Here is a 166909-nt window from a genome sequence, read left to right on the forward strand (position 1 = left end):
CATTGAAAGGAGGTGAGAAGGAATGAAAAAGGGAATGATGTTATTTGGAACATTTTGCGTAGCCTTGGCAACAGCCGTGGCGACTCCAGCGAGTTGGTTTTTGATTTACAATCCAACTGCTCCTAAAAGTCTTAAGAAGTAGGAAGATAGCAAAGAAATAAACTAATCTGATTTCTGTGACTTATTTGCACATGTCACAGAAATTCAGAAAAATGAGGTGAGATCAAAATTGAGATACATAGTCGTTGTGAAGAGAGAAGGGAAGAATATATCGGATAAAGCAGAATGGCTGAACATCGAGGATATTAATGGATCTATACCGGAGAGAATAAAAGGAGAAATCCGCACAGTTTATTTTACAGAGAGGGGACAATATCTGCATTGTACCACCAACGATCAAATTATTGAACTTCTATCCAAAGAACACGGATTTATGATCACTGATAGAGGTAGGATGGCAAACCTGAAAAAAGAAATTATTGTGGATTATGACAACAGATATATCTTTTTGATTAAGTGTAAGGAGTACATAACTATAGCAGCCTCAAAGATTAACTTACTCAAGCAATATTTAAGGCAAATATCCAACCAAAACAAAAATTAATCCCTGTATCTATTTATTTCCTTGTCTTTTGGCAACACTGATCGTATAATATTCTCAAGAAAGACGAACGGATGTTCCTATTTACAAGAAAGCGACATTTATCGACATGTAAAATGATAATATTTCCAAATCTGAGTGTAGTCAACAATAATTCGGGGGGAATGTAATTCTATTGCCTAATTCTGCTAGTGATATTACACTGAATTTACAATAGATAATGACATGAAATGGAAGGATTTCAAGAGTTGACTTTCGGAACAGCCAGGGGGATATTTACATGACAGGAACAAGGAGACTACTATTGATGGATGATAATCTTAAGCGATTGTTGGGAATTAAAGACACTGCCATTGAGTTGATTGCAATGATTAACTTTCTTTTTGAAATGTCGGACTACAAAGAACTTGTATACAACTGTATTGGATCAACCGGACAGGATATAAGTAAATATGTTCACAATAAACGAAGAGAGAAGATAATGAATACCAGGTATTCTAATATAGATGAGTTTACGCAGGATTTTAAAAGTTTCAAAGGAAGAGCATTGGAAAGACTATTTCAAGAGCCATTAAATGCCGCTAAGCTAGCAAAACTTGAAGATATATTAGACGATCCGGTTTGTATTTATGAGTTGCATTGCAAACAAAAACCCGACATAAGATTTATGAACTTTGTTCGCCTAATATAGACTGTTTGTACAAGCTGGACTTAATGGGGTTCGGCTTGAATAAACAACTATAAGATAAAAATAAACAAACTATTGACTAAGGTGTAATTACCATGGTATTCTAAAGCAGAAGTTGATCAAATAATAGTTTTATCAAGAAATCGAGTTAGGAAAACGGAGTATTAGTGAGTATTAGTGAGCTTGAATGAGATTAAAACAACGTGCTTTGCACGATGACATATAATTCTTATTTCTTTAAAGGTGGTGATGAGAATACAGGATAAATTAAGAAGTCCTCCCTTATAAAAGGTTTATCTTACAAGATCTGAACAACACACAAAACAATTATAAGGGAGATATGATATACATATGGCAGATTATAAAATTAAGGTAAACAAGAATCACGGTGGCAAGGAATTTAAAAGCTCTTTTAGATTCATTGGTCAAGTTGGTCAGGTCAGCAAGAAGGATAAGGATACGGGCGGTTGGGAAAAACAGCCTATCTATTTCCAAAAGGCAACCACAACAGGCAAGCAACGGCGCGTACTCCAATTTGAAGTTGAAACAGCGATGAGCAACCGACTTCGCTTGGAGCTGGCAGGAATGGAAATGCAATATGCATACCCATATAGTAGTAAACACAGAAAATCTCAAAAGGTAGCATGGGCAGATCGAAATGATAAGACCAAGTTTCCTGATGATACATATCATGCAATTGAAGTGGATTGGGATAAAGCTCAACGGCTTGGACAGACGATTAAAGAAGGTGATTGGGTAGAGGTAAGAGGTCAATACCAGTTTGACACCTTCTCACCAGATGAAGGAGAAGAAAGAGTATTTTTAAAGCGTGTCATTAACTCTGTACGACCAATTCAGAATGGAGTCATTGTAAATGATGATGGCACAACACAAACTGTAAAACATAACGGAGAAGAATTTGATTATGTGACCGACTTCAATGATCCAGCATTCCGCGAAGTAAACTATTTCTCTATGCAGATCGGTATCCGCAGCACATACCAAGAAGAAGGTAGAGACACGAAAGTTAATGCTACATTCTTGGACTATGGAAAAGAACGTTCCGAGCCTAAAGATGTAGAGTTAATGGTTTATCAAAAAGAAGTTGCAGAAGGCAAAAAGCCATTAGCTGATGCGTTCGCCACTCTTAAATTCGGAGATTTTATTGAAGTTACTGGGCAGGACAATAATCGTGCAACGTTCAATTATGTAGACGTTGTTGAAGAACTTGCTTCGGACGACCCGTTTGCGGACGTAGACGACACAGTGAAGGTAACAAGAAAAGAGCGAGTCACAAGCGGTGATAAGAGAGGGTTGGAGATTACTGGTTATGTCACAGGAAGTAAAATGATAGATTTCTTGACTGAAGATGAATTCAAGAAAACAGCAGAACTAACTAGTGAAAACCCATTTGATACCACAGATGACCCATTCAATCAGACAGACAATGACCCGTTTGGTAGTGATGACGCTGACCCATTCGCTTAAATAATAAATATAAACAAATACAACTTAATAAATAGGTCTGTGTAAAGCAGACCTAATAAATACAAATTAAAGGGAGAGATTTTTCTTAATGAGTTGGAGAAATAAAGTAAAAAACAACACACCTAAAGTTGAATTGCATAGTATTGATTCCTTGATTGCTGGTTCTTATAAAACAGGTAAAACAAGATTGTGGAAGGAAGCCACTGAACTTCACTATGCAAGCCCTGAAGACGTATTGTTGTTGGCATTTGAAGCTGGTTATGAAACATGGGAGCTAGATAACATCATTCCAATTCATCAAGAAGGATCAGATGAAGAATTGTGGAAAGTATGGGAGTTCTTCAAAAAAGAAGTTGTCCCAGGACTTGTGAAAGAAGCAAAAGAAAATCGCGTAACTAAACTACTTGGTATTGATACGGCTGACCGTTGTATTGATGCAGCAACAGCCTGGGTTCTGCGAGACCGTAGTAAGAAGTATGGTGTGACTGGTGGGATTGCATCTCTGCAGGCATTAGGGGAAGCATCTAAAAATGCAGAGAATGGGTATACGGCACTGTATGATGAAATGAAGAAACCGTTCGATGCTCTCAAGAATGCTGGATATGGGAAAATGTCGTTGGCGTGGACTAAGGAAAAAGAGACTACCCTGTATAACGGTATGAAGTACAATTCGATTGAATTGATGATGCATGCAACAGGACGTAAAATCTTTGAATCTCAGGCCAGTTTGATTTGCTGCCTATTCAATGAAGTATCTGTGCTTGATAAGTCGGGTAACGAAATGAATGAAAACATCAAAGATAAAAAGCAAAGGGAGAAAGGAAGTAACTTTCACGAAACGCGCACTGTTATGGTGTTCCGTCCAACAGAGTACATTTCAATTGCCGGTGGTCGATATACAGATCTTCCTGAAGAACCAGTTGAGTATAATGCTCAAAACTTCTTGAAGGTGTTTGAAGATGCCGTTAAAGGTCAGTTGAAGAAAACGACTAAGAATATTGAAGAGTTGAAAATTGAACAAGAGCAAGAGCGAAATGAACAGGCTAAGGAGTATGCCGAACAAGTTGAAGAGCAAAAAAGTGTAGGGGACTTGGTTGCACAAATTGAAGCAGAAACAAAGCGATTTACCTCTAATAATTTGAAGGAAAAAGTTGTGCCTACGTTCACTGAGCTGTTTGGCACACCTAATTACCGTAAAGTTGAAGATATTGAATTGCTGGAGAAAGCTTTGATATTTATTAAATCAGTGGAGTAATACATAATTTTGATGAAAGACAGTTTTTATAAAGAAATATAATTAAATATATACAATATCTAGTGGTTTAGTTGATTCTGAACCACTAGATATATACATAGCTAGGAGGGTGAATATGTGGCAGATGGCCCTTTCTCTACTATTAACATTGTCGATTACTCAGACGGAATTTAAAAATGTTAATGAGGCACGAGAAGCGAAAAACACGAATATTAGACAGGATTTAAATGTTGTTAAGTTGGCTGAGTCAGAGAGGGCTGAAACGGAAGTCACTAAACCAAAACCAAAGAAGATTAATAAGAAGATTAGTAATACTGATAGTGATAGTGACTGGATTTTGTTCGAAGTTACAGCATATAGCAATCACTATGCATCAACAAAAAAGAATCCTGGGGATGAGGCTTACGGTATTACATATTCTGGTAGACCAACAGTTGAAGGGCGAACTGTGGCAGCTGATATTAACAAGTATCCTATCGGGACAGTGTTGTACATAGACGGAGTTGGTGAAAGAGTAGTTGAAGATATTGGTGGGGCTATCAAAAGGAATCGGCTAGATGTTTATTTTAAGAGTGAGCAGGATGCGTTAAATTTTGGACGCAAACATGAAGTAAAGGTGAAAATAATAAAAATGGGTGATGAAAAATGAAAAGACAGGAACAGCTGATTGAACAGGTTTGCGATAGCGTTGAGAGATTGCTTAAGAAAAAGAATCATGATTACGGAAATTCATTTAGTCTTCAGTTTGAAAAGTACGGGATTATGAGTGCTTTGATTAGAATGGATGACAAGATGAGGCGATTGGAAAATTTGATTAAAGGTAATGAAGCTCAAGTTGTTGATGAATCAATTGAGGACACTCTGCAGGATCTTGTTGGCTATGGAACTCTAGCCCTTGTTGAACTACAAAAACTGAAAGAGGAATCGAATGGCTAAGAAGCGTCTAGGTATTGATCAAGATAATGTTATTGCAGACCTCCTATCAGAATGGGTAAGTCGCTATAACAGCGACTTTGACGACAATCTGACACCTGAACAAGTAAGTTGCTGGAATTGGCATCACCTGTGTAAGCCAGAATGTGGTACAAAAATTTATGAGTACCTGGATGACCCCGATCTATTTCTCAATCTTTCGATAATGGAGGGGAGCCAAGAAGTATTAAGAGAACTCAGTTACATCTATGATATTTATGTCGTCAGCGCTGCCTATAACCCTATGAATATTCCTGCAAAACATACATGGCTGAAGAAACATTTTCCATTCTTGAATGAGAAAAAATTTGTATTCACCAGAGATAAGAGCATCGTGATGGCTGATTACCTAATCGATGACAAACCAAAGAATCTAGAGGCGTTCCATGGGACAAAAATCCTATATACAGCTCCACACAACCATGATGAGGAGCGATTTTACCGAGTAAATAATTGGGATGATGTACGAGAAATACTTTTAGATTGGAAGTGATCTGTATGAATTTTAATTATGATCGATTCATCGATTTGATTACGTATTTTGAAGAAGACGATGTTAATTATAGTGAACTTCAGGAGATCCGCGATAAACTTAATGACTTTAAAGGGATAGTTGAAGATAAGATGGAGCAATATTAATGAACAAAGAAAATAGAGGTTCGCGATTTATTGACATGACAGGTCTAAGGTTTGGAAGATTAGTTGCTAAAGAGAGAAAATCTGTGAGAGTCAATAATAAAACAAGAAGTTATTGGCTGTGTAGATGTGATTGTGGAAATGAAAAATTGATCCTAAGAGACAACTTAATGAAAGGAGCTACAAAGAGTTGCGGTTGCATTGTAGCTACAAAAAAAGGCATATCGTCTAACAGAATCATGAAGATTCTAGATGGAATGAAAAGAAGATGTTACAACAATTCAGACAAAAGTTACGATACATATGGGGCAAGAGGAATAAAGATTTGTGATGAGTGGCTAAATAATGATTTTGCATTTTATAATTGGTCTTTAGAAAATGGTTATAATGAAGGTTTAACTATTGATAGGATTGACCCAAACGGAAATTATGAACCTGAAAATTGCAGATGGGCTACCATGAAAGAGCAAAATAACAACAGAAGGAACAATGTCAATATAACAATTGGCAAGACAACAAGAACGATGACGCAATGGTCTGAAATGACTGGAATATCAATCTGGAAAATACATAAACGATATCACGATGGTTTAAAGGGAGAAGATATTATAGCCGAGTTTTACGATAACGAAAGTTAGAAAGTCTCTGTGAAAACTGTATTTTATTGAGAAAGGAGGACGAAGATATTGAACCTATGGCAAAGACTTGAGGAACGTGGACGAGAAGCATTAAAACTAGGTCAATCATGGCATCTATATTATGTTGACTTGGATAAATCGGGTTATGGTTGGGCTGAAGTAAAATTTGCAAGAAAAGATACACAAGGAATATTTAAAACTACTGACTCAGCTTTTGGTAATATCGAGTATTATGATTTGCGATAAAATTAGGATTTCATCAAAAATCTAAGCGTGAAAATCAGAGTATGAGTGAGGAAACAAGAGTAAATAGGAGGTTGAAATTAATGAGTGAAACAGTTCATTACAGAGGTATCTTGAAAATGATTGAACGATATAACAATGAAACTTTAGAAGATCAATGCAAGAGGTTATTAGATGATAAGGAACTTCCGTCATATTGTGATTCTTATGAAGAATTTTTCTTAGATGAAAATTTCGATAAAGCAGTAATTATCGATGGTATGATTTATCTGGCCGAAAAAGAGGCTGTTGATTCAGATAGCGATATTTTTAAGGTCAAGAAAATAAATGACAATGAGATTGAATTTGAAGTGAGATACTACAATGGTGGCTGCAGTTTTAATGAAGCAATTGATGAGGCGTTTAATAATATGAAGTAAAGCAAAAAAAATAGAACAGGAGATTAAATGGGGAATACAATGAACAAGCCCAATGATAAATGTGCTCGATGTGGTGAAGAAATATTCGAATCTCAAACACTCAGTAGGTGTTTGAGATGTGGAAAAGCCACTGAGCGTGAGGTAAGCGGTAAAGAATATTATAAAAATAAACAAGGAATGAATAATAATGCCAAACGTAACAGTGAGCGGTGTTGATTTACACTACGATGAAATGCAACTTATCAACTGTGTCAGGGATTTGGGGATTGAAGCACTGGACGTATTGCTAATCCTATCGAATAGTGTTCAAGTGGAATCAGACAGCCATCAGAAAATTAAGGTTTATATTCAGAAAATTTTTTCGTGAATTCAGTTCGAAAAATAATCTATTTCGATTTTTTTGTTTAATAGATCTTCTCTTTTGATTAACATTATCTCAGAAAAGCTAAATGGAGCCTTGCTTAATATAATCTCTCCATTAGAAGTGCTTTTTGTAATATAGTATTTTTTATCATCGATATAAACAAAGTATTTGGTTGGTTTATCTGGTATAAATTTATGAAACAACAGCCAGTTTACTACCAATCCCATAGCGAAAATAAAAGAAAAGAATCTAAAAATTTCTTTCCATTCAAAGTTGAATGCTATGGTCATCCAACTTGTAAAAACAAATGCATAGCCTAGAGCCACATATACAACCAGCATGACATTGGTAGTTATTTTGTGCTGATCAGACATTATTAACTTCTCAAAACTAGAGGTTTTGATCATAGCAATTGATTTAATTATTAATCCAATCAGAGCAATTACAGAAGTTACACCAATAACAGAAAAAATAGCTGTGATTTGACTCATCTCGCATGACCCCACAGTCAATAGATATATTGAACATTTTACCACAAAACAATAATAGATAATCAAATTGATATTTCATCGGAAAGGAGGCGTAAGTTAGATGATTTTTTCAAGGAAAGCAACGATAGAGGACTTTAATAATGAGAATGAAAGATGGGAAGAAATTCTCCATAAAGATGTGAGAGATGCGATTCACAAATACAGAAATATTAGGCAATATCCTGGACTTATGGAGTATAGAAAAAGAGTGTGTTGTGGAGTCGAAGAAGCCAAGAGAGTAATCACAAGTTATGTGTCATTCTTAAATGCGTGGGAAGATTACGCTAATGATAAAGATGTATTTGTACAATATTGATAAAATCGATCTTTTACTGAGAAAGGGGAGTGGAACGAAAACAAGAAGAGTGGGAAGAACGTAGAGAAACACCAAAGCACTACGAAAAAAAGATGAACTCGTTACGTAGTGCTTTAGTGATGCAATGCATTAATTATGAGGCAGTAAGTTTACTTATGTGCCACTTTTAACGAAGATATCATAATATGTATATACCCCATTACTATAAACTCTAAGTTTGGCTTGTCCTGGCTTAATTCCTCTAATAGTCGAAGGATATGTCACAGCTATCACATTCTGTATATTATCAACCATGGAGATTGTACCGCTAAAATTATGGATTTCACCGACGCGCAAGACCAAATTTTGGTCAGCAAATGGAGATACAGAATTTGTATCAACAGGTGCAGCACTAGCACTTACACTTCCCAATACAATAGATACCCCTAACAGAGCGCCAATTGTCAAAGATTTGATTTTCATAATACATTTCCTCCTTTAATTTGGGATATTTTAACATTAACATATTATGGAATCTTACTCTTGAGTATTTAGCCTCATTTTGATCTTGATTTTCCTGTTGTTATCTAGGGGATTATGTCATTTCACAAATATAATGAGACTGAAAAAACAAAAAACAAGTTTTGAGACGTTTTACTATGAAATCAGCATTTCACAGAGAAGGAGGGTTTGGATGTTAACTGAAAAAGAATATAATGAAATGCTCGAAACCCTAAACCATTGTGGATTGGGTTGGTTTTCCGAACAAAATGAGAGTAGTTACGATCTATACATGAAACAATCCGAGGAACCGGCAATGTTTACTCCAAAGATTTTGAAAGCACCTAAAATCAGCGAGGAATATGCAACATTTTGGCCTAATGAGTGGGAAGACAGATTGCTAACCAACACACAAAAATGGATCAGAGCACTGATTGAGGAAAATAAAAACTTGAAAGGGCAGAAAAATGAATCTTTTCTTATGAAAGGAGAGCAGTACGATGAAGAATAGAAATATCAATGGATGGATTATTCAAGAAAATAAGCACAACGAGTTCCCTGCAACAAAAAGTTACATTGTATTTCATCCGATTTGTGATGGTCACTTCTGGGAGCAGTTTGACACAATTGAAGAAGTGAAAGCTTTCTGTACTAAAGAAACCTTTGACATTTGGTCAAGAAATCTTATTTGATCATTATACCAAAAGAGATAGTGTGAGGAGTATTTTCAGTGACGAAGAAAAGCAATCACAAACACGAGTATGAATTAGTGGAAATCAAACAGGGTGGCTGGTTTACCCATGAGAAAGCCTGTAAAATTTGCGGCCACTTAAATAGTCGATTAAGAGTTGATAATGAATCTAACATTCAGAAGGGAGAAGATTAAATGTCTGGAGAATATGCGCTGCAGTTATTGAAATATGAATTACGCGATAAGAAACACGAGGTTGAACAGTATGGGCAAAGACAGGACAATATTATGGGAAAGACTATCACCAAATTAAAACACCAGATTTATGATTTAGAGTTTGCAATAGAACTACTTGAAGAGTATCAAGATTAAAATTTATATCAGAAAGGAGATTTAAAATATGAGTATGCATGGAGCGAAGACTGTTGTTGAACAGCATGTAAAACATCTCGAAACATTTGTAGTTGAGTTAGAAAAAGAAAGAGATACTATGAGACACAAGGCAGATCTTGCACAACTTAGATATGAGATATACATAGAAAAATACAACGATTTAAAATCGATTCTTGAAGAAATGAAATTGGAAATCCCAACTATACAAAGGAGTGATTGTTATTGATTAAATTACACGATCAAATTGTGTGTGATAATGGGGACATTTATAACGTAAAGCGCAATTATGAAAATAACGAGTTTGACTACATACTTGTAAAAAATGATAAAACTATTACTGAAGTTAAATCATGGCACATTAACGATTGTTATACATATGATGAACCATTTTGCTTTGAAAATTGGTGTGGGAATCTCAAATACACAAAAATAATTAGTATTTATGATTATTGGGGTGATTTAAAGTGTTCAAAAAATGAAACCGTAAGGAGTCGATTGTCATAGCATTAGCAGAGGAAAGAGAGACAGTAATTAGATCAGATGATGAATGTAAGTCCTGGACGGTGTACACGCTTCAGCAAACAATAATCACTAAGTTGCGCAAGGTGGGAGCAGAGCCGTACAAGGTAGATCCCGATGGAGGCCATCATTATAAGGATCTAAAGTTTAATCAGGTTTCTTTTAGAAGCGGCAAAGAGCGAGTAATGACAGAAGAGCAGCGAAAAAAGGCATCTGAACGAGCTAAGAAAAACCTAATTCGTAAAAAGTAAAAATACATAGTTTATATGAAATGAGAACTTTATCAAAAATTAATCATGAGGAGAGAGAAATTGAAAGAAAACACTGTGCTAAGTATTGATGAACTAATTCTTGTTGAGAGTAAAACGAAGAGAGATGAACTAGTTTTTAAAGATGATGTTTTAGACAAGGTAAAATTTGTAGCAACTTTATCAGATTTAAATGAAGTTACAGTTGAAATGAGCGCAAACTACTACGAAGTTTCAACTGACACCGTACAATCAATAATTAAACGTCATAGAAATGAATTTAATGAATATTCAGAAGTAAGAGTATTAAAAGGCAAGAGTTTAGCTGATTTTAAGACGCGTGTCCAAGGTGAACATGCGTTTAAGGGTATTAATTCACTTAGTTTGTTAACTAGAAGAGGTCTCCTAAGAATTGGGATGCTGCTTACTGAATCAGAAGTTGCAAAATCTATTAGGAACTACTTGCTCAATGTAGAAGAGATTTCGTCGGAGGAGCAAAGAAAATGGGCTTTAGAACGTGAGATAACTAAAAGAGAAAGAAGATATTTGACTGATGCAATAAGAGACTTTTATGAGGGGACATTAAAGAAGGGTTTTGAGTACTCCACATTCACCAATCTTGTGTATAAGATTTTATTTGATACAGATGCAAATGGTTTGCTGAAGATGTATGATCTAGACAAAAAAGACGTTAAGAGATGCACTAAGTACTGAAGACCTCAAAAAAATAGTAGAGGTAGAACAGGCAATAAAAAATTTGATTAAATTGGGACATGATTACCAAGATATAAAGACAATTCTCATTAAGAATAGAAATAAATTTATGTAAAATCGTGATTTTATCAAGAGATGGAGGTTTTGATCTTGCAGAACGAGACGAATGAAAGACCTTTAGATAAGATGTTTAAGGAAATTATCGCAGATACTTCAGTAATGAAGGCCTATAAATTGGGTACTGCTAATATGGCGAAATTTTTAGTTGATGTCCTGGATCGGATGGAAAGCGGAGGATTCAAGACAATTGGAACTAATGATCTTAGAGATATCATTAACAAGGCTATGCTAGATGATAAAGAAACATATGATTATTTTGAAAGACTATAAAATTGTAATTATATAGGAAGGTGATAGTTTTGACATGTGAACATAAATTTGTTCATTTAGACACCAAGAAGAACAGAGAGTCCAATGGATGGAGTATCATTTTTAAACGAGTCGATACATACTTCTGTGAAAAATGTTTAGAAGAAGAAGTGAAAGTTAAAACAGCTTGCGAACGTGATGAGCCTGAATGGTATTAGGAGTAGATGAAATAGAAATTTGATCAAGAACAAGAGGAGTGAATATTTAATTAAAGGCACAAAAGAAAACCCTAGACATATATGCGGTATAAGTGGAGGAAAAGACTCTTCAGCCTTAGCGATACATATTAAAAATACTAGACCAGATATATTTGAGAAATTAGAGTTGTTCTTTACTGATACTGGCTCAGAGTTGCCTGAAGTTTATGAATATCTAGACAAAATGGAAGAATATCTAGGTAAAAAAGTATTAAGAATTAAAGCAGATATAAATTCTAAACATAAGTTTATAGTAGTAGATGGAGAAGATGATTTTAATCCATTTGATGAAATTCTCTCTAAATATAATGGATATCTACCTTCACCTAGAGTAAGATGGTGTACGAGAATTATGAAAATAGAAACAATGGAAGCTTGGGTAGGCTCTGATTATTGCATCAGTTATGTGGGAATTAGGGCAGACGAACCAATGAGAGATGGATACAAGAGTAAAGGTAAGAATAAAAATGATAATAAAAACATTGTATCTGTATTTCCTTACAGAGAAGATAATCTTTCCTTGTCTGATATTTATAGAATTCTTGAAAATTCAGAAATGGGATTACCAAATTACTATAAATGGAGAACTCGCTCTGGTTGTTACTTTTGTTTTTATCAAAGGATGGTTGAATGGGCAATACTTTCAAAACTTTATCCTGATTGGTTTGAAGCAGCCCGAAAATATGAAGTACAACATTCCGATAGAAGAGATTATACTTGGGTTAAGAATAATTCTTTAGAAAAAATTAAATTGAATGCTGATAAAACCATTATTAGATATTTAAAAAAGCAATATAAAAAAGTCAATGAATGCGATTTAGTACATAATTTAGATCAAATGATTGAAATGGTTCAACGCAATGAAATTAGAAAATTTATCGATAGTTGGGATTTGAAGAAGTTGCATGATGCTGATGGAGAGAATAAGGAAGGATGCACTGTCTGTGCAATTTAGGTGATAAATTTGGATTGGAAATTAATTAGCATGGACAGAGAAAGAGTTATTGAAGTGAATTGTCAATATGATTCCTTGGATTTAGCAGTAATGATGGAAGACGCAATTAAGGTACTTGTTGATTTTGATAAGAAAGAAACGACAGTAATAAAATAGACTTAGCGACTATCATCTTATGGTATATTTGAACTATTAATCATATCATAAGGTGATGAAATCAATGAATTCGGAAGATATAAAAAAAGCAGTTATAAATCTTGGGACTTGGAAAAAGGATGGAAAAATGTCCCCACATAAACCACTCCTAACGCTTTATGCTCTTGGACGTTTACTTAATGAGGGGATCAAATGGATTCCTTATATAGAGATTAAAAGAGACATGAAAGAACTGTTATCAAGATTTAGTAATTCAAACCATCCAGAGTACCCATATGTATACCTTAGAAATGATGGTTATTGGGAAGTAAATCAAGAAATTGATAAAAAAATCACTATCAAACAGTTAAATAATACCTCTGGAGGATTTACGAAAGAAGTACATGCGTTGTTGTTGAATAATCCATCTTTAATTGAGGAATTAACTAGCATGTTGCTAGAGTATTATTTTGCAGAAACACAATATGACGACCTTCTGAATAGCACAGGCTTAATGACTATGACAATTAAGAAGCGTCCCAGAAGCCCACTATTTAGGAAAAATGTACTCGAAACATATGGATATAGATGTGCAGTATGTGGATTTAACCTTCACCTCAATCATAGCTATGTGGGATTAGAAGCAGCTCATATCAAATGGCACAAATATGGAGGGCCAGATAAAGAAGAGAATGGATTGGCGCTTTGTTCATTACACCATACTTTATTTGATTATGGATCATTCACTATTCACAAAAACAATATTCTTGTTGTATCTTCATCTGCTCTAAGCTATGGCGATTCATCTAAACTATTATTTGGTTATCATGGGCAAGAGATACTTAAACCATATAATCCAAATCATTCGCCTAATAAATTGTATCTTGAATGGCACAACGATGAGATTTTCAAGAAACCAGCAAGGTACTTAGAAAAACGATAAAAGAGGACTTTCATATAGAAAGGGGAGGTTAAGTGAATCTTGGAAAAATCAAACCAAAGGTAAAAGGTGAATCTAATAAGTACAGTTGGAACTTATACAAGTTTCTCAGCAAGATTGTTAAGAAGAACGAGTATATTGATAGTCAACTTAGGATTTATTGGAATCACCATAGTAGATGGGACGGGGAGCATCTGCCATTTAATACGGATCTGTCAAATGGGATGCAGATTATAATTGATCCTTACGGCAATAAAAGTAGCGGCTATTTTATGAATACTGTTTTACGGAAAGGCAATTGCGAACTTTATTCGTTGTGTGTGTGGAAAAAAGAAGATTTACTCGATATAACTGACTGGTTTTTTGATGAATATGAAAAGATTGGCCGGTGTATTTTTGACCCAGACCACAACGGCTGGATGTTAGGAACAGATGGAAGATATACATACGTCAACAATACAAGAAAATGTAATTGGTGTGGACAGTGGCATCACAGAGAGATTGTTAAAAAAGTAAAAATAGAAAGAATATCTGTATGGGAGTAGGATTGAATATATGAATTGTAATAATGAACATTGTTTGTGGAACTCATTTGACCAATGTTGCCCCGAGAGTGAAGAACAATATAACGCAGCAACACCAGATCAGTTAGATTGTCCGTCTTCACTTAGACGAGATCATCAGGAATCGATGTATATCATTATGGATGAAGTTATTGAGATGATGCATAGAAGAAATTTTAGAGAACTGATTCAAATACATAAATTTGTTAGAGACCAACGTAACACAAAAAAGATAAGCAATATTGAATTTGTGAATGGCGGTAATATCGAAGCTGTCAATTCGAAAGACGGTATTCGAGGTATAAGTAGCAATTATATCTTTGGTGTCGATCTGGCAGACAATTAATTTGAATCAAATGTAAATTCATTTGAAAAGGAGAACTGATAAATTGAATAAAGGACAAAGTAATAAGGAACCGCTAAAACTTATTGCAATCAAAACCAAAAGTAGGGTTTATGTTTCTGATAATATTAAGAATGATTCTTATCATCATACGAAATTGAAGAGCCTATATTTTGATAATGAATTACCTACAGATACATATAGAAAAGATTGGTTCGAGATCAAAGAAGTGCCTAACTCAATTCAAAGGAAATTGCCTACTGAGCGAATCAATGAAAGATATGAGTTAAAGGAAGCACATTACAACACAGGACTCCCTAAAGTATTGCATCGTTCAGATTTTGATGAGGACACAGGACAATACGAATCGGTATATGGGTTATATGAGCTCAAATATGAACTAACAGATCCGGGACTTGATGATGTAGAATTTGAACTTATTGTTATAGCTGAACTTGAAAATTTTGAAATTGTACGTAACGATTACACATTGCAGCATTCCCTTCTGGATCAAATTTCAACTCATCCAATTTTACTTTCAACTAAACCATGTAAGTTGTCTCGTGCTGATAGTTACAGAATCGTTCGTAACTACGTCAAAACACATATCGATACAAGATGGGCTAAAATCACAAGTGACTATGATTTTTGTTTTACTGTGAGTAAAGAGATTTCTCATGAACCTGAAGAATTCAGAGTTGATATCGGGAAAAGAAAACCTAAATATGAAACTAGATATCGAAGATCGAGAACGACAAAGGTTTTTGAGGTGGCACCGTCATCATACAATAGCTATCCAGTTATTGAGCCATTTGAAGGTAAAAACGAAGAAGACCTAAAACAAAATATACAAAAATATCTGGATGAACTCATGGAAGTAATTAATAAACCGTTAGTTGAGTGCGAACATTGTAAAGGATATGGAGTGATTTTAAATGAAGTTTAAAAAGAGCTACTTGAAAAATGAATTAGATTTGCCGTATAGCGCCATGGTCGATGAGATTACCGAGACTTCAAGATGGAGCATTCATCATAAAATTGTGTTTGAGCATGAAGGTAAGTTTTATCAAACGTATTATTCTGAAGGTGCTACAGAAATGCAAGATGAATCTCCGTGGGATTACCAAGATGAAGTTGATTGTGTAGAGGTTGAACTCAAAGAAGTAAAAGTAATGAAATGGGTCCCAAAGCAATCTTGATGATACATAGTGTTTATCAAATAAAAATAAAAAGGAGAATGATTAAATGAAGTTATATGAACTAACTGGGATGTACAAGAAATTCAATGATTACGCTAATGATATACTTGAAGATGATATGTCTGAAGATGAAATCCAAGCTCTAATTGACAATCTGGAGTCAATTGATGATCTTATTGAGAACAAATGCGAAAATACGGCTAAACTTATGAAGAATATTGAGGCCGATATTAAAGCACTTAAAGACGAAGAGGATCGCTTAGCAAAGAGACGTAAGGTACTGCAGAATAAACATGATGGTATTAAGTCATATATGCAGTCAATGCTTGAATCAAGTGGCATTAACAGTGTGAACGCAGGATTATTTAAGGTACGTCTGCAAGCTAACCCGCCGTCACTAAACGTGATTAATCCAAAATTAATTCCTGATACATATAAAATCACCCAAGATCCGAAAATTGACACGAAGAGCCTCTTGGACGCTGTTAAGAAGGGTGAAGTGATTGAAGGTGTGGAACTTGTTAAAGATAAAAAACACTTGAGAATTAGCTAAGACTGGAAAAGCAATGAATACCTGATGTATAATAAAGATGCCGAACATGAGTATTAAGGAGAGTGCATCTTATCGCGATTACGCTGGTGCTGGAACACTCTGCGTAAAAGATGCGTTTTCCATTATTAATAAAATAAATATATACAAATTATTTAAATGGTGGTATAATGACTTCAGTGGTTATTATCCACCATTTTTATAAGGAGGAGTTATTTTGAATAAACAACTATCATTGCCTGAATTGATAAATGAACTTCCGGTCGGAAAAATTGCAAAAGCTCACTTTGCCGATGAAAACTGGTATGTCACCAGACGTACCGATGAAGCGATTGTGTATTGCAGCGAAGAAGGTTGGTTTATGGATGGTCTAATTCCATTAACTTATAGTAATTTAAATGCAAAGTATGAAATTCTTTAAAGGAGGAATATATGGACTACTGATGCCTGTACAGAGATTTATGAGGGCTTAAAAAGTTGATAAAAGGGTTGTTTTATAATGAAGGAGTTGGATAACTATAGGGTATATTGAATTGGTTAAAGAATGCCTAGGGGATACGTGTTTAACTGATCCGGTTGTAAATGTGATGGTTGAGCATTCTTCATTTGCAGAGTTATACATAGAAGATCCTGAATTTGTAGGACATTATCCTCCAGAATACTGGGCCGAATATGTTCTGAATGAATATAAAGAGATACTGAAAAGATGTTTGATAGCTAACGAAATGTATACAAACCCAAAATAATGAAGGCACAGAGAATGAAAAAAGGAAAGGCATTAGCCCTTCCGTTAATGTTTATTGCCAAGTTGCTTTTGTAACAAAAGCCATATTACCCTGATTAGGTTCAAATCTGCCCGATGGAATAGTAGCTGATACCATTACTTGAACTTCGCCTTTGTCTTGGAGCTCATCGAACAATTTAGTAAATGCTGCTCTCTCAAGGTATAGGCTCCATCTATCACCATCTTCAGGTGTCAATTCTAGATTGAAATACTCTGACTCGATACTTGTATCAAAACCATAGTTATAATAATCATCTAGTCTTGCCGTTCCAGAAATAGCAAAATCTTTATCCAGGTTGTTTGACATATTAAATTGAACGTCTTTTGCTGTAAGAGTGATATTGTTGTTATCCATAAATATCTTAACTGGGTCGCTGTCAATTTCATTCTGCTTGGCATGATCAAAATAAACACTCAACACGGTAGAGTCATAATTTTCATATGCCAAGTTAGAGACACCGAACCAATCTTCAATCTTTTCTTTTGTTTCAGCATATTCCTTACTGTGCTCATCAAAGGATCTTGAAATAAACTCATTTATGGATGTGTCAAATAAATTACTAACATCGTCAACTAATTCCTGTTCTTTTTCTGTAATGTTCGTCAGCTCTTTGCTGTAACGCTTATATTGTCCACTAACTGATGGTACATAATCGTCGTGCTTATCACTGGTGTTGACGGTGTTAATGATCAAGATGGATAATTGCTTAGACTTTTCCCACAGTTCATCACGTATGGCATCGGGTTTAGCATGATTCTGTGTGTTTTCGCCACAAGCAGTTAGAATGGTTAACAGCAATATCATAAAAATAAATAAATACTTCTTCAAGCAAGTGACACCCCCTATATTTACCATTAAGTTTACCATGATTTAGTGATACGGTCTATTGCTTGCTGAATGCTATGTGAGTAAGAATATGAAAACTTAGTAAAAGGTCTATTTTATGGGGAATGGGAGGTTTTAAAGTTGTCGCACATCAATTGGGATACTCTTCAAGACTACAAACAAACACATCAATTTATACACTATCTACTAAAAAGATATCATGATGAACACACCGTGACCGAAGAAGAATTAGTTGAAGCATTAGAGGACATTAAGAATGGATGCGGGACAATGATTGAAGAGTGGAAATCTTATTTGGGTTATAAAGACTAAGTGAAAGGCACGTTTCATTAAAATTAGGAGGAAATAAAATGAAGATTATTTGCAAAGACAACTTTGATAGAGAAAGTGTAAATGACCAGTTGGTGTGTGAGAGCGTTAATGAATTCTACGGCTCAAAGATCGTTGAATTTTTAAATGATCAATTCTCAGGCGATTATAGCCCTAGTTTTTATAAGTTGGTTGATGATGACTATAGACTTTATGTCTGGGAGCCATAAGATGAATCGAACTGAAATTCAGAAATTTATGAAAATCGTACAAAGACATTCTCCAAACGTCTTTATTAATCCCAACTTTGAATTAATTGTTGAACCAAGAAATAATATATACTTCAGACTTGAAGATGTTGATTCAGAATTAACTCTAAAGTGTAAAGTGATTGCCTGGTTATCACGACCAAGTTGCAAAGGAGTAAGTGAATATTGGCAAAAACGGATCAGAGAAATCCTGAACGAGTATTTAGGAACAGAGTTCACGGTTGATGATATGCATGAGATTTATACATACTTAGGAAATGACTGTAATAGAAAGAAGACGATTAGATTTATTAAGTCTGGATACAACATGGATGAACTATATTTATGATGAAATGCGTGTTTCATGAAGAAAAAAAACAATGAAAAACGGAGTGTTAAAGAGTAAATAAAAGCGCGGAGGAGATATGAATGTTCAAAGTAGTGCCTGTCTATAATTCAACCTTAATTCGGTTTGTTTATGCGGTGCAGCAACTCGAAAATGGGCTAACTCAATTCCTTTTATTTGATGAGTATTCAAATAAGTGGCTTTGGATGCCAGCCAGTCAGTATGTACCATATAACGACACCCAAAATAAAACAAAGATAAAAATATAGTATGGAGGTAATTTTCAATCGAAAAATTAACTGAATGGGCAAATGACTATTCTGAACGCGCTAAGAAGGTCGTTGACGTACTTAAATATCATCATATTCTACCTGAAGATGTATATAGAGCGGAAGGTAGAATTCAGGCAATTGGTGATATGTTGAAATTCAATGAAGAAATTGAGGCAAATAGATGTTGTGAATATTGTACTGGTAATCCACTCATAGACAGAAAATCATTAATGAAAAGCCAGTTGGGAGATTACAGTGTATTCATTAACAGTTGCAACTACCTAGAAGACAGTGTGATTGGTGGTAGTGTACCGCATTCGTTATATGGAATTAAAATAAATTTCTGTCCAATCTGTGGAAGAAAATTATAAATTTGATGAAGTACATATTTTACAAGGGCACATAAAAAAGGAGAAGATATATTTATGTCTAAAAATAAAAATATTGAAATGAGAATCGTACATCACGTTGATAATGCGAAGGACTCTGAAACGAAAACTGCCCGATGGTGTTTTGATGAGTCGGAATGTATGCATATCGACAATAGAGAATGTTCAAATTGTCCGTATTATGTAGACTATAACTCTAAGTTATGAAGAAAGGATTTGATAGTATTGACGGAACAGTTGGCAAGAGAGAGAATTGAAGCATTTATCGCAGACAGAAGATACACATATTCGGTTGAGCAACTAATGGAGCAATATGTGAAATATTATAAGAATGGATATTATGTTTGTTACAGTGCCAAAGATTGTATTAAGCATCTTGAGGTTGAACTAGAAGATCTGTACTTGATGATAAAATGAACATTTCAAAGGGGGAGATTAAATGAACCAATTAGAAAAAGCCATAGTACTTGCAACAACTGCGCATCAAGGGCAATCAGATAAGGGAGGACATCCATACATACTGCATCCTTTACGTGTTATGATGAAAATGAAATCAGAAGAAGAGCGTATTGTTGCTGTGCTGCACGATGTAATTGAGGATTCAGGTGAGTTGATTGACGATCTGGTTTGTGAAGGGTATTCAACGGAGGTTTGTAAAGCGATTCATGCTCTAACAAGACAGAAAAATGAGTCGTATATGGAGTTTATTGAACGCTGTAAACAAAATCCACTTGCCAGTAATGTTAAAATCCAAGACCTTTCAGATAACCTGGACATGTCAAGAATTAAGAATCCAACGAAGCATGACTATGATCGACAGAAAAAATACACTAAAGCACTAAGGTTTTTGTTGGCTTAATTGATGACCGAATTTACAAGTCAAGAACGGTTAGTTATAATGTAGGAACATAAGTTCTTACGGAGGCGTTTTTATGGCTAGTCAACGACAAACAAATGAGGATATTCGCTTAGTTAAGTATTATTTAATTTATCCTGTAATTCTAGATGTGTTGCAGCGCAATATAGAACAGATCAAATCGGGTAACTGGAAATTACCCGATGTATTCACTACTCACTTAAAATTGATACAGAAGAAGGTAAATAAGGAGTATTTTGAACTAAGGCAGGAAATGAGAAGTCGAGGAATTAAGGTATTTGAAGAGAAGAGAGACCAGAAGGGAATTTCCGCAAAGTATTTATGTAGAGGATATAGATACGAAATGAGTTTGCTATGGATGTTGGTAAAGAGTGAGACGAGAATAAAACTTGCAAATATGTTTGGATTCGATATTGGTGAAATTGATCAATAAGGTATTGACTTAATTAAATAAAAATAATACAATTATATTAAGTGTATATAGAAGGTGAAAGCATGGAAGTGTCGAATTACATAATGAATTGGAAGATATCAAGATTAGACTAAAGTTAATCAAATAATACTTTTATAAGGAGTTGTGCAACATTAAACTGGTACAATGTGAGGCATTAGAAGATTTAATATATCATGGTTGGGGATATGACGAAGTGGTTATTCCCCAAGGTGCAATTTTTCATGCAGAGTATTATGAGGACGATCCATATGTAATTGTGAAAGCATCTGGTTTTAAAGATGGTGCTGAATTTGTAGGATTGGCAAAAGTAAGAATTATTGAAGAGAACCATGACTAGATAAAACAATTCTTTCATCAAAGAAAGGAGGGGGCAAGATATGAATGCTTACGGAGTAGAATTTAAGAACGGTGATGTTATCAGTTACTGTGACGAGCAGTTTGAAGTAATTGAAAATTACGGATCAAGCGGAACAGTCAGAGAATTTTTGGGAGAAGATAGATATGGAGACACAATAAGAAATTTTAGATGGGAAGTCTATGGAGAAAAATGCAAAAAGATAAAATGAGTCTTTTATTGGGAGGCATACATAAAAATGAATCAAAAATCAGACAAACAGCAGCTATTTAAGAGAGAAATACAAAATTTACTTACCGCTGATTATCGAATTATATATGACACACAATCTGACACCTTAAAAATTGTTGATAAAAAGGGTGAAGAAATTGACAACAATACCTTAGGTTTCGTTGGAGGAGAAGTAAATGAGTACATAAACATTCGAGAGGAGCAGACATTAGGTGAGAAAAGAAAGTATCCAATAGATGAATTAACAAGAAAAAGGCAAGAACTACTGGATTATATTTTGGTCAGTGATGAATCAAATAATACTTATAAAACTATTTTTGAGGTCTATCACGATAAAAACCAGATTTTCTCAATGGAAAAGTTCAATGTTATGAAGAGAAAAAATTTGAGATGTGATGAATTTAACGTCTATTTGTCTCCAGAAGAGGCCGAAACAATATTACCTTCATTGCAAAAATTTATTGAACAGAATAAAAAATCTGACTCTGAATAAAATTAGCCTTTCATTGGGTGTAAGGGGAGTATAAATTGGAACTGATTAGTTTACCTGGTCTAAAGATAGAAGGAGCGTATCTAAGTGGAGAAACACTCGTTATTAAACTTAGTGATGGACGCACCCTGTATGTTGAAGCGAAAATACAAGACGACAAACCATTACTAAATGTTCTATTAAATAAATAGAACGTATGAAACGAATCTTTTATGAAGAAGTTGGGGGAGGATCGATTTAGCGTGGAAGAAGATGTATGCAAATATTGCAAGCCTAAGAATGCTAAGACATTGATTGCAGGAAAAGCGTCATATATCTCAGCATGGGTGCAAGTTTATGTAAATGATAACGATGTTCGCTTAGGCTTAAGTGCAAGGGGAGAGAATACCATTAATACGTCTGTTGAGATTTTTTATTGTCCTATATGTGGCAGACAGTTAAAAGGTAAGAATCAAACAGAATGAAATGTGAGTTTCATTTAGATATAGGTGGTGATTAGAATGCTCAATAAAGAAGGGAAATTGTACGAAAACCTAGTTAATGGTGAAGTGGTAAAAGTTGTGAATAATTATCCAGACATAAATCCGAATAACGAGACTGTAATTTTCTTCAATTTGGAGACAGTGCCGAAATTCGATGGTCAAAGAATTAACAAATATCATATAACTGAAAGCACTCTACATATGTATTATCGTGAGGTAGAGCAGTCTAAATAAAATATGACTTTCTTACAGAAGAAGAGGAGGCAATACCATAGTGGACAAGAATAAACTTGCTATACTAAACGATTACTACAGATTAGAACAGGAGTTATTTGCAAAACTCGATAAACTAGTAGGCGAGAATGTAGCTGAGGAATTAATGGACTCCTTAGTAGGCTACAGAGAGCATAAACTAAAAATTGGGAAGTCTTTGGATCTTGATATCTATGTAGGTAAGGATGGTTTCTTAAAACGTCAATTTGAAAATATACCAAGCTACACTTCCTTACATGTGATCTATGAATATGACAATGGATTATCTTTATGTGAAGCACAAAATGGTTTTGAATTAATTCCTCAAGAACTAATTAGTTTCGAAACTGAATAAGTTGGGAGTGCAAAATATTGATTTCTAGTTTCTCAGAACGACTGAAATTGGCTCGGGAAAAAGCTGAACTGTCACAGGTGGACGTGATGGAACGGGTAGGAATTAACAATAAAACTTTAAGTGGATATGAAACTGAAAAGGCTGAGCCTGATATTGGAACAATAAATCTTTTATGTGACTTGTATGGAGTTTCTGCAGACTGGCTTTTTGGACGCACTAAGGTTAAGAATATATATGTCACCAGCAAACAAACGTTTATTAATTTGTCGGATGAATCGTTTATTACATCTGAGGTTGACTACCAGGAAAAATCACTAACAGAAAGTCAGAAACACAGATTGCTCAAGATGATGAGGCTGTTTTTAGATTAGTTTATTTCATAAGAATATTTAAGGAGGGCGAACAGTAATGGGTGTTGTAACTACATACGATGAAATGCGTAATCATTTAAGGAGTGAATTAAGTGAATGTCTAAGACTTGCAAAGGAACTGTTAGATGAGGATACCTGGGGCTATGACGATATGAGAGAAGATTACGCAATGGATGTTTATGTAGCGGTAAAAAAGGCAAGAGATTCCGTATAGGTGAAAAAAACAAATACTTTATGTTATTTAAATTATTTCAAATAGGCGAGGAGAATTAATGGGAGCAAATAAATATGAAAGTTACCATGAGCACCGAGAAGGAGCACTATTCAAAAAATGTAACACTTGTTTAAATTGGTTTGAAGCAAATTACAATAATTTTGAGAAAGATAAGAATGCGAAAAGCGGATTGAATGGTAAATGTAGAACATGTCAAAGAAATTATAATAAAGAACAATACTTAAAAGATCGAGAAAATAGAATTAAAAAAGCGTATCAAAGGATTTTAAATAATCGTGAATCACATCTTGAATCGCTTAAGAAAAACAACGCTAGACAAAAAACAAAGGAAATGGTAAGGAAGGGAGGGATAAAATATAGAAAAAGTGATAAGTATGCAGTCTGGAAAGATAAAAATAAAGACAGATTTATAGTGTATAGCCATAATCACAGAAATCATAATATAACAAAGAACGAGTGGAAATTATGTAAGGTGTATTTTGACGAATCATGTGCTTATTGTGGATTACATAAAAATAACCATTATGTCACTAGAATTGGAAAGAAAATGTTGTTTGATTTACACAAAGAACATGTAGTACATAACGGTGCCAACGATCTTTCGAACTGTATACCAAGTTGCTCAGCTTGTAATAGCGAGAAGAACACAAAAGATATTGATGAATGGTATAATGAAAGTAATGTCAAGTTCAACCAAGAAAGGTATAGTAAGATAATTAAATGGCTACATGAAGACTGCAAACTGTTTATAGAAGGCAATTTTGCAGTAAATGGGGTTGTTGAAACAAATCCTGATAAAGTTATATACATAGACGATCAAATCACCAAAGTAGACGATTAAAAAAACTTATAAAATAAGGGTTTTTTGAAGGGTAAAACTTGATAAAAGGATGATTTCATCAAAAGGGAGAGGCTAAATGACAAAACCATTTAGAACTTGGAAGGATATAAAAGCTGAATTAGATTATGCTTCAGAAACTAAGAAAAAAGCAATTAGTTTCGCTGCCCAACTCACAAATACTATTCTTAAACGTCAACATAGTTATGATATTAGCACTGCTGATTTAGCAAATAAGGCTGGCGTAAATGCTTGGGAAGTTGAGGAGTTAAAAAGAGAAGATGTAATTCCAAGTTTTGATTTATTGATTAAATTAGCTATTGCATTAGATGTTGAGTTTATTATAAAATAAAAATAAACAAATTAAAGAGGAGGGGTGCAGTATGGACTTGATATATGAAGTAACCAAGGGAGACAAATACAGGCATTACAAGGGTGGACTTTATAAAATTGTTTCACTAGCCACTCACACAGAAACACAAGAGGGATTGGTGATTTATGAGGACGAGAATCGTAATAGGTGGGCGAGACCAATAGAAATGTTTTTCGGATATCTTGAAGACGGCACAAGGCGGTTTGAACCATATCAAGAAGAGAATTCAGATTGGGGGAACACAGATCCATTTGAATATATTTAATGAAAGATTCATTTTATAAGGGGTGAGTAATAATAAATTGCCTAAAATGTAATTATATGATCTCTGAATATCAATTAGTCGAATACGATGGATGCTGTTGTGGCGTCTATAAGAATACATACTACAAAAACAGAAAAAGAAATTGTTCAAACTGTGGCTTACCAATGTCTGTTGAAGAGATTGAATACTATCAGGATTTCTGTAGTGGTGGATGTGTTCAAGAATATAGAGAACGCACTTAACATAACTTACCGCTAAACCGAATAAGCTTACTTTGGTATACTTTCTATCAAGGTGGGTGATGAGAGTGTTTGTTTCTCCAATGCTGTTACACTATGCTGCAGATAACAAGCCATTTGATGATGACAACTACATAACCGAACTTAAATTGGACGGTATTAGGTTGATCGTTAGCAACATAGACAGAGTTAGACTATATACTCGGCACAATAATGAGATAACAGCCAACTTTCCAGAGTTGGTTGATAATATAGATATACCTCCAGGAACAATACTCGATGGTGAATTAATTGTTGCAGGATCTGAGGGTAAGCCTGATTTTGAAGCCATGATGGAGAGATTCAAATCCAAGAAGAGTAAGCATAAGGCAGTGTTTTGTGCATTTGACATCATCAAGTATAAAAATAAAGATATGCATAATTTACCTCTGATTACACGTAAAGAGGCTTTGGAAACCTCTTTTTCAGATAGTCAATACGCATCCAAATCGAAGTATTTGCTGGGGAGAGGAACACAATATTTTGATTTGGTAAAGAGTCAAGGGCTTGAGGGCATTGTAATGAAAGAAGCCCAATCTAAATATGAGATAGATAAACGGTCGTCCAAATGGTTAAAAGTCATTGCTTACGATATGAGAGAGGCATATATAGTTGGGTATCGTAAGAGTGAGTTTGGATGGTTGTTGTCAGATGGTCAAAAGCCATTAGGGATTATGGAGCTAGGAGTTAAACCTCATGAGCGGAAAGCAGGATTCAAGGTATTCCAGCAATTAAAAACCAAAGAGACTAAGGATATGGTTTATCTTGAACCAATCATAAAATGTCAAATTAAGTATCGTGGATATTACAAAAGTGGAATGCTTCGTTTGCCAGTGTTTGAACGGTTTATTTTATAAGGAGGTGATCAAGCTGGCAAGACCAGTTAAATGTCCAATCTGCTCACAATATGGGGATAGGGAAGATATGATCCTAGAGGATAAGCGTTTTTACCATAAGGAGCATTGCCATCCAAAGCTCCTGAAAGTAAAGGAAGTAAAGAAACGAGAGAATGAACAGTGGGATGCCTTATTCCAGTATATACTCCAACTACATGACATCATAGTATTACCAACAGGAAATATCAGTAGGCTCCAAGATCTTCGAGCTGGCTATACAATGAGAGATGGTAAAAAGGTAAGACAGTGGAAGACAGGGCCAGACTTCGCATTGATGTTGGATGCTTATAAATTGGCAGAAGACAGTATTAAATGGTGCATTGTAAACAAGTTGGATGGCAGCAATGATGTAAAAGCAATTAATTATGGTATTAGCATTATGATCGATAAGTTGAATGAGGCCAACGATAGAAGAAAATTAAAAATGCGACAACAACAAACAATTCAATCAAATCAAAAAGACGATCAATTAAATAAAAATACAGAAATTAAATATAAGAAAAGATCCGAAAATAATGACATTTCAGATTTTCTGTAAGGAGTGGTTGCGTGACAGATTGGAAAGACCGATTAAGTAAAGAGATCATTGTAGCTGAAGGATACTTAACAGGATTATTTTGGAGAGATCCAGATAACTACAATTTCTTTTCGGAAGAAAAAATCAACTATAAATCATTCATGAATCCGGTATATGGCTACTATTTTACAATAGGCAGGAAACTTAGTGAAAAAGGGATTAAAATTTTCGATGACATATCGGTTTCTCAAATTGTAAGAGATACAAATACGATTGATACATATAAAAAGTATGGTGGATATGAAACCATTTACGAGCTGCAGCAGGAAGTCAGGGATAAATCAGAAAACCTTGACGCCTATTATAGCGAGATTAAAAAATATAATCTTGTTGTCAAATTGATCGATTTTTTTGGAGAAAGAGTAATTCAAAAAGATGGCAAATATGACTATAAAAAAATGACCAAAGAGCAGCTTCATACATATTGGAATGATAAGATATTGCAACTAGGGTTAGACGGTGATAACAAATATGATGAGCACTATTTGCTAGAAGGACTCGAAGAAGAAATAAAGGATTGGGATCAAAATCCAACTGTTGGCCTTCCATTTTTTGAGAGTAAAAGGATGACAAAAATAACTACAGGTTGGGATTACGGACATGTTTATATGTACGGTGGTTTTGGAGGTAGCGGTAAAACAAGTTTGACTGTGAACAAGGTCATCATGTCCTGCATACAACACAAAGAAAAACTACTGGTTATTGCAAATGAACAGTCTATATCGGAATTCAAAAAGGCCCTTGTAGTAACATCGATGGGTGTGGGAACTAAAGAGTATGTAGATCGACAAAAACTCAATGAAGGAAATTTTACCAATGAGGAGAAGGCAAAACTTTTAAAGGCAGTGAATTGGGTTAAAGAGCTAAGCGAAGGAGACGAAAAACTGATCACATTCGTCTTTATGGAGAATTACATAATGGATGATGTGAAAAAATTGGTTAAACATTACGCTGCAAGAGGAATACGAAGAATAATCGTAGATACTGGTAAGCCATCTGAGGGCGATGCGAGTATGGCAAGATGGGAACGGTTTGTTGAGGATATGAAAGAAATATATAAACTTGCTAGACCAAATGGAGGTGGTCTTAATCTAGCCGTTTGGGTTAACGTCCAGTTGGCTGACTCTGCTCTAAAAATGAGGTTTCTTAACGAATATGCGCTCGGTGACGCTAAAAAGATTAAGAACGAAGCTTCTGTTCTAATCCTAGGAAGATTTATGTGGGATGATGAATATGAAGGTGGAAAGCGCGAATTGCTGGTTAACCAATGGGATGAGTTCGCGGGAGATTATATAGACAAACCTATGAAGAAAGAGAAGGGTTTTCAATATTATTTATTGTTCTATGCCAAGAACAGACGAGGGGCAGACAATAAGACAGGTCAAAAAGTTCTTGTATTAAAGCCATACTTTGGGATTAATACGTGGTATGAAGTAGGATATACGACTGTATATGACGACCGTAATTACTAAAGGAGAGGAGGAATATGTCCGACTCACTAAAACAACTAAAAGAGCGTATTTACAATGAAGGCACAATTGGTCAACTATTAGAAGAATTAGACTGTGACAATATTAAGTTTAACACCAAGAGAACTGGTGACGATTTAATCACAGCTCGTTTACCAGGCTCAAAGAACAACAGAGGTATACAGATATACCACACACCAATATTACATACAGAATTGGTTGGTGAGGGAATTAGTGGGGACATATATAGTCTTGTAGGATTTCTTTTATACGAATGCCGGAATTTCGATGAAGTAAGAAGCAAACTCTATCAAATTAAGACACATATATGCAATCTACTGGGATATGAGCACACAAACAACGATTTTCCCACAGAAACACCTAAAAAGGATTGGAATTGGTGGCTACGAGATGTACAAAAGCAGCGACCCAGAAATTACGAAGTTACTAAAAATCCGATTCTTGATCATCAGGTTCTTAATGAGTTCATATCTGGAGCTTGGGAGGGATGGGTAAATGAGGGTATTGATGTTAGAACACAAATAGATTTTGGCATAGGATATCATATACCGACTCAAAGGGTTACTATCCCTATCCACAATAGCGATGGAGACCTAATTGGAATCAAAGGCCGTTATTGTGGCAATGATCCAGAGATTATCAAGGATAAAAAATACAACTACATTTACCCCTGTAGTAAGAGCATCGAACTGTTCAACCTTCACCGTGCCTTGCCATACATAAAAGAAGTAAGAAAAGTATACATATTTGAAGGCGCAAAGTCTTGTATGCAGTTATGGTCTTGGGGGATCAAAAACTCTGTTTCCATAGAGGGAGATAGACTTTCACCTGTACAGGTAATGATACTGAGGGGGCTGGGTATAGATATTGAATATGTTTTCGCATGGGATAAGGGTAAAGACAGAGATTTTATAGCAAACCAAATCAAGCCCATGAAGAGTAGGCTGACGTATTATCTTTATGATGACGAAGAATTATTTACTGATAAACAGTCACCAACAGACCGGGGAATCGATGTATGGAACCATGTGAATGAAGTTGGCTTGCACAGATTTCAATCTGAATGAAATCTAGTTTTCATCAGAAATAATTCTAACAAAGAATGGCATAAAGTACTTGACTTACCACATATAAATAAATATAATTAAAATATCAACAAGAGAGGGATGGTATTATTGTCTGATCGGTTCAATGATGCTACATCATTGCAAGAAACGAACGACAAAGACGAGGCGAGGTTTCTAAGGGTCGATAAGGTTAAATTTCAAGGTTGTAAGCTTACAGAGGGGGAGTTGTATGAAATAAAAAGATACTACGGTAATGAACTGGTCTTCGAGGATACTGGAGAGATGTTTGTAATAGATGACGAAGGCAAAGAAAATTACTCGGCACTGTTGTTGTGCAAAACAACACTATATAAATAAACATAATACATAGTGCTAAAATATAGGGAGGCTGATTACTGATCAGACACCGCTCAATGCCTCTCTATTTTTATAAAAGTTGGATTTTATCTAAAGAGGAGGAGTGATTTAAAGATGGCAAATAGAACTGTCAAAGAAGTATTTGAATCAATCAAAAAGAAGAAAAATCTGAAATCAAAAGTCACTAGGATATTTAAACTTAATCATGCTGCAGATGAAGAACAAACTGATTATTGGGTATCTGCTCCATACTCTCTAGATGTTTTCGAAGCAATTTGTGCTCACATCCAATTTGAATGCGAAAAGATAGAGATGACATATGGTATGAGTCAAGATGAAGTGATAGAGATTCTTGAAAAGTTTTATGATTGCAAAAAGATTGAACGTCCAACAAGTGGAACATATTATAACGTTGACCTTTACTATAGCCGTGAAATGTTTTGTGGTAGTGACACAAATCTTGAAGAGATTGAGCTTCTACAACGAGTAGGGATGGATACATGTTTTAAAAAGTATGTTGGAGAGTTTTATGGGTTGCACCCAGAATGGAGACCAAAGGGGTGAAGTATATATGTGGCAATTATATATTTGCGATAGTGAAGGAACGAAAAACCGTTCTTAAAACCGTTTAAATCAGTTGAAGAAGCTGAAAACATGGCCAAGTTGCTTGAAATCATGCCTTACACAGTTAGAAGAACTTAAATCTAAGTAAAATTTGAATTTCATAAGGAAAGAGGAGCCATGAAAAAGACTTTTAACATTTATACAACCAGAAAGATACTAGATTTTCTAGAAACCGAGGGTGCAACCACGATCTATACTAATGAATTTATTTTTGAACACATTTTTGATGTAATGCACTTATTTCAAATTGATAGAGGAAAGTTTCAAGGGAAAAAGTATGTTCAAATAAAATCAGGTATTCCTGAAACTTATTGGAAGTAACTTTTTGTGAAAGAAGAGTTTTATTAAAAAGGAGAGATAAAAATATGGACAATGGAATTGATTGTGGAAAAAAGCAAATTGAGTATGTTGCGACAATTAAAGAAACAGCCAATGTAGTATTTGAAGAAATCAATTCAAATATCTACAAGATAATTAAAGATAGAGGTTTGTTTACCAACATAAAATATGTTTCTGCAGAGGTTGTTATACATCTCTTGAACGATTCATACAAAAAAGTAGTTGTTCTACACAATGGATGTTTCTCAGAAAAAGTTAAAAACTTTTAGTGTAAGATTTTTGAAGAAAGGATGATACTTGTTGACTACAAAATATGCAGTGGTTGAATGGCAAGACGAAACAATCAACGGTGATGTCATAGCTAAAGATTTGAGTTTGGAATTGGCCGAGGGATTAGTTAATATTGCGCCAGAGTATTACCATAGAGAAATTATCACTATGGAAGAGCTGGATAGGATCAAACAAGATGTAATCATCTGATAAAAACATACTTTTATCAAAATAAAGGGTGGGGATATATATGAATAAAATTAGTGAGAAAGAGCTTATGGAGATCGAAAATGAACTTGAAAATTATTGGAACCTAGAATTAATTGATATTGATCAAGCGAATAGAATCGCTATTAATTGCAGCAAGCTACTAGAATCTTTAAAGATAGCCGAACACACACTTCAAGAGATTAGTCATACATACAATATGGAAGGCACAGATCTTCAAGTAGCTAGAAAAATGGTGAAATTGGCAGACTCATATTTTCTTGGTATTGATATCAAAAAAAATTGCTCTTTTATCAAATTTTAATAGGAGGACTCTAAATGACACATAAAGCCAATATTCAGATTATCAATAAGAAAACAGGTAAGGAAAATAAGGCTTTAACACATAAGTTTCTGAAGTCCATTAATACATATGAAAAATTTGAGTTTCCAAATCACTATAAAATAAGTATTTCATAAAAATAATTAGGCGGTGAGTAAACATATCTAATTGGAAACAAAAGATTCCTAAGATACCATATAGCGAATATGATACACTGCTTGAGAAGTTAGCAAAGATAAATGGGATTGAGGATTTACACAGGTTCTTAAACCCAAGTGAGTCGGATACTCATAGTCCTTACTTATTAAAGAATATTGATGAGTTAGTTACAAAGATTATCAAGGCAATCAAAAGTAATTTAAAGATTATTATCTTTGGTGACTGCGATTTTGATGGCGTAGTCTCAGGAATTGAGCTTTATAAACTTCTTCTAAACTTTACTGACAACGTTGAGCTTAAGTATGTCGAGCGTAGCTCTGGGCATGGTAGCCAGCACATTATAGAAGAAATACCGGATGATACAGCTTTATACATAGCAGTTGATAGTAGTAGTAATGATGTTGAGGAAATGAAGTATTTGGCATCAAGGGGGATCGAATGCCTTATTATTGATCACCATGCTGTAGCAGTAGAAAACCCATATGCAATTCTGGTCAATCCACAACAAGAGGGTTGCAAATACCCGAATAAGAATTCATGTGGTGGACTATTGGTCTATAAAGTGTGCCAAGTAATTGATGACTATATGAACACCAACTATTCAGAGAAATACAAAGATCTTCCTGGATTCGCCTTGCTTGCTGATATGATGTCAATGAGAGAGCCGGAGAATAGATACTATGTTTATTACTCCCTAAATAATCTTAATCATGTTGGGCTGAAGAAATTGTTCTTGGCGATGAATAGCGACATACAGAATCTCACTTCAACGGATTTTGTTTATGGAGTCAGTCCAGCAGTTACTGCAGCAACCAGAATGGACAATATCAGATTGGCAATCGATTTTTTAATGTGCAGTGAAGACAGTTTTGAATTAGATGATTACGTGAATCAATTGGTTAAAGTTAATGAATACCGTAAGCAAGTTCAGACAGAAGCGCTTAAAAGGTTAAAGCCAACTGTAAATCATAATGATAAAGTTGTTGTAGTAGTAGATCCGACAATTGGTAAGGGGCTGAACGGCCTAGTTGCTCAAGAGTTAAGCAAATCATTTAATAGACCAGCGATTGTTTTAGGTAATGGAGAATATGATACATATGCAGGAAGTTTCCGTGGATTAGAAGATTTCTCAATGTTAAACTTACTTAATTCATGTGAAAGTGTAATCTACGCTGCTGGACATGATGGAGCAGGAGGTTTACAGGCACAAAAGAAGAATTTGTCTTCTCTAGTAAATGAACTGAATGAAAAACTTAAAGATTTTGAAGCCGATGATACACTTTATTACGATCTATCATTCCATATTGATGAGATAAATGAAAGATTAATTAATCAGTTGAATGAATTCTACCGTGTATCAGGAAGTGGATTTAAGCCAGGAAAGTTTCTTGTCACAGGATTGTTTGTAGAAGATAAGAAACTAATGGGGAAATTATCGAATACAGTCAAGATATTTTGCGATAAGATACACCTCATGAAGTTTAAGACGGACGTGGAATACTATGATAATATTCCTGTCTTCAGCGAAATTGAAGCAATTGGCACATTAAACATCAATGAGTGGAAGGTATATAAGCCTAGGTTCAAGAAAGTTAAAACAAATCAGTTGTACATTGATGATTATAAAATTATTAATTAAATAAACATAGACAAATGTAATATAAAGGAGTAATATTAAATGTATAATTTCTATGCAATTCTAGTTAACGAAAAAGGTTCTACTCTGGTTAAAGGTTTTGAAAATGCAACCACAAGATTAGAAACAGAAATTGCTGCAGAGGAATACGCAAAATTAAATGGATTCAAATTTCTGAGTGTATATCCAGTGCAAAACAAAGGGAAACAAGGTCAAGTACTCACCAAGAGCTCTAAAGAACGCAGAGCAACACTTGGTCATCGGTGATATATATGAGAGTTAAATTTAGTGACCATGCATTGCAAAGATTGGAAGAAAGCCATATACATATTGGGTCTCTCAAGCGAGAGATCCAAACACTTCCTAAGATTGAAGGGAAACTAAGATGGATGACAAAGTACGGAGTTCTGGTTTTAGAGAAAGTGAGTGAAACCTTGGTAATTGTTAAGACATTTATCGCTCGATATAAGTACAAAGGTAAGAAATATTATAAAGGCTGCTACACATTTTAGTATGGAAGACAATAATACATATTTTGGGCCAACAGTCGGAAGCGAAGAAGATGTTGAGTTCACGAAGGCTTTAAGTGGAGAAGTCAATGATGAAAAACCCTTATGGCTTAAGGAGTTTTTGAACGAAGAATTCTGATGAAATTGAGTTTTTATCAAGAAAGGAGACAGATAATTATGGGGATGTACACACAAGTAAGAGGTTGGTTAAATATTGATAGCATTTCTCATGGGCAAAACGAACAGTCCATTATCAATAAGTTGCATAAAGCAAGGGAAGAGTTTCTGGAGTCTGATTATCATTGTAGAAAGTGGGTATCACACGATACAATTATTCATTTTGGCGGCAATGGATCTGCGTTTCTTTTTTTTGGAACCGAGCTTAAAAACTATGACGATGATGCAGAGACTTGGATTAAGTATTTGTTAGATTCTTTCCCTAATTCTGAAGGAAGAGTTGATTTTCAATATGAAACAGAAGAGTATTCTGATGACGATTCTAAGAGTAAATACTGGCTCATTAGAGAAGGGAAAATTATTGAAGAAGGTCACAATAAGACTTGGTGCAAAGGATATGGAAATTCATTTGAATAAAAGAACTGTTTTATCAAAACATTGGGGGATTTTTAACATGGAAGAAAAATTGATTAACTTACTTGAGCAACTAGAATTTTGTGTTTACGATGGCCCCAACTATGATCGCTATAGTTGTCCAAGTTGCTATATGTCTGAATCAAACGGACATTCAGAAGACTGTCCACTTTCCAACTGTTTAGTTGAGTTAAAACAGCGCACTTAAAATCCAATGAAGTACAAGTTTTATCAAGAGAAAAGGAGTTACTAAAATGTTAAGAGGACAAAAAAATACAGAAATCCTTAGAACAAAAGATGGGATAGTAAGACTGTGCGAAGACACTGTAACAGACTCATACAGTATTGGTCTTAGAACGAGAGAAGGCTTGCATTGGAAGCACATCAGTAAGGAATTGCATGATTTATTAGTCGAAGAATTGAGCGAACAAGAGGGAACGGTACGCTAAATAAAATAATGCTTTTATAAATAAAAATAACATATAAAGGAGAATGTAAAATGTTTCTTTCACTATCAGAGATTGAAATAAGACTCAAACAACTGCGTGAACAACGAGCAAATATTAACGCAACAATTAACTATTATTAGCACGTTAGGGAACAAGCCATTACGGAACGTTATCGTGGAATGTATACAGTAAGTCAGGAAGACTCTCTTCAAAGACCGACTGTAAGATTCTAATGAAAAATATATCTTAGAAAGGAGGGTGAGGATATTTTAACCAGGGTTCGAGCCTTCATAAGATTGACAAGTTTACTTTTTCAGACTGTCGTATTGAGCAGAAGTTTCGGAGTTTTCTATAAGAGTTGTGGTTTATGTAAAGGAGTTGTGCATCGCAGAATTAATTATATTGAGGATCTTGAGACAGGAAGCTATGAGGCAATATTTCAATGTAACAAATGTGGTGCAACAGGAACAGCTATTGAGCAATGGAGAAAGTAGACGAAAGATATATTTTATACAGAAAAGGAGATAGAAAATGAATCTTTACAAAATTATGTTTACTCACTACTCGCCAAAAGATAGTGAAGAAGGAATCATTATTTATCTGGCTGCTAATTCGCACGAAGAAGTATATGAGTGGCTGAAATCTGAGCCTCAATTATCAAACGGGAATAAATTATTTAATACATATAAGTACAACGAAAATGATAATAAGACATATGAGATCTATGGTGAATTCTGGAATGTTATTGGAGAAGAAACATTTAAGGAAAGAATGATTCGGCTACACGGTGAGATGTTTGACGAAGAGAAAGAGCTAGACGATCTTTATTATGGACTAACCTTATATGGGTGGGAACTGATTAAAGAAGATGTGAAGCCAGATGTGTTGAAGATGATTAAAGATTATGGGATTCAGATTGAACAATTTAAATGAAAGTGAGAATTCATCAGGAAAGGAGTATGTCATGTTTAATGTAGAGATTGAACTTAACAACGGAAGTATTTTGTATGATTGCTCGATCTTTAAAGAAGTAGTGGAAGAAAACCGAGTCGAAATGAAATACATAGAAAGTGAAGAAGAAATAAGAGATCAGTTTTCAAAAATGCCTTGGGGCAATGAGCATAGATACGTGTATTTTCAAAATGCAAGCATGAATGGAAAAGTTAACGTCATGCAAATAAGGTTCTACAAAATCAAATAAAGTCATTGAAAGGCATATTTCACAAAAATTCAAGGGGGGCGAGGAAGATAGGAATTCATGGATTTCTGATTGATGACAGAGAAAGGGAAAGAAATCTTGTTGATGAGAATTTAAAGAGAATTGGAATGAGTAGGAACGCTCGAACAGATGTTGAAATATTACTTCAATTAGTTAACGAAATTGAAAAACTACAAAACAACCGTAAGAGTTTATCAATTACATATGTTAAATTACTATCCAATTATATTGAACTACTAGATGATCATATTCCTGATTGGAGACTATTTTGCAAGAAAGAGATTGATCAAATTGCGAAGTTAATTGAGCGCTAGGAGGATATATTAATTGAATCATAAAGAATATAGTGAAGTAGGTCGCGTTGGCGAAGAAGTTTGGATCTGTGATTACCGCTACAATGACATTGACAATCAACCCATTCGCCACATTACGCCTAGGAAGGTTGTTGTGGTAAGTAATGAAGAATTACCTAAAAATAAACGCGTTTACTATTCTAATTTCCATTTCAGGCCAGTGAATGAAAAAGGGAAGGTTCTTTCACAAGTGATTGCGCCTTATGACAACACTGGTTATAGAGCCTATAGTGGCACCTCGCTTAATATTTTCTACACCAGGGAAGAGTGTAAGCAGCATTATTTGAATCAGTGCTTGGAGAATTTGAAGAGATTTGAACAAGCTAAAATTAGTAAGATTGCTTACTACGATATGAAAATTGAGGAAATCAACAAAGAGGTAACATCACTTTTGTGATGAAAGCCGCATTTGATAAAGAAAAGGAGAATGAATAAATGGGAGAATATAAACTTGTTGCACCAGATCAAAAAGATCGAAATAAATTTGTAGTAACTGTAGTAGCAGACTCAAATGACGCTGATTATATTACGACAATCAATACATACACTAAACCTTTTTTCGAAGAAACAATTGTACACGATTTAATCGATCTTCTAAAGAATTATTCGGGTCGCCATAAGTTAAGAAATTATGATGGAGAATACGAAGACCTGCCATATAACCCAAATGATGAGTACGGACGCTGCCATACATTAGAGTCTATCAAAGTGAAATATGTAGACAATGAGGGATTTACTTGGAACGTTGAATTAGCAGGTTAGTAAAACCTTATAAACAAAGGGATTTTTGAAGTCAAAAAGTTGATGAAAGTCAAATTTTATAAAGAAAATATAAATAAAGGAGGAAACAATTGCTTAAAGAAGAATGGAAAAATAAGATTTATCATGGCGACTGTATGAGGATAATGCCAAAGTTGCCAGATGGATCAATGGAGCTAATTCTCACTGATATTCCATATGGAGCGGTAACTCAAAATGGAGAAGAGAGAGCTAAGTATGGTGGGCAGATGAGAAAGTTGGACAAAGGACTTGCTGATATTGAAACATTTGAATTGAATGAGTTTCTGCAGCAACTTTACCGTTTATCAAAGGGAAGTATTTATATCTTTTGTGGAATCGAACAGATGTCTACCGTATTCTCGTTCTTTAATGAAAAGAAAGATATGACTGCCAGGCAATGCATCTGGCATAAAACGAACCCTTCTCCAGTAAACGGGCAACATTATTGGATACATAGTATAGAAAACTGTGTGTTTGCAAAGAAGCGTAAGACAACATTTAATCAACATTGCAAACATAATGTATGGGATTTCCCGGTTGGAAGAAGTAAGATACATCCTACCGAGAAACCGTTGAAACTATTTGAATACATAATTGAAAGCTCTAGCAATGAAGAAGATACAGTATTTGATCCGTGCAGTGGAAGTGCAACTACTGCAGTTGCCTCTAAGAATTTGAACAGAAAATATATCTGCATAGAGAAGGATAGGAGGCATTATGAAGATTCGTTGGTGAGAGTCGAGAATGTTTGATGAAATGCACATTTTATACACGAAGGAGTACGAATAAATGTATCATCAATTAAATAAAGAAGAACTGGCGCTTATCATGGCGGTTAGAGAAAGTAATATGTCTCCAATTTCCGTTATGGTAGGTACAAGAAATGGTTTTACTGAACATAATAAGACTGGCGAATGGGATCATGTTATTGATATTTGGGATAGATATTTAGAGTCATTAGTATCACAAGATGAAGAAGACGAGTATCAATTATAGGAGAAGTGGGTGGTAAATATAAAACTCTTATGTATTAACAATGTCGTATTGAATGATGGAACATTGGCCTTTAGTGAAGGCAAAGAGTATAAAGGATACAAAACAAGTTTGCGTGATATGTACACATTCAAGAGAGTGATTCGTGCTAAGAATAATCAAGGGGATAAACATATCATCAAAGAAATTGATTCTGATAGGCTTGATATGTTTTATGGTAAGCACTTCATTGAAATCCAATGAAATGTACCTTTCATAAAAAAATAAACATAATAAGAAAGAGGTTAATAAGTGCCTAAATTTGCAACTAAACCAAATAACCGACAATTAGCATTTGATGCTAACCGAATTGAAGTTTATGCAGAACGAGTTCTCTATGGCTTTAATGAACTAAGCAAGGAAGTTCTGCTAAGAGGAGTTAACAGTAAACTTCGTCATGAGACTGTCACAGCAGAAGAAATTACACATGCTTTTACAATGTCAGCACTTGAACTTATCTCTAAAGAAGAGCCGAACTGGAAGTTTGTAGCTGCTCGATCTTTGCTGACTTCACTGTATAAGAAAGCGGCCTATAACCGTCATTATAAATCCTACCCAGATGAGCCATATGGAAGTTTTTATAATCTGATTACCGAACTTGTAAAGAAAGGTATCTATCGAGATGAGCTTTTGAGTGCATATTCCAAAGAGGACATCGATGAACTTGGTGCTTTTATTAATCCAGAAAAAGACTTGTTATTCGATTACATTGGTCTTCTTACTTTGGATGAACGCTATCTTGCTAAAGATTTTGATGGGCGAGTAATGGAGCTGCCACAAGAGCGTTACATGATTATTGCAATGGATATCATGCGAAATGAGCCACAAGAGAAACGGATTGAATTGGTAAAAGAATCTTATTGGGCTATGAGTAACCTATACATGACCGCTGCCACACCAACAATGTCTAATGCAGGTAAAAAAGTAGCAGGCCAGCTTTCCAGCTGCTTCATTGATACCGTGGACGACTCCTTGGAAGGAATCTTCGACTCTAATACAGACGTTGCCCGTCTAAGCAAAACAGGTGGAGGAATTGGTGTTTACCTTGGTAAAGTACGTGCAAGAGGCTCAGATATCAGAGGTCATAAAAATACGAGTTCGGGTGTTATTCCATGGATTCGCCAATTAAATAATACTGCAGTAAGCGTTGACCAACTTGGGACTAGAAAAGGTGCAATTGCTGTATATCTTGATGTCTTTCATAAAGATATTCTAGCATTCCTGGATTTGAAGTTGAACAATGGGGATGAGCGAATGAGAGCTCATGACGTGTTTCATGGTGTATGCCTTCCCGATTTGTTTATGGAACGTGTAGAAGAACGAGGTGAATGGAGTCTATTCTGCCCACATGAAGTAAAAAAGGTTATGGGATGGAAGGATGAAAACGGTCGAGCTCTTGGCCTTGAAGATTTCTATGATGAGAAATTAGGCGAAGGTACTTTCCGAGAAAAATATGCTGAGGCTGTAGCCAATCCAAACTTGTCTCGAATCACTGTTCAAGCAATTGATATTATGAAGCGAATCATGAAGTCGCAACTGGAAACGGGAACTCCATACATGTTCTATCGTGACACTGTGAATCGAATGAATCCTAATTCTCATGCTGGCATGATTTATTCGTCAAACCTCTGCACAGAGATTTTTCAGAATCAGTCACCTACAACAATTGAATCAGAAGAACTAAAAACTAAGGATGGCGAAACAAGAATCATCATCACAAAGATTCCTGGAGATTTTGTTGTATGTAATCTGAACTCTACTAATCTGTCACGAGCAGTTCCAGATAATGTACTTGAGCGATTAATCCCAATCCAAGTCCGAATGTTGGACAATGTAATTGATATTAACAACATCGATGTGCTGCAGGCTCAATACACAAACAGTCAGTATCGTGCAGTAGGCTTGGGAACATTTGGTCTACATCACTTATTGGCTCTTGAAGGAATTAAGTGGGAGTCTGAGGAAGCCGTTAATTACAACGACAAATTATATGAGAAGATTAACTTCCTAGCTGTGAAGGCAAGTATGGAATTAGCCAAGGAGAAAGGACACTATCCGAAGTTTAAGGGCAGTGAATGGGATACAGGGGAGTATTTTGTAAAACGCAACTATGATACGTCTGAATGGCTAGCTTTAGCGGAAGATATTCATACTTTTGGAATGCGTAACGCTAACGTCATGGCGATTGCCCCTAATGGATCGACTTCAATCATTGCTGGTTCAACAGCTACAATCGACCCTGTTTATGAACTTGTTTCTTATGAGGAGAAAACTACCTACAAAGTAGCTAATCCAGCGCCAGATTTAAATGAAAAGACAATCTGGTATTATAAAACAGCATTTCTGGTCGACCAGCATTGGAGTATTAAATCCGCAGGTAAACGTGCCAGACACTTAGATCAGGGTCAGAGTTTTAACTTGTATGTTACACCCGATATTAAGGCATCTGATTTCTTGGAATTGCATTTGGCAGTTTGGAAAGAAGGAATCAAATCGAGTTACTACATTCGAAGTAGAGCACTAACGATTGAAGAGTGTGAGTCTTGCGCTTCATAACATAAAGACATTAAAAGGAGAATCCCTACTTGAATATTCAAAAGATTTTTAATACAGAAGCACCCAACCAATCTACACGAATTATTGATGGCGAGTGTTCAGGTATTTTGAACTGGAATGACATTCGTATCCCTCATATGTATAAGCTATATAAGGTGTTGCTACTGAACCATTGGATTGCAGATGAAATCCCAATGTCTAAGGATGCACAACAATTTGCGCTCCTTGACTCTGTGGAACAACGAACATTTAAAATTAATATTTCATTATTGGCTGTCCTGGACTCTATGCAAACAATGTTTGTCGGTGATGTGAAACGATACTTCACCGACTCCTCCTTGGAGGCAATTGCAGCGATAATTGGTCAACAAGAAGTAGTACATAACCAATCCTATTCCTATGTACTTTCCTCAATCGTGTCGGAACAAGAACAAAAAGAAATCTTTGAATACTGGAAGCATGATCCGGTACTTCTGGAGCGCAACCAGTTCATCTCGAACATTTACCAGAACTTCCGCGATAATCCTTCACCGCAAACCTTCTTCGAAGCAATGGTCGCTGATTTGATTCTCGAAGGCATCTTCTTCTATAGTACATTTGCCTTCTTTTACAACTTAGCTCGTGACCAAAAGATGATGGCAACTAGTCAAATGGTCTCCTACATACAAAGAGATGAGAACCAGCACTGCTACTTCTTCGCTGAAGTGTTCAAACAGTTGCTCAAGGATTTCCCTGAACTCAACACGAAGGAGAATATCGACTACGTTTATAAGACAATTGATCGAGCCGTTCAACTTGAGACCAATTGGGGACATTACACCCTTAGAGAGGTAAAGGGTATTGATCTGAGTGAACTTTCGGATTATATCAAATACATTGCTAATCGTAGACTTACCATGATGGGATTAGAGAAGGCATACAAAGGTGTTGATGTTAACTGTATGCCATGGATTAAACCTTTCTCTGATGAAGCTTTAAATGCAACTAAAACTGACTTCTTTGAAGCGAAATCGCGCAACTATGGCAAAGTTTCGGACGATAACGGTTTTGACGATCTATAAAATAAAACAGAGGAGAAATCAATTTGAAATTACTTAAATTCTATAAAGAAAATTGTGCTCCATGTAAAAGTGTTGACACTTTCCTCAAAGGTATTGGTGCTGAGTTTCAAGAAGTTCATGCTTTTGATCAGGCGCACTTATCGGCTGAATATGCCATTGGTTCAGTTCCTACTGTAATCTTAGTAGATGATGAAGGCAAAGAAATTGGACGTACAGTCGGCTTCAAACCAGAAGAAATTAAATTGTTGGCAGCACGTCTTTAAAGAAAATATAAAAAAGGGAGTAATTAAAATACATATGAAACAACCATTTTATAAAAAAGAAGACAAGGTATTCATTAAAGGGATTAACAAAAAAGCTATCGTGAAGGATGTCTCTGGTAACAAAGTTAAACTGACATATTTTTCGCGTGATACCGACAAGAGAATTACGGCCTGGTTTGATGTATCTCAAGTGGAAGAGTATAAACCCAGACCAAAAGGTGGGTTTGTTGATATTAATAAGTTCACTATCTCTACACCAGATTATGTGCTGACAAATGATCAGATTGAATCATTATTGTCTAAATTAACGGAAGTCACAAGCAACCGAGCAAAAAGAATTGGAGACGCTATGAAAGAAGTTGGTCGCAAATTACAGCCACTTCAAATCAAGGTTAAATACTTTGCTGATATCGAACCTATTCAAAAAATTACTAAGGGAAACTGGATCGATCTTCGTTCTGCGGTAGATATCGAACTAAAAAAGGGAGAATATGCCCTTATTCCACTTGGTATTGGGATGAAACTTCCTGATGGTTATGAAGCATATCCAGTACCTCGAAGCAGCACGTTTAAAAACTTTGGTATTATCCAAACAAATCACTTTGGAGTAATTGATAATTCATATTCAGGTAATGAAGATCAATGGCATTTCCCTGCGCTTGCTATGCGAGACACTGTAATTAAGAAAAATGACCGTATCTGTCAATTCCGTATTCAAGAAGTAATGCCAGAGGTTGAATTTATTACAGTTGATGAGCTCGATGAAGTGTCGCGTGGTGGAATCGGAAGCACAGGCAAAAACTAAAACTAATAAATGGGGCAGTGATTATCTCACTGCCTTTAATAATGGGGGAACATATGAATAACGTCGATAAACAATACTTGAATTTATGCAAAGATATCCTTGATAATGGAGTGCTAAAAGAAGACAGGACTGGCATTGGCACACTGTCTGTGTTTGGTCGTGAACTAAGATGCAATCTAGAGACAGGTTTTCCATTGCTAACGACTAAGAAAGTTCATCTTATATCTGTAATCCATGAGTTGTTGTGGTTTTTATCAGGTGACACTAACATCAAGTATCTCAAAGAGAACAGTGTTCGAATTTGGGATGAGTGGGCTGATGACAATGGTAATCTTGGTCCAGTATATGGTAGTCAGTGGAGAAGTTGGCCTTCAAGTAGCAATATATATTATGATGGAGATCCACACTATCCAAATATTGACCAAATTAAAAATGTTATTGATCAAATTAAAACAAATCCTGATTCAAGAAGACATCTCGTATCGGCATGGAATGTTGATTTAATCAATGAAATGAAGTTGCCGCCATGCCATTATGCTTTTCAGTTTTATGTAGCAAACAACAAACTATCTTGTAAGTTCAACATGAGATCGACGGACGTTTTTTTGGGGCTCCCATTCAACATTGCTAGCTACGCTCTACTTACCATGATGGTTGCTCAAGTGTGCGATTTGGAGCTTGGGGAATTGATTTTTTCAGGTGCAGATGTGCATATTTACACCAATCATGTTGAACAGGTTAATCTACAGTTGACCAGAGAACCAAGACAACTTCCTTCAATGAGGTTAAATCAAAATATTAAAGATATAGATCAGTTTAAATTTGAGGATTTTACTTTAGTAGGGTATGACCCACATCCAACTATAAAAGGGATTGTAGCAGTATGACGTTTTCTCTCATAGTCGCCTATGACCAAAATAGGCTAATCGGTTCAAATAACCAGTTACCTTGGCACATCCCTGCAGATTTGCAACACTTTAAATTAACCACTCTCAATAAAACGGTTGTCATGGGACGTAAAACTTTTGAGTCAATTGGCAAATCTTTGTCCAATCGTACTAACTTAATCCTTACCTCTGACAAATCATACACCGCTGAAGGTTGCACTGTCTTACATAGTATAGATGATATACTGGACTATGTTGCCGATAATCTGCCCAATGAAACCATAGTTATCGGTGGAAGTGAGTTATACACACAATTTTTACCATATGTTAATAAGATGTATGTAACTGAAATTGACGCATCTTTTGTGGGAGATTCTTACTTTCCAGAAATAAATCCAGATGAATGGTACTTATCTAATGCTGCATACATTCCAAAAGGTTATAAAACTCCACATGATCTCATCATCAAAGAATTAATAAAATAAAAATAAACAAACTATTTACATCGAACAAAATCGATGTTACACTAAGTACATGAAATTAATCATGTGCTTTTTTATTTGGAGAGGAAGTGAGGACGGATAGTACAATTCCTAATAAACGTTGTCCCAACAGTAATTATGTACATTATCTTGCTCTTTAGTAAACGATGGATTGAGGATGATCTGAATAGGGCTAGAGAGCCAGGGATACAGGGGAAAGTATTAACATCATTTTGTATAGCCACTTTGGGATTTAATGTTTTATCAATGCTACCAAGCTTCTACACTGACATTACACCTATGACTGACAGAGCACCAATCGTGTACATATATGCAGTGTTTTTCAGTCCTATCTTTGAAGAGTTGATATGTCGCAAAGTTATCCAAGATCAATTAAATAAACATATGCCAAATGTAATATCATTAATAATTTCGGCTTTGGTTTTCGCAGCACTACATTTTAATTTAACATCTTTTATGGGATATTTTTTTATTGGTCTTGTGTGGGGTTATTACTACAAGAAGACAGGGAATATCTTTGTACCAATCTTCAGCCACTTTTTATTCAACTATTTTACTTTACTAATTCAATCATTTTGAAAGGATGATACATATGAAACTAAGCCATGCTGCACATACAATTTTATCAATCTGTTGGGAAGGCGAGGAACCAAGAGGAACAAGTTTTGTAATTGGAGATACATATAATTTCAAGGGTGCTGAATTTAAAGCTACAGAAGATACCTATGACGAGCTGATGAAGAATCAAGAGGTATCGAATAAACCTTATAAAGTTGTTCGCTTTGGCAAGGTAGTTAATGTAATTGGAAAGAAGGTGGGCTGATTGAGAGAAACAATCGAGAAGTTCTTTTACTCCAGGATCTTTAAGAAACTTCGTGCACACCATTACAAAATGGGATACGAGCAGGGTCGATTTGACCAAGAAATGGATCGCCTAATGAAATCTGAACCAAGCAAATACATAGAAACATTTTATATCGATGAGAAAGTGATTCAAAAATACAGGCAGCAATGCCCTGTTAGTACTCAGAAATGCAAATCGAATAAAGAGATTGAATACAAAATTTTTAGAGCGATACATACTGGACGGATGTCCAGAAACGAGAACGGAAAGAAGCACATCAACTATTATCGTAATTGCTTCGTGGTCGAAGGTAGTCGTGTTGTAGATCTTTATTATGACAGAGAAAATTACTGGTATGTGAAAGAACACGTAAAAGAAGCCTTTGATCGCAAAAATCGAAAATTGTACGTTTAAAAAAGTCAATGTTTATAAGGGTTTTTTGACGCATATTTCTTGATAAAATCCGTCTTTTATCAAAACCACAAAGAGAATTACTAAAGAATCATAAAGAATCGAAGAAAAACAGTTAATTTGATGAACAAAAATTTATAAGAGAGAAGGAAGAGAAGATGAAATGTAGAGAGTGTGCTATACCGATCAAAGAAGGTATGTTTTGCAGCGAGAAATGCAAGAAAGTGTATCTGGAGTATCTGAACAGTTAATTATGGAGGGTGAGAAGGATGAAAGAGTCTAGAACTACACCGAAGGATTGCATGGGAACGTCTTTATCTTTAGGGGATGTTATAGAAGGCGAGAACATAGACGGAAAGATAACGAGATTTGTGATTAAGTGGTCAGAATATCGAAATCAGCACATCGGAGAAAACCCAGATGAAGCATATGACGTATCTCAGGAACTATTTCATAGGTATGAAAAGGTCGGAAATACCAATGGAAATCCTACATTTGAAAACGGTCGCTTCACTCAAGATGAATTTATGAATACATGCGGAATTTGCAATAACGATTTGCCGATTGATCACAAACAGATCAGTAGAAAAGAAGAAGATGGGACTACAACTGCTTATCACATTGGGTGCGAATATGATGCAAAGAAGGTCAAACCATGCGAGGATTGCAGTCATCATAGATTATTATGTATTGACTGTGGGGAGCCTTTGGAGGGTGAGAAGATATGAGTAAACATGTACTTGATTTGCTTTATGAAACAAAAGGAATGGTCGTTCCCCAATTTGAAGACTGGTTGAAAGATATAACAGATGATGAACTAGAGTCGCTTAATTCAATGGCATATTCGCTTGTGAAATGCATCAAGCAAGAAAAAGAGAATAGGGAGAATGGGCTTGAAAGTCTCGACAATCCCGATCTATTGGAGGGTGTGAACATATGAAAGAGATGAAAATCCGCGCATTCTATAAACCGTTGAAACTTATGTTGAGGCCGGATCAAATTGAAAGCATCAACTTTGATACGAAAGTACTGGGCGTTTACATGGAAATGGACGGCAGGGGATATCACAGGTTGCGGATGTCTGACTTTGAAATCATGTGGTACGCCGGACTGTCAGATTGTAACGGCAAAGAGATATATGAGCGTCATGAAGTAAAGTTTCGGAAATACAGGAACGAAAACACCGGAGTTGTGTGCTTTGAAAAAGGCTGCTTCATTGTCAAGTGGGAAAGCGTTGTAGGTGCATACGGTGAAAAGGCAACACATTCTGAATACCTGAAGAATTGCGAGAACATCGAAATCATTGGGGATCTATTGGAGGGTGAGAAGATATGAGAGTGACAGAAGAACGTCAGTGTACTTGTCACAACTGTCTTAGATTTTCGCATTATGCGATTGAAATTAAGTACGGCAGCAGCGGTTGTTTTTATCTATGCGCAAAATGTGCTGACGCACTCAAAGACGAATTGAAAGAAGTTCGGGAGGGGTAGAGATGGACGATCAACGAGAAGAGAAATGCTTAAAGTGTGGAACACCGTTAGAAAATTATATACCTGTGTTTTGCTGTAACGGTCGAGAATGTGGATGCATGGGAAAACCCATAGAGCCGCCTTTGTGTGATAAGTGTTGGGACGAGGTGATGAAGTGAATAACCAAGTAAAGCTAATCGAACTGGAGCAAAAAGCAGAAAGGTATCGCAAGGCGTTGGAGGAAGTGCGAACAACAGTAAAAGTCACTTATGAAGAGACAGCGATAGAGCGCAGAAAGATAGCTGAAAAGGCTCTAGGGTATATGCCTGACACCCCACCAGTACCCACCATTAAGCCGGGAGATAAAGTGCGACATTACAGACGTGGCGAAGGGATCGTTCTGAAGGTTTATGAAGATAAGATTATCGCCAATTACAACGGAATTTCAGTGGGCTGTAAACCAGAGGCATTGGAGGTAGTGGAATGAACGAAGTCATATGTCCAACTTGTAAAAAGGAAATAACGGTTGAAATGGAAGTTGAGTACAGCGCATACCTCACTGAGTTCTTTTGCAGTCCAGATTGTGCTATTCAGGAGTACATGGAACAAATGCAAAGTTCTCCGTTTGAGATGACAGAGGAAAATGTCCGCACTAAAAACCTAGCTATCGAGAACGGGAAATTGTATCGCGTATGGCGAGAGCAGTACGAAAACATGAAGAAAAAGGGGAGGTAGTGGAATGAGTAAAGGCTGGAAATGCTTCGTCTGCGACGCTGATGTGACGGACTATGAACCGGAATACTGCTGCACATACATTAGTATGGATTCCCCCTGTGGCTGTATGGGCTTGCCGATTGAACCGCCGTTATGTTCAGTGAAATGTGCAGAAAAGGTTTTCGGGAAAGCGGTTGGGGAGGTAGTGGAATGAAGATAAGAATCACTGACAGCAGTCCAGTATGGTCTGAGTATCCGATTAATCAACTAATAGGACAGGAATTTGAAGTAAAAGATTCTGATAAGAACGGTTACTATATCGGCTACGGCGAAACAGGACTCTATTTTATACATTCTCATGAGTGTGAGGAGGTAGTGGAATGAGTAGAGACAAGCAGAAGCAGAATCTAGAAGAAATTAAAAGCTATGACGATTCATATTGGTTACGCTACCTTGCAGAAAACACGATTTTTGATACGGAAAATATTAAAGCACAAAAGGACTGGCTAATTAAACAGCTTGAAGCAGAGAAAGAACGGGGAGATAAGGCAAACGAAAGCTACCGTTTACTGCGCAAATTGTACGATGAGCAATGTTCCGAAAAGATGAAGTATTACAACGAAATGGTGATAGAAAAAGAACGTGCAAATAAGTTAATAACGAAAATTCGGAAGTTAATGGTTACAAACAACTTTAATCCGCTTGTCGTAGAGGCTTTGAATTTTGCAATTCTATCCCTTTATCCAAAGGAGGAAGCAGAGTGAATGAGGCAAGTTTCAATATTATTGCGCAAAATCAAACTATTCCTAAAGATTTAGTCCTCAATCAGAGAATAGTTGGAGTCAATTTTTTTGATGGATTGACAGTTTTTCAATTAGAAAATGGTTACGATTATTATTTTCATAATGATACGGGAGAAATGGAACTTATTAAAGTTCTTATGGAATCACAAACTGCAGTATTAGAGGAGGAAGAAGCAAATGAATGATGGACTCGTAAAGATCCAGCTAACACCTGAACAACGATTCTTGATGGAATCCGACAGCACGGAGTTTCTGATCTTGGTAGATGAAATTTCATTCTGGAAAAACCCAGCAAGACAAATCACTTTCTCGGGCAAATGCTTCTACGTTGACTATGAGGAGTCAAAATTAGACGAAAGCAAGGACAAACACCATGCAGTATATGATTTGACGGAAAACAACGTATATTCGGACGAGGATTGAGGAGGCAAGAGCATGATTAATTGGATTAAGTACGATCCACACAGCAGGAGCATTGTAAGCCATGTGACGTGCCTTGTAACAGACGGAGAACATGTAAGGCTTGCCCAACATGCCAAACTACTCGATGGAGAAGGGTACGGATGGTATTTGAATAACGGTGGGTACAGAGCTAACGGCGTAACACACTGGTCACCCATCAACCTTCCAGGGGAGGAAACAGAATGAAACGGAACAAAGTAAAAGACAATCGTACATGTGATACGTGTAAGAAACAGCGCACAATGCTCTGTCCAAATAGTTATCACTGCTATTCGAGAGATGACAAACCTTACTGGGAACAAAAGGAGAAAGGGGAAGTAGATGACACCTAACACCGTAAAGAGTTGATGAAATTCTAGTTTTACTTACATACATAAATATCCCCCACCACTTATAAAGTGATAGGGGATAAAATTAGCAGTAGTAGGAACCAGAGAGCAATTCAGATGTTTCAATATCATTGGCAGCGATGAATGAGCAGTCTGGCTCAAGATATGGTTTTGCATATTCAGTGACCAATGACGGCGATAAAGATGTGGTAAAAGTATAGCTAGTAGCGCTGTTAATCTGAAGTGAACCTTGTTTCCGCAATACGTTGTAAAGCTTGTTTTGTCGTGCCAAAGAATGTTCACCATAAGTATAAAAATCTCGTAGATAAGTTATTGAAATACAGTTCATATCGTCTACCTCCTTTCTATATATAGTGGGTTGGATGTTATTTTATAACAATATATTGTGCTTGTAAAGAGATTATCATTGATAATTATGATGAAATACCTGTTTTATCGAAAGGAGCATAGATGCTAAGTTTAATTTTTGGATGGATTATTCCAATTTACTGTTATATTGGTCTGCTTAATTTGCTATTTGTGATATGGAATGATGGATTACCTATCGGGATAAAAGATATCGTGTCCGTTGAGCTTGGTTGGCCGCTAATGTGGTTCCTCATTTTGATTTTAAAATATGGCAAGTAGCAAAAGGAGATACATATGAAGAAAATAAGAATAGCAGCTGGTATAACTGCTGAACAAATAGTGGATTATGGATTTACAAACCACCATAAAGCGAATTTGTACTATGTGCGTCAAGTAGGAGACATGACCACTCTAAACATTAAGGTCAACATGGAAACCTTACAGGGGTTAATGATCGATGTATTAGATGAGTTATTCCTTCAGCCCTATGATTATCAATATCTTCTAGCAGAAAATCCAAGTAATACATTTGCAAGAAATGTATCAAATAACATTGAACAGATATTGAACGAGATGCAAGACGAGGGAATCATTGAAGGATACATAAGTGGCATGTATATCTGAGTAGAAGTAATATTCATTTTCAAAAAACATAATAAAAAGGAGATTATAAAATGACACTTGAAAACAGTATTAGGGATACGATTAGCAAGAAATTAGAGGATGGAACAATTGAAAAATTGATTGAGCAGCAACTTGAAAAAGGTATTGTGAACGCACTTGAAAATTTATTTAGGTCTTATGGAGATGTTACAAAAATAATTGAAGAACAAGTTAAATCAGTAATGGTTCCTTATTTGGAAACCTATGATTATTCAAAATACATAACTAAATTAGATAGTGTGATGGTAGATGTGCTCAAAAATTCGGCTCTGGAAAATAAAAAATTACTTGAGAATTTTAAATCCCTCATGAATACAGAAGACAATCCTAAAACAATAAAGGTGACAGATCTTTATGAAAAATGGATGGATTATGTTGCGAAGAGTATCAGCACAAGCGGTCTTGAAGTTGTTTATGAAGATGGCGTTAGCTATGAATCTGTTGAAGTAAGTTTTGAAATTGATTACAACGAATCACGAAACTGGAGCTCCTTCGAATATGCTGTGCTAAAATTTGAATGTGAAAAAGATGAAGATATGAACTTCGAAATTGGTTTATCAAGATACACAAAAGGTTCAGATAAAGGCTGGGACATGCGGTATGACGGAAAGCACGAATTAAGATCCCTAAGATATCTAAATGACTTTGAGATCTATTTAATGAAACTGTCTCAAAATCACACCACAATCATCATTGATGAGGATGGAAGCTCAGATGAAGTTCAACCAGAAGCTGAACCTGAACCAACATTTAGTTAGGACTTTTCAATAAAACACTTGCTTTATCAAGAATTTAGGAGGCCAGTATTTGAGCAAATTTGAACTAAGTTTATCCAAAGATTATGTGCCAGATTGGACAGTTGTTGACGCAGTGAGAGAATTGTTTCAAAATGCTTTAGATCAACAAACAACAACCGAAGACAATGAAATGTTTTTTAATTATGGTAAGGATAGTAAGACATTATACATAGGAAACAAATCATCTGTATTAGATGTGAAAACTCTGCTGCTAGGTGCATCATCAAAAAGAAACGACCCAAACACTATTGGTAAGTTTGGTGAGGGCTATAAGATTGCTACTCTGGTACTAACAAGATTTGATAAGAAAGTTACATTCTATAATTACGGTGCCAGAGAAGTTTGGAAACCACGTTTTGTGAAATCAAGACGTTATAATGGTGCAGAGATTCTTACTTTCTTTGTTGATAAGAAATACCCTTGGGCGAATATCCCAGATAATAATCTAACCATTACGATTGAGAACATCACTGAGCAGGACTATGAAGAGATCGTTGAATCAAATTTACATTGTCAAGATGTTGGAAGAGTTATTGAAAGTAAGTTTGGTAGAATCTTAGAGGAAGAACAATACAAGGGAAAGGTTTTCGTTAATGGCCTTTATGTATGCAGTTATCCAAAATATACTCAGGGGTACGACTTTAAACCAGAATACATAAATATAGATAGGGACCGAAAACTTGCAGATTCTTTTGAACTAGAATGGTTGTCGTCTAAAATGCTTGGTGGAGTTAATTCTGATAAGACAATCGAATTAATTAAGCAAGGTGCTGCAGATGTGGCTTATATCGCAAGCGCAGGTAGTATGAACTACAACAATTCAATTACTTCTATTGCTAATAAGACGTACACAGCATTTAAACAGGATTATGGGGATAAAGCAATACCAGTGACAACTCAAGAAGAGTATGAGGAAATTAGTAAATCAGCAGGTCAATATACCCCTGTTTTTGTACCAACTTCATATAGCAGCGTTATTAAAGCAAGCCAAGAATATCATCCACCAGAAATTAAGGTGAAAAATAAAGAGTCAGTAAGATCTAAGCTAGAAAGATGGTTGGCAAATCATAAACAAAACCTCAGTAAAAGGGCAATAAACAAATTGCAAACAATAATTGATGAGGTTGTAGAATAAGGGAGGATTGGTTATATCAGGACATTAGCAATTAGCGACATTCATGGTTGTTATGATGAACTAAACTTAATGCTCCACAAAATCAACTATGAACCTCAAAATGACAAATTAATTTTATTGGGAGATTATGTTGATAGAGGAATGAAGAGCAGGCAAGTAATTGAGCAAGTTAAAGTTCTTCATGAACAATGTGGTGTAGTTGTACTCAAAGGAAATCATGATGATATGATGGTAAGCGCCCTAGTTAACAATGACGACAGTTTCGATGCTCATTGGCTTAGTAATGGAGGATATCAAACAATAGAGAGTTATTGCGGATTTGACTTCTTCGAAGAACAATTTGATTGGGATACATATAAAAAGGCAAAGCAATTTATTGTAGATCATTTTTCAGAGCATATAGAATTTCTAAAGAATCTACCTTTATATCACGAAACTGATTCTCACATTTTCGTTCATGCTGGGATCAACCCGTTTTATGAAGATTGGAAAAAACAACCTGCCGACGATTTCGTATGGATTAGAGATATCTTCATTAACAATATCACAGGCATTGATAAAACAGTCATTTTTGGTCACACACCATGTGTTCACTTACATTCATCTGCAGATATTTGGTTTAGTCCCCTCGAAGACAAAATTGGAATTGATGGTGCATGTACATACGGCAAGCAGCTCAATTGCTTAGTGATCAGCGAAGGCGGTTATGAAACATTTAAGATAGGAAAAGGAGAAGGTTTATTCAATTGAGAACTGAACATGTAAAAAGAGACAATTCTCTTAATAATGAGGAACTAATTAAATTATCAAGAAACACGAACGATAAGCAAATAAGAGACAAAGTAATCAATAATAACATCCCTTTGGTACATTCATTAGTAAATAGGTGGATTAGAAATGGATCAACTGAAAATAAGGACGAACTAATTGGAATGGGGCTTTATGGCCTAGTAGTTGCTTTCGATACATATGATTTAGGTAAAAATATTAAATTCACATCTTACGCCGGGAAAGTTGTCTGGATGGAGTTCATGAAAAATGCACGATACAACCAAATGATTTGCAGGAGTAAATACACTAAGATTAGCATGGATGAAGAGCACAGAAAATTAAGTTCTAATAGTAATGGGAAGAAGATATTTATCTCTGATGTGGTTTCAGACGATAGAAACCACTACCTTTCCGTCGACGATGAGATTTATCGCGATCAACTTGCTAAGGCTATAGATACTGGATCGTTCACCGATAAAGAAAAAATAGTCGCAAAGCGATTTTATATCGATGGCAAGACTTTGGCAGATATCGGAAAGGAATTTAACATTACAAGGCAAGCTGTGTTTCAAACACATAAAAGAGGTACTAAGAAGTTGGCCGAATTAATGTTTCAATGAAAGATGCATTTCGTTAGATTTTTCTATATCAATATGTATAATAGTAGAAAACTAATTGGAGGGTCACACTATGCCAGAGATTCAATTTTCCAACAACTTAAAAAGATTTCGTGAGAGACTAGGATTATCTAAAGAAGAGTTGGCTAAAAGACTTGGAGTGTCTGATGTCACCGTAGGTTACTGGGAGAGTGGAAGGCATGATCCTCGTCTAAGTAAACTCAAAAATATAGCTGAAGTTTTAGGAGTTACGGTTTATGATTTACTTTTTGACGAGTCATAAGTCTAAAAGAAAGGCGACTTTCATCATAATTTAAAAAGGAGAGTTGAATTGTTTAAACAAATGATAACCGAATTGGATGAACACTATGGTGGACTCAAAAAATACGTTATTAAAAGACTGATCCAAGCTTATTTTGTATTGGTATTGTGTTGGGGGTTTGCTTATGCCTTAGATCGTTGGATGTTGAAAGATATTATTCTGGTGACAGGCTTTATGCCTATTGCTGCAATAGTTGTTGGGCTCCCAGCATATTGGTATCTTGATATCAAACCCTTCACGGATAATCAACAGTGAAATCTCCATTTTATAAAGAAAGGAAGAATTAAAGAAATGACTGTATTCTATACTTCTGATACCCATTTCTGTCACAAAAACATACTTCAGCATGAGAACAGGCCGTTTAATGATATTGATGAGATGGATACTGCACTAATTGAACAATGGAATAAGACCGTTGGGAAGAAAGATACTGTTTATCACTTAGGGGATTTCGTCTTTGGGGGGATTACCAAGTGGGAAAAGATCCTCTCACAACTCAATGGGGAAATTCATCTTGTTCTTGAAAATCATGACGATAAAAAAGTTGTGAAAAAGATCTTTCAATACTTTGATTCCATTGAAAATATGATAGTAAGAAATATTAATAAGCAGCATCTATTCTTGTGTCACTATCCAATTGAGATTGGTTTAACACCTAATACATATTCCATTCACGGTCATATCCATAGCAGACCCTCCAGTGCGATCAACCAAATCAATGTAGGTGTTGACAGTTCGTTCACCAAATCACTGGTAGGGTTCGGAAACTTAATTCCAGAGGATTTACTTCTCGATGGGCTTCCGTTTATCAAAGAAGAAATTATGACTCTTAGAAATAGTGTTAAAGAAGAGGAGAAGTGATTAAAATGCCTATACTCGGCAAGACAGAAACAATCGAGCTGTTGACTAAGCAAATTGTAAAAGAGTTCAGAAGAAAACCGCAAAATTTAAACTTGTACGTAGATTGGGATTTTATAGAATATGACAAAAAGAAAAGAGAGTACTACTTCGACACAGTGAAGAGAGATTGGAAGTCTATAGTTAAATTCCAAGATGGGTACAGCAAAAAATTTCTTACAGTGGATGTTGTGAAAAATTTGATATTGAATGAATATCCCGATGCTAAAACAATACATATTGATATTCGTGTAAAAGATGATCTAAACCTTTTGAAGACAAAGACAATTGATGAGATTGTTAGCCTTATGGACTTCAATGTTGTAGTTAATCTGGACAACGAAATCCTGTTATCGAGAGAGGAAATAATGCGGATGATTGACCTAGCTTTAGATATGGGAAATGAACAGTTGTTTATGGAATACTCAGCACAATATAAAGCTTACCAAATATAAAATAAACATATACAAATTAATGATATAATGGTACAATCTCTATGTATAAATTTGTATTACATCGTTAGTAATTTGTGACGAGTTGTGATCAAATGATTAGGAGGTTGTACCGTGTCTAACATTGACTTAAGCGTAATTGATCTAGGATTTAGCTATACGAAGGCGAAGAGAGGAGGGATTACATATATACAGCCATCAATTTCAGGTGAAGCACAGCCATTGTTTGAACAAAACATTAAACCGAATGATTTCTTCTATAATGAAGAATTGTTTGTGGGAAATTTAGCATTAAGACACAGCGAGATAAAGTATTTCACACTGAAAGACAATAAGAGCGAAGCCATGACATCTGAAGTTTTGCTTAAGACTGGATTGGGATATCTAAATAAGAGTCAACCTTTTAACATGGTTACTGGATTACCTATATCCTTCTACTTTAATCAATTAACTGATATGGAGCAGATGTTAAATTCAATAAGTAGTTCAAACGTGTATTCCATTAAAAAGGGTAAAGGTGCTTACACCGATATTAATCTAAACATAAATAAATACAAGATTGTTCCACAAGGTTACGGCGTAGCGATGGATTACATACTTGATGATTCAGGAAAGATAGGTCGCCGCGATGTTGCTCGAAAAAAAGTTCTTGTTGTGGATTTAGGATTCTACACTCTTAACCTATTAGGCCTAGACAAATTAGAGATCATGAAAGAATCAGTGAGTGTTTTTCTTGGAGTAGAAAAAGCATATAAACTATTGCGTAAATATTTACTCGATAAGATAGGAAAGGCTCCAGCCATATATGAACTCGATCCCTATGTCATTAGTGGAATTTATGAAGGATATGATATCAGACCGTTGATCCAAAAAGCGTTTAGATCATTGGCTATACAAGTTCAAAACGAAATTGATGGACTAAACATCAAGTTTGATTACTATCTAATAGGCGGTGGTGCTGCTTTTCAGATATTCGATAATCTTCATCTTCCTAACAAAATCCTGTTCGATCAAATAGCCCAAATTAATGGTTACGGGAAAATAGGGGTGAGACTGTGGGGAAGAAAGTAGTTATCGCTAGACTTCGACCAGGTAAGGATGACGACATCAGGAAGGCTTTAAAGGAACTGCCTCCTTATTATGATGAGAGTGATATTTTAAGAGAGGCCCTAAGACAGTTCTTATTTGGGCATGAAGGGAGACCGCCGACACTTATAGGGAGTCAAGTTTATAGCAGTCAACAACCCAAGGAAGATGATATCACTCTCGAAAAAATTGAATTTGACTCGGATCTTGATGAGAATCTGGATGGTTTCATTAAAGAGTAGGCTTTGCCTACTTTATACATACAGAGAAATATGATTAAAGGGGGTGGTAAAACTGAGTGTGAAATTGTTTCAAAAATACTATGTAGACTGTGGAGGACATTTAGATTTTCAAGGGTGGGATGTAATTGTAGTAAAGTCTAAACTATTTCAATTTAGATGGTTTACTGATTGTGGTTGTCATTTTTTATATGTCCATTTAGGCAAGAAGCATTGGAGATTAATTTAATGAAACCAATCTTTTATTAAGAAAGGGGAGAAAGTAGGACGACCATTAATAAAATTTGTGTCCCGACCATCCCCCACAAAGACACCTATTTGAGGAGTTTGGGATAATTATATCTGATGAAGGAGTGGAGAAAGATCTGTAAAAATTGCACAAATGAATACAAAGAGTTCAATTTTATCGGTTTACACTCCCATGTGGACAGGGGGTCAAACCTTAAACTTCGGGACACGACCAATACAGTTGAAGGACTTATTAAAACAGCCTGTCAGCAAGGGTATAAAGGAATAGCTATTACTGATCACGAATCAATTTCTGCTCATGTTAAGGCCATACAGACTGTCAATAAACTAAAAGAAAAAGAAAAAATACATAAAGATTTTAAACTAATCTTAGGCAATGAAATTTACCTAGTGGATAGCATTGAAGAGGTCAGAGACAATTACAAATCAGGAGTAACAAAGTTTCCCCATTTTCTTTTGCTGGCGAAGGATGAAATCGGCCATGAGCAGATTCGCTACATGAGTTCCCTAGCATGGAAAAACTCCTTTTATAGTGGCCCAATGTTAAGAACTCCCACTGAACAATCACTAATGGAATCAGTTATTAAGTCGAATCCTGGACATCTTATTGCTTCAAGTGCTTGTCTTGGCTCTCCCCACTGTATTGGACTCCTTGAAATGAAAACCCATCTAGAGAACAATAACAAATCAGAAGCAAAAGAAGCATATGGTCGAGTTTGTAAATTCACTGAATGGTGTATAGAGGTATTTGGAAAAGAAGATTTCTATCTTGAGCTTCAGCCAGCATACAGTGAAGAGCAAATTTACTGTAACAAAGAACTTTTAAAACTTGCTGCAGAATACAATTTGAAATACATAATCACAACTGATAGTCATTATTTAAGACCAGAAGACCGTATTGTTCATAAGGCTTTTCTAAATGCCAAAGAAGGTGAAAGGGAAGTTGATGCCTTTTATGAAGCAACATTTGTGCAAACAAAAGAAGAAATTCAAGAAAGATTAAACTATCTAGATCATGAAGTCATCAAAAATGCCCTTGATAACACAGTTGAAATTGGCAACAAAGTACAAGATTACACAATCCTGAAACCAACGGTTATTCCCAAAATTGATTTACCTGACTTTAAGTTAAGGGGTCTATTTAAATCAATTTACAGCCAATACGAATATATAAATAAGATGGCGCACTCCGAGAATAATCAGGACAAATACATAGTGAAATTAATCGAAGATGGTTTTTATACTCTGCTTCCCTATAAGACTTATTCAAAAGAGAAGTTGCACGAGGTTGCATCTAGAATTAATACAGAACTTGGAGAACTGTGGAAGATTTCAAAAACACTCAATCAGTCCATGGCTAGTTATTACATTACAGTTAGAGAAATTGTAAATGTTATTTGGGATGATGACTGTGGAAATAGCTTAGTTGGTGCTTCAAGGGGATCTGCAGCAGGGTATCTAATTTGTTTTTTATTGGGTATTACACAGGTTAATCCTCTGGAATATGGAATTGAAATGCCACATTGGAGACACTTAACTGCCGAGAGACCTGAATTTCCTGATGTGGACATTGATACTGAGGCCGCAAAAAGGAATCAAATATTTAGACAATTGAAGAATTATTTTGGTGAGGATAGGGTGCTTCAGGTTTGTACTTTCGGAACAGAAGCATCCAAGTCTGCAGTACAAACAGCAGCTAGAGGATTGGGAATAGACAATGATACAGCAATGTATGTATCAGGGTTAATTCCATTTGAAAGAGGAAGTAGTTGGTCATTAACTGACTGTGTAAATGGAAACGAAGAGAAAGAACGTAAGCCAGTTACAGAGTTTATTAATGAGATCAACAAACATGAGAATTGGCTTCGAGTGGCAATGAAAATAGAAGGCTTGGTAAACAAAAGAAGTATACATGCTAGCGGAGTAATTGTATTTAATGAAGAGTATTATAAATCAAATGCTCTAATGACAGCACCCAATGGCACCCATGTTACACAATTAAGTCTTGAAGACTGTGAAGCAGTATCTAATATGAAGTTTGATCTTCTGACAATTGAAGGATTAGACAAGATAAGAGTCACCCTCGATAAGTTAATTGAAGACAATAAAATATCTTGGCAGGGGACTTTAAGGAAGACATACGACAAATACTTGCATCCAAGTGTTATTGATATTACCAGTAAAGATTTATACGATCTTATTGGCTCGGATAGCATTACTGACTTATTTCAGTTTTCTACTGAAATCGGGATTCAAACAGTTAAACGAACAAAGCCTACAAATCTTATTGAGTTAGCTGCTGCTAACTCACTAATGAGATTAATGGGGGAACATGGTAAGGAGACACCAATTGACAGTTTCATAAGATTTAAAAACAACATTGACGAGTGGTATGAGGAAATGCTGTCGTTTGGGCTTAACCAGGAGGAAGTCAAAGTACTAGAAAGGCATCTTTTACCTCTAAGTGGAGTTGCGGACACTCAAGAGTCCATTATGCTTTTATCAATGGACAAAAAAATAGCAGGATTCGGAATAGAAGAAAGCAATAAACTACGGAAAGTTATTGCAAAGAAAAAAGCAGATGAAATTGAGGCCACCAAAAGAGATTTCTATGATAGTGGGATAGCTCTTGGGAATAGAAAAGAAATACTTGACTATGTATGGAATAAACAAATTGTTAGACAGTTGGGATACTCATTCTCGGTGTTGCACACACTTGCCTATTCCATTATTGCGTTACAGGAAGCCAACCTGAACATAAACTATGACCCCATATATTGGAGAACGGCTTGTCTCACAGTAAACTCAGCATCTATTGACGATGAAGAAGACCTGGACAACAGTAAATCCCAATCAACAAATTACGGTAAGATTGCTTCAGCAATAGGTAATATGCAATCTAGGGGTGTGAAGATTGGTTTACCTGATATAAATAAAGCGAATTTTGGATTTATACCTGATATCGAGAACAATCAGATAATTTTTGGGTTAAAAGGAATAAATGGAATTGGCGATGATGTAGTTCAAAATATTATTCTAAATAGACCCTATACATCGTTTGAAGATTTTGTTGAAAGAATGTTTGAAACTTCAATAATAAAGAAATCTCAAATGGTTCAATTAATTAAAGCTGGATGTTTTGAATCGTTTGGCAACAGAGAAGAAATTATGAGTAAGTTTATTAATGTAATATTCACACCAAAAACGAAATTGAATATGCAAAACTTTAATATGATTGTTGAGAACAGATTACTTCCAAATGAGTTGTCCTTTTATTCTAAGCTATTTAACTTCAGGAAGTATGTAACAAAGAAAGTACATAAGAAAGAGGATAAGGAAAAGTATTACTTATTGGATAATGTGTCAACACCTTTCTATTTTGAACATTTCACTGATTCAGGAATTGTTGATTACCATAAAAACCATCCAGTCATTTTAGAGTCAGTATTTAAAAAAGAATACGATAAAAAAATGGAGGGTGTGAAGGAATGGCTAACATCATCGGATACCCTACAAAAAGCAAATGAAAAATTATATCAAAACGAATGGGAGTCATTAGCAAGTGGATCACTTAGTAAATGGGAAATGGATTCATTATCTTTTTACTACACGGAACACGAGTTAGCTCATCTTGATGTAAACAAATATGGTTTAGTTAAGTTTAACGACTTACCAGAAACTCCAATTGTGACAGAAACAATGGTTTTTAAAAATGGAACTAGACCTAAGTTCAAACTCGATTTAATTGCAGGAACTGTGCTGGATAAAGATAAAAATAAAAATACTGTGTCACTTTTGACAATCGATGGTGTAGTTATTGTTAAGTATTATGATGGTGCTTTTGCAAATTACAATAAACAAGTCTCCAAAACAAGACCTGATGGCAGTAAAGAGATACTGGAGAAAAGCTGGTTTACAAGGGGAAATAAATTGATAATTCATGGTTATCGCAGAGGCTCACAATTCAAACCACAAAAGTACAAGGATTCTAAAATATCGCACACAACTATGTTGATTACTGAAATTAACCCTGATGGAACTATTAAAGTGAAGACAGAAAGAAGTAAATAAATTAAAGGAGAGATTAAATGAACATTGATAAAGATTTAAGTAAAGGTAAGATTGAGGAATTATTAGATCGATCGATTACCGAAGAAGAGTATAAAGAGATAGTTTCCACTATTCTCTATCAACTATTAGATGAGTGTAAACAAGAAAATGAGTAACTTTGATAGATTTCAAACACCATACCACCAACATAGGCTTCCAGATCTCCAGGAAGCTGCATCTAATGAATATTCGACTTGCAGTGGTTGCGATGAGTGTATAACCGAATCGGACGTTGCTTTAGGTGAAGTGTTAGATGTCCACGGAATGGTTGTTCATGATGATGTTGATTGTATCAAGAAGGCTGTTCAAGCAAAAACAATCTATATTTGAAAGGAAGAATTTAACTGACAAAGAACGAAGGAAAGCAGTTTGAAGCAGATATACAACAGTCATCTAAAGATTGCAAAATCTTCTTTACTCGTTTAAAGGACACTCATATTCCGGTAGAGTTGAGGTCGAAGGTGAGAGTCACAAAGAACGATTATGACTGTATACTGTTCGGGCAAGAAAGTTTATTTGCTTTGGAGTTAAAATCCACAAAACAAAAGTCTGTTAGCTTTGATGAAAAGATTATCAAGCAACATCAGATTGACAAGTTAAACGAGGCATCCAGTTTCGATAGAGTAATTTCTGGTTTCATTTTTAACTTTAGAGAACCCGACAATCGTGTGTTCTTTGTTCATATCAAGGATTTTATTGATTATAAATACATAGCTCAGAATCAAATTAAAGAACATAACTACAAAAATAAAGTGAATAAAAGTAGCATTTCATTAGCTATATGCGAAGAAATTGGATTAGAGATAAAGGGATTTAAGAAGAGAGTCAAATGGCATTATCATATGAAAGATTTTATTACGGAGGCAATTAATACATATGGCTAAAAGCGTGGATAAGAAAGTTGTAATAGGAAAGGTATCTTATTTGAATAAATATAATTATACAAGTTTTATTGTCGAGAAAATGTTAACAGAATTGAAGAAATAGTATATAATAAAAATATATAATAATAGAGTTTTGACTATGAATATTTCATATGTTAGAACTCTATTATTGTTATTAATGAGAGGAGAAAGTTATGGATGAAAGCATGTATATATGCAAGAAAATCTACTAATAAACTCGGGCAAAACGAAACAATTGATAACCAAATTGGCATCTGTAAATTCAAGGCAAAGGAATATGGTCTTGATGTGGTGGATATTAAGACTGATACTGGAACTGGTACAGATGACATTAACAGACCAGAAGTGAAAAGTCTGATCCAATTGGCTATAGAGGGAAAGTTTCAGTGTGTAATAATGAAGGGAATCAGCAGATTTTATCGGGATACGGAGAAGGGGCTTGGATTAATAAAAACCCTTGATCGAAATGGAATTCGAGTAATCACAATCGAAGAAGGGTTTGATTCAAAAGAGCAGAGAACGGGAACGGGAAAACTTGATTTGTCCAGGATTACAATGTACCTTATGTTCGCAGAAATGGAGTCTAAGAAGACAGCTGATCGAGTTAAATTTCAGCAAATGGAAAAAGCAAGAAAGGGTCAATGGAATAATGCGTCTAAGCCACCGTTTGGGTATAGATATAATTCCGAAACAAAAAAACTTGAAGTAGATCTAGTTGAATCAGAAATTGTTAGACTAATTTTCAATCTGTATGAAGAAGGTTACGGTATTAGAAGTTTGACAAATTATCTCGAAGGTGAAAATAATCAACATAAAAAATATAAATCACCAAATGACAGATGGACAATTGACTTAGTTGCATACATCTTAAAAAACCGAAGTTATGTTGGAGATGTAGTATACAATCAACGAAGCAGAACTGAAAATGTGTATAAGCGCAATCATAAACTGAAGGGTGTTGATAGAGATGTATGGGTTGGTAATACTAAAAATAATAAAGAAGAATGGGTTGTGAGTAAAAATGCCCATGAAGCAATTATAACAAGAGAGCAATTTAAGAGAGTAGAGACGATACAGAAAATAAAATCTAAAAACAAAGGAATTAGAAGAGAATTTTCGTTATTTGCGGGTATCGCAAAATGTGGAATTTGCAAGAGTGGATTATCTCTAAAGAAAAATAAAATCAATAAGCATAAGTCTCGAAAAAGTTATTATTATTGTGTCAAGTATATTAAATACGGCAAATCAATGTGCGGTAATCATCGTATAGAGGAAAGTGTGCTGGAGCAAACAGTTATCTCACACATGCTATCACTAATTAATGACGAAAAAGTACTTAACGAATTTATGGATAAACATAAAAATGCTTTAACTGAAAACAACTCAAGTAAAATGAACGAACGGACTAAAATTGAATCTTCTATAAATTCAGTGACAAACAAAATGGATATGCTTTTAGAAAAAAATATGACTGGAGCAATATCGGATCTACAATTTAAATCAATGAATCTCAAATATTCAAATGAATTGGAAAGTTTAACAAACCAACTTGAAGAGTTGGTAAAAGATATTGTGCAAGACCAGCCACAAACGGAGCAGTCTTTGGAGGAACACTTGATGTTCATTAAATCTAAAGTAACAGATTATTGGAATATGGATAAGGAAGCGAAAAGAGCCTTTATTCTTCAAACAATAAGCGAAGTAGTCTTACATGATGATGATGTACTAAAGGTAGATATTGAGTATCATTTTGGGCTGTAGATTATTAATACTACAGTGATTATATTAGCGAGCCCGTGCCTGTTGCGCAGACCTTTGTTTATCCAGATGAGGTATCCGGTGTACAGCTGTCCGACCTAGCACGGCTGGATTGCATGGTGACGGTTGTAGACGCGAACCGATTCTGGAAAGACTTCTCTTCGGGCCAAAGCCTGCTCGATCGGAAGGAAGCGCTGGGCGAAGAGGATACGCGGGAAGTGGTGGATCTGTTGATCGACCAGGTTGAGACGTGTGATGTGCTGCTGTTGAACAAATGTGATCTGGTAAGCGAAGACGAATTGGCCAAGGTGGAAGGCATACTTCATAAGCTTCAGCCAAGCGCCAAAATCATACGTACTGTGAAAGGACAAGTCGCACCTGCGGAAATTCTGAATACCGGTTTATTCGATTTTGAGAAAGCCAGTCAGGCCCCCGGCTGGATTCAGGAGCTTCAGAAGGAAGAGCATGTGCCAGAAACGGATGAATACGGCATCAGCTCTTTTGTTTATCGGAGAAGAAGACCGTTTCATCCGGAGCGGCTGGCAGCATTCATGAGTTATTGGCCGGAAGAGGTCGTACGCGCGAAAGGGATCGCTTGGCTGGCAGTGCTTGAGGATGTTGCGGCAAGTCTAAGTCAAGCGGGTCCTTCGATTCAGTTCGGGCCAGCTGGATATTGGGTGGCTGCTTTAACCGAGCAGGAACAGCAGGAACTTATTCAGAGTGAGCCGGATGTGCAGCGAAAATGGGATGCCGTCTGGGGGGATCGGATGACCGAGCTCGTGATGATCGGGATTGGGATGGAACAGTCACTAATCGAGCAGGAGCTGGACGATTGTCTGTTGACCGATCAGGAAATGCAGCTGGATTGGTCGACGTTTAACAATCCGCTGCCATGGATGGCCATCGAAGAGCTATCACTGTAAGGTTATATTTTTTTGATTAAAATTAATCGTAATAATTACGAATGGATAAGGAGCCACTTGAGGGCTTTACAGGTAATCTAGAATATAATCCCCTTTGCGTAGACAGTGCTGAAGAAGAGCGCTACAGTTTACTTAAGGGGATTTTTGTCATGGAAAAGTTCATAAAGAAGAATACGAAAGAAGCAGGGGAATATGCGGAAATTCATCATTTAAAAACTCAATTGCAGGAAAAGTTATTACCCTGTTTAGAAAGCGCCCTTCAGAAGGACCGGGTTTTAAAAAATCATTTAATGATGTGGTCAATCTATTTATCTGTCCAGAACTTATACCTATCAAGTCCAGAGCACCTGCTTTGTATTTGTTGTATAATAGGAAGAATAGGAAGAAGATTCCCAATTCATGTTTCGATGATAGCTTTAACGTATTTCAGAATGTAATGCTGACGCATGAGCAACATCAATCAGGAGGACAAGGTAATGGCAAAAGCAAAGGTTCCAAAGAGACCCACTAGAGATGAGTTTGTACTGGAAGAACTCGGAAATCAGCTTACGGAAGCTTACCAGGAGGAATCGGTTATCGTGCTGACGGTCTGGGGAAGGGAAGAGGCGGTCCGCGGGCAAATCGATCAAATGGACTCCCGAACAGGGAAGGTACATATGAAACAGAATGGCGTTATTACGAAGGTTCCTTTTATGGACATTATGGAAGTGAATTATCCGAGAGACTAATCAGAATCATGTGTGCTTCCCGCAAATGAATCAAAGAGATTGTGATTTAAAGCGGTCGGCTTCATACCCGGTAGCGTGAAGTCCAAAGTCGTGGTATATTAAAAAAAGTTATCTATGTGTTACTGGCGTAGCTTGGGGTACCAAGAGGGAGCACATAGGATCATATGCCGTACGCCTGGGCAAGAGGTAAGGAGACGATCAGTCGCCTTGCCTCTTTATGTTTTTTAATACAATGGCGAAGGAGCGGATTAGCATGAGTAAGGAACCCGTAATTTTAGATGGAAAAAAGGTATCCGACGATATCAAGGCCAAGCTGGCTGTAAAGGTACAGGAGTTGAAGTTGCAGGGGGTAACGCCTTGTCTGGCAACGATTCTGGTTGGCGATGATCCTGCTTCGGCGACCTATGTGCGGATGAAGGGAAATGCTTGCGAGCGGCTTGGCATCATATCCAAGAAAGTAGTGCTGGAGACATCGACAACGACCGAGGAGCTGATTGCTGCGATTCAAGAGCTGAACGAGGATCCGAATGTCCACGGTATTCTGCTGCAGCATCCGGTACCGCATCATATCGATGAACGGGCAGCCTTTGATGCCATTGACATTAAAAAAGACGTGGATGGAGTAACCACGCTCGGTTTCTCGCAGAATGCGTTTGGTTTTGCCGATTATCCGTCTTGTACGCCTGCTGCGATTATTGCGATTATGGATTATTATGATCTGCCGATCGAAGGGAAGCATGCCGTGGTGGTCGGACGCAGTCCGATTCTGGGTAAGCCGGTATCGATGATGCTGCTTAATCGCAATGCTACCGTTACGATCTGCCACTCGAGAACGAAGAACCTTGGGGAGATTGTGTCCCAGGGAGATATCGTGGTTGCGGCCGTAGGCAAGCCTAATTTCATTCAAGGGGACTGGATCAAGCCGGGAGCCGTCGTATTGGATGCCGGCTATAATCCAGGCAATATCGGCGACTGCGATTACGATGCCTGCGCGAAGTTGGCATCCGCAATTACACCAGTACCTGCCGGTGTTGGCCCCGTTACGATTGCTACATTGCTGAAGCATACCGTCGAATCGGCTGAGCGAACCGTGCAAGGTTAACAGTAACCATGTAATAACGGGATAAGGCACGGTCCATTTGCGCGTCCCGAAAGGGGATTTGCATGGAGAATCCCCCTTTGAATCGCTTCGTTCCTCGCTAGAATCTGGAACGCAGAAAAGTATTGCCCATCAAATGCTCGGGGTGGAGTCTGCATTTCACGGATACCTGGACGTCATGGTATAGTTAGGAAAAAGCAAAATCGAAGGGGAGAGATTCATGCACAAACAACTCATTTCCAGTTGTGCTGCGGAGCAAGGAGCTGTGGAGGATAATCTGTTCGTTGCAGCGCCGCAAGCGGCTCCCGGGAGCACCGAATGAAGAACACGATTGCAGATATTGCCAAAAAAGCCGGAGTTGCCAAAAGCACCGTCTCCCGTTTCTTAAACGGAGGTTCTGTCAGTAATGCAACACGCCGTAAGATAGAGCTGGTCATTCAGGAAACCGGTTATATTCCGAATTCGTTTGCACAGAGCTTGAAAGCGAAAAAAACCAGCATGATCGGTACCATTGTGCCCCGTCTGGATTCATTCTCAGCATCACAGACCGTTGCCGGCATGGATGAAGAATTAAGAAAACACGGTTATCAGCTTCTCATTATTAATGCAAGCCAGGACTTATCCAGGGAGATTGAAGCGCTGTATGATCTCGCCAGACAAAAAATATCTGGGATTATTTTATTCGCCACTCAGGTGACGGAAACGCATCTTGCAGCGATTAAAGAGATCGGCGTCCCCGTCATCCTGCTCGGACAACAGCATAAGGATGTCCACAGCATGATATATAACGACTATGCCGCAGGTTATGACATGGGCCGATATGTGCTGTCCATGGGACACCGTCATATAGCTTATATCGGCGTGACGGAAAAAGACGTTGCTGTCGGAGTTCAGCGGAAGGAAGGGTTTCTGAAGGCGTTAAGCGAGTATGACGAGGTGGAGGCGGTTCTCTATGAGAGTGGGTTTAAGATGTCGGATGGTGTAAAGACCGCATTGTCCATTTTTGAGTTGAACCGAACGCTGCCAACTGCAATGGTCTGCGCTACCGACAACATCGCGTTAGGCGTTATGAAAGCGGCTCATATGAAGGGCATCCAGATCCCCAACGAACTCTCCGTTACCGGATTTGGCGGATACGACGTTACCGAGGTAATTCATCCCGGATTGACAACGGTTAAATATGGATATTCCCAAGCGGGCCACCTCGCCGCTCAGCATATCATAAAGCTGGTCAACGACGAGCCTGTGGATTTCCTGACGGTCATGAATTGCGATATGATTCATCGGGAAAGCGTTGACAATCTAAAATAGGTATTTTATACTGAAAAAAAAGGAACCGGTTCCAATACTGCTTTTGCTTGGTATTGGAGCTGAGTTCATTATTTTTAACCCTGATTGGAACCGGTTCCGTTAGAAATGGGTTAGGCTGATGTTCACGCATAGCATGATCAGTTTGTTTTTTGAGAAAGCCTATATACAAGGAGAAGAGACATGGACAGAGAACGGAGATACCGACGCCTGGATCAGGCCTCTCCTGAAGAGATTGCCTCCTTGAAGGAGCAAGCGAAACGAAGCGAATGGAGGCAGAGGTTTCACGTACAGCCCATCATGGGCTTGCTGAATGACCCCAACGGATTTTCTTATTATAACGGGAAATACCACTTGTTTTATCAATGGTTTCCTCTGGGCACGTTTCACGGCCTGAAATACTGGTACCATACCTCCTCCACGGACTTGGTGCACTGGCAAAACAAAGGCATCGCCATTGAGCCCGGGTACTCGCATGATGCATATGGCGCCTATTCGGGAAGCGGGATCGTGAAAGACGACAAACTGTATCTGATGTATACCGGGAATACCCGGGATGAGGAATGGAACAGGCATTCTTATCAATGCATGGCCGTGATGGACCGTGTTGGCACCATCACGAAGCTCGATAAGCCGCTGATTGACCGTGTGCCGGACGGATATACCGAGCATTTCCGGGATCCGAAGGTATGGAAAGACGAAGACCTGTTCCGGTTCGTCATCGGCGCCCAAAGGGACGATCAAACAGGAACGGCTGTCGTGTATGAATCACCGGATTTGCTGGATTGGTCATACAAAGGGGAAATCCAGACCCGTCTTGAACATTTCGGCTATATGTGGGAATGCCCCGATTATTTTGAACTGGAAGGACAGGGCGTGCTGCTGTTTTCGCCGCAGGGGCTGAGTCCGCAAGGCGACGAATTCCGGAACGTTTACCAATCTGGCTACATCGCGGGCAAGCCGCTGGATCGGGGGACGCTGGAGTTTGAACACGGCTCCTTTTACGAACTGGACAGAGGTTTTGATTTCTACGCACCACAGACCATGGTGGATGAGAAAGACCGGCGCATCATGGTAGGCTGGATGGGCTTGCCGGAGGTCGTCTATCCAACCGATTCGCATGGCTGGGCGCATTGTTTGACGCTTCCACGTACGCTCTCGTTCCGTGAGGGTAAGCTGATTCAGCTGCCTGTCCCCGAGTTGGAACTTCTTCGTGAGACGACAGCGATGGAAGCAGCGGATACGCTTTACAGCGAAGTGAAGAGTTATGCAGGGGTTGAGGGAACCGTATTCGAGATGACATGCGAGTTTCATGGGATCGAAGCGGACGTTGTTGGCATTGAATTTCGAGCTGGCGAAACGGAGCGGACCGTCATCTGGTATGACGCCGTCAGGCAAAAGGTTACGCTAGATCGCTCATCATCGGGTGCAACGATTGTGAGTGATTACGGAACGACACGAACCTGTATGCTGCATAACAAAGCAGACTCGATCAAATTCCATCTCTTTGTGGATATTTCTTCGGCAGAAGTGTTCGTCAATGATGGCCAAGAGGTGTTTACGAGTCGGATATTTCCCAAGCAGGACAGCCGTCATATTCGATTTTTCGCAAAAAACGGCAGCACTGGCTTAAAGGTCACGAAGTGGGATCTTGCCCAAGCCGTAAAAGATATAGAAGGGGATGAATGAACATGGCAGCGGATAATCGGAAAATTGCAAGGCAGGTAGTGGAAGCCATCGGTGGCAGGGAGAACATCGCTTCCTTTGCCCACTGTGCTACGAGACTCCGAATTATGGTTCACGATCAGAAGAAGATAGACCAGAAGAAGGTCGAGAATATCGATAAGGTTAAAGGAGCTTTTTTTAACTCCGGCCAATATCAAATCATTTTCGGAACAGGAACCGTTAATCAGATTTTTGAAGCGGTAGAATCGCTTGGGCTTGAGAGCACAAGCAAGGATGAGTTGAAATCCGAGGCGAAAAAATCAGGAAATCCGTTTCAGCGGGCGATTCGCACGTTCGGTGACGTCTTTGTGCCGATTATCCCGATACTAGTCGCCACAGGTTTGTTCATGGGATTACGGGGATTATTGACGCAAGAAACCGTCCTCGCCTGGTTTGGAGCGACGCCCGACGATATTTCGCCTAATTTTCTGCTTTTCACCCAGGTACTGACGGATACGGCTTTTGCTTTCTTGCCAGCATTGGTGGCATGGTCCGCATTCCGGGTGTTCGGAGGCAGCCCTGTGCTTGGTATCGTGCTGGGTTTGATGCTGGTTAACCCGGCTCTTCCCAACGCATATAGCGTGGCGAACGGTTCGGCCGAAGCGCTCATGCTCTTCGATTTCATTCCGGTTGTCGGATATCAGGGTTCGGTCCTGCCAGCCTTCTTCATCGGACTGCTGGGCGCGAAATTCGAGAGATTTTTGAGAAAGCGTATTCCTGAAGCGATTGATTTGATCGTTACGCCATTTTTAACCCTGCTCGTTATGATCATCCTTGGTCTGTTCGCAATCGGACCCGTGTTCCACTCTCTGGAAGAGGTAGTCATGAACGTGACCACCTTCTTGCTGGAGCTGCCGTTCGGCATTGCGGGTCTTGTGATCGGCTTCTTCAACCAGATTATTGTGGTCACGGGCGTGCATCATATTTTTAATTTTCTTGAAATTCAGCTTCTCGAAAAGACAGGAAGCAATCCGTTTAATGCGATCGTGACAAGCGCCATGGCAGCTCAAGGCGCAGCTTGTCTGGCTGTCGGACTCAAGACGAGAAACAAAAAACTAAAGGCATTATCGCTGCCATCCGCATTCTCGGCCATGCTGGGAATTTCGGAACCGGCGATCTTCGGGGTCAACCTCCGTTACGTCAGACCGTTCGTTATCGCCCTGATCGGCGGTGGCGTGGGCGGTTTCATGGCTTCCATCTTCCAGCTTGAGGCTACGGGTATGGCGATTACCGTTATTCCCGGTACGCTCTTATACTTGAACAGTCAGCTTCCACTTTACATTTTGTGCAACTTAACAGCGATGGCTCTAACTTTTGTGTTGACTTGGTTGTTCGGATTCAATGATAAAATGCTCGATGAGGTTCGCTCGGAAGCGAAATAATTATTTATATTTATTCGATTTTTGATATCATAAAAACCGCGCTCCGGCGCGGTTTTTATGCATGATCGGGAAGCGTCCGATCGACCTTGCAGAAATAATGGCTTGCTCTGAAATGCTTTTCATCATTTACAATATGGTTACTGGCAAGAATATACGGAAGAGGGGCGAGTTTTATTGAATAAGAAAATCATATTTTTTGATATTGACGGGACGCTGCTGGATCATGAAAAGAAGGTTCCAGCTACAACCAAGGAGTCCATTCGTGAGTTAAAGGAAGCCGGGCACATCGTCGCCATAGCGACAGGGCGCGCTCCTTATCATTTTGAAGAGCTGCGGGAAGAGCTCGGTATCAATTCTTATGTTTGTTTGAACGGTCAGTATGTGGTTCATGAAGGCAAACCGATATATGGAAATCCATTAGCACAAGACGCCTTGCAGCAGCTGACAGAGCAGGCCGTGGAGCTTGATCATCCGATCATATATGCCGGCAGTGAGGCCATGAAGATGAACGTAACTCAGCATGTTCATATCGATTCAAGCTGGGGGGAACTGAAACTCACGATCCCGGAATATGATCCCGAATATTACTTGGGCAGAGATATTTATCAGGCTATTGTATTCTGCACGGAGGAAGAGGAAGCTGCTTACGTGAACAGATTCGAAGGTCGGTTCGATTTCGTTCGATGGGGCCCTTATGGAATCGATGTGTTGCCGGCTGGCGGCTCCAAAGCCGGAGGGATCAAACAATTGATTCAGCTGCTTCAGATCGATTTGGAAGATAGCATCGCATTTGGCGATTATCTGAATGATCTGGAGATGCTGTCGTACGTGGGCTACGGTGTGGCGATGGGCAATGCGCCGGAGATTGTCAAGCAGGCGGCCAGATATATAACCCGGGATGTTGATCAAGATGGTATACAGTACGGCCTTCGTATGTTGGGTCTCCTGGGCAAGGAAGCGCAGGAGATCGTATAGTTTTATTGTGATAAAAAGTTATGCAGCGTGTCAGTCTTCGTTCCTACGGAACGATAAGGACTGGCATGTTTTCGGTTTGAAGCGTATTTTAGTATTTTAGGTAAGGACCAAACCGAAGTAAAGAACGCCTTTGGATCACGCTTAAGATGGGGAAGACCTGTTAAACCAGATGAAAAGGCTTTCAAAGCTTGGTTTGATCAATCATATTTAAGACTAAGGTCTAGCTGGAAAATAGACCTCAGTCTATTTTCGGGAAAGAAATGTTTCTGTGAAATTATTGAAAACTGAGTTCGAAATGAAAACTGAAGGAGCTGTTCCCAACGATGTCTTCAAATAATCAAAATCAGATTGGAGAAACAATGATTAAGAGGATGGTGCTCAGATTATGAGATTAGTTGATAAAGATCCGACCATACAATCTTATTTTAAAGTTTGGGCTGCACTCGGGGTCTGTGCCATAACTCTGATAATCGTTATATTCAAGCCTTTTTTTCCAGACGGGCCAGAATATACAAAGGGATTTGCTCCCCTGTGGGTTACGGCATTCGCCGCAATAATTGGAGTGATCGCTTTGCTGCTGTCAACGGGTTGGACACGAGTAAGATTTGTACCACGGCTACTCGTACTAACCAGTGCATGGAGTGCTTCTATTCTATTAACTTGGTCATCAGCTGGTATTGTCTTTGACGCACTCCGAACGGCCGCTGTGCTTGGAATACCTGGTTTGCCCCCCGTCGTGGACTGGTTAGGCTTTGCGTCTCGGGCTATAAGCCTCACAGGGGCAATATTACTGGCGATGGTTACCATCTCTTATCAGCGCGTATCCCGCGGTGCATGTGTTTCGTGTGGCCAAGGGCTCTTGATCAAGGGGAAGATTCGCTCGAATGCGTGGCTTGGCTATACCGCCTTCATCCTTTCTTTTCCATACCCTTTACTGAAAATCTACTGGTCAATTGGCGGGGCCTTAGGGGGCGGTCAAAATTTCGGTCATCATACTGCGTTTGGGGAAATTCTGGTTTTCGGCGCTAGTGCATTGCTTTCCCTTGCTCTTGTCCAAAGGTGGGGGCGCATATTCCCACGTTGGGTCCCGTTTTTTGCTGGCAAAAAAGTTCCTCGCTGGATTTTAATCACTGGAGGTTGGATCGCCGCCTGCATGACAGCTCCTATGGGACTACTGGCGATATTTGGGGCTTTAATGCAAGCACTAGGTCTGGCTGATGGTCCAGTGCGTTTTGATGGCAACGGATTGATGGTATCGATGGTGTACGGAGGATGGTTGTTGTTAGGCATCGCACTTGGCGGAGCCACCTGGGGCTATCAGCAGCAAACTAGAGCCAGTTGCGTACAATGTGGCCAATAACTTTATTTATAAGGGGGCCATTTTGAGAATGTTTCACTATATTGCAGAGGGAACTGATTCGTTCGGCAATCGTGAAACGTTAACCCATCCGGCGGTGGCTGTCTAAATGAGATGAGAGTATTTAAGAAGGTTATCTTATGGTCTGGGACTGTCCCGGTCGTATGATAACCTTTTTTACATGAAAGGAGAGGCTTTAATGTGGCCTGCTGTCTGGTTCAGTAGCCTTGCAACAAGTATTAATTGAAAAATATTTGCGGATAATAATCATTAGACTATATACATTAGTGTGTGACATACAGTATAATAATTTCCAGGAGTTGATGATATGTCAGAGGATCAAGACATTCTGCACAGTTTGGTGCAGGAGCTTCGGCGAGGAACCATCATTCTTGGTGTCCTCAGCCAATTGTCGGAACCTCAGTATGGATATTCATTGGTGACCATACTGCAGGAGAAGGGGATCAGCGTGGAAGCGGGTACCCTGTATCCCTTGCTGCGGCGGTTGGAGAAACAAGGCTTGCTGGATAGCGAGTGGGATACGAATGAGGCTCGTCCGAGAAAATATTACATCATAAGTCAGACAGGTAAGGATATATATCGGCAGCTATATCATGAATGGAAGGTTATGATGACAAGTCTGGAGGGACTTGTTGATGACAAGGGGGACTCAGGTAATGGATCTGATTAACAGGTATATTTATGCAGTGACGCAGAAACTGCCCGAATCGCAAAGGGCCGATATTGAAAAGGAACTTCATGGACTCATCGAAGATATGCTGGAAGACAGGGGCGCTGGTGGTGAGATCGCAAGCACTGAAGCTGTAGAACAGGTGCTGCTTGAGCTCGGGCCGCCCGGGGAAATGGCAGCCAGATACAAAGGAAGGGAAAGGTATCTCATTGGTCCCGGTTTGATTGACAGCTATTGGTCCGTCCTGAGGATCGTTCTGTATTCGATAGCCGTTGCTCTTGGCATCGTCTATATCATTGATTTCTTTACACGCTCGGATCCCACCGCCGAGCAGCTTCTTGAGTACTTCGTCTCATTGCTGAGTGTAGCAACCCAAGCGTTCGTTTGGGTCACCGTGATTTTTGCCTATATCGAATACCGTGGTACTCGCCAAGTCCCCAAAGATGCATGGAAACCGGCCGATTTACCCGTAATACCGGATCCTGCCTCGCAGATTAAACCGATTGAGCCTGTGCTCGGCATCATATTTTCCATACTGTTCTTCGTATTATTCACGTTTTCTATTGATCTGATCGGTGTTTATCGATTAAATGAAACCCTGGTTGCTATTCCTGTATTTGAACTAGCTGCATTTGCCAAGTATCTCCCGTTGATATGGTTTCTGACAGCCTTCAGCATGCTCAAAGATAGCATCAAGTTAATTACACGAAAGTGGACGCCGCAGCTTGCCGTCGTTCATGTCATGTTTAACGTGGCTTCCGTTATCGTGGCAGTCATCTTGTTCTCCGATATAACGATCTGGAATCCGACATTCATGGATCAGCTCGTTCTAGCGGGTCTCGTAACGCCGGGAGATGAAGCATATGAGACCGTAAAATCAATTTGGGATCGATTCAGGGACGGCCTCATTTACATCATTGTGGTCATTACCCTTATTGATACCGTATCTGTCGTGATGAAAGGGTTTCGGGGAAAGGAAGGAAATACGGCGTTAACCAAGTAAGACATAGGTAAGCAGCAGGAGCTATCCCTTAAGGGGTAGCTCCTTTTTCTGTTCAGTTAGACCATGAACGACACGCGACCCATCGGATAAGCATAGGATATGGAACGACGCAAATAATTTATTGACAAAAATGTGAATGATATGTGTCAAAATTATGTACAATGGTGTTATAATAGGGTAAGAGTTAAATGAAAACCCTTACAGAATGAACGGAGCTGATTATGATGAAATACGCAATCCATTACTCTACGAGAATGAAAGACGTTATTTTGTTTTCCTTTGTTATTAGCATTATTCTGTTTCAAGTAGCTACCTTGACCGAATATTCTTATCCTGTCCTATTCTATATGCAGATGGCGGTGAACGTCGTTGTTGTTGCGGCACTAGCGATTGAAGGGTATGCCCGATTGGTGAAACGGGAAGTGAATATTGAGGAGAATTCAGATACGATCACCATCAATGGCGTAGAAATTCATGCGGACCAGATTCGTGAGATCAAGGTTTCCGGATGCCATAAAACTGCATTCCAAATTAACCTCAAGGACAAGAACATGAATCCGATGTATTGCTGCTTTAAATTTGAAGAGAAGAATTGTAAAGGGATTCGGAGTCTTACGCGTTGGGCCGAGCGGAACCAGGTTTCCGTGCGTAAGGTTGGACCGCAAACCCGTTCCGGTTTGGTTCTCTCGTCTAACAATTAATATGCCAATTTATATCATGAATAGAAGCGCCTGAACCATCGAGGAATGGGTTCAGGCGCTTCTTTGTTTTGGTTAGAGATGTATGGTGTTTTCCGGACATATGCACTTATGCGTGACTGAGCAAGTGAATTTACTATGACCGTTTGTTATTTTCGTCCCGGGATAAGCATGAGCCTGAAATCTCAGCATTATAAGTAGGCGCTCATGTTCATGTTAAGTTTGCAACTTAGCTGCTGCAGCCGCCGCCACAGCCACTCCCGCAAGAGGACCCACTGCTGCAGGATGAACCGCTGCTGCAAGAGGATCCAGATCCATCGCCTGATGACCCATCGCCCGAATCCGATCCGCCAGATCCGCATGCCGATGCGTACGTGCAGGAGGAGGTGCTGCTGTTTTTGTGAAGCTCACGATCATCAGGGATCATGTGGTCACCAAATTGTTCCGGTGCGTTCCAGGCAAAATAGACGGCCGCTGCCAGGAGCACATCGCTATTTCGGAAATTGACCAGCTGCTCTTGTCGATGCGGCTCCTCTTGGGCGGTTCGAACCCGATTCTGCAGATCCAGGATGATTGCATCGATGGCCGTACGCGCTGCAGGCATCTTCTCGTAGGTCCAGGCATTAAAGCGCTTCTGGCCATGATTCACGGTGAAATGGCGGGAAGTGTAGATCTCCAGCTCTTCACGCGGCAGCGGGACGCGAAAGAAAGCTCCCCATAGCTTGGCGCTGTATTCATGCCAACCGAATAATTGTACATATACCGTATCAAACCACGCACGTTCATTCGGAATAGGCACATGCTCGCTTCCGGTATTTGGAGCGTGGTGAAGCATTTTTCCAAGAAAGCGTTCCGAGAATTGTTGGTACTCGTATGTATACATCAACATTTCATGCCATACTTCATCCACGTCTTTGCTGAACATTGGGACACGATCCAGCACGGCGCACATGATGAAGAACCGTTTAAGCTCCTGCCATCTCCATTCATACTCCTGTTCAGACAGATTCGGATGCTCACTCATTACTCGTTGCTTCAGCATGCTCTGATAGGTGTAGGGCAGTGCAGCCTCCAATTTGCCGACAAGCTCACTCGCCGGGCTTCCTGCCTTGACGATCGGCGGCAGTTCAGGTATTTTCCCGCGTCGAAGCTTATTGCCATTAGGGAGTGACTGGCTGCTGTGTTTGCGCAACGAGCGTTTCACGAAAAAAGAAATAATCCATACATCCACCACAACGAATAGAATAATCAGTATCCAGGTTGTTGAATTCATACCGTGTTCCCCCTGTCTTTTTTGTGTTTGGAGGTGGGTTTATTCATTCTCTCCTGAGTAAATTATTGCAAATGTAACGAGGGTTGGCAATTGAAATTGAAAATCGATTATAACTTGAATATGAGGGCTTCTTTATGATACATTCCGTGTGTATCTAACGTTTTTTGATCATGCAGCTGTGATCTTGATGGGTGGCAATTACGTTTACTTTAGGAGCATACATATGTTAACAGGTTGGAAACTATCCGTAATAGGTATTATTATTGTAGGCATTACCGGCATCGTTGCGTCTATTACCGGTCTGATCGAGCCTGGCCGGGCGATTGCGCTCTTCGTTGTATTCGTACTATTTATCGGGGCGCTGGAGCTGCTGGAACGAATCAGGAGCCGAAGAAAGAAGAAGGGGGAAGTGCAATCTTCCAAATAAAAATGTAAAGACAGCAAGGAGGGAGCTTGTGAATTGGGTAGCCGTGCAGCCGTACTACAAAATCAACCGAGTCGTGGATGGTATCGAACAACGAACGGAAGAGCAGGGGCGGGAGATGTTCCTGTACGAGGATCGCATCGTAACGAAATACCGGGAGTTCCCCATCAAGCAGGTCTTTGACCTGTCGTATCGGCCGATGGGAGACGGCGGTGGTTTCTTATACTTGCACACCCAGCAAGGAGTGTATTCGTACACGGTGAAGGATGATCCGGGTTCGTTTATATCGGCATTTAAAAATCTCTAATGGCATGATCCATAATAAAACTGGTCTCAGGTCCAGTTCATATCCTCGCCTGCAGCACGTTTGCGAAAACTACGTTGTCATATAAGCTGATACTATTCTAGGGACGGATTAGGGGGGCAGGGGTGGATACGCTATTCAATTTTATAGAACAGATCGGGCACTACGCATTATTCGTCGTATTGTGCCTTGGATTGGTCGGTCTTCCTGTGCCTAATGAAGTCGTGGCAATGACAGGCGGAGCGTTAGCGGCATCCGAGATTTTAACGCCGTTTCCGTCTTTTATCATGACGTTTCTTGGTGTGTGCTCGGGATCGACGGTAGGTTACATGCTTAGTCGCTTTACCGCGAGCAAGCTGTTAAACCGCGCCCAGGAAAAGTCGAAAATCCGCCAGTTTCTTGATGTATCCGAACGGTTGACCCGCCAATACGGCAATTACGCCATATGCATTAGCGCTTTTTTGCCCATCTTGCGCAACGTGACGCCCTATGCGGTAGGAATGAAAGGGATGCCGTATCGCAGATTTGTGATGTATTCGTATTCCGCGTCCTTTGTATGGACCATCGGTTATTTCTCTTTAGGCATGTTTGTCGGAGATCAGGTCGTCGATCATATTGGAGCCTTGATTAACCGGTACGGTTATTATGCAGCAGGAATCGTCGTGGTGCTGGCCATCATTCTGATCATTTCGTGGGTGATTCGAAGAAATAAACGAAACAAGGAGAATAATGAAATTCAGTTTCACGGATAAATGCCGTATGTCTGTGAATTAAGGCTCATCCGGCAGAGGCTCGGGTGATGTTCGAATGATTTTTACGTATTCTCGGGGTAAGAACCATGGGGTTTCTTGAGTTTGATAAACCCTGGTTGACGTGTTTTCCTGCTGATAAGTGGGATGTGTACGAGTATTTGTTACGATGGCGGCTGCTAAAATAGCGAGAAAGATGAAAGCGCAAACAACCGCTTTTTTGATCAACATGGGAACCACTCCTTTATATACAGTGATTTCCTGATTGTCCCTTTTTCATTCCAACATACCCTTTGACAAAGTTTTGATCTCAAGATATACTGTTTTTCAGTGTGATTCGAAAAAATACCATATGGTTTTACCTGGAGGAGCCTGCCAACAGCGGGCTCTTTTTGTGTTTTTTTGGACTTATGCCTAAATAATGGGGAGATACTACTAATGAAGGAAAAATCGGACTATAGGAGGAGTAGACTTTGTCTTTGCTGCACATCGCCGTTATGGCACCTTTTATCGTAGCGCTTGTGGTTATGTTGACTTACAAGCTCATCGGCCGTGTTCACACCGGATGGGTGATTTTGCCGGTACCGGTTGTCCTGTTCGCCTATTTCTTGGGACTTATCCCAACCATTCAGGGAGGTGAACAGCTTCAAGCTGTCCTGGAATGGATTCCAAGCGTGGGAATAAACTTTACCGTTTATTTGGATGGATTAAGTTTAATTTTTGCACTATTAATATCTGGTATTGGTTCACTCGTTGTACTGTACTCCATCTTCTACATGGACAAGAACAAGGAAGCCGTTCATAGATTTTACATCTATCTGCTTCTGTTCATGGGCGCCATGCTTGGTGTTGTGCTCTCCGATAACCTGATGGTGCTGTACGGCTTCTGGGAACTGACAAGTATCTCGTCATTCCTGCTGATTGCATTCTGGCATCATCGCGACCGCTCCAGATACGGAGCTTTAAAATCCATGCTGATTACCGTGTTCGGCGGACTTGCCATGTTTGCAGGGTTTATTCTCCTTTTTATCATGACAGGCACCTTTAGCGTGCGGGAGATTGTAGCGAATGTGGGGAGCATTACGGGAGACGCGCTGTTTATTCCGGCCATGATTCTGATCCTGCTGGGAGCATTCACCAAATCCGCGCAGTTCCCGTTCCATATCTGGCTGCCGGATGCGATGGAAGCACCGACTCCAGTTAGTGCTTATCTGCACTCCGCTACGATGGTCAAGGCCGGAATCTATCTGGTGGCCCGTTTTAGTCCGGTGTTTGCCGGGCAAGCCTCCTGGTTCTGGATCATAACGATTACGGGCTTGACCACGCTGATCTACGCTTCGATCCGTGCGATCAAGCAGACGGACTTGAAAGCACTGCTGGCATTCTCCACCATCAGCCAATTGGGGCTGATCATGAGCTTGCTCGGTCTTGGCTCTGCCGCAGCTTATTATGGAGGCGGCGTGAACACGCTGCTCTATACGAAAGCAACGACAGCCGCCATCTTTCATCTGATGAACCATGCGATATTTAAGGGCGCTTTGTTTATGGTTGTTGGTATTGTGGACCATGAAACGGGCACCCGCGATCTGCGGAAACTCGGAGGTCTGATGTCGCTCATGCCAATCACGTTTACCGTGGCTGTCATTGGTGCATTTTCCATGGCCGGTCTGCCTCCATTTAACGGATTCCTGAGTAAAGAAATGTTCTTTACGGCGGTCCTTCAAGCGTCTCAGATGAATTTCTGGAATGCCGAGACCTGGGGTGTGCTGATACCGGTCGTTGCCTGGATCGCCAGCGTGTTTACGTTCCTGTACAGCATGATCCTGGTCTTCAAAACCTTCACCGGACGCTTTCAGCCTGAAAAACTGGAGAAGAAGCCGCACGAAGCACCGCTGGGGATGCTGATTCCCCCGGTTATTCTGGCATCGCTGGCCATCGTGTTCGGGCTGTTTCCGAATCTGCTGTCCCATGCACTCATTGAACCGGCGATGGCCGCCATTCATCCGGGGTTGCTCGCGGCAGAGGATCGTTTCCACGTGCATATCGAGATGTGGCACGGGTGGACAACGGAAATTTTCATGACCATCGGCATCATTGTTCTCGGTACCGTTCTGTATAAGCTTCACGGCAGAGCGCGTATCTTGAATACAACGCTTTTCAAGCGATTCACATTGAACAATCTGTATGACGGGGGATTGCGCGTCCTCGAAAGAGGCGGCAAGTCGTTGACCTCAACCTACATGACAGGTTCGCTCCGTCACTATGTGATCTATATCTTTGTGTTTTTTATAGCCGTGCTTGGCGGGGGGCTTCTGCTGGTCGATCATATTGGATTTGATATGACGGACTACGCACCGATGTCCTTCTATGAGGCCGTTGCCATCCTCGGTCTGGTCATCCCGGTCATTGCGCTTCCGTTCGTACGAACACGATTGATGGCGATTATATTAACCGGGGCTGCCGGTTATATGGTGACCTTGTTCTTCGTCCTGTTCCGGGCTCCGGATTTGGCGCTGACCCAGATGGTTGTCGAGACGGTTTCCGTCATGCTGTTCCTGCTCTGTTTCTATCATCTGCCGAAGCTGAAGCGGGAGAAGGTACCGATGAGCCTGAAGTGGAGGAATTTGCTCATTTCGGTAGGCGTCGGTGCTGTCGTGACCTTGATCGCATTGGCTGCGAGCAGCGGCAGAACCTTTGACTCCATTGCGGATTACTTCATTAAAGAAAGCTACCATTTGGCTGGCGGTAAAAATATCGTCAACGTCATTCTGGTGGACTTCCGTGGATTTGATACCCTGCTTGAAATTACGGTTCTCGGCATAGCATCCCTTGGGATTTATGCCTTGATTAAAATCGATTTAGGTGAAGGCATTTTGGGCGAACGGGATCGTTATGAAGGGGCATATCTCCCTAACAGCAATGATGTCATTCTGCGCACCATGTCCAAGGTGGTTATCTTTATCGTCGTAACCTTCTCATGGTTCCTATTCAACTCGGGACACCATGAGCCGGGCGGAGGATTTATCGGGGGGCTGATGACTTCAGCCGCACTGGTTCTGTTATCGATGGCTTTCGGCATGGATATGACCCGGAAGATCGTGCCGTTCGAATTCCGAAAGGTTACGGCTGCTGGACTTGCCATTGCACTCCTTACAGGGATCGGCTCCTTTGCTTTTGACGCACCGTTCTTAAGTCATTCCTTCGGTTACTTCAACCTGCCGTTGCTCGGGGAAACCGAGCTGGCTACTGCGGTTCTCTTCGACCTCGGCGTCTATTTAGCCGTCGTTGGCGTAACGATGACCATCATCAATTCGATTGGGAGGGATAACTGACCATGGAACTTTATATGTCGCTTGCCATCGGGATTATTTTTGCGGTTGGGATATACCAGATCTTATCCAAAAGCTTGCTGCGGATTATTCTCGGTACGTCACTGTTGACCCATGGCGTTCATCTGCTGCTGCTCACCATGTCGCGGCTGAAGACCGGTGCTGCTCCGCTGCTTGGCGAGAAGGCTTCATCCTACGTTGACCCCGTTCCGCAAGCGTTGATTCTGACATCCATTGTCATCAGCTTTGGCGTCACATCGTTCTTCTTCGTACTGGCGTATAAAGCGTATCAACGCTTGGGCACGGACAACATGGAGGAGCTAAGGGGGATGGATGATGAATAATGTAATTGTTCTTCCTCTCCTTATTCCGCTGGTTACAGCTGTTATTCTTATTTTCTGCTCCAAATATGTTCGTGTTCAGCGTTGGATCAGTGCGATTAGTATCGCAGTAAACCTGCTTGTGGCGTTGTTCATTGTAAGTCAGGTAAACAATGAGGGCATCCAGACGCTTCACATGGGTGGATGGCAGCCGCCGTATGGAATCGTATTTGTAGCCGACATGCTCGCGGCACTGCTGGTGCTTACGACGTTGATTGTCGCGGCTGCCTGTCTGTTCTATTCTTTCCGGAGCATCGGGGAAGAGAGAGAGAAGCATTACTTCTATGCTTTTTTCCAATTCTTGCTGGCTGGCGTGATCGGATCGTTCCTGACAGGGGATTTGTTTAACCTGTTTGTCTGTTTTGAGGTTATGCTGATCGCTTCCTACGCCTTGATCGTGCTGGGCGGCACCAAGCGCCAGCTGAGGGAGACCTTAAAGTACATGTTGATTAATATTATTTCATCCACCTTGTTTGTTGCAGCTGTCGCTTATTTATACGGCACAGTCGGAACGTTGAATATGGCGCATCTGTCTCTGCGCGTGGCCGAAGTTCAGCAGGATGGAATCTTGTCGGTCATCGGCCTTCTGTTCCTGATTGTATTTGCCTTGAAGGCCGGTTTGTTCCTGTTCTTCTGGTTGCCCGGTTCCTACAGTGCACCTCCGGCGGCAGTTACGGCTTTGTTCGGCGCGCTGCTTACGAAGGTTGGGTTATATGCGATTATCCGTACCTTTACGTTGATCTTCTATCACGATACCGGCGGCATCCACGCCGTCATCGGCTGGATGGCTGCGGCAACGATGATTCTGGGGAGTTTGGGCGCGGTTGCGTATAAGGATCTTGGACGAATCCTGAACTATAACATTATTATTAGCGTTGGCTTTATCGCCTTCGGCATAGCGACGGCATCGTCTGACTCCTTGAACGGAGCTGTATTCTACTTGATGCATGACATGATAGCAAAGGCGCTGCTCTTTATTCTGGGCGGTATCATCATCGCCAGTGCAGGCGCGAACAAGCTGAGCGATATGGGCGGGCTGATGAAGCGCCATCCTTTGGTGGGATGGATGTTCTTTATCGTTGCACTGGCTCTGGTCGGCATCCCGCCCCTTAGCGGCTTTCTTGGCAAAGTCCTCATCGTTCGCGGCGGATTGAGCGGAGGCCATTATGTGCTAACAGGACTGGCATTGGCATCAAGTTTGGCGGTATTGTATTCCTTGATCAAAGTGTTTATGGGGGCATTCTGGGGCGAATCACCTCGACTCCAAGAATCAAAACCGGTCAGAATCCACAAGACAGCTTATGCGGCAGCTATTGGGCTAACGGTTATGGTGATTGTCCTTGGGGTGGGTTCGGAGTGGATATATTCCTACACCTCTCAAGCAGGCGCCGTATTATCCGATCCATCACTATACATTAACGCTGTATTAAAGGAGTAGTGGATATGGGCCATCAAATTCTGTTAAATATCATCATTGCCGTTGTCTGGATGTTCCTGAACAATAATTGGTCCCCCCAGCAATTGATCATCGGCTATCTGATCGGAATCTTGCTGATTTATCTGTTGCGACGCTTCTGGCCGAACGATTTCTATTTGCGCAAGCTGTGGTCCATCATGCTGCTGCTGCTCTTGTTCCTAAGGGAGCTGTTAAAATCGAGTTTCACGGTAATTGGACAGATCCTAAGACCGAAGCTGAATGTTCGTCCAGGCATCTTCGCCTACTCAACCGAGCTGAAATCCGACTGGGAGATTACGGTGTTATCGTGCCTGATCTGCTTGACGCCAGGAACGCTTACCCTGGAGGTGTCTCGCGATGGTCAGACACTGTATATTCATGCGATGGATATTGAAGATGTCGAAGAGCTGTCGAATCAGATCCGCGATACCTTCGAACGCGCGATCAAGGAGGTGACCCGCACATGATTCATAGCATCCTGATTGCCTCTCTGGTGATTTTGTCGCTGGCTATACTGGGCTGCTTGTACCGATTAATCAAGGGACCTTCCATGAACGACCGGATCATGTCGCTGGATACGATTGGAATTCTACTGTTGTCCATGATCGCTGTTCTGTGCATGCTGTTCCGGACAACTGTCTATTTCGATATCATTCTGCTAATCGGGATACTGACGTTTATCGGAACAACTGCGCTTGCCAGATATATCGAGAGGGGTGATGTCATTGAACGCACAAACGATGAGTCAGATCGGTGAGTTTTTGATCGCGCTGATGGTGCTGCTCGGAGCTTTACTTGGTGCCTTGAGTGCATTTGGCCTTATTCGTCTGCCGGATGTTTATATGAGGTCTCATGCAGCAACGAAAAGTGCTACGCTAGGCGTCCTCTTGATTCTTGCAGGTGCATTTCTGTATTTCACCTTCTACCTGGAGCATGTCAGTGCAAAACTGCTGCTGGGAATTGTATTCGTATTTATTACGGGGCCGGTAGCGGGTCACTTGAATGGGAGGGCGGCGTATCGATCAGGCGTATCCATGTGGGAGAACAGCGTCCACGATGACCTCAAGCCTGAACTCAAGCGCGAACGTGAACGGATGCGCGCTTCCCAGAAAGGGGAGCGCTCCGAGAAGGGATAACCGAACAGGGAGTCCCACACTGACATATTGACGAATGACAAGATGGGCTTTCCATGAACTTGGGAGGCCCATTTTTTTGTTAAAACTTGGTCAGTGGGCATCACCATATGGTAGAATTGACCAAAACATATTCGAAAAGCTTGGCAATGAACGTTAGCTGTAACACTTCTAGCAGAATATGAACAAGGAGCACATTTACAGATGATTTTAGAGCAAGCTGATATGAAACTTAGAGAGTTATCTTCCTTTCTTGCAAGATTAAATGGGATTCGTCATCATCATGTCGGATATTGCGGTGAACAGGAAGGCGAGATTTACAGCACACTTCAGGCGGAATTCACGGAGAAAGGCGAACTGAGCAGTCAAAAATTCACCGTCATATATGATCAAGATCAAATTGTGGGGGCATTGGGATTCGATGTTGATGAAGAAGAACGGTCCGCTGAATTATGGGGACCTTTTATCGACGCGGAAGGTGAGCAATGGAATCGGTTGGCGGAGCAGCTATGGGATGCAGGGACCTCGAAGCTGGAAGGCTGCGTAAATCGTTATTACGGATTTTATAACGTGGATCATCAATCCGCTGCACGCTTTATGGAAGACAAAGGGGGGAGAAAGTCAGGAGAGCATCATGTTCTACGACTCCGAAAGTCTGCTCTATTAACGGATGGCCTTTCGGGACTCCAGGATTTCACACCCGAGTATGCGGATGAATTTGCGAAGCTGCATGGTACGAACTTCCCTAATACATATCTCAGCGCTCAGGATATTATGCAGCAGCTGGACGAAGATCACCGACTCTTTATGCTTACGGAACAAGGAGAGCTCGTTGGCTATGTTTATGTGGAAGGTGAACCCGAATTCAAGGAAGGCAGCATTGAATACATCGCAGTATCCGAAAATTTCCGGGGGAAGGGCTATGGCCGGGCACTTCTTGACCAAGCGCTTCATTATCTGTTCCATATCGTACAGCTGGAGGACATCTCGTTATGCGTGGACCAGAGAAATGAAGGCGCGATCCAGCTGTATCAACGTGCGGGGTTCGAGGCGGTACATAAACTGGCGGCTTACGTATTGGAGTAAGATGGGTTTGTCCCGCATCTAAGCATGTCTACTATAACAAGACCCGCCAGTCCCGGTTGCAACGGATGGGCGGGTCTTGTTATGGATTTAACGCTTTGTCTTTTTGTTGCTTATCACGATACTTCCCGGCTGATCTTCGTGATGGTAACGTTTTTCCATCTTTTTGCCGGTTAACCACAGCAGCCATAGGACAACGACTGCGATTAGAATACGCCAGGGCTGTGTTATAAACGCTTGCCAGTCATGTCCGATAAAAGCGACCATGAAGATCATTACGGATTTACCCGCCATAACAGCTATCGTAAATGTCGTAGCCGATACCGTACTGATGCCGGATGCAATATTGATCAGCGAGGAAGGCGTGAAGGGGAAGCAGTACAGGATAAAGATCGGCGTAAAGCCTTTTTCTTCGATCCAATGGAAAAAACGCTGGGATCCCGGCATTCTTTTTTGAATAAGCAATCCCAGCTTGCCGCCCAGCTTGCGAACGATCCAAAACACGGTAATGGATCCAAGGCAAACGCCGATCCAGGACAGTAAGAATCCCCACCATAAACCGTAGGCTGCGGAGTTCCCCATTACAAGGACGATAAGGGGCAGTATGGGCAGAAACGCCTCTATAAATGGAAGCAAAATACCAGGAATGGGACCTAGCTGTGAATACTGCTCAAGCCATCCCTGTACTTGATCCATGTCAATTTCCTTTATATGGGTCCATAAATTCTGAAGCCATTCCAACATGATGAGTAAATCCTCTCCCTGCCTAGGGTAAAATTATGTATTTTCTGGTCGATCTCGGATGGAATATATTATAGCATAACGGAAACCAATATTATAAATTGCAGGTATTGGACCGGATGGATGAACACAAATAAAGCTCAAACTCCCCGTAAGCAGCGGTGAGTTTGAGCTTTAACCGTTAACGGTTGTTACCCAGAATGGGTGGGCAGCGAAGCTTTCTTGGTTTCTGGATATGAATTCGGAGGAAGATCCGGCTCGACCCCATTCCAATCGATTCGATTCTTGCTCCGCAGTGACCACACGACCAAGAGAATAATTCCGATGATGACCGAACCGATCGTGACCATATAATTGCCCCATATTGGTTCTACCAAGGTGTTCCATAGAGAGAACCTATTTTTACGAGAGTGGGCATTAAAGAAGCAAACCAAAGACGCTGAAATGTTGTTTATAGTACGTTGTATTAAAAAAAACCGGGAGTGTATAATGGGGTTATGCCGAAAATTGTAGATCATGATAAACAAAGACAACGGGTCGCTGAGGCTGCCCTGCGGGTGATTCAGAGGGGTGGACTCGAAAAAGCGACGGTGCGCAATATCGCGGAAGAGGCTGGATTATCCGTAGGTTCGCTGAGGCACTATTTTACCAGCCAGGCTGAGCTGTTGACTTTCTGTATGAAGCTTATTATCGAACGGATTGAAGAACGTTTTTCTTCACTATCCTTGAACGGACCCGTGTTTGAGGATGTAAAGCAAGTGTTGATGCAATTTCTGCCGATGGATGAGGATAGGACGATGGAAATGGAGGTGTGGATGTCGTTTGTTGCCAAAGCGTTAGTCTATCCCGAGTTAAGAATAATGACTGATCATATGTACGATGGTTTAACCAAGGCGTGCCATTATGTGGTGGATACGCTGGTTGCCCATAAGCTGGCTAAATCGGAGTTGGATCTTGAATATGAGAAGGAACGAATATACGCATTGGTGGATGGGTTAGCGATACACCATATCATGAGGCCGCAGCAGCTCGCCACAGAAAAGATCGAGAGGATTATCGATCAGCATCTGCGTTCTTTATGTCTGGATGACAAGGCAATGGCCTAAAAGACCCATGTCACTTTGCGTGTCAACATTGACATGTCATTCCTTTTTTTAATACAATGGTTCTTCGACAGGCACTTCGTGTGAAAAAAGATACAAAAGGAGAATGGCATGGTCAAAAAACACAAAAATCTGACAGTCGGCGAAATTCTGAAACGGTTCATCTTTATCACCATCGGTGCAATTCTGATGGCTGTGGCGCTTGAAATATTCCTGGTGCCCAACGAAATTATCGACGGTGGTATTACCGGTATTTCCATCGTATTATCATCGATTACGCCCATCAATCTGGGGGTGTTCCTATTTATTATCAACTTACCGTTTCTGTTCATCGGTTACAAGCAGATCGGTAAAACGTTTGCATTTTCCACATTATACGGGATTGTGGTATTGTCAGTGGCGACAACCTTCCTGCATCATGTAGACCCGTTTACGAACGAGAAAATTTTAGCGGTGCTGTTCGGTGGTTTGGTTCTGGGGCTGGGGGTAGGTCTTGTCATCCGTTATGGCGGAGCGCTCGACGGTACGGAGATCGTTGCTATCCTGCTGTCCAAAAAGCTGCGGATGCCGGTCGGACAAATCATCATGATTATCAACGTGTTTATTTTTATTACGGCAGGGTTTGTATTTGGTGCAGATTCGGCCATGTATTCGATCTTCTCATACTACATAGCGGCAAAAGTGATGGATATAGTGGTAGAGGGCTTGGACGAGTCCAAATCCGTTACGATTATATCCAATGAATACGAAGAAATTTCAAATGCCATCATGCAGCGTCTGGGCCGCAGCACGACCATGATCTATGCCAAGGGCGGGTATTCCAAAGAGGATACGCAGATGATTTATTGCGTCATCACCCGGCTGGAGATTGCGAAGCTGAAGACGGTCGTGCAGGAAATTGATAAGAACGCATTTATTTCGATTCAAAATGTCGCGGATGTGCTGGGTGGGAGCATGGCGAAGTCTGATATTCACTAGGGTACAAGCGATGCTCTTATTGTAATAGGTTGATTAACGAACAGCGGTTTTTTGCAGATCGTTCTGCAGAAGGCCGCTGTTTTTTGTGGCCGCTATATGCGGCTCTCTCCCTGAGATAAAGAAGGATTGCCTGAGGCCCTGACAGATCTTCGTAGAAGAGGTCTATCATGAATCACTCAGGCAATCCATCTATCATTTCTCATTTCCGTACTTCAAAAAATTCGCATTCATCCCGCTTATGATAGCCGAGCGAGCTGACGCTGGATTGCGTAATGACGGTTTCGTCAGTGAAGCGGATGACGAGACTGCCGGAATCAATCAGATGATTATCCTTGAAGATGCGTATACGGATCTGCTGCTCCATCACTTCCTGAAAATCCTGGTCGGTTAATAGCGGTCTGACTATCGGCATGGGTCATCCTACTCCTTACGTTTGAATGGTGGACTGCTTGTGAAAACGTCCTATGATAAAGGGGGATTGGTATGACATTTGCGGCAAACAGGGAAGTAGGTATCATTCCCTCCGATCAGAATCTGCTCGCCGGCATACACGGGCTTACCGTCAATGACGCGAAGGTTCATGATCGCTTTGCGCTCGCAGAACCAGCAGATCGTCTTCATTTCCTCGATTTTATCAGCGTAAATCAGCATCCAGCGGCTGCCTTCAAACAGCTCGTTGCGAAAATCATTCTTCAACCCGAAGCCCATGACAGGCACATTAAGCTCATCTACAATCCGTACGAGCTGCAGGATGCTGTCCTTGGACAGGAACTGGCACTCGTCAACAAGAACGCAGTATGGCTTAGGCTGATGATCCTTCACGATCCCGTAGATGTCGGTCGTATCGGATACAGGTATCGCTTCTCGGCGCAGGCCGATTCGTGAGGATACATAACCAACGGCATCCCGGTCATCGATAGCGGACGTAAAGAGGAGCACCGGTTTGTTCTGTTCTTCGTAGTTATGGGCAACTTTCAAAATTTCGATGGACTTACCACTGTTCATGGAGCCGTACTTAAAAAATAATTGAGCCATGCTTTCGTTCCCTTCCTATAAATGCAATGTTGCTTCTTCGCGTTTAGTTGTGCAAAATTCTTACAATATAAGATATGACATGCAGATTATATTGTCGCATTATTAGGCATCTTTTGTCCATTGCCTGTAAGGACTATATTCTGACATATATGACTTGGGGTAAATAAAATTTTTTAAGCCCCAACGGGGAATGTTACCGCGCTGAAAGGCATTGATTTGCGGGTTCGAAAGGGAGAATTCATTACGTTAATCGGACCGAGCGGCTGCGGCAAGAGCACCCTGCTGAAAATCGTTGCCGGCCTGGACATGATGCAGGATTGGTTTGAAGGTTATGCCTGCGACGGATTTAATATCATGCCCCCGGTTCTGCCGGGTGATCTGGATGATTTCGTGAATACGGTTATACCAGTGCTGCAAGAACGAGGCTTGTTCCGTACTGAATATAGCGGAACGACACTAAGGGAGCACCTGGGCCTAACACGTCCTGAACCCGGACATTTTCGCCGGGAGGTTCACCAGGGAGCCGCGGATGTAATCTAAGCGAGCCATGTTGTTAAAAAAACGTTTCGAGTGACCGAGGTTTAGGGGTCATCTTGGAACGTTTTTTATGTACTATAAAATTCAAGTGGCGGCTGGTTGCATTTGATTTCGCTTGCGTTCTTAGCATAATGCACCAGGGTTAAACAAAAAAAGGTATAATATTTCTCAATTACTTTGTCAGAAAAAACGAACTTCTCTGGTCATATAAGTAGTCAACGATACGAAAGAGGGTTTGAGCAATTGGAAACGACAGCAGACAGCAGGGTCCAGTGGGATGAGATGGAAGATCAGGAGTTGGTGAAATATGCGCAGGCAGGGGAGCGGGAAGCATTCGGGGAGCTTGTTCGGCGTCATCGGTCCAAGGTTTATGGCTATGCCAGAGCTATAACCCGGGAGTCCTACCTGGCAGAGGACGTTGTACAGGATGCACTAATCCGTGCGTTCATGCATCTGGGGAAACTGGTCGATGCCCGGCGGTTCTTGCCGTGGGTGCAGCGGATCGTCCGGAATCAGGCCTATACCCGCCTTAAGGGAAGCCCTGCGATGAAAGAGCAGACATTCACCGAGCTTGAAGGCAGGGGAAGAGCTGATGGTGCCGGGAGTTCAGATCAGTGGAACAATCTGGACAGTATTCTGGGCAGGCTCCGTCATTCTGCAACCGAAGCTGCCGCTGGATTCCACGTTCCGGAGGAACGGATCGTCCAGCAAGAGACGCTGCGCTTTTTAACGGACATCATTCAATGTCTGAAGCCACGCGAACGGCTTATTTTCGAATCCCATTTTTTCGATCAGCTGTCTCCGCAAGAAATTGCTAACTTGTTTCAGCTCTCTTCGGCCAATGTGTATCAGATTATTTCGAGATCACGGAAGAAAGTGATCCAAGAAAAAATCCGCGTCACCGTTGACTCTTATATTAAGATGAGAAGGGACTTGGGAATTATGAAAAAGAAGATTCTGCCTTATGAAGGACCGTTGAAAGAAATCAAAACTTGGACAACCGCTGCGGATGCCACGTATAAAATGCTTCAATTTACAGATCGGAAGTTATCCCTGCCGATGGTCATGGGGCTTACAGGTCATGCATTCCGGATCAACATCATCCCGGATGAAGTTCACATTGCAGGTCCAACGGCGTATTTTTTTGGTGAAGTATTATCTCGGGGCCTTCATAATATCGGCTTCCATTCCAAGTTTGTAGATGGCATGTCGGACGGCGTTGGCACCAATGCCAATCTGCTGGATCCAACCGCTTTGGAGAAGAGCGCCATGAGCAAGCGCAGCATTCATCAGGAGCTGCCAAGGGCCCTTGATCTGATTCATGCTTCACTAGACCGGGGATACCCTGTGCTGGCTTGGGATATATTCTTCCCGGAATTTGGTACACTGTATGGTTACGACGATGAAACGAGAACTCTCTATGGGGAAGTATGCGGCAGAGTGGATACGCTGCCCTACGAAAATCTCGGCAGAAGCGTGATGGAAGATCTATTTGTTCTGGCTATTGAGGGCTCCGTTGATTTAACGCTTCAGCAGCAGCTTCGACTTGCGCTTGAAACCGCCATCGAGCAATATGAGGGGAAAGAAAGCGTGGTGCCGACGGCAGTGAAGGGGATTGCGGCATATGATGCTTGGGTTAAATCGCTGCAGGGGCGGAAGATAGAACCGAACGGTCATGCTTACAACATCGAGGTATTAAGAGATGCCCGGTATTACGCTGCTGAGTTCTTCAAGGAACTGATTGCAGCTTGGCCGGATGCGAATAAGGAAGGATCGGAGCTCACGCAGCAGTTCAAGGAAGCCAGCGTGTTATATACAGGAATGTGTGAGCAGTTCAATGTCCTGCATCAGATGTTCCCATTCCCGGTGGGCGGAGAGCCTAATTCGGAGGATCAAGCAACGAAGGCCATATCGCTGGTAGAGGATATTAAAGCTCTGGAGATCGAAGCGGTTGCTAAATTGAGAGAGATCTTTGCAAAGTTGTCATCATAAATGGTGGTTAGTAATGAACGTGGTTTGGTATACGGGCAAGCGGTTGGATTTAAACTTATCCCATTTGGTATTTACAATGTTGAGGTTTTGTCTTAAGATAAGACCATAATTCAATATCAAACAGAGTTAACCCCACTTTTTACTGTTTTCTGGTCTCCAAAACAGTGAAAAGCGGGGTTTTTTTGTTGTGGAGGGAGAGTTGAAATTGTTACATGTATTAAAAAATTCATTCTACGTATTTCTGGGAGCTTGCTGTTTCGGTATTCTGTCAACGGTTGTAAAGCTTGCTTACCAGGAAGGGTTCCTATTTCAGGAGGTTATGATCAGCCAATTCGGGACAGGTTGGCTCATTCTGCTGTTGCTGATGCTGTTTTTTGGACGTCAAAAGGTCACGGGCAAGCAATTCCTAAGGCTAGCTGGGGTTGGGTTATGTACATGTCTTACAGGCGTCACGTATTACCTTGCCCTTCAGAGCATTCCAGCATCGATTGCCGTCGTTCTTCTATTTCAATTCACCTGGATCGGCGTCATTATCGAAGCCATTGTGAAACGGCAATGGCCGGATAAATCCACCATCATCTCCGTATTCATCCTGTTTGTCGGGACGATTATGGCTGGGGGGATTTTGGGTGCAGGCGAGCTTCAATTGAATTGGAAAGGGACTTTATTGGGGCTGACTGCGGCCTTGATGATGGCTTTGTTTGTCTTCTTCAGCGGCCGGGTCGAGACGCAGATGTCACCGATTACCCGGAGCTTCTACACCTCAACGGGTGGTCTGATTCTGCTGACGATCCTGTTCACGCCGAAAGTGTACACGGAGATATCCCTGTTTGACAACGGGTTATGGCTGTTCGGCTTAATCCTAGGCGTATTCGGCGTTGTTTTGCCCGTACTGTTATTCGCACTGGGCGCACCCAAAATCAGCACAGGACTGGCAACCATCCTTGGGGCCGGAGAGCTGCCCGTCGCTGTTATCGCTTCGGTGCTGGTGCTGAGCGAGCAGGTGACTGCGCTGCAATGGATCGGGGTTATCGTGATCCTGCTGGGCATTGCGTATCCGCAGATGGCGGCGCAGAAGCGGGGCAGGGTGCCAGCGGTACAAAGATGAGATTCAGAAGAAGATAATAGCCTGGAAAAGTGTTTTTATAGCATGGCATTCCTGACGGTCTTTCTTCTCATGTACTTTCCTTCTAGGAACTGCGTTGGTTAGCGAGTGGTGATCGAATCTGCGTCAAGCTATTCTTACATAGTTTACAAAAAAGTATCGATATACTAATATATGGGTAATAAATGGCTAGGGAGGAATCATGAAAAATTACGAAGTGTTTGCCCTGCGAACGGTTTCGCAACCCTATATTAATTATAGTTATATTGTATTTGATAAGGGCAGCCACGCCGCCATCCTAATCGATCCTTCATGGGAACTCGATACTATCCTAGCCAAGCTAAACGATTTAAACGCAGATGTGAGAGGGATTATGTTAACCCATTCCCATTACGATCATATAAACTTGACGTCAGTGTTAACTGAGATTTATGAATGTGATGTATTCATGTCGAGTGTGGAAATTGAAGAGTATGGATTCAACTGCCCCAATTTGATAGGTTTATCCGATGAAGAGACCATCCAGTTTGGGGAGACGATCGTGACGTGCATGTTGACACCCGGGCATACTTCGGGAAGTATGTGTTTTTTGCTTGAGGACTGTATGTTTACGGGAGATACACTATTTATTGAAGGCTGCGGAGGATGCAATTTCAAGGGCGGATCCGCTGAGGCGATGTTTGATAGCATTCAAAAAATCAAATCATTTGCGTCACCTGAAATGCGCGTATTTCCTGGGCATTCCTATGGAACCCCACCCGGCCAAATAATAAGGAAGTTATACGATCAGAACATCTACTTTCAATTGGATTCGCTCAAGCATTTTGTCAATTTCAGAATGAGGCCAAATCAAGAGGGAATATTTAATTTTCGATAAAATGGGAGTGAATGAAAGTGGGGAAATCCATCGTGAATGGATGTCGAAACCATGAGTATTTTGCGATTGCCCGAGAAATAATACCACGTTCATGAAATTTATAGGATAATAAAATACGAGCATAAACGCCTTGCAAGATATGGTTTATACAACGATATCAAGCGCTACGAAGCTGGCATATGATAAAAGACGTTGTAACCTTCTGGTTGCAGCGTCTTTTTGACGTCATTGCACTAAAGTTGCAGTCGCACCTCAAAATCAACTACTATTTAAAGAGGGAACAGAACTTCTAGAATGTTAGCAGCGTGTTTTGTTTTTATTTACTACTCGAGTCATCACGGCTCTGAATCACACAATCGAAAGGAAGTATCCCATGAATTCTATGCAAATCGAACAGCTCAAAATCATTCGGAACGAAATTACCCGATTTATGATGAAATACAAATTCGCCTTAGATGAGATCGAAACCAAAATGGAAATATTAAAAGAGGAGTTCCAGGCTCTTCATGATTATAGTCCGATCGAACATACGAAGTCCCGCCTGAAATCGCCGGAGAGCATCATGAAGAAGCTGCTCCGAAAAGGCGGAAACATATCTCTCAGTTCCATCGAAGACAACATTAAAGACATCGCTGGTCTAAGAATCACCTGCTCCTTCATTACCGACATTTACAAAATCAGCGACATGCTGCAGAAGCAGAGCGACTTAACGGTCCTGAACGTCAAAGATTATATCAAGAATCCGAAGCCAAACGGATACCAAAGCCTGCATCTGTTAGTCGAAGTGCCTGTTTTTTTCTCCGACCGGGTGGAGAAGGTATGCGTTGAAGTTCAAATTCGGACCATTGCGATGGATTTCTGGGCGAGTCTGGAGCATAAAATTTTCTACAAATATAATAAGTCGGTTCCCCAGCATCTGCTGGAAGAGCTTAAGAAGGCTGCGGATACGGCTAACGCGCTGGACCGTCAGATGGAGCAATTGCACCACGAAGTACAGGCCATTAAGGATTCGGAAAGCAATGATTCGCTGTTGGAGGAACTGAAGAGCATACAGATCAATAACCGCAAGTATGAGCTTCCGGCCGGATTGCTTGAAGTGTTGACCGAGGATAATTAAAGTTCTGGCAGGGGCGTGAAAAAGAAAAGCTTCACCTGTTTCATCAGCCGTACACCGGGTATATATATCCTAAGTGGGAAGTGGAAACACATCAACACCAGACGGATAATAAGACGTTAAGTCGGAATTACCGAAAGGATTTGATACCCATGTACAGCATAACGAGGAATAAGGACGACACTACCTGAATTATTCCAAAGTACACCTTAAGCAATGGAACGATTGCGTTAGAATAGAAATAACCGCTTCCCACGAAAAAACTCTGCGAGTGATCTCGCGGAGTTTTTTTTGCTGTCGACAACTATCCTTGCATGACCCTGAATCTGCACGTGCACAAAGGGAATAGGATGCATGATGTACAAATTGTGTTCCTGTTCCTGGTGGGAAGTCGATGACTGTGTGAACGATTCTGTTCACAATATTGAGGGAATGGCGGCCCTCGAAAGAACGGACTCTATGATATACTTAGAAATTGGATACAATGGTAACAAACATGATGAAGATGTTATGAACCTACATAATAGAGGTGTATGTACAGTGACAACTACCGTAGTCATCGGCGGCGGCATTACCGGACTTTCGACCTTATACTATTTGCAAAAAGAGTTAAATCGCCATCAACAGGATATGGAATTGGTGCTTATCGAGGCAAGTGAAACGCTGGGAGGCAAAATCCGAACCGTTCAGAACGGTGAATTTATTATGGAAACCGGAGCGGATTCGATCGTATCCCGGAAAACGAATGTGGCACCACTTCTGGAGGAGCTTCAGTTAACAGACCAGGTTGTGTATAATGCCACGGGGACTTCGTTCATATATACGACTGCAGGTTTGAAAAGAATCCCGGATGAGAGCGTATTCGGCATACCGCTAAGCCTGAAATCCTTGGCGGAAAGCGAACTCGTGTCTGCCGAGGGGAAGGTGGAGGCGCTCAAGGACTACTACACGCCGAATGAAACGTTTACCAAGGATGATTCTTTGGGCGAGTTCCTTGAAGCCTTCCTTGGCAAGGAAATCGTTCAGAATCAGATCGCTCCGGTCATATCGGGCGTATATTCTGGAGAGCTTCATGATCTCACCATTGCGTCTACGTTTCCTTATATACTAGAATACAAAAATGTACACGGTAGTATCATGGGTGGTCTAGCCGAGCATAAACAGAAGTTCCTGAGCTCAGGTAATAAGAAGTTTGTTTCCTTCCAAGACGGAGTCTCCGTATTGATTGATGCACTGGAACGGACCGTGATACAAGCAGGCGCGAAGATATACAAGGGCGTTTCCGCAGAGAAGCTGGAGAAAATGGCTAACGGTTACGGGATAACATTGGCAAATGGCGAAAAGCTTGAAGCTGATTTTGTTGTATTAAGCACAATGGGATCCGCCGCGAAGGAGCTGCTGCAAGATCCGCTGCTTAACGAGGACTTTGACCAGCTGTATACCAAATCGCTTATCAGCGTGTATCTTGCCTATGATATTCAAGACGAAGAGCTTCCCTACGATGGAACGGGATTCATTACGGCCAAGGGAACCCAGTTAAAGTGTGATGCTTGTACCTGGACGAGCCGGAAATGGGAGCATACTTCCGAGAACAAGCGGTTATTAATGCGATTGTTCTACAAGAGCTCCAATCCGCATTATGAGGAGTTCATCCGATTATCCGATGAAGAATTGAAACGGGTCGGGATGGAGGATATCAGCCAAAGCCTCGGCATTAAGGCAGAGCCTATTTCTTGTGAAGTCACTAAATGGCATGATAATATGCCGAATTATCATTTGAAGCACCGGCAAATCGTGGAGTCATTAGAGCATAAAATGGGTGACCTGTACCCTAACGTTATGCTTGCGGGATGCTCCTATTATGGAGTGGGTATACCAGATTGCATTGCGAACGGGGAGAAGACGGCAGGTCTGATCGTGGAAAGGATGCTTGGATGACAATTTATATCGCGTTGCTCAGAGGGATCAATGTCGGCGGACATAACAAAATCAAAATGGCCGATCTAAGGAAGATGCTTGAACGCATGGGACTAACTCGCGTGCAGACCTACATCCAGAGCGGAAACGTGCTCTTCGAATCTGCGGAATCCAAGGAAACGCTGCGCGTCCAAATGGAACAAGGCATTCTTGAAACGTTCGGCTTCTCGATATCGGTGATCCTTAGAACCTCTGAGGAAATCGAGGGGATCGTTCGGAACTGTCCATTTTCGGAAGAAACGATACGTCAAGCGGAGGAAGCATCGGAGTTTGAGAGCCTTTATGCTGCCATGCTGCCGGAAGCGCCTGCTGCTGAGGATGTGGAGAAATTAAGGCATTATGTAAACGAAAAGGAAACCTTCGAGGTTATTGGTGAAGATGTTTACTTACTGTTTAAGGAAAGCGTTCGGAATTCCAAGCTGGCGGTTCAGTTGACGAAGCTCGGCGTACCGATGACAATGCGGAATTGGAAAACCATGAACAAGCTGGTACACCTGTCCCAGACAATGGAGAGTGAGTAGTCGCCATCATTTATACAAATGAAGGGGGACATAGGCTGATCTCAAAATTCGAGAGGAAGTTCAGGCTAAAGTGTTTCACTTCACGAGGAACGGGTAAATATAGAACAAGTGGGAAGTGGTATTGTCAATCGACGGACGGAAGAACATGATGTCATTCCGAAAGGCAGTTGATTCACCATGAACACTCGCAAAAGGAGAAGGAGAGCGAAGTTTCTTCGATTCTTTTCAGGTAAGGCACCCTAGCAATTGGAAAATAGCTGCATAATGAATTTTAAATCGCTTCCCACTGATAAGGATCCTGCGAAATCATTCGCGGGGTCTTTTTTTTGTGCGGGAGACCGGAGTAATTGATAGTATCTGAATAAGCTGAAGCTCATTTCATGAAAGAGGATCTTGACGGATGCTTGCCCAAAGATGAACCGGATAAGACGTGGATAGTCTGGAAGTAATGGGTTTTATACGCTATGCTGCCCCCGCTTGTGGACCTTGAGATAGGGGTACCTACTTAATGTATAGTAATGAATATCTGTTAACAAATTGTCCTATTTTACTAGATATTTAACTGATCCCGGGACTTGTGAATCATTTATCAGATTTTACATAAATCGGTTTAAAAATCAAAGGGAATATGCAATTATTGATCTAGGAGGTGAGGGTGCTACATTGATCTCTCTTGGGGACAGCCTAAATCGGATATAGTGAGGGATTTGATATTGAAAGCGCTTTAATTAAAATTTGGAGATCCCATGGAGACCTGGAGAATTGGGAAACTGAATTGATTGTTCAAAAAATCATTTCTAGGAGGTTTTCCATTGTCCAAGATCGTCCTGAATCGATGTATATCCTGTTTCTTGATTCTCTGTATCGTGTTGTCGGCCTCGTTTGCCGGTTTCCCAGGACAGGCTTCAGCCCAGTCATCCAACGCACTGAACAACGTACCTGAACTGCTGATCACCGAGCTTGTCCCTGATTCTACGAATGTAGGAACCGCCGATGGTTATGAATTTATTGAAGTATATAACAATACCGACCAAGACATCGATTTCAGCCATTACAAAATTCGTTACCGTTACTTGGAGAGTGATACCCTCTGGGCTCATGTACCCGATGAGGTGATGATTCCATCCAGAGGCACGCTGGTGTTCTGGATTATTAACGCACAGAACGGCAATTCAACGATTGCTGATTTTAATAAAAATTACGGCACCAATCTGATTGAAAACACCGATGTCGTCAAAATATTCTCAGGCGGCATGTCCAATTCACGCATGCGGGAGCTCGTGGTTGTGACGAACACCGGCCGTCCGATCGTATCCGCATTTTACAATGACGGAGATGTTCATAACGCCGCCGATCAGGGGATCTTCTATAAGTACCCGGAGGATGGCAGCCTGAAGATGCAGCGGATTTCCCAACTGGAGCATAAGGCTACGCCGGGTTCGCTGCAGCATTCCGAGGTACCTGCGGAGCCGGTACATATTGATGTGACCAAGGAACCAACGGTCACCAACCGGACGACAACGACGAATGTGACGCCGGGCGAAAATCTGGAGATTCTCGCAGAAGCGCACGATGATCGTATGGTTACTTCGTTCGCGTTATCTTATCGTGTCGATGGACAGAACGATTACAAAGTCGTACAGCTTCAGGAAGGAAAGCAAGGCTTCGGTCATACGATTTCTTACCTGGAGCTGCTGGGACACACCAAGCTGGAATATTTTTTCACGGTGTCCAACACCTTTAAGGAAGTAACGAGTCCCAAATACGAAGTCGATCTCACGGGGAATGGTGCCAGCGCCAGCCTGAATGTTGACGATCAACAGACCGTCACCGGGATAACCTATATTCGGGGTGCAGCAGGTGGGGTAGAACCTGCAGATCTTGAGCTTCATATCGACGGTCAGCCGGTTCAAGGTACACCCGTTATGGAGCATTCCGCTTATTTTGTTTTTGAAGGCGATGGTATTGACGATGGGATCAACACGGTAACCATCGGCAAGAATGTTCTGTTCAAGACCGAGGCGAACATTGACGGCTATCAAACCATCGTTGTCCCCATCGAACCGCAATGGTTGATAAGCGGCACAAACGAAATTACCCTTCGGGCCGGTGATAATGAGAAAACCTATTTCGAGGATGACAAGCCGACCGGAAATATGGATGACTTTAATGCCCGCAATGTACGGCTGTTGTTAGGAGATGGGACAGAAATCCGGGATCCGCAATTTAGCGATCCTGCGCTTATCCATGACCTTGGTGACGATGGACGGTTTCTGCCTTTTGTTGCATTTCAATTCGATATTCCAGCCGATAAAGTAAAGGCCCTGTCTTACGCATGGGATACTACGACGGTTACAGACGGGCAGCACAAGGTTGAATTGAATGTAAAGGGGAAGTCTGAAGCATCTGCCATTGTTCAGGTAGATAACAATGGACCGGTAATTAGCTTGACCGTTGAAGAGGGGAAGAGCTATAAGGGAAGCATTCCGATCGATGTGACTGCAGAAGATAGCGTATCCGGCGTGGAACAGGTGAAGGTCATGCTGGATGGTCGAACCATCCAGGTGCCATACGATACTTCATCATCCGAGCTTGATCCAGGTGATCATAAGTTGGAAATCCGGGCAGTGGACAAGATCGGCAACATCTCGGAACGTACGGTAACGTTTAACACGACACCGGAGCATCCGAATGCACCTGTATTGGTCTCACCAGCAGATATGGAGAGCGGAACCGGGTTGTCGCCGGAACTGAAGGTTCAAGTCAGCGATCCATCGGATGACGAGCTTGAGGTCTCCTTCCATCAGGCGTATCCGTATCATGCATTAAGTGGCGATCGAGTAAAATTATCCAAGAACGCCTCGGATGAAGAGCCACCTAAGGACAGGTTCCCGGTGGGCGAAACTGCGCTAACTGCAGAGGAATTGAAGCTGGTAGCAGAGTCCAACGATCAATATGTCACGGTGGATTCCACGTCTAAGTTTCCTTATATCCGGTTTGAGGTAGAGCTGGAGCATGCCGTGGAGCCGGGTGACAGCGTTGAAGTGACTTGGGAAGGACACACGGTGCCCGGTCGTAAGGTCACGATGTATGCGTGGAACCCCAACCAGAACAAGTGGACGGAAATTACCAAACATATTGCCCAGTCTGAAGATGATTTTACGCTACGAGGCGAACTGATGGCAGCAGACTACGTCCAGAACAGCAAAGTGGATGTCATCGTACAGGACGAAATTCCATCCCGTGGGGATTATGATTACACGTTTGTATGGGTATCGGATACCCAGTTCTTAACGGAGCTGTACCCGCATATTCAGCAGAAGCAATTCGACTGGATTGTCGATTCCATCGATGATATGAACATCAAATATTTGTTCCATACCGGTGATATCGTGAATGATCCGACAGCTGAGTATCAATGGAAACGTGCCGATGATTACATGAAGATGCTGGAGGATGCAAATCTGCCGCATGGCGTGCTCGCCGGAAATCATGATGTGGGAAGTTATGATTGGGATTACACGACCTACAGTCAATATTTCGGGGAGGAGCGTTACAAGAATCAGCCATATTACGGAGGTTCCTACAAGGACAATCGCGGACATTATGACCTTGTCTCCGTTGAAGGCAACGACTTCATCATGATGTATATGGGATGGGGCGTTGAAGACGAGGACATCAAGTGGATGAACGAGGTTCTCGCAGCGTATCCGGACCGTACCGCATTCCTGAATTTCCATGATTATATGCTCGCGAACGGAACTCGTTCCGGTATAGGTAACAAATTGTACAAGGAAGTTGTCGTTCCGAATCCGAATGTGGTTGCCGTTCTGAGCGGCCATTACACGGGAGCCAGTCTGCTTAAGAATGAATTGGATGATAATGGTGACGGTATTGCGGACAGAACCGTGTATCAGATGCTGGCAGACTACCAAGGACATGCCGATGGCGGCAGTGGTTACTTGAGATTGCTGCATTTTGATAAGGATAGCAATCAGATTTACGTAAATACGTACTCTCCTTATCTGGATAAGTACAATTATTATACAAATGGCTCGGATGAGTTCAAGATGAATCTGGATCTTGAACCGAAATTAAAGCGCGTAGCAACCGATTCGATCCAAGTAAATCATCTGAGAGGAGAGTCTATCGGTACACCGCAGAACGTGGCTAGCGGCACTGAGGCTACTCAACCGTGGACAGGACTGCAATCCGATGGAACCTATTCGTGGTATGTCGTCGCACAAGACAAATTCGGGGGAAAAACCCTTTCGGATGTGTGGACATTCACGACAGATGGTGGGAATCTCAACGCTCCAACCAACCTGAAAGCACTGAATGTGACATCGTCAACAGTTCAAATCGGTTGGGATCCCGTAAACAGTCCAGACCAACAAGTCGTGAACTTTAATGTGTATCAGGATGGGGAGCGCGTGGCAACGGTCACGGATAACGTATATGAAGCGACAGGGCTAACCCCGGACACGCTGTATGAATTCAAAGTAACCGCCGTGGACAAGCAAGGCACGGAATCGGCTCCTAGTGAGGCCTTAACGGTCATCACTCAAGCCGTAGAAATTCCGGGTGCACCTGTATGGACAGCTGGGGAGCTTGAGTTTTCGGACATCACGTCAAACGGCGTATCCATGAGCTGGCCGGATGCGACCGCAGTTGATGGCGTGGATGGATATCGTGTATATCTGAAAGGGCGGAGTGAACCGGTTGTTACCGTGACAAATGATGTGTATTCACATACCGCTTCCGGTTTGGAGCCGGACACCCGATATCATTTTACTGTAAAAGCCTATAACGCTGCAGGAGAGAGCGTCGGACTTCATAACTCAGTCACAACACCAGCAGCAGCAGTAGACAAGAGCGAGTTAATCGGATTAATCGCATCGGCACAGCTCAGGCTCGACGAAACCCGGGAAGGCACATCGCCGGGGCAGTATCCGGCCGCAGCAAGGTCTGCACTCCGTGCTGCCATTGAAAGAGCCAGCGCCATAGCGCAACAGGATCATGCCACTGCCAAGGCAGTAGAGAATGCGATCACTGCTCTGCTAGCCGCGATCCGTACCTATAACGCATCGGTTGTACCTTCAACGGAGAATCCTCCATCATCGGGATCAGAATCAGGATCGGGGTCCTCTGGAGGATACGTATTATCTGGAGACAACCTTTTAAAAGAACTTGAAGTGATCATCGGCGGCAAAGCAGCTGAACTTACCCCTGCATTCAATGAGAACAGAACTGAGTACCGACTTGAGACGGAAGCCGAATCTGTGCAGCTCCGTGTTCATGCGGCGCATAGCAAAGCAACAGTCCTTCTGGGAGAAGAACCCCTGAAGAAGGATCAGGTTATCGAGCTGAAGGAAGGGGATAACCTGTTGAAGCTGGTGATTCGGGCGGAGAACGGGACGACCCGAACCTACCAGTTAACCATTCACCGTAAGGCGAAGCGGGGGACCGAAGAACCGAAGCCGGAGCCAAAGCCGGTGATGTTAACAGACATCGCAGGACATTGGGCTTCGTCGGCGATAGAGGAAGCGGTTCAGCTCGGTATCGTTGGGGGTTATCCGGATCATACCTTTAAACCGGACCGACAAGTAACACGCGCCGAATTTATGGTCATGATGGCCAAAGCACTCGATGGACAAAGGGATGCTGGGAAGCTGGATTTCAAAGACAGTTCCCAGATCGGATCCTGGGCGCTTGAAGCGATTCAATGGGCCGTATCCGAAGGTATTGTGAAGGGATATGAAGACGGCTCATTTAGACCGAATCAATCCGTCAACCGTTCTGAAATGGCGGTCATGATCGCACGTTATCTGGGCCTTGCCTTACCAGAAGCAGAAACGGAATTCCGTGATCAGCAAGCCATTCCAGCTTGGGCAGAGAAGGAAATCGCTGCCGCCACTGCGGCTGGCATCGTAAATGGCCGCTCGGGTAACCGGATTGCTCCACGGGACTCCGCGACCCGGGCGGAAGCCGTCATGATGATTCTTCGTATGCTGGAGAACGTGAAGAAGCAGTAAGAAATAAGAACAAATAAGAGGCTGACACTAGAGCTGGAGCTTTAGTGTCAGCCTCTTTTTAGGTTGAAGGCTAATGGAAATTCATGTTAAGGGTATGGAGCAATGAATTAAACCCACCGTCCACCGCGAAATACAGGTTCAATCGTGCCGTCAGCCAGCACACCGTCAATGTCCAGTTCAGCCGAACCGATCATGAAATCAACATGCGTCAGACTAACATTGGCTCCGCGAGCGATGAGTTCTTCCTTGCTCATCTTGGTACCGCCCTCGATATTGACAGGATAGGCGCTTCCCAGCGCAAAGTGGCACGATGCATTCTCATCGATACCGGTGTTATAGAAGACGCGGTTCAGCTGGGAGATTGGCGAATCATGCGGTACGAGTGCCATTTCTCCTAGATAGGACGCGCCTTCGTCTGTTTCCAGCAGTGTTGTGAGGTGCTCCCGCCCGGATTCGGCTTCATATTCGACAACTTTGCCGTCCTTGAACGTGAGCTTTATGCCTTCTACCAAGCGGCCGTTCAGATTAAGCGGTAGTGTACTGGTTACGGTCCCGTTTACGCCTGTACGGTGCGGCATCGTGTAGATTTCTTCGGTCGGCATGTTTGCCACGAAATATACGCCGGCTTCATTCTCGTCGCCGCCGCCAAGCCAGAGATACCCTTCCGGCATGTCCACGCGCAGATCCGTTCCCGGCGCACGATAGTGGAAACTCTTATAGCGTTTGGCATTCATGTGATTCTGGCGCAGTTTCAGCTGAGCAATATGATCACGCCAAGCGGCAACCGGATCTTCGCTATCCACTCGATTCATCTGGAATACCGCATCCCACATCGCTTGAATACGATCCTCTTCCGGAAGATCCGCGAATACCTTATCGGCCCAGGCACGGGTAGGTGCCTTAATGAGCGACCAGCTGATTTTATTGTTGCGCACATAAACTTGGTATTTTTCGTTAGCTACGGCAGCGGCTTTCACGGCTGTAGATACTTTGGCTGAATCAATGCCGCGGAACAGCTCCGGATCCGGAACCTTAATGCGCAGAATGGCTCCTCCACCTTCTGCAAGCTGCTGCATGGCGTCTGCCTGCCACTGCGGATAATAACCGAAAGAGTCAGCGAGTGCTTTCTCGTAGCGAATGCGGGTGATTCTCTCATCATCCCAGTCGACTTGTACATATTTGGCCCCTGCATCGTATGCTTTGGCCACGATGTGGCGTGTCAACTCTACGGATTCGATTGGAGCATTGACAATCAGTACTTGGCCCGGTTGAACGTTTACGCCTACCTTAACGACCAGCTCCGCGTATTTCTCCAGATTTTTCTCGAAATTGTCCATATGTAGATTTCCTCCATTTCAGATGTACACTTTATTTTAACATGTTTCCTCTGTGTTCGAAAAAAAGTGGAATCAGGACAAAAGTGTGACAGTCAGCTGTCATATTTTCTGAATTACAATGACGACAGTAAAGAAAGAAACTTACTTAGAAGGAGTGTTTGGGAACGTGAAGACACAATCGACCAACAAATTGCCCATCGTGCTCGCAGGCCTGCTGCTCGGCATCTTAATGGCCTCCATGGACAATACAATCGTAGCGACCGCAATGGGGAATATCGTCGGGGAGCTCGGAGGACTTGATCATTTCGTATGGGTGACCTCCGCTTATATGGTCGCTGAGCTAGCGGGAATGCCAATCTTCGGCAAGCTGTCCGATATGTATGGGCGCAAAAAGTTCTTTATATTCGGGATGATTGTATTTATGCTGGGTTCCGTGCTGTGCGGTACGGCGAACTCCATTACAGAACTGGCGCTATATCGTGCCGTGCAAGGTATTGGCGGCGGTGCGCTGATCCCGATTGCATTCGCAATTATGTTCGATACGGTTCCCCTCGAAAAGCGGGGTAAGCTCACCGGGTTATTCGGAGCCGTGTTCGGATTATCCAGCATATTCGGACCGCTTGCAGGTGCGTATATTACGGATCATATTACATGGCAGTGGATATTCTATATTAATTTGCCAATCGGCATCGTGGCTTTCATGATGGTTACGCTGTTTTATAAGGAACAGCATGAACGTTCCAAGCAGCCGATTGATTGGATGGGAGCCACTACACTCCTGACGGGCGTCATCTGTTTCATGTTTGCTTTAGAGCTTGGCGGCAAGCAGTTGGCGTGGAATTCCTGGATTATCCTGGCGTTGTTTGCAATGGCGTTTGTCATGCTGGTTCTCTTCGTGCTTGCTGAGAGAAGGGCGCAGGAACCGATTATTTCCTTTCGTTTATTCAAGAATAAACTCTATACATCCAGTGTGCTGTGCGGTTTATTCAGCGGAGGATCGTTCATTGTGGCTTCCGTATATATTCCGATCTTCATTCAAGGGGTACTCGGCGGAAGCGCAACGAACTCGGGGCTCGTCCTGTTGCCAATGATGGTGGGTTCGGTCATCACGGCTACAGTCAGCGGTTTTCTGATGAGCAAAATATCGTATCGCAACATCATGATCCCGACACTTGTCCTGTTCACGGGAGGGATGGTGCTCGCTTCGACGCTAACTTCGGAATCCAGCAGGTTCATCGTAACCCTATACATGGTACTGATCGGGCTTGGCATCGGCGGATCGTTCTCCGTGCTGAGTACAGCCGTCATGCATGGCTTATCCTATAAACAGCGCGGGATGGCGAGTTCGACCTTTAACTTCACGAGATCGCTTGGAATGACCATTGGAATAACGGTGTTCGGGTTGATACAGAGCCGATCCTTCACCGGATCCCTGTCATCGGGAGGAGTGAACAACGGTGGACTTCCTGAAGGATTTGATTTGAAGGATCCCCACATCTTATTGGCGCCGGAGACAAGGTCGCTGATTCCGTTAGAGCTGCTCAAACCGATCTCCGACAACCTCGCTTCCTCCATTGCCATTACATTTGCCTGGGCTGTCGTTCCTGCAGCATTAGCGCTTGCGGCAGCAACGTTAATGGGCCGTAAAAAGTTGGATGAAACAGCGGAGTTAAAGAGGGAGGCGGCGGTTGGTTCAGAAGAGGAGGGAGAAACTCCGGATAATGAAAAGCTGGTGATGGTGCCGTAGCGTTTACGGTATGGCGGAATGAACTGGATCAAAATAATAATGATTTGTCTCATAAACGGATTTGCTCATTGGACTGATGGTTCGTCAGGTTGATAACCATGTGCTATGAAATAATGGCGGTGCTCAGGATGTTATCCTTTGCACCGCCATTTCTTGCTTTTCGGCCGGTTGCCCTTAACTGAATAAGAGGGCATCCCGCCAGAACCAAGACCTTTTGGGACATCCCTCTTACCGTTAACTCTTAATGGCACCCGCTGCAATATCGGAAATGAATTGCTTGCTGATGAACAGGAACAAGACGATCAGCGGAATGACGGCTAGCAGCGTACCGGCAATGACCATCGAATAGTCGGTCGTGTATATTCCGTTCAATGAGGAGAGCGCAACCTGCAAGGTGAATTTGTTCTCATCATTTAGAATAATAAGCGGCCACAGGTAGTCATTCCATACGCCGATGAACGTGAAGGCGGCCAGGAACGATAAGGCGGGACGCAGAATCGGCAGCGATATATTCCAGTAGAGGCGGAAGAATCCGCAGCCGTCGATTTTGCCTGCATCCAGCAGCTCTGAGGGTACCGACTCCTGTGCATATTGCCTGATCCAGAAGATCCCGAAGGCGTTTACCATTCCGGGAATGATCAACGCTTTATAAGTTCCTACCCATCCGAACTCTGCCATAATGACAAACGAAGGTACCAGGGACAACTGGGCAGGCGCCATCATGGTGGCAAGCAGCAGCACAAACAGCCATTTTTTGCCTGGGAATTGGAATTTAGCGAACGTGAATCCGGCCAGGGAATCAAAGAATAAGACTAACAGCGTACAAGCGGAAGCCACGAACAGGGTATTCCAGAAGGCGCCGAAGAAATCAATGCTGCTCAGCACCCTCGACACGTTATCAAGCAAGTGAGGACCGAACCATAGTTTCGGGGGAAAGCTGTAAATGTCCGAAGTGGTTCGCGTTGCCATGACAAGCAGCCAGTAGAAGGGGAAAATCGACAGCAGCAGTCCGGCGATTAACCCGATGTGAAGGAATATGGATTTCCATTTGAACATACGATTCACCCCCATTTCAGTCATTGGACGGACTGCTCTGCACCATTTTCCAGTTCACAATGGAGAAGAGTGCAATGAGCAGGAACATTCCCCAGCCCACGGCAGCGCCATATCCGAAATAGTTATTCACGAAGGCTTCGCGGTACAGGTAGAGGACGATGGTCATACCGCCGCCGCTGACGCCGCCATCATTGCCGACAAGTACCTGCGGTTCGGTAAAAATCTGCATCCCGCCGATGGTCGAGGTGATGACCGTGAAGAGAATGATGGGCCTTAGATTGGGAATGGTGATCTTGAAAAAGGATTGAATGCCGGAGGCCCCGTCGATTTTGGCTGCTTCGTACAGGACGGTCGGGATGCTCTGCAGCCCGGCAAGATAGATAATGGCGTTATACCCTGCCCATCTCCATATGACCATGACCGAAATGGCGAGCTGTATGCCCCATGTCTTATTCAACCACTCGATAGAGTTCAGGCCGAGCAAGGACAGAATATAGTTGAGAAGGCCGTAATTGTTCGAGAATACGGTGCCGAACACGATGGCAACCGCCACGAGTGAGGTGACATTCGGCAGGAAATAACCGATCCGGAAGAAGGTGCGGAACCGGACAAACGATGCATTCAGCAGGAAGGCAACGACCAGTGCAAAAAACAGCATCGGTATCGTGGAGTAGATCCAGATGATCAGCGTGTTGCCAACGGCTCTCCAGAATTCCGGATCGGTGAGCATGAATTGGTAGTTACCCAGCCCGTTATAGGACATCTCGCCGATGCCGTCCCATTTCTGAAAGGACAGGAACATTGAGAAGGCAATCGGGAAGAGGCCGAATATGGCAAATAGAATGTAAAAAGGGGAGATCGCCAAATATTCTTTGCGGTGTTTCCATATCTGTGCAGACAGGCGGTCTTGAGATTTCGGATGCTTAGGAACAGGCTTCTGTTCCACGGGTGTATGATTCAGCATTGGATTATCCATCGTACTGTAACCTCCTCAAGCGGTTGGTATTTAAGTACTTATAGCAATCGAGAAACATACAGGTAAGAACCGGATCCGGGTCAGCGCAGCAGTTCTTTTTTGACCCTGGCCAGCGCGTCTTCCCAGGCTTTATCAGGATTTTTGCCTTGGAGCGCAACGGATGACAACTCTCGATTGACAATGCCGTTTACATTAGCGAATTTACCACCGAAATAAGCAGGTTTGACGTTACGCGCAGAGTCCGAGAACACCTCGCCAGTTGCCTGATTCCCGAAAAATTCCTCGGGCTCCTTCATCACGGGGGCATCCAGCGCGTCTTTGGCGGAAGGGAAAAGGTTGATCTTCTTGAAGGATTGAACCTGATTTTCCGGATTCTGAATATATTTCATTACTTCAAATGCTTCCTGCGGATATTTACTCGTCTTCATGATGGCCAGGAAGGAGCCGCCATTGTTGCCATCCCCGCCAGGGGCGCGTGCGACTCTCCATTTACCGCTGGTATCCGGCGCCGCCTGCATCAATATTTCCTTCATCCATACCGCACCGACAAAGGAAGCGACCCGTCCATTGTTCATGGCGGCATTCCATTCGGAGGAGGAAGTATTGGCGTTAGCGCTCAGCTTCATCTGTGAAGCCTTCACCGCCGTATCCCAGGCCGTCTTCATGGAGGATTCAGGTGTTTCGCCGATAAACGTATTGTCCTCGGCAAAATATATGCGTTCAGACTGAGCATTCATTTGCGTGTAAATGTTGGTGATGTTGTCAAGCATTTTCACTTTTTGATCAAAATGCTCCTGCAGCTTCTGCCCGGCTTCGAAATATTGATCCCAGGTGCCGAGCTGCGCGTGGACATCTTCCGGTTCGGTTGGCAGCCCGGCTTCCCCGAACAAATCGGCCCTGTAGTATAGGGCGGTTGGCCCCGTATCGATCGGAAGGGCAATCATGGCGCCTTCCGGGGTAACGCCAAGCTTCCATTTCCAATCCAGGAAATCCGGCTCAATCTCCTTGGCGCCCAGCTCATACAGATCGTAGAAACGATCCGAACTCGTAAACAGCTCTGCCACCCAGTCGTTAAAAGCGACGATGTCCGGTCCTCCGGAACCAGCCGCCAGCGTTGTTTTTAGCTTCGATTTGAAGTCGCCACCGATTTTTTGCGCATCGATTCGGATCCCCGGAAACTCCTTTTCAACGGACTTAATCAGCTCATCGTCCAGGCTTCGGTTCCAATACCAGAGTGTAAGCGTTTTCGTTTTTTCGGTGGAAACATTTCCAGCGCAACCGCTGATGATCATAACAAGAATCAGTAACCCCAAGCTAATCATCCTACGTGTATTCACTATCGTCAGCCTCCTAACGTGGTGAAGTCGGTGATGCTTAAATCTTATTCAGTTACCAAGCTTGCGTGAGTATAAATATATGTTTACGTTTATAAACATTAGACTAAAAATCGAAACATTCCATAAAAAGGAATAATAAATGGACAACCAGGGGCATTATCACGGATCGATCAAGTCTTTCTAATATATCATTGCCTCCTCCTTCCATAGGTTCGTTAGTTATGTCATGCTCATCGTTAATATCCCGCATCACCTGCACGAATGGGTTCGATCGATGATGCTTGGAATCGGATGACCTCCTTTCTTTGACTTTCTTGTATAATAGCTTCAAACTATTCTCAGTATAAGTTAATATTGTATGGAAAATGAAGTGCTAGATTGGTAAATTCAAGGAAATTGGGTGAGGTGAAAAGAGTGAATGACCCGCATAACCGTCGCTTGATCATCAGCTCCTACCGTGAGCTTGGGGAACACGAGCTCACTGGGAATCTTAGGAATGACGTGGCCTCCTTTCTGCAAAAACACCAATGTCCCAAGACTGCAGAGCATGTGCTGAAAGTGGGGGCGGAAGCCCGCAGAATTGCTGTTCTCTATGGCGCCGATCCGACCGCTGCTGAATATGCCGGGTATCTGCATGATATTAGCGCCGTTTTTCCGAATCATGTCCGCATTCAAGTAGCCCGCGAGATCGGGGTGGAAGTATTGCCTGAAGAAGAGCAATTTCCCATGATCATCCATCAGAAAATATCGGCATATATGGCCGAGGATTGGTTCAAAATTACAGAACCTGAAATCTTGAACGCTGTTGGTTGCCATACGACGTTAAGATCCAAGGCTACATTGTTAGATAAGGTACTGTTCGTCGCGGATAAGATGGAATGGGATCAAACGGGAATCCCCCCGTATTTAGAGGAGATTACGGAGCAGTTGCAAACCTCGCTGGATCATGCCGCATTTGAATATATTCAATACTTATGGAATCGGCGTGAATTGCTGAAGGTAGTCCATCCTTGGCTTCGAGACGCATATGATGAATTACGGGATTCACTAAACCATAACCTCGGCAATCCGAAATAAACGAAGTTTGGAGGCGGGTTCATTGACGCAAATTGCATTGATCTCCGACATACATGGAAACATTCCTGCCTTGGAGGCCGTTCTGAAGGATATCAAACAACGTGAAATCGAAACCATCTATTGCCTGGGTGACTTGATTGGGAAAGGTCCGCACGGAGATATCGCGGTTGATATGGTCAGAACCCATTGCCAGCAAGTCATCAAAGGGAATTGGGACGACTTTATAGGTAAGGAAACCGATGATCCGGTCCTCCAATGGCATCAGCATAGACTCGGAAGCGAGAGGCTTCAATATCTTGCCGAACTTCCGTATATCCTTGAGTTCATGATGAGCGGTAAATGGATCCGGTTGTTTCATGCATCGCCCCGCAGCGTGTACGAACGAATACAACCATGGGATGACCAGGAGAAGCTGGAAACCTTGTTTCACAGTTCCCCGCTGTGCGGAGACCCGAGAATCGCGGACGTCGCCGGTTACGCGGATATTCATAATGCATATCACCAGCATCTGGACGGGAAAACGCTGTTTAATACTGGCAGCGTCGGCAATCCCCTTGAAATGCCTGAAGCCTCCTATGTCATTTTGGACGGAATCTATGACAGCGAAGATCCGGCTCCTTTCAACATTCAATTTATTCGCGTGCCATACCCTATTGAACAAGCCGTACAGGATGCCTTGGAATCCGGCATGCCTTTCCCTGAGGACTATATTCTCGAGGTTAGAACGGGGCGGTATCAAGTAAGGAAAGACTAAGGATAATATCGATTTCTGAAGAGCCGGTTATGCCGGCTCTTTTTTTTAGAGATAAGAAAGTATAAACTTCCAAGGTTATCTCGCAAGAAAAACTTCCGCTAAATGCGGTCTGTCTACTGAGAAAGTACGTCGATAGACGTTTTTCTTATGGTAGCAATCACATGAATTACAAACCCGAATGACTTGTAAAATAATACACCTAGAAAGACCTCACGGACGATCTTGTAAGCAACGGATCATGCGTGAGGTCTTCTATTTGTATTATTGTTGGTTCTCGGAGCTATGACCAGCGTTTGGCTGCTGCTGTTTAAACACCTCGGCTGCTTCTTCTGCGGAGATTTCGGTGTCAAATTCACCTGGAATCGGCATTTTGTTCAATTTCGTGGTTTGAACTTCTGCTTTTGTCGGTTCGTTACTGTTATGGTTTTGTTGGCTCATGTTGGTGGCACCTCCTTATCAAAGCACATCTTCTGTATTTTGCCAACCATTCCCTAAAATTATGCGAAAAAACGGCATTGAAGCTTGGCATGATCCGAATAGAGCCAGCCTGATTCTATCGACAAATATTTAACTTCATATTCAACGGATGCCTGTTTCTCTGCTATCATAGGAATAATCGTTCAATGTTTGACGATAATCCGCAGTACATATGGAACGGAGAATGTACTATGAGCAAGTCTTATTCGTTCTTCCCTTTAGGGGATTCGGCTGTTCTCGTTCAATTCGAAGACATCGTGAGCGAGAAGGTGCATCGCCAGGTCACAGCTATGACGAGGCGAATGGAACAGAACCCTTTTCCAGGCTGGATCGAATGCATCCCTTCGTATACGAGCGTAGCGGTTTACTATGATTATGATAAGATCGACAAACCGGACGCATTCGATACCGTGTTTGCTTACGTCTGTTCGATGCTGGAGCAGCGGATGGAGGCGGAAGCTGGAGAGAAGACCATCACGAAATATGAGGTTGTTGACATTCCGGTTTGTTATGGGGGCGACTATGGGCCGGATCTGGACGAAGTGGCGCAGCAGAACCAACTTTCTCCCAGGGATGTCATTCGTATTCATTCCGGGCAGGATTACTTAATCTACGCGATCGGATTCGCGCCCGGCTTCCCCTATGTCGGAGGTATCCCGGAGCAGATTGCGACACCGAGGAAACAGACTCCCCGGCTGCAAATACCGGCTGGATCCGTAGGAATCGCCGGCACGCAAACCGGCATTTATCCGATCGAAACGCCGGGCGGGTGGCAGATTATCGGCCGGACGCCGCTCGCTTTATTTCGTCCCGAAGCCGAGCCTCCAACGCTGTTGAAGAGCGGGCAATATATCCGGTTTCGGCCTATTCAAGTTGAGGAATTTGAACGGTTAAGGGAAGTGGGCCTATGAGTATAACCGTACTAAAGCCGGGACTTCTTGTTACTCTTCAGGATGCGGGAAGACGGGGTTACGGCAGATACGGGATTATCACGGCAGGAGCAATGGATAATTCCGCTTATCGGATCGCCAACCGACTAGTTGGCAATGAGGATGAACAGGCCGTTCTGGAAATTACATGGTCAGGATTCGCAGTAGAATTTCATAGTGATCGGTGGGTTGCCATTACAGGCGGAGATCTATCGCCCTCGATTGAAGGCGTGAAGGTTCCTATGTGGCGTCCCGTGCTGATCAAAGCGGGCCGCGTTCTGAGCTTTCAACAGCCGGTAACGGGTTGTCGCGCTTATATGGCTGTATCGGGCGGATTTGATGTCTGCCAGGTAATGGGCAGCAGCAGTACGTATTTAAGGGCAGGAATCGGCGGATATGAAGGGAGGCCGTTGAAGAAAGGGGATACGCTGTTTGCTCATCCTTCTCAGCTTCCTCTGGTCATGTCTGAACGATACCTTGATGATTACGGCGGTTTCCTCACCGTGAATTGGGCCGTCTCTGCTGAAGGGTATCCTGGTCCAGGGCAGGAGGCGGTGATACGCGTGCTGAAAGGGCGTCAATATGATGACTTTGACGATGGCAGCAAGCAGGCGCTGTTCGAAGAACGGTTCACCGTAACTCCGCAATCGGACCGTATGGGCTACAGGTTGTCCGGTCCGCCGCTTCAACTAAGCCATGCAAAGGAATATATATCCGAGCCGGTAGCCCTTGGAACGGTACAGGTACCCGCAGATGGCCAGCCCATCATTCTAATGGCGGATCGTCAGACGCTTGGAGGTTATCCCAAATTTGCGCAAGTGGCAACCGTTGATATTTCGCTGATCGCTCAGCTGTCTCCTGGGGCAGCAATTCGTTTTGCGGGTATTTCGTTGGCAGAAGCAGAACAACTTTATAGTGCTCACGTTCGAGAGTTTCGAATGTTGGAGGCCATGATCAAGCTTAAATTAAAGGAGTGGTGAGTCAGCATGGTTCGAGTGGACCTGAACTGCGATATGGGAGAGAGCTACGGTGCTTACAAGTTAGGCAATGATACGGAGCTTCTTCGCTGTATAACTTCGGCAAACATTGCTTGCGGATTTCATGCAAGTGATCCGGCGGTCATGAGGGCAACGGTGCGTCAGGCGATCGAGAGCGGTGCCGCAATCGGCGCGCACCCTGGCTTGCCCGATCTGGCTGGCTTCGGAAGAAGAAGAATGGAGATAACGCCTGCCGAAGCTTATGATATGGTAACCTATCAGATTGGAGCCCTGATGGCTTTTGCGATACAGCAAGGGTCCGGACTGCAGCATGTAAAACCTCACGGTGCTCTGTATAATATGGCAGCAACCTCCAGACCCCTTGCGGATGCGATTGCATCGGCAATCAAGCATATTGATCCGACACTCATTCTGTATGGGTTGGCAGGCAGCGAGTTAATCGCGGCGGGTGAGACGGTAGGGCTTCGCACAGCTAGCGAAGTGTTTGCGGATCGTACCTACCAGGATGACGGCACCCTCACGCCGAGACATCTGCCGGATGCCATGATAACGGATCCCGAAGCTGCGGTTACACAAGTCGTACGGATGGTGAAAGACAGAGTGGTAGTTTCTCTGAGCGGCAAGGTGATTCCAATTACGGCAGATACCGTCTGCATTCATGGAGATGGCTCGCATGCATCGTTATTCGCCAGCACCTTGCGATCACGGCTTGAAGCAGAAGGTGTTAGCGTACAAGCGCTGCTATGATAAAAGATAGTATGCTATTTTCGTGACCCGGCAGCTTACATAAACGAGTACAGGAGATATGACCTATGTTGAAAATATTAATTTCAGGCTTTGAACCATTTGGCGGAAGCTCTATTAATCCAACGGAGAGACTGGTTGAGGAGATCAAGCACGACTCCTTCCCCGGCGCAGAGATCAGAACGCTGCTTCTTCCCGTACATTACGATGAGTGTGCGGAAATTCTGCTGCAAGAGATGAAGGCATACAAGCCCGATGCGGTCATTGCCTGCGGCGTTGCGGGTGGACGGACCGCCATTACACCGGAACGGATCGCCATTAATATCAAGGACATACCGCCGGAATCGGCGATATCGGATAATCGGGGTGCAAGACCTCAAGACGAGCCCATAGACGCTGACGGACCGGACGGACTGTTTTCAACCCTTCCCATCCGTTTGATGGTCAACCGGCTGAAGGAAGCGGAAATTCCTGCTTCGGTATCCAATACGGCCGGAACGTATATTTGCAATAATACGATGTATGCGATTTTGAACGAAATTCGTCTTCAGCAAAAATCTACCATTGGCGGCTTTGTGCATTTTCCGGCTTCGACGGAGATGGCCTTGGAGAAGCCGTCCTTGCCGACATTATCCCATGAAACGATGTTGAATGGCCTGCGGATCATCGTACAGGCAACGATGGATGAATTGAACGGACGAGCTTAATTCATGGTTACTCAGCCCTTCTGCAATGAGTATGTAGATACATGATCGAATTCATGATCAATATCCAGATAAACAATAAATCCCGTAACCCGCTATCCATGAGAACATCATGACATAGCGAGTAACGGGATTTCTTTTATTTTCTAACTTCATTTATCATGTCATTAATCGACTTCATCTTCGATCACCGGGACGCAAGGGGAGAGGAACGGATCACGTTGTTCCCGCAATTGCCCGCGTGCCAGCACCTGGACCCGGAACTCGTTGTCATAACCCTCCAGATTCTCATCATCTCTGGTATACAGAAGACCGTATGAACCGGGAGCGATTTCGCCAATCAATTGGTACAGCGCCACGATTTCGGCAGCCTCGGCTCCCTTGCGGTTCGTAAAACCTCCGACATGAAGGTAATAGGAGCCGTTAGCCGCATTTAAGGATAGCAAGCCGCTACCCCATGCAAACTCGGTCATCTTAAGCTGTATTTTCTGAATGATCGTGTCGAGCTGCCCGGCATCCGCTTCCGCAGGATTCTCCTGGATGGTAGCCCAGCCGTGAAATTCATACATGAATGTTCACTCCTTGTCGTTATAATGGATCGGTATCAATGTGGACTTCTATACCATATCTTTGGCTGTATTCATGTAATTTGTCAATAACCGATTGGGCAGGCTCCCCTTCAAAATGATAATAGACCTTCCTTCCGGTTTGCTCCGCTGCTTCAAAGGTCGCTTTCATTTGATCACGGACCTTTTTGTTAACCTGCTGCAGGGCAGGCTTGGTCTGGGCAATATATTCATCGCTAACGGCGTCGAATTCCCGCCCGATCGGGTCGGAATCAAACTTCATTCTCGATTGTCCGCCAAGTCGCTCCGCAAGCGCATCCGCGGCAGCATCCGGCTTGTTAACCTTCTGCAGCTCTCCGGAATATCTCGGCACCTCTTGCGGTGTTCCTTCAGCTTCGTCAGGTTTATCTTCATCCGGCTTCCTCGGATTCTCTTCCGGTTGTTCATTCGTACCGTCAGGCTTTCGATCATCGCGAGATCCGCCAGAGGGAGTATCCGGCTCATCGCGCGTTTTCAAACCGGCTTTCTCGGAAAGCGTATCCAGCCACCTTCTTGCACGGGGACCCAGCTTATTGGACAGCCAAGAGACCCCTTTACCTATCGGAATCCGGCTGAGGATAACGGCTAACACGGCAGCGGCTGCATTTTGTGGGGATAGCAGCTTCTTCGGGTCGCGGATGTATCCGGCAATTTCGTGTCCGCCACCGGCACCGGCAATGCCTGCACCGGTCATGGCAATACCAAGAGCGGGCCAGAAGCTGACAAACAGCAGGGAAAGGGCAAAGGCTCCCAATATGATACCCGCTTGTTCCCAGCCGCTAAGCCGATCCCACCAGTTCTGGAGTGAGTCGAACAAGCACGCGAAACAAGAGGAGTCGCCAGCTGTCATCGAAGTGCCGATACTGGACAGGATCCCGGCAGCAAGCATGAGGATGCCGATGCCTCCCAGAACGGCAGTATACTTTCTTACATTTTCCTGGATCTGATCTCTTTGGCCTGCTGCTTCGAGATTGCCATACAATATCGAATATCCAAGCTCGCGTCGTTCTCGGTAGAATCCAATCAAGTAACCGAGGCGTTTCCTGTCTGTAAAGAGAGCCCGCGTCATCTGCCAATACTCCGTTAATGGGTTGATGAGGGCCTCACCCTCCAGAACCGGAAGACGGTCACGGATTCGATGCAGATCGAAATAGTCGATGAACAACCCAGCAACCAGCAGGACCAGGAGAAGCTTTCCGTTCGGTAGCCCTCACCGGTCCATTCATGAAGAGTAAGTACCCACTCCGGCAGCCGATTCTGCCCATTCCAGGCTGCATGATTCAGGATAGCCCATAACAGAAGGAGAACCGGAAATGCATAGGCCCAGCGTGAGAGGCGTTTGGCGTACCGGAAAGCGATGCCGATTCCGAGTGCGATCATAGCACTATGTACAGGATGCGTAACATTCATCATGGTCGGAATAAAGCTTTCCTCGAAGTAGCCCGGAAATAAATCGAAGAACTCCCAATGGAGCGTTTTGCCGCCGAGAAAAGACACCCCGTAATTGCTTTGGACTAAGCGCCTCGACAGCTCCTCCATAAATTGAAAGCCAATGCCGGGGGCAGCCCCTAATACAACATAATCGCTCAGACTTAACGAAGTAGCTTTTCTTGAAAAAAATAAATACAATCCCAGAGGCAATAGCTTGTAGATTTCCTCTGACCATGTGTCGTTAGTCCGTCCTCCAAAGATCAAATGAAGTCCCTGCATGGTCCCATTGGTCAAGGGAATGACCAAAAGAATCCCTGAGAGAACAAACAAGCTGACCTGCTTCCAGGTAACGGTTTTGCTCCGGCTGAGCAGCCAAAATTGCAGCAGTACGTAGAAAGTCCACAAATATTGAACAAGCATGGTCCGCGATTCTTCAATCAGAATCAGACTTAAAACGAGCACCAGCAGGGAAAGCCAGGAAAATAAGTGATACACTTTGGCAATGAAAGGGTATCTCCCAATCCATTCCCTCCAAACCCGATATATCCCCTCGACCGTGTCTCTGATTCTCGTCCGAATGACCGCAATAGACGATGTAATGGAATCCACCCCCCGCCGAATGAACCATTAGCTTAGAACGTTTACAAAAGACAGTTTGCTATATATTTAAACAATGGGTCCTCATCGTGAAACATTTTCTTGATCAGCATATGCGGCTCGAAGCGGAGGTAGTGCTGCCTAAAAAGAAACCCCCTGATCAGCCGGCAGAATATCCGGATAACCAGGGGAGAGGAGGTAACTATTTATATTTTACGACGATGGCATTACTGACCTGCCGCCCAGGGGACGTTAAGTAAGATCCATTATAATACAAGCCGCTGGAGGCACCACCATCCAGATTCATCGCTTGGTACGCCCCAGCTTTTTTCATAATTTCCGCAAGCTGAGGAATGGTTGCTCCGCCTGTCGTTAACAAAATCAGCTTATGATCCTTCGTGATACCGAGCGCGCTTCGTGCACCGCCGCCAGTTAGAATCTTCGGATCTTTGAAGCCTTCCTTCTTGACGTCCAGGGTTACCTTGCCGTCAGTCAGTAGACGCGGACCACCTTGAAGTGCCCCTTCCAAATGCCCGGCATCATATATGGATCTGAAATCAAGTCCAGGAATCATGGTGGCCAGATTGTTGCTGTCATAGGTGAAGATCGTCCGATTATCCCCCGAAGCCTTGTGCAAAATATTGCCTTTGCTGACCAAATAGCCGTAAGGCGCTTTGTATGCGCCGGAAGTGTAGGCATCAAAGAAAGTACCGTTTATAGCCACTACGGCGTTACTACGCTTGGCTATACTGCGCAAATCCTCGACCTTCCCTGCTTTATTGCCTGCCAGAACGACGTCCAGTTCCACCTTCGGATGGAGAAGTGAAACGGTAACCACCTGTGCACTGAAGGAACGGGAGCCCACCTTGAAGGTTTTCCTAGCCGTCGTAACGGGCTTGGTTTGGCTGGATATTAATGTTCCCGATAGAACAGGGAGCGTGTTTGCTACATTCCCATCCGTGATTTTCAGGGTGGATCTATTATGGTTCCAGGATAGCTGTAAGCCCAGATGTTGGCTGACAAATTGCAGCGGTACATAGGTGGAGCCGTTCTCGGAAAATGGGGCTGCTTTAGCCTGAACCTTCTTGCCATTTACGTAGGCATTGAGGCTGCCCAGGTATAGCGTGAGAGCTGTATCTTCGCGAGTAATAGTGAGTTTTTTTTCAGCGGCTGTATACGCCACCTTTACGCCGTCATAGGTCTTGAGTACCCCAATCGAAATATAGGATTGGTTGTTCTTATCCACATAAGCCAAATTCTTGGGTGCGGATGCGGCATACAGCGGCGTTATTACCGTCAGCATGGCTAGTACAACGATTGCAATGATTCTTTTCATGTTTCCTCTCAAACTCCTCTTCTCTTTATCTGTATTGGGCAACGCAGGATTTGTGCCTATACTTTATCGGAAGATAAGGACTATTTATTTAGGACAAAAGTCCAATTCCTGTCTTGTTTTTGTAAATAAATTCCGATAACCCATTGACAATGAACCTCATCTCTTATATGGTTAATTACATGAGTAACTAACCGATGTTGCAATGAAGGTTATAAATGAAAGTTGGTGAGGTAAATGGCATTTCAGATTGATGACAGCAGACCGATATTCATGCAAATTGCCGACAAAATTGAAGACGACATCATCGAAGCCCGACTGCCTGAGGAGACACAGGTTCCATCAACGAATCAGTTTGCAGCCTTTTACCAGATCAATCCGGCAACGGCTGCCAAAGGCGTTAATCTGCTGGTGGATCAAGGGATTTTGTACAAGAAACGGGGGATTGGCATGTTTGTAGCTTCAGGGGCTCGTGAATTGCTGATGGAAAAGCGCAAGACGGAGTTTTATGAGCAATACGTTGTCGCCATGGTTAAGGAAGCGGCGAAGCTTGGGATTACCAAAGATCAATTATCGGAAATGATCCGCAGAGGGGAGCAAGACTGATGAACCAAACCGTGATTGAAGTCAAGAATTTGAGTAAGGAATATAAGGATACTACAGCCGTCGATAATGTGAGCTTTACGATAGAAGCCAACAAGATCTACGGATTGCTCGGGAGGAACGGTGCTGGCAAAACGACCATCATGCAAATGATTACTGCTCAGTTATTCGCAAGCCAGGGGGAGATTCGCGTATTTGGTGAGCATCCTTATGAAAATCAAAAGGTCATCCAGCAGGTATGTTTTATAAAGGAAGGCCAAAAGTATCCGGATCTGTTTACGGTTAGGGATGTGATGGAAACTGCAGCGAATGTATATCCGAACTGGGATGCGGAATATGCCAAGGAACTGATCGAGGTATTCCGACTGCCCATGAAACGACTCGTGAAAAGATTGTCCCGCGGCATGCTGTCGTCGGTCGGTATCATTGTCGGACTCGCCAGCCGCGCACCCATTACGATTTTTGATGAGCCTTATCTAGGTTTGGATGCCGTGGCTAGAGAGCTGTTCTATGATCAATTGATCGAGGATTACACCAATCATCCGCGTACGATTATTCTGTCCACTCATTTGATTGACGAGGTTAGCAGACTGTTAGAGCATATCATTGTGATTGATGGCGGAAAAATATTGCTGGACACGGATACAGATGAACTGCGAGGACGCACCTATAATGTAATCGGACATCAATCTGCGGTCGAGTCCTTCATTCAAGGCCGGGAAGTCATTCATCGGGAAATGTTGGGATCGACGGTCTCGGCGACGGTCATGGGAACCTCAGAAGCTGTTGTGAAACAAGAAGCTAAGCTAGCCGGCTTGGAAACGACGCCTGTATCCCTGCAACAATTAATTGTTCATCTAACGAAAAATGGAAAGGTGGCGAGCCGCTGATGAGAGGAATATCCAGTGTCTTTAAAATTCATCTAAGACATAAACTAAGTTGGTTCTACTTGCCCTGGATCACCATGACCTTCAGTTTCTTGATCAATGTGCTGATCGGTGTCTTGATTGGGGGAGAGGCATTTTATACAGGCGGCCTAGCGACGATTTATATATTCATGTTCGTTACCGCTTTGACCACGTCAGTGCAGTTGTTTCCTTTCTCCATGGGGTTTAGCATACGTCGAACGGACTTTTTCCTAGGGACATTTATCTTTATTCTATTGATCAGTATGTTCAGCTCGGCTGTGCTGGTGGTACTCGCTCAAGTGGAGCTATGGACCGGATCCTGGGGGGATATAGTAAACTTCTTCCATTTGCCGTATCTGAGTGATGGGTCATGGTTTGTCCAATTCGTTGTGAATGGCATATTACTTCTGATGTTTTCCATGATAGGTTTAGGAATCGGCACGTTTTTCTTAAGATTCAGAGGAATCCGAACGTTTATCACGGTGGCCGCCGTTATGGTCCTCATCTCGGGTTTGAGCTTGATCGCGATGCGATATGAATGGTGGGGTCCGATCTTTATATGGTTTACAAAGCAAACTGCATTCGATCTGACGCTATGGATGATTCCAATTGTGCTGATCATTGCGCTGTGTTCTCGTCAGTGGCTTCGCAAGTCAACGGTATAATAGCTGCTTAGTAACAAAGAGGTGTTCCCAAGATCATTAGATCTTGCGATGCACCTCTTTGTTGTCTGAAGAGACGCTTCGTGTACGAAACGTTCCTTTCATCGCTGTTGCTCTCAACCGAAGACGTCCGATTACTCGGACGTCTTTGGTTTGTGCTTCTGTTTGTTTAACGTCTTCGCTCCTGCAAGCGTTGTGCCCAGCGGGAACGAGAGGAGTGGGTGTTTGGATATGCCGATTTGTTGGGAGGTGTAGATGCCGGAGTGCCCGGAGAATAGGTAGCTGATCACACAGGCCATAAACATATACACCGCGCCTTCCCCACCGAACAGTTCGATTCCCATAATAAAGCAAGCAATCGGGGTGTTCGTCGCTCCGCAGAAGACAGCAATAAATCCTAATGCAGCCAGGAACGGGGCGTACAATCCGATCCATCCCGACAACGCGTTGCCCAGCGTTGCGCCGATGGCAAACAGTGGAGTTACTTCCCCACCCTGGAACCCTGCTCCGAGCGTCAGCGAGGTAAAGAGGATTTTGCCGAGAAAGGCGAGAGGCGATACCTCGCCTGTGAAGGAGGCTTCGATCAGGGGGAGCCCCAGCCCCAAATAATCGCGTGTCCCCAGCAGATAAACCAGCCCAATGATGATGACACCGCCGACAGCGCTTTTGACCATCGGATTGCGGAATAAATAGCTGTACCATCGCTTCAAGGAATGGGTTAGCTCGCTGAATAGTCGGCTTGTCAGACCAAAGAGTATCGAGACTAAAACGACCTTCATGATGACTATGAAACTCAATGCCGGAATTTCTCCGATCGGATAATGCAGATGGCTGACACCCCATAGGGAGGTGGCGGTCAGATTCCCGACCAAACTGGCTACGAATGCAGGTAATAGGGCTTGATGCGAGATCAGTCCGATGGCAAGGACTTCAAGCCCAAACAGCGATCCCGCTAGCGGCGTGCCGAAGATGGACCCGAAACCGCCGCTAATTCCGCAGATCAGCAGTATTTTTCGATCCGCCGTCGTGACGCGGATAAGCTTACCGAACCACTCCGATAAACTTCCTCCCATCTGAACGGCAGTACCCTCACGTCCTGCAGAGCCCCCAAACAGATGCGTGATTAATGTTCCGATTAGAACTAAAGGTGCCATTCGCAATGGAACGGATTCCGTACCGCCATGGATTTGTTCAAGGATGAGATTATTCCCCCTGGTACTGCTCTTGCCAAATTTGTAATAAAGGTAGCTGACCACAGCGCCTCCCAAGGGAAGGAAGAACAGCAGCCAAGGATTCTCCATGCGAAGGGAAGTTACATAGTCCAGACTGTAAAGAAAGAAGGCGGAGGCACTGCCCGTCATCAATCCAACAACACTTCCCAGAACGATCCATTTGATGAAGTAACCGGACAACAAGGCGTATGGCCATTGTTCGGTACCTTCAAACCATTTTTTAATCATGCAAATTCACCCGTTTCTATATATTCGCCGCTAAACCCTTCAATACACAAACAGACTCCTACCAGGAAAGCGACCTCTGGTAGGAGTCATTAGCTATCGAAGCGGTTATGGCGAACTCCATCGCCTCATTCAATTAGCATTTATTGTAATGGATTAGAGGTTTCTGTGTCAATGGCACAATCCATTAGGAGCGGAGCTTTTTGTTGAGCCAGAGGGGGATCGCTATTTACTGGAAAAAAGTGCTTGACTTGGGCATGGACTTTTTTCAGATTAGAAAATCAAGATGTCCATGGACGCAGGAAAGACCTTTATTTTATAGTTACAGATGATAATGAGAATCAATATCAAAGTATTGAGGGGAAAATGATGTCATCAAACACGTCCAATCCAAGTCTTACAGATTCCGAGGCCCACGTTAAACTCAAGGGGCGACCATGGGCTGCAACCCTGATTCTCACCGGAGGTGTGGCAGCGCTGGTGCTTGGCATAGCTTTATCGATATCGCTCGGAGCGGCAGAGATTGATCTGCGAAATGTATGGGAGGCGGTGTTTTTCTTTAATCCCGATGTGACGGAGCATCAGATCATACAGGAACTGCGCTTGCCGAGAGTCCTCGGTGGGGCGATGGTGGGCGCCTGCTTTGCGGTATCGGGCGCGATCATGCAGGGGATGACCCGCAATCCGCTCGCTGATTCAGGTTTGCTCGGTTTAAATGCGGGAGCGGGTTTTGCCATTGCCCTTTGCTTTTCGTTTTTTCCGGGGCTTCCTTATATGTACCTGATTCTGTTCTCGTTCCTTGGAGCAGGATTAGGTGCGGTACTCGTGTATGGGGTCAGTTCCATGGCAAAAGGCGGACTGACACCGGTACGTCTTGTTCTGGCGGGTGCTGCGCTTAGTGCGCTGTTAAGTGCGCTTAGCGAAGGCATTGCATTGTATTTTCAGGTCGGACAGGACATGGCGTTCTGGTATGCCGGCGGAACGGCGGGGATTAAGTGGGTCCATCTGAAGATTATGCTGCCGTGGATCGTCGCTGCCATATTGGGAGCTATTGCATTGTCACGCTCCATTACCATGCTCAGCCTCGGCGATGAGATCGCCCGCGGGCTCGGGCAGCGAACGGGACTTGTCAAGCTGGCCGGAACGGTGATCGTGCTGGTGCTGGCAGGGGCTGCCGTCTCGGTTGTCGGTGCGGTAGGCTTTGTCGGTCTCATGATTCCGCACGTCACGCGCAAGCTGGTCGGTGTGGATTACCGCCTCATCATTCCTTGCTCGGCCGTTCTTGGGAGCTTGCTGGTCGTCATTGCCGACCTAGCAGCAAGAATGGTGAACCCTCCTTACGAGACACCGGTGGGCGCGATCATCGCGTTGATCGGGGTGCCCTTCTTCCTCTACTTGGCACGCAAAGAAAGGAGGGAACTGTAATGGAGACCATCACAAACACCATGCATGGGCGCAAAGACAGGAAGCGCAAAATCATAACCCTGTCTGTGCTGGCTGCACTGATCGTTTTGGTATTTCTGATCAGTATGAACACGGGAGTCATTCGTTTATCGCCGCTTGAGGTCATAAAAACACTGTTTGGCAGCGGGACGGATAAGCAGGAGCTGGTGCTGTTCGAATTCCGCTTGCCGCGGATCGTCATCTCGCTGCTTATTGGGGCCGGGTTAGCGATATCGGGATGTGTGATGCAGGGAATATCCCGTAATGAACTGGCGGATCCGGGAATCTTGGGGATTAATGCAGGAGCCGGCTTGATGGTGATGCTGTTCATTTCATTTTTCCCAAGCACGACGGCGGCCCCTGTCTATCTACTGCCGGTGCTTGCATTGATTGGGGCGAGCTTAACCGCTGCATTAATATGCGTGCTGGCCTATAAGAAGAATCAGGGCTTTAAGCCGACGGGGCTGCTGTTAACAGGGATTGCTGTTGCGGCGGGCATTAGTGCGGCTATGATCGTGCTAACGCTGCGTTTGAGTCCTGAAAAATACCAGTTTGTTGCCACTTGGCTAGCGGGCAGCATTTGGGGTTCAAGCTGGAAGTTTGTATTGGCATTGCTCCCATGGATCCTTGTGTTTCTGCCCTTCGTCATGTATAAAGCGCAGGTGATGAACGTGCTCAATCTTGGAGAATCGATGGCGACTGGACTCGGTGCTTCCGTCACAAGGGAGCAGCTGAAGCTGCTGGCAGCGGCGGTTGGCTTAGCAGCCTCCTGCGTCGCGGTAAGCGGTGGAATTGGATTTGTCGGACTTATCGCGCCCCACCTGTCCAGACGCTTGGTCGGTGCGAAGCATCAGATGCTGCTGCCGGTAACGGCCTTGGTCGGTGCACTGCTGGTCATCACAGCCGACACTCTGGGACGTTGGATTATCCAACCTTCTGAGATTCCGACGGGGATCGTGGTTGCGGTGATTGGTGCTCCCTATTTCCTGTACCTGTTATCCAGGACGAGAGCGTAACAGGATAAGATCGTAACTGATCTAATATGTGCGCTTTATTAAAGGGAAGGACTTGCTCATTTCTATAATGGAATTACGGATTAAGGAGGTCCTTATGCTGCGTCGATTTTTTTCCTATTACAAGCCTTATAAAAGGCTGTTCATCCTGGATTTTTGCTGCGCTATCTTTGCGGCTTTACTTGAATTAATATTCCCGGTTGCCGTCAATCGCGTGATTGACGACTTGCTGCCTAGTGGTAACTGGAAGTGGATCTTATACGCTTGTTTGGGTCTTCTCGGCATTTATGTTGTCAGTTCCTTCTTGCATTACGTGGTCACCTATTGGGGGCATAAACTCGGCATTAATATTGAGACGGATATGCGCAAAAAGCTGTTTGATCGGGTTCAGAAGCAATCCTTCCGTTTTTTTGACAATAACAAGACGGGACATCTAGTCTCGCGGATGACAAACGACCTGATGGATATCGGGGAAATTGCCCACCACGGTCCGGAAGATCTGTTTATTGCCCTTATGACGCTTGCCGGAGCCTTGGGCATCATGCTCGGGATTAACTGGGAGCTTGCGGTGATGACGTTTGTGATTGTTCCATTGATGGTCTATTTATCGCTGTATTTCAGCGGAAAAATGTCGGCTGCGTTCAAGCGCATGTTCTCCGATATCGCCGATTACAACGCAAGGGTGGAGAACAACGTCAGCGGTATCCGCGTGGTTCAAGCCTTCTCGAATGAGGAGCATGAAATGGCTCGTTTCGCCGAGAACAACAACCGTTTCCGCGTGACAAAGCTGATTGCCTACCGCATTATGGCGTGGAACTCTTCGATTAGCTTTATCCTGATGAAATTCATCTCTCTGTTCGTTTTGGTGTGCGGTACTTGGTTCGTGATCGAAGGCCGGATGACCAACGGGGAATTTATCGCTTTTGTCATGCTGTCCAACGTCTTCCTCGGCCCGATTAAACAGATTAATGCGGTCATTGAGATGTATCCGAAGGGAATCGCCGGCTTTAAGCGTTATTTGGAGCTGCTTGAGAGCGAACTGGACGTTGCGGATACGCCTAATGCGAAGCCGGTTCACGATCTGCGGGGAGACATTGCCTTTCACGGGGTATCCTTCGGGTACGAGAACAAAGATCAAGTGCTGCAGGATGTCAGTTTGTCCATACGTGCTGGTGAAACCGTTGCGCTTGTGGGGCCGTCCGGAGCGGGCAAAACAACGTTATGTTCATTGCTGCCGCGTTTCTATGATACAGACGCTGGCCGGATTACGATTGATGGGATCGATATCCGAGACATGACGCTGCAATCCCTTCGTTCCCATATTGGCATCGTGCAGCAGGATGTATTCCTGTTTGACGGCAGCATTCGCGAAAATATTGCCTATGGCCGACTGGACGCTGCCGATAGCGACATTATGAAAGCCGTGAGCCGTGCCCAGCTTGAGGAGCTTGTCGCTTCACTTCCGGATGGGCTGGACACCTTAATTGGCGAGAGAGGTGTCAAGCTGTCCGGCGGACAGAAGCAGCGCCTGTCGATAGCCCGGATGTTCCTCAAGAACCCGCCGATTCTTATTCTGGACGAAGCGACGTCTGCATTGGATGCGGAGACCGAAGCAGCGATTCAGCAGGCGCTGGCCGAACTGTCGGAGGGACGTACGACCCTGGTGATTGCACACCGGCTTGCTACGATCAAGAATGCAGACCGCATTGTGGTTGTTGCAGACAAAGGTATCGCCGAACAAGGTATCCATGAAGATCTGCTCGCAGCGCATGGCATATACAGCCGATTACATCGAGCCCAATTCGGGGCTTAAATCCAGCTATCATTTTTTGGGAGGATATCAACATGTTCAAGTCTAAATTACGCATCATGCTCTCCGCGCTCGTTATATGTTCGATCTTTATTTCGGCATGCAGCGGGAATGGGAATACCGTGAATAATGGCGGCTCTGCCGGCGAAACAGCTGCGAGCACGGACACCCCCAAGACTGAAGCCCCAGCCCCTACGATAAGAAAGGTGGCTACGATGAACGGAGAAATCGAAATTCCGGCCGCTCCCGAGCGAATTGTAGTTGATGCCTACTTGCCAACTCTGCTGCTGCTCGGAGAAAAGCCGGTCGGCGCGACAGCGACGGATCTCGAGAACGTCCATATTCAAGACATGATTGAGGGCATAGAGAACACGGGGGAAAGCGCTCCGGAAAAGATTGTGGAATTGAACCCCGACCTGATTATCAGCGCTAACTCGGACCCGGAATTATACGAGAAATTATCCAAAATCGCACCGACGGTCATTCTCCCTTATGAAACCTATCGAGGCGTTCACGAAGAAGTGGAGGGACTCGGTGCTATACTGGGCAAAGAAACAGAAGCAAAGGAATGGCTCGCCGGTTTCGATGAAAAAATAGATGCGCTGCGCACAAAAGTGAATGGTGTGTTGGAAGAGGGGGAGACGTTCTCGATCTTTGGCGCATTCGGCAAAACCTTCTATCTGTACGGAGATGGCATTTATCGAGGAGGCTTAGCGATCTACAAGGAGCTCCAGCTAACGCCTCCGGCAACGATCCAAAAAGAATTAATTGATGCCAACGTGACTTACAAAGAGGTTTCCTTGGAAGTGCTCAAAGATTATGCAGGCGATTATATCTTCTTTGATGAGTCCAACGGTGCCGAGATGGATAAAAAGGACAAGGTGTGGACTTCGATTGAAGCGGTGAAGCAGGATCACGTGTTTTATCTCGATGCCAAACGATTCTGGCCGTTTGATCCGATTGCTGTCCTAGCTCAGGCGGAGGAAGTGACGGAAATGATCGTCAGTCAAAAAGAGAAGGAGAACGCGAAATAATCAGCGGTCTCGTGATATCGCGCGGAATGTGACGGACGACATTTGACATTGTTTTTGTTTGTATTTTTATTCTGTAATGCAATGGCAGACCCTGAATTTAAGAGGGGTTTGCCATTGGTGTTCGCGTGAACATTAGTTCAGTGGAGGAATCCGGCCGTTATGATGCGTTCGTGTGATGGAACAGTCGGAATCTCAGATGCGTGACATTCGGAGATTCGATGACAGCGGTCCAAACAAATTCGATATTCGGCGAGTGGATATGTTCGAACAATTTCTTACCGTTGCCGAGGAGGATCGGTACCAGCGTGATCAGGAGCTCATCCAGCAGTCCTGCTCCGATATATTGCTGTATCACGTTGGCGCCTCCGGCAATTTTAACGTCTTTACTCCCCGCTGCAGCTTTGGCATGTTCCAATCCGCGTTCGATTCCATCCGTAACGAAGGTATAAGTCGTGCTGCCATTCTTGATTTCTGCGGGGCGAGTTTCATGAGTCAGTATAAACACCGGCATATGAAAAGGAGGGGTATTTAGTTCCCTGTATTGACTCGTATTTACGAAAAACGTTTATTTTGGGATCAGTATAGCATTCACGATATGTCTAAATTTCATATGATTTGCTATCTTCGAAGATGTCATTAGAGAATGGTGTATATGAAAAGGGCAAGGTCCGTAGTCACGGACCTTGCCCTTGTTGTTGTATCAGGATTGCTTATCAATCAGGTCTAGCGTGCATCTGTGGTTGTGGGCTCGTCCGAGACTTTCAGTTTATCATTCAGGATACTGTCCTCAAGCACGCTGAATTTGTCCCCGTATACTTTCGTGATATGTTTTTCGCCCCATGCACAGAGCATATCCAGAATTCCGCTTAAACTCATGCCGTAATCACTTAACTCATACTCCACTTTGGGCGGCACTTGATTATGAATAATGCGATTGATCACGCCATCGTCCTCGAGCTCCCGCAGCTGCTGCGTCAACATTTTTTGGGTGATGTGCGGCATGAGACGCTTCAGCTCATTGGTTCGTTTACGGCCATGGGTCAGATGACAGAGGATCACGCATTTCCATTTGCCCCCGATCACTTCCAATGTCGCTTCGACGGCGATGTTGTATTTCTTCGTTTGCATATTCATCCTCCTATTTCTAATAGGCACTAAAAAGTATCTAGGGTACTATCAGGTACCTACATTACAAAAAAGTACGTTCTTCACACAAAAAACGATATAGATCATAATAGCATTTGCCGGCTGGATTACACCATACTCAATATTTTTACAATACAAGCAAGAGAATAGGATAGGGGGAAATATCAACACCATGATGATAGATAAAAGAAGAAGTTTGCTGGCGCTGCTGGCGCTGGCCGTCAGTGCCTTCGCCATCGGAACAACGGAATTTATCAGCGTAGGGCTGCTGCCGTTGATTGCGGAGGATATGAATATATCCGTGACGACCGCCGGATTAACTGTTTCGATGTATGCGCTGGGCGTTACCTTTGGAGCGCCAATCCTAACGTCGCTAACGTCCAGGATGTCCAGAAAAACATTGCTGCTCTGGATTATGATCATTTTTATCATCGGTAACAGCTTGGCGGCCAGTACAGCTTCGATTGGTATCCTGCTTGCCGCACGCGTGCTTTCGGCCTTTTCCCATGGCGTATTCATGTCGATCGGCTCGATCATCGCCGCAAGCGTGGTGCCTGAGAACCGCAGGGCATCGGCGATTTCCATTATGTTTACGGGACTGACGGTAGCTACGGTCACCGGCGTTCCGCTTGGAACGTTTATCGGTCATCAGTGGGGCTGGAGACTTGCTTTTGTCGCGATTGTTGTGGTCGGTATGGTCGCGCTCATCGCCAACAGCATCCTAGTCCCTTCTGACTTGCCTAAGGGAGAACGAACTTCTTTCCGTGACCAGGCTAAATTGCTGACGAATGGAAGACTGCTGCTTATGCTCCTGATTACGGCTCTCGGTTATGGCGGGACCTTCGTGGTCTTCACTTATTTATCCCCATTGCTCCAGGATATAACAGGCTTCAAGGAAAATACGGTGGCCGTCATCCTGCTTGTATACGGGATTGCCATTGCGGTCGGTAATGTGATCGGGGGGAAGGCAGCCAATCGCAATCCGCTTCGAGCACTATTCTATATGTTCATCGCCCAAGCGCTGGTGCTGATCACGCTTACGTTCACCGCACCGTTTCAAGTGGCGGGACTGATCACGATTATTCTCATGGGATTTTTGGCTTTCATGAATGTGCCGGGACTACAGGTTTATGTCGTAATGCTGGCTGAGCGGTTTGCACCCGGGGCTGTGAATATGGCTTCCGCGCTGAACATTGCCGCATTTAATGCCGGCATCGCCATCGGCGCTTTTCTGGGCGGCTTGATCACGAACTCCATGGGCCTGATTCATACGGCATGGATCGGGGCACTGATGGTGCTCGGCGCGGTCGTTCTCACCGGATGGAGCTTGAAGTTGGAACGGAAGGAAACGGAGAAGCCGAGTAAGCAAGCAGCCTAAATTAGCCTAAATGATAATTTTATGAAGGGAGGTGATGTCTAAGAGTTTTATCGGAGATACTTCAATATAGGTTAACTTTCATCAACATCACAACCCAAAAAAATGTTCGGAGGTTTATCAACATGACAGCACAACACTTACAAGATACAACCACTTTATATAATGGCGTCAACATGCCTTGGTTTGGATTAGGCGTATTTAAGGTAGAAGAAGGACCGGAGCTGGTGAATGCCGTCCGTACGGCCATCCAGCATGGGTATCGGAGCATAGACACTGCCGCCATATACGGAAATGAAGAAGGCGTCGGGCAAGGCATTCGCGAGGGCTTGGAAGCTGCTGGCATCAAGCGAGAAGATCTGTTTGTCACTTCCAAAGTATGGAATGCCGATCTGGGGTATGAATCCACTTTGAAGGCTTACGATGAAAGCCTTCGGAAGCTGGGTCTGGAATATTTGGATTTGTACCTTATACACTGGCCGGTTGAAGGGAAATATATAGATGCGTGGAAGGCGTTAGAAACGTTGTACAAAGAAGGACGCGTGAAAGCCATTGGCATGAGTAATTTCCAAATCCATCATCTGGAGAAGTTAATGAGGGAAACGGAAATAAAACCGATGGTGAACCAGATCGAATATCATCCAAGACTAACGCAAAAAGAACTGCAGGCGTTCTGCCGTACGAATGGAATTCAGCTTGAAGCATGGTCTCCATTAATGCAAGGACAGTTGCTGGATCAGGAGGATCTTCAGCGCATTGCAGAGAAGCATCATAAATCCATCGCTCAGATCATTCTTCGTTGGGATTTACAAAACGGCGTTGTCACGATTCCGAAATCGACTAAAGAACATCGGATTGCCGAGAATGCGACAATCTTTGATTTTGAATTGTCCAATGAAGAGATGCAGCGCATCGACAGCTTGAATCAAAATCACAGAGTGGGACCGGATCCCGACAATTTCGATTTCTAAGAAATCTGCGTTAACGGCAAGAATAGAAGTGTAATGAATACTGCGACTCTCCTGCAATGCTGACACCACGACAGGGATCAGGAGAGTCCATTTATACATAATTTGGAAGGAGAGAGCATAATGAAATTGGATCTAAAGGGAAAAGTCGCATTGGTAACGGGTTCGACATCCGGCATTGGCAAAGCGATTGCCATGTCGCTTGCAGCCGAGGGAGCATCCGTCATCATAAATGGAAGACATGAGGACAAAGTAAAGCAGACGATCCATGACATTCACGCTGTGCATCCGGACGCCGAGCTGCGTATTGCCGTGGCGGATCTCGGAACGGAGGAGGGCTGTCATCAGGTCAGGGAAGCTGCTCCGGTCGTCGATATTTTGATCAATAATTTAGGGATCTTCGAACCTGCTGAATTTTTCGATATACCCGATACGGAGTGGTTCAGGTTCTTCGAGACGAATATTATGAGCGGTGTCCGATTAACAAGACACTATTTGAAGAATATGATCAATCGCAATGAAGGTCGAATTATTTTTATCGCGAGTGAAGCAGCCGTCATGCCGTCCCAGGAGATGGCACATTACAGCGCAACCAAGACGATGCAATTGTCCCTTTCCCGGAGCTTGGCCGAGCTGACGACAGGAACCCGCGTCACGGTGAATACCGTTATGCCCGGATCCACTCTTACGGAAGGCGTTGAAACGATGCTGAATACGCTATATCCGGATGAGGATCTTTCGATCGAAGAAGCCGAGCAGCGGTTTATGAAGGAGAATCGGCCGACTTCCATTATTCAGCGATTGATTCGACCGGAGGAGATTGCGGATTTTGTTACGTATCTCAGCAGTCCCAAATCCTCGGCAATTAACGGTTCAGCGCTTCGAATCGACGGGGGCTTGGTACGAAGCGTATTCTAAGCATCCGAGGTGTTGTGAAGGCTCTGTTAGGAACGGTATTTCTGCCTAAAGGATTTGGGTTTGAAGCCTGTATAACGAATAAAGCAGCGAATGAAATACGGAAAAGAACCGAATCCGGATTCTTCGGCAATGCGTCCGATCGGATCGTTGGTGTGTATCAATAATCGCTTGGCTTGTTCGATCCGATGCCGTGTTAGAAATTCCAAGGGCGTGCAGCCGAACGTTTTTTTCATGCAGATCGACAGATAGTTCTGGTGGAAGTGCATGGCATCGGATAATCTCTGATAGCTAACGGGTTCTTTGTAATGTTGTCTCAAATAGTTGGCGGTTCGTTCGGCTATGGCATATTGAGGATTCTGATGCTGGATTCCGTCCTCTTCGGCTTGAAACAGCAGGAGCAGCTCATGCAGCAGCTGCTGCTGCTTCCAGCGTGCCGCGGAAGAAGACGATGGCTGCAGGTTCTGCAATTGCTCTATCAGGAGTCTCGCCTGCTCTATCGAAGGTAGCTCTCCATACTTGGGTATATAAAAGGAGAAATTCTCGATCTGTACAATAGGCTGATCGGTTTGCGATAAGGCAAAAAGGGTCAGTTCCTCCGTTTCAATCCAACGACCGAACGTCTGAAAATGCAGCCAATAAAAGTGGGTCTCCTCCTGACAGGGCAGAAACGTCCGGTGGGCTGCATCCGGTCTTAGAATCAAGTAGCAGCCGGCCTTTACCCTGTAAGCAGCACCATTCTCCTCCAGGAATAGCGCCCCTTTTGTCACCAGAATCAGATCAAAGACCCCGATGTTATAGCGATCCGGATGTTTGTCTCCTACCTGATAGGTATCTTCTCCACAAATCATATAGTGCGGTAGCGGCGGCGCCGTGAACTGGAAGATCATCTGCGACCAGGCCTCCTCCTCAAACGAACTTTTCTCTATGATAATCGTTTTACTGATCCGGATTCAATAAGACAGCATGTTGTAATCGGATAAAAAGATGTTGTTTCTGTGTATAGGGTAACGCCAAGCTCAGATGGTATATTTCTACCAGAGTGTGCACCAACAAGACAGAAACAAGGAGCGTGGAAGTTGATGCTGCATGAGACTGCGTTTAACAGCTTGCCATTAGGAGCAATTAAACCGACTGGCTGGCTTAAGAGTCAGTTGGAGATTCAAGCAAGCGGGTTTACCGGACATTTGGAAGAACAGTGGAAAGACGTAGGGGATGAGAACGGGTGGCTTGGCGGCCAGGGAGAGAGCTGGGAACGGGGACCATATTATGTCGACGGCTTGCTTCCGTTAGCTTATTTGCTCGAAGATGAGTCTTTGATTGCCAAAGCGAATCGGTGGATCGAGTGGTCGCTTGCGAGCCAGCAGGAGAATGGCATGTTCGGTCCGGCGCGCATTTCCTCCGTGAACCAGGATATCGATAAGGAGCAGGACTGGTGGCATTACATGATCATGCTGAAAGTGATGATGCAGCATGAGGAAGCAACGGGCGATGAACGGATCGTCCCTTTTCTAACGAAGTTTTTTACTTATGTCCATTCGGTTGTCGAGGAACAGCCGCTGCGGGGCTGGGCCCAAACAAGGGGAGCGGAGATGCTGCTGTGCATCGTGTGGCTGCATAGACGTACGGCGCAACCTTTTCTGTTAGAGCTTGCGGATATCGTTGCCGGACAAACAACGGACTGGACCGATATCTTTCATGATTTTCCTTTCTGGCGCAAGGTTGAAGAGTGGGATTGGACAACCCATGTCGTGAATGTGGCGATGGGAATCAAAACGCCGGGCGTGCTGTATGAATTAAACGGAAATCCGGTGGAGCGGGAAAGCGTACATCGGGGCATCGATTCTTTGATGACGTACCACGGTCAAGCGCACGGCATGTTCTCCGGGGACGAGTGGTTATCCGGCACCCACCCGAGCCAAGGCGTGGAATTATGTGCCGTTGTGGAGTATATGTTCTCGATGGAGCAGCTGACGCGTATTTTCGGGGATGGACGCTTCGGGGATATTTTGGAGAAGGTCGCGTTTAATGCACTGCCTGCCGCTATCTCTCCGGACTGGACCTCGCATCAGTATGATCAGCAAGTCAACCAGATGATCTGCAATGTCGCTCCGCGAGCCTGGAGCAACAGTCCGGACGCCAACGTCTTCGGTCTGGAGCCAAACTTCGGATGTTGCACGGCCAATATGCATCAGGGCTGGCCCAAGTTAACATCGCACCTATGGATGAAGGATCAGGAGGACGGGCTTGTTGCGGTTTCCTATGCCCCATGCACGGTGAGGACCACGGCCGGTCGTCAAGGAGTTCCGGCTGTCGTCGAGGTAACCGGCGAATATCCGTTCAAGGATCGCGTTCAAATCAAATTGACATTGGAACGCGCGGAATCGTTTCCTCTATCGCTGCGCATCCCGGCCTGGTGCGACGATCCCGTTATAACTCTGAATGGACACAAATTGCCGTTCCAGGTGGAGTCCGGTTATGCAAGAATCGTACAGAACTGGCAGAACGGCGACCGATTGGAGATTCATTTGCCCATGGAAGTGAAGACCGTGTCACGCAGCATGTACGCTACCAGCATTGAAAGAGGGCCACTGGTGTATGTGCTGCCCGTGAAGGAGAACTGGCAGATGATCCGGCAGCGCGATATGTTCCACGATTGGGAGGTATATCCCGCATCACCCTGGAAATACGGTTTGGTTGCCGATACGTCATTCGAGGTACTTGAGCAGGATATGGTCCGCCAGCCGTTCCTGGCGAAGGATGCACCTGTCAGGGTGAAGGTTAAAGGCCAGCTGATTCGGGATTGGAAGATGGAAGGCAACAATGCCGGAAACCCTCCGCTGCATCCGAACACGGACGGACAGCCCATTACGGAATTGGAGTTAGTTCCGTACGGAAGCGCCAGGCTTCGGATCGGTGAATTTCCTCTGATCGGGGAGCGGAAAAGGGGCGCTAAGAAATAAGCAAGATGGATTGAACCATCGAAAAAACCGCGTGAATCGCGGTTTTTTTGTTGTACAGATATATGTTCAAGGATAAGATAAATGTTTACGAAGCTCAGGAATACACATAATATGGAGTTATTGGAAAAGAAGGTATTGGACCTCGTGCTACGATGTTAGAAATCAATCCATATGGAGGTGATCGTATGAGAAATAGATAAGAGGATATTGAATATCTCGGCATGGCTGGCTCTGTTAACCATCCTTGTGTTCCCGGGTAAAATATGGGCGGAGGGTGAGAGTACGCCACGAATCGAATATGGATTTCCGTTCAGATTTTTTATCAAGTATTATCCGGATCACATGGATAGCAGTCCTTGGTTTATTAAAGGCGTTCACATTCAACTGCTGCTTTATTTTTTAAATGTAATGGTGATTTATTGGATAATACGCATGTTGTTGTCGCTAGGAAGAAGTATAAAAAAGAAAGAGTAATGGGATAAGAGACATGGAATGCGTTGGTGAGAAAGGGAAATTTGCGAAGGAGATGTTCATGAAAAGAAAAATAATAGTAATCCTATTGCTTGTATTTGTTATTCTGATTAATGGCAATGCTCAACGAGATTCGATCGATATGCCCCTTTATGAGGGCAGAAGCCTCGTTATTGGTGTGATCGGAGAAACACCGCAGGTTAGGGAGGAGGGACATGTGGATTTTAAGGAGGTTACATTTGAGCAGCTAGAGGATCTAGACCTTTCCCCTGAGCTTGACGCCGTGTTCATAACGAAAGAACATCTGGTGGAAGCTTCTGAGCCCAAGTATACAGAAGTGTATAACAAGGTTGAAGTTCCCTTTTTCTATATCGAGTCTAAAAAATCTCATGTCCCCTTCACGATCGAAGAATTGTCCTATGATGAGGTTCCGGATCTTTCAACGGATATGTACGCAACAGGATATTACGGCAAGGATGATCAATACTGGGGTTACGGATTATACAACGATGTTATGAATGAGACCAATATCAAAGCTGTCTACTCTCGTATTTTCACAACGATCGAGTCGTTGCACAATGACGGAGGAACGTAATTTGCGAGAAATAAATTGGGTGGAGAAAAGCGAAACGCTCGAGTCATTGCTGGAACATGAAACAACAATTCAAGTCGTCCCGTTAGATTCCGGTCTGGAAGCAGAGGTGGTGAAGATCGCCACGTCAACGGCAGACTATGTATTAAAGGTGTGGAATAAAGAGTCCAAGCCCAACGTTCGGATGCAATATCAAATATTGAAAGCATTGTACTCGCATGGAAGAGCAGTGTCCGTGCCTTTGGGCTGTGGGACAGACCGGAATGGCAATCCAGCAATGCTGATGAGTTACGACGGTACACCCGTCCAAAAGGTTGATCAGACTAAACTAATGAAACTTGCGAAGATGTTAATGGATATACATAAGCTTCCCCTGGATAGCCAGAGAGGCTCTGGGTTGAAGAGATATGATTTCATCTCCTATTTTTATCCTCGAATTGATGAGTTTCCCGATATCAAACAGCCATTGATGGTGCTTGTTCAGCGTGCGAACATGAAACAAGATTGTGTCATCCATGGCGACTACCATCTGGGCAATATTCTTGAGAATGAAAACGAGCTGACCGTAATCGATTGGACGAATGTCCAGATGGGCGATGCCCGATATGACATGGCATGGTCGATTATCTTAATGAGGATATATGTAAGTGAGAAGCGAGCTTCCTTCTACCGTGCTGCATTTTGTGCCGAGAACCGCTACGAAAAGGATGAGCTTGAGCTATTTGAAGCCATAGCGTGCCTGCGCTGGGTTTTGCTTAGTAGAGTGGACCACCCTCCCATTAGAAAGGATACGATCTCAAGGGTCAGGTCAATCTTGTTGCGCAGCAACTATTTAAAGCTCAAGCTTGATTTAGTCTGATCCAACAAAAATACACAGCCGCCCCTCAGATCAGAGTTAGATCGAATTGGGAAATTTACAGCAGTACATTCAGCCCCCTATAACCATCCAACAAGATGGTAAGGGGCTTTTTTATGAAGCAGCGGGATGCACCAAAGCCGGGATCACGCACCGAGCGCACAGGGAGAAGTGCGCCCGCTAAGTCATAAAAGCCCCGACAACGCTCGGATAATCTTCTTACCAAAAATTTAAAAAAGAGGGTTGACAGAAGCATATCCGATCTTGTAATCTGTGATTGTAATCGTTTACGTAATCGATTACATAATGGAATCATAACGTTTTGAGGTGAACAATGTTTGGCAAGAGCAACGATTAAACAAGTAGCAGCGGCAGCAGAAGTATCTACGGCAACCGTTTCAAGAGTGCTGAACGACAGCGATTATGTAAGCGATGAAATTAAAGAGCGCGTAATGGCGGCGGTGAACCAGTTGAATTACCGGCCAAGCGCCATCGCCCGAAGTCTTAAGCAGGACCGTACGTATATGATCGGGGTCATCGTTCCCGATATCTCCAACCCTTATTTCATGGGAATCTCCAGAGGTATTGAGGATATTGTTGGCAAAGAGGGCTTTCAGCTCATATTCTGCAGCTCGGACGAGAATCCGGATAAGGAAAAACGATTGCTTAAGCTTATGCAGGAAAAGCGCGTGGACGCCGTCGTACTGGCGACGTCAGGCGGAAATGATCCGGCGATCAAGCAGCTGGCAGATTCTAAAATGCCGATCATCCTCATAGACAGAAAACTGGACTCGCCTGAAATAGGATTTCGACTCGATCTGGTAGCCGAGGACAATACCGAAGGCGCAACCCGTCTAACCAGAAAACTGTTAGAGGATGGGCATACGGCCATTGGGGTGGTAAACGGCCCGACGAGATCAAGTACGGGCAGGGAGCGTCTTGACGGTGTTCGAAAGGCGATGGAGGAATACGGACTGCACGAGGAACCGATGGTGTATAATGGCGACTTCTCTACAGAGGACGGAATCCGGGCGGTACTGCATTTTCTGGGGCTGGAGCATCGGCCCACTGCGATTATATCTCTGAATAACCGAATGAGTCTTGGCGTATTGCTTGAGATTGTACGCAGTGGACTAAAGATTCCGGATGACATGGCAGTAGCTTCTTTCGGTGAGGTAGAGGCCGGTCCATTACTCAAAGGATCGGGACTTTATTATATGGAACAGCATCCCTATGAAATGGGAATCAAAGCCGGTGAGATTCTTCTACGTCGAATTCGCGAAGAAGCACCGCTGTCTGATCCGGAAATTGAAATTTACAGCAATGAAGTGAAACAGCTGAATTGACCTATAAGCTGCCGTTCTAAAAACAGAGAGGATGATGACAATGCATTATCAAACCCAAATCTGCAATCGATTGCAGAATCAATTGCCGAAGATCGGCATTCGTCCAGTCGTCGATGGTCGGAGGGGAGGCATTCGGGAATCGTTAGAGGATGTAACGATGGATATGGCGAAGCGAACTGCACGCCTGCTTACCGAAAATCTAAGGCATAGCAACGGGCTTCCGGTCGAATGCGTGATTGCCGATACCTGCATTGGAGGAGTAGCCGAAGCCGCAAGAACGGAAGAGAAGTTTGCCAGGGAAAATGTAGGACTAACCATTTCGGTGACACCTTCCTGGTGCTATCCGACGGAAACGATGGATACCCATCCGACAAGGCCGAAAGCGATTTGGGGATTTAACGGAACCGAGCGCCCCGGTGCCGTGTATCTGGCGGCAGCTCTTGGAGCACATAATCAGAAGGGACTCCCGGCTTTCTCGATCTATGGACGCGATGTGCAGGATATCGGGGATACCGAAATTACAGCTGACGTACAGGAGAAGCTTCTGCAATTTGCAAAGGCAGGCCTTGCCGTAGCGACCATGAAGGGGACTTCCTATCTGTCGATGGGTACCGTATCCATGGGAATCGCGGGCTGTATCGTCGACGAAAACTTTTTCCGGAAGTATCTTGGGATGCGCAATGAATACGTGGATATGACGGAATTCGTAAGGCGAATCGAGCTGGAAATATACGACCGCGACGAATATGAGCGGGCACTGGCCTGGATTAAAGAGAACTGCAAGCCAGGGACGGACGTCAATCCGGAGCATTTAAAGCGAACCGATGAGCAGAAGCGGCAGGATTGGGAGACCGTCGCGAAGATGGCGTTAATCGCACGCGATTTGATGGTGGGCAATTCGAAGCTGGCGGAAATGGGATACGGGGAGGAAGCGCTCGGGCGAAATGCGCTGGCAGCAGGGTTTCAAGGACAGCGTGCCTGGACGGACTATTTCCCGACCGGAGATTTCATGGAGGCAGTACTCAATTCCTCCTTTGATTGGAATGGTCTGAGGGAACCCTACATGGTTGCAACGGAGAACGATAATTTGAACGGAATTACGATGCTGTTCGGACATCTCCTGACGGATGCAGCCCAGGTATTTGCAGATGTTCGTACATATTGGAGCCCTGAAGCGGTAAAGCGTGTAACAGGGTATCAGCTTGAGGGGATCGCAGAGCAGGGCGTGATCCATCTGATTAACTCCGGGCCTGCTGCCCTTGACGGAACGGGAAGGCAGACGAAGGACGGCAGACCGGCGATGAAGCCGTTCTGGGAAATCACGCAGGAGGAAGTTCAAGACTGTCTGGATGCGGTCAAGTGGTGTCCGGCTATCGATTTCTTCCGCGGCGGCGGCTTCTCAACAGACTTCACGACCCGGGAAGGCATGCCGGTCACGATTGCGAGGATCAATATGGTTGCGGGTGTCGGGCCGGTCCTTCATATTGCCGAGGGAATGACCGTGGAGCTGCCGGAGGCGGTGCACGATGTATTGGATCAGCGAAGCGATCCTACGTGGCCGACGACCTGGTTCGTGCCAAATCTGACCGGCGAGGGACTGTTCAAGGATGTATACACCGTGATGAGCAGCTGGGGATCCAACCATGCCGCCATGAGTTACGGCCATATCGGCGGAGATCTGATCACCTTGGCTTCGATGCTCCGCATTCCGGTATGCATGCATAACGTACCGGAGGAACGGATATTCCGGCCGAGCGCATGGACCGCTTTCGGCGGACTGGAGTCGGTCTCGGCAGACTACCGGGCATGCGCGTCTTATGGTCCGTTGTATAAATAGGAGGCGGATAAAATGAAGCAGTTATACACTATTGGCGTGGATTTCGGTACCGAATCGGGCAGGGCTTTGCTCGTTGATATCAATACAGGGCAAGAAGTTGCGACGCATGTGACGCCATACACGCACGGAGTTATGGACGAGGTGCTGGTCCACTCGGACTTGAAGCTGGAGCAGGATTGGGCGCTGCAGCATCCGGGGGACTACATGGAAGTCCTTCAGCAATCCATCCCGCGTGTGTTGTCGGAGGCTAACGTATCACCTGATCAAGTCATAGGGATCGGCGTCGATTTTACAGCGTGTACAATGATGCCGCTGGATGCCGGGGGAACTCCGCTGTGCATGCTGGAGGAGTGGAGAGACAACCCGCATAGCTGGGTAAAGCTGTGGAAGCACCACGCGGCACAGGATGAAGCGAACCTGATTAATGAAGCCGCAATACGGCGTGGTGAGAAATTTCTTGCTCGCTATGGAGGTAAGCTCTCCTCGGAGTGGATGCTTGCGAAGTCTTTACAGATTCTGAATGAAGCTCCGGAGATCTATGAGCAGGCTGTATTGTTCATGGAGGCTGCCGATTGGGTGGTCATGCAATTGACCGGTCAGCTCGCGCGGAGCAGCTGCACCTCAGGCTACAAAGCCAATTGGCATAAACGGGAGGGATACCCGTCCAAGGAGTTCCTGAAGTCGCTTGATCCGAGGTTTGGTGACCTCGTGGAGACAAAGCTGAGAGGCCCGATCAAGCCCTTGGGCTCGAAAGCGGGCGGATTAACCGAATCTATGGCAGCCATGACCGGGCTTCTGCCGGGCACCGCGGTCGCCGTAGCCATCATCGATGCCCATGCCATGGTGCCGGCCGTTAGTGTGGTAACCCCTGGCAAGCTGGTGCTTGCGATGGGAACCTCTACTTGTCACTTGATTTTAAGCGACAAGGAAGTGACGGGCGAAGGCATTTGCGGCGTCGTCGAGGACGGGATCATTCCCGGTTATTACGGGTATGAAGCCGGGCAATCGGCCGTAGGCGACATCTTCGCGTGGTATGTGGAAGAGGCTGTGCCGGAATATGTTCGTCGCAAAGCATCCGAAGAGCGGCTTGGCATTCATGAGTGGCTTGAGAAGGAAGCGGCTGGGTATGCGCCTGGCCAAAGCGGACTACTGGCACTCGATTGGTGGAACGGAAGCCGCTCTGTACTGATGGATGCCGATCTTAGCGGCGTAATGCTCGGCTTGACCCTGCAAACCAAGCCTGCGGAAATATACCGGGCGCTGCTGGAGGCCACTGCCTTTGGAACGCGCGCGATTATCGATGCTTTTACCGTAAGCGGCGTAGAAGTCCAGGAGCTCTATGCTTGCGGCGGATTGCCGCAGCGAAACCGTTTGCTGATGCAAATCTATGCTGACGTTACCGGCAAAGAAATCAAAGTAGCGGATACAATCCAGACGGCCGCTTTTGGTGCAGCCATGTTCGGTGCCGTGGCGGCAGGCAAAGAGCAAGGTGGCTTTGGGAGTATCGTTGAGGCTGCGGAAGCAATAGCCCGTGTTCGGAAAGAGACCTTTAAGCCGATTGAGGCCAATGTGCGCGTGTATGATCAATTGTACAAGGAATATAAAGGCCTTCATGATTATTTGGGCAGAGGCGAAAACGGGGTGCTGAAACGCTTGAAGGCATTAAGAAGCGGTAAATCACCGGAATGAATGTGTGAATGAAAGCCTGAATAAACGCGAGGTCACAACGAAATATCGCCTGGCGGCGTTGGACTCATAAACTGGGAATGCAGGTTCTGGAAGGACCCTGCATTCCATCACCATCAATTCTGCAATCGATGTCACATTTTGGGAAACGAGTTCTAGAAGTACTTATATAACCTTTATCCACCAATCTAAAAGGAGCGAACCATCCATGAACAATCATTCAGCATTATCTTCACTCAGCCTTACTCGCAACGGGAAAAGTAAACGGGAATCCAGCTACGACCGTTCGGGAGGCAATAAAGATTACTTCTCCATCAACCCTGGCGACCTGACCGAAATTTGCAACATTCCAGGCGCGGGCGCCATCACCCACATCTGGATGACGATGGCGACTGACGCGCCTGCTGAGGAATTGTATCTACCGCGTAAAATCGTTCTCCGCATGTACTGGGACCAGGAGGCGGAGCCCAGCGTGGAAGCGCCGATCGGTGATTTTTTCGGAATGGGGCACGGGATCACCAAAAACTATACGTCTGCGGCATTGATGATGAGTCCCGAGGACGGCAAGGCATTCAACTGCTTCTTCCGCATGCCGTTTGCGGATGGAGCCCGCATTACGATTGAGAGCGAGGCGGACCAACCGATCAAATTCTATTTCTATGTGAATTACGAATCATACGATAAGCTGCCTGAGGAGGAGCTTAGATTTCATGCCCAGTGGCATCGAGAAAATCCTACGGACGGGATACCGGATGACGAAGTGGATAACGCCTTCTATGAATTCGGCGGCAAGAATACGACCGGCGACGGGAACTATGTCATCCTGGATGCGGTGGGGAAAGGTCATTACATCGGCTGCAACTTCAATGTCCATAACCTGCGCGATACGCGGGAGTGGAACTGGTACGGCGAAGGGGACGACATGATCTTCATCGATGGGGAGCCATGGCCTCCGACCTTGCACGGAACGGGGATGGAGGATTATTTCAACACGGCCTGGTGTCCGCAGCAGGAGGTGTGCACGCCTTATCATGGCATTATTCTGGGAGGGGGACCGAACTGGAGCGGCAAAATCTCCACGTACCGGTATCATATCCTCGACCCGATCATGTTCGAGAGCAGCATCAAGGTAACGATCGAGCACGGACATAACAATCATCGGAGCGACGATGTTTCCTCTACGGCGTACTGGTATCAGGCTGAACCTCATCGTCCTTTCCCGGCGCTGCCTAAGGTGGATAAGAGAAAGCCTCTGCCGGATATCAAGCCGCTTAACGATGATAGCATGAAGCAAATATTCGGCCACTCCAACCCTTAATATAAAGGGGTGGAATAGTGAAACGAAAGGGGAGAGGAGCTTGAAATTGAAATCGGCCTTGCTCGCCATCCTACTCGTGCTTCTTTGCGGCTGCATGAGCGGCAGCAAGGTGAATCCCCAGCTAGATGGAGCAGACAAGGGTTTTATATTAACAGGCATTACCGGCCTGGAACAAATTTCGCAATTGACTGGCGAACGATCCCCCAATCGTACCGATCGATATGCGGTGTACGGTACCGATCTCGGTTCTATGATGAACGATGGGGAACGAACCTACTTCGTGTTCGGGGATACGTTCGGCGAACGGGCGCCAGATCAGATAGGTGGAGGGGGCAGCTACTGGCGCTCCAATACGATGGCCTATACCACGGATATGGAACCGGCTGACAGCATCACGTTTGAAAACATGGTGACGGATGAATTCGGTACAGCCAAGGAGCTGCTGCCCTCCGTCAAAATCGATTATGAAGAAATGACCAAAATTCCGACTCATGGCATTGCGGCAGGTGGTGCATTGTATGTGTACTACATGTCGGTCAATCATTGGGGAGATCCCGGGAAGTGGGACGCCAACTACAGCAGCGTGGCCAAATCGGTTGATAACGGTGAGACGTGGGAGCTCCAGGATCAACTGCGTTGGCCGGGGGACAGTAATTTCATTCAGGTCAGTCCCTATAAGGTAAAGAATGAAGCAGGCGGGACGGACATTTATTTCTGGGGTATTCCAGCCGGACGCTATGGCGGCGTTCAGCTCATGAAGGTGGGAGAAGAGAACATCGAGAATCTGTCCGAGTACGAGTACTATAGTGGTCTGGACGATGATGGTAATCCCAGATGGAGTACCGATAAGAAAGATGCCCAGAATGTAGTGGATGACACGGTCGGCGAGCTTTCTGTTGTATGGAACTCTTATCTGGAACGTTGGCTGATGACATATCTGAAGGAAGGCCAGGGTGTTGTCATACGTGAAGGGATGACGCCGTGGGGGCCGTGGGGCGAGCCTCTGGATTTGGTCCGAGCCGAGGATTATCCAGGACTGTATGGTCCCTATATGAATGATCGGTATACCGAGAATGACGGGCGAACGATTTATTTCACGCTATCTTTGTGGGATCCGTACAACGTCTTTTGGTATAAAGCTTCTCTGGAAAAATGACAACGGATTCAACGAATGTTCGGTTTAAATGCGAATCGCGTTTAAATAGTTTGATCCATTATAAGGAGGGTTCATGGTGCAGAAAACAAACATCAGTTTCAAATCCTGGAAAGTTTTGTTCTCCACACTTATGGTACTGGCGCTGCTCGTTACAGGCTGTGGCGGACGATCCGGCGGACCGGCAGGCGGAGCATCAAGCAATTCACCGGAAAATGAAAGCGCAAACAACGGTGGCAGCGGCGATAAAGTCGTAATCAACTTTTGGGCGCAAAAATTCGAGGAAACGACCGATGAGTGGTTCAAAAAATGGGTCGGCGAGTACAACAAATCTCAGAATAATGTGGAAGTGAAACTGACGATCGTTCCGGGCGACGCTTGGGATCAAAAAATGAAAGCGGCTCAAGCCGCGGGGAAAGCGCCGGATATCCGAACGATCAACTACGGCAACGTGGCTAATGCCGCGAAGACAGGACAGCTGACGGCACTGAACGATTTGATGGATCCGGCAGTATTCGATGATTTGTACGACAACATGAAGGAATTTGTGTCCGTTAACGGTAAGTACTACGCTTATCCGAAGCTGGTCGAACCTTCTGCCGTCATGTTCTATCGGAAGGATTTGTTCCAGGAGGCCGGGCTTGATCCGAATCAGCCGCCGAAGTCGTGGGATGAGCTTCTGGATGCAGCACAGAAGCTGACCAAGAAAGGCGTGTTCGGGTTATCGATCGCACAAACCGCTCCGGATTTGGGCTGGTCGAGCTGGGGGCTGCAGTATAATGCAGCAGGACATCTTGCGGTTACGGAGGACTGGTCCAAAGCAGACGTAAACAATGACGGCTACAAGGCGCTCTTGAATTTTTACCAGAAAGCTTACCAATCTGGCGTCATGCCGAAGCAGGCTCTGGCCGGATATGCGGATATCAAGCCTTTCGGCGAGGGCAAGATTGCCATCCAGATTTGCGGTTCCTGGGCGATGGGGCAGCTTCGCAACACTTATAAGGATTTGGTAGATAAAGTGGGGATTGCACCAATGGCATCGTTGGACGGTGATTTGACGAAACCGACGGCAACGCTTGGCGGCTGGTCGCTGGCGGTAGACGGCAAATCCAAGCATGCGCAAGAATCTGCAGATTTCATCTCTTATCTCCTCGCCGGGGATCCGAACATCATGATCGACTTTTTCAAGACGTCCCAGTTCTCCAAGTTCTCCCCGCGTAAATCGGTGGACGAAGCGATGAAATCCGATCCGGATGCATCCAAGGATGTGTGGCGTGCGCTGGTCTCTGAACAGATCATTCCACACTCCCAGGCTGAACCGATCTATCCTTGGGACATCAGCTTCGCACTCTCCACGTCCATTGAGTCCGCCATGAAAGGAACGCCGGTGGATAAGGCGCTGGAGAAAGCGGAAAAGGATATTAACGATTTTATAACCAAGAACAATCTTGCCGGCACAAATCCGAAAAATTAGCGCTTTGGCGGCCACCCGCGGATCATCCCTTCAGATACGGATATCCGATTTCGGATGGCTGCCTCATCCTTAGGTCATGGTGGTGACTCTACATGTTTAAGAAAAATTACCGGCAGGACAATGGGGTGGCTTATTTGCTTCTCGCACCCATCGTCATCCTGCTGACGATCTTTGTCATCATACCTTTCTTCTATGCCCTGCGCGTAAGCTTCTATAATTGGAGCTTCTACCAGGATTCCACTTTTGTGGGCTTTCAGAACTTCTATATGGTGCTGACCGATGACCTCTTTCTCCAGTCCATCTGGGTAGGTCTCAAGTTTGCCCTTATGGTCGTTCCGACAATGCTGATTCTCTCATTTCTGTTCGCCAACATCATTAAGAACCTGGGCTCCGGCTTCGCAAGCGTTGTGAAGACCTCCGTGTACATCCCAACCATCATTTCCGGGATCGTGGCATCGGTCATCTTCGTCTTTATCTTCGATTATGCAGGCGGCTTGGCCAACTACATCATCGGACTGTTCGGATACGAGCCGAAAGCGTGGCTTGCCGAAGTAGCTACGGCACTGCCCAGCATCGCAGCCCCTGCCGTATGGCTGGGCTTCGGCCTCACAACGCTGATCATGCTGGCAGGTCTCCACGATATTCCGAAAAGCTACTATGAGGCTGCGGAACTGGAAGGAGCGGGCACCTTTGTCCGGATGTGGTATATCACGATTCCGCTCATGCGCAATGTGATCCTGTATCTGCTCGTAACCGGATTTACGGCGCAAATCTCACAGTTCGAGCTGTCCCTCGTGATGACGGGCGGCGGACCGCTTAGCGAGACCACAACGCCGAACCTGTACATCTTGAACCATTTCCGCAACGACGTCATGGTCGGCAACTCGATCGCGGCATCGCTGCTGTTGTTTGTGGTCCTGGGCAGTATCTCGGCCATCATCTTCAGAGTGTTGAATTCGGAAAAAGCGATCGACGGTTAGGGAAGACAGGAGGATAACAAGATGAAAACGTTCAACGGACTTCAAAAAACATTGATGACACTCTTGACCGGCCTGGTGACCATTATGGCTCTGTTCCCGCTGCTGTGGGTCATCCTTGCCGGGTTCAAAGACAAAGCGGAGGTGCTTGCCACTCCGTTCCGATTCTTCCCGAAGAAATGGATGGTTCAGAATTACATGGACATTCTGGGCGATTCGGCCTTCATTCAAACGATGCTGGTTACATTCGGGGGCGCCGTTCTTTTTGCATCGCTAAGCTTGGCCGTTAACGCTACTGCGGCTTACGTCTTCTCCAGGCTGGAATTCCGGTTCAAGACATTTCTGTGGGTTTACGTCATCATCACCATGTTCATTCCCGGCATGGCGATCCTGCTGACCTCCTTTATCGTGGTGAATGAGATGGGCATGCTCGACACCCTTGCGGTGCTCGTATTGCCCGGGATTGCTTCCGCGGGACATATGTTCTTCATCCGCCAATTCTATCTGAATATTCCAATGGCGCTGGAAGAGGCGGCACTGATCGATGGAGCGGGCAGGATCAAGATTTTTACGCATATTTTCATTCCAATGTCGTTCCCGGTCTTTGTCATTGTGGGCATTGGCTCCTATTTAGCCTATTGGAACTCCTTCGTATGGCCGACGATGACGATTACCAATCCGGAGCTGTTTCAGATTATGCAGTACTTGTACACCTTCCGTTCCGAGCGTGCAACGGAAATGGGCATGTTGATGGCCGGATCGGCGCTTTCCTGTCTGCCGACCATTATCCTGTTCCTCTTCTTCCAGAAGCACATCATATCAGGAATCAAAATCTCCGGATTAAAATAAACGATCTAAGCCATACAGGTGGAGGTGAAGCATGATTATTCTTGAGAACAGACTCATCCGGCTTGAACTCAGCGAGACGGACGGTACGATTCAAGCTGTTCGCGATAACTTAAGAGGGATCGATTATATCGCGGTTGCGGGCATTACGGATCCCTTTCGCCTTGAGACAGACGCGGGCTTCAGCAGTTCCTTTCAGCGATTCGATTGGGGCAGGAACAAAACGGCATCCGGGCAGGATCAAGTTCGACTAAGCTGGCACACGCAGGAAGGCATGATCGTAACCTCTTCCTTGACACTCTCGGCGGAGGGGGACGGTATTGAATTCCGATGCGACGCTGAAAACAACTCGGATTGCAGATTGCTTAGTCTGGAATATCCGATTATCCCGAATTTGACCACGATTACGGAGCATGGGGAGGAGGATTATATTGCTCACTCCTTTGCTACCGGATTTGAGGTCAACGACCCGATGAAGGTGTTTGAAATGAATGGGATCGGTTTTCGTTTCATGCCGTACCCGGAAAGCTTCTCAGGGGCGACGATGCAGTTCTTTGCCTATTATGGCAAGGACAGGGGCGGGCTGTATTTCGCGGCCCTGGACGGCGAAGGCCATCCGAAGTGGCTTAATTTCTTCAAGAACGGAAACGGCATGCTGGAAGCTTCGATGATCCATGGCTGCAGTGATATGAGTCCCGGTAAAGGGATTCAGCCTCATTACCCGGTGCAGCTGTCGCTTCTGTCAGGAACCGGGTGGTACGAAGCTGCTGATCGATACAAGAGCTGGGCCGTACAGCAGAAATGGTGTTCACGCGGCAAGCTTGCGGGCAGGGCTGCGAAGGAGGGGAGTCAATGGCTGCATGAGGATATGGGGGCAGCTACCTTTGGGATCAATGCGGGATCGGATCGGACTGAATGGATTCAGAAATACCATGAAAGCATCGGAACGCCGATGTTTCACATCCTGGGCCCAGACTGGACGCACCGGCCGCAAACGTTTGGCAGCGGCGTGCCTGGGGGATACGACGATTGGTTTCCGACCCGCTTCAACTCAGAGAACATCGCTCTGATCCGAAAGCTGGGCCACCGCTTCGCTCCTTTCGAGTTCGATTACCTGTATCATTTTGACGGAGCGGACGGCGCACTTGGCAGGGAAGCCGCGCAGAAATTTCCCGATCTGAAAAAAAGCGTGGATGCGTACCGCTTCCCGTTCCTCTGTCCGGCACATCCGTATACTCATGACTTTCATGTGAAACGGGATACGGCGCTGCAGCAGAGTGATGATGTCGATGCGATTTATTATGACATCTCCGCCAACAACATTCTGAAAATCTGCATGGATGAAAGTCATGGTCATCCGGTTGGAGCCGGCATCATGATAGAGGATGCCTACAGGCGGAACTATGCGGATACGAAGGCGGCCATGTGCAAAACTGCAGGCCGTTATATCCCCATGGGCACCGAGATGATCAATGAAACGATGCTGGATCTGATCGACTATTATCAGGCGCGGGCCGGAGGGCAGCCCGCAGCGCCGCTTGAAGGCTGGCCAATCCGGGAACTGCTTAAGTCAGGCGAGGCCCGCCTGATCCCGATGTTCACGTACGTATATCATGAGTACGGCGCGCTGAGACTGGATGGCTGGGGCAAGCTGACGGAGGAGATCGAGGAGCTGTACTATTTTACGGTGGCACGCACGTACCTCTGGGGCGGATTGTACGAATTGAATTACGAATACAGTCCGATGGAGGCGCTGGACGGGATCGAAAATACGGCGGAGGAGCATTACTACCCATTTGATCCTCGCGGGTATGCCTTTTCGACGGGGCGGGCCGATTATTTGGCGCTGTATGCACGACTACGGACCGGAGCAGCGAAGGCGTATTGGTCATATGGGACCATGCTTCGGCCGCTCTCCTTCGACAGCCCTCAGACTTCCATGAAATGGTTTCATTATAACCATGGCAAAGATACGCCGGAATACAACAATTCGGGAACACTGTTGACCGATTCCGTTATCCATGCGGCGTGGCAGAATGAGCAAGGCCATGTTGGTTTGTTCTTTGCGAATGTGACCGAAGCGGAGCAAACGATACGTATAGAACTTCGACCGGAAGACTACGGGAAAACGGCAGTGAGGGGGCGGCTGTTCACGCTTACGGGAGAGCAGGCCGTTGATTGCGATCCGCAGCAAGATGATCGGCACTTGCTCTCGCTTCCAACCCGAAGCATCGCGATGCTGGAGTTGACCTAGCCTTGAACTCGAGAACAGAGATAATGCTAGGCTCCTTGATGCCGGTGATATGAAGGAGGTTGTCCATCATTTGTATGAGAAAGATGACGACAGGTGTTATCGCCTGATTCCTGATCTTTGCTTCCGCTTGGATGGGCAGCGCCGGGATGTCCGCAACGTCGGATATACGGATTCAGGTGGATGAATTTTAGCGTGATTAAGAATTGACGGTAAACAAAATAGTCGGATAACGGGGAGAGAAGGGGGGCACTTATGAAACGATTACCGGATTCATTTGTGAAGCGTTGGGTTTACGACGATATCGGGCAAACGGCGCCAGAGGTAAGTCTGCATCAGCTGGATGAAGGAACGATCCATTGCGTGCTGACATTCGAGCTGGAGCAGGAGATTCAACAGGATGACTGGCAGATGCGCTTGGAGCCGGCATTCCTGCCTCATTTTCACTGGGCGCCTCATGTAACACCGACATCCCGGCATGTGATGGACCAACACTGCTTTCGTTCGCCCGCGCTCATCGTTCATGACGATACAAGGACGCTCATGCTCATACCGGATCTGGATCTGATCACGAAGGATGCGGACGCTCGTTGGTACATGGACCTGGATGCACCTAATAACCTGCTTGTCTTGGGAATGAGCCGAACTCGGGTGAGCGAGCATGTGCTGTTTGAGAAGGTGAAGGGGGCTTCATACCCGCCAGGAACGATACGAATCGGCTTCTTTCTTAAAATGGTGGAGGCTGATCAAGCCGTATTCAATCCCTGGCGGCTGGTACTGCAGTTTTTATGGGACAGGTGGGGGCATACGCAATTCCGTCACAGTATCTATGAAGAGGTCCATCTTGACCACTATGTAAGTCATGCCTATGAGTGGGCTTTTCGTCACTGGAAAGACACGGTATGGCAGGAGTTCGAATGGGACGGACGGAACGTAGGGGCTGCGGTATTCATTGCCGATGTGAGTCAAAGCCCGAATTATCCGGGCGTGCCAAACGAGCGGGAGAGCCGATCCGTCTGGAATCAGGCATGGTTCAGCTCCCTTCGCTCGGCACAAGGCATCTGTCGTTACGGCCGGGAACAAGGCGATTCGGAGTTAGTTCGGAAAGCTCTGCTCATGAAAGAGCTTGCTCTCGCTGCTCCGCAGCGCGGCGGGTTCTTTCCCGCCGTCATTGCAACGGAGATGAAGCGGGTAGTGGTAGATGGACAGGAGGTTAACCGTTCCGGGAACTGGGCGTCTGCCTTCTGGGGAAATTCCAATCGCAATCCGGCTGATCCATGGGGTTCGATTGCGGATGCCCCTTATCACGTGCTGGATATGAGCTGGACGGCGCTGCTCATGCTTCGCTGGTTTGATGAGCTAGAGCCGGATCCAAGGCTGTTGGAATATGCCGTGCGCTATGCGGATGCGCTCGTGGCCCTCCAGGACGAGAAAGGATATTTTCCGGCCTGGCTGGATCAGGATACGTTAGCACCGCTGGATATCCTTCGAGAGTCCCCGGAAACTTCGCTATCCGTCACTTTTTTGCTGAAGCTGCATGAATTGCGCCCGGATTCCAAATACAAGGAAGCGGCACAGCGGGCGCTGGAGGTTGTGATGAAGGAGATCGTGCCGACCGGCAGGTGGGAGGATTTCGAGACCTATTGGTCCTGCTGCGGTTATGGTCGTGAAGATCTTCCAGGCAACAAGGTGGCTAGGAATAACATGTTCAAGCAATGCAATTTCTCCATGTTTTGGACGGCGGAAGCGTTATACCATATGTATAAAATGAGCGGCAATCCTACCTATTTGAACGTTGGCCAATGTGTGCTGGATGAAATGCTGATGACGCAGGCTTCCTGGCAGCCGCCCTATCTGTACGTGGACGTATTGGGAGGATTCGGCGTCATGAACTGCGACGGGGAATGGAATGATGCCCGGCAAAGCCTGTTTGCTGAGCTGATTCTGCAATATGGCATGGAGTTGGACGAGAAAGAATATATTGAGCGCGGGTTAGCCGCTTTGCAGGCCTCGTTCGTCATGATGTATTGTCCCGAAAATGAAAAAACAAAACAGCAGTGGGAGCTGGCGTATCCTTTCTTTAACGAGAAGGATTACGGCTTCATGATGGAGAATTACGGTCATGATGGTGTTGTGGACGAGGAGGGACGAGGCATGGGGACATTCACCATCTTCGATTGGGGGAACGGTGCGGCCGCTGAAGCTTACCTGCGGATTAAGGATCATCTGGGTCAAACGTTGAAAGAGCGGTACGGATTCGATATCACACACTAAAGGAGAGCGATAACAGATGACGAACTTTAATGGGCTCAACATGCACCTCGGAAATTTATCTCGATTGTCCAATGCGCTAACAAGATCCATCAGCGCAGAGAATTTTACCGGTGACAAAGGAAAGGGAGGCATGGCCACCGATGGCACGGGTGCTGCGGCATCCAGGGATCTGGGCGTGGGCTGGAAAGTCTCCCCTTCCGTGGAGATTTTACCGGGAGAAACCTTTACGATGGGTGACATTCAGGGTCCCGGGGCGATTCAGCATATCTGGCTGACCTGTCATCCGACACTGTGGCGCAATCTGATTATCCGTATGTATTGGGATGATGAGAAAGATCCTTCGGTTGAGGTGCCCGTCGGCGATTTGTTCTGTAACGGATGGGGGGAGCGAAGCGATGTCAATTCGATTCCGGTTGCCGTGAATCCGGCAGGCGGCATGAACTGCTACTGGCAGATGCCCTTCCGCAAGCAAGCCCGATTGACGATGGAGAACCGTGCGCCGGAAAAGGCTGTCCTTTACTACCAAATTGACTATACGCTGACGGATATTCCGGAGGATGAGGCCTATTTTCATGCTCAGTGGCGGAGAACAAATCCGGTTCCTTATAAAGAGGTTTACACCATTCTGGATGGGGTTACTGGACGAGGACACTATGTAGGTACTTACCTCGCCTGGCAGGTGAATAATAACGGCTGGTGGGGCGAAGGGGAGATCAAGTTCTATATGGACGGGGATCAGGATTATCCGACCATATGCGGTACGGGAACGGAAGATTATTTTGGCGGGGCCTGGAACTGGGAGCAGCCGATCGGTACCTATCGAACCTACTCGACGCCATATCTGGGGATGCACCAAGTGCTGAAGCCGGACGGATTGTATCGAAGCCAGCAGCGTTTTGGCATGTATCGATGGCATGTCATGGATCCGATCCGCTTTCAAAGCGATCTTCGCGTGACCATTCAGGATCTTGGCTGGAGGTCCGGAGTAAGGTATCTTCCGCAGCAGAGCGATATTGCATCGACGGCGTTCTGGTATCAGGCCGAGCCCCATGCGCCATTCCCTGAGCTTCCGGATAATGATGAGCGGGAGGTTATATAAAGGAGGAGCTATTGCTTACCTGCCGGTAAGGTGATAGTGTGAATCCATGGAGCCTTTTGCGGGAGCATATGGCGTTTCCATGGTTGTTAATGGAGGATAGGATGGACAAACATACGATTTATACGATTGCTGAACGGGTAGGCGTATCCCCTTCTACGGTGTCCAGAGCCTTGTCGGGACGAGGTTACTGCAGTCCCAAGACGAAGAGCAAAATTCTGGAAGCTGCCAAAGAAATGAACTATGCGCCCGATCATGCAGCGAAAATGCTGAAAATGAGACAAACCAACAAAATCATTTTTGCCGTGCCAGATATATGCAACCCTTTCTACTTCGATATGATCAACGGAATCAATCAGGTGCTGGAAGAGCATGATTACCTGATGATTCTGTTCTACACCAAGCACAGGCTCCAGGAGGAGATGAAGGCGATTCAGACCCTGCGGGAAAATGTGGCCGACGGCATGATCATGGTGTCCTTTCATTTCGGTGAAGAGAATATCGGGGCCATCAATGCGCTGCAGGCACCGGTCGTGCTCACAAATAAATATGTCTCGCCGGAAGGGAATGACCGCTTCGATTATGTGTATGTGGACACGTATGACGGGATCAAGCAAAGCACGGGGCATCTGATCCGTCAAGGCCTGCGCAGCATCGCCTATATCGGCGGCAATCTGAGCGAACAGACCGGCCATGAGCGGTTCTGCGGGTATCGGGATGCCATGCTGAATGCCGGAATACCCTTGATCCCGCGTTTTATCGCCGAATCCGATTACACCGAAAGCGGCGGTTATGCAATGGCGAAGGCGTGGCTGGAAGGGCCCGACCATCCGGAGGGCATTGTTGCGGCGAACGATTTAATGGCGATCGGGGTCATGAAGGCCTGCGAGGAAGCCGGTCTGCGCATTCCCCATGACGTTGCCGTTGTGGGCATGGATAATCTGGACCTTGCCTCCCGCGTATATCCCAAGCTGACGTCCGTTGCCTTGCAGCAGGAGGAAATCGGCCGCAAGGCAGCACAAATCCTGATGGATCGCATGTTGGGAATTCCGAGGGAAGAGCGGGCCGTGAAATTGATGCCGCAGATGGTCGTGCGGGATTCCAGTGTAAGGATTTGAAGAATGAGAATGGCCATGCGCAAAATAACGGTTACCATTCCCATGAACGGTCTATCGTTAGCTGATATGAAATTTAACTGAACATAGTGATGAACCGTCCCTCGTAGTGAAGCAGCGGACGGTTTTTTGTGCTGCAACGCCCCTTTAGTATCAATCGGAAATGAGTAACGTAATGCATTAAGAGTAATTATTATTACGTTTTAGGGTAATTAATTGTTGACTCTGAGAGTAAATTAAAATACCTTATAAAGTAACAGAGTGAATATGAGACACGGAATGACCACTCTGATTATGGCTGTGAAGGGAGAAAGATGGATGTCACAGGTTCATATGCTACAACCGGATATTCATACGCTTCATGGATTTTTCAGCAGGGAACTGAAGCCCACCCTATATATTCAATCTGGGGATACCGTCGTGTATGAAACCTTAGATGCGGGTTGGGGACTGGAGAAGCGCTCAGCTCCAGGCGCGGCGAGAACGAAGTTTACGGAGCGCAAGCCGGAGCGGCAGGAGGAGCATTTTGGGCATGCTTTAATGGGTCCCGTCCATATTCAAGGGGCTAAACCCGGACTTACATTGGAGATTCAGATCAACGAAGTAATTCCGGGCTCATGGGGATGGACCTCTGCCGGAGGTTTTCCGAGTTATTGGAACGAGAAGCTGGGCATGGCCGACACCAAGGAAGTGACACTGGATTTTGAATTGGATGCCAGGACAATGACAGGCAGGAGTCAGTTCGGAGATTTCAAGTACGGCATCGGTCTGAAACCGTTTATGGGGGTTATGGGCATGCCGCCGAAGGAAAAAGGCAAGCATACGACTTTTGTGCCGCGCCCATATGGAGGCAATCTCGATTGCAAAGAGTTGACGGCTGGAAGCACGTTGTTCCTGCCAATTCCGGTTGATGGCGGACTATTCTCAACAGGGGACGGGCATGCGGCGCAGGGCGACGGCGAAGTTAGCGGACCAGCCCTGGAATGTCCGATGGAGAAGGTTAGCCTAACCTTTCATGTCCGTGACGACATGCCCATAACGATGCCCAGAGCCAAGACGAGTACCGGGTGGCTTACGATGGGGTTCCACGAGGATCTGGACGAAGCCATGTGGATGGCCTTAAGCGGGATGCTTGATCTCATGACCGAGCTTTACTCTATTTCAAGAACGGAGGCGTATGCCTACGCCACCTTAACAGTGGATCTGCGGGTAACTCAGATCGTGAACATCCTTAAGGGTGTGCACGCATTTTTACCTTTTGGGGCGTTGAGGTGAAAGGAATTGCAGGGGGATGGCTCAGAAGGATAAAAAGAGAGATAACCCTATGATCACACTTCATAGATAAACATCCATTTTTAAGGAGGTCTATTGCATGCAGTTATACGAGACAATGGTCAACAACCAAGGGGTGCATATTCACGTTACGGAGGTACATCGGGAGCTTAGGAATGAACAAACCTCATTGGTCATCATCCCGGGACTGACCGAGTCGGCTGAGGATTACATCGCCATAATGGAAAAGCTGACGCCCAGACATATCGTTGTCATCACGCTTCGTGGCCGGGGACGAAGTGATTCGCCTGTCTCGGGATATGCACTCGAAGACCATATCAGCGACATTGATGCGGCTATTTGTCATCTTGAACTTGAGCAATTCGTACTCATGGGATACTCCCGAGGGGTGTCCTATCAGTTAGGCTACGCGGTTCAGAATCCGGAACGCATTCAAGGCCTGATCATCGGAGACTATCCCGCGGTTCATACCCAGCTGCCAGCTGGATGGGTGGAATTCTTCGCTTCGCTACCGCCTTGGAGAGGAAAGAAGCTGTCCGACCGTATGAAAACATCGGCTTTACAGGCGCTGCAACAGGAATCGGCTAAGGTAGAATTGTGGAACGACCTAACCCGATTGACTTGCCCAGTCCTTATTATCCGTGGCGTAAAACCACATCCCGGGTTATCATTAGAAGCAGTGGAACAATATAAGCTGTGGCTGCCTCAGGCAAGCATCGTGGCGTTCGAGGAGCATGATCATCATATTTTTGAACCGGATGTGGATGTGTTTGTCCGCACCGCAGACTCTTTTCTGAAAGAGATTAGTAAGAACCATCAATCTATCACTAAAAAGGGTGTACGCACTTGGACAATCTGAAGCTGAATGTATCACTTTTACGACAAAGGGTTCCGAACCTGACCAGCGCAGCCAAATCCGTCGGATTACGGCCGGCCACGGTCTCCAACCTATGCACAGGTAAAATTCCCGTTGGTCGGGCGGAAGTCCGCACCATTGCCGCATTGGCATCTCTGGCAAAATGCAGCCTGGATGAACTGATCCTGCGCGGGGAAAGCGTGGAGATGATCGAAACGGGCATTAAGCCCCTTGATCTATTTGCTCCTCTGGCCAAAGGCGGTACCGTTGGGCTGGTCGCCCGTCCCGGAATGGGCCAACTGGTGCTGCTCGGTGAATTGTTTCATCACTTCAAGCAGGAAGGGTATATGACGATTCTGCTAAAGCCGGAAGGCGAGTATCCCGAGCTGCAGGATATGCTGAATGACGTAGAACGGGTTGCCAATTCAATAGAAGAAACCTATTCCATTGTGACGAATGCAAATACCGATAAAGAGATTGTGTTTGCAGCGGACCGGGAGCATGTCTTGACCGGCAAAATCTACGACCTCCAGGAACGTCTTCAACAAGAGGATTTGAGGCAGGTCACGACTTTTCTTGTGGACCTTAAAGGTGCGGTTGTCGATGAAGACATGCCTTACGGTCCGCTGGAGACGCTGTGGTATTTCGATGCCGATCTGGCGGCCAGACATATGTTTCCTGCCGTGAACCCGTTATATTCTACATCTTCCGTATCGGAAGGCGTTCACCTGGATCAGGCTCACTTATCGGTCCAACAGCGGGCCCAGAAGCTGCTGCGCCGTTATCGCGAGCTGCGTTCACTGGTTCAAGTGCGAGGATTGCAGGCCGTTCCGGCATCCGAGACGGAGGTTTATGAGCGTGGAGCACGGCTCGAGGCTTATCTTACGCAGCCTTTTTACGTTGCCGAGGCTTATACCGGGTTACCAGGCGAGCGGGTGCATTTGCAGGATACGCTGCATGATGTTCAAGCTATTTTGAACGGCAGCATGGATCATCGATCGGTGGAGAGTTTATCCTGGATCGGGACAATAAAATAGCATTGTATCCATCAAAAGTCGAGTTCCCGTAGTTTGTTTATCGGGAATATCGGCTTTTTTGCATGATTCCGCATAATATAATCCGTATGTCCCATAGCTGATAAGCAAAGGCCAGTATATAATATGTGCTAGTTTGTATCGTGCGGATGGCTGGAAGGTTGCACTGGACAACTGAAATGCCATGCTTGTACGGGATACGAGACCATACATAAAGGAGAAATGGACATGAAGAGAAAAGGTTGGCTTATCGCATTCGCAGCGGCATTATTGTTAACACTTATCGTAGTACCGGTTCAGCAGTCTTTTAGTGCAGAGGGCAATCCGACGGCAACCGCCATTACACAGAGTGCTCTGAACGATCAGTTCCATTTGGATCATGTCGTTAAGATTTACGTGCCTTCAACGGTGAAGGGAGATATTCCGATTACGGATGCAGCTCATCAGAAGTTTGTTGACCAAACACTGACAAAGCTGTCCGGCTGGTTTGGCGGGGCAACGGCGATTCCGGGTGAAGGGGCATGGGTGGACAATAACAAAACCCTGATCAAGGAAAAAGTAACGATCGTGTATGCGTTTGCCGAGAAGCTTGACAAGGACGCACTTAATCAAGTGGTGGACTATGCGAAGAAGCTTAAGGATGACCTGGCGCAATCTGCCATTTCGCTTGAGGTTGACGGCAAACTGTATTTCATTGAATAGTTGATTCTCGGATCAACGATGTGATAAAAGGGGAGGTCTCCTTGCTGTCTGCGATGACAGATGGGGGAGACGTCCTCTTTATTATGTTTGGAATTTAATAGAGAAACCTCCACAGATAAAAGGTGGCGTAGGATTCCCAGTTCGCCCAAGCTGCCGACAGCTCCTGGATCTCCTTCTTCGTCGGCTTCGCCTCCAAGCCCAGCAGATGTTTGATCGCATTATGCAGACCCACATCATCGATGGGAAAAGCCGCCGGCATTCGCAAACAGCGCATCAACACATAATTGGCCGTCCATGGTCCGATCCCGCGGATGCTGACCAGTTGTTTCTCCGCTTGTTTCAAGCTGCCTGCTTCAAGCAGCTGCTCCTTCGTTAGTTTCCCTTCGACCATGAGCTGAGCGACTCCGATGAGATACTCGCCTTTTTTCACAGTCATACGAAGTCCGTCCAGGTCTTCAACACGCAGTGGTGCAATGTCTTCAGGTCTTGGGAAAATCCAATAAACCTCTCCTTCACACTCCACGCGGCGGCCGAAGGCTTCAACGAAACGTCTTTTTAACGTATAGGCATAGGCCAGATTAATCTGCTGCCCCAGAATGCCCCAGCACAAAGCCTCGAACAGATCCGGAATACCCATGTTGCGAAGTCCATAGAAGGATTGAACGGCTTGACTGAGTAATGGATCTACTTCAGCCATCGTATAGAACGGAACGAGATCGGTACTCAGATCGAACCAGTCCCGAACATAACCCGCTACTTCCGCCCGCTTGCAGGGATCGGAGGGGGCCGTATTCCCCAAAAACCGAACAAGGATCGCCTGTTCTTGAGGCTCCGCACTGACTTCAATCACAGCGATGTCACCATCAAGCGGGATAGCCCGGTAGATGCTGTCATTTCGGATATGATAAAGACATTCGTTCGGCGATCTTTGCAAATAATTGAGGTTCTCCGTAAAATTGAACTCCTTCGGTACAAAAAGCCTTATGGCTTCGGCATGATCTTCCCAGCTGTCCCGGGGGAGATGGTTCTCCATAGTATAGGGCTTATCGTCATGTATCTGGTTTCGCTCCTGCATCTTCATCGTTTCCTTTCGCACCTGAACTCTTCTATACTAGTTGTACCATAAATGCAGACCGTATAATTTTGTTATCTTGCTCTTCTATTCCAAAAAGCGTACAACAGGATTATCCTGTGGTTATAATGTTAGCGGAGGTGAGGAAACGTGGCAAACCGAATACAACCGACCGAAGCCCAGTGGCAGGCCATTATCAACAACGACAAGGACAGTGACGGCAAGTTTTTCTATGCGGTGCAGACAACAAAGATCTTCTGCAGGCCATCCTGTAAATCCAGACCCCCGAAGTTTGAAAATGTGCGCGTGTTTCAATCGGCAGATGAAGCGAAAGCTGAGCGTTTTCGGCCATGCAAAAGGTGCAAGCCGACGGGAGAACGTCTGCCGGACCACGAATGGATTGAACTCGTCACCGAGTATATCGATACACACTACATGGATCATTTGTCGCTTGATGTATTGGCCGATGTGAGCCACGGCAGTCCGTACCATCTGCACCGGATATTCAAGCGTGTTAAAGGTCAGACCCCGATGGAATACATTCAGGATTATCGGATCGGCAAGGCCAAGGAGCTCCTGACGAATTCCAGCTTGGCGATCTCGGATATCGGCCATAAAGTGGGCATGGAGAACACGGCTTATTTTATCACGCTGTTTAAGAAGAAAACGGGGACGACCCCCCTTAGCTATCGCGGGCAATATTTAAAAAATACGAGTGCGGAGGTGCACGATCATGAAATCCAATCATTCGATTACCATTAACTGGAGTCAACTGCGCCATGATAACTGGAGTGTATACATCGCGGCCACGGAGCAGGGATTATGCTTCGTCGGATCACAGGATAAGCCTTTAACAGAGTTGGAGGACTGGGTACAAGCAAAATCCCCTGGCTGTGAAATCGTGCAGAATGATGAAGCTATGCAGCCATATGCCGCCGAGATGATGGAGTATTTTCAGGGGAAACGCGATCGGTTTGAGTTGGCTTTGGATTACAAGGGGACCGCTTTTCAGATGGCGGTATGGAATGCGCTATGCCAGATCCCGTATGGGCAGACTTTTACGTATTCTGACATCGCCAACCAGATCGGAAAGCCGGCAGCAGTTCGAGCTGTAGGAGCGGCTATTGGGGCTAATCCGCTGCTGATAACAGTTCCTTGTCATCGGGTAATTGGCAAAAGCGGCGCATTGACGGGGTATCGCGGGGGGCTTGCCATGAAGACCCGGCTGCTGGAGCTTGAGGGTGAGCGAGCCAGGATGAGGGAGACGATGAATTATGCCTAATTCATTGCCGCAACGCATAGCAGGGCTCGATTGGACGAGGATACAAGGAGCTTTGGATGAACAGGGATATGCTGTCCTACCAAAGCTGCTGCTATCTAAAGAGTGTACAGAGATTATCAACACCTATTCGGAAGAGGATCGGTTTCGAAACACGATCAATATGGCTCGGCACCGGTTTGGGCTCGGAGAGTACAAGTATTATCAAGCTCCGCTGCCAGAATCGCTGCAGCAGCTTCGGGAAGGCTTGTATCCTGAGCTTGCGCTGACGGCTAACCGTTGGTTGACGCAGCTTGGACATGAGGAGAGGTATCCGGCGAGCTTGGATGAGTTTCTTGAGATGTGCCATACGCAGGGGCAAAAGCGTTCGACGCCGTTGATTTTGAAATATGAAGAGGGCGGCTATAATTGCTTGCATCAGGATTTGTACGGAGATGAATTTTTCCCGTTTCAAGTGGTGTTTGTTCTGAATGAGAAGGAAGTCGATTATTCGGGAGGAGAGTTTCTGCTTATCGAGCAGCGGCCACGGGCACAGAGCCGGGGGCATGTAATCACCTTGGAACAAGGAGCGGGGTTGATCTTTCCGACCAACCATCGTCCCGTTCAGGGAACGCGGGGGTATTACCGGACCACGCTCCGGCATGGCGTCAGCACGATTACGTCGGGTACCAGATACAGCCTCGGGATTATTTTTCATGATGCAAAATAGAGGGGCGCGTGTGTTTACTCATTCATTATGGGATGTGAGGAGAGAAATAGTATAATAGAAGAAAGTGTAGGAATGGGGTGTCCGAGGTGAAACAAGAAGTACTCTATAAAACGCCAAAGACCCTGCTCAATAAAGGAACGGGATTCCTGAATGGATACAGCCATACATTGAACCCGTATACAGGCTGCACCTTCGCTTGTTCTTACTGCTATGTCAGGCAAATGCCGGTATCGATATTCCGCAATCAGGAATGGGGGAGCTGGGTTGACGTTAAACTCGAATCTGCTGCCATCCTGCGTAAAGAACTGAAGCGTGCCAAGTCCAAGGGATCCGTCACGATTTTCATGTCTTCCAGCACCGATCCTTACCAGCCGGTTGAGGCCAAGGAAGAAGTGACTCGCGCATTGCTTGAGGTGATGGTCAGCGAACCTCCGGATTTTCTGCTCGTACAGACGCGCAGTCCGTTGGTCCAGCGGGATATTGATCTGCTGCAGCAGTTAGGAGAACGCGTGCGGGTAAGCATGACGGTCGAGACGGACCGTGATGAGATGCGCAAGCATTTTACGCCATCAGCCCCGCCGATCCAAGCGAGACTGAAAGCCCTGGCACTCCTGAGAGACGCAGGAATTCCCGTTCAAGCAGCGATTGCACCCGTGCTTCCGAGCACGGAGGCTTTCCCACAGATCCTGCGGCCGCTTGTGAATCGCGTGTGCATCGACGATTATTTTATGGGGGATGGCAGTGGCGGGAAACGTACAAAAAGACTGCCGGTTCAAGCTCTGTACGAGGAGCTTGGGGAGCAGGAATGGTACGATATAGCTGCTTATCAGGTGGTCTATAATCGATTTAGCAGGGAGTTTCCGGAGGAGCAGTTGTTTGTGAGTCAGAAGGGTTTTGAACCGTAAGGTTTAGGTTATCAAGTTTGAGAAGATGATGCGTGATCCATGGATTAAATAGATTAAGATAGGTTTAGGCCAGGACCGGAAGTTCGTTTCTGGTCTTTTTTTTGTCATGTTTGGCGGTAGATGATTATGGTATGATAGGCGAAAATAACCAGTCAAACGGCAGAGGAGCGAATGCACAATGAAGATGGATTTGACGGATAACATTGCGTTAATTACGGGGCCGCGGGCCAATTAGGTCGCGTCATGGTCAGAACCTTGGCGGGATGCGGTGCTTGAACACTTCGGCGCGCTGACTCATATTATCGTTGCCAATGCCGTGGCATTCTGGCTTCGGACTTGTCGTCGTTTATTACCGGAGCGTATATTCCAGTGTGTGGTGGGGATTTGCGAAGTTTGTGGATATGGAGTTAGATGGAATCAATGCGAACAATAAAAAACAAAGGGGCGACTACTTTTTGAATCCGATATTAATAGATTTTCCAAGCCAATTTTTTACTGATAGATTACTGATCAGAAGTCCATATCCTGGAGATGGAAAGATAGTATATGAATCCATTATGGCTTCACTAAATGAATTAAGAAGATGGCTTCCTTTTGCACAGAAAGAACAATCAGAGGAAATAATTGAAGCTAACTTAAGAGAGGCTTATTTGAAATTTTTAAAGAGAGAAGATCTTAGATTTCTTATCTTTCATAAAGATACTAACCAATATATTGGATCTTCAGGTCTACATAATCCTAACTGGAATATACCTAAATTCGAGATCGGATACTGGATAGACAGTCGACATAGTGGGCAAGGATTTATGACTGAAGCAGTACAGGGTATTTCTGACTTTGCATTTAATGTATTAAAAGCTCGAAGAGTGGAAATCCGATGCGATACATTGAATGATAAGAGTAGATCAATTCCAGAAAGATTAGGATTTACATTAGAAGGGACACTAAGAAATGAAGATACATCTGTTGATGGGAGTACGTTAAGAGATACATTTATTTTTGCAAAGATTGATGAGAAAAACTTGTAAGTAATCGATGAAGGCTTTGACATCATATAACACAAAATTCGCGCAAGGTAAATTGGAATTTCCTGAAAGTCCAATTGAAGGTGCGATCAGAGAAGTAAAAGAAGAAACAGGACTTATTGTTAAAAATCTGAGGTTTAAAGGGATCTATGAGTATGTAAATGAAGAAGCCAATGATAGACACATTATTTTAAATTACTTAACAAACGATTTTTCTGGAGAATTATTGTCGGATTTCACAGAAGGTATACCAGAGTGGGTGAAGATTTCAGATTTAGAACATTTACCTATGCAACAATCTATCAGAAGAAGAATGCCCTACTTTTTCCAAGATGGGACATTCGAAATTCATGTGGTTTGGGAAGATGGAGAGAAAGAAGTACATATAAGGGAAACATGATTTAACGGTATTTTGGAGATGACAATTACATCAACTCACATGACATTCCTACTGCGAGGCATTCGCTCCTTGGTCGACGGAGATGGTTCGAGGAATAGGATTCAGGCGATACATTGATGTCATGATTATAACGAGTGGATAAAACACACAAAACGGTGATGTTACCTCCCTATTAATTGAAAGGATTATCAAGGTGGAGAAACTAATAATAGAACCCTACAAACCCGAAAGGGATATATCCGCTATCCAAGCCATGTTGTTTGGGGATGAATACTTTAAGGAAAAGTTTTTGGAGATCGAAATCAATTTTCCTGAAGGTATATTTGTTGCTTGTTACAACAATGTGACCGTGGGATTTCTCTCCTTTAGCGGTTTTAAGGGGAGAGGAACCGAGATGACAATCTTTGTAAGAAAGGAATATAGAGGAAAAGGCATCGGTAGCAAGCTTATTGAAAGCGCAGAACAATTACTTAATCAATACGAGGCAGTCGAACGTTCGATTGGTGCATGTATGGACGGCGATCGGTCTTCTCTGCAATTTGTATGTAAGAACGGTTACCATATACTTCATTCTTCTTATATCATGGTGCGTGAAGGAGAAATTCTTCCTGAAAGTCATTTTCCTATCAGGCAGTATGAAGATGATGATTATCCTGTGTGGCATGTTATTCGCGAAATGGCTTTTTACAAAATGCGTGAACGAGTTGGTATTCTCCCATCGTATTATATTGCACCTTCAGAATGGGAACGGAATAATTTTTTGAAAGATAGAAACAACAGATTTGTAATGGATATCGATGGTGAAATAGCGGCATGTGGAGTTATTGACGGCTGTGAGTTGCGTCAGGTGGCAGTTCGGCCAGATATGCAATCTCGTGGATACGGTAAAGCCTTCGTTTCATTTCTTTTGAATGAGATGATGCATCGTGGCGAAAAGATCGTTAAGCTTGAGGTAGTCAAAGGCAATCCTGCGAAAACGCTGTACGAAAGTCTCGGCTTCAAGGAAAAATCCTTGTACCATATCGTAACTAAATATTATAGACCGGACAGCCGATTGAGTAGACCGCCCGACGAGATGTATTAGCAGCATTTCGAAGAAGCGGACTCAGCAACCATATTCAACTCCCTAACCGCAGTTGCGACTCCCCCCCTTTGGGGCTTATGGAGTTGATTGTCGGGAACACCAAACGTTATGTGAATCAGCGTGATTTTAAAAAACTAAAAAGATGATCCATGGAGGTTCTCCATGTTAACAACAAAACGATGTTTACTTTCTATAATTCAAGAAAGTGATTATGAAAATGTAAAGAGATTATACATAAATGAGCATGTTCGATCTTACCTTGGCGGAACAACTGATGATGAACAATCCCTGAGAATCAAATATTTCGAAATCATTAATAAATCTAATGAGGATAGTTCAAGTTATTGGATTGTGAAAATGTCAGAAAGCAAAGAATTTATCGGCTTGATATCTTTGGACGAATATTACGATGGTGGAAACATTGAAGTGTCGTATCAGTTCCTTCCAGAATACTGGGGAGTTGGTCTTGCAACAGAGGTTATTAGTAGATTGATTGAATATGCTTTTAATGAACTAGGAATACAGAAGTTAGTAGCAGAAACACAAACGGCAAACATTAGATCATGCAAGTTGTTAGAGAAAGTAGGTATGATAATGGAGAAAAGAATTATAAGATTTGGTGCCGAACAAGCCGTTTATAGTATACAAAGATTATGAAAGGTCCGTCGTTTAATAGCGTATTTCCTCTACGGGCTCTGCCCTTGGTTTGTAAGAAGTAGTGAGCAGAGAAGTAGATTCGCGAACAACCTGTGAGGCTAAGTCCGTTGGACCTGATCGTTGGCACCCCCTTAAGCCTCGGGTTCGTAGATACCAGAGCATTATGCGAAGCCCTTGCAAATCTGAGTAAACGTAAACTATCTAAGGAGATACATGGATCGTCTACACTAAGTTG

The 166909-nt window shown here is 43.7% G+C and carries 200 protein-coding genes, 3 pseudogenes and 2 riboswitches (1 of these 205 cut by a window edge); of the genes and pseudogenes, 179 read left to right on the forward strand and 24 right to left on the reverse strand.

Annotated elements, in window-relative coordinates:
• The 12 genes from J7E85_RS01425 to J7E85_RS01480 form a co-directional block, all read left to right on the forward strand.
• A protein-coding gene (locus J7E85_RS01425) for an accessory gene regulator B family protein (protein WP_215154223.1) crosses the window boundary here: on the forward strand, window positions 1-26 show its 3' end. Its footprint begins 511 nt before the window's first position; only the last 26 of its 537 coding nucleotides appear in the window; its start codon lies off the left edge, out of view; it ends in the stop codon at window positions 24-26.
• Window positions 23-142, forward strand: coding sequence for an AgrD family cyclic lactone autoinducer peptide (locus J7E85_RS01430; RefSeq protein WP_215154225.1), 120 nt, complete (start codon window positions 23-25; stop codon window positions 140-142). Before J7E85_RS01425 ends, J7E85_RS01430 begins: the two co-directional genes overlap by 4 nt.
• Window positions 143-229: 87 nt before the next feature.
• Entirely contained in the window at window positions 230-604 is a 375-nt protein-coding gene (locus J7E85_RS01435) for a hypothetical protein (protein WP_215154231.1), read from the forward strand.
• A gap of 277 nt (window positions 605-881) precedes the next feature.
• Window positions 882-1292 carry a hypothetical protein gene (locus tag J7E85_RS01440; protein ID WP_215154232.1) on the forward strand — a complete coding sequence of 137 codons (411 nt, stop codon included), beginning with the start codon at window positions 882-884 and terminating at the stop codon, window positions 1290-1292.
• 348 nt (window positions 1293-1640) lie between these two features.
• Complete coding sequence (locus tag J7E85_RS01445) at window positions 1641-2777, forward strand: hypothetical protein (RefSeq protein ID WP_215154233.1); 1137 nt, start codon at window positions 1641-1643, stop codon at window positions 2775-2777.
• An 88-nt stretch (window positions 2778-2865) separates the two neighbouring features.
• Window positions 2866-4032: an AAA family ATPase gene (locus J7E85_RS01450; RefSeq protein WP_215154234.1), complete on the forward strand. Its 1167-nt coding sequence runs from the start codon at window positions 2866-2868 to the stop codon at window positions 4030-4032.
• Between the two features lie 115 nt (window positions 4033-4147).
• Window positions 4148-4681 carry a 3D domain-containing protein gene (locus J7E85_RS01455; protein ID WP_215154235.1) on the forward strand — a complete coding sequence of 178 codons (534 nt, stop codon included), beginning with the start codon at window positions 4148-4150 and terminating at the stop codon, window positions 4679-4681.
• The gene (locus J7E85_RS01460) at window positions 4678-4968 is read left to right on the forward strand and encodes a nucleotide modification associated domain-containing protein (protein WP_215154237.1); all 291 of its coding nucleotides are present in this window, start codon (window positions 4678-4680) and stop codon (window positions 4966-4968) included. The genes J7E85_RS01455 and J7E85_RS01460 overlap by 4 nt, the downstream gene beginning before the upstream one ends.
• Window positions 4961-5497, forward strand: a complete 537-nt coding sequence (locus J7E85_RS01465) for a 5' nucleotidase, NT5C type (RefSeq protein WP_215154239.1) — start codon at window positions 4961-4963, stop codon at window positions 5495-5497. The genes J7E85_RS01460 and J7E85_RS01465 overlap by 8 nt, the downstream gene beginning before the upstream one ends.
• A gap of 145 nt (window positions 5498-5642) precedes the next feature.
• Window positions 5643-6278: a hypothetical protein gene (locus J7E85_RS01470; protein ID WP_215154241.1), complete on the forward strand. Its 636-nt coding sequence runs from the start codon at window positions 5643-5645 to the stop codon at window positions 6276-6278.
• Window positions 6279-6326: 48 nt separating this feature from the next.
• A complete protein-coding gene (locus J7E85_RS01475) occupies window positions 6327-6524 on the forward strand; it encodes a hypothetical protein (protein WP_215154243.1) in 198 nt (65 codons plus the stop codon).
• A gap of 80 nt (window positions 6525-6604) precedes the next feature.
• Window positions 6605-6940 carry a hypothetical protein gene (locus J7E85_RS01480; RefSeq protein WP_215154245.1) on the forward strand — a complete coding sequence of 112 codons (336 nt, stop codon included), beginning with the start codon at window positions 6605-6607 and terminating at the stop codon, window positions 6938-6940.
• 369 nt (window positions 6941-7309) lie between these two features.
• On the opposite strand, the gene J7E85_RS01485 is transcribed toward J7E85_RS01480, so the two are convergent.
• Window positions 7310-7795: a hypothetical protein gene (locus J7E85_RS01485; RefSeq protein ID WP_215154247.1), complete on the reverse strand. Its 486-nt coding sequence runs from the start codon at window positions 7793-7795 to the stop codon at window positions 7310-7312.
• 100 nt (window positions 7796-7895) lie between these two features.
• On the opposite strand from J7E85_RS01485, the gene J7E85_RS01490 reads away from it, so the two are divergent.
• Window positions 7896-8150, forward strand: coding sequence for a hypothetical protein (locus J7E85_RS01490; RefSeq protein WP_215154249.1), 255 nt, complete (start codon window positions 7896-7898; stop codon window positions 8148-8150).
• A 153-nt stretch (window positions 8151-8303) separates the two neighbouring features.
• On the opposite strand, the gene J7E85_RS01495 is transcribed toward J7E85_RS01490, so the two are convergent.
• The gene (locus J7E85_RS01495; RefSeq protein WP_215154251.1) at window positions 8304-8612 is read right to left on the reverse strand and encodes a hypothetical protein; all 309 of its coding nucleotides are present in this window, start codon (window positions 8610-8612) and stop codon (window positions 8304-8306) included.
• Window positions 8613-8823: 211 nt separating this feature from the next.
• Here J7E85_RS01495 and J7E85_RS01500 point away from each other — a divergent pair, with 211 nt between their 5' ends.
• From J7E85_RS01500 to J7E85_RS01575, 16 genes are all read left to right on the forward strand, one after another.
• On the forward strand, window positions 8824-9141 hold the full coding sequence (locus J7E85_RS01500; RefSeq protein ID WP_215154253.1) for a hypothetical protein: 318 nt from the start codon (window positions 8824-8826) through the stop codon (window positions 9139-9141).
• Window positions 9131-9322, forward strand: a complete 192-nt coding sequence (locus J7E85_RS01505; protein ID WP_215154254.1) for a hypothetical protein — start codon at window positions 9131-9133, stop codon at window positions 9320-9322. Before J7E85_RS01500 ends, J7E85_RS01505 begins: the two co-directional genes overlap by 11 nt.
• A 38-nt stretch (window positions 9323-9360) precedes the next feature.
• Entirely contained in the window at window positions 9361-9516 is a 156-nt protein-coding gene (locus J7E85_RS01510) for a hypothetical protein (RefSeq protein WP_215154256.1), read from the forward strand.
• Window positions 9517-9693, forward strand: a complete 177-nt coding sequence (locus J7E85_RS01515) for a hypothetical protein (protein WP_215154258.1) — start codon at window positions 9517-9519, stop codon at window positions 9691-9693. It abuts the gene before it with no gap.
• Between the two features lie 28 nt (window positions 9694-9721).
• Entirely contained in the window at window positions 9722-9940 is a 219-nt protein-coding gene (locus J7E85_RS01520; protein ID WP_215154260.1) for a hypothetical protein, read from the forward strand.
• A 604-nt stretch (window positions 9941-10544) separates the two neighbouring features.
• Complete coding sequence (locus tag J7E85_RS01525) at window positions 10545-11195, forward strand: hypothetical protein (RefSeq protein WP_251035364.1); 651 nt, start codon at window positions 10545-10547, stop codon at window positions 11193-11195.
• A gap of 150 nt (window positions 11196-11345) precedes the next feature.
• Window positions 11346-11585, forward strand: a complete 240-nt coding sequence (locus J7E85_RS01530; RefSeq protein WP_215154262.1) for a hypothetical protein — start codon at window positions 11346-11348, stop codon at window positions 11583-11585.
• 216 nt (window positions 11586-11801) lie between these two features.
• Window positions 11802-12776: a phosphoadenosine phosphosulfate reductase domain-containing protein gene (locus tag J7E85_RS01535; protein ID WP_251035365.1), complete on the forward strand. Its 975-nt coding sequence runs from the start codon at window positions 11802-11804 to the stop codon at window positions 12774-12776.
• Window positions 12777-12932, forward strand: coding sequence for a hypothetical protein (locus tag J7E85_RS01540; protein WP_215154264.1), 156 nt, complete (start codon window positions 12777-12779; stop codon window positions 12930-12932).
• 64 nt (window positions 12933-12996) lie between these two features.
• The gene (locus J7E85_RS01545) at window positions 12997-13854 is read left to right on the forward strand and encodes a phosphorothioated DNA-binding restriction endonuclease (protein WP_215154266.1); all 858 of its coding nucleotides are present in this window, start codon (window positions 12997-12999) and stop codon (window positions 13852-13854) included.
• Between the two features lie 32 nt (window positions 13855-13886).
• On the forward strand, window positions 13887-14396 hold the full coding sequence (locus J7E85_RS01550) for a hypothetical protein (RefSeq protein ID WP_215154268.1): 510 nt from the start codon (window positions 13887-13889) through the stop codon (window positions 14394-14396).
• Between the two features lie 157 nt (window positions 14397-14553).
• Window positions 14554-14760, forward strand: coding sequence for a hypothetical protein (locus J7E85_RS01555; protein ID WP_215154270.1), 207 nt, complete (start codon window positions 14554-14556; stop codon window positions 14758-14760).
• A 43-nt stretch (window positions 14761-14803) separates the two neighbouring features.
• On the forward strand, window positions 14804-15703 hold the full coding sequence (locus J7E85_RS01560; RefSeq protein ID WP_215154272.1) for a hypothetical protein: 900 nt from the start codon (window positions 14804-14806) through the stop codon (window positions 15701-15703).
• A complete protein-coding gene (locus tag J7E85_RS01565) occupies window positions 15693-15956 on the forward strand; it encodes a hypothetical protein (RefSeq protein WP_215154274.1) in 264 nt (87 codons plus the stop codon). Before J7E85_RS01560 ends, J7E85_RS01565 begins: the two co-directional genes overlap by 11 nt.
• Before the next feature lie 46 nt (window positions 15957-16002).
• On the forward strand, window positions 16003-16509 hold the full coding sequence (locus tag J7E85_RS01570) for a siphovirus Gp157 family protein (RefSeq protein WP_215154276.1): 507 nt from the start codon (window positions 16003-16005) through the stop codon (window positions 16507-16509).
• A gap of 214 nt (window positions 16510-16723) precedes the next feature.
• Window positions 16724-16927 (forward strand): hypothetical protein, encoded by a 204-nt coding sequence (locus tag J7E85_RS01575; protein WP_215154278.1) that lies wholly within the window; start codon window positions 16724-16726, stop codon window positions 16925-16927.
• A 376-nt stretch (window positions 16928-17303) separates the two neighbouring features.
• Here the strand turns inward: J7E85_RS01575 and J7E85_RS01580 are convergent, their stop codons facing one another.
• The gene (locus J7E85_RS01580) at window positions 17304-18119 is read right to left on the reverse strand and encodes a hypothetical protein (RefSeq protein ID WP_215154280.1); all 816 of its coding nucleotides are present in this window, start codon (window positions 18117-18119) and stop codon (window positions 17304-17306) included.
• Window positions 18120-18257: 138 nt separating this feature from the next.
• Between J7E85_RS01580 and J7E85_RS01585 the strand changes: the two genes are divergently transcribed.
• From J7E85_RS01585 to J7E85_RS01865, 58 genes are all read left to right on the forward strand, one after another.
• On the forward strand, window positions 18258-18449 hold the full coding sequence (locus tag J7E85_RS01585) for a hypothetical protein (RefSeq protein WP_215154281.1): 192 nt from the start codon (window positions 18258-18260) through the stop codon (window positions 18447-18449).
• 38 nt (window positions 18450-18487) lie between these two features.
• A complete protein-coding gene (locus tag J7E85_RS01590; RefSeq protein WP_215154282.1) occupies window positions 18488-18676 on the forward strand; it encodes a hypothetical protein in 189 nt (62 codons plus the stop codon).
• A gap of 1 nt (window position 18677) precedes the next feature.
• On the forward strand, window positions 18678-19043 hold the full coding sequence (locus tag J7E85_RS01595; RefSeq protein ID WP_215154283.1) for a hypothetical protein: 366 nt from the start codon (window positions 18678-18680) through the stop codon (window positions 19041-19043).
• A gap of 80 nt (window positions 19044-19123) precedes the next feature.
• Complete coding sequence (locus J7E85_RS01600; protein WP_215154284.1) at window positions 19124-19309, forward strand: hypothetical protein; 186 nt, start codon at window positions 19124-19126, stop codon at window positions 19307-19309.
• Window positions 19310-20140: 831 nt separating this feature from the next.
• A complete protein-coding gene (locus tag J7E85_RS01605) occupies window positions 20141-20560 on the forward strand; it encodes a GTP pyrophosphokinase (protein ID WP_215154285.1) in 420 nt (139 codons plus the stop codon).
• Window positions 20561-20633: 73 nt separating this feature from the next.
• Window positions 20634-21011: a YhjD family protein gene (locus J7E85_RS01610; RefSeq protein WP_215154287.1), complete on the forward strand. Its 378-nt coding sequence runs from the start codon at window positions 20634-20636 to the stop codon at window positions 21009-21011.
• Between the two features lie 142 nt (window positions 21012-21153).
• The gene (locus J7E85_RS01615) at window positions 21154-21369 is read left to right on the forward strand and encodes a hypothetical protein (protein ID WP_215154289.1); all 216 of its coding nucleotides are present in this window, start codon (window positions 21154-21156) and stop codon (window positions 21367-21369) included.
• A 40-nt stretch (window positions 21370-21409) separates the two neighbouring features.
• Window positions 21410-21598 (forward strand): hypothetical protein, encoded by a 189-nt coding sequence (locus J7E85_RS01620; protein WP_215154291.1) that lies wholly within the window; start codon window positions 21410-21412, stop codon window positions 21596-21598.
• A gap of 27 nt (window positions 21599-21625) precedes the next feature.
• Window positions 21626-22111 (forward strand): hypothetical protein, encoded by a 486-nt coding sequence (locus J7E85_RS01625; protein WP_215154293.1) that lies wholly within the window; start codon window positions 21626-21628, stop codon window positions 22109-22111.
• Between the two features lie 239 nt (window positions 22112-22350).
• Window positions 22351-22572 (forward strand): hypothetical protein, encoded by a 222-nt coding sequence (locus J7E85_RS01630; RefSeq protein ID WP_215154295.1) that lies wholly within the window; start codon window positions 22351-22353, stop codon window positions 22570-22572.
• Window positions 22573-22864: 292 nt separating this feature from the next.
• On the forward strand, window positions 22865-23197 hold the full coding sequence (locus J7E85_RS01635) for a hypothetical protein (protein WP_215154297.1): 333 nt from the start codon (window positions 22865-22867) through the stop codon (window positions 23195-23197).
• Window positions 23198-23214: 17 nt separating this feature from the next.
• Window positions 23215-23568: a helix-turn-helix transcriptional regulator gene (locus J7E85_RS01640; RefSeq protein ID WP_215154299.1), complete on the forward strand. Its 354-nt coding sequence runs from the start codon at window positions 23215-23217 to the stop codon at window positions 23566-23568.
• Between the two features lie 37 nt (window positions 23569-23605).
• Window positions 23606-23782: a hypothetical protein gene (locus J7E85_RS01645; protein ID WP_215154301.1), complete on the forward strand. Its 177-nt coding sequence runs from the start codon at window positions 23606-23608 to the stop codon at window positions 23780-23782.
• 58 nt (window positions 23783-23840) lie between these two features.
• On the forward strand, window positions 23841-24644 hold the full coding sequence (locus tag J7E85_RS01650; protein ID WP_215154303.1) for an HNH endonuclease: 804 nt from the start codon (window positions 23841-23843) through the stop codon (window positions 24642-24644).
• A gap of 76 nt (window positions 24645-24720) precedes the next feature.
• Window positions 24721-24993, forward strand: a complete 273-nt coding sequence (locus J7E85_RS01655; RefSeq protein ID WP_215154305.1) for a helix-turn-helix transcriptional regulator — start codon at window positions 24721-24723, stop codon at window positions 24991-24993.
• A 31-nt stretch (window positions 24994-25024) separates the two neighbouring features.
• Entirely contained in the window at window positions 25025-25279 is a 255-nt protein-coding gene (locus tag J7E85_RS01660; protein ID WP_215154307.1) for a DUF1653 domain-containing protein, read from the forward strand.
• Window positions 25280-25586: 307 nt separating this feature from the next.
• Window positions 25587-26414: an ATP-dependent DNA ligase gene (locus J7E85_RS01665; RefSeq protein ID WP_215154309.1), complete on the forward strand. Its 828-nt coding sequence runs from the start codon at window positions 25587-25589 to the stop codon at window positions 26412-26414.
• Window positions 26395-26991 (forward strand): hypothetical protein, encoded by a 597-nt coding sequence (locus tag J7E85_RS01670; RefSeq protein ID WP_215154310.1) that lies wholly within the window; start codon window positions 26395-26397, stop codon window positions 26989-26991. The genes J7E85_RS01665 and J7E85_RS01670 overlap by 20 nt, the downstream gene beginning before the upstream one ends.
• A gap of 11 nt (window positions 26992-27002) precedes the next feature.
• A complete protein-coding gene (locus tag J7E85_RS34740) occupies window positions 27003-28502 on the forward strand; it encodes a DnaB-like helicase C-terminal domain-containing protein (protein WP_215154311.1) in 1500 nt (499 codons plus the stop codon).
• Between the two features lie 14 nt (window positions 28503-28516).
• Window positions 28517-29587 carry a DNA primase gene (locus J7E85_RS01680; RefSeq protein WP_215154312.1) on the forward strand — a complete coding sequence of 357 codons (1071 nt, stop codon included), beginning with the start codon at window positions 28517-28519 and terminating at the stop codon, window positions 29585-29587.
• Window positions 29588-29695: 108 nt separating this feature from the next.
• A complete protein-coding gene (locus J7E85_RS01685) occupies window positions 29696-29944 on the forward strand; it encodes a hypothetical protein (RefSeq protein ID WP_215154317.1) in 249 nt (82 codons plus the stop codon).
• Between the two features lie 114 nt (window positions 29945-30058).
• Window positions 30059-30508, forward strand: a complete 450-nt coding sequence (locus J7E85_RS01690) for a hypothetical protein (RefSeq protein ID WP_215154321.1) — start codon at window positions 30059-30061, stop codon at window positions 30506-30508.
• Between the two features lie 177 nt (window positions 30509-30685).
• On the forward strand, window positions 30686-30889 hold the full coding sequence (locus J7E85_RS01695) for a hypothetical protein (protein WP_215154323.1): 204 nt from the start codon (window positions 30686-30688) through the stop codon (window positions 30887-30889).
• Between the two features lie 44 nt (window positions 30890-30933).
• Window positions 30934-31176, forward strand: coding sequence for a hypothetical protein (locus tag J7E85_RS01700; protein ID WP_215154325.1), 243 nt, complete (start codon window positions 30934-30936; stop codon window positions 31174-31176).
• Between the two features lie 31 nt (window positions 31177-31207).
• Complete coding sequence (locus tag J7E85_RS01705) at window positions 31208-31387, forward strand: hypothetical protein (protein WP_215154327.1); 180 nt, start codon at window positions 31208-31210, stop codon at window positions 31385-31387.
• A 40-nt stretch (window positions 31388-31427) separates the two neighbouring features.
• On the forward strand, window positions 31428-31709 hold the full coding sequence (locus J7E85_RS01710) for a hypothetical protein (protein WP_215154329.1): 282 nt from the start codon (window positions 31428-31430) through the stop codon (window positions 31707-31709).
• 14 nt (window positions 31710-31723) lie between these two features.
• Complete coding sequence (locus tag J7E85_RS01715; RefSeq protein ID WP_215154331.1) at window positions 31724-31864, forward strand: hypothetical protein; 141 nt, start codon at window positions 31724-31726, stop codon at window positions 31862-31864.
• A 233-nt stretch (window positions 31865-32097) separates the two neighbouring features.
• A complete protein-coding gene (locus J7E85_RS01720; RefSeq protein WP_353049448.1) occupies window positions 32098-33525 on the forward strand; it encodes a DHH family phosphoesterase in 1428 nt (475 codons plus the stop codon).
• 39 nt (window positions 33526-33564) lie between these two features.
• Window positions 33565-33789 carry a hypothetical protein gene (locus J7E85_RS01725; RefSeq protein WP_215154335.1) on the forward strand — a complete coding sequence of 75 codons (225 nt, stop codon included), beginning with the start codon at window positions 33565-33567 and terminating at the stop codon, window positions 33787-33789.
• A 246-nt stretch (window positions 33790-34035) separates the two neighbouring features.
• Complete coding sequence (locus tag J7E85_RS34490; protein ID WP_285228772.1) at window positions 34036-34170, forward strand: hypothetical protein; 135 nt, start codon at window positions 34036-34038, stop codon at window positions 34168-34170.
• A 38-nt stretch (window positions 34171-34208) separates the two neighbouring features.
• Window positions 34209-34625, forward strand: coding sequence for a hypothetical protein (locus J7E85_RS01730; RefSeq protein ID WP_215154337.1), 417 nt, complete (start codon window positions 34209-34211; stop codon window positions 34623-34625).
• A 251-nt stretch (window positions 34626-34876) separates the two neighbouring features.
• Entirely contained in the window at window positions 34877-35071 is a 195-nt protein-coding gene (locus tag J7E85_RS01735; RefSeq protein WP_215154339.1) for a hypothetical protein, read from the forward strand.
• A 531-nt stretch (window positions 35072-35602) separates the two neighbouring features.
• Window positions 35603-36004: a hypothetical protein gene (locus tag J7E85_RS01740; RefSeq protein ID WP_215154341.1), complete on the forward strand. Its 402-nt coding sequence runs from the start codon at window positions 35603-35605 to the stop codon at window positions 36002-36004.
• Window positions 36005-36035: 31 nt separating this feature from the next.
• Window positions 36036-36272 (forward strand): hypothetical protein, encoded by a 237-nt coding sequence (locus J7E85_RS01745; protein ID WP_215154343.1) that lies wholly within the window; start codon window positions 36036-36038, stop codon window positions 36270-36272.
• A gap of 5 nt (window positions 36273-36277) precedes the next feature.
• Window positions 36278-36604 (forward strand): hypothetical protein, encoded by a 327-nt coding sequence (locus J7E85_RS01750; RefSeq protein ID WP_215154345.1) that lies wholly within the window; start codon window positions 36278-36280, stop codon window positions 36602-36604.
• A 13-nt stretch (window positions 36605-36617) separates the two neighbouring features.
• The gene (locus tag J7E85_RS01755; protein WP_215154346.1) at window positions 36618-37040 is read left to right on the forward strand and encodes a hypothetical protein; all 423 of its coding nucleotides are present in this window, start codon (window positions 36618-36620) and stop codon (window positions 37038-37040) included.
• A gap of 38 nt (window positions 37041-37078) precedes the next feature.
• Window positions 37079-37405, forward strand: coding sequence for a hypothetical protein (locus tag J7E85_RS01760; RefSeq protein WP_215154348.1), 327 nt, complete (start codon window positions 37079-37081; stop codon window positions 37403-37405).
• A gap of 89 nt (window positions 37406-37494) precedes the next feature.
• Entirely contained in the window at window positions 37495-38175 is a 681-nt protein-coding gene (locus tag J7E85_RS01765) for a DNA-methyltransferase (RefSeq protein ID WP_215154350.1), read from the forward strand.
• A gap of 37 nt (window positions 38176-38212) precedes the next feature.
• Window positions 38213-38419, forward strand: coding sequence for a hypothetical protein (locus J7E85_RS01770; protein WP_215154351.1), 207 nt, complete (start codon window positions 38213-38215; stop codon window positions 38417-38419).
• Window positions 38420-38428: 9 nt separating this feature from the next.
• The gene (locus J7E85_RS01775) at window positions 38429-38659 is read left to right on the forward strand and encodes a hypothetical protein (RefSeq protein WP_215154353.1); all 231 of its coding nucleotides are present in this window, start codon (window positions 38429-38431) and stop codon (window positions 38657-38659) included.
• A gap of 48 nt (window positions 38660-38707) precedes the next feature.
• On the forward strand, window positions 38708-41011 hold the full coding sequence (locus J7E85_RS01780; protein ID WP_215154356.1) for a ribonucleoside-diphosphate reductase subunit alpha: 2304 nt from the start codon (window positions 38708-38710) through the stop codon (window positions 41009-41011).
• 29 nt (window positions 41012-41040) lie between these two features.
• Complete coding sequence (locus J7E85_RS01785; protein ID WP_215154359.1) at window positions 41041-42072, forward strand: ribonucleotide-diphosphate reductase subunit beta; 1032 nt, start codon at window positions 41041-41043, stop codon at window positions 42070-42072.
• Between the two features lie 23 nt (window positions 42073-42095).
• Window positions 42096-42335 (forward strand): thioredoxin family protein, encoded by a 240-nt coding sequence (locus J7E85_RS01790; RefSeq protein WP_215154361.1) that lies wholly within the window; start codon window positions 42096-42098, stop codon window positions 42333-42335.
• A gap of 349 nt (window positions 42336-42684) precedes the next feature.
• Window positions 42685-43140, forward strand: coding sequence for a dUTP diphosphatase (locus J7E85_RS01795; protein WP_215154612.1), 456 nt, complete (start codon window positions 42685-42687; stop codon window positions 43138-43140).
• Window positions 43141-43193: 53 nt separating this feature from the next.
• Window positions 43194-44027, forward strand: a complete 834-nt coding sequence (locus J7E85_RS01800) for a thymidylate synthase (protein ID WP_215154363.1) — start codon at window positions 43194-43196, stop codon at window positions 44025-44027.
• Complete coding sequence (locus J7E85_RS01805; RefSeq protein WP_215154368.1) at window positions 44024-44512, forward strand: dihydrofolate reductase; 489 nt, start codon at window positions 44024-44026, stop codon at window positions 44510-44512. The genes J7E85_RS01800 and J7E85_RS01805 overlap by 4 nt, the downstream gene beginning before the upstream one ends.
• Window positions 44513-44809: 297 nt before the next feature.
• Window positions 44810-45109, forward strand: a complete 300-nt coding sequence (locus J7E85_RS34745) for a CPBP family intramembrane glutamic endopeptidase (protein WP_353049449.1) — start codon at window positions 44810-44812, stop codon at window positions 45107-45109.
• A gap of 13 nt (window positions 45110-45122) precedes the next feature.
• The gene (locus J7E85_RS01815; protein WP_215154372.1) at window positions 45123-45353 is read left to right on the forward strand and encodes a hypothetical protein; all 231 of its coding nucleotides are present in this window, start codon (window positions 45123-45125) and stop codon (window positions 45351-45353) included.
• Window positions 45354-45788: a hypothetical protein gene (locus tag J7E85_RS01820; RefSeq protein ID WP_215154374.1), complete on the forward strand. Its 435-nt coding sequence runs from the start codon at window positions 45354-45356 to the stop codon at window positions 45786-45788.
• Window positions 45789-46054: 266 nt separating this feature from the next.
• Window positions 46055-46513 (forward strand): hypothetical protein, encoded by a 459-nt coding sequence (locus tag J7E85_RS01825; RefSeq protein WP_215154376.1) that lies wholly within the window; start codon window positions 46055-46057, stop codon window positions 46511-46513.
• On the forward strand, window positions 46510-46725 hold the full coding sequence (locus tag J7E85_RS01830) for a hypothetical protein (RefSeq protein WP_215154379.1): 216 nt from the start codon (window positions 46510-46512) through the stop codon (window positions 46723-46725). Before J7E85_RS01825 ends, J7E85_RS01830 begins: the two co-directional genes overlap by 4 nt.
• Window positions 46722-47120 carry a YopX family protein gene (locus J7E85_RS01835; RefSeq protein ID WP_215154381.1) on the forward strand — a complete coding sequence of 133 codons (399 nt, stop codon included), beginning with the start codon at window positions 46722-46724 and terminating at the stop codon, window positions 47118-47120. The genes J7E85_RS01830 and J7E85_RS01835 overlap by 4 nt, the downstream gene beginning before the upstream one ends.
• Before the next feature lie 309 nt (window positions 47121-47429).
• On the forward strand, window positions 47430-47741 hold the full coding sequence (locus J7E85_RS01840) for a hypothetical protein (protein ID WP_215154383.1): 312 nt from the start codon (window positions 47430-47432) through the stop codon (window positions 47739-47741).
• Window positions 47738-47989 carry a hypothetical protein gene (locus J7E85_RS01845; RefSeq protein WP_215154384.1) on the forward strand — a complete coding sequence of 84 codons (252 nt, stop codon included), beginning with the start codon at window positions 47738-47740 and terminating at the stop codon, window positions 47987-47989. Before J7E85_RS01840 ends, J7E85_RS01845 begins: the two co-directional genes overlap by 4 nt.
• A 189-nt stretch (window positions 47990-48178) precedes the next feature.
• Window positions 48179-48352 carry a hypothetical protein gene (locus tag J7E85_RS01850; protein WP_215154386.1) on the forward strand — a complete coding sequence of 58 codons (174 nt, stop codon included), beginning with the start codon at window positions 48179-48181 and terminating at the stop codon, window positions 48350-48352.
• Window positions 48349-48732: a hypothetical protein gene (locus J7E85_RS01855; protein ID WP_215154388.1), complete on the forward strand. Its 384-nt coding sequence runs from the start codon at window positions 48349-48351 to the stop codon at window positions 48730-48732. The genes J7E85_RS01850 and J7E85_RS01855 overlap by 4 nt, the downstream gene beginning before the upstream one ends.
• Window positions 48729-48956 carry a hypothetical protein gene (locus J7E85_RS01860; RefSeq protein ID WP_215154390.1) on the forward strand — a complete coding sequence of 76 codons (228 nt, stop codon included), beginning with the start codon at window positions 48729-48731 and terminating at the stop codon, window positions 48954-48956. Before J7E85_RS01855 ends, J7E85_RS01860 begins: the two co-directional genes overlap by 4 nt.
• The gene (locus J7E85_RS01865) at window positions 48949-49194 is read left to right on the forward strand and encodes a hypothetical protein (protein ID WP_215154392.1); all 246 of its coding nucleotides are present in this window, start codon (window positions 48949-48951) and stop codon (window positions 49192-49194) included. The genes J7E85_RS01860 and J7E85_RS01865 overlap by 8 nt, the downstream gene beginning before the upstream one ends.
• Before the next feature lie 453 nt (window positions 49195-49647).
• On the opposite strand, the gene J7E85_RS01870 is transcribed toward J7E85_RS01865, so the two are convergent.
• On the reverse strand, window positions 49648-49911 hold the full coding sequence (locus tag J7E85_RS01870; protein ID WP_215154394.1) for a hypothetical protein: 264 nt from the start codon (window positions 49909-49911) through the stop codon (window positions 49648-49650).
• Window positions 49912-50225: 314 nt separating this feature from the next.
• Here J7E85_RS01870 and J7E85_RS01875 point away from each other — a divergent pair, with 314 nt between their 5' ends.
• From J7E85_RS01875 to J7E85_RS02005, 27 genes and pseudogenes are all read left to right on the forward strand, one after another.
• Window positions 50226-50555 carry a hypothetical protein gene (locus J7E85_RS01875; protein ID WP_215154396.1) on the forward strand — a complete coding sequence of 110 codons (330 nt, stop codon included), beginning with the start codon at window positions 50226-50228 and terminating at the stop codon, window positions 50553-50555.
• Window positions 50556-50605: 50 nt separating this feature from the next.
• On the forward strand, window positions 50606-51352 hold the full coding sequence (locus J7E85_RS01880; protein WP_215154398.1) for a hypothetical protein: 747 nt from the start codon (window positions 50606-50608) through the stop codon (window positions 51350-51352).
• Window positions 51353-51401: 49 nt separating this feature from the next.
• On the forward strand, window positions 51402-52526 hold the full coding sequence (locus tag J7E85_RS01885; protein WP_215154400.1) for a hypothetical protein: 1125 nt from the start codon (window positions 51402-51404) through the stop codon (window positions 52524-52526).
• 30 nt (window positions 52527-52556) lie between these two features.
• Window positions 52557-53276 carry a metallophosphoesterase family protein gene (locus J7E85_RS01890; protein WP_353049450.1) on the forward strand — a complete coding sequence of 240 codons (720 nt, stop codon included), beginning with the start codon at window positions 52557-52559 and terminating at the stop codon, window positions 53274-53276.
• Entirely contained in the window at window positions 53273-53917 is a 645-nt protein-coding gene (locus J7E85_RS01895; RefSeq protein WP_215154402.1) for a sigma-70 family RNA polymerase sigma factor, read from the forward strand. Before J7E85_RS01890 ends, J7E85_RS01895 begins: the two co-directional genes overlap by 4 nt.
• A 70-nt stretch (window positions 53918-53987) precedes the next feature.
• The gene (locus J7E85_RS01900; protein WP_215154404.1) at window positions 53988-54197 is read left to right on the forward strand and encodes a helix-turn-helix transcriptional regulator; all 210 of its coding nucleotides are present in this window, start codon (window positions 53988-53990) and stop codon (window positions 54195-54197) included.
• A gap of 48 nt (window positions 54198-54245) precedes the next feature.
• Window positions 54246-54491, forward strand: a complete 246-nt coding sequence (locus tag J7E85_RS01905; protein WP_215154405.1) for a hypothetical protein — start codon at window positions 54246-54248, stop codon at window positions 54489-54491.
• Window positions 54492-54527: 36 nt separating this feature from the next.
• A complete protein-coding gene (locus J7E85_RS01910) occupies window positions 54528-55097 on the forward strand; it encodes a metallophosphoesterase family protein (RefSeq protein WP_215154407.1) in 570 nt (189 codons plus the stop codon).
• A 5-nt stretch (window positions 55098-55102) separates the two neighbouring features.
• Window positions 55103-55588, forward strand: a complete 486-nt coding sequence (locus J7E85_RS01915; RefSeq protein ID WP_215154409.1) for an IDEAL domain-containing protein — start codon at window positions 55103-55105, stop codon at window positions 55586-55588.
• A 111-nt stretch (window positions 55589-55699) separates the two neighbouring features.
• Complete coding sequence (locus tag J7E85_RS01920) at window positions 55700-56656, forward strand: ParM/StbA family protein (protein WP_215154410.1); 957 nt, start codon at window positions 55700-55702, stop codon at window positions 56654-56656.
• The gene (locus J7E85_RS01925) at window positions 56641-56913 is read left to right on the forward strand and encodes a hypothetical protein (protein ID WP_215154411.1); all 273 of its coding nucleotides are present in this window, start codon (window positions 56641-56643) and stop codon (window positions 56911-56913) included. Before J7E85_RS01920 ends, J7E85_RS01925 begins: the two co-directional genes overlap by 16 nt.
• A 342-nt stretch (window positions 56914-57255) precedes the next feature.
• Window positions 57256-61230, forward strand: coding sequence for a helix-hairpin-helix domain-containing protein (locus J7E85_RS01930; protein WP_215154413.1), 3975 nt, complete (start codon window positions 57256-57258; stop codon window positions 61228-61230).
• A 17-nt stretch (window positions 61231-61247) separates the two neighbouring features.
• Window positions 61248-61385: a hypothetical protein gene (locus tag J7E85_RS01935; RefSeq protein ID WP_215154415.1), complete on the forward strand. Its 138-nt coding sequence runs from the start codon at window positions 61248-61250 to the stop codon at window positions 61383-61385.
• Between the two features lie 345 nt (window positions 61386-61730).
• Entirely contained in the window at window positions 61731-62153 is a 423-nt protein-coding gene (locus J7E85_RS01940; protein WP_251035367.1) for a hypothetical protein, read from the forward strand.
• A 198-nt stretch (window positions 62154-62351) separates the two neighbouring features.
• Window positions 62352-63935 carry a recombinase family protein gene (locus J7E85_RS01945; RefSeq protein WP_215154423.1) on the forward strand — a complete coding sequence of 528 codons (1584 nt, stop codon included), beginning with the start codon at window positions 62352-62354 and terminating at the stop codon, window positions 63933-63935.
• A gap of 23 nt (window positions 63936-63958) precedes the next feature.
• A pseudogene (locus tag J7E85_RS01950) lies at window positions 63959-64855 on the forward strand (CobW family GTP-binding protein); the annotation flags it as partial.
• Window positions 64856-64896: 41 nt separating this feature from the next.
• Window positions 64897-65292, forward strand: coding sequence for a hypothetical protein (locus J7E85_RS01955; RefSeq protein WP_215154425.1), 396 nt, complete (start codon window positions 64897-64899; stop codon window positions 65290-65292).
• Window positions 65293-65331: 39 nt separating this feature from the next.
• The gene (locus J7E85_RS01960) at window positions 65332-65583 is read left to right on the forward strand and encodes a YolD-like family protein (protein WP_076321967.1); all 252 of its coding nucleotides are present in this window, start codon (window positions 65332-65334) and stop codon (window positions 65581-65583) included.
• Window positions 65584-65691: 108 nt separating this feature from the next.
• Window positions 65692-65771: riboswitch (ZMP/ZTP riboswitch) on the forward strand.
• Between the two features lie 65 nt (window positions 65772-65836).
• Window positions 65837-66685, forward strand: coding sequence for a bifunctional 5,10-methylenetetrahydrofolate dehydrogenase/5,10-methenyltetrahydrofolate cyclohydrolase (locus J7E85_RS01965; protein ID WP_215154427.1), 849 nt, complete (start codon window positions 65837-65839; stop codon window positions 66683-66685).
• A 315-nt stretch (window positions 66686-67000) separates the two neighbouring features.
• Complete coding sequence (locus J7E85_RS01970; RefSeq protein WP_215154429.1) at window positions 67001-67993, forward strand: LacI family DNA-binding transcriptional regulator; 993 nt, start codon at window positions 67001-67003, stop codon at window positions 67991-67993.
• Between the two features lie 180 nt (window positions 67994-68173).
• On the forward strand, window positions 68174-69679 hold the full coding sequence (locus J7E85_RS01975) for a glycoside hydrolase family 32 protein (RefSeq protein ID WP_215154431.1): 1506 nt from the start codon (window positions 68174-68176) through the stop codon (window positions 69677-69679).
• Complete coding sequence (locus tag J7E85_RS01980) at window positions 69676-71097, forward strand: sucrose-specific PTS transporter subunit IIBC (protein ID WP_215154432.1); 1422 nt, start codon at window positions 69676-69678, stop codon at window positions 71095-71097. The genes J7E85_RS01975 and J7E85_RS01980 overlap by 4 nt, the downstream gene beginning before the upstream one ends.
• Window positions 71098-71271: 174 nt before the next feature.
• On the forward strand, window positions 71272-72072 hold the full coding sequence (locus J7E85_RS01985) for a Cof-type HAD-IIB family hydrolase (protein WP_215154433.1): 801 nt from the start codon (window positions 71272-71274) through the stop codon (window positions 72070-72072).
• 859 nt (window positions 72073-72931) lie between these two features.
• A complete protein-coding gene (locus J7E85_RS01990; RefSeq protein WP_244878840.1) occupies window positions 72932-73432 on the forward strand; it encodes a hypothetical protein in 501 nt (166 codons plus the stop codon).
• A gap of 325 nt (window positions 73433-73757) precedes the next feature.
• Complete coding sequence (locus J7E85_RS01995) at window positions 73758-74120, forward strand: PadR family transcriptional regulator (RefSeq protein WP_076321959.1); 363 nt, start codon at window positions 73758-73760, stop codon at window positions 74118-74120.
• The gene (locus J7E85_RS02000; RefSeq protein ID WP_215154434.1) at window positions 74107-75123 is read left to right on the forward strand and encodes an HAAS signaling domain-containing protein; all 1017 of its coding nucleotides are present in this window, start codon (window positions 74107-74109) and stop codon (window positions 75121-75123) included. Before J7E85_RS01995 ends, J7E85_RS02000 begins: the two co-directional genes overlap by 14 nt.
• 254 nt (window positions 75124-75377) lie before the next feature.
• Entirely contained in the window at window positions 75378-75824 is a 447-nt protein-coding gene (locus J7E85_RS02005; RefSeq protein WP_251035368.1) for a hypothetical protein, read from the forward strand.
• A 226-nt stretch (window positions 75825-76050) separates the two neighbouring features.
• Here the strand turns inward: J7E85_RS02005 and J7E85_RS02010 are convergent, their stop codons facing one another.
• Window positions 76051-77094: a glycine-rich domain-containing protein gene (locus tag J7E85_RS02010; RefSeq protein WP_215154437.1), complete on the reverse strand. Its 1044-nt coding sequence runs from the start codon at window positions 77092-77094 to the stop codon at window positions 76051-76053.
• Between the two features lie 223 nt (window positions 77095-77317).
• On the opposite strand from J7E85_RS02010, the gene J7E85_RS02015 reads away from it, so the two are divergent.
• The 3 genes from J7E85_RS02015 (at window position 77318) to J7E85_RS02025 (ending at window position 78574) form a co-directional block, all read left to right on the forward strand.
• Window positions 77318-77521 (forward strand): hypothetical protein, encoded by a 204-nt coding sequence (locus J7E85_RS02015; protein ID WP_098746414.1) that lies wholly within the window; start codon window positions 77318-77320, stop codon window positions 77519-77521.
• A 28-nt stretch (window positions 77522-77549) separates the two neighbouring features.
• On the forward strand, window positions 77550-77825 hold the full coding sequence (locus J7E85_RS02020; protein WP_071220365.1) for a hypothetical protein: 276 nt from the start codon (window positions 77550-77552) through the stop codon (window positions 77823-77825).
• Window positions 77826-77947: 122 nt separating this feature from the next.
• A complete protein-coding gene (locus tag J7E85_RS02025; protein ID WP_215154439.1) occupies window positions 77948-78574 on the forward strand; it encodes a DedA family protein in 627 nt (208 codons plus the stop codon).
• 18 nt (window positions 78575-78592) lie between these two features.
• Here J7E85_RS02025 and J7E85_RS02030 read toward each other — a convergent pair whose 3' ends face one another.
• Window positions 78593-78802, reverse strand: coding sequence for a hypothetical protein (locus J7E85_RS02030; RefSeq protein ID WP_215154441.1), 210 nt, complete (start codon window positions 78800-78802; stop codon window positions 78593-78595).
• 242 nt (window positions 78803-79044) lie between these two features.
• Here J7E85_RS02030 and J7E85_RS02035 point away from each other — a divergent pair, with 242 nt between their 5' ends.
• From J7E85_RS02035 to J7E85_RS02065, 7 genes are all read left to right on the forward strand, one after another.
• On the forward strand, window positions 79045-81903 hold the full coding sequence (locus J7E85_RS02035; RefSeq protein ID WP_215154443.1) for a Na+/H+ antiporter subunit A: 2859 nt from the start codon (window positions 79045-79047) through the stop codon (window positions 81901-81903).
• A gap of 2 nt (window positions 81904-81905) precedes the next feature.
• Entirely contained in the window at window positions 81906-82244 is a 339-nt protein-coding gene (locus J7E85_RS02040) for a Na(+)/H(+) antiporter subunit C (RefSeq protein ID WP_071220369.1), read from the forward strand.
• Complete coding sequence (locus tag J7E85_RS02045; RefSeq protein WP_215154445.1) at window positions 82237-83718, forward strand: Na+/H+ antiporter subunit D; 1482 nt, start codon at window positions 82237-82239, stop codon at window positions 83716-83718. Before J7E85_RS02040 ends, J7E85_RS02045 begins: the two co-directional genes overlap by 8 nt.
• Window positions 83719-83723: 5 nt before the next feature.
• Complete coding sequence (locus J7E85_RS02050; RefSeq protein WP_215154447.1) at window positions 83724-84203, forward strand: Na+/H+ antiporter subunit E; 480 nt, start codon at window positions 83724-83726, stop codon at window positions 84201-84203.
• Window positions 84200-84493: a Na(+)/H(+) antiporter subunit F1 gene (locus J7E85_RS02055; protein ID WP_215154449.1), complete on the forward strand. Its 294-nt coding sequence runs from the start codon at window positions 84200-84202 to the stop codon at window positions 84491-84493. The genes J7E85_RS02050 and J7E85_RS02055 overlap by 4 nt, the downstream gene beginning before the upstream one ends.
• On the forward strand, window positions 84477-84872 hold the full coding sequence (mnhG, locus tag J7E85_RS02060) for a monovalent cation/H(+) antiporter subunit G (protein WP_098746405.1): 396 nt from the start codon (window positions 84477-84479) through the stop codon (window positions 84870-84872). The genes J7E85_RS02055 and mnhG overlap by 17 nt, the downstream gene beginning before the upstream one ends.
• A gap of 201 nt (window positions 84873-85073) precedes the next feature.
• Window positions 85074-85955, forward strand: a complete 882-nt coding sequence (locus tag J7E85_RS02065; protein WP_215154451.1) for a GNAT family N-acetyltransferase — start codon at window positions 85074-85076, stop codon at window positions 85953-85955.
• An 87-nt stretch (window positions 85956-86042) separates the two neighbouring features.
• Here the strand turns inward: J7E85_RS02065 and J7E85_RS02070 are convergent, their stop codons facing one another.
• Both J7E85_RS02070 and J7E85_RS02075 read right to left on the reverse strand, forming a co-directional pair.
• Window positions 86043-86696: a TVP38/TMEM64 family protein gene (locus tag J7E85_RS02070; RefSeq protein ID WP_076321944.1), complete on the reverse strand. Its 654-nt coding sequence runs from the start codon at window positions 86694-86696 to the stop codon at window positions 86043-86045.
• Window positions 86697-86884: 188 nt separating this feature from the next.
• Window positions 86885-87070, reverse strand: a complete 186-nt coding sequence (locus tag J7E85_RS02075; protein WP_215154452.1) for a hypothetical protein — start codon at window positions 87068-87070, stop codon at window positions 86885-86887.
• A 120-nt stretch (window positions 87071-87190) separates the two neighbouring features.
• On the opposite strand from J7E85_RS02075, the gene J7E85_RS02080 reads away from it, so the two are divergent.
• Together J7E85_RS02080 and J7E85_RS02085 are read left to right on the forward strand one after the other, a co-directional pair.
• Entirely contained in the window at window positions 87191-87799 is a 609-nt protein-coding gene (locus J7E85_RS02080; RefSeq protein ID WP_215154454.1) for a TetR/AcrR family transcriptional regulator, read from the forward strand.
• Between the two features lie 108 nt (window positions 87800-87907).
• On the forward strand, window positions 87908-88774 hold the full coding sequence (locus J7E85_RS02085) for a YitT family protein (RefSeq protein ID WP_076321941.1): 867 nt from the start codon (window positions 87908-87910) through the stop codon (window positions 88772-88774).
• Between the two features lie 199 nt (window positions 88775-88973).
• On the opposite strand, the gene J7E85_RS02090 is transcribed toward J7E85_RS02085, so the two are convergent.
• Both J7E85_RS02090 and J7E85_RS02095 read right to left on the reverse strand, forming a co-directional pair.
• Window positions 88974-89186: a hypothetical protein gene (locus tag J7E85_RS02090; protein WP_071220380.1), complete on the reverse strand. Its 213-nt coding sequence runs from the start codon at window positions 89184-89186 to the stop codon at window positions 88974-88976.
• Between the two features lie 50 nt (window positions 89187-89236).
• The gene (locus J7E85_RS02095) at window positions 89237-89809 is read right to left on the reverse strand and encodes a thymidine kinase (protein WP_215154456.1); all 573 of its coding nucleotides are present in this window, start codon (window positions 89807-89809) and stop codon (window positions 89237-89239) included.
• Between the two features lie 210 nt (window positions 89810-90019).
• On the opposite strand from J7E85_RS02095, the pseudogene J7E85_RS35060 reads away from it, so the two are divergent.
• The 9 genes and pseudogenes from J7E85_RS35060 to J7E85_RS02140 all read left to right on the forward strand — a co-directional run.
• Window positions 90020-90103 (forward strand): annotated as a pseudogene (locus J7E85_RS35060) (ATP-binding cassette domain-containing protein); the annotation flags it as partial.
• Window positions 90104-90112: 9 nt separating this feature from the next.
• Window positions 90113-90349: pseudogene (locus J7E85_RS02105) on the forward strand (nitrilotriacetate monooxygenase); the annotation flags it as partial.
• A 240-nt stretch (window positions 90350-90589) separates the two neighbouring features.
• Entirely contained in the window at window positions 90590-92338 is a 1749-nt protein-coding gene (locus tag J7E85_RS02110) for an RNA polymerase sigma factor (protein ID WP_215154458.1), read from the forward strand.
• 199 nt (window positions 92339-92537) lie between these two features.
• On the forward strand, window positions 92538-93446 hold the full coding sequence (locus J7E85_RS02115) for an EamA family transporter (RefSeq protein WP_251035369.1): 909 nt from the start codon (window positions 92538-92540) through the stop codon (window positions 93444-93446).
• Window positions 93447-93642: 196 nt separating this feature from the next.
• Window positions 93643-94320 (forward strand): MBL fold metallo-hydrolase, encoded by a 678-nt coding sequence (locus tag J7E85_RS02120; protein ID WP_353049452.1) that lies wholly within the window; start codon window positions 93643-93645, stop codon window positions 94318-94320.
• A 373-nt stretch (window positions 94321-94693) separates the two neighbouring features.
• Entirely contained in the window at window positions 94694-95437 is a 744-nt protein-coding gene (locus tag J7E85_RS02125; protein WP_379404241.1) for a GTP pyrophosphokinase, read from the forward strand.
• 537 nt (window positions 95438-95974) lie between these two features.
• Window positions 95975-97372 (forward strand): protoporphyrinogen oxidase, encoded by a 1398-nt coding sequence (locus J7E85_RS02130; protein WP_215154462.1) that lies wholly within the window; start codon window positions 95975-95977, stop codon window positions 97370-97372.
• On the forward strand, window positions 97369-97932 hold the full coding sequence (locus tag J7E85_RS02135) for a DUF1697 domain-containing protein (RefSeq protein WP_215154463.1): 564 nt from the start codon (window positions 97369-97371) through the stop codon (window positions 97930-97932). The genes J7E85_RS02130 and J7E85_RS02135 overlap by 4 nt, the downstream gene beginning before the upstream one ends.
• A gap of 812 nt (window positions 97933-98744) precedes the next feature.
• Window positions 98745-103967 carry an S-layer homology domain-containing protein gene (locus J7E85_RS02140; RefSeq protein WP_215154464.1) on the forward strand — a complete coding sequence of 1741 codons (5223 nt, stop codon included), beginning with the start codon at window positions 98745-98747 and terminating at the stop codon, window positions 103965-103967.
• 107 nt (window positions 103968-104074) lie between these two features.
• Here the strand turns inward: J7E85_RS02140 and J7E85_RS02145 are convergent, their stop codons facing one another.
• The gene (locus J7E85_RS02145) at window positions 104075-105304 is read right to left on the reverse strand and encodes an aminopeptidase (RefSeq protein WP_215154465.1); all 1230 of its coding nucleotides are present in this window, start codon (window positions 105302-105304) and stop codon (window positions 104075-104077) included.
• Window positions 105305-105470: 166 nt separating this feature from the next.
• Between J7E85_RS02145 and J7E85_RS02150 the strand changes: the two genes are divergently transcribed.
• Complete coding sequence (locus J7E85_RS02150; RefSeq protein WP_215154466.1) at window positions 105471-107051, forward strand: MDR family MFS transporter; 1581 nt, start codon at window positions 105471-105473, stop codon at window positions 107049-107051.
• Window positions 107052-107285: 234 nt separating this feature from the next.
• Here J7E85_RS02150 and J7E85_RS02155 read toward each other — a convergent pair whose 3' ends face one another.
• From J7E85_RS02155 to J7E85_RS02165, 3 genes are all read right to left on the reverse strand, one after another.
• Window positions 107286-108107: a carbohydrate ABC transporter permease gene (locus tag J7E85_RS02155; protein WP_213644379.1), complete on the reverse strand. Its 822-nt coding sequence runs from the start codon at window positions 108105-108107 to the stop codon at window positions 107286-107288.
• A gap of 16 nt (window positions 108108-108123) precedes the next feature.
• Window positions 108124-109083 (reverse strand): carbohydrate ABC transporter permease, encoded by a 960-nt coding sequence (locus J7E85_RS02160; RefSeq protein ID WP_215154467.1) that lies wholly within the window; start codon window positions 109081-109083, stop codon window positions 108124-108126.
• A gap of 80 nt (window positions 109084-109163) precedes the next feature.
• A complete protein-coding gene (locus J7E85_RS02165; RefSeq protein ID WP_215154468.1) occupies window positions 109164-110420 on the reverse strand; it encodes an ABC transporter substrate-binding protein in 1257 nt (418 codons plus the stop codon).
• 441 nt (window positions 110421-110861) lie between these two features.
• Between J7E85_RS02165 and yqeK the strand changes: the two genes are divergently transcribed.
• Together yqeK and J7E85_RS02175 are read left to right on the forward strand one after the other, a co-directional pair.
• A complete protein-coding gene (gene yqeK, locus J7E85_RS02170; RefSeq protein ID WP_215154623.1) occupies window positions 110862-111497 on the forward strand; it encodes a bis(5'-nucleosyl)-tetraphosphatase (symmetrical) YqeK in 636 nt (211 codons plus the stop codon).
• Window positions 111498-111519: 22 nt separating this feature from the next.
• A complete protein-coding gene (locus J7E85_RS02175) occupies window positions 111520-112251 on the forward strand; it encodes a metallophosphoesterase family protein (protein ID WP_215154469.1) in 732 nt (243 codons plus the stop codon).
• 261 nt (window positions 112252-112512) lie between these two features.
• Here J7E85_RS02175 and J7E85_RS02180 read toward each other — a convergent pair whose 3' ends face one another.
• Window positions 112513-112689: a hypothetical protein gene (locus J7E85_RS02180; RefSeq protein ID WP_213644387.1), complete on the reverse strand. Its 177-nt coding sequence runs from the start codon at window positions 112687-112689 to the stop codon at window positions 112513-112515.
• A gap of 230 nt (window positions 112690-112919) precedes the next feature.
• On the opposite strand from J7E85_RS02180, the gene pxpB reads away from it, so the two are divergent.
• The 4 genes from pxpB to J7E85_RS02200 all read left to right on the forward strand — a co-directional run bounded on the left by pxpB (window position 112920) and on the right by J7E85_RS02200 (window position 116106).
• A complete protein-coding gene (pxpB, locus tag J7E85_RS02185; protein WP_215154471.1) occupies window positions 112920-113639 on the forward strand; it encodes a 5-oxoprolinase subunit PxpB in 720 nt (239 codons plus the stop codon).
• On the forward strand, window positions 113636-114637 hold the full coding sequence (locus J7E85_RS02190; protein ID WP_215154473.1) for a 5-oxoprolinase subunit C family protein: 1002 nt from the start codon (window positions 113636-113638) through the stop codon (window positions 114635-114637). The genes pxpB and J7E85_RS02190 overlap by 4 nt, the downstream gene beginning before the upstream one ends.
• A gap of 6 nt (window positions 114638-114643) precedes the next feature.
• The gene (locus J7E85_RS02195) at window positions 114644-115402 is read left to right on the forward strand and encodes a LamB/YcsF family protein (RefSeq protein ID WP_215154475.1); all 759 of its coding nucleotides are present in this window, start codon (window positions 114644-114646) and stop codon (window positions 115400-115402) included.
• A gap of 65 nt (window positions 115403-115467) precedes the next feature.
• Window positions 115468-116106, forward strand: a complete 639-nt coding sequence (locus tag J7E85_RS02200; protein ID WP_215154477.1) for a pyroglutamyl-peptidase I — start codon at window positions 115468-115470, stop codon at window positions 116104-116106.
• Between the two features lie 164 nt (window positions 116107-116270).
• On the opposite strand, the gene J7E85_RS02205 is transcribed toward J7E85_RS02200, so the two are convergent.
• The 4 genes from J7E85_RS02205 to J7E85_RS02215 form a co-directional block, all read right to left on the reverse strand.
• Window positions 116271-116672 (reverse strand): immunity 7 family protein, encoded by a 402-nt coding sequence (locus tag J7E85_RS02205; protein ID WP_215154479.1) that lies wholly within the window; start codon window positions 116670-116672, stop codon window positions 116271-116273.
• Window positions 116673-116691: 19 nt separating this feature from the next.
• Complete coding sequence (locus J7E85_RS33785) at window positions 116692-117873, reverse strand: restriction endonuclease fold toxin (RefSeq protein WP_251035370.1); 1182 nt, start codon at window positions 117871-117873, stop codon at window positions 116692-116694.
• Window positions 117792-118748: a PrsW family glutamic-type intramembrane protease gene (locus tag J7E85_RS33790; RefSeq protein WP_353049446.1), complete on the reverse strand. Its 957-nt coding sequence runs from the start codon at window positions 118746-118748 to the stop codon at window positions 117792-117794. Before J7E85_RS33790 ends, J7E85_RS33785 begins: the two co-directional genes overlap by 82 nt.
• Window positions 118749-118938: 190 nt before the next feature.
• Complete coding sequence (locus J7E85_RS02215) at window positions 118939-120072, reverse strand: phosphodiester glycosidase family protein (RefSeq protein WP_215154481.1); 1134 nt, start codon at window positions 120070-120072, stop codon at window positions 118939-118941.
• A 234-nt stretch (window positions 120073-120306) separates the two neighbouring features.
• Here J7E85_RS02215 and J7E85_RS02220 point away from each other — a divergent pair, with 234 nt between their 5' ends.
• The 3 genes from J7E85_RS02220 to J7E85_RS02230 are packed head-to-tail and all read left to right on the forward strand — an operon-like array spanning window position 120307 to window position 122245.
• The gene (locus tag J7E85_RS02220) at window positions 120307-120675 is read left to right on the forward strand and encodes a GntR family transcriptional regulator (protein ID WP_009591066.1); all 369 of its coding nucleotides are present in this window, start codon (window positions 120307-120309) and stop codon (window positions 120673-120675) included.
• On the forward strand, window positions 120675-121562 hold the full coding sequence (locus tag J7E85_RS02225; RefSeq protein WP_215154482.1) for an ABC transporter ATP-binding protein: 888 nt from the start codon (window positions 120675-120677) through the stop codon (window positions 121560-121562). Before J7E85_RS02220 ends, J7E85_RS02225 begins: the two co-directional genes overlap by 1 nt.
• Complete coding sequence (locus J7E85_RS02230) at window positions 121562-122245, forward strand: LTA synthase family protein (RefSeq protein WP_215154483.1); 684 nt, start codon at window positions 121562-121564, stop codon at window positions 122243-122245. The genes J7E85_RS02225 and J7E85_RS02230 overlap by 1 nt, the downstream gene beginning before the upstream one ends.
• 131 nt (window positions 122246-122376) lie before the next feature.
• Here J7E85_RS02230 and J7E85_RS02235 read toward each other — a convergent pair whose 3' ends face one another.
• Window positions 122377-123702, reverse strand: a complete 1326-nt coding sequence (locus tag J7E85_RS02235; RefSeq protein WP_215154484.1) for a voltage-gated chloride channel family protein — start codon at window positions 123700-123702, stop codon at window positions 122377-122379.
• Window positions 123703-123775: 73 nt separating this feature from the next.
• A riboswitch (Fluoride riboswitch) is annotated at window positions 123776-123836 on the reverse strand.
• 232 nt (window positions 123837-124068) lie between these two features.
• Between J7E85_RS02235 and J7E85_RS02240 the strand changes: the two genes are divergently transcribed.
• The 4 genes from J7E85_RS02240 (at window position 124069) to J7E85_RS02255 (ending at window position 128999) form a co-directional block, all read left to right on the forward strand.
• Window positions 124069-125124: a FecCD family ABC transporter permease gene (locus J7E85_RS02240; RefSeq protein ID WP_098746336.1), complete on the forward strand. Its 1056-nt coding sequence runs from the start codon at window positions 124069-124071 to the stop codon at window positions 125122-125124.
• The gene (locus tag J7E85_RS02245) at window positions 125124-126158 is read left to right on the forward strand and encodes a FecCD family ABC transporter permease (protein ID WP_215154486.1); all 1035 of its coding nucleotides are present in this window, start codon (window positions 125124-125126) and stop codon (window positions 126156-126158) included. Before J7E85_RS02240 ends, J7E85_RS02245 begins: the two co-directional genes overlap by 1 nt.
• A gap of 94 nt (window positions 126159-126252) precedes the next feature.
• A complete protein-coding gene (locus tag J7E85_RS02250) occupies window positions 126253-127968 on the forward strand; it encodes an ABC transporter ATP-binding protein (RefSeq protein WP_215154488.1) in 1716 nt (571 codons plus the stop codon).
• Between the two features lie 32 nt (window positions 127969-128000).
• Complete coding sequence (locus J7E85_RS02255) at window positions 128001-128999, forward strand: ABC transporter substrate-binding protein (RefSeq protein WP_215154490.1); 999 nt, start codon at window positions 128001-128003, stop codon at window positions 128997-128999.
• A gap of 157 nt (window positions 129000-129156) precedes the next feature.
• On the opposite strand, the gene J7E85_RS02260 is transcribed toward J7E85_RS02255, so the two are convergent.
• Together J7E85_RS02260 and J7E85_RS02265 are read right to left on the reverse strand one after the other, a co-directional pair.
• A complete protein-coding gene (locus J7E85_RS02260) occupies window positions 129157-129510 on the reverse strand; it encodes a dihydrofolate reductase family protein (protein WP_215154492.1) in 354 nt (117 codons plus the stop codon).
• Between the two features lie 212 nt (window positions 129511-129722).
• Window positions 129723-130127 (reverse strand): winged helix-turn-helix transcriptional regulator, encoded by a 405-nt coding sequence (locus J7E85_RS02265; protein WP_215154494.1) that lies wholly within the window; start codon window positions 130125-130127, stop codon window positions 129723-129725.
• Between the two features lie 190 nt (window positions 130128-130317).
• Here J7E85_RS02265 and J7E85_RS02270 point away from each other — a divergent pair, with 190 nt between their 5' ends.
• The 3 genes from J7E85_RS02270 to J7E85_RS02280 all read left to right on the forward strand — a co-directional run bounded on the left by J7E85_RS02270 (window position 130318) and on the right by J7E85_RS02280 (window position 133406).
• Entirely contained in the window at window positions 130318-131523 is a 1206-nt protein-coding gene (locus J7E85_RS02270; protein ID WP_215154496.1) for an MFS transporter, read from the forward strand.
• 122 nt (window positions 131524-131645) lie between these two features.
• Window positions 131646-132491, forward strand: coding sequence for an aldo/keto reductase (locus J7E85_RS02275; RefSeq protein WP_215154498.1), 846 nt, complete (start codon window positions 131646-131648; stop codon window positions 132489-132491).
• Between the two features lie 120 nt (window positions 132492-132611).
• The gene (locus J7E85_RS02280) at window positions 132612-133406 is read left to right on the forward strand and encodes an SDR family NAD(P)-dependent oxidoreductase (RefSeq protein WP_215154500.1); all 795 of its coding nucleotides are present in this window, start codon (window positions 132612-132614) and stop codon (window positions 133404-133406) included.
• A 26-nt stretch (window positions 133407-133432) separates the two neighbouring features.
• Here J7E85_RS02280 and J7E85_RS02285 read toward each other — a convergent pair whose 3' ends face one another.
• Window positions 133433-134293: an AraC family transcriptional regulator gene (locus J7E85_RS02285; protein ID WP_215154502.1), complete on the reverse strand. Its 861-nt coding sequence runs from the start codon at window positions 134291-134293 to the stop codon at window positions 133433-133435.
• Between the two features lie 192 nt (window positions 134294-134485).
• Here J7E85_RS02285 and J7E85_RS02290 point away from each other — a divergent pair, with 192 nt between their 5' ends.
• The 19 genes from J7E85_RS02290 (at window position 134486) to J7E85_RS02380 (ending at window position 159543) form a co-directional block, all read left to right on the forward strand.
• A complete protein-coding gene (locus J7E85_RS02290) occupies window positions 134486-136366 on the forward strand; it encodes a beta-L-arabinofuranosidase domain-containing protein (RefSeq protein ID WP_215154504.1) in 1881 nt (626 codons plus the stop codon).
• Window positions 136367-136898: 532 nt separating this feature from the next.
• Complete coding sequence (locus J7E85_RS02295; protein WP_215154506.1) at window positions 136899-137432, forward strand: hypothetical protein; 534 nt, start codon at window positions 136899-136901, stop codon at window positions 137430-137432.
• 1 nt (window position 137433) lies between these two features.
• Window positions 137434-138288, forward strand: coding sequence for a phosphotransferase family protein (locus J7E85_RS02300; protein ID WP_251035371.1), 855 nt, complete (start codon window positions 137434-137436; stop codon window positions 138286-138288).
• A gap of 335 nt (window positions 138289-138623) precedes the next feature.
• Window positions 138624-139631 (forward strand): LacI family DNA-binding transcriptional regulator, encoded by a 1008-nt coding sequence (locus J7E85_RS02305; protein ID WP_215154510.1) that lies wholly within the window; start codon window positions 138624-138626, stop codon window positions 139629-139631.
• A gap of 40 nt (window positions 139632-139671) precedes the next feature.
• Window positions 139672-141468 (forward strand): L-fucose isomerase, encoded by a 1797-nt coding sequence (locus J7E85_RS02310; RefSeq protein WP_215154512.1) that lies wholly within the window; start codon window positions 139672-139674, stop codon window positions 141466-141468.
• Between the two features lie 12 nt (window positions 141469-141480).
• Window positions 141481-143157, forward strand: a complete 1677-nt coding sequence (locus J7E85_RS02315; protein ID WP_215154514.1) for a ribulokinase — start codon at window positions 141481-141483, stop codon at window positions 143155-143157.
• A gap of 205 nt (window positions 143158-143362) precedes the next feature.
• Window positions 143363-144472, forward strand: a complete 1110-nt coding sequence (locus J7E85_RS02320; protein ID WP_215154516.1) for a glycoside hydrolase family 172 protein — start codon at window positions 143363-143365, stop codon at window positions 144470-144472.
• 40 nt (window positions 144473-144512) lie between these two features.
• The gene (locus J7E85_RS02325) at window positions 144513-145628 is read left to right on the forward strand and encodes a glycoside hydrolase family 183 protein (protein ID WP_215154518.1); all 1116 of its coding nucleotides are present in this window, start codon (window positions 144513-144515) and stop codon (window positions 145626-145628) included.
• A gap of 76 nt (window positions 145629-145704) precedes the next feature.
• Window positions 145705-147099: an ABC transporter substrate-binding protein gene (locus J7E85_RS02330; RefSeq protein ID WP_215154520.1), complete on the forward strand. Its 1395-nt coding sequence runs from the start codon at window positions 145705-145707 to the stop codon at window positions 147097-147099.
• 92 nt (window positions 147100-147191) lie between these two features.
• Window positions 147192-148079 carry a carbohydrate ABC transporter permease gene (locus J7E85_RS02335; RefSeq protein WP_215154522.1) on the forward strand — a complete coding sequence of 296 codons (888 nt, stop codon included), beginning with the start codon at window positions 147192-147194 and terminating at the stop codon, window positions 148077-148079.
• A gap of 21 nt (window positions 148080-148100) precedes the next feature.
• Entirely contained in the window at window positions 148101-148925 is an 825-nt protein-coding gene (locus J7E85_RS02340) for a carbohydrate ABC transporter permease (RefSeq protein WP_076321887.1), read from the forward strand.
• 31 nt (window positions 148926-148956) lie between these two features.
• Complete coding sequence (locus J7E85_RS02345; RefSeq protein ID WP_215154524.1) at window positions 148957-151176, forward strand: DUF6259 domain-containing protein; 2220 nt, start codon at window positions 148957-148959, stop codon at window positions 151174-151176.
• Between the two features lie 252 nt (window positions 151177-151428).
• Window positions 151429-153447, forward strand: coding sequence for a glycoside hydrolase family 88 protein (locus J7E85_RS02350; protein WP_215154526.1), 2019 nt, complete (start codon window positions 151429-151431; stop codon window positions 153445-153447).
• A gap of 16 nt (window positions 153448-153463) precedes the next feature.
• Window positions 153464-154546 (forward strand): glycoside hydrolase family 172 protein, encoded by a 1083-nt coding sequence (locus J7E85_RS02355; protein ID WP_215154528.1) that lies wholly within the window; start codon window positions 153464-153466, stop codon window positions 154544-154546.
• A gap of 101 nt (window positions 154547-154647) precedes the next feature.
• Window positions 154648-155661 (forward strand): LacI family DNA-binding transcriptional regulator, encoded by a 1014-nt coding sequence (locus J7E85_RS02360; protein WP_215154530.1) that lies wholly within the window; start codon window positions 154648-154650, stop codon window positions 155659-155661.
• A 315-nt stretch (window positions 155662-155976) separates the two neighbouring features.
• Window positions 155977-156933, forward strand: coding sequence for an acetamidase/formamidase family protein (locus J7E85_RS02365; protein ID WP_215154532.1), 957 nt, complete (start codon window positions 155977-155979; stop codon window positions 156931-156933).
• Between the two features lie 97 nt (window positions 156934-157030).
• The gene (locus tag J7E85_RS02370) at window positions 157031-157810 is read left to right on the forward strand and encodes an alpha/beta fold hydrolase (protein ID WP_215154534.1); all 780 of its coding nucleotides are present in this window, start codon (window positions 157031-157033) and stop codon (window positions 157808-157810) included.
• A complete protein-coding gene (locus J7E85_RS02375) occupies window positions 157798-158844 on the forward strand; it encodes an ATP synthase beta subunit C-terminal domain-containing protein (protein WP_215154536.1) in 1047 nt (348 codons plus the stop codon). Before J7E85_RS02370 ends, J7E85_RS02375 begins: the two co-directional genes overlap by 13 nt.
• Window positions 158845-159069: 225 nt before the next feature.
• Complete coding sequence (locus J7E85_RS02380) at window positions 159070-159543, forward strand: DUF3574 domain-containing protein (protein ID WP_215154538.1); 474 nt, start codon at window positions 159070-159072, stop codon at window positions 159541-159543.
• 94 nt (window positions 159544-159637) lie between these two features.
• Here J7E85_RS02380 and J7E85_RS02385 read toward each other — a convergent pair whose 3' ends face one another.
• Entirely contained in the window at window positions 159638-160576 is a 939-nt protein-coding gene (locus J7E85_RS02385; RefSeq protein ID WP_215154626.1) for a DNA-3-methyladenine glycosylase family protein, read from the reverse strand.
• A 189-nt stretch (window positions 160577-160765) separates the two neighbouring features.
• On the opposite strand from J7E85_RS02385, the gene J7E85_RS02390 reads away from it, so the two are divergent.
• The 8 genes from J7E85_RS02390 to J7E85_RS02425 all read left to right on the forward strand — a co-directional run bounded on the left by J7E85_RS02390 (window position 160766) and on the right by J7E85_RS02425 (window position 166674).
• Window positions 160766-161377, forward strand: coding sequence for a bifunctional transcriptional activator/DNA repair enzyme AdaA (locus tag J7E85_RS02390; protein ID WP_215154540.1), 612 nt, complete (start codon window positions 160766-160768; stop codon window positions 161375-161377).
• Complete coding sequence (locus J7E85_RS02395) at window positions 161349-161897, forward strand: methylated-DNA--[protein]-cysteine S-methyltransferase (protein ID WP_215154542.1); 549 nt, start codon at window positions 161349-161351, stop codon at window positions 161895-161897. Before J7E85_RS02390 ends, J7E85_RS02395 begins: the two co-directional genes overlap by 29 nt.
• On the forward strand, window positions 161890-162603 hold the full coding sequence (locus J7E85_RS02400) for a 2OG-Fe(II) oxygenase (RefSeq protein ID WP_215154544.1): 714 nt from the start codon (window positions 161890-161892) through the stop codon (window positions 162601-162603). The genes J7E85_RS02395 and J7E85_RS02400 overlap by 8 nt, the downstream gene beginning before the upstream one ends.
• Window positions 162604-162689: 86 nt before the next feature.
• Window positions 162690-163508, forward strand: coding sequence for an SPL family radical SAM protein (locus tag J7E85_RS02405; RefSeq protein WP_215154553.1), 819 nt, complete (start codon window positions 162690-162692; stop codon window positions 163506-163508).
• Between the two features lie 455 nt (window positions 163509-163963).
• Complete coding sequence (locus J7E85_RS02410) at window positions 163964-164536, forward strand: GNAT family N-acetyltransferase (RefSeq protein WP_215154628.1); 573 nt, start codon at window positions 163964-163966, stop codon at window positions 164534-164536.
• 7 nt (window positions 164537-164543) lie between these two features.
• The gene (locus tag J7E85_RS02415; protein ID WP_215154555.1) at window positions 164544-164933 is read left to right on the forward strand and encodes an NUDIX domain-containing protein; all 390 of its coding nucleotides are present in this window, start codon (window positions 164544-164546) and stop codon (window positions 164931-164933) included.
• Between the two features lie 253 nt (window positions 164934-165186).
• Window positions 165187-166017 carry a GNAT family N-acetyltransferase gene (locus tag J7E85_RS02420; RefSeq protein WP_215154557.1) on the forward strand — a complete coding sequence of 277 codons (831 nt, stop codon included), beginning with the start codon at window positions 165187-165189 and terminating at the stop codon, window positions 166015-166017.
• A gap of 162 nt (window positions 166018-166179) precedes the next feature.
• The gene (locus J7E85_RS02425; protein WP_215154559.1) at window positions 166180-166674 is read left to right on the forward strand and encodes a GNAT family N-acetyltransferase; all 495 of its coding nucleotides are present in this window, start codon (window positions 166180-166182) and stop codon (window positions 166672-166674) included.
• The last annotated feature ends 235 nt before the right edge of the window (window positions 166675-166909 follow it).

Origin of the sequence: Paenibacillus sp. ISL-20 (assembly GCF_018613005.1) — a bacterium.
Lineage (GTDB): Bacteria > Bacillota > Bacilli > Paenibacillales > Paenibacillaceae > Paenibacillus_AQ.

Coding starts and splice junctions, on each gene's coding strand:
- J7E85_RS01430 (WP_215154225.1), top strand. CDS start 23: ATGAAAAAGGGAATGATGTTATTTGGAACATTTTGCGTAGCCTTGGCA.
- J7E85_RS01440 (WP_215154232.1), top strand. CDS start 882: ATGACAGGAACAAGGAGACTACTATTGATGGATGATAATCTTAAGCGA.
- J7E85_RS01445 (WP_215154233.1), top strand. CDS start 1,641: ATGGCAGATTATAAAATTAAGGTAAACAAGAATCACGGTGGCAAGGAA.
- J7E85_RS01450 (WP_215154234.1), top strand. CDS start 2,866: ATGAGTTGGAGAAATAAAGTAAAAAACAACACACCTAAAGTTGAATTG.
- J7E85_RS01455 (WP_215154235.1), top strand. CDS start 4,148: ATGTGGCAGATGGCCCTTTCTCTACTATTAACATTGTCGATTACTCAG.
- J7E85_RS01460 (WP_215154237.1), top strand. CDS start 4,678: ATGAAAAGACAGGAACAGCTGATTGAACAGGTTTGCGATAGCGTTGAG.
- J7E85_RS01465 (WP_215154239.1), top strand. CDS start 4,961: ATGGCTAAGAAGCGTCTAGGTATTGATCAAGATAATGTTATTGCAGAC.
- J7E85_RS01470 (WP_215154241.1), top strand. CDS start 5,643: ATGAACAAAGAAAATAGAGGTTCGCGATTTATTGACATGACAGGTCTA.
- J7E85_RS01480 (WP_215154245.1), top strand. CDS start 6,605: ATGAGTGAAACAGTTCATTACAGAGGTATCTTGAAAATGATTGAACGA.
- J7E85_RS01485 (WP_215154247.1), bottom strand. CDS start 7,795: ATGAGTCAAATCACAGCTATTTTTTCTGTTATTGGTGTAACTTCTGTA.
- J7E85_RS01490 (WP_215154249.1), top strand. CDS start 7,896: ATGATTTTTTCAAGGAAAGCAACGATAGAGGACTTTAATAATGAGAAT.
- J7E85_RS01495 (WP_215154251.1), bottom strand. CDS start 8,612: ATGAAAATCAAATCTTTGACAATTGGCGCTCTGTTAGGGGTATCTATT.
- J7E85_RS01500 (WP_215154253.1), top strand. CDS start 8,824: ATGTTAACTGAAAAAGAATATAATGAAATGCTCGAAACCCTAAACCAT.
- J7E85_RS01505 (WP_215154254.1), top strand. CDS start 9,131: ATGAAGAATAGAAATATCAATGGATGGATTATTCAAGAAAATAAGCAC.
- J7E85_RS01515 (WP_215154258.1), top strand. CDS start 9,517: ATGTCTGGAGAATATGCGCTGCAGTTATTGAAATATGAATTACGCGAT.
- J7E85_RS01520 (WP_215154260.1), top strand. CDS start 9,722: ATGAGTATGCATGGAGCGAAGACTGTTGTTGAACAGCATGTAAAACAT.
- J7E85_RS01545 (WP_215154266.1), top strand. CDS start 12,997: ATGAATTCGGAAGATATAAAAAAAGCAGTTATAAATCTTGGGACTTGG.
- J7E85_RS01555 (WP_215154270.1), top strand. CDS start 14,554: ATGGATGAAGTTATTGAGATGATGCATAGAAGAAATTTTAGAGAACTG.
- J7E85_RS01565 (WP_215154274.1), top strand. CDS start 15,693: ATGAAGTTTAAAAAGAGCTACTTGAAAAATGAATTAGATTTGCCGTAT.
- J7E85_RS01570 (WP_215154276.1), top strand. CDS start 16,003: ATGAAGTTATATGAACTAACTGGGATGTACAAGAAATTCAATGATTAC.
- J7E85_RS01590 (WP_215154282.1), top strand. CDS start 18,488: ATGAAGATTATTTGCAAAGACAACTTTGATAGAGAAAGTGTAAATGAC.
- J7E85_RS01595 (WP_215154283.1), top strand. CDS start 18,678: ATGAATCGAACTGAAATTCAGAAATTTATGAAAATCGTACAAAGACAT.
- J7E85_RS01600 (WP_215154284.1), top strand. CDS start 19,124: ATGTTCAAAGTAGTGCCTGTCTATAATTCAACCTTAATTCGGTTTGTT.
- J7E85_RS01605 (WP_215154285.1), top strand. CDS start 20,141: ATGAACCAATTAGAAAAAGCCATAGTACTTGCAACAACTGCGCATCAA.
- J7E85_RS01610 (WP_215154287.1), top strand. CDS start 20,634: ATGGCTAGTCAACGACAAACAAATGAGGATATTCGCTTAGTTAAGTAT.
- J7E85_RS01620 (WP_215154291.1), top strand. CDS start 21,410: ATGAATGCTTACGGAGTAGAATTTAAGAACGGTGATGTTATCAGTTAC.
- J7E85_RS01625 (WP_215154293.1), top strand. CDS start 21,626: ATGAATCAAAAATCAGACAAACAGCAGCTATTTAAGAGAGAAATACAA.
- J7E85_RS01645 (WP_215154301.1), top strand. CDS start 23,606: ATGGGTGTTGTAACTACATACGATGAAATGCGTAATCATTTAAGGAGT.
- J7E85_RS01650 (WP_215154303.1), top strand. CDS start 23,841: ATGGGAGCAAATAAATATGAAAGTTACCATGAGCACCGAGAAGGAGCA.
- J7E85_RS01655 (WP_215154305.1), top strand. CDS start 24,721: ATGACAAAACCATTTAGAACTTGGAAGGATATAAAAGCTGAATTAGAT.
- J7E85_RS01660 (WP_215154307.1), top strand. CDS start 25,025: ATGGACTTGATATATGAAGTAACCAAGGGAGACAAATACAGGCATTAC.
- J7E85_RS01680 (WP_215154312.1), top strand. CDS start 28,517: ATGTCCGACTCACTAAAACAACTAAAAGAGCGTATTTACAATGAAGGC.
- J7E85_RS01690 (WP_215154321.1), top strand. CDS start 30,059: ATGGCAAATAGAACTGTCAAAGAAGTATTTGAATCAATCAAAAAGAAG.
- J7E85_RS01695 (WP_215154323.1), top strand. CDS start 30,686: ATGAAAAAGACTTTTAACATTTATACAACCAGAAAGATACTAGATTTT.
- J7E85_RS01700 (WP_215154325.1), top strand. CDS start 30,934: ATGGACAATGGAATTGATTGTGGAAAAAAGCAAATTGAGTATGTTGCG.
- J7E85_RS01710 (WP_215154329.1), top strand. CDS start 31,428: ATGAATAAAATTAGTGAGAAAGAGCTTATGGAGATCGAAAATGAACTT.
- J7E85_RS01715 (WP_215154331.1), top strand. CDS start 31,724: ATGACACATAAAGCCAATATTCAGATTATCAATAAGAAAACAGGTAAG.
- J7E85_RS01725 (WP_215154335.1), top strand. CDS start 33,565: ATGTATAATTTCTATGCAATTCTAGTTAACGAAAAAGGTTCTACTCTG.
- J7E85_RS34490 (WP_285228772.1), top strand. CDS start 34,036: ATGGAAGACAATAATACATATTTTGGGCCAACAGTCGGAAGCGAAGAA.
- J7E85_RS01730 (WP_215154337.1), top strand. CDS start 34,209: ATGGGGATGTACACACAAGTAAGAGGTTGGTTAAATATTGATAGCATT.
- J7E85_RS01735 (WP_215154339.1), top strand. CDS start 34,877: ATGTTAAGAGGACAAAAAAATACAGAAATCCTTAGAACAAAAGATGGG.
- J7E85_RS01740 (WP_215154341.1), top strand. CDS start 35,603: ATGAATCTTTACAAAATTATGTTTACTCACTACTCGCCAAAAGATAGT.
- J7E85_RS01745 (WP_215154343.1), top strand. CDS start 36,036: ATGTTTAATGTAGAGATTGAACTTAACAACGGAAGTATTTTGTATGAT.
- J7E85_RS01760 (WP_215154348.1), top strand. CDS start 37,079: ATGGGAGAATATAAACTTGTTGCACCAGATCAAAAAGATCGAAATAAA.
- J7E85_RS01770 (WP_215154351.1), top strand. CDS start 38,213: ATGTATCATCAATTAAATAAAGAAGAACTGGCGCTTATCATGGCGGTT.
- J7E85_RS01795 (WP_215154612.1), top strand. CDS start 42,685: ATGAAAGAAGTTGGTCGCAAATTACAGCCACTTCAAATCAAGGTTAAA.
- J7E85_RS01800 (WP_215154363.1), top strand. CDS start 43,194: ATGAATAACGTCGATAAACAATACTTGAATTTATGCAAAGATATCCTT.
- J7E85_RS01805 (WP_215154368.1), top strand. CDS start 44,024: ATGACGTTTTCTCTCATAGTCGCCTATGACCAAAATAGGCTAATCGGT.
- J7E85_RS34745 (WP_353049449.1), top strand. CDS start 44,810: ATGACTGACAGAGCACCAATCGTGTACATATATGCAGTGTTTTTCAGT.
- J7E85_RS01815 (WP_215154372.1), top strand. CDS start 45,123: ATGAAACTAAGCCATGCTGCACATACAATTTTATCAATCTGTTGGGAA.
- J7E85_RS01825 (WP_215154376.1), top strand. CDS start 46,055: ATGAAAGAGTCTAGAACTACACCGAAGGATTGCATGGGAACGTCTTTA.
- J7E85_RS01830 (WP_215154379.1), top strand. CDS start 46,510: ATGAGTAAACATGTACTTGATTTGCTTTATGAAACAAAAGGAATGGTC.
- J7E85_RS01835 (WP_215154381.1), top strand. CDS start 46,722: ATGAAAGAGATGAAAATCCGCGCATTCTATAAACCGTTGAAACTTATG.
- J7E85_RS01845 (WP_215154384.1), top strand. CDS start 47,738: ATGAACGAAGTCATATGTCCAACTTGTAAAAAGGAAATAACGGTTGAA.
- J7E85_RS01850 (WP_215154386.1), top strand. CDS start 48,179: ATGAAGATAAGAATCACTGACAGCAGTCCAGTATGGTCTGAGTATCCG.
- J7E85_RS01855 (WP_215154388.1), top strand. CDS start 48,349: ATGAGTAGAGACAAGCAGAAGCAGAATCTAGAAGAAATTAAAAGCTAT.
- J7E85_RS01865 (WP_215154392.1), top strand. CDS start 48,949: ATGAATGATGGACTCGTAAAGATCCAGCTAACACCTGAACAACGATTC.
- J7E85_RS01870 (WP_215154394.1), bottom strand. CDS start 49,911: ATGAACTGTATTTCAATAACTTATCTACGAGATTTTTATACTTATGGT.
- J7E85_RS01875 (WP_215154396.1), top strand. CDS start 50,226: ATGAAGAAAATAAGAATAGCAGCTGGTATAACTGCTGAACAAATAGTG.
- J7E85_RS01880 (WP_215154398.1), top strand. CDS start 50,606: ATGACACTTGAAAACAGTATTAGGGATACGATTAGCAAGAAATTAGAG.
- J7E85_RS01900 (WP_215154404.1), top strand. CDS start 53,988: ATGCCAGAGATTCAATTTTCCAACAACTTAAAAAGATTTCGTGAGAGA.
- J7E85_RS01910 (WP_215154407.1), top strand. CDS start 54,528: ATGACTGTATTCTATACTTCTGATACCCATTTCTGTCACAAAAACATA.
- J7E85_RS01915 (WP_215154409.1), top strand. CDS start 55,103: ATGCCTATACTCGGCAAGACAGAAACAATCGAGCTGTTGACTAAGCAA.
- J7E85_RS01930 (WP_215154413.1), top strand. CDS start 57,256: ATGAAGGAGTGGAGAAAGATCTGTAAAAATTGCACAAATGAATACAAA.
- J7E85_RS01935 (WP_215154415.1), top strand. CDS start 61,248: ATGAACATTGATAAAGATTTAAGTAAAGGTAAGATTGAGGAATTATTA.
- J7E85_RS01945 (WP_215154423.1), top strand. CDS start 62,352: ATGAAAGCATGTATATATGCAAGAAAATCTACTAATAAACTCGGGCAA.
- J7E85_RS01955 (WP_215154425.1), top strand. CDS start 64,897: ATGGATAAGGAGCCACTTGAGGGCTTTACAGGTAATCTAGAATATAAT.
- J7E85_RS01960 (WP_076321967.1), top strand. CDS start 65,332: ATGGCAAAAGCAAAGGTTCCAAAGAGACCCACTAGAGATGAGTTTGTA.
- J7E85_RS01965 (WP_215154427.1), top strand. CDS start 65,837: ATGAGTAAGGAACCCGTAATTTTAGATGGAAAAAAGGTATCCGACGAT.
- J7E85_RS01970 (WP_215154429.1), top strand. CDS start 67,001: ATGAAGAACACGATTGCAGATATTGCCAAAAAAGCCGGAGTTGCCAAA.
- J7E85_RS01975 (WP_215154431.1), top strand. CDS start 68,174: ATGGACAGAGAACGGAGATACCGACGCCTGGATCAGGCCTCTCCTGAA.
- J7E85_RS01980 (WP_215154432.1), top strand. CDS start 69,676: ATGAACATGGCAGCGGATAATCGGAAAATTGCAAGGCAGGTAGTGGAA.
- J7E85_RS01995 (WP_076321959.1), top strand. CDS start 73,758: ATGTCAGAGGATCAAGACATTCTGCACAGTTTGGTGCAGGAGCTTCGG.
- J7E85_RS02000 (WP_215154434.1), top strand. CDS start 74,107: ATGGATCTGATTAACAGGTATATTTATGCAGTGACGCAGAAACTGCCC.
- J7E85_RS02005 (WP_251035368.1), top strand. CDS start 75,378: ATGAAAGACGTTATTTTGTTTTCCTTTGTTATTAGCATTATTCTGTTT.
- J7E85_RS02010 (WP_215154437.1), bottom strand. CDS start 77,094: ATGAATTCAACAACCTGGATACTGATTATTCTATTCGTTGTGGTGGAT.
- J7E85_RS02015 (WP_098746414.1), top strand. CDS start 77,318: ATGTTAACAGGTTGGAAACTATCCGTAATAGGTATTATTATTGTAGGC.
- J7E85_RS02030 (WP_215154441.1), bottom strand. CDS start 78,802: ATGTTGATCAAAAAAGCGGTTGTTTGCGCTTTCATCTTTCTCGCTATT.
- J7E85_RS02040 (WP_071220369.1), top strand. CDS start 81,906: ATGGAACTTTATATGTCGCTTGCCATCGGGATTATTTTTGCGGTTGGG.
- J7E85_RS02045 (WP_215154445.1), top strand. CDS start 82,237: ATGAATAATGTAATTGTTCTTCCTCTCCTTATTCCGCTGGTTACAGCT.
- J7E85_RS02050 (WP_215154447.1), top strand. CDS start 83,724: ATGGGCCATCAAATTCTGTTAAATATCATCATTGCCGTTGTCTGGATG.
- J7E85_RS02055 (WP_215154449.1), top strand. CDS start 84,200: ATGATTCATAGCATCCTGATTGCCTCTCTGGTGATTTTGTCGCTGGCT.
- mnhG (WP_098746405.1), top strand. CDS start 84,477: ATGAGTCAGATCGGTGAGTTTTTGATCGCGCTGATGGTGCTGCTCGGA.
- J7E85_RS02065 (WP_215154451.1), top strand. CDS start 85,074: ATGATTTTAGAGCAAGCTGATATGAAACTTAGAGAGTTATCTTCCTTT.
- J7E85_RS02070 (WP_076321944.1), bottom strand. CDS start 86,696: ATGTTGGAATGGCTTCAGAATTTATGGACCCATATAAAGGAAATTGAC.
- J7E85_RS02080 (WP_215154454.1), top strand. CDS start 87,191: ATGCCGAAAATTGTAGATCATGATAAACAAAGACAACGGGTCGCTGAG.
- J7E85_RS02085 (WP_076321941.1), top strand. CDS start 87,908: ATGGTCAAAAAACACAAAAATCTGACAGTCGGCGAAATTCTGAAACGG.
- J7E85_RS02090 (WP_071220380.1), bottom strand. CDS start 89,186: ATGCCGATAGTCAGACCGCTATTAACCGACCAGGATTTTCAGGAAGTG.
- J7E85_RS02095 (WP_215154456.1), bottom strand. CDS start 89,809: ATGGCTCAATTATTTTTTAAGTACGGCTCCATGAACAGTGGTAAGTCC.
- J7E85_RS02125 (WP_379404241.1), top strand. CDS start 94,694: ATGAATTCTATGCAAATCGAACAGCTCAAAATCATTCGGAACGAAATT.
- J7E85_RS02135 (WP_215154463.1), top strand. CDS start 97,369: ATGACAATTTATATCGCGTTGCTCAGAGGGATCAATGTCGGCGGACAT.
- J7E85_RS02145 (WP_215154465.1), bottom strand. CDS start 105,304: ATGGACAATTTCGAGAAAAATCTGGAGAAATACGCGGAGCTGGTCGTT.
- J7E85_RS02155 (WP_213644379.1), bottom strand. CDS start 108,107: ATGTTCAAATGGAAATCCATATTCCTTCACATCGGGTTAATCGCCGGA.
- J7E85_RS02160 (WP_215154467.1), bottom strand. CDS start 109,083: ATGGATAATCCAATGCTGAATCATACACCCGTGGAACAGAAGCCTGTT.
- J7E85_RS02180 (WP_213644387.1), bottom strand. CDS start 112,689: ATGAGCCAACAAAACCATAACAGTAACGAACCGACAAAAGCAGAAGTT.
- pxpB (WP_215154471.1), top strand. CDS start 112,920: ATGAGCAAGTCTTATTCGTTCTTCCCTTTAGGGGATTCGGCTGTTCTC.
- J7E85_RS02190 (WP_215154473.1), top strand. CDS start 113,636: ATGAGTATAACCGTACTAAAGCCGGGACTTCTTGTTACTCTTCAGGAT.
- J7E85_RS02195 (WP_215154475.1), top strand. CDS start 114,644: ATGGTTCGAGTGGACCTGAACTGCGATATGGGAGAGAGCTACGGTGCT.
- J7E85_RS02200 (WP_215154477.1), top strand. CDS start 115,468: ATGTTGAAAATATTAATTTCAGGCTTTGAACCATTTGGCGGAAGCTCT.
- J7E85_RS02205 (WP_215154479.1), bottom strand. CDS start 116,672: ATGTATGAATTTCACGGCTGGGCTACCATCCAGGAGAATCCTGCGGAA.
- J7E85_RS02215 (WP_215154481.1), bottom strand. CDS start 120,072: ATGAAAAGAATCATTGCAATCGTTGTACTAGCCATGCTGACGGTAATA.
- J7E85_RS02220 (WP_009591066.1), top strand. CDS start 120,307: ATGGCATTTCAGATTGATGACAGCAGACCGATATTCATGCAAATTGCC.
- J7E85_RS02225 (WP_215154482.1), top strand. CDS start 120,675: ATGAACCAAACCGTGATTGAAGTCAAGAATTTGAGTAAGGAATATAAG.
- J7E85_RS02230 (WP_215154483.1), top strand. CDS start 121,562: ATGAGAGGAATATCCAGTGTCTTTAAAATTCATCTAAGACATAAACTA.
- J7E85_RS02235 (WP_215154484.1), bottom strand. CDS start 123,702: ATGATTAAAAAATGGTTTGAAGGTACCGAACAATGGCCATACGCCTTG.
- J7E85_RS02240 (WP_098746336.1), top strand. CDS start 124,069: ATGTCATCAAACACGTCCAATCCAAGTCTTACAGATTCCGAGGCCCAC.
- J7E85_RS02245 (WP_215154486.1), top strand. CDS start 125,124: ATGGAGACCATCACAAACACCATGCATGGGCGCAAAGACAGGAAGCGC.
- J7E85_RS02250 (WP_215154488.1), top strand. CDS start 126,253: ATGCTGCGTCGATTTTTTTCCTATTACAAGCCTTATAAAAGGCTGTTC.
- J7E85_RS02255 (WP_215154490.1), top strand. CDS start 128,001: ATGTTCAAGTCTAAATTACGCATCATGCTCTCCGCGCTCGTTATATGT.
- J7E85_RS02260 (WP_215154492.1), bottom strand. CDS start 129,510: ATGCCGGTGTTTATACTGACTCATGAAACTCGCCCCGCAGAAATCAAG.
- J7E85_RS02265 (WP_215154494.1), bottom strand. CDS start 130,127: ATGCAAACGAAGAAATACAACATCGCCGTCGAAGCGACATTGGAAGTG.
- J7E85_RS02270 (WP_215154496.1), top strand. CDS start 130,318: ATGATGATAGATAAAAGAAGAAGTTTGCTGGCGCTGCTGGCGCTGGCC.
- J7E85_RS02275 (WP_215154498.1), top strand. CDS start 131,646: ATGACAGCACAACACTTACAAGATACAACCACTTTATATAATGGCGTC.
- J7E85_RS02280 (WP_215154500.1), top strand. CDS start 132,612: ATGAAATTGGATCTAAAGGGAAAAGTCGCATTGGTAACGGGTTCGACA.
- J7E85_RS02285 (WP_215154502.1), bottom strand. CDS start 134,293: ATGATCTTCCAGTTCACGGCGCCGCCGCTACCGCACTATATGATTTGT.
- J7E85_RS02290 (WP_215154504.1), top strand. CDS start 134,486: ATGCTGCATGAGACTGCGTTTAACAGCTTGCCATTAGGAGCAATTAAA.
- J7E85_RS02295 (WP_215154506.1), top strand. CDS start 136,899: ATGAAAAGAAAAATAATAGTAATCCTATTGCTTGTATTTGTTATTCTG.
- J7E85_RS02310 (WP_215154512.1), top strand. CDS start 139,672: ATGCATTATCAAACCCAAATCTGCAATCGATTGCAGAATCAATTGCCG.
- J7E85_RS02315 (WP_215154514.1), top strand. CDS start 141,481: ATGAAGCAGTTATACACTATTGGCGTGGATTTCGGTACCGAATCGGGC.
- J7E85_RS02320 (WP_215154516.1), top strand. CDS start 143,363: ATGAACAATCATTCAGCATTATCTTCACTCAGCCTTACTCGCAACGGG.
- J7E85_RS02335 (WP_215154522.1), top strand. CDS start 147,192: ATGTTTAAGAAAAATTACCGGCAGGACAATGGGGTGGCTTATTTGCTT.
- J7E85_RS02340 (WP_076321887.1), top strand. CDS start 148,101: ATGAAAACGTTCAACGGACTTCAAAAAACATTGATGACACTCTTGACC.
- J7E85_RS02345 (WP_215154524.1), top strand. CDS start 148,957: ATGATTATTCTTGAGAACAGACTCATCCGGCTTGAACTCAGCGAGACG.
- J7E85_RS02350 (WP_215154526.1), top strand. CDS start 151,429: ATGAAACGATTACCGGATTCATTTGTGAAGCGTTGGGTTTACGACGAT.
- J7E85_RS02355 (WP_215154528.1), top strand. CDS start 153,464: ATGACGAACTTTAATGGGCTCAACATGCACCTCGGAAATTTATCTCGA.
- J7E85_RS02360 (WP_215154530.1), top strand. CDS start 154,648: ATGGACAAACATACGATTTATACGATTGCTGAACGGGTAGGCGTATCC.
- J7E85_RS02365 (WP_215154532.1), top strand. CDS start 155,977: ATGTCACAGGTTCATATGCTACAACCGGATATTCATACGCTTCATGGA.
- J7E85_RS02370 (WP_215154534.1), top strand. CDS start 157,031: ATGCAGTTATACGAGACAATGGTCAACAACCAAGGGGTGCATATTCAC.
- J7E85_RS02380 (WP_215154538.1), top strand. CDS start 159,070: ATGAAGAGAAAAGGTTGGCTTATCGCATTCGCAGCGGCATTATTGTTA.
- J7E85_RS02385 (WP_215154626.1), bottom strand. CDS start 160,576: ATGGAGAACCATCTCCCCCGGGACAGCTGGGAAGATCATGCCGAAGCC.
- J7E85_RS02395 (WP_215154542.1), top strand. CDS start 161,349: ATGAAATCCAATCATTCGATTACCATTAACTGGAGTCAACTGCGCCAT.
- J7E85_RS02400 (WP_215154544.1), top strand. CDS start 161,890: ATGCCTAATTCATTGCCGCAACGCATAGCAGGGCTCGATTGGACGAGG.
- J7E85_RS02415 (WP_215154555.1), top strand. CDS start 164,544: ATGAAGGCTTTGACATCATATAACACAAAATTCGCGCAAGGTAAATTG.
- J7E85_RS02420 (WP_215154557.1), top strand. CDS start 165,187: ATGTTGTTTGGGGATGAATACTTTAAGGAAAAGTTTTTGGAGATCGAA.
- J7E85_RS02425 (WP_215154559.1), top strand. CDS start 166,180: ATGTTAACAACAAAACGATGTTTACTTTCTATAATTCAAGAAAGTGAT.